Source organism: Maribacter sp. 4G9, assembly GCF_002742265.1.
In the GTDB taxonomy this organism is placed as follows: Bacteria; Bacteroidota; Bacteroidia; order Flavobacteriales; family Flavobacteriaceae; genus Maribacter.
Genome location: NZ_MDGL01000156.1, coordinates 1 through 168,588, shown reverse-complemented (window position 1 = coordinate 168,588; position 168,588 = coordinate 1). Strand labels below are relative to the sequence as shown.

Here is a 168,588-nt window from a genome sequence, read left to right as displayed (position 1 = left end):
CCGATGCCATCCTCGACCGTTTGGTGCATACAGCTCACAGAATAGATATAAAAGGAGAATCAATGAGAAGAAAATTGAAAAATAAAAACTAAGTTTAACCCAAGGATAGATCAAATCTGGGCAGTCCATTTGCCATGGTCAGTTTCATCCGGCGAAGGTGGGTCAGTTTACCCGGCTTATCCATACTGAGGAGGCTGAAAGAAAATATCAAAGTAGTATTATAATCATCGTGTTTTTGATTCTAGCGGTCATTGGTTTGTTTGCTTTCATCTTAAAAATGAGAAATAAAGAATCGCAATCTTCTTTTAATGAAGATGATTTAAGTAAACAGGAAAGGAACATACGGTACTTAATACTTGAAGGCAAAAGTAACAAGGAAATCGCCAATGAACTTTTCATTAGTCTTAGTACGGTAAAATCCCATATTTCGAATATTTACAGTAAGTTACGTGTTTCAGACCGTCGGGAACTTCTTCAAAAATATCGAAATTAGTACCCGGTACTAGTACTTAAATCCTACCCTTTTCATTTCTGTTCTAGCTGTGCTAAATTTTACATTGCATGAAATTCCACTGAAGGACTTATGGTTTGTTCAGTATATGGCTATAATTCTAATTTCATGCTTTCAAAGAACTACAAGAAGTGGAACAACCTACTAGGGTGGATGGTTTTCGCCAATGCCTTAATTACATATTTCATAACCGTTGAACCCACCAATAGTTTTTGGGATACCGGTGAAATCATTGCCACCGCTGCCAAATTACAGATTGGTCACCCTCCAGGGGCTCCTTTATTACAGATGATCGGGGCCTTCTTTTCAATGTTTGCCATTGAACCAAATCAGGTAGCGATAGCGGTGAATTCAATATCCGGAATTTCCAGTGCGTTCACTATTTTGTTCATGTTCTGGACCATTACTAATATTATTAGAAAACTGGTTGAAAAGGATGGCCCAATTACCAATGGTAAGTCCATAGCCATATTTGGTAGTGGTTTGGTTGGTTCACTTGCATTCACCTATACCGACAGTTTTTGGTTCAACGCTACGGAAACAGAGGTTTATGCCTTGGCGAGTTTTATTCTGGCCTTGTTACTATGGCTAGGTTTAAAATGGACGGATAACCTAGAGGATCCACGTAGCAATAAATGGATAATCCTGATTTCGTTTATTGTAGGACTAACCTTCGGGGTACAGTTTATGGGCTTTTTAGCTATTCCCTCTATTGGATTACTTTACTATTTTAAAGCTGATAAAAGGATAACGGTCAAAAAATTCATTTTGGCCAATATTGGAGTGGTTGCAATTTTAATGCTGGTCTATAAATTTTCACTTACCTATGTACTCAAAATTTTTGGCTGGGGAGAGCTTTTTTTTATCAATAGTATCGGAATGCCATTTCACTCTGGTTATATCATTATCGGACTCTGTTTTTCTATTACTTTTTTTTTAGGGTTGAGATATACTAGGAGAAACAACTATCGAACTTTGAACACGATGATATTGTGTCTGATGTTTCTTTTCCTAGGGTTTTCCTCTTGGCTCATGTTACCCATTCGCGCAAATGCAAATGTTATTATTAATGAGAACAATCCATCGGATGCTATGTCCCTATTATCCTATTACAATAGGGAACAATATGGTGGTGTTGAAAGTCCCTTTTACGGAACTTATTATTCGGACATGTTCGCTTCACCTGGCGAAAATAGAGATGGCAAACCTAAATATGAAAAGGACTCTACCTTGGGCAAATATAGAATAGTGAATAGTTATAAAAGTTCATTACAAGGACCTAATTCTAAACACCAAGGATTATTACCGCGAATGTGGAGTTCCCAGAATGCCGAAAACTACATGCGCTATTTTGGAGCGCTTAATTTTAGGATTACCCGCCCCAGTAAAGAGCTTTCAGAAAAAGTGGGCAAATTGAAGGCAGGATATGAGAATGGAGAAATCGATGCCGATCAGTACATCAATTTCTTAAAAAGGCACAATGACGTTATTGAAGTAGAAGCTCCTACCATCTGGGACAATGTAAAATACATGTTCGAGTTTCAGTTCAACTATATGTATTTACGCTATTTCATGTGGAATTTTGTCGGGAAACAAAATGATGTACAAGGGAGGTATAATGATAATGGCAACTGGCTAAGTGGCATCAACTTTATCGATAGTTGGCGCCTGGGAAGTCAATATAATCTGCCAAGTGACATTATAAATAACCCAGGTAGAAATACCTATTTCTTCTCGCCCCTTCTTTTGGGAATCATTGGAATTGTGTTTCAAATTTCAAAAAACAGAAAACAATTTTGGGTATTATTGGTCTTTTTCTTGTTCACAGGTTTGGCGATTCAATTTTACACCAATCCGGCTATATTTCAACCTAGGGAACGGGACTATTCGCTAGTAGGCTCCTTTTATATTTTTGCTATATGGATAGGGCTTGGGGTCTATGGACTTTTTGATAGTTTCAAAGATTTGATAACTCCTAAAGTTCTTGCCCCAGCCATAACCTTTATTACATTTTTAGCCGTACCCTCTATAATGGGCTTTCAAAATTGGGATGACCATGACCGCTCCAATCGTTTTACGGCCAATTCAACGGCGAAAGCTTATTTAGATTCAATTCAGGAAAATGTAGGGGCCATCCTTTTTACCATTGGAGATAATGATACGTTCCCGTTATGGAACGCACAGGAAATTGAAGGTTATAGAACGGATGTAAGGGTATTGGTTACCTCTTATTTTGAAACGGATTGGTATGTAGACCAAATGAAGAGAAAAGCGTATGAGAGCGACCCTATACCTTCACAACTGACACATGACAAATATAAATCAGGAACACGTGATGTTCTTTACCATCAAGGAATAACAGAAAACAGGTGGCCTATAAAGGATTTTATCAATTGGATAGATAGCGATCACTCAAGAACAAAATTTAAATATCTTTTCCAACAAAATGGTTCAGACCTAAGCCAATATTCTGAGGAAATGCTCAATACTGTTTACTATCCTACCAATAAAATAAGAGTACCGGTAAACAAACGAAACGTGTTGGAGAATGGCCTTGTAAAGCAAAAAGATGAGGATTTAATCGTTGATTATGTTGATATAGACTTACCTAACGCTATTACTAAAAGGAGCATGATGATGCTTGATATCTTGGCCAATAACGACTGGAAACGCCCCTTATATTTTTCAGGAGGCAGTTTTGATGATGCTGAATACCTTTGGATGAAAGACTATCTGCAATTGGATGGCATGGCCTATAAACTGGTCCCTATAGTAACGGAACGGCCAAATTCCTTTGAACTTGGACGTATCGACACTGACTTGATGTACGACATCGTCACCAAATGGGAATGGGGAAATTCTGGAGACCCAGATGTTTACTTGGACACACAAACACGTATTCAAAGTGTATCTTTTAGGAGCAACTTGGCGCGTTTGATGGAGGCCTTGATCCAAGAGAATAAAACGGAAAGGGCAAAGGATATTATAGAGATTTCAGTTAAGAACATGCCCGTTGATAACTTTGGATACTACACATTGGTAGAACCCTTTGTAGATGGTTATTACAAAGTAGGTGAGGCGCATAGGGCCCGTCAACTTTTCGAAACTTTGAAGAAAATTTATCAAGAACGATTGGAATATTATGCATCAACAAGTTTGGATGAACAGTATAGTCATATCAATGATATAATTGCAGATATGGAAGCCTACAGACGTAATATCGATATAGTGATTACTAACGATTCGAAGGAAGTTGCTGAGAAAGAAACATTAATTTTTAATGAATACATTGATAAGTTTCAACATTTTTATAAGGATGCCGATGATATGGAACTACCTCAAGAAGGAGTTGAAATTAATCCGGATATATGAGATTTAAAGAAGCGTAATTGTTGTTTAGTATTAGGGATAGTTCAAAGATTTTAATTAAGTAATTTTAAACTTAATTTGGGTTATATAATAACAGTCTTAAGTGACTTAGATTAATTACGCTATTTCGGTGATTCAATTTTAATTTAAAAGTTCAAATAAAGGATTGTTTAAAATCTGTAAATGAATTCTTCCTATCTATTTCCTAACTTGGGCATATAATAATTGTAAGCTTAAATTAAGGGCGAAATTTTCTTTAGCATATGGATGATGGAATTATATATTGGAATTTTGACCCTGAAATATTTTCCATATTTGGTACTTTTCCAATACGATATTATAGCTTACTTTTTATAACAGGCCTTTTTGTTGCATTGCAAGTAGAAAAACGAATATACAGAAAGGAAAATATCCCACTTGAAAATTTAGACAAGCTATTTATTTATGTTATTGTAGGAATAGTTTTAGGGGCGAGGCTTGGGCATTGTTTCTTTTACGAGCCCTCATATTATTTAGACAATCCATTGGAAGTTTTACTGCCAATTAAAAAAGTTGCCGATTCCTATCAATTTACCGGTTTTCAAGGGCTAGCAAGTCACGGGGGAACAATAGGAGTAATCTTAGCAATTGTTATTTATTGTAGAAAATATAAAACCAAATTTTTATGGGTTTTAGACCGAATTGCTATTGTTGGACCAATTGTAGGTGCTTTCATTAGGTTTGGAAATTTTATGAATTCAGAAGTCTACGGAAAACCCACCAATGGCAATTGGGGCGTTGTTTTCCAAAGAGATGATTTGATACCCAGACATCCAACGCAGTTGTATGAGGCATTTTCATATCTTTTAATTTTTGGAATATTAATGTTTATTTACCATAAAACTAAAGGGCAGATGAATGGTTTGATATTAGGAGTCCTTTTAACACTGGTGTTTTCAGCAAGGATTGTAATCGAGTTTTTTAAAGAGAACCAGGTAGGGTTCGAAGACGGGATGGCTTTAAATATGGGTCAAATCCTTAGTATCCCACTTGTAATTATAGGACTAATATTAATATTTACTCGAAAGATTCCATCGCATAATAAAACCTCCCTTCAAAAGCCATAGAACAGTTATTAAAAGTTCAAATAAACGATTATTAACATTGAGTCAATGAGTAATGAATTGATAATTGAGAAAAGTTGGTTTAAGAGGAATTGGAAATGGTTTATTCCAATCTTCATATTTGTTCTTGCAGTTATATTTTTATTTTCATCATCTGGCTTAGGAGGTCTATTGGGCGATTATGGAAAAGCTTATGCGGATTCTAGTCTTTATACAATTCCGATGGAGAAAGTGAAAAGAAATATTAGGGTAAGAGAGACATTGGGTGAAATTGAGCCTATGGGAAAGATGGCAATTTTGAATGGGGCTATACACTATTCAGAGGATAATAAATCCGTCGAATCCACTATTAAGATATTTGGAGAAAATGGAAAGGCTATGCTTGATATTTCAGCAGAATGGATTAATGGTTCGTGGGTGTACAATAAAATCAACGTAAGAATTAAGAATCCCCCTCAAAATAGAGAAGTAATACCAATAATAAAATCAATTGATTAACTATAAGTGTAAGATATAAATGTTTAAATAAACGATGAAAAGCAATGTAATTTTTAAAAAATATTCAATAAATAAACTGGTAACAGGTTTATTATTGTTTGGGTTTGTAGTTACAGGATTTTTAGATTTACTGTTGAATAGACAATCTTCTTACTCTTCAATAATGGGAATGGATACCAGTAGAGTTTATTTCTATACATTCTTTTTACTGGTAATTGGTTGTTGGCTTCTTTATAATAAATGGTTTGTAGGCATAGGTTTTATTAGTTTAGCGACATTTAGCTCATATTTTACTGAATACATTTCTATCCATAATTATTTTGCATCAATAGCGATATATATTGGAGTAATTATAGATGTTATCACACTTAAGAAAAAAAAATGGATAGTTCCATTGATTTTTGTTGGCATAGTACAAGGTGTTGCATTTCAAACTGGTTGGCTAGGTTATTATATGGTTGGAATCATGGAGTTTTTAGCCCTTTCTATAGGTTCAGTTTTTATCATAAAGACAATAGAATAAATTATAGGTAATAAGAAATTAAAATTCAAATAAAGGATTATTTAAGGGTATTATAATTCTGACATAGTTCAAATCCACAATTATATATCAGTTCGGGAAAAGGTTAGTTTGCTATCTACTAAAAAGAAAATGGAACTGAATGTTTATGCTCGTTAGTCTACTCTGGTCTGAGCCGAAAGTATTCATTTTCTTTGAATGTTCGAATGCTTATTTAAATGAATTTGTTTCTTGAAACCTTTCAGGTCAGAACAACTTTTTGACTATTCTGAGCTGCCTGATAAATTCCTTCAATTACTCGAATATCGTTGAGCCCCTCTTCTCCTGAAATATGTTTTGGCAGCTTTTTTTTTGCAAGAATAAACTTTCCAATCCCATCCAACTGAGCGGCTTGTTGATTTATAACTGGGAAATTGAATTCTTTCTCGCTTGATCTGCCTTTAAAAGGCCCATAGCTAATTGCAGGACTAAGTTCAAAAAAACCATTTTCTGCCGATGCAAATAGTCTATCGATGTTGCAATTGGACGTAGTTGTCGATGTGCAGACTGCCCCACTAGGAAAATTTAGTTGCCATGATATGGATTCCTCTACCTCTTTGAACAACTCGGGCATAGTAACAGGTCCGAATTGTGCGGTAACCGATATAGGTTCTTCGCCAAGGACATAGCGACCACTCTGAATGCAGTAAACCCCGAGATTCATGAGAGGCCCTCCACCTGCCATATTTTTTTTAAGGTGCCAATCGTCCGGGCTAATTCCGCCTAAATTGTAACCTAGGGATGACTGTATCAAACGGATTTGTCCAAAAACCTTTTCCTGTCCGAGTCTCTTAATTTCAATATGATGTGGTTCGTAGTGCAAACGGTAGCCAACTGCAAGTTGAACACCGGCATTTTCGCAAGTATCTATCATTTCCTTACAGTCTTGTACCGTAAAAGCCATGGGCTTTTCCACAATCACGTGCTTTCCGGCATTTGCCGCCCTAATGGTATATTCCTTGTGCATTGAATTCGGTAAGACAACATATACCAAATCAATATCATTGTTGTTTCTGATTTTATCAAAATTATCATAGTTATAGACGTTCTTCTCTGGAATATTAAATTTGGATTTCCAATGAAGGGCCTTTTCCGGAGTTCCTGTGACAATGCCCGATAGATTACAATATTCCGATTCCATCAGACCGGTCGCTAGAATATTCGCATAACGACCTAAACCACAAAGTGCCACATTTAATTTTTTCTCCTCTTCCACTTTTATATTTTTTTCTGAAAGGATTTCAAAGGAGGTAAGTGTTGGTAAAATTGCGGTTGAGCTGATACCTAAACCTAAATTCTTGACAAAAGACCGTCTTGAAGTGTTCTTCATTTTTGCTTATTTAACAATCGTTGCACATAATCCCGGATATTTTGAACAAATTTTGTCGAAAAAAAGCTAAAACCCTAATGAAATCATGATTCCGGCACACTAAGTACAAAAAGAAAAATCGGTTAAGTTGTAAGCGATTGGCGGTATTGGATTGCGGTAGTGTTCGTAAATCTTTTAAAGGCCGCATTGAAAGTTGAAATATTGTTGAATCCACTTTCGTACGCGATGGCAGCGATTTTATAATCCCTATATTTTTTGTCGGCCAGCAATCTTTTGGCTTCTTCGACACGATGGCCTGCTATATATTGGGAATAATTTTGGTGTTCTACCTGATTGATTATTTGGGAAAGCTGTTTTGAACCAATGTCCATAACTGCGCTCAGTTTGGTTAAGGTCAGTTCTGGATCCAAATACAATTTATCATTTTCCATCAGTTTGGAAAGTTCATTGAAATATTCGGTAATTTTCACATCCTCCAAAGAAGAGTTGAGATATCTGTTCTTGTGCCTTTTAAATAAGAAAGGTTTTCTAAACGCCCAGACGGCAAGTAAGATCATTAGAATTGAGAATGTTAAAGCCCCGCCAGGATAATAGGGTACTATTAAGAAAAAAATCAAAAGATAGTTTGTGAACATTACCATAGTGGCAATGGTTAAAAGAACCAACCACTTGAAAATTGCTGAGTCTCTTTGCACATACAATGTGTTCCTACCCTTGAGTATTTGGTACAGCACAACTATACAATAAATAAAACCATGTAGAAACAGTCCGAAGTGGAAAACCCATGCTCCAGGGTCGTCATTGACAGGGATCAAGGGACTAAAGCACACAACCCCAACGAGGGGCAGGAAATGCAAAATACAAAATGACAGTTTGGGGGAATAATCGGGTCGCCTTAAAAAATTCGAATAAAACCATAAGGAGGGACCAATTACCAGTAATAGTCCTAGAAAAATGACAAGAAAAGAGGTATTTATTGAATAGTAGCTATAAAAAAGAGACTTTCCGATTCTAATACTGAAAACCAAAAGATAAATTGCTAAAAATATGTTGGCCTGTGCATACCGGTTCCTTAGAAACAAAAGGTATAAGCCAAAAAAAAGCCCCAACGTGACACCAATGCATCCAAAGACCAATTCGAATTGACCAAATATTTCTGGACTGAAGTTCATTTAGCAAAAGAACGAAATCTATCGGGTAGTTGAAAACGATGGCCCGAACATTCTTTTATGAATAGTCGCAGTGAATTATTCTTTTTCCATACTCAGAAATCAATGATTATCTTAGAATAACATTTTTAAAGTATAAATAAACGATTAATTGCATGATGCAACCTTACGCATATAGAGATTGGAAGCTAATAATTTGTCCATTTTGTCTAGAAGTAAATTTGATAGACAATAAAGCATGTTCAAATTGCGAGCGCTCTTTAGAATTTACCATTAACAACAAAACATTTAGGAACTGCGAGGCTATAATGTTTTATGCCTATCAACAAAGAAAGACATTAGAAAAAGAAGTTCAGAGGGCAAATGGAAAAGGGCTATATCGACATCATTCGCACATACCTTACGGCGTAATATTTGCCTTTATAATTGGTGCGGTGGCATCTGGAATAACGTGGGATGCAATTAAGTTTTTAATTTCTAAAATTTTTAACTCCGTAGAAAAATTAAATATAGTTGTTGATGATGAGCTAATGATTAAATCGGGTGTAAAACAAGACTTCGATTTATTGAAAGATTTAGCAACAGATAATAATACATTTGAAGAATTCGTAAAATGTATTGATAACTATGCCGAAGGAATGCCAGATGTACATCCGTATATTAAAGACGAAACGAGATTTGTAAATTTATCAAACGACTTATTGAACGATGAATTACTCAGACAATTGGTTAAAACAATAAAAAAGGAAATGAATTCCAAAAAGTCTAAATAAACGATTAGCACATGGAACAAAACCCAATGAAGTACACCAGAAAAAATCTCTATCTGCTAATGAACAGACCTATTAAACTTTCTGTAGGCCCACCTAATAAAGACGAAGTCAATGAAGTTGTTGAAGGAATCATAATTAAATGTGATTTAGCGGCCAATCTTCCACACCTGCCAGCAAATGCAGAAATCAAACTGGAGAATGGGAACGTAAAGAAATATAGTTTTGCGGAGATGAAAAGAATTGAATTTCTTTAAAATTACTATAACCAAATTGTAAAGTTCAAATATAAGGATATGCATAAATTACTTGTCACTGCAGCTATTTTAATTATAGCAAATTTATACCCCCAAAATATTTTCATTGAGAAGTACGATGACTGTGAAGTGGGTAAATTCTGCTTGGACTGTGGCAACCCTAAAGCTAAGTCAGACTCAGATATAAATGCTTATTTCAAAAGCAAGTTAACTGGAATATCCAAAACTTTGAAAGGCAATATTTATGTGCAAGTGATTGTTGACAGTCTTGGAAACCAATGTGTGAAAAGCATGCAAAGGGATGTGAACCAAAGCACACAGAATCTTGGAATACGAAAAATAGTCAATGAGATGAAAGATTGGTCACCATCTTTTGCTAAAAATGGTAAGCCAACAAATGCAACAGTATTTTTGAATTTCAAGTTTAATGGAGGAAGAGTAAATGTGGATTATCAGAATTTTTTTGATAACTCTTTTATGTCAAAAATTAAATCTGAAAAACCTGAATTTAAAATTACAAACAGTAAAAAGTCATATACCAATGACCTGAATAATGACCAAATTGTAGTTTATAACAGGAAAAATTCAAAAATCAGGCATAGCTACTGCCGTACTTTATCTATTGATAAAGACGGAGTTGTTTGGGTCGGAACAGACAACGGAATATTGAAATATGATGATGGGGAAATGAAGTTATATACTTACAAAAACTCTTCCCTTAGAACTGAAAAATATGACAAACATCTTACATCGTCAATTATGTATTCGGGAGTAGATAGCCTGAATAATAAGTGGTTTAATGATGGTTATAATACATATAGATTTGATGGAGATAAATGGAAGGTTTTTGATTCAATAAATTCCCCTTTAGGATGGGGAAGAAGAATTCATGCGGATAACAGAAATAATCTTTGGATAGCTTCTGGGAAAGGGATAGCAAAATATTCTGATGATAAGTGGGCGGTTTACAATGAGGGAAACAACACTTTACCAAGTAACAAGACAAGCGGAGTGTTTGTCGATAGTAAAGATAGGATTTGGGTAGGAATATATGATGGGAGTGTTATGATTGAAAATGGAAAGACGACATCATTTAAAGGTTCCGATACGCCTTTGAAACATGGTTCTATTTTAGATGGATTTGAAGACAAAAAAGGAAACCTATGGTTTTCGCTTCATAGTGAAGGGGATAAATATTCTGGCTTGGCAAAATTGACACCAGATGGAGAATGGAGTATAATGAATATAGAAAATTCAGAAATTCCAACTAACTCAATTGCCGATTTTGCAATTGACGAGGAACGAAACATAATTTGGATTGGTGCATGGAAAGTTGGGTTGGCTAAATATGATGGCAATAAATGGTCATTATATACATTGGAGAACTCGAAATTCCCAAGTGTCTATATTTCTGATATGGAACTGGACTCCGATGGTAATCTGTGGGTGGGAACTTTTTCCGGATTTGTAAAAGTGATTGTAAATTGAAATTACTTTTTAAAGAAGTTTGCTAAAACAAAGTTTAAATAAACGATTCCATCGGGTAGGTGATAAGATTTATCTACATGTTGTGTAACATATCAGACTAGTTACCATCTAATGATTAATCAATCAAAGTAAAACACCATGAAACTTCCCATTACAGCCCTTACCCTTTTTTTCGTTTCCCTAATTTCATTTTCCCAGAATTTGCCATCCTTGTTGAAGGGAAAGAATATCAATTCCACCTTTTCGATTTTGGCATATGATGAGCATACGCAGGAATGGGGAGTCGCTGTCGCGACCAACAATATTTATGTTGGAAATTCAACAATTTATATAGAACCGGGACTCGGTGCTTTTTCTGTAATCGCCGAAACAGAACCCAGTTATGCACAGGCTGGTTTTGAAAAGCTAAGGGAAGGAAAGTCTATCATGGACGCCATCCAATATACCAAGAACAAAGATGACCAAGCAAACTATCGGCAGGTTTCAGGTATTGATAAAGATGGAAAGGTTTATGCCTTTACTGGAAAATCATTAAAATATTGGAACGGGAATGCCTCCCAGATTTTAGGAAAGAACTATGTGGTGATGGGAAACCAATTGGAAGATAGCGTGCTTAGCAGTATGTCCAGATCTTTTGAAACGGCCAATGGGACGCTTGCGCAAAGACTCATGGAAAGCCTTGTGGCCGGTCAACGGTCGGGAGGGCAGATTTCTGGGAAACAGTCGGCAGCCTTGGTCGTAAAAGGCACCAACAACGATTGGTTCAATCAGATTGACCTGCGGGTGGATCATTCCAGCAGTCCAGTCGATGACCTGAAAAAATTGATGGATTTCCATTATGGAAGGATTAGGCTAAACCAAGCACTCTATGCTCATAGAGAAGGAAACCAATCAAGGGCACTTAAAAAATTGTCAGAATCGGAGAAAATGCTTGATGGATGGACCGGGATGTATTCAAGAATTGCTTCAGCCAACATATTACTGGACAATAAAGAAAATGCCGTTAAATGGGTCAAGAAGGGAATTTCGGAAAATCCCAATTGGTCGGTGTATCTTCCAGCTTTTTATTTTTTGAAAGATTCCCCTGAAATGAAGGGATTGATCAATCCAAGTAGATTCACCACCAAAGATTGGGAAGCTGCCCTAAATATGTTGAGCAATCTTGGGAGGGAATTGGAAGTTATAGAATTGGCTCATAGGCTAAAGTCCGATAAAATTGAATCTTCATATCTTAATTTCCTGCTTGGAAGAAGTTATTTTTACGAAAAGGACAATGAAAAGGCAATCAAGTTCCTGGAGTTGGCGCTACAAATGGATAAGGAAAATATTGAGGCTGAAATGTTGTTGAACAAAATAAACAGCTAAAAGTTTAAATAAACGATAATTAACATACAAGCTCAACCTAGAAATCCCTCTCCTTTATAAGCTCCATGGTTGATTAAAATCTAGTGTCTTAAAATGAACGATCAAACATATAAACTCAGCCGTTGGGAATAATTATATAAACATAATCACTTTGAACTAATATTTTAGTTTTAACTAATATTTTAGTTATATTCGAATTAATTGAATATTATGAAATATAAAACTATTTACATCATTAATTTTATCCATTGTTTTACAGTCATTCTATTATTAACTTCTTGTAAAGAAGAGAAAAGAGTCATTGAAAAAATTGATTTTAAAACAGAATATAAATTTTCTTCTGAAATAGAAGAAAAAGTTGCAAAAGATACTGTTCCTTGGAAATATCAATTTTCAGCTGCTGATTATGCTACAAAGGGTGATTATAAAAATGCTTTAATTCAATGGGATTTGGCAATGGGAACAATGGACAAAAATTACACTAGAAGTCAAATAGATTCAATAAACCAAAAATATTCAAAAGTTAAAGCAACTGAATATATTATCGAACAAGCAAAGAAAAATCGAGTAGTAATAATAAACGAAGCACATCACAATTCTTCTCATCGAGTATTTACAAAATCACTTCTTCAAAATCTGTTCGATAATGGCTATAAAAATTTAGGTCTTGAAGCATTAAGTAATGGAGAGCATTTAGATTCAATACTTAATAATCGAAAATATCCAATTCTTAAAACTGGCCATTATATTAAAGACCCACAATTTGGGAATTTGGTTAGAAATGCTCTGGAAATTGGATATAATTTATTCGCTTATGAAAATATGGAAAATGGCGGAGGGAAACTACGTGAAATAGAACAAGCAAAAAATATCAAGAAAATTATTGACTCTAAACCGACTGAAAAATTTTTGATTCATTGTGGTTTTGACCATGCTTTAGAGGGAACTCATAACTCTTGGGAAAAAGCTATGGCAGGCAGATTAACGGAATATACGGGTATAAATCCTTTAACCATTAATCAAGTAGTTTATAGTGAAAAAAGTGACCCGAAATTTAATCATCGTTTTTTAAAGGCATTAGATGTAAAAGAGCCAACAATCTTAATAGACAAGGATAATAATCCTTTAAAATATGTCAGAAGAGATGCTTGGACGGATATCGCAATTTTTCATCCAAACACAGAATATATTAATGAGCGACCTAATTGGCTATTTGAAAATGGCAATAAAAACATTCCTATTGTATTAACTTATATTCAAATTGAATTTCCAGTTATGGTTTTGGCATTTAAAAAAGGAGAGGATTTAAACTTGGCTGTTCCAATTGACATTAATGAAGTGGAAAGTCAGACTGAAAACTGTATTCTCGGATTAAAAACCGGAACTTATGATATTGTAGTTACAAATGGAAAAGAGTCCGTAAAATTTGAACAAACCGTAAAATAACTATTGTTAACAATGTTAGGTTAATTCAAATAAATAAGCCGAATTCAACTTTATACTTTCTAAAAATCAAAATTTTTGAATGAACTCATTTAAGAAGAATATTGCCATAGTTTTACTATCATTAGTAATCCCAATTTTATATGCCTGTAATCGACCAAAAGCCAAAACCCTAAATGTTCTTCTTGTTGGCAACAGTAGCATTTATTACAATAATATGCCAAAAATGCTTGAGTACATTGCCTATGAAAATGGAAAAGATATAAGAACAAAATTAATAGCATTTGGGGGCTATACATTGCAAGACCATTTGATAGATGGAATTGTAGAAAAAACTCTTGATTCTCTGGATTGGGATTTTGTAATCCTTAACGAACAAAGTACATTGGGAGGGAATTATGTAGTAGATGGCATTCTAAGAGTAAAAGAAAGTGAATCATTTTATGAAAGTGTTAAAAAATTCGATTCAATGATTAAAAATAGAGGTTCAAAAACCATTATTCTATCATTATATCCACGTAAAAACGCACCAAAACTAGACGGGCAAATCTTGGACTATTCATATATGAAAATTGCGAAAGAATTAGGAATTAAACTTTCACCTGTAAGCTATACATGGAAGGACATATTGAAAATCAGGAGCACATGGCAACTTTATCAAGAAGATAATCTACACCCTACGCCACTTGGTTCATACATTACTGCAAATACACTTTATTCGACATTGACAGACAATAAAAGCAAATCGGTAAGCGGAGAAATAACTGGTCCGTTGTTGGAGGATTTTGACGGAATTGTGCATCAAGATTCAATTATTAGTTTATTAAAAATAGATGAATCCAAATCTAAATTAATAAGTGAAAAAGCATATAAAAATGTTCAATGCCTAAACGAATCGGGAGGATATTTTACCTTGAGAAAACCTTCTGAAATATTGGTAAAAGTTCCATAGTTTTGGGTATAGGAAATACCGATTGGAGAAAATATAGTTGCCAACAAAGCCTCCTATGAAAAGCCTTCGTCCAGTTCTCTAAAGTTTAAATAAAGGATAATATAAATGGGAGAGTCGTATTCTATATTTAGAAAATTTTCAAACCTCGAGCAAGCAACGGAATTAAGAGAACTGTTGTTGGCGAGCAATATTGAATCCGAACTTGCGGATAATGTAGCCCCAGTTGATGTGACATTTTCAGGTAGTACTATACAGAATGAGATAGAAGTTCGTATTAAGCAGTCGGATTTCAAAAAAGCCGAGGAAATTTTAGAAAAAGATGCTGAAAACATTATCAATCAAATAGACCCAGATTATTATCTTTTCGATTTTACGGATGAAGAGCTTTACGAGATATTGTTGAAGTCAGATGAATGGAATCCATTCGATTATATACTGGCTCAAAAACTACTAACCGACCGAGGCAAACCTATTGACAAAGATTTATTGAATATATTGAAGAAACAACGTATTGAAGATTTGGCTAAACCTGAAGGAAATCAAAAGCCTTGGATAATAGCAGGTTATGTCTTTACATTTTTAGGAGGCTTTTTGGGTTTGGTCATTGGTTATTTTTTATGGACGGCCAAAAAGACATTGCCTAATGGCCAAAAAGTGTACTCATATGCTGAGAATGATCGTAAACACGGTAAGTACATCTTTTACATTAGCCTAATAATTGCGCCAAGCGTTCTTTTGTTAAGAGCCATAGCTTAATGAAATGATTAAATGGAAGTAAGTTCAAATAAGCGATTGTTTGTTTAAGTAATGGGATAGAATAAAGGAGCCAAACAAGAATATTTCCCCCTATTTTGCCCCCTAAAAATTTAAAAACCCTTGAAAATCAAAGGATTGACAAGGGTCTTCGTACTCGAGGCGGGACTTGAACCCGCACGGGCAAATGCCCACAGGATTTTAAGTCCGGCGTGTCTACCAATTCCACCACTCGAGCATATTCGTTGCCACTTTTTGGCAACAGGTAGTACAGTAAGTTTAAAACAAAGTCCTTTTATTATCCGTTTGGTGTGTCTAGCTCCCTCCCGATAACTATCGGGATATCGGGACCATCACTCGAGCTGGACTTATTGTTTTAAATAAAAAACTCCGCGGGTAATGGCTAAGCGTAGCCGTAGCCTTGCGGAGTAAAAATTGAGCGAAAAACGGGATTCGAACCCGCGACCTCCACCTTGGCAAGGTGGCGCTCTACCAACTGAGCTATTTTCGCAAATCTAAAGAACGTACATCTCCTAAAAGATGCGGATGCAAATTTAATACAATTCTATAAATGTCAAAGTAAAAAAAGCAAAAGAATAGTTTTTGTTACGAGGTGGCTTTCTTCTTTTTTGACAACAAGCGTTTTATCTCGTTTAATTTCATCAAGGCCTCCACAGGGGTCAAAGTATCAATATCCAAATGCAGGATTTCTTCCTTGATTTCTTCCAACAATGGATCGTCCAAATTAAAGAAGCTCAACTGCATTTCGTTTTGTACCGTAGACATTTTTTCGGTGAGTTCCTCGCTGGAATGCGATTTCTCCAACTTCTTGAGAATCTTATTGGCCTTTGAGATGACCTGCTGGGGCATACCCGCCATTTTGGCAACATGGATACCAAAACTATGCTCGCTGCCACCCGGTGTCAATTTTCTTAGAAAAAGCACATTGTCCTTGAGTTCCTTTACGGAAACATTGTAATTTTTAATACGCTCAAAAGTGGCCGCCATTTCATTGAGTTCATGGTAGTGCGTGGCGAACAATGTTTTGGCACGTGCCGGATGTTCATGCAGGTATTCTGAAATGGCCCAAGCGATAGAAATACCATCATAGGTACTGGTTCCCCGACCTATTTCATCCAAAAGCACCAAACTTCTTTCAGATAGGTTATTGAGGATGGAGGCGGTTTCGTTCATTTCTACCATAAAGGTGGATTCCCCCATGGAAATGTTGTCACTGGCGCCAACCCTGGTGAAAATTTTGTCCACATAGCCAATTTGTGCCGCCTCCGCTGGAACAAAACTTCCCATTTGTGCCAAGAGCACAATGAGGGCCGTTTGTCTTAGAATGGCCGATTTACCACTCATATTGGGCCCCGTAATCATAATGATCTGTTGGTTGCTCCTATCCAACTTTACATCGTTGGCAATATAAGCTTCTCCCAAGGGCAATTGTTTTTCTATGACAGGGTGCCTTCCGTTCTTTATGGAAATATCGGTAGAGTCGCTGAGTTCGGGCATTACATAGTTGTTTTCCTTGGCCAATTGGGCAAACCCACAGAGACAGTCGAGCTGGGCAATAAGGTGAGCATTGTTTTGTACGGGTTGGATGTATTCTTGCATCCAAACGATAAGCTGTGAAAACAACTGTTGTTCTAAGGAGGTAATGCGTTCTTCGGCGCCTAAGATTTTGGACTCATATTCCTTAAGCTCCTCTGTAATATAGCGTTCGGCATTGACCAAGGTTTGTTTTCTGATCCAAGTATCGGGAACCTTGTTTTTATGGGTATTTCTAACTTCGATATAATAACCGAATACATTGTTGGACGCTATTTTGAGGGAGGTAATGCCTGTGGCGCCCGTTTCACGTTCCAGCATCTGGTCCAAATAGTCCTTTCCACTGGTGGCAAGGCCGCGTAATTCATCCAGTTCACTTGAAAAGCCTTGGGCGATTACATTGCCCTTCAGGATATTTACTGGCGCTTCCTCATTGAGCATTTCCTTGATTTTTGAACGGAGCAAATCACAGGATTGCAATTTATCGCCAAGAAGGGCCAGGGCATCGTTCTGCGCGTTGGATGCGATTTGCTTTATGGGGATAATGGCCTCCAAGGAGTTTTTTAGTTGTACAACTTCTTTGGGGTTGACCTTTCCGGTCGAAATTTTGGAGATTAGACGCTCCAAATCGCCCATGTGTTTAATGTTCGCCTGCAGTTTGTCCAACTCTTGCTCATTGTCGGACAAGTGCCGCACCACTTCATGGCGGCTTGTTATTTTTTGGATATTTTTTAAGGGCAGCGCCAACCATCGTTTGATCATCCGTCCTCCCATGGGGGAAATCGTTTTGTCAATAATGTCCAATAATGTAACGGCGTTCTCGTTGTTGGAATGGTACAGTTCCAGGTTTTTGATCGTGAAACGATCCATCCAAATATAATCGTCCTCCGCAATGCGTTGTAAGCTGTTGATATGCTGAAGTTGTCTATGCTGGGTCTCGGATAGGTAGTGTAGTACCACACCGGAGGCTATGATTCCATGGTTAAGGTGGTCCACCCCAAATCCCTTGAGGGATTTGGTCTTAAAATGGTTTGTCAGGTTTTCCAGGGCATAATCTTCTTGATAGACCCAATCTTCCATGTAGAATGTATGGAATTGATTTCCAAATACTTCGGAAAATTCCTTTTTGTGTACTTTGGATACCAATATTTCGTTTGGGCCAAAGTTTTGTAGCAATTTGTCCACCTGCTCCTCGTTCCCCTCTGAGGTTAAAAATTCTCCCGTGGATATATCCACGAACGCAACTCCTATTTTTTTTCTGCCAAAATGCACGGCACATAGAAAATTGTTGCTTTTGGCCTGAAGGATATCATCGTTTAGGGCCACCCCTGGGGTAACCAATTCCGTAACCCCTCTTTTTACAATGGTCTTGGTCTGTTTAGGGTCTTCCAACTGGTCGCAAATGGCTACGCGCTGACCGGCCTTCACCAATTTGGGCAGATAGGTGTTTAACGAATGATGTGGGAAGCCTGCAAGTTCCGTACGATCCCCGCCATTGTTTCTATGGGTTAAAATAATGCCAAGGATTTTGGAGGCCTTCACCGCATCTTCGCCAAAAGTCTCATAAAAGTCACCTACACGAAAAAGCAATAGGGCATCAGGATATTTGGTCTTGATGGTATTGTATTGTTTCATCAATGGGGTTACCTTTTTCGTATTTCCTTTCGCTGCCACTTGTTCTCTACCTATTTTTGTCGATTGAACACGAATATATGGTATTCCCCATGCGATTTGAATTTTTGTTGATATTTACCGTTGATAGTTGAAAAGTATCCCCATGAGAAAACGAAAGAACGAGGAACTGGAGAGATTGGACGTGGACCAGTTTAAAAAAACCGAAAAAATCCCGGTATGTATCATACTGGACAACATACGTAGCCTGAACAACATTGGATCCGTATTTAGAACTTCCGATGCTTTTTTGATAGAAAAAATCTACTTATGCGGTATTACCGCAAGACCGCCCCACAAGGATATACACAAAACGGCCCTGGGTGCTACTGAAAGTGTGGATTGGGAATATGTGGAAGATGTAATGCATCTGCTGCCAAGGCTTGCCCAAAACGGTTATATGAATTTGGCGATAGAGCAGGCGGAGGGGTCGCAAATGATTCATGGGTTTTTTCCAAAAAAGACAGGAAAGTACGCGTTGGTTTTTGGGAACGAAGTAAAAGGGGTTCAGCAACAAGTAGTGGACGAATGCGATTCGGTATTGGAAATACCCCAATTTGGCACGAAACATTCCTTGAATATAGCTGTAAGTGTTGGGGTGGTGGTTTGGGACTTCTGGTCCAAGCTGCAAAAATAAAAGCCCGGCAACACCGGGCTTTAAGTATAGTTTGAGTTAGTTAGTTTCTCAAAAGAGCCTACCAAGAAAGTAAATTCCTTTCTATTGTGCAAGTAAATTGCCAAAATTGTGTTAATCCCGCTGTGCTAGGGCAAAATCGGTGATACGGCCTAAAATGGTTTTATAGTCCTTGGGACTGTTTACGAAATCCAAATCGGAAACATCTATAATCAACTGATTTTGTTGGGGATATGTCTTTAAAAAATCAAGATACCCTCGATTGATTTTCTCTAGATATACGGAGTCAATGCTCTGTTCATAGTCCCTTCCCCTATTTTTGATTTGTTCCAAAAGTCGCTCCGTTGTCTGGTACAGATAGACGTAGATTTTGGGCTTTTTCACCTCTTTGTACATAAAATTAAAAATCTTACGGTATAGATCGAATTCATCCTTTTGAAGGGTTACCTTGGCAAAAATCAGTGACTTGAAGATATCATAATCACTGACCATAAAGTTTTTGAACAGATCGAATTGATTGGTATCGTCCATGTATTGTTGGTACCTATCGGCCAGGAAGGACATTTCCAAGGGAAAGGCATACCGCGCTTTATCTTTATAAAAATTTGGAAGGAAGGGGTTTTCCGCAAAACGCTCCAAAATCAATTTGGCATTGAAATCTTCGGATATTTTTGTGGCCAAACTGGTTTTTCCGGCACCTATATTTCCCTCTATGGCAAGAAATTGTACATCGGAAAACAATGCTACCCTATCCTTATAGGGTTTTATGGGCAGTTTAGTGATCTCGCTCTTGTCCCTGGTTTCCTGTAATAAATTCCGCGTGTCCTTGTTCACCACGGGATGATAGAATTGCGGGGCAATATCGGCCAAGGGTTTTAAGACGAATTTACGTTCTGTCATTCTGGGGTGGGGAAGTGTCAACCGTTCCGTTTCCATGACCTCCTTGTCGTAATAAATGATATCCAAGTCTATGTTCCTGCTTTGGTAACCTGTTTCACCACGCCTTTCCCTTCCCAAATGTTTTTCTATGGCCAGTATTTTATCCAATACTTCCTCTGGCGGTAGTGCCGATTTTAGTTCCACGCAAGCATTGAAAAAATCATCAGAATCAAAACCTAGGGCAGGGGTGTTGTAAATATGGGAAATAGCGATAATCTCGCCAATACGTTCACCAATTAGGAAAACTGCCTTTTGTAGGTTGTTTCGCTTTTGGCCTAGATTACTGCCAATGGATAGATAAACGGTGCGGGCTTTTGTCATAATATGATGGCAAAATAACTAAAACAAATTCACATTGGTTATCTTTGCAGGCTAATAAAAATTGCCTTAAATGAACTTTTTGAGAAACCTTTTGGCCGCCATTCTTGGCACCATGATTGCATTAGGAATCATCTTTGTGATGTTCTTCGTGTTTATTGCTCTTTTGGGAAGCGGGGAGGATACGGTGAACGTCAAGAATAATTCTGTATTGGAGATTCAACTACAGCGGCCCATTGCGGATTATACCGGTAGCAGTGATATGAATCCGTTTTCAGGTCTTTTCGAGGAATCCCAAGGCTTGGATGAAATTCTACACGCCATTACCGTAGCAAAGGACGATGATAGGATACTTGGAATAAGTATCAACAATAATTTTTTGCTGGCCGGATTGGCCCAGACCCAAACGCTTCGTAAAGTATTGGGCGACTTTAAGGAATCCGGTAAATTCATATATGCCTATGGGGATTTTTATTCCCAAAAGGATTACTATCTGGCCAGTGTGGCCGACTCCATTTTCTTGAATCCGGTTGGGGCTTTGGATTTTAGGGGGCTTTCTTCCGAAGTGCTCTATTTTAAAGAGTTACAGGAAAAAACCGGCGTTAAGATGGAGGTCATACGTCATGGCAAGTATAAAAGTGCCGTGGAGCCTTTTTTGGAGAATGAAATGAGCGATGCTAATAGGACCCAAATAAAGGAACTGATCCAATCCCTTTGGGATTCCATGATAGACGATATTTCAAGGAATAGGAACCTTACGGTGAACGACCTTAATGCCATTGCCGATACCTTGGGCGGTAGGTTGCCCAAGTATGCCAAACAAAACGGTTTGATCGATGACGTTCTCTTCTATGATGAATACGAGAGTGTAATCACCCGTGCACTTTCCGTAGAAGAAAATGAGGATATCAATTACATTTCCTTGGATGATTATACTCGGTTCGCTAGCAAAAAGGAATTAAAATCAGGGAACGATAAAATAGCGGTCATATTTGCCCAAGGGGAAATATTTTATGGCGAGGGCGGACCGGATGTTATCGGTCAAGGTATTATCAACGAAACTTTGATCAAGGCCCGTGAGGATGAAAAGGTAAAGGCCATAGTACTAAGGGTAAATTCACCCGGGGGTAGTGCCCTTACCTCCGATATCATATGGCGGGAAGTGGAATTGGCCAAGGAAGTGAAGCCCGTAGTGGTCTCAATGGGCAATGTGGCGGCCTCTGGCGGTTACTACATTGCGGCAGGGGCCGATAAGATCTTTGCGGAACCAACCACCATTACAGGTTCCATAGGCGTTTTTGGAACAATACCCAATATTCATGGTTTGGCCAAGGATATCGGCATTAATGCGGAACAGGTAGGAACCAATAGGAATTCAGTGGAATATTCCCTTTTTGAACCCATGGGCGAGGCATTTAGAAATCAGGTTCAGGAGAGCATCGAGGATACCTATGAAACTTTTTTGAAAAGGGTTTCCAACGGTAGGAACTTTTCCATGGCACAGGCAGATAGCCTCGCACAAGGCCGTGTATGGAGCGGGGTGGATGCGCAAAGATTGGGGTTGGTGGATGAGTTAGGTACCTTGGAGGATGCCATTGACGAGGCCGCCAAAATGGCCCAAATAGAAAGTTTTGGGATACGTAAATATCCAAAGTACAAATCCGGCTTTGAGCGTTTTATGGAGGATATATCGGGTGCTGGGGCGAAAGCCAAGGAAAATATGATCAGGGAAGAGATTGGGGAAGAGGCGTATCAGGTTTTAAAGGATATCAAATCCTATAGGGACCAAAAGGGAATCCAGGCCAGAATGCCCTTCACCTTGAAAATAAAGTAAGATGGTGCTGAAGGACAAGTTGTTGGCTAGACGTATTTATTTATACCTCGGGGCGCTCTTCATCACCTCTTTGGTAGTATCCAACCTCATATTTCAAAAGTTTTTCTATTGGAAGCCCTTTGGGGACTTTACCGTTTTTGGGGTTTCATTGTTCGAGATTTCCGTAGGTGTGTTGCCTTACCCGATTACTTTTTTGATTACCGACTTGATTTCCGAGATTTTTGGGCGAAAAAAAGCCAACCAAATCGTTACGGCGGGCATTTTTGCCTCTTTTTTCTCCATGGGCCTAGTGCTATTGGCCGATGTAGCGCCCGCTATAGAATCATCCCCGTTGGATGATGCAATCTTTAGTCGGGTATTTGCGCTCTCGCCAATTGCGGTGCTGGCCTCTATGCTGGCATATTTGGCTGCCCAATATATCGACATTGCAATTTACCATTTCTGGAAAAAGCTGACCCAGGGAAGATATTTATGGCTTCGGAACAATTTTTCCACCTTTCTATCGCAATTTGTGGACACGTTTACCGTAGTTGGTCTGCTTTGCATCTTTAAGGTTCTGCCATGGGACCTATTTTTCGGCTTGGTCGTCAGCGGCTTTCTTTTTAAGATTTTAATAGCCTTGATCGACACCCCTTTCCTGTATTTCTTCGTATATCTAATGAGGAAACGGTTTAACCTGGCCCTGGGCGAGGAAATCGACCTTGATACATAATAATAGCACCGTTTTCTGAGTTTTATCGTTAGCATTAACAATCGATAGGAAAGCATCAAGAATAGCGAGTGATTTTCAATAGTTTGTTACTCGACTGCACGTATAAAAAATAGTATGAAGAAGATATTAAAAATAACAGGTATTATCCTTTTGATTATAGTGGGACTTTTGGTTTCCGTTCCTTTTTTTCTGGAAGCCAAAATTGGTCACATTATCAGGAACAATGTAAACAATTCCGTGAACGCTACCCTGGATTTTTCTGATGCCAATTTAAGTTTGATTCGCAGTTTTCCCAATGCGGAGGTAAGTCTTAAGGACGTAAGTTTGGTGAACAAGGCACCTTTTGAGGGCGATACCTTGTTCGCATCCAAGAAAGTTTCCTTGTCCATGGGAGTGATGCAGTTGTTGAAATCAGGTGGGGAACCCATCTCCATCTCAAAACTTATAGTGGACGAAGCCTTACTGCATATTAAGTTGGACGAAGCCGAAAATGCCAATTATGATATAGCAAAGGAATCCAAAACAAGCGGGGACGAAACTGCATCGGGTAGCGAAGGTTTCTCTTTCAATATGGAATCCTACGAAATAGTCAATTCAAAAATAATCTACGACGATAATGCCACCGGCATTCATTTGCAAATCGATGAAATGAACCATAAGGGAACCGGAGACCTTTCGTTGGCAACGTCTGAATTGGATACGCATACGGATGCCCTCGTTTCGTTTGAAATGGACAGTACCAATTATTTGGACAGGAACAAGGTGCAATTGGATGCGTTGATCGGAATCGATTTGAACGAGAACAAATATTCCTTTTTAAAGAATGAGGCCATAGTGAACCAATTGCCATTGGTTTTCGAAGGCTTTGTGAAATTGAACGAGGACAACCAAGAAGTGGACATAAGTTTTAAGACACCATCGTCTGACTTCAAAAACTTTTTGGCGGTTATTCCTGAAACCTATTCCAAAAATATCTCAAATGTAACCACGACGGGAGATTTCATAGTAGAAGGGCGCTTTAATGGGATCGTAGACGAGGAACACATACCTAAATTCAATATCAAGATCAACTCGAACAATGCCTCGTTCAAGTATCCCGATCTGCCTAAAACGGTCAAGAACATTTTTATTGACATAGCCATTAACAATACGAGCGGCATAGCCGAAGATACGTATGTAGACATCAATAGGGCATCCTTTATGATCGATGAAGATCGGTTCAACATGACCTCCAAAATTTCCGAATTGATGGGCAATACCAAGGTGGATGCCCATTTGGATGGTAAAATGAACTTGGCAAATCTTGAAAAGGCATATCCCGTGCCAACGGGACTCAGCTTAAAGGGCTTATTGGATGCCGATGTTAATACGGCCTTTGATATGGCTACCATTGAAAGGAAGCAGTACGAGAATACAAAGACGGAAGGGCAAATGACCCTGACCGATTTTGAATATAAATCCGAGGAAATTCCCAATCCGGTAGTGCTGAGCTCCACATCGGTCGCATTCAATCCTAAGTCCGTTACCTTGCGGGAATTGAAGGGCTCCACGGGACAAACGGATTTTCAGATTACAGGTACCATAAACAATTTTCTGGGGTATTTGTTCAATAATGAAAACGTGGAGGGCACCTTTGATTTGGTTTCCAACACTTTTGCGTTGAACGATTTTATGGTGGAGGAATCAGGGGAGGCTTCGGAAAATACTACCTCCCAGAATACAGCATCGGAAGAAAGAATCAAAATACCTTCCTTCTTGGATGCCAACTTTAATGCAAGGGCCAATACCGTTATCTATGATAATATTACACTCCGGGACGTTTCCGGAAACCTGAGGATAAAGGACGAAAAAGCGATCTTGAGCAATATGACCTCTTCTTTGTTCGATGGTAAGGTCGCCTTTAACGGAGAGGTTTCCACAAAACAGGAAACCCCCACTTTTGCCATGCAGCTGGCTTTGGACCAATTGGAGTTGAAGGAAAGCTTTGAAGCCTTGGAACTGTTTCAGGCCTTGGCCCCGGTAGCAAAAATTTTACAGGGGAAATTCAGTTCAGATATTTCCCTTTCAGGGAATCTAACAGATGATTTTACACCGGATCTTCTTTCATTGACAGGAAATATTCTAGCCGATGTACTTACGAGGGAAATCAGTACGGATGAAGCACCCGTGTTATCCGCTTTGGATACTAAACTGGATTTCATCGATTTGGAAAAACTGAGCCTTAGGGAATTAAAAACCAAGCTTTCCTTTGAAAATGGTCTGGTCGTAGTAAAGCCTTTCAGTATTCGGTACCAGGATATTGAAATAAATGTGGATGGGAATCACACCTTTGACCAAAAAATGAATTACAAGGCTACCTTACAGGTTCCATCTAAGTATTTGGGCAAGGATATCAATAACTTGATTTCGAGGATAGATGACCGTTCTTTGGATAGCCTTACCATTCCAGTAACCGCCAATATTGGCGGCGTTTGTAATAGTCCGGAAGTTACCACAGATTTGACTTCGGGTATAAAGACTTTGACCAGTCAATTGATCGAAATCGAAAAACAAAAATTGATCAATAAGGGTAAGGACAAGGCCAAGGACTTGATAGGGGACATCCTGTCAAACTCCACAAAAAAGGACTCTACGGATGGTCAGGATTCGAAAACCGGTGCCAAGGAAGTGTTAGGAGGACTGCTTGGAGGTTCCAAATCTACTGATTCCATAAATATCAAAACAGATACGTTGGCAACACCCCCAAAAAAGGAAGAAGCTGTTAAGGAGGCTGCCAAGGATGTTTTAAAAGGACTTTTCGGTAAGAAAAAGGCGGAAACGGAAACGAAGAAGGATTCTGTCAATCCATAGAATTCCTAGCCGCAAACATACTGCGGAGCATTCAAGAAAATATCCTTTGGAATATTGACCTTCACTTCAAAATGAAACTAACGGTAAGTTTTTTTTGGCTTTTAGGGATAGTCGGATTCTAAAAATCATTTTTATTTAATGGTAAGTCCCACGTAATAGCCTTCACTGCCGCGAATATTGAATACCGTATTGTCCTCAAAGATAAGGTACTGACCTTTGATTCCTTTTAGGGTGCCGTGATAGGTTGGGGTTTTGTCCAGGCTCAGGCTCCTGACTTTTTCGGGAAATTGAAGCACAGGGAATTCCAAATTGGTTTCCGTATTGCTTTCTATGAAATAGGGTAGGGCCTCTTCTGGGATATACGACTTCAGTTTATTGCGCCATGCCACCAAATCTTGGTCCACGATATCATTGGTCAACATTTTGCGCCAATTGGTCTTGTCCGATACATGGTCCTTTAGGGCAACCTCCGTAATACCTGCTAAATACCTGTTGGGCACTTCCACAATTTCAATGGCTTCGTGCGCTCCTTGGTCGATCCATCGGGTGGGGATTTGTGTTTTTCTGGTAACACCTACCTTTATATTGCTGGAATTCGCCAAATAAACAATGTGAGGCTGCAATTGTACTTTTTTCTCGTAGGCCAAATCCCGGTCTTCCTGGTCCAAATGCGCGGTACTTAATTCAGGTCGCATGATCCAATCGCCTGCGGCCGGAATATCGAAAAAGCAGGATCTGCAAAAGCCTTGACGGTAAATGGGTCGGTCATTACCGCAGTTCAGACATTGGTGCTTTATAAGCTCGATATGCAACTGGTGGTCCAGTATTTGGTTCATATTCAGAAAGTCGGATTCAAAGACCAAATAATACTGTATGGGACTTGCCATTTCAGTCAGCATTTTTTTTAGGACACCTTCGTACTGCATTGTTGACTCAATTAAAATTTCAATTTGAAAATGATGGGGATATACCCTATTTTTAGACGTTAAAGATACCCAAAAATGTCCATTCCACTGTTCAACTCCATTGCCTCTTGGTTGCTAAAAAAACGCTATCACCAGATAGAACTTTTTTTAAAGTACCCTGAGGAAGTACAGGAAGAGGTTCTGTTGAACCTGTTGGAATTTGCTGAGGATACGGAACTTGGACGGCATTACGAATTTGAGACCATAAACAACTATGGGACTTATAGGGAACGACTTCCAGTGGTTTCCTACGAAGAGGTGGAGCCCATCATAGAAAGGACACGTAAAGGGGAGCAGAACCTCTTCTGGCCCACAACGGTGAAGCTATTTGCAAAGAGCAGTGGAACCACAAATGCTAAAAGTAAGTTCATCCCGGTTAGTTCAGAGGCCTTGGAGGATTGTCATTACAAGTCAGGAAAGGATTTGCTCTGTCTATACCTGAACAACAATGAAAACTCGCAATTGTTTACGGGGAAGAGTTTACGCCTTGGGGGGAGTAAGGAACTTTACGAGGACAATGGTTCCTTTTTTGGCGACCTCTCCGCCATCCTTATTGATAACATGCCTCTTTGGGCAGAATTTAGCAGTACGCCTAGCAACAAGGTTTCCTTGATGAGCGAATGGGAAACCAAGCTTGGTGCCATTATAAAGGAGAGTGTACAGGAAAACGTGACCAGCTTGGCAGGGGTGCCCTCTTGGATGTTGGTTTTATTGAACAATGTATTACAGGAAACGGGAAGGGAACACCTTTTTGAGGTTTGGGAGAATCTGGAGGTATATTTTCATGGAGGGGTAAGTTTTAGTCCCTATAGGGAGCAGTACAAGAGCCTTTTGCCCAGGAAGAATTTTAGGTATTATGAGATTTACAATGCATCGGAAGGATTTTTTGCCATTCAGGACCGCAACAATGCAGAAGATCTCTTATTGATGCTGGATTACGGGATTTTCTATGAGTTCATTCCCATGGATGTATACGGTACGGAAGAGCAAGCGTGTATTCCCTTGTGGGATGTTGAAACAGGAAAGAACTATGCCATAGTGATTACTACCAACTCTGGCCTTTGGCGCTATAAGATTGGGGATACCGTCCGTTTCACTTCTAAAAATCCATACAGGATACGTATTACCGGGAGGACCAAACACCATATAAACGTTTTTGGGGAGGAACTTATCATTGAAAATGCCGAAGAAGCCCTGAAAATGGTTTGTCTAAAAACAAGAACGGAAATCAAGGATTATACTGCAGGGCCCATTTTCATGCATGGAAAAAAGAAGGGGTCCCATGAGTGGATCATTGAGTTTAGGAAGTCTCCAAAAGATCTAAACTACTTTACGGAATTGCTGGACAATGCCTTAAAATCCCTGAACTCCGACTATGAGGCCAAACGCTACAATAATATTACCCTAGAAATGCCCAAGGTGCATGTGGCCCGCGAAAACCTTTTTTACGATTGGTTAAAGATCAACGATAAATTGGGGGGGCAGCATAAAATCCCAAGACTTTCAAATAGAAGGGATTACCTTGAAAAATTATTGTGTATGAATTCCTCTTCAGGCCATCCGGTGCATGAAGAACTTACCAAAGAAAGTTAGGGTATTTAGGACGGTTTCTTGTATAGGAATGGTCTTACATCGAGGATTTGGGACGAATTACCAAATAAATTATAGAATAGGCCGTTAAATAATCAATTTAAGGGTCTAGTTCCCAAATTATTAATTTACTAAACTAAAATTATGGCTGAAAAACTTGTTATTGTCTCGGATATGTGGGGCACCAAAAATGGCCTTTGGATTACTTCATATTTAGGATATCTTCAGCAATATTTTGATATCACTTTTTATGATAGCCAACAACTCGCAAACATTGATTTGCCAGTACAGACCGAACAAAACATCCATGATGCTTTTGTAAATGGAGGGATCGATACCGCGGTAGCCCATCTTTTGAAAAAGGAAATTACACCTTGCTACTATTTAGCATTTAGCACGGGCGGTACCATTGTCTGGAATGCCGCAAAAAGGGGATTGCCGGTAAAATCACTTTACTCCATTTCAGCGACAAGAATTAGACTACAGGATGAAAAACCCTTGGTTCCCTTAAATCTTATTTATGGGGAAAAAGATGCCAATAGGCCCGACGATATTTGGGCCAATAAGTTGGATGTGGACATGGATGTCGTTCCAAATTATGGGCACACCTTATATACCGATGAAAAAATAATAAGAAAGGTTTGCCTGGCCTTATTGAACGAAGTCACGACAATAAATATTCCAGAAAAAATAGAAAAGAAAAAGGCGGTTTAAGAAACCGCCTTTAATTTTTTAACTGTTTCGTAGGACAGCTTTTGTTCTGCGTACGGTTTGGTTACCTTGAATTCGGTTTCCTCGGTACTTGGCATTTCGAACATGGCATCCGTAAAGATCGCCTCACATAGAGATCTGAGTCCCCTTGCCCCAAGTTTGTATTCAATGGCTTTCTCCACAATGTAATCAAGAGCCTGTTCCGTTATTGTAAATGAAATGTTGTCCATGGCGAACAGCTTTTCATATTGCTTAATAATGGCATTTTTAGGTTCCGTCAAGATGGCCCTGAGTGTTTTTTTATCCAAGGGATTCATATGGGTGAGAACCGGAAGTCTTCCAATAATTTCCGGGATCAATCCAAATTCCTTTAAATCTTTAGGGATTATATACTGCAGAATATTGGTTTCGTCAAGATTCTCCTCTGCTTTGGAAGCGCTATAACCCACTGCCTGTAAATTGAGTCGCTTGGTTATCGCTCTTTCAATACCATCAAAGGCTCCTCCGGCAATGAATAAAATATTTTCCGTGTTGACTTCTATGAATTTTTGGTCGGGGTGTTTTCTACCGCCCTTGGGAGGTACATTGACCGTGGTTCCTTCCAACAATTTCAAAAGTCCCTGTTGTACTCCTTCCCCGGAAACGTCCCTGGTAATGGACGGGTTGTCACTTTTGCGGGCAATTTTGTCAATCTCATCAATAAAAACGATACCACGTTCCGCCTTTTCCAAATTATAGTCAGCCGCCTGTAGTAACCTCGTTAATATACTTTCCACATCCTCCCCAACGTAACCTGCTTCCGTTAGAACGGTTGCATCGACGATGGCCAAGGGCACATTGAGCATTTTCGCAATGGTTTTTGCCATTAAGGTTTTTCCGGTTCCTGTTTGGCCCACCATGATAATATTGCTCTTCTGTATCTCTATATCGTCTTCTTTGGACGAAGGTTGTAGCAGTCGTTTGTAGTGGTTGTATACCGCTACGGACATTACCTTTTTCGTACGTTCCTGGCCAATAATAAATGTGTCCAAAAAGTCCTTTATTTCCTGGGGCTTTTTTAATGTGAGCTCAGACGAAAGATCATTGGTTTTGGTCTGTCTTGTCTCTTCTGCAACAATACCATGGGCCTGCTCGATACATCTATCACAAATATGGGCGTCCAGACCGGCGATCAATAAATTGGTCTCTGGCTTTTTCCTTCCGCAAAACGAGCATTCTAAATTTTCCTTTGCCATATTAAAGTTTATCTGACCAACAACATAACGATTAGTATCGGTCCTTGGTGCGCTAAAAAAATAAAATAATAGCTAATTGGACGAAATTATTCTTTGTCCCTTACTAAAATCTCGTCGATCATACCATATTCAAGGGCAACATCGGCTTTCATCCAGTAATCCCGATCACTGTCATCTTGAATTTTTTCTATGGGTTGTCCGGAGTGTTTTGCTATGATTTGGTAAAGTTCATCTTTCAATTTAAGGATTTCACGTGCGGTAATCTCAATATCGCTCGCTTGTCCTTGGGCTCCGCCCATGGGTTGGTGTATCATGACCCTTGAATGGGACAGTCCACTGCGTTTGCCCTTCTGACCGGCACATAGCAATACGGCTCCCATAGAGGCCGCCATACCTGTACAGATGGTTGCAACGTCCGGCTTTATGAATTGCATGGTGTCGTAGATGCCAAGACCGGCATAGACACTACCTCCCGGTGAATTAATGTAAATCTGTATGTCCTTTGAGGCATCTGCACTTTCCAGGAACAGTAATTGTGCCTGCACTATATTGGCCACCTGGTCATTGATTCCAGTACCCAAAAAGATGATTCTGTCCATCATCAATCGGGAGAAAACATCCATGGCAATAGCGTTGAGCTGTCTTTCCTCGATTATATTTGGGGTCATATTTACAGGATACATGCTGCTCATAATCGTATCGTAATACATGCTGCTGATACCCTGGTCCTTTATGGCGTATTTTTTAAACTCTTTTCCGTAATCCATAAACTCTTAATCGATTTTTTAGTAGTAAAAAAAGGTGCCGAAAAATAATTTTCCGGCACCGTAAAGATACTTAATTTATTGTTTGGATTTATCCGTAAACTTCCTTGACAAAGTTTTCATAGGTAACCTCCTTGGTCTTAAGGTTTCCTTTTTCCTTGTAAAGGTTCAACAGTTTTTGGCTCATTAGCTGTTCTGACAAGCGCCTAACTTCATCCTGATTTGACAAGACCCTCGTGGCGATATTGTCCAACTCCTCTTCCATTGGATTCAATTGGCCAAATTGTGCCATTTGGGACTTGATAAAACCTTTTGCAAATTCCTTCAACTCCTCAAATTGGACTTGGAGGTTGTTGTCCTTGATTATTTTTCCTTCTATCAATTGGTATCGCAGCCCCTTTTCCGACTTTTCATATTCTTCATTCGCTTCTTCCGGGGTCAGTTCCTTATCATCGTTCATTTGAATCCATTTGGTCAAAAATCCTGTTGGAAGCTCAAATTTGGTATTCTCTATGTAGTACTCCGTTACATCGTTCAGTAACTTTTGGTCTGCTTGTTGCTCAAATTGCTTTTCGGAATCCTCTGCGATACGCTCACGAAGTTCCTTTTCAGATTTAACCGAATCCTTTCCAAAAAGTTTATCGAATAGTTCCTGGTTCAATTCGGCGGGTTGCCTTTCATTGATTTCCGTTATGGTAAAGGAAACCTCCGTATCCAAACTATCCGCCTTATCCTTGCTGATACCTAAAACACTTGAAAGAAAATAATCCTCCGTAAAAAGTCCTTTGGTCTTTAAAGTGACGGTATCCCCAACTTTTTTTCCAATCAAACTATCGATGGCTTTTTTACTCTTGAGTCTGTCCATTTCCAAAAGTGCCTGATTGTCGATTCCTTCGGCTTCATTCTCAAACTTTCCGGCTACCTCGTCCTTTTTCCCAACCTCTTCCTTGCTTACAAGTTTTCCGTATTGTTTCTGGATTCGCTCCACCTGTTCTGAAATCATTTTTTTATCGGCAACGATTTTGTAATGGGTAATGGCCTTTTTGGTTTTTAAGGGAACTTCAAATTCTGGCGCCAGTCCCAATTCAAATTCAAAATCCAGTTCTTCTTGGTCCCAATCAAAATCATCCTTTTGTTTAGGCAAAGGATTTCCAAGAACATCCAGTTTTTCCTCCGTTAGGTATTTGTTCAAATTGTCCTGTAGCAATTTGTTCACTTCATCTACCAATACGGCCTTTCCGTATTGTTTTTTGATAAGCCCCATAGGTACCTGACCCTTTCTAAAACCGGGTATATTGGCCTGCTTCTTATAATTTTTTAGGATTGTGTCTACCTTATCTTGATAGTCTTCCTTGGTGATAGCTACCTTAACGACAGCGTTTAAGTTGTCTATCTGTTCTTTTGTAATGTTCATTCCTTCAGTATCTTCTTAATTGCTTAAATAAAACGGGAGGCAAAATTAGGCTATTTTCTTCTGTTCACCAAGTTTTTAAAGGGCTGAATTTCAAATAATAACTGCTATTTGTCTTCTTTGAGCAAGGAAAACAAAATGGACTGCAAAAAGGAAAGTAAGAGACTGAATAGTAGTGCCCACCAAAGTCCGTCAACGTTAAAACCGTCGATTAAATTATCGGCCAAAAGAATCAGGAGGGCATTTATAATCAATAGGAACAGTCCAAATGTAACAATGGTAACGGGTAGGGTGAGTATGACCAGTATCGGTTTCACCAAAAAGTTTAAAAGACTTAGGACTATGGCCACAATAATTGCGGTAACATAGGAGTCTATAGATACATGGGGTAGAAAATTGGCCAAAAGGATTACGGCCAGGGCGCTCAGCAGAATACGTAAGATAAGTTTCATAGTGTCTTGGTTTAGGTTCTTTTAAAGATAAAAAATAAAGTGATAGGAGGGAGTGCCCCCTAGCTGGGAATTATTCCAACTGTCTTAAAAAACGGAACGATTTTTCGAAAAATTGATCTGGGTTTTCTGCATGCAGCCAATGTCCCGCATCGTCGATTACCTCTATTTGGGCCTTGGGAAAGTGTCTTTTAATTTGAGCCGTATCGGCATCGGTTACGTATTCGGATTTGCTTCCCTTTAGGAAAAGTGTGGGGCCGTTGTAGCTCTCGGAACTGGAAATATTTTCACCTATCTCTTCCATCTTTTCGCTAAGCACCTCCAGGTTCATCCGGAGCTCAAAGGTGCCGTTTTTGGTTCTGTAAAGATTTTTGAGTAAAAATTGGCGTACCCCAAAATTCTTAAGGTGTTTTTTAAGCTGTTCGTCCGCATCGCCCCTAGTATTTATTAAGTCAAAATCCAATTGGGTAAGGGCGTTTATAATATCTTGGTGATGGGGCGGATAAAATCTTGGCGCAATATCCGCTACCAGCAACTTTTCAGTTTTCTGTGGATAGCTGCAGGCGAACTGCATGGCCGTTTTCCCGCCCATGGAATGTCCTATCAAAGCGGTCCTTTCTATGTTCTTATCGTTTAGGTAGCGTAACAGATCTTCGGCCAAAAGGTCATAGTTGAACTTCTCCGACCAAAAACTACGGCCATGGTTTCTTTGGTCGATTAGGTGCACCTCAAAACCATTGTCGGCATATTGATTTCCAAGTGTTTTCCAATTATCGGACATGCCCAGAAACCCATGTAAAATGCAGAGCGGTTTACCTTTTCCTATAATGTTGCTATATAATATTGGATTCATTTCAACTTGTTTAAGTACATGTTCACCACGTTTTCCAATCCTAAATAAATGGATTCGCAAATCAGGGCATGGCCAATGGAAACTTCCAATAGGCCGGGAATGTTTTGTGCAAAATATTGAATGTTATCCAAGCTGAGGTCATGGCCCGCATTTATGCCAAGGTCTAGTTCGTTCGCCTTTTTTGCGGTATCCACAAATGGGAGTATCGCTTTTTCCTTGTCAGTAAAATAGGCCGTAGCGTAACTTTCCGTATAAAGTTCTATTCTATCCGTACCTGTTTCCTTGGCACCGGCTACCATTTTGGGGTCTGGGTCCACAAATATCGAGGTGCGTATACCGGCATTTTTGAATTCGGCAATTACTTCTTTTAAGAAAACCCCGTGCTTTAAAGTATCCCAACCGGCATTAGAGGTAATGGCGTCCACGGCATCGGGAACAAGGGTCACCTGGTCAGGTTTCACCTCTAGAACAAGATCGACAAACTTTGGATTTGGGTTCCCCTCAATATTAAGTTCCGTCGTAACGATTTTTTTCAGGTCCCTGGCATCCTGATAACGGATATGGCGTTCATCCGGTCTGGGGTGGATGGTAATTCCTTGCGCTCCAAATCTTTCTATATCTGCAGATACTTGTAATAAATTAGGTACATTACCGCCCCTGGCGTTGCGCAGGGTGGCAATTTTATTTACGTTGACACTTAGTTTCGTCATATTGTCGATAATATATTAAAAGGAGCCCAAAAATACGAATAAGGCACGCCTTTTGATATTATTAATTGTTATTTTGCGTTATAAATTAGGCTATGAATATTCAACAATATATTATTTCCAATATTCCTGCATTTGATGTTCAAACTACCTGTGGTGAACTTATGGACTTTTTTAAGGAAAACACTTTTTCGCATATAGCGATTATTGAAAAGGATAGGTTTCTGGGGGTTTTTTCTGAAAATGACATGGATGTGGTTTCTGCCGATTCCACAATCGAGGAACACCGCTATGACCTGCAAGCTTTTTTTGTAAGGAAGGAAACCAGTTGGTTGGACGTTCTGGAAGTTTTTGCCCGAAACGAGGCGAATCTCGTCCCTATTTTGGATGAAGTGGAAAGGGTGGTCGGTTATTATGATTTGACCGATGTCGTTTCGGAATTTATAGAGACTCCATTTTTTACGGATCCCGGCAATATATTGGTAGTTGCCACGGGAATAAAGGATTATTCCTTTAGCGAAATCTCACAAATAGTTGAAAGTAACAATGCCCGACTCATTGGAGGTTTTATTACCGATATGCAAAATGACGTGGTGCAGGTCACCATTAAGATTAGTACGTCGAACTTTGACAAGGTCTTGCAGACCTTTAGGCGTTACAACTACCAAATAATCTTCGGGAATAGTGACGATCAATTTTTGGAAGATTTAAAAAATAGGTCGGACTATTTGGATAGGTACCTAAACGTCTAGTATGAAGGTCGCTGTTTACGGTCAAACATATCAGGACAATGCCATCGAATATTTAGAGGAGCTGTTGGACGAACTGGCGAAGGACAATTCTTCAGAAGTGTGCATTGAGGAGGAATTTTATCGGCTTTATAAATCAAAAAATGGTGCCGCTACCTTTCAGACCTTCACCACTTCGCATGGGTTGGACGCATCCTTTGATATGTTCGTTAGTTTTGGAGGGGATGGGACCATCCTGCGGGCCACTACATTTGTTAAGGACCTTGGGATTCCCATAGTAGGCGTCAATACAGGCCGGTTGGGCTTTTTGTCCACGTTTAAAAAGGAAGACGTACGGAAAGTGGTACAGGAATTTTTAAAGGGGGACTACACGATAGTGGAAAGGAGCCTTGTGCAGATCCATGCGAATGCCCTGGAGGCAGCATTTGGTGACCTGAATTTTGCCCTTAACGAGATAACCGTAAGTAGAAAGGATACCACCTCCATGATCACTGTGGAAACCTATTTAAACAATGAATTCCTTACCTCCTATTGGGCGGACGGACTAATCATTTCAACCCCCACGGGTTCAACGGGTTACTCCTTGAGCTGCGGAGGTCCGGTGATTGTGCCCACCGCAAAGTCCTTGGTCTTGACCCCAATAGCGCCCCATAACCTAAATGCAAGGCCCTTGGTAATTTCTGATGATACGGAAATAAGGCTGCGGGTTTCGGGAAGGGAGGAAAACCATCTTGTTTCGTTGGATTCCAGAATCGCTTCCCTAGAAAATGGACATGAAATTACCATCACCAAAGCTCCCTTCACCATAAAGATGATAGAGTACACATCAGAAAGTTTCCTAAAGACCCTTAGGAATAAATTATTATGGGGCGAAGACAGAAGAAATTGAACTTTCCCTTAAACAATATTTACCTCTAAAAACTGTTTACCTTGTGAGAAAGCCCCCTTGGGCTTGTACTCCAATGAAATGAACTCAACAAGGCTGTAAACGATTCTAAATATGATACGTAACGTATTCTTACTTGCATTTTTATGTATTTCCTTTGGCCTTAGCGCGCAGATGTATGAGGTTGGGGTTTTTGCGGGCGGTGCCAATATGATAGGTGATGTAGGAAGAACCAATTATATTTTGCCTTCCAATCTGGCCTTTGGGGGCGTTTTCAAATGGAACGTTAGCAAACGATATGCCTGGCGCGGAAGTCTTACCTACGGAAAGTTTACCGCAGACGATAATAAATCCAGTGACACCTCCAGACAGCAAAGGGGATATGTGGTGGATAATGCGGTATTGGAAGGCTCCGTGGGACTTGAATTTAATTTTGTAGATTATAATCTGCATAAATTAGGCCCCGCATTTACACCCTACCTATATACCGGAGTTACCTATTTTAGGTACGATTACGGTTATTTTAATGGGGGGGGTCTTCAAGATCTATCACAATCCGATGGTTCCTTTGCGATACCTATGACGGTAGGTTTTAAGTATCGTATCAACCAGTTTCTTATTTTTGGGGCGGAAATTGGTGCTAGATACACTTTTACGGATAATCTAGATGCCAGTAATCCAAAAGGTTCTAATTTTGAGGATTTCAAATTTGGAAATATTCTAAGCGATGATTGGTACGTATTCTCAGGGGTAACCTTAACGTATACTTTTGGAAGAAAGCCTTGCCAAGATTGCTTTCAATAAAAAACGATGGAAAGTAAAATAGAGGATATTGATGCACAGAATCTGCCACGTCACATGGCCATTATTATGGATGGAAATGGAAGATGGGCCAAGGAGCGTGGAAAGTTGAGGGTATTTGGTCATGAAAACGGTGTAAAAACGGTAAGGTCCACTGTGGAAAACTGTGTGAAGCTGGGCATTGAGTTTCTTACCTTATATACATTTTCTACCGAAAATTGGAACAGGCCCAAAATAGAGGTGGATACACTCATGAGATTATTGGTGTCCTCTTTACGAAAGGAGTTGGCAACATTCGCGGAGAATAACATTCGATTGAATACCATAGGTAACATTTCTGCCTTGCCCGATAAAGCCCGTGGCGAACTTTTGGAGGTGATGAAAAAGACCGAGCAACATACAGGAATGACACTAACCCTGGCCTTGAGTTATGGCTCAAGGGAAGAGCTACAATCCGCCATAAAATCAATAGCATTCAAAGTTAAAAATAATATAATTTCGCCAGAAAATATTGACGAAACCATTATTAATGACCATCTTTACACGCGAAATTTGCCAGACGTAGACTTGCTAATCCGAACGAGTGGAGAACATCGGATCAGCAATTTTTTATTATGGCAGATCGCGTATGCCGAATTATATTTTATTGATGTATTTTGGCCCGATTTTAATGAGCATCATTTGGTAGAGGCCATAAAAAATTACCAGAACAGAGAACGAAGATTTGGAAAAACTAGCGAACAACTCATCTAGGGATATGACCAGGTTCATGTCCGTGAACCACTTACTGACCATCCTACTCCTTTTTATCCTCACAAATACCTTTTCACAAGACTTGTCCTATGAAAATGGTCAAACCTATATCCTTGGTGGATTGGAGGTTACTGGATTGGAAAGTTACAATGAACAGACCGTTAAAACCTATACAGGCCTTAGAGTGGGGCAGCCAATCACGGTTCCTGGTGAAGAAATCAGCGAGGTCATCAATAAACTTTGGGGACTTGAGCTTTTTACTTCCATCGACTTCTATATTACCAACATTGAGGATAACAACATATTCCTTGAACTGAATATCATTGAGCGACCTACATTGACAGATGTTACTTTTAATGGTGTAAAACCAAGAAAGGTAGACGAGCTCAGGACCGATACGGATCTTAAAAAGGGTAAGAAGATTACGGAGAGTTTAATATCCAATACCAAAAATTATCTCACAAATAAATATAAAAAGCAAGGGTATTTAAACACCAAAGTAAATATCATAACCGCCGTAGATACTTCTGAAACCAATGCCAGAAAAATGGTGGTAAACGTCAATAAGGGCGATAAGGTAAAAATCAAGGATATCATTTTTGAAGGAAACGAAGAGCTTTCGGATAAAAAATTGAGAAAGGCCTTAAAAAGTACCAAACGAAAGAGATTGGGTCGTTTCTGGAAAAAGTCCAAATATATCAAGGACGATTATGAGGAGGATTTGGACTTATTGGTGGATAAATATGCCGAAAACGGATACCGGGATGCCAGGGTAATTTCCGATACCTTGGAAAGAGTGGACGAGAACAACATACTTCTAAAAATAAAGGTTGAGGAAGGGAACAAATATTATTTTGGCGATATTGATTTTGTGGGAAATACCGTTTATACGGATCGTCAATTGCAACAGGTTCTTGGTATCAAAAAGGGTGAGACCTATAACGGGGTGTTGTTACGTGAACGTATTGCGGACAATAGCAAACCGGAACCCTATGACGTTACCAGTCTGTATCAAAACAATGGATATCTGTTCTCCACCATCAATCCTGTAGAGGTATCTGCTGCCAACGATACCATAAATTTTGAAATCCGTATTATCGAAGGTAAGGAGACCTTTTTGGACCATGTGACCATCTCTGGAAACGATAAGACCAACGACCATGTAATTTTTAGGGAACTTCGTACACGGCCCGGACAAAAATACAACAAGTCGGATATCATTCGAAGTATTAGGGAATTGGGGCAACTTGGATTTTTTGATGCCGAACAGATAAAACCAGATGTGTTGAATGCCAATCCAAATGAGGGGACCGTGGATCTGGCCTGGAGTCTGGTCGAATCCGGTTCCAGTCAAATTGAATTGCAAGGTGGTTACGGTGGCGGTGGCTTCATTGGAACGTTGGGATTGTCATTCAATAATTTCTCCATTCAAAACCTATTCAAAGGGGAAGCATATAAGCCAGTGCCCATGGGCGACGGACAAACCTTTGCCCTACGTTTGCAGGCTAGCCGTACCTTTAGGGTGTATAGTTTAAACTTTTCCGAACCATGGATGGGCGGAAAAAAGCCGGTACGGTTTAACTTGAACGTATCAAGAACCCAACAGTTTGCAGCGTCTTTCGGGAATAGGGGTATTGATGTAAACAAGGACCAGCAGTTTTCCATAACGGGAGTGAGCCTGGGATTGGCCAAAAGGGTACAGTGGCCAGATGATTTCTTTACCATTTCCCATTCCTTAGGATACCAATTATATGACTTCCGAAATTATAATATTGGTTTGTTCAATTTTGGGAACGGGAAAGCCAATTCCATTGCCTATACCTTAGGTATCAATAGAAATGCTATGGAGGGTGGGCGTATATTTCCTAGGGGCGGATCCAATTTTGAAATTACGGCCAAGTTTACACCGCCCTATTCCCTTTTCAGTAATAAGGATTTTAGGGCCCTAAGGGAACGTAGTGGGGAATTACAACCTATCGTAAATCAGCAAAGGGCTCAAGGACTAAGAGATACTCAGGAAATTAGAGAACTAGAAGACGTAGATCAAGAGCGTTTCAGGTTGTTGGAATATTACAAAATCAAGTTTAAGGGAGATTGGTATACCACTTTGGTAGGTAGTGCGGACAAATCCTTGGTGTTGCGTACCAATGCAGAGTTTGGATTCTTGGGCAATTACAATAGTGATACCGGAGATGTGCCTTTTGAGCGTTTTTTCGTTGGTGGCGATGGTCTTAACAACTTTACCTTGGACGGAAGGGATATAGTGCAGTTAAGAGGATACGAAAACCAATCCTTAACTCCAATCGACCCCGTTTCCGGACAGCAGGAGGGCGGATTGATCTACAATAAATTCTCTATGGAGCTACGGTATCCGCTTACCTTAAAACCTTCGGCATCCATTTACGGACTTACCTTTTTGGAAGCAGGTAATTCCTTCAACAATTTTCAGCAGTTTAATCCGTTTCAATTAAAACGATCGGCCGGTGTGGGGCTACGCATCTTTATGCCAGCGTTTGGTTTATTGGGTATCGATTTTGGTTATGGGTTCGACGAGGACTTAAGGCCACAGTCCATAGGCAATGGTCCAAGCGGATGGCAGACGCACTTCATTATTGGTCAACAGTTCTAGATTTAAATTGGAATTTAAGAATCGGTCATCATGCTAAACCTTTCATTCTAAAAGTTTTAGTAATTTTGGCACGATATTTTCTATTAGATTAAACGATATCAAAAATGAAGTCAAAAGTAAAAGTTCTTTTATTTCTTGTGACCATTCTAACGGGATTGTATTCCATGGCCCAAAGAGGCGTTAGAATAGCCTATGTGGATATGGAATATATTCTGGAAAATGTGGAGGAATATAGGGACGCCAGTGAACAGCTCGATACCAAGGTCCAAAAATGGAAGGTTGAAATCGAGCAAAAGCAAAGTGTTGTGGAACAGATGAAGAAGGATTTAATGGCGGAAAAAGTGTTGTTGACCCCAGAACTCATTGAAGAGCGGGAAGAGGAAATCCAAATCCTTGAAAAGGAGATGATCGAATACCAGCAGGATAGATTTGGTCCGCAAGGCGATTTGGTGCTTCAGAAAAGAAGGTTGATACAGCCAATACAAGATCAAGTCTTTAATGAGGTGCAAAAATTGGGGGCGAATAAAAAATATGATTTTATTTTTGATAAATCTGCGGATGTTGTAATGTTGTACTCGGAAAAAAGGCACGATATTAGCGATTTGGTTCTCAGGGGAATTGCCAGGACCAGAAAGATAAGCAAGCCCAAGGAAGGAACGGACACTAGAAGCAGGTTGGAGGCTTTTGAAGGAGACGATGATATTGAGGCCGATGATGAGGAAGAAGTAGTCTCTGATGCGCTTCAGGAGCGTATAGATAGAGCCAAGGAGGCCCAAGCGGCCAGGGAAAAAACGGCTGCAGAAAAAAGGGAGGAGCAGCTCAAATTGCGTGAAGAGCGAAAGAAGGCCTACGAGGAAAGAAGAAAAAAACTGTTAGAAGAGCGGGAGGCCAAGAAAAAGGAAAATGAATCAGAAAGAAATAACGATAATCCGGGAAACGATTCCGACAATAACTAGAAATTAGAAACCATTAATTAATACTCAAATAAGAATTAAATTTTAACTCATGAAACAAGTAAAGAAAATTGCGGTTGCCTTAATGTTGTTCGTGGCGGCGACCAGTTTTGTAAATGCGCAGAGTAAAGTAGCTCATATAGATGTAACCCAGTTGCTGTCTGCCATGCCAGAGATGAAATCTGCTGAGGCGGAGCTTAAAAAACTTCAGGAAACCTATGGTGCCGATATCCAAGCCTCCATGACGGAATTGCGTAACAAGTATACCCAATACCAAAACGAAGCGGCATCCAAATCCAAGGAAGAGAATGAAAAAAGGGCGGTGGAGCTTCAAGGCATGGAGAAAACGGTAGGTGAGTTCCAACAAAATGCACAACAGGAAATCCAAAAGAAACAGGCTGAATTGTTCGCCCCTATTTCTGAAAAGGCCAAAGCGGCCATAGAAAGGGTTGCCGCGGCTCAAGGTATCGATTATGTTATCGACGCGCAGCCAGGTGGTGGATTAATCGTTGCTTCTGGAAAAGATTTATTGGCAGACGTTAAAAAAGAATTGGGTATTTAATCCCCAAAACAAATAGAAAATAAAAGGCCGTTCCAACTGGAATGGCTTTTTTTATGGAGTCAATTTTGATTTAATATTCTTCCAACGCAAACGGCGAATGAATTCTCCTTCTTCCGCCGTCACTAAAAATGATTCCCTTTTTGCGCACGCTTGCAGAAATCCTCTTAAATTGTCAAAAAAAGCACTGGGTCTTTTTGTTTTGAGGGCCATTTTTAGGGAGGCAATCAGCGTAATCCAGACGCCATACCGCATGGTATACATGGCTTTGCCCTGTAGCGATCTGGCTTTTTTGTTGTACGCCTTTCCTGTGGGTCTTAAATGTTTTACATGTAGGCTTTCGTCCGTATATATTTTGAACCCATGGTATTGCGCCAATAATTCGTCCACAGTGTCCCATCCCATGGCGTTTTTGAGTCCGCCAATTGCTTCAAAGCATTTTTTTGAATAGGCTTTAAATGCACCCCTTACATGTATTTTGTCCATCGGGTGGTTCAATTGCCATTTTCCTTGTTCGTCCTGCTCATAGGCAAAACCTCCTACGATACCTACCTTGGGCGTTTTATTGAAGATATTTGAAATTGATTCAAAATAATGTTTCGGCAAAACGATATCGGCATCGAGCTTTACAATAAAGTCGAAATTGGTATCCAATGACCCGAGTCCCTTATTAAAGGCATTTATGACCTTGCTACCTGGCATATGACTGCCAGAGGATTTGGTGTTGAGAAGTTCGACATAGGGTACGGTTGCTGCGAACTCCGCAACAATGGTTTCGGTCCCATCGTTTGAATGATCATTTACCACCACCACTTTCTTGGGGGGAAGGGTTTGTAGTATAACGGACTCCAAGGTCAAAGAAATAAAGGCTTCCTCGTTATGGGCCGGTATGATGACATAATATTCCACGAGTAGGTTTTAAGAACTTTTTTTTCGAACGGCGTAAACTATGTAGTATCGAGGTGTGAACAGTCTTAAAATGGGCCTAAGACCTATTTTTTTAACGGGGTGGGCCCATTTTTTCGAATCCTGGATTTCCCATCCAGCTTTCTCCAAAAGCCAATCGAATTGCCAATCCTCAAACTCGTGATAATGTCGGTCCCAAGGGTCGGTCTTACTTCTATAGGCCGGGGAAAACCAAAGTCTAAGGGGGACACTCGCAACCAAAGTATCGGCCTTTATTTTGGAAAGCGCGTTCAAGGGGGCCAAAAGGTGTTCAAAAATTTCAAAGGCGGTTGCTACGTTTGCATTGGAGTTTACAATGGACGAGAAATCCAAATCCAAATCTTCGCCCTTGGTGTTTTCTACTTGATAGCCTTCCTTTGACATAATCTTGGAAAAGGGGTTTTCCACACCCAAGTCTAAAATGGATTCGTTGGTAGGTACATGCTTTTTTAAAAATTCTAGGGTGTATCTAAAACGTTTGCTTGGAAAGGTGTTCTCGTACATTTCAAAGTTTATATACCATGGCGTTGATGTTCATTCCCGCACCAACACTTGCAAAGATAACAACATCGCCTTTTGTCAAGTTATGATTTTCAATTTTTCCCTTTAACAGGCAATCCAATAATGTTGGAATGGTTGCTACCGAGCTATTTCCAAACTCTCCAATCGTCATAGGCATGCAATGTTTTGGAACATCCATATGGTAAAGTGCATAAAACCTTGAGATGATGGCCTCGTCCATCTTTTCATTGGCTTGATGGATAAGAATTTTTTTTACCTCCGTAATATCTATGCCACTTTTCTCCAAACAGGCGGCCATTGCCTTGGGAACATGGGTTACGGCAAATTCATAAATCTTTCTCCCAAGCATTTTAATGTATCTCGTTTCCTCTTGTGTCTTATGGTAGCTTTTTCCGTAAAATAGGAAATAGGCCTCCTCATAGGTATATGACGCGCTATTATGTGCAAGGATGCCGTTACTGTCATTGGTAAGCTCAATGATGACCGCACCTGCACCATCGGCATATATCATGGAATCCCTATCATAGGGGTCTACTATTCTGGACAAGGTTTCCGCACCTATGACCAAGCATTTTTTTGCAATGCCACTTTTTATAAAGGCATGTCCCTGAATAACACCCTCTATCCAGCCTGGGCATCCAAATAGGATATCATAGGCAACGCATTTTGGATTCTTTATCCTAAGTTTGTTTTTGACTCGTGAGGCAAGACTAGGCAATGTGTCTCCTTGGGAACTGCCCCAGGAAACATCGCCAAAATTATGGGCAAGAATGATATAATCAATATCCTCCCTGTCTATGTTTGCATCCAATATTGCATTTTCAGCGGCGAAAAACGCGATATCCGATGTATTCAAATCCTTACCAACATATCGTCTTTCATTGATTCCGGTAATGGCTCTAAATTTTTCTATAATGACCTCATTGGTAGCTTGGAAAGGACTTCCGTCACTGTTCAGAAATTCCTGCTTGGAGAATGCTATATTCTTTACTTGGTTTTCGGGTATATAACTCCCTGTACCTATGATACTAACGCCCATTTATGTTATTGGATTTTTTTTAAAAGGTACTTCAAAACATAAAGCTTATTATGCGCGCATAATAAGCTTTACGATGTTCAGACCCCAAAAATCTTTAAATCACGAGGGGCATTAATTTTTGTTAAAACCTAAACCAGTCCTGTTTTGCTGGTTTTGGGCTACGTTTTTAGGCTTCTGCATAGGCTTCAATGGGAGCGCACGTGCAAATTAAATTACGGTCTCCATAAGCATCGTCCACCCTGCGGACCGCAGGCCAGAATTTGTTATCGCCAACATAGGGCAACGGAAATGCAGCCTGTTGTCTTGAATACGGAAAATCCCAAGTATCGCTTGTGACCATCCGCAGGGTATGTGGCGCATTTTTTAATACGTTGTTAGGATTGTCCTCCTGTGCAACATCGATTTCCTTACGAATGGAGAGCATGGCATCGCAAAAACGATCTAATTCCTCCAAACTTTCACTTTCGGTAGGTTCGATCATCAAAGTACCTGCCACCGGGAATGAAACCGTTGGCGCATGGAAACCATAATCCATAAGTCTTTTGGCAATATCCGTTACTTCGATACCATGTTGTTTAAAGGGTCTGCAATCGATGATCATCTCATGGGCGGCCCTTCCTTTTTCCCCCGTATAAAGAACATCATATTTTCCACTTAACCGATGTTTGATATAATTGGCATTGAGGATGGCAATTTTAGTGGAATTCGTCAATCCTTCTTGTCCCAACATTTTGATGTAGCCATAGGAAATAAGACAGGCCAGGGAACTGCCCCAAGGAGCCGCAGAGATGGCCGAAATGGCTTTTTCACCGCCTGTTTTGATGACCGGGTTGCCAGGTAAAAATGGGACCAATTGCGGGGCGACACATATTGGGCCTACTCCAGGTCCCCCGCCACCATGTGGAATGGCAAAAGTTTTGTGTAAATTAAGATGACAAACATCCGCACCTATGGTAGCAGGATTGGTCAATCCCACTTGTGCGTTCATGTTGGCCCCGTCCATGTAGACTTGACCTCCATGGTCATGAATCAATTTCGTTATTTTTCTTATGGAGGATTCGAACACCCCATGGGTAGAAGGATAGGTTACCATTAAGGCCGAAAGATTATCGGCCTGTGTTTTTACCTTTTCTTCCAAGTCCTCCACGTCAATATTGCCTTTATCGTCCGTTTTGGTCACAACCACCTTCATTCCCGCCATTACGGCGGAAGCAGGATTGGTTCCATGGGCGGAGGCAGGAATCAGGCAAATATCCCTATGTCCTTCACCATTGGCCTCATGATAGGCCCGTATGACCATTAAACCCGCATATTCCCCCTGGGCGCCGGAATTTGGCTGTAAGGAAGTACCCGCAAAGCCTGTAATGGTCGTCAAATCCTTCGCCAACTCCCTCAATACAATTTGATAGCCTTCTGCCTGTTCCACAGGTACGAACGGATGTATATTTCCCCAGTTGCCATTGCTAAGGGGCAACATTTCAGAGGCTGCGTTCAATTTCATGGTACAACTTCCCAAGGATATCATGCTATGGTTAAGGGACAGATCCTTGCGTTCCAATTTTTTGATATATCGCATCAGTTCCGTTTCGGAATGATAGCTATTGAATACCTTGTTTTCAAGATAGGAAGACGTTCTTTGGATATTTTGAGGAATGGACGAATGGTCCAAAAGTTGTGTGACTTGGGTCGTTTCCTTATCCATGGCCTCGGAGAAGATACCAATGATTTGGTTCAGGTCCTTTATGGAGGTCGCCTCGTTTACTGCAATAACAACGGAATCAGAACTAGGGTATAAAAGGTTCACCTCTTCGCGTTCCGCAATGGTGCGTATTATGTTGGCGCTTGCCTTTACTTGAACGGTATCGAAGTAGGCAGTATTGCTTTGATAATATCCAAGCTTTTCGAGGGAATCGGCCAAAGTAAATGCCGTGGTATGTACTTTTTGCGCGATATATTTTAGCCCTCTAGGACCATGATATACGGCATACATGCCGGCCATAACGGCCAATAGTACTTGTGCCGTGCAAATATTTGAGGTTGCCTTGTCCCTTTTTATATGTTGTTCCCTGGTTTGAAGGGCCATTCTCAAAGCAGGTCTATCGTCCCGATCCTTGGTTACCCCAATAATTCTTCCGGGAATATTTCGTTTGTATTCTTCGCGGGTGGCGAAAAACGCTGCATGGGGGCCACCATATCCTAGGGGGATACCGAATCTTTGCGTGGTGCCAACGACCACGTCCGCCCCAAATTCACCAGGAGGGGTCAGAAGGGCCAAGCTTAAAATATCCGCGGCAACCGCTATTTTAATATCCTTTTCCTTGGCCTTGAGCACGAAGCCCTTGTAGTCATGAACCTGACCGAATTTACCGGGATATTGAAGCAATGCACCGTAAAATGTATCGTCAAAAGTAAATTCCTCATGATTGCCAATGACCAATTTTATGCCCAAAGGATTGGCCCGGGTTTCCAATAGCGCCATTGTTTGCGGCAATACCTCTTCCGAAACAAAGAACTTTTTGACATCGTTTTTTTTCTGCTCCCTGGTTCTCACTTCAAAAAGCATTGTCATGGCCTCTGCCGCTGCCGTACTTTCATCCAAAAGGGACGCATTGGCGAGTTCCATGCCAGTTAGGTCTGAAATAACCGTTTGAAAGTTTAAAAGGGCTTCCAATCTACCTTGGGCAATTTCCGCTTGATAGGGCGTATAGGCGGTGTACCAACCAGGGTTTTCAAGGATATTCCTTTTAATGACGGACGGTGTTAGGCTCTCATGATATCCCAAGCCAATATAGGAACGAAAAACCTTGTTCTTTTTTGAAAGTTCCTCCAAATGGGCCAAAAATTTATGCTCGCTCATTGGAGCACCCAAATCCAACGTATTTTTAAGCCGAATATCATCGGGAATGGTTTCAAATATCAATTGATCCAAACTATCTACAGAAATAGTTTTGAGCATATGGTCAAGGTCCTCTTCTCGTATACCAATATGGCGGGATGCAAACACGTCAGTCTTCATGATTTGAAAAAATTAGTCGTGCAAAATTAGGGATTAATTATATCAAAAAACAGTTGTGTACCGGCTTCCTTAGGAAAGTTTTTAACCGAAAACCGGGGTTATAAACAGTTTGGGTACATTTGTTTTATGGGGAAACTTCAGCGCCTTTTTGATTTCTATATCAATGCAAGCATCCATGTTTCGTGGAGTGTATTTGCATTGACCCATGTTACCATCAAAACTTTCGATTTTCAAAAGGACGAACATTTGGCCTGGTTTCTTTTTTTTGGCACCATAGCTTGTTACAACTTTATAAAATACGGGGTGGAAGCCAAAAAGTATATAATAGTGGCGTCCCCATATCAAAAGAATATTCAGATAATTAGTTTTTTAGCCGCTCTCATTGGGAGTTATCATGCTTATTTCCTTAATAGTGATATTTGGTTGGGAATCCTTATCCTGATTTTTATAACAGGGCTCTATGCAATACCCGTCTTGCCAAATGCTAAAAACCTTCGGAATTTAGGAGGACTAAAAATTTTTATGGTAGCCATGGTCTGGGCCGGGGCAACGGTCGTGCTTCCGGCATTGGGTTCATTCAAATCCATTTCTTGGGATATTTGGGTGGAAACCATTCAACGATTTTTTTTCGTCCTAGCTTTGTTGGTTCCCTTTGAGATAAGGGACCTCGCGTATGATGATCCTGATCTCAGGACTCTTCCACAGCGGTTTGGGGTACTTTGGACAAAAATTATAGGGGCAATATTTGTGTTCCTTTTTTATACGGCAACGTTTATGAAGGATGATTTACAGGAAGCTGAACTCCTTGTAAAGACCCTACTTTTCCTAGGTCTTACAATAATGATGTTTTCATTTGGTAAAAAGCAGGGTAAATATTTCGCTTCTTTTTGGGTGGAAGCTATCCCGATAGCCTGGTATATTGTTCTCGCTCTGTGTCTCGAATTGTTTTAGGCATGCCTCCTGATACGCTCCTTCATTTTCTCCTTTTCCATTTTTGAAAAGGAATGAAGATTTGCCTTGCTGCAAAGGGAGGTAAGTTTTGTATTCTGCTTCGCGTAAGCAGCACATACCTTACAATAGATAAGATGGAATTTTAATTTAAGCCGTTCCACAAAGGTAGCCTCATTGTATTGAGCCTTTGTACAAATATCCGCCGCTTTTTCACAAGAGATCATGCGTTGAACCATTTTTGATTTAAACATTCCATTAAGGCCGTTCTGGCTCTATGAATCATTACCCACAGATTAGACGGGTTAATTCCCAATTCATTACAAATTTCTTCCGTAGGAATGCCTTGAATGGTCTTCATGGTAAATACCTGTGATTGTTTTTGGGGAAGCCTGTCGATACAAAGCTGTAGGGCAAGGCCCAGTTCTTCGTTTTCTATGGTTTCGCTTCCCAAATTACCATTGGGGTCCGCCACTTTTTCTTCTAGCCAATCCCCTTCGTTTTCATCATGGTAGCTAAAATTCATGCGGACCTCCGCCTTTCCCTTTTTGGAGTTGGATTTACGATAGTAGTCTATGACCTTACGTTTGAGGATCGCTATCAACCAAGTACGTTCAGCTGCTTCGCCTTTGTAGTTCTTGGCCGATTTTAAACCTGCCAAAAAGGTCTCCGAAACCAAATCTTTGGCGATTTCTACATCACTTACCTTGCCTATGGCGTAGTTGAATAGGTAATCGGCATACTGGTCTACCCAGGAATTAGGATGTAGTTGATTTTCTGCCATTGTTCATCGTTGTTGTAAAAGTAATAGAATTTTCCATTACGGCTTATATCCAGTATATATTTTACTTAAAATGGAAATTAATGTATTTTTGGTGCAAGGCATCTTAGCTTACAAATCCGTATTTATAAGTAATTTTTAGGGTCTGTTGCCAGTTCATTAAAAAATAAAACGTCATGAAGTATCCAATGATTTTACTCCTTTCCCTGCTTTTGAACCTATCCTGTGCCCAAACACAGACACCTACCTCAAGGCCCATTACCAGTGTATCTGCGGATGAGTTAAAAAATGTAGTCTTGTTGGATGTACGCACTCCAGAGGAATATGCCCAAGGCCATCTTGACAACTCTTTGAACATTAATTGGTTCGATACTGATTTTGCCCAACAGGTGGAGGGAATCGACAAGGATGAAATCATTTATGTGTATTGTAAGGTTGGTGGCAGGAGTGCCAAGGCGCAACAAAAATTACAATCCTTGGGGTATAAAAATGTAGTCAACCTTGAAGGTGGGTATGATGCTTACAAACAAAAAAAATAAAATGGGGTTGTGGGGGAGATATCAAAATCCCAATACTTGGTGTTTTTAAATCCTGGTCACTTCAAAGCCATTTATCCAATAGCTTCCAAGGGTAGCCAATGACTTTTGGACAAAGGATTGTCAATGTCTAAATGAGATGCATTCCTATTTTGATAGGTAGATTAAATTGGCCACGTATAGCTGGATATCTTCTGCGGCTAAACCAGCAGGGAATTCATTGTCGTACGCAAATCCCATGATGTCCTTTTCATCCTCCAAAAAGTCGTTATCCAAGGCGATGCTGGAACATAAAAAGCTTTTTTCAGCCTCACATTTATCGGAATGTCCAAAGCCGAGAACGTGTCCTAACTCGTGCTTGAACAGGACCGTTGCGGGGTTGGATATCCACAATCTGGCATTGCTAAGGACCGATGCATTGTTGGATGTCATTGCATATCCGGAATAGGTTCCCCCATTTATGATTTCGAACATATCGGGCCAAACTGTCTCAACATCAGACGTTTGTCCAAAGAACAGATGTGCATTGGACTCCTCCAAGGTTTCGACCAAGGATACGCTAAAATCACTATTTTGGAATATTTCATTGTATTCTCCTAAGGCTACTACCACATTGGACCTAAATTCATTGTTGAAATTTCCGTCCAGATAGAGTTTGATAGGTTCGGTCCATCGGCTTGAAAATTCCAAAGGTGTTCCATGGGTAGGGGCCTTCCAAAGGGTCAAATATTGAAAATAGTCAATGAATTCCTTTTCTGCGGCGGTAAGCAGTGCATACTCGTCAATATTGTTTATGGTGAGATCAAATGACTGCTCAACAATAGATTTTCCATCGAATACTGATACGGTGAACGGAAGGCTTTGAATTTCTTCAAAGTCCAATACCATCCCGGCCCCAATGGTAATTTCGCCGGTTACCTCGTTAATGTCCAGGCCATTTTGGGATTCCATGGTAAAGGTTAGCGTATCGCCATCCGCGTCCGTTGACGATACGGATCCTATGGAAGTTCCGGCAGGAGCATGTTCTTCAACGCTAAAGGATTTTAAAGTGATTGATGGCAAACTGTTGCCGTTTTCTTCTGGTGTGGTAGAGGAATCCTTGCTACATGAAGCTAAAAGTAAAATGGAAATAACAAAGCTGATTTTTTTCATCTGTGACCAATGGTTTGCGGTTTAAGCCCACAAAGTAGTCTCATCTTCCCGTACATAAAATTTTATGTGGTCAACCGTTTTAAAAATGTTGTGTATTGTTGCTTTTGAAAATTGTTAGGGCCTGATCTTCCAAAATATATTTATAGTAATCCGGCCCTCTCCAGAAGGGCCTCAACTTTGGGCTCCGCTCCCCGGAAACGCTTATAGAGGACCATAGGGTTTTCCGTTCCGCCCTTTGATAGGACATGCTCCCTAAATTTATTGGCCACTTCTTTATTGAAAATTCCTTGTTCCTTAAAGTAGGCAAACGCATCGGCATCGAGGACCTCGGCCCATTTGTAACTGTAGTAACCAGAGGAATATCCGCCTTGAAAGATGTGGGAGAACGATGTGCTCATGCAGGTCTCGGGCGTATCTGGATATAGTTTTGTGCCTTCAAAAGCCTCGTCCTCGTGTTTTTTTACATCGGTGATATTGCTAGGGTCTACTCCATGCCAGGACATATCCAACATACCGAAACTTAGTTGTCTCAAGGTCTGCATACCCTCCTGAAAGGTTGCGGATTCCTTTATTTTGGTAATCAGTTCCATGGGAATTACCTCCCCGGTTTCGTAATGTTTTGCAAATAACTCCAAAGCTTCTTTTTCATAGCACCAATTTTCCATTACCTGACTAGGCAGTTCCACAAAGTCCCAGTAGACGGAGGTTCCTGAAAGGCTAGGGTATTTGGTGTCCGCCAACATCCCGTGCAGACCATGTCCGAATTCATGGAACAAGGTCGTCACCTCATTGAACGTTAATAGGGAAGGTTTGCTTTTGGTGGAAGGTGTAAAGTTGCACACATTACTTATATGCGGACGCACATTTTCACCATTCTTTTTCCATTGGGATTTATAGGAGGTCATCCAAGCGCCACCACGTTTTCCGGGTCGTGGGTGGAAATCGGCATAGAAAAGGGAAATGAAGTTTCCGTCCCCATCGTACACCTTGTACGTTTTTACATCGTCATGGTATTTGTCGATATCGAATACCTCTTCAAAATTGAGGTCGAACAACTTTTCTGCAACCTTAAAAACACCGTCAATGACATTCTCCAGTTTGAAATAGGGCTTTAGCTTTTCGTCGTCCAAATCGAACAACTTTTGCTTCAGTTTTTCGGAATAATAACTGCCGTCCCATTTTTCCAAAACGGCTATACCATCAAGATTTTTGGCGAAATTCGCCAACTGTTGAAACTCCCTTTCCGCAGCGGGTTTGGCCTTTTCCAAAATTTCCCTTAGAAAATCGTGCACCTTTTCAGGACTTTCTGCCATTCGTTCCTCGAGGACAAAATGGGCATGGGTCTTATATCCCAAGACTTGAGCCCTTTCAAATCGTAAAGATGCTATCTTTAGAACGTATTCCTTGTTGTCAAGTGCATCATCATGAAAGGCCTTACTGCCAAAGGCAATGGAAAGCTCCTTTCGCAACTCCCTATTTTTGGCATATTTCATAAAAGGGATATAGCTTGGGTAATCCAGCGTAATCATCCAACCTCCCTCTTTTCCTTTTGTCAGTGCTAACTGGGCCGCGGCTTCCTTTTCACCTTCGGGTAGTCCTTCCAAATCCTTTTCATCCGTGAGGTACATTTGATATTTGTTGGTTTCCGCCAGGACATTTTCCCCAAATTTCAGTGTAAGCTTGGAAAGCTCGGCATCGATCTGCCGTAGTCTTTTTTTCTTTTCCTCTGGAAGGTTGGCGCCGTTCCGACTAAAATTTTTGTATTTTTTCTCCAATAAGGTCCTTTGTTCCACATCCAGGTCCAAGGAATCCATTTTTTGATATACATCCTTTATTCTTTTGAACAAGGCTTCGTTTAGGGTGATGTCGTTACCGAACTCAGACAATAGGGGTGATACCTCTTGTGCGATTTTCTGAATGGAATCGTTGGTTTCGGCAGAATTTAGATTAAAAAAAGTACTGGAAATACGATCCAATTGCTGTCCGGCAAATTCCAGGGCCTCAATGGTATTTTCAAAGGTAGGCTTCTCCGGATTATTCGTAATAGCACGTATTTCGGCCCGTGCATCCTCAATCGCTTGAAGAAAGGCCGGTTTAAAATGTTCGTTTTTTATTTTTGAGAAAGGGGCGGTATCGAAGGTTTCTAATAAGGGATTCATTCTTTGTTTTACTATTTTTTCAGTTTTCTTGATTTCACTGACGGAAAGTTTGTTTTTTACTAACAACTAACAACTAACAACTAACAACTAACAACTAACAACTAACAACTAACAACTATTTACCATTCACGGATTTGGCTCCCTCGATTACCTTTTGTTTCAGGCCTTCTTTATACAGGATGATTTTGTCCAGAACGCATTTGTCCGAACTGCCTATAATCTGGGCTGCGAGGATTCCGGCATTTTTGGCACCATTTAGGGCTACCGTGGCAACGGGGACGCCACCCGGCATTTGAAGAATCGATAATATTGAATCCCAACCATCTATTGAGTTGCTGCTTTTTACGGGCACACCTATGACCGGTAAAGGGGACATGGAAGCGACCATACCCGGTAAGTGCGCTGCGCCACCTGCGCCCGCAATTATCACTGAGTAGCCATTTTTGTGGGCGTTTTTACTGAAGTCGAACAGTTTTTCCGGAGTTCTGTGGGCGGAAACGATATCCACATCCACTTCAATATCAAAACCATTTAGTATATCTATGGCGTCCTGCATTACCGGAAGGTCGCTGGTACTTCCCATTACTACGGCTACTTTACTCATAACTTATTTACTGATTACTTTAATTGTTTCCTTTACCTGTTGCGCTGTTTTTCTGGCTTGGTCAATATCTGGGTTCACTATGGTCACATGGCCCATTTTTCGGAAAGGCCTCGTCTGTTTTTTTCCATAGATGTGGGGCGTAACACCCTCAAGTTTTAAAATGTCCTCCATGTTTTCATACACCACATCGCCGGTATGGCCTTCGGCACCTACCAAATTCACCATGATACCTGCAACTTTACTTTCCGTAGCGCCCAAAGGTAAGTTCAGGATGCAGCGAATGTGTTGTTCAAATTGGTTCGTAAAGCTTGCTTCAATACTGTAATGTCCGCTATTGTGGGGTCTTGGGGCTACTTCGTTGACCAGTATTTGATCGTCTTGGGTCTGGAACATCTCCACGGCCAATAAACCCGTAAGGCCAATTTTTTCAGCAACATGTAACGCAAGTTCCCTTGCCTTGGTCGCAACTTTATCATCGATTCTTGCCGGGCAGATAACGTATTCCACTTGGTTGGCTTCGGGGTGAAATTCCATTTCCACGACAGGGTAGGTCTTTGTTTCGCCCTTTGAATTCCGTGCAACAATGACCGCCAGTTCGTTTTTGAAGGGAATCATCGTTTCAGCGATACACTCTCCTGTGGGCAGGCCTTGAAGGTCGGCAAGCGACCTAACCACTTTTACACCTTGACCATCATAGCCAAATTGAGCCACTTTCCATACAAAGGGTAGTTTCAATCCGCCATTGTTGATGCTGTCCTCAATTTCGCTCAAATAGGCAAAACGTTGAAATTCTGAAGTGGGGATATCATGGTCCACATAAAAAAGCTTCTGTTTGGCCTTATTTTGGATTATACGTAACGCTCTGGGCTGAGGAAATACTTTTAAACCCTCCTTTTCCAAACGCTCCAAAGCATCTAGGTTTACATTTTCGATTTCTATGGTAAGGACGTCCAAGCCTTGGCCAAAATTATAGACCGTTTCAAAGTCAAGCAATTCGCCTTGGACAAATTGGTCACATGAAATTTTACAGGGAGCCTCTGGTGAGGCATCCAAAACCTTGGTCCAGACATCCCACTTTCGGGTCTCATAGAGCATCATTTTGCCCAGTTGGCCCCCTCCAAGGATTCCTAGTTTAAAATCAGAAGAAAAATAGTTCATACGCACTGCAAAAATACGCTTAAATCTTAGAATCTGATTCCCCGATATTCAAAAACACACCTCAAAACCCTATATTTGCCAACCTTACTAATTTTTTAAATTGATACGGTTACACGACAAATATTTCAAACCTTTTCTTAGTGAAAAGCAAATCCTGGGGGCCATTCAGCGAATGGCACAGGAAATTGCCGTGGACTACAAGGACGATACGCCCATTTTTGTAGGGGTTCTCAACGGGGCCTTTATGTTTGTATCTGATTTTCTAAAGGAGTATCCCCATTCATGTGAAGTCTCGTTCGTTAAATTAAGCTCCTACCAAGGGCTTACCTCTACAGGTATCGTGGAAACCTTGTTGGATGTGCCGGACAATATTGAAGGTCGCAGTATCATTATTTTGGAGGATATCATCGATACAGGACGCACACTGCAAAAACTGGTGCATTTGTTCAGCAATACCAAGGTCAAGGAATTTAAGATTGCGAGCCTATTTTATAAAGCAGAAGTCTATAATGGCGAATATGCCATCGATTATGTAGGGCTTGAGATTCCGGATAAATTTATAGTAGGGTATGGGCTGGATTACAAGGAATTAGGAAGGAATCTTAGGGAAGTATACCAATTAAACCAAAAATATATGATCAATCTTGTACTGTTTGGAAAACCAGGGGCGGGCAAGGGCACACAAGCCCAATTTTTAAAGGAGAAGTATAATCTGAAACATATTTCTACGGGAGATGTGTTCCGATATAATATTAAAAACGGTACGGAATTGGGAACCTTGGCAAAATCCTATATTGATAAAGGCGAATTGGTGCCCGATGAGGTAACCATAAAAATGCTGGAGGACGAAGTGGATAAAAATCCGGATGCCGATGGATTTATTTTCGACGGTTTTCCTCGAACAACCGCACAGGCGGAAGCCTTGGATAACTTCTTGGAATCCAAGGATATGAAAGTGGATGCCACCATAGCGCTGGAAGCAAACGATGATATCCTTATAGAGCGCCTTTTGGAAAGAGGGAAGAATAGCGGTAGGTCTGATGATCAAGATGTATCCAAAATTAGGAACAGGTTTGAGGAATACAGTTCAAAGACGGCACCTTTAAAAGATTACTATGAGGAGCAACATAAATTTCATAGCGTTAATGGAATTGGAAGCATCGATGAGATTACCCAACGCTTGACAAAGGTCATAGATTCATTATAACGACCATTTTTTAGGATTTCTCTCGATTAAATCGGGAATAAAAATAGATACCAAATGGCAGAGGAGGTCATAAGACCAAAAGACGCGCTCAAAAGCTGTTTTTTTATTGGTTGCGGTTCCATGCTTGCAATGATACTTATTGCTATAGGCTATTTGGTATATCTGTTTTATTTTTATGATCCTTTGTCATAAAATCCTTTGTCCTTCCTTCCTTCTTAATTGTGTAGCTTTGTACTCAATTTAAATTAATCCATTTAAGATGACCGAAGGTAATTTTGTAGACTATGTAAAAGTGCACTTGGCATCAGGCAACGGAGGTAAGGGATCCATGCACCTTCATCGCGAGAAATATGTGGCCAAAGGAGGTCCGGATGGAGGGGACGGTGGACGTGGAGGTCATGTCATCATCAGGGGTAACGAGAATCTTTGGACCTTGGTGAATTTCAAATTCAAAAAACATTTTAAGGCCGGTCATGGGGAGCATGGGAGCAAAAACAGAAGTACCGGTGCAGATGGTGCAGATGTATATTTGGACGTACCCCTGGGGACTGTGGTAAAGGACCCTGATACCGATGAGGTTCTCTTCGAGATAACGGAACATGGCGAGGAGAAAATTGCCTTGGAAGGCGGTATGGGCGGACTCGGAAACTGGCATTTTAAGACATCCACCAACCAAACGCCTAGATATGCCCAGCCAGGGATTGCCGGGCAGGAGGGGTATTTTCTTTTGGAACTGAAGATTCTGGCGGATGTGGGGCTGGTAGGTTTTCCAAACGCGGGAAAATCCACTTTACTTTCCGTGATAACTTCGGCAAAGCCCAAAATCGCCGATTATGAGTTCACCACGCTTAAACCCAATTTGGGAATCGTGGAATACCGGGATTTTCAAAGTTTCGTCATGGCAGATATTCCGGGTATCATAGAAGGTGCCGCCGAGGGAAAGGGTCTGGGACATTATTTCTTACGACATATAGAACGAAATGCTACCTTATTATTTTTGATTCCTGCCGATAGCAAGGACATCAGTCAGGAGTATGCCATTTTATTGGATGAACTAAGAAGATATAATCCAGAAATGTTGCACAAGGAACGACTCATCGCCATTTCAAAATGTGACATGTTGGATGCCGAATTGATGGACGAAATGAAACAGGAATTGGATGTGGATTTCAAGGGAACCCCTTACATGTTTATATCCTCCGTAGCACAAATGGGCATCACGGAACTCAAGGACAAGCTTTGGCAAATGTTGAACGATTAAAACATTTATTTGTTGAAATGAGCCAATTTCTGTTGATTTCTACCAGAATTATTGTCGAAGAATTACATCTGATGCTTAATAAACAATAAATTTTCAAAGATGAAACAGTATCTAAAAAATATTGTTGAGTTGAATGATAATCCAAAGAGTCGGTTTTTCGGCTACTTCATCCAAATTTTAATCTTTGTTTCCATTGTCTCCTTTTCCTTTGAGACCGTTCCTGATTTGGAGCCCAAAACGAGGAGTTTACTACGGGGCATCGAGATTTTCTGTGTGATAGTCTTCACTTTGGAATATCTGTTACGTATTTATGTAGCCGATAAAAAAACCAAGTTCATTTTCAGCTTTTTTGGCATTATAGATTTCTTGGCAATTTTGCCTTTTTACCTTGCCCTAGGTGTCGACCTTAGGTCATTAAGGGCTTTGAGGTTCCTTCGCCTGTTCAGAATGCTAAAATTAATGCGCTATAATAGGGCCATAAAACATTTCACCAGGGCTATTGTACTGGCCAAGGAGGAAATTTTACTATTTCTGTTTGTTACGCTTATCTTGATCTACTTTTCCGCGGTGGGAATCTATTATTTTGAGAATCAGGCCCAGCCAGAGCATTTTTCTTCGGTTTTTGATAGCCTGTGGTGGGCCATCATAACACTTACTACGGTTGGTTATGGGGATGTGTACCCAATAACGGTAGGTGGTAGGATCTTTACTTTTTTTATTCTGATGATCGGTTTGGGTATCGTGGCGATTCCAACCGGAATTATTTCCTCTGCGCTTACAAAAAGTGTGGACAAGAAAGAGGAGGATTGATTTTTTTACTATCTTAAGGTAACTTCGAAGCAAGCACACAAAGCATTCAAGGGAACAAAAGTTTGAATGAGAGGTAAGTTTCGGAGCATTCAAATCTCGATTATCGAGTAAAATATTCAGGATGAAATATTTAAATATACTAGTGCTGATGGTACTTTTTGTATCGTGCAGCACAATAAAAGTTAACTATGATTTTGAGCGGGAATCGGATTTTTCCGGCTATAACACCTATAATTATTTTGGGGATATGCAGACCGGTATTCCAGAACTGGACGAAAAACGCTTCTTTAGGGCCATGGATATAACACTCCAATCCAAGGGCTTAAAATTTTCTGAAGAACCAGACATCCTAATAGATGTAAAAAGCTTGATTTTTGAAGGCCAATCAGGTAAAACCATTGGCGTTGGACTTGGTGGTGGCAATGGGGGCCTTGGTGGTGGTGTATCCGTGGGGATTCCTGTTGGGAGTCCCAATCTTACTCGGGAAATTGAAATTAACTTCATCGATGCCAGAAAGGATGTATTGGTTTGGCAGGCCATAGGTACACAGCCATATAAAGAGGGTGCCCCACCCACCATAAAAGAAGAAAAAATGCAAGAACTGGTTGCTAAAATATTTGAAAGATACCCGCCCAAAACTAGGAAATAACCTTCTTAAAAGCACTTTTCCAAATACCCCTATTTTCCCTGCCAGACCCCATGCTAAGGGCTTTTAGCATAGGTTTTATTTGAAAAAAATCAATATAAAAAATTGATTATCAATACATTACAATTTAGTTAGGAAAAACTTCCGTTCGGTCATGTCTTTCTACCGTTCGTCATAAACCTTTTAGTTTCCTCCAAATAGCTCCCTAGTTTTACATCGTATTACTAACAATTAAAAAACAACATCATGAAACCGACATATTTAAAATAATCCTTAATAATTCAAAACAAGGATTATTTTAATTATCAAAGGCTACATGTAACAATTCAAAAAACAAACAAACACATGAAAACAATCGACAAAACAAAAGTAACTGTATTAGCTATTGGAACTATAACCGTATTGGTATCCTTGATAGGGGCCTTAAGGGATTTAAACTTGATAAACTACTTTTTTCCTTTATACGCCGGTTTAACCCTCATGGGAGTGTCCCTATTGAATAAGGGAAACGTGAAAAAGGAAACCGAAAGTGTCATAGGTTAATCCAAAAAGAACATTAAAGCAGTACCTATGAAAAATTTTTTAAAAGGACTATCATAAGTGATTATGATAGTCCTTACATCTTGTTCAGGGAACCATAAGGATATCGATGGGTTAAAGGCCAGTATACAAAAGCAAAGTAATTGTTCCAACGTGGAGTTGAGCTTATCAAGTTTTGGAATTACGTTTTCCAAGGATAGCCCCAATAGTTCCGGTGCACGCTATGAGTTTTTGGCCGGTGATTGCCCTGATTATGATTTTGATACCCTTACAGCGGTCTTGTTAGAGGATTTTGAAAAGAAGGGATTCTGTAATAATGCATTCATTATCATCGATTTTGAAGGAGGCCAACAACTAACATTTTCCAACTGTAACGTGGCGAAAAACTAATTTTGGCATTTGGGAAACCACTCAACAAAACAATTTTACCGCTCTTCATAAATCGGTTTAAATTGTAAAACACGAATTCTATTTTTATACCTATAAAAGAATACACCAATGATAGCAATTATAAAGTTCATTATGGTTTTGGTAATTCAAATATTATTTTAGTTTCGATTTTTTTCAGAAACTAAAATCTTTCGTTCCCCTATATTTACCCGTAAACGATAAAAATGGCAACCTTCATTAAAAAGCATAGATGGGCATTATCCTTTTGGTTGGTCCAAATCATGTCCTGGGGAGGATTGGTGTTCATTGCCTATGCCTTTACACCTGACGCCGATGGATATAAGGCATCATACACTTTTAAGTATGGTCTTTTGTCCACTTTTTTGATAGGTGTTTTTACTACAAGTCTTCTTAGATATTTTTTAAAGGGAATCATAAATTTTGACTCGTTCGAGTCCGGCCAAATCGTTAAGATCCTAGTTGGAATTTCTGTAACGGCCTTGATCTACTTTGGTTTGTCCTATGGTGCGGGATATTACATGGGGAAATTTGGGGAAGAGGATGTAAAAGTGCCGGAAATGTACAAGGAATTTGGTTTGGGATTGATGTTGATCAATTCCTTTATAACGATTTTTGGCTGGACCATTTTTTATTTATCCGTAAAGATTGCAGCAAAGCTCAACGCAAATAGGGTGGAACGCGCCGAACTCAATGCCAGCCTTAGACAGGCCCAATTGAACACTTTAAAAGGACAGATCAACCCACATTTTATGTTCAATAGCCTGAATAATATCCGTGGGCTGATGTTGGAGGATGTTGAGAAGTCAAGGGATATGCTGACAAAGCTTTCAGAAATGCTTCGATACTCCCTTACCAAGAACAATATCAACTCGATCAAACTTGTAGAAGAGTTGGAAATGGTGGATAACTATATAGCACTATCCAAGATTCAATTTGAGGATAGGCTACAATTTTTAAAGGAGGTCCAAAGTGAAACGTTGGAAATTAAGATACCGCCCATGATTATTCAGTTGTTGGTCGAAAATGCCACCAAACATGGTATATCCAAACTCAAAGCGGGTGGGACCATAAAACTCGTTACTGCCATTGAGAATCAGGATTTGATTATAAAGGTCCTAAATACGGGAACCTTGCAAATTGCGGAAGATTCTACACAATTGGGACTCCAGAATATCAAGCAAAGGTTACGTCTATTGTATGGAAACCAAGCCCGTTTTGATATTGTGGAAATCGATAACGAAGTAATGGCAACCATAAATATACCCTTGTCATGAGCCAAATTAGAACTGTTATAGTAGAGGATTCCCGTTTAGCCCGTAATGAGCTGAAAGAACTTATTAAGGCATATTCCCAAATTGAGATCATTGCCGAAGCCGAGAATGTAGATGATGGTTTTGCCCTAATAAACGAGCACAATCCCGATTTACTTTTCTTGGACATCAATATGCCCGAAAAGGACGGTTTTGAACTTTTGGAAATGTTGGACGAAGTTCCCATTACGATATTTACCACTGCTTTTGATGAATATGCCATAAAGTCCTTTGAGTATAATGCCTTGGATTATTTGCTAAAGCCCATCAATGAAAGGCGCTTTGCACAGGCGATAGAAAAAGTGGAGGAAAAACTAAGCAAGAATAGGGAGGCTACAAAGGAAAACACAGAACGATTGACCGGTAATAGTCAGATTTTTATTAAGGACGGCGAGAAATGCTGGCTTATAAAAGTGGGGGATATTTCCCATTTTGAGATTGTGGGCAATTATACCCGGGTCTTTTTCCAAGATGAAAAGCCCCTGTTGTACAAGTCCTTGAACCAAGTGGAGGAGAAACTACCGGAAAGGTATTTTTTCAGGGCCAACAGGCAACAGGTCATCAACACCAATTTTATTGCCAATGTAGTGCCCTGGTTCAATGGGAAACTGAAACTCACCATGATGAACGGGGAAGAAGTAGAGGTTTCCAGAAGGCAATCCTACCTTTTTAAGGATAAAATGAGCCTCTAGTTTCTGTACACCTTTACCACATAGGTAGTGATGATTTCTTCTCCATATCTAATATGGGTATCGTACAATCCTGTTCCATTAAAAACAAATTCCAAACGAATCCTTTGGGGTTCTAGGAGGGTTATTTTGGGCATAACTTCCAGATCCTTGCCTCCTTTGTTCAACGTAACCTTAAACTTATTGATATCCGTTTGATGGGTTAGCTTCAATTCAAAGGCAACCTTTTCATTCCGTACGGCTTCCACGTTCATATTTTGTGGATTTTCTGGAACAATGCCATGGGTAAATGCCCACTTATAGACTACCGGTCCCATCCTAAAATCCTGTATACTGGGTATGCTTTCCAAAAGCGACATTTCAGGTTCCAACGGATAGTGGTTCTTTGCAAACAAATTTGGCTCTGGTAAGAAGTAGACATCATCATAGTCCGCTTCGAATCTGGGTCCCGTGTCATCGATCATGATCTTTCCTGCGGACCAAGTGGCATCGCATAAATACCATTGACCATCCAGTTTTACCGTATTCCAGGAATGGTTGGGCGGGTCATTTTCCTCTAAAAGCAAGGTGGGCGTTCTGCCATATCCGTTCACGATTTCGCTTTGGAATCCGGCCAAGTTTGCCATTTCCTTGATGAGGTAGGCATACCCCGTGCAAGCGGTCCTCTTTTCAGAGATCAGTTTTTCAAATACCTTGGGTGTAAAGCTTTGGTTCCATTGCAAAAAACCCGCTCTGTCCTTTTGTATTTTCTTCCTTTTTTTACGGGTTTTTAGGTAGGATTGGTAATCATTTTCAATATTGGTACAGACCCATGTATAAATGGCCCTAAATTTTTCTATATCCGTAGGTAAATTGGAAGTAAGTTCGTGGGTCAAAAAGGGCAGGTTCTCAAGACTTTTCCCTTTCTTGGAAAACGCAATGCTATCGGCCTTGGCAAAGTCGAAATCTTTTGAATCGATGCTTTGTCCAAAACTGATAGCATGGCAAAAAAGGAGAAAGAATAACATGGGTCGCATTACTTGAATAGTGCGAAGAATTTCTGGAAAATGTTTCTTTTGGATTTGTACGCTCCGCCTACCACCACGTCTCCCATAAGTTCAATATCGGTAGCATCAAAGACTATGGTAATATCGATGATATCGGTTTCACTTGCCTCAATCTTATACTCCTTGGTGTCATAACCAATGTAGCTGAATACCAAAACGTCGTTGATCTCAAGATTTATGGGAAACTCGAATTTCCCGTCATAATCGGTCGTAGTACCCACGGAAGTCCCTTTAAGAACAACATTGACGCCTGGCAGCGGTAAATCGGTCTCATCCAAAACGGTGCCCTTTACGGTATAAGAATCGGCCAAGGGAAGCACTTTTTTACTTGCTACCCGTCCAACGACCATTTCCATGGCTGGTATTGCTTCGGCTACTTCTTGGGATTGTACTGGAACGGTCGCGCAAAGTGCCAACAATGAGAAACTGGCGATACCCAAACTTTTAGGGAATATATTCATATTCATACTAGCTACGGAATCAATTTCATACTTCTTGAGTTGAGAGGTCTTAAATCGGCCACAGGTTCTGCCATTTTCTTTTGTAAAGTGCTCTACGATTTCCAAATCCGATAATTTGGTAAAATCGACGACTTCCTTTTGGCAACTGTTGCAAAAACCACCTCGTTCGGTTCTTTTAAAGTTAGCAAAATTTTCTGAACAAGGTTGTTTGACGGAGATGTGTAATGACTTTTTCATACGGATATAGTTTTAAGGTTTGACCCTAAACTATGTTCATTGCATGAGAATTAAAACCACCCTTTAGCCAAACACCCTTCTGACTGAGGGAACCGTCCAATTTTAATCGACCTGAACCCTAATTCCTTCGCTATGACTGCTAAATTCTGGGGCGTACATGCTCTGTATGGTGGTGATGCCATTGCTGAAATTCCCTGTATTATTCACACGTAGGTCATATTCAAAAACATAAACGCCTTTGGGCAGATAGTCAAAGAAAAAATTGGTGCTGGCATCCCGGGTACTTTCATAATAGCCCAATCCATCCTGCCATTTGTAGCGGGACAGCACATTGATCGGCTCAAATCCTGCCGCACGCATATCTTTCATATGCACGAACTCCATATCGCGGTCCGCCCGAAGCTCAATGCGCACCCTTACCAAGTCGCCAATTTTAACTTGGGTCCCTTCCCTGATTTCAGAAAGCGCCTCTCCGGTATCCGTATTCTTTTTTAGGAATAACTTTTTCTTCAATTGTAAGGGAGTTTCTGCGGAGGTGATTTTATCCAAATCCTCAAAATACTGCCAGTAAAGGGCTCCCCAAGCAATTCCTTCGCCCTGCTTCTGAATGTTTACCGTGGCCATTGCGGGGGTTATTTCTTGCTTGTTCCATGAAGTTTTGTAATAACCGGTTCCGGCCTCCACTTGAACTTTCTTTTGGTTTTTAAGGTCGATGGTCTCCGTGCCAATTTTGACGTCAACCGCATCGGTGACCGATAGCCAATCGCTACCTTGTAACAATAGGGCATATACGGCATCGCTTGTGGCCTTTGTGGTTTCCCATTGATTGGTCTGTTTATTTTTCAATAGCCATACTTTTAGTTCGTCAATGACTTGGGTATCCTTCCCAATTTCTGAAAAGGCTTCTATTAATAGTGAATGCGTTTCTATGGGCGCCTGATGCCAATACCATGAAGGAATGTTTTCCTTCCAGTACATGCCCAATTCCTTTGATTGCACGCTGTTTTCCTCCAAAGCACGCAGTATTTTTTTTGCCGTAGTTTCATCTCCGGACCGATATAACGTGAGCGCAATCAAACCTTTGGAGTACAAATTTTTATTGGTCCAATAGGTCCGCGCCTGGCCCAAATAGTATTCCATGATGTCTTGCACTTTTTTGGAGGTTTTCAGGTCCTTAAAAAAGCTTCGCATATAGAGAAAATGGAGTTGATTGGGGCTTAAATGGTCCTTGGAAAGGTCAGAGGCGTACTTCTTCATCTGCTCGTACTCGGATACAAATTCGGCATCCAAATACGAAATAGCCGATTCCAACATTGCACTTGCACTTGCACTTCCACTTGAATTTGAGTTTGCACTTGAACTTGTATTTGAATTTGAACTGGTGAGTTTATCCAAATGCCCAAAACCGATGGCAATGTGCTGGGTGATGAACCTATTTTCCCTACCACCTTGAAACCAGGGCCACCCGCCCGATGCTAATTGGTTTTCTTCAAGCTTTCGTAAGGTCATCTCCTGTTCATTTCTCATATTGTTGAGGTTGAACAAAAGTCCGATTCGTTTCTTCTGCTCGGTTTCCGATTGTGCATCCCTGAGCCAAGGCGTTTCCTGGATCAAAAGTGACTTGAGTTCCTGGTTTTTTTCCAAGTTGCTCAAAAGCGCATCGGAGTTGGCCCATTGGTCGAACACTTCCTTGATTCTTGGATTGGAATTGGCAATGTGGCTTGCCAAGGTATTGGCATAATATCTTGAAAAGGTCTGCTCGTTGCATTCATACGGATATTCCATGAGGTAGGGCAGGGCCTGAACGGCATACCATGCCGGATTGGAGGTGATTTCCAAAGTGAGTTGGTGGTTCTCCAAGGTGGTTGAAGACACATTCTTCAATTTGTCCAAAACAAAGGTCTTGTTTTCATTGCTCCGCACCCACATGGGCAAGGTTTCCGTTACCAACATCCTGTTGGTAAGCACGGGTAATGCACCTTGCTCGCCATCGCTAAAAGTGCCGGATTTTGCAATAATTTTATACTCAACGCCTTGTATGCCCTTGGGAATTAATAACCTCCAGGATATTTGGGTATTTCCTTGTGCTCCAACACTGAACGGTTTTTGTTTTTCATTGTTTTCAAGTTCCGAGTCGATGGATTTTCCGGTAAGTACATCGGTTAGTTCCAATTGCGCAAACCCTTCCAATGAATTCTCGGATAGGTTGGCGATTTTGGTGCTGAGGGTAATCGTATCGCCCTCACGTAGAAATCTGGGAGGATTGGGCAGTAGCATCAGCTCTTTTTGGGTAACGGTAGATAGGGTTTTGACTACCGATTTCAAATCCTTTGTATACGCCAATAATTGGAGGTTCCAACGGGTCAAAGCCTCGGGCGAATTAAAGTTAAAGGAGACGTTCCCTTCAGCATCCGTAGTCAATTGCGGAAAGAAAAAGGCCGTTTCTTTAAGGTTTTTACGAATTATCACATCGCCAAAGTCTGGCTCGCCGTCGTTTTCCTCTCTCGGTTTTGAGGTTTCCGGGTTGTTTTGGGCAAATGCTACACTTTCTTCCAGAACCTCCCCTTCAAAACTCGCATTGGCGGCCATAGCATCGCTCATGGCCATAGGAGCTTCCGATTTACTTTTAATGGATAAGCCAGCAACACGACCTCTTAGAACTTGGGCTATATTATTTTCAAAATTCAACCCAAACCACTCCAATTGGTCAAACTGTAAATTAGGTGCCTGTCCCAAAGAATTATTGTCTTCAAAATAATTCCTGAAATTTTCCGTGCCAAAGCTCAGATAGGCATTTACATAGGACCGGGAATAGTAATTGGGTCTTAATAAGGGATTGAAATACCAATTATGGGAAACGAATTGATCCAACGAAGCGTCGTACATACTGGCCAACAATTCTGCCGTAACCTTTTCGCCCTTCGGGCCTTTAATTTTAAAGCTCCAAGTCTCGTCCGTCCCCGGGGCCATCTTGTCCCTAAACGTCAAAGTCTCTATCTTCAAATCGGTATCGGGGTAGGGTACGGAGATGGAAAGATTGCCGGTATGGAAGGAATTGAAGACCGTAAAACTGTAGCCCACGGCGAAACCACCCAAGTCGTCCTTGGTTACGGGAACACGAATGGATTCATGGTCCTTTTTTATTTTTAAAACTTCGGTTTGGATACGATTGCCTTCTTTTTCCACCCAATAGGTGACATACAAATCCTTGGCATTGCTGTAAAAGGTAATCTCGGCTAGGTCACCTGCATTGTACTGTTCTTTATCGGTCTCTAAGCGAAACAGTTGATTGTCCGGAAGCGACTTTTCCTTGGTATCCATTAATTGTGTGTTGGTCTTGGCGGTCACCTGTTGACCAAATGTATCCACACTTTCCACTTCAATGAGGTAACTACCTGTGTCCCATTTTTTAAGGTTGGAAATAGTAATGGTATCGTTATTATTGGTGTCAAAATCCGTTTCGAAGACCAATTTTCCCTTCGGCCAGAATTCGACCGAATGTTCCTGCCCATAGGCTTCGTGGGGGAAAAGTTTCTTAAAATCAGATTTGCTCCAATATTGATAATCCGGCGCTTCCCATGGCCTGGGCCTGAGCACATGTTCGGGGGCCTGCAATTTGTGCATTTTCAGTATTCCCTTGGCGGATACTTTTTGTCCATTGAGGTTTTGGGTAATGACGGTGATCGTATTTTCGTCAGTGGCTTTGTTCAAGGGTCCGTCCACAAGAATGTTGGCCGTCATGGCATGGTAGCCAACATTGACCGTGGTGGTCGCAGTTCTGGTTTCGCCGTTAAGATCCGTTACATTGGCATGTATCAAGTAAGAAAAAACAGGTAGGTCCTCTTTCACAACTTTTAGGTCTGGAATGGCCTTGAAATCAATGCTAAAATTTCCTTCGGCATCGGTTTGAAGATCCCCGTGGGCTATTTCCTGATTTGCTCCCCAGTACATTGGGCCGCGTCGCCAAGAATACCAAATTGGGTAATTGACGCTTCTTTCCACCCTATAGCTGACCTTGGCATCCGTGATGTTGCTACCCGAAAATGATTTGGCACTGCCCTTTACGGTGACGGAATCGTTTACTTTAAAGACTGCTGTAACGGGTTCAAAACCGACCTCGAATTTGGGTCTTTTATATTCCTCTACAGAAAAATAACTGTATTCCCTAACCAGGTTGGCGGGACCGGTGACCGATAGATAATACTGTCCCGTAAGTCCTGTACTTGGTATCACAAACTCGCCCTTAAAGGAACCAAAGTCATTTGTCCTAACTTCCATTTCGGATGCTTTCTGGCCATTGACATCGTATAGTTCCACTGTTAAATTTTCCTCCGTTACCAGGGCGGATTTATTTTCCCGCTGCTCTATGAGCACACCTTTAAAGTACAGTGGTTGCCCTGGTCTATAAATGCTTCGGTCCTTGAACAAAAAGCTTTTAAGGACCACATCCGGCCCGTTGTTTTGCTTATTTTTTTGCCGGATGTAGGTATTTCCGAATTGCGCCACATCACCCCCATGCGCCACCTTTACAAATTCTACGGAAAGGCTTTTGTTGGCAAGGGGTATTTGGACAAAACCGTTTTTGTCCGAAATATAACTTTTACTGTTCTGTCCCATACGGTTCCCCCAGTGGTACAAGGTTACTTTGGCACCCGGTTTAACGGCCCCGTTGTTTCGGTCCACCACTTGAAAAATATGCTCTTTATCCGTAGCGGATTGTAGCAAAGCCAAATTGGTTACCTGAACCTCGCTGTAGGCGAAGCTTTCACCACTGCCTTCTTTGGGAAGGGCAAAAATCAAATACTGGCCATTTGGGAGTTCCGGCATGGGAATTTCTATGCTGTGCAGCTGATAGTCGCCCTCGTTTATCAAGTTGACCGACCATTCCTTTAATGGCTGTAGTTTTTGAATGAATTCCAGTTTTTCGGATTCTGGATATAGGTTGTTCAGGTCTTCCCACTGTTTGGCCGAAATAGGGTAGGCTCGCAAATCCAACAACCTCCTATTTTTGTAATTCACCAATAGCTTTGCTAGCTTTTCTACGGGAATATATTTCTCCGTTTGCAGCTGCAGGGACGGGGTTTGGATCTGTGATTTGAGATATGCACATTGTTGAGCACCCCTTGTACCTGGATATTGGCCTATGACCTGATCACATAGTTCTATGGCCTTCTTTAATTTCCATCGGTGTTGGGGGGCATCCGGCGTAAACCTATCACCTTGGTTTTTATAAAGTTTGGCCAACTCGTAAGAATAAAGGGCGGAAGTTTCATGATGCCGAATGTTTTCTGCACTTTCGATAAGGACTTTCTCTAAAACGTCGTCTTTATCCGAGAAAACAGCTTTGGAAAATATAAAATTCAAGCGTTCTATATCGACCAAGGTCAAGGCATCCAACTTTGGGTCCGAAAAGTGAAAGCCGATCAGTTCCTGATATATCCCCATCGCCTTGGAATACAGTGAAGTGGCATCTTTTGAAGGTATTTTCAGTTGTGTGAAAGAATAGGCATCACACAAATAGTCTGAAGAATCGATTTCAAATTTATCGGCTGGTCTGGTTATGCTGTTTTCATCGGATTTGTAAAAATTCAGCGCATCATGTGCCAGAAGATCGTACAATGTCGGTCTATACACTTCAGAACCTTCTTCGGTCTCCATCAATTCCTTAAATTCCTTAAGGTTGGTTTTTTGGAGCGCTTTTGAATCCGACAAAGCGTTTTGAAAATGGCTGTCTATTTCTTTGAATAGGGTGGTGAGGTCCCAAGTCCTAAAATCGACGGTATCGACTTTGGTTTCAGTGGCCGTTCTGTTATAGAATTGATAGCGGTTTTGCTGAAAATACTGCCAATAGAGATTGGCGAGATAGCTTTCCAAGATGTTTTTAGTTGGAAAAGCCGTCTTTTCAATTTCGGTTTTAAACCTGTTTAGTACGGAAAGTTGCGCTTCTTCCTCCAGGATGAGCACGTATTTGGAGGAGAACAACAATGCTTTTGTACGTTGAACGTCGTTACTTTCTTTATCCGCTTTTTGGTAGATTTTTTGGACCAGATCGTAGGCACTACGGGTAAGTTGGTCTTTTTCCAACTTCAGAACCTGGTTCCAAAGTTCATTATAGGACATATTGGCTTCTTGACCGTTCATTATTTGTGAGAACAGAAGTATACTTAGGATTATAGAAATTTTTTTCATCATGCTAAATTTACACAACAAAAGTGTGCCAAACTGATTGAGCTATCAATGAAAAATGAGCGAACAGACCTTTTGGGTTAGCCTATGATTGATTTGTCCTCTTAAACCGATAAATATGCTAAAGCGATTTTAGGAGTCCGCCATCAATGGGGATATTCGTTCCGGTGATGAATGCGGCCTTATCCGAAGCTAGAAAGGTAGCCAAATAGCCGTATTCCTTTGGGTCGCCAATACGATGAAGGGGAACTTTCTGTTCCATTTCCGTGCGAACCTGACTTTCTGGAACGCCCATTTGTTCCGCTTTTTTGGCGTTGAGCTGGGCGATACGGTCGGTATCAAAATAACCGGTAAGGACACTGTTGACGGTAATTTGGTATTTGCCAACATCCGTAGCCAAGGACTTGGCCCAAGTGACTACCGCTGCGCGAATGGAATTGGACAATGCCAAATAGGACAGGGGCTCCTTTACAGAAATGGAGGCCACATTGATGATACGACCCCACTTGTTTTTTATCATCCCTTGAAGGGCGAGCTCCGTGGTCCATACTACGGTTTTAAAAAGTAGGTCGAAAGCTGTTTGATAATCGGCTACATTTTTTTCCAGGGCACTGCCTGCAGGTGGCCCCTGCGTATTGTTAACAAGAATGTCTACGGTGTTGGCAATGAAGTAATCTTCCATAGTCTTTTGAAAGACGGGAAAATCAGAGAAATCCACAGTAAGGAATTGATGCTTTTGACCTTGGTCTGTAGGTAATTGGGAGACTATATTATTGAGTTTATCCCTGTTTCTGGACATGAGGGTAACACTGGCCCCGCTTTCTGCCAATTGGGTCGCAATGGCCTTGCCTATACCAGCGCTACTTCCGCCAACGAGGGCTTTTTTTCCTTGAAGGGATATGTTCATTATGAGTGAAAAGTGAAAAGTGAAAAGTTAATAGTTAAAAGTAGTTTCTTTAACAACAAACAACAACCAAAATCCAACCTATCGATATTCCTCCCTAACCGGACAAAATACATCCATAAGCTTGCAGGGTGTTAATGCCTTTCCGCTGTGTTTTTTATGCGGGCCGATTATTACGATATCACCAGGGTTATAAATTTGGGTTGTGCCATCCAAGGTAAACTCAAAGGTTCCTTCCAATACATGCATGACCTGTTCGTTCATGTGGGCGTGTTCAGGAACTTGGGCACCTTTTTCAACTTCCCAAAAGGCGATGCTCATGTTTTGGGCATGCACCATTTTCCCATGGTAACCGGGCATGATTTCTTTGGGTGCGATTTCGGATAGTTTTAAGTTCATACACAAAATTTAGGCCTAAGGTAAAAAGAATAACGCTCTTTTTGAAATGATTTGTCCTACCCTGTGCAATCAGTATCTTTGTGGGCCTAAACACCAAACATGAACATTCATTTTATTGCCATTGGCGGTAGTGCCATGCACAACCTGGCCTTGGCCTTGGCACACAAGGGATACCACATAACCGGGAGTGATGATGTTATTTTTGAACCCTCAAAGTCCAGACTGGAAGCTGTAGGTCTCCTTCCAAAAGAGTTCGGATGGTTCCCGGAAAAAATTCATAACGAATTGGATGCCGTTGTGCTTGGCATGCACGCCAAAGGGGACAATCCAGAATTGTTAAAAGCCCAAGAGCTCGGTTTAACGATTTATTCCTATCCTGAATTTTTATATGAGCAATCCAAGAACAAAACGAGGGTCGTTATTGGAGGTAGTCACGGCAAAACGACCATTACTTCCATGATCTTGCATGTGCTAAACTACCATCAGATACCCGTGGATTACATGGTGGGAGCCCAGTTGGACGGTTTCGATAGAATGGTACATTTGACGGAGGACAATGATTTTATCGTTTTGGAAGGGGACGAATATTTGTCCTCTCCCATTGATAGGAGGCCAAAATTCCATTTATATAGACCGAATATTGCCCTGTTGAGCGGTATTGCATGGGACCACATCAACGTGTTTCCAACTTTTGAAAATTATGTAGAGCAGTTTCGGATTTTTGTGGATAGCATTGTGGAGGGCGGAAGTATTACCTACAATGAAGAGGATGCCGTAGTTAAAGAGGTTGTGGAAGCATCGGAAAACCAAATCAGGAAACTGCCTTACCGTACGCCAGAATATGATGTTATGGAGGGAGAAACGCTTTTGTCCACACCGGAAGGCCCCATGCCCATTGCCGTATTTGGCAAACACAATCTGAGCAATCTAGCGGGAGCTAAATGGATTTGTCAGAATATGGGCGTGGACGAGGAAGACTTTTATGAAGCGATAGCATCTTTTAAAGGGGCCTCCAAACGCTTGGAAAAAATTGCCGAAGGAAGGAATTGCATCGCTTTTAAGGATTTCGCACACTCGCCCAGTAAGGTGATGGCAACCACCCAAGCGGTCAAGGAGCAATATCCTGATAGCAGACTGGTTGCCTGTTTGGAACTGCATACCTACAGTAGTTTCAATCCAGATTTTTTAAAGGAATACAATGGAGCTTTGGACGCTGCGGACGAGGCCATTATATTCTATCTACCGGAATCCGTAGCCATAAAAAAATTGAAGGAAGTGTCACCGCAACAAATTATGGAAGCCTTTGCAAGAGAGGACCTAAAAGTATTCACGGATTCAGATTCCTTTCAAAACTTCATTCGTACTCTGGACTACAACGGTACCACGCTTTTATTGATGAGTTCTGGAAATTATGGTGGTTTGGATTTGGTAGAGGTAAAAAGGATTGTAGAGCTTTGAAATACAGGTAATTAATGTCGTTTTGGCAGTTGTGTTCAATTTGGTACGCCTATTGACTTACTGTTGCAATGCATACAAATTCAACTTGGCAGGAAACCTTTAAAAAGTACAGGGGCGCTTTGGCCAAATTGTGTTATACCTTTTTGGTGGCTTTTATGTTGGGCATATCCAATATTATTAATCAAGAGGATAGAACGATCCATGATACCCGGTTTAAAATAGAAAAGCACCAGGACCAAACGGAGGAAGAGAATTAGGTGGGTAACCCTAATCCCAAACCGAACGTTGAAATAATTAGTTCAGTATATTTGGGATATGGAAGAAAAACCTGTTTCTTTTTCAATAAAAAATTGGTCCGATGATGACAAGCCTAGGGAAAAGCTCTTGAACAAGGGGCGTACGGCCTTGTCCAATGCCGAGTTGATTGCCATTCTTATTGGGTCTGGAAGTAGGAACGAAAGTGCCGTGGAACTTTCAAAAAGAATTCTGGCTTCCGTGGACAATAACCTGAACGAATTGGGAAAGCTCTCCATTCAACAATTGATGAAGTTCAAGGGTATTGGAGAGGCAAAAGCCATAAGCATTGCCGCAGCTTTGGAAGTGGGAAGGCGGCGAAGAGGGGAGGATTCCCTAAAGATCGAGAAAATTGGCAGTAGTCAGGATGCCTTTGAAGTCCTACAGCCCATCATGGGCGAATTGCAGCACGAGGAATTTTGGATTTTATATTTGAACAATTCCAATAAAATCTTGCACAAGGCGCAGTTGAGCAAGGGCGGGATTACAGGTACTTTGGTGGATGTTCGTTTGCTCATGAGGCGGTCCTTGGAGTTGGGTGCCGTTGCCTTGATTTTGGCTCATAACCATCCTTCGGGAACGTTAAAACCGAGTCAGGCCGACAAGGAAATCACCCAAAAAATAAAAAATGCCTCCACTTCTTTGGACATTCGTGTACTGGACCACCTTATTATCACACAAAAGGAATATTTTAGTTTCGCCGATAATCAGTTGTTGTAAATGTTATTGATCTATACCCATAAAATTACGCCCCGCTTAACCTATACTATGAAGCAGGTATTTACCAAGATCTTGGGTATAGAAATCGGTTTTACCACCAAGGTGGAGGATTTCATAAAACACAAGAATGAAAAGATAACCTACACTAAACAACCCTTACAGAACGAGTTTTTTGTGCGTAGTCACGAGCTGTTGTTCGAACAGGGTGTCAACGATGTTGAAATCAACGTTATGAGTTGGGACAATGTGCCCTGTTTCTTCTTCGCAGGGGAACGAAGTAATTTGCCTTTTGATATTTTTGCTGCCTCTTTTTACCTGATAAGTCGGTATGAGGAATATTTGCCTCATGTAAAGGATGCCCATGGACGTTTTCCGTCCAAGGCAAGTTTGGCCTATGAGCACAAGTTTTTGGAACGCCCTGTGGTGGATATCTGGGCAATGAAACTTTTTGTAATTTTAAAGGAAAGGTTCCCTAGTTTGGTCCAGGGCCCAAGAAAATACAAGTATCTATCGCTGATCGATGTGACCACTTCCCACTGTTATGCGAATAGGGGAGTCATACGGGGAGCTGCCGGCTTTTTATTGGATTTGGGCACTTTTAGGATTAAAAGACTTGTGGAACGGATTGCCGTGGGATTGAATATTAGAAAAGACCCTTTTGACAATTTTTCCACCTTGATCGAATGGCACAAAAAGCTGAAAATCAATAGTATCTTCTTTTTTCAGTTCGCCAACTATTCCAAATACGATAAAAACGTATCCACCAACAGCAATAATTTTAGGTCCTTGATAAAGTACATAGGAGATTATTCCACAGTGGCTTTGGCCGCCTCCTATAGCTCTTTCAACAATATTGAGCTTTTGAAAGACGAAAAGCAAAATCTGGAGGATGTGGTCAATAGACCTGTAAACTATTCCAGGATGCGGTACAATCGTGTGGACGTTCCCGAAACCTACAGAAATCTTATCGCAGCAGAATTCACGGATGATTTCACCATGGGGTATAGCCATCAAATTGGGTTTAGGGCAGGTACCTGTACGCCCTTCCAATTCTATGATATTCCACTGGAAGTACAGCAACCAATAAAGGTTTTTCCTTTCGTGCTGCATGATTATGCCCTTAGGGAAATTGGGAAGATAAGGGAATTGGAACGGCGAATGGACGCCATTTACAATGAAATAAAACTGGTGAAGGGTACGTTCATCTCAATTTTTTCAAACGAATTGTTGGGATCTGACCATACCTTCGATTGGAAGGAAGTGTATCATCAATTAATAACCAAGTACCATGTTTAAGAATCTGGTTACCGACGTATTTTTTGACCTGGATCATACCCTTTGGGATTTTGAGAGGAACTCGTCCCTGACCTTTGAGAAAATATTGGCGGAACATGCCATCAAAATTTCGCTTCAGGAATTTTTAGCGGTATATGTTCCTACGAATTTGGCTTTCTGGAAACTGTATCGGGAGGAGAAAATAACCAAGGAGGCTTTGAGATATCAACGGTTGAAAACGGTATTCGACAAATTAGGCCTAAGCGTTGAAGATGAGGTCATCCACAGTTTGTCCAGGGAATACATCAATCATTTATCCTCATATACCCATTTGTTTCCGGATACCGTAGCCGTGCTGAAGTACCTAAGGCCAAGGTATCGGCTCCATATCATTACGAACGGGTTTCAGGAAATACAGGAAAAGAAATTGAGGAACTCCGGCATTCACCATTTTTTTGAACACATTGTGGATTCAGAGATGGCGGGGGTCAAAAAGCCCAATCCCATCATTTTTGAACTTGCCTTGGATAGGGCAAAAGTCCATCCACAGAAATCCCTTATGATAGGCGATAGTCTGGAAGCGGATATACTGGGTGCCAAATCCGTTGGTCTGCATACCTTACATTTCAATGCCCACGGTGATCCCGTTCATGACCATGCCCCCATTATCACGCAGCTTAGGGAAATAAAAACCTATTTATAGAGTTATATCCTTTAGATAGGACGGGTTTAAATGCCCGATAATTATTTCCAGAGGATGTCAGTAAAAAGAAATGTAGTTCTACTCTTTTTAGGGATTGCGCTCCTGTTATCTTGTTCCGATAAACAGGACTTTGGTCAATATGACGACCTGACCATTACCCCCACTTTCGAAACCAGTATTTTCTATGTAAAGACGCAGGAGTCGATTATCAACCGGGTTACGGGGATAAGTTTCTTTACCCAGGATTTTAATTTTGACGCCTTTGAGGAGGACCTTTTTGCGGAAAGGGTTTTGGAAGGTTCCATAACCTATGAATTGGAAAACACAACCAGTAAGGACATCGAGATCACTATAGAATTTTTAAATGAAAACGGTGATGTTTTGGATAGTGAGTTTTTTCGGATGGATGCCGCACCAACGGCCCTTTTGACCCGAGTGGTTGCCTATGGCGGTACCGATAAGAGCCTGGATATTCTCAGGAACACCTCGCAAATTAGGTTAAGTGCCCGAAATCTTGGGGACAATACCAGTACATCCGGATTGCCGGATGCTGCCGTTGAACTTCGTTCCAGTGCTAAATTCATGGTAAGGGTTAAATGAAGCGATCCTTATCCATATCTTTTTTTACCGTATTGGTATGCAATTTTCTATGGACCCAGAATAAGCAAATCCTCTATGATTTTAACGAAATTCCCCAATCGCTGATGGTGAACCCTGGAGTGGAGAGCGATTTTAAGTGGTATTCAGGAATTCCAATGATTTCAGGGATTTCTGGGTATGCGGGCTCCAATGGGGTTTCCGTCAACGATATTTTTGCCGAGGACGGTCTGGATATCAACGATAAGATTCGGGATAGAATGGTAAATGGCATGAGCCGAAGGGACGAATTCAGTGGGAATGTTCAACTTGAAATTCTCAATATTGGATTTAGAAGTGGCAATCCCAGCCTTTTTTATTCCGGAGGGGCCTATGTGGAGTTTGATAATATTACCTATTGGCCCAGGGATTACGCACAGTTGATCTTTGATGGCAATGCCGATCAGTTGAATAGAAGGTTTAATCTGGGCGATCTAAAAACACGGGGTTCCTTGGTGACCGTTTATCATTTGGGCGTGAACAAGAAGGTGGACAAAAACCTGACTATTGGAGCCCGGGGAAAAATATATTCGGGTATTGTGGATTACAACTCCACCAGAAACAGTGGTTATTTGGTCAATACGGAAGGCCAAAATAACATTCTCAATACTACCTTAAATGCAGATTTGCAACTTAGATCATCCGGTTTCGGGCAATTGGACGAGGCATCGGACAATGGAACAACTGGGAATACTCTTATAAAAAGGGCCCTCTTTGGAGGGGACTTAGGCCTAGGTGTGGATTTGGGATTTTCGTATCGGCTTAACGAACAAACCTTATTTACGGCCAGTGTTTTGGATCTAGGTTTTATATATCATAGTGGGGATACCCAAAATTATTCCTTGGACGGAACCGCCAGCTCAGAGGGAATCCAGATTAATGTATTGCGTGAGCTATCGAATTTGAATCGGGATTATTGGCAGGATCTCGTTGATGAAATCGAGGAATTAGTGCCTTTTGAAGAGAATAATTCGGCCTATTTGACCTTTAGGCCTACGAAAGTGAATGCTTCCTTACGATATGATTTTGGACAACCTATGGGGTCATCGGAAAATTGTGACTGCACCATTGACGCATCGGGTGGTAATGAGCCTAGAATAGCATACAGGAACTCAGTAGGAGCCCATCTATTTTTAATAAACAGGCCGCGAGGACCCCAAGCGGCGATTACCGGTTTTTACATGCGAAGATTTGGTAATATTCTGGCCCTTAAGGCGACCTATACCGCTGATAAATTTAGCTATACCAACCTTGGATTTGGACTTAATCTCCAGGCAGGCCCCGTAAATCTTTATGCTATGGCCGATAATTTACTATCCTACCGTAACATTGCGGCAAGCAATTATGCATCTTTTCAGTTAGGATTAAATATTATATCTTGGGGCAGAAAGTAAGTCGGTAGTTTTTTGGCATGCTTTTTTCATTTACTTTCACAAATTAAAATACCCTTTATTTTGAGAACCTTTATATTAGTCCTAGCGATTTCATGTGGAAATCTAATTTCAGCTCAGATAAATTTGAACGATTACAAATATATTGTCGTTCCAAAGCGTTTTGATGCTTTTAGGGAAGCGAATCAGCATCAAACCAGTACTTTGATTAAATACCTGCTTTCTGAAAGGGGATTCAATACGGTCTATGAAGATGTACTTCCTAAGGACCTTGCTATTGATAGGTGTCTGGGCCTATGGGTGGATCTTTTAGATGACTCCTCCATGTTTACCACTAAAACTACCTTGGTGCTTAAAGATTGCAATGGTCTGGATGTTTTTGAAACCCAGCAAGGCAAGAGCAAGATTAAGGAATACAAGTCGGCCTACAATGAGGCAATTGGAGAGGCCATGCAAAGTTTGGATGGCGTAGCGTATACCTACTCTGGAGGCCAAGAGACCAAAGAGACATTGACATTGAATTTTAAGAACGATGTTAGAAGTTTGAAGAACAAGGAAATAGCTGAAAGAATGGAACCAAAGGGTATCAATACCGATAAGGTACAGCGAAAGGCTCCCAAAAACCAGAATCCTGTGGTAATACAGGAGGCTACGACCGAAAACCAATCCTATAAAAGTTTGGAGCCCGTTCCTTCTAACATCGGCTCAAAGAATGAATCACAAGTTTCGGAAAACGAGGAAATTTGGTACGCCCAGGAAATTGCCAACGGCTATCAATTGGTGGACAATACCCCAAAAGTTCGAATGTTATTGTTCAAAAGTTCCAACGAAAATATGTTTATGGCCCAATCCGATCAAAAAAGTGGGATGGTCTACCAAAAAGATGGCCAATGGATTTTTGAATATTATGAGGGAGAAAACTTGGTTCAAAAATCGTTGAACATCAAGTTCTAAAAATCATACTTGTCCTTCCAGCGTTTTTTCAAAAAGTCGGTCAGTGCATTTTCCCTTTGATTTTTACCAGGCTGGTAAAACGTGGTCCCTGACAATTCCTCTGGGAGGAATTCTTCGTTGACAAAATTATTCTCGAAGTCGTGCGCATACTTATAGTCTTCACCATAGCCCAGGTCCTTCATTAGTTTGGTGGGGGCATTTCTTAAATGTAAAGGAACCGAAAGATTTCCCGTTTGGCGTACCGTTTGCTGTGCCTTACCAATGGCCATGTAACTAGCGTTGCTCTTTGGTGAGGTGGCCAAATAGACGGCGCACTGGCTTAGGATAATACGGGCCTCAGGGTATCCAATAGTGGTTACGGCCTGGAAAGTGGTATTCGCAATGACAAGGGCCGTTGGGTTGGCAAGTCCGATGTCCTCCGAAGCAGAGATCAGCATTCTTCTGGCAATGAATTTTACATCTTCACCGCCTTCGATCATTCGGGCCAGCCAATAGACGGCCCCATTGGGGTCGCTTCCTCGGATCGATTTAATGAACGCGGATACAATGTCATAATGCTGCTCCCCGGTCTTGTCGTACAAAACGGTATTTTTCTGTGCTTTGGATAGGACCAGGTCGTCCGTGATTACAATATTTTCGGTTGGTTCGGAATTGATTACGAGTTCAAAGACATTCAGTAATTTTCTTCCATCCCCACCGGAAAGTCGCAAAAGAGCCTCGGTTTCCTTGAGGATAATCTTTTTCTTTTTAAGGACGGCATCATTTTCTATGGCGCGTTTTAGAAGAAGTTCCAAGTCCTCCTTCCCAAAGGGATTCAGAACGTAAACTTGGCACCTTGACAGAAGTGCAGGAATTACCTCAAAACTTGGATTCTCCGTGGTAGCGCCTATTAAAGTCACCCATCCTTTTTCAACGGCAGCTAGCAGCGAATCCTGTTGCGACTTGCTAAAGCGGTGGATCTCGTCTATAAACAGAATTGGGTTCTTGGCAGTGAACAGACCGCCTGCTTGCTTTGCCTTTTCAATGACCTCCCTAATATCCTTTACCCCGCTGTTTATGGCACTGAGAACGTAGAATGGGCGCCCGCTCTCCTTGGCAATGATATTGGCCAAGGTCGTTTTGCCGGTGCCCGGTGGTCCCCATAAAATCAAGGAAGGAATAACACCCTTTTTTATCTGATGTGTTAAGGAACCATGTTCGCCAACCAAGTGGTTCTGGCTAATATATTCCTCCAGGTTTTGTGGACGTACTCGTTCTGCTAAAGGCTCGTTCATGATGTAAAAATAGAATAAACTGGAGGAAATTAATTTGGAAAGGGTACAATATATACTACTTTTTGGGAGTTGACCTAGAAATGACAATTTAACCGATTCCCATTTTTGGCCGATTAATTGTTATTTTGTTTCTATGTCCGATTCAGAACATTTCAAATTTTCCAATTCCGTTTTGCTGGCTCCACTCCTTGGAGTACTGGCCATTTGGTCTGTGTATTGGATGGAATTATTGAATAAGACCAATTATAACGAATTTGGGATCTACCCTAGAAGTTTGGCAGGATTTAAAGGGATTGTATTCAGTCCCTTCATACACGGTTCTTTGGAGCATTTGTACAATAATACCATACCTTTGGCCATATTATTGGCTGCCCTTTTCTATTTCTACAGAAGTATTGCGTTGCGGGTCGTTCTTTTGGGTATTGTGTTATCAGGTATGATTACCTGGAGTATTGGTAGACCTTCCTATCATATCGGCGCAAGTGGACTGATTTATGTTTTGGCAAGTTTTATTTTTTTTAAAGGTGTTTTTGCCAAACATTACAGACTCATCGCACTATCTCTTGTAGTGGTATTTATTTATGGGAGTCTTCTATGGTATATTTTCCCTGTAAAGGAAGGAATTTCCTGGGAAGGACATTTGGCAGGCTTCTTAACTGGATTGATATTCGCACTTGTTTTCGACTCCAAGGTCCCCAAACCTAAAAAATACGATTGGGAGCGGGAGGATTATAACGAAGCCGATGATCCTTTTTTAAAACATTTTGATGCTGAAGGGAATTTTATAGAAAACCCTCAGCATCCAGAGGAGGAGCAGGAAGAAAATAGCAAAATCACAATACGGTATATCTACAAATCTTCTGAAAAAAATGAGCGGGAAGAAGAGTAATCAATTTCTTGTTCGTTGTCTAACGGTCTCGTAAAGGAAAACCGCACAGGCGACGGAGACGTTCAGCGATTCGATTTCACCCAGTAAAGGCAGTTTGGCGCAATGATCCGAAGCTTTTAGAATGGAAGGGGATATACCTTGATCTTCCGCTCCCATAACGATTGCCAAAGGTTCCTTCAACGAAATGTCATAAATTAAGTCATTGGTTTTTTCAGTTGCAGATACAACTTTAACCCCTGAAGCTTGTAAAAAGAATATGGCATCTTTAATGTGGCCCACTTTTGCAATGGGAACTTTAAAGGCGGCACCTGCAGAGGTCTTTACTGTATCCGCTGTTACAGGTGCAGCACCTTTTTTTTGAATGATAATACCATCTACTCCCGTACATTCTGCGGTGCGGATGATAGCACCAAAGTTGCGAACATCTGATAATTGGTCTAGAAGTAAAAATAAAGCGGGTTTCTCTTTGCCTTCTGACTTTTCTACGAGTTCCTCTAACGTATAGAAAGTAATAGGAGATATGTTAGCAACGGCACCTTGGTGGTTGTTTTTTGTGAGTCTATTTAGTTTTTCAACAGGTACATAGGCAATTGTAATCTCTTTTTTACGGAGAAGATTTTCCAAATCTCGGATTAAATCACCTTTTAATCCTTTTTGTAGAAAGACTTTGTCAATTTCTTCATTAGAATTTACAGCTTCGATGATAGCTCTTATGCCGTAGATTTGAGTAGTTTTTTCCATTGAACAAAGATATATTTAAATATTAGGTTGGAAACTATTTGGATTTTAAACTATTCTTTCTTTATTTAACACAAAAAACAATTCAAAGAGACTATTACGAAAAACTAAATTGTAGTTGTTAACCCTACTAGTGTAGACGGTTGTGTAGTTTGGGGAAGATGCCAGGCATGCACAGCGAAAAAGGGTTTAAAGATTACACATGTTCGTAATAACAAGCCATTAGCTTCTGAATTAGGAGATTAACTCGACTTTTTGAAGTTGAAGGAATTAAAAAACCCTGTGAATTAAAAATCCACAGGGTCAAAATATAAATTAATATATTAAATGTTAATTAACATCCCAATCAACCCTGTCAGTTAATGTTGCATCAGGTGTATTAGAATTCAACTCAATTTCAGTTTGTGGATAAAGCCATCTTCTAGGTATAGAAACCCCATTGTTGGGTTCAAGCACTGGTATTCCGGTTCTTCTCCAATCAGTAAATGATTCTGGTTCACCATATGAAGCAAACCACTTTTGTGTCATTACATCTTCCAACGTTATGGTTGCAGGAGCAACAGCTGGTTGCGCAATGTAAGCAGCATACTCGGCTTCTAAACCTACCCTTGCAAAAGAACTTTCAATGGCTGCCAAGTAGGCTGTTCGAATGTCTGCCTGAGAGCCCCCAGTTGCAAGTAGTGCTTCAGCTCTTAAGAACAACATTTCTCTGTACGAAGTTAATTCTACTGCCTGATCTATAACAAAATACTCATGAGTATCAACAACATCGCCAAAATTGTCAATGTCAGCATCACCATCATAGATGTCTCGCCTTGGGTCGTTAACAGCATCCAAAGCGTCTCCAAAAGTAGAGTTAAAGCCAATATCACCTCGATCTCTATTAAACTGATACCATGGTGCTGCTGTAGTTGCAGCATCTCCAAATTGGAAAGTCATATCATCTGCTGAAGAGTCAAAAGCCTGGCTAGCAGAGTTTAGAGCTGCGGTGTAATTTGCATCGCTAAGCGGTGCTTGATGAAGGTATGCTCTTGCATCAATGGCATGGGAAGCTTTTATCCATAGCGCAACGTCACCACCATAGATAAGATCGGCATCAAACGATAATGCACCGTTTGTCCCACTAAAACTAGTTCTAGCTGACGACAACAAGCTATGCACCTCATCATAGATTAAAGCTTGGCTATCAAAGGCAGGCTGTAAATTCCCCACACCTTGAAAAGCCTCGGTGTAAGGAATACTGTTCCAATAATCGGTCATCAGCATTAAGGTATAAGCCTTAAGTGTTTGCGCAGCGCCCAAATAATGATTGTAACCATTCGCTTGAGAATCTGTAATAATTATTTCTAAATTCTGAAGTACATCAACATATAGGTTAGCCCAATCTGTATCAAAGTTAGAGGCCGTAAAATTATAGCCGTCGAAACCAGATTGTTGTCTAGCAACACCTTTTACATGCTGGGTAAAAAGTCCAGACCAGCGAGAAAGGTTAGAATTGTAGGCATAAGCCAAGGTTAACTCCGCTGGAGCTAATAAGGCTCCTGGTGAAACTGCAACGGGATCGTTTGGGTTCTCGTTCGTGCCTTCTAAGAAGTTCTCGCAAGAAAAGCTCAAACTTAACAGGGATATTAAAAATCCTTTGAATATTATATTTTTCTTCATTACTTTTTTTTTAGAATGTTAAATTAACACCAAAACCGTAAGATTTTGTACCTGGATTGTTGAAATAGTCTACCCCCTGAGCGTTACTACCTGCACCAGTCAAACTAGTTTCTGGATCGACCCCTGTATACGGAGTGTCTAACCATAGATTATTACCGGTAAAAGAGACACTAATGTTCGAAAAGAAATCACTTTTGATAGTGTTGGTTAAATCATAAGTAAGATTCAAAGTTCTCAAACGAAGCCATGAGGCATCTTGTACAAAATGTTCGTCAACATTACCAAAACCATTCAACCCACTCGAACGATAAAAATATTCGTTAATCTCAGCAGGAATATCGTTGACAGAACCGTCAGACTGTTTTACACCTGTAATGACTCTTGTAGTACCTCTATCTTCGGTTACCGAAGAAGTACCTGCCCAGGTTAGGGCCCAATCGGTTCCGTTCCACATATCACCCCCTTCTTTCCATTCAAATAGGAAATTCAATGTTAAATCTTTGTAAGTAAAGGTATTGTTGAAACCTATGGTGAAATCTGGTGTTGGGTCTCCTATAACGCGCTGTTGTGGGTCCTGAATTTGATAACCGAAGTTCGCACTATCGGGATTATCGTCAATAATGATGTTTCCTGCATCATCTCTAAGAAAGGCTCCGCCATAGATTTGCCCAAAACGCTCTCCAGGAATGTTCGAGATAACAAAACCACCAAGAGATTGTGTGTTAACGCCCGGTGCCAATGCATTTACAATTGTTTCACTTTTATCAAAGTTGATTCCTAAATTGTATTTAAAGTTTTCTCCGTCAATAATTTTAGCATTTACGGTAGCTTCATATCCATTGGTTTCCAATTCTCCCGAATTTAAAAAACTGGAATTGGATCCAGAGGAACGAGCAATCGGCACGGCAAGAATTTGGTCTTCCGCCAACCTGTGATACCAGGCCAAATCAAATGACAATCTGTTTTTGAACAAACGAAGGTCTAAACCAATCTCCTGAGAGGTAATGGTAGAAGGTACTAAAGTATTGTTACCTAAATCATCATTAATCTGGAAACCTGCATTACCTTGAAATGGGAAAGTTACACCCGTTGTCCATCCATCACCTATATCAGCTACTTCGTAAGTAGTAGAAGTGGCATAAGCATCGGGAGCACCGGCTCCTACTTGTGCCCATGACGCTCTTAACTTACCAAAAGAAAGAAAATCACCCGTACCTGTCAATTCGCTAAATACAAAACCTAAATTTGCTGATGGGTAAAACAAGGCCAAATCAGATAGCTGATAGTTCACAGGATCTTCCAAGGTTGAAAGATAATCTTGTCTACCTGTCAATGTTAGATATAACATTCTTTTGTATTCAAAATCCAATTGCCCATAAAAACCAATGTTTTTCTCTCTAGTGATATCATAATCACCTTGTACAATAGACGCGTTAGTAATATTGTTAAAACCTTTTATACCTAATTGGTCACCTTGTGTATAAGTGTTGGTATATCTTTCAGAATAGATATTCGTACCTAGCAAATAACCAAAACTAAAATCATCGGTGATGTCAATATTTCCGTTCACGTTAAAGTAATTGTCGGTATGCCTATAATTGTAGTTGTCGTAAATTACAGTTCCGGCTGGGTTAGTTCTTGAACCAATATCAAAAAACTGTACCCTATCGTCGGCATAGGTATCTATACCTATGTTCCCCGCCAAATTCAACCAATCCGCAATTTTATAGGTAAAACCAACACTACCTACAAAACGATTTACTTCATCGGTGCGCGGGGTATTATTGATAATCCAATACGGGTTGTCATAACCACCACCACCCCGGTAGTTTCTTTGCGAACCATCTGCAAATTCATATGTTGAGGGATCATTTACGGCTTGGTTGCCGTTACCATTGCTATTATCAAATGATGGAGGCGTTCTTAACAAACCCAACATAAATCCTGAAATATTACTACCTTGTTGTATCCTGTAAGCTTGGGAATTAGTATAAGTTCCAGACATGTTTACATTAAATCTTTCACTTATTTGGGCAGAACCTGAAAAATTCAAGGTATTTCTATCAAAGTCATTCTTTGGTATAATCCCTTTTTCAGAAAGTTTACCGTAAGACATTCTAAAAGTAGTCTTCTCGCCACCTCCTGAAATTGAAAAAGTATTTTCTGTAGTAACACCTGTTGTAAAAACTTCAAAAGGGTCGTAAGGTTGATATTTTTTCAGACCTCCAGTATCACCAACAACAATTCTACCATTTTTATCGTAGGCGTAGTCAGAGCCGTCCCAATATAGATTTTCACTGCTGGGCCCCCAACTACCAAAAGTACCGGTTTCAGGCCCTAGCCATTCGCCATTGAATCCTTGAACCCATTCGTTTTGTAGGTCTGGAAATTTGTTTGCTTCGGTAAGGGTGACGTTCGATCTTACATTAACTACAAATTTTCCGGCCTTACCCTTCTTCGTAGTAATTACAATAACACCGTTACCACCTTCAACACCGTAAAGTGCGGCAGCACCAGCACCTTTAAGTACGTTTATAGATTCAATGTCAGCTGGGTTAATGTCCATTCCTCTGTTTGAGCCCGCTACACCAGCAGTTCTCGCTTCGCTAGCAAATTGATCGTTGTTAATTCGAACACCGTCCACAATTAACAAAGCTTGGTTATTACCAGAAAGGGATGTTTGCCCTCTAATTACAATTCTGCTACCAGCTCCAGCGTTACCTGAAGTATTGGTGATTTGAACACCAGCGGCTTGCCCGGTTAAAGCGGAAAGTGCGTCGGTAGCATTAGACTTGGTGATGGTTTCGGTACCTACCGTCTGTACCGCATAACCCAAAGCTCGTGCTTCTTTTTTTACACCTAATGCTGAAACAACTACTTCCTCTAGTGCTTGGGCATCGTCTTCCATGGTTACATTCACAGTTGAGCTAGCACCTACAACGTTCCTTACAGTTTTCTGACCTATATACGTAAAAACTAGAGTTTGACCTTGAGAGGCCAAAATAGAGTAATTACCATCAAAATCAGTTTGGGTACCAGTGGTAGTTCCTTGGACCACGATGTTAACCCCAGGGAGGGGTAAACCATCCTGGTCAGTAACCGTACCGGAAACTGTTTTTTCTTGTGCATAAGTAATATGCACAATTAACGCTAGTAATAGCGTCAACAATCCATTTAGTTTTGTTCTCATTTTTTAATTATTTGAATTAGCTAGCAGCAAAAATCACAAAATGGCGTTAATAATCCAAGGGAATTTTAATAAAACTTTAAGAAGCCTAAGTATTCTTAGGAGTTATAGATTAAACACTAAGTGGATTTTATATAATGTAATATAACAGCTCAAATATTGAGAATTCTGTAATTATTTATAATTCTGAAAAGAGGGAAAAAGAAAGTTTTTTCAAGAATATTCAAAAGTTCTGAAGTTTTGGAACACTTATAAGGGCATTTTTTTGATTTGTGAACGCAGAAGAAAAGGATTCATAAAAAAGTTTCCAAAATATTTAAAGTAGGGTTTGTTTTATAGTGAAATATCACTACATTTGCCGACCCTTAAACAAAGGGTAAATTTTATACATATTTATATAGTATGCCAACAATTTCACAATTAGTACGAACAGGAAGGGCCACAATTACCAAGAAGAGTAAATCGGCTGCTTTGGATTCGTGTCCTCAGAGAAGGGGTGTATGTACTAGGGTATATACGACTACTCCTAAAAAACCGAATTCTGCAATGAGAAAAGTTGCAAGGGTTAGGTTGACTAACGGGAAAGAGGTTAATGCCTATATTCCTGGTGAGGGTCACAATTTGCAAGAGCACTCGATAGTATTGGTAAGAGGCGGGAGAGTAAAGGACTTACCAGGGGTTAGATACCATATCGTTCGTGGGGCATTGGACACAGCAGGGGTGGCCGGTAGAACACAACGTAGGTCTAAATATGGTGCAAAACGTCCCAAGAAGTAGTTAACACTTTTTAAAAAGAAGTAATGAGAAAAAGACAGGCAAAGAAAAGACCACTTTTACCAGATCCACGATTCAATGACCAATTGGTAACAAGATTTGTGAATATGATGATGTGGGATGGTAAAAAGTCAGTAGCGTTTAGTGTTTTTTATGATGCAATCGATATTGTCGAGGCAAAAAAGACAGATGACGAGAAAACTGCACTTGAGTTATGGAAGGATGCATTGAGCAATGTAATGCCCCATGTAGAGGTAAGGAGTAGAAGGGTTGGAGGTGCAACGTTTCAAATACCCATGCAAATTAGACCGGACAGAAAAATTTCTACCGCAATGAAGTGGTTGATAAGTTACTCTAGAAAGCGTAACGAGAAAGGAATGTCCCAAAAATTGGCTGCCGAGATTTTGGCTGCGGCTAAGGAAGAAGGTGCTGCTGTTAAAAAGAGGGTCGACACCCACAAGATGGCAGAGGCGAACAAAGCATTTTCCCACTTTAGATTCTAATTAAAATGGCAAGAGATTTAAGATTAACAAGAAATATTGGGATTGCCGCGCATATTGACGCCGGTAAAACAACGACTACCGAGCGTATACTTTTTTATACAGGTGTTAGTCATAAGATAGGTGAGGTTCATGATGGTGCTGCCACAATGGACTGGATGGAGCAAGAGCAAGAACGTGGAATTACCATTACTTCAGCCGCTACCACTTGTGAGTGGGTTTTTCCTAGAGTAGATGGGGAGCCTACTGAGGATGCAAATAGTTATCACTTTAATATTATTGATACACCGGGTCACGTTGACTTCACCGTTGAGGTGAACAGGTCTTTACGAGTGCTTGATGGACTGGTCTTTTTGTTTAGTGCGGTTGATGGTGTTGAGCCTCAGTCTGAAACTAACTGGAGATTGGCCGATAACTATAAGGTGCCGCGAATTGGTTTTGTGAACAAAATGGACCGTCAGGGCGCTAATTTCCTAGCAGTCTGTAATCAGGTGAAGGAAATGTTGGGTTCGAATGCCGTACCAATTGTTTTACCGATCGGTGATGAAGCGGACTTTAAAGGAATAGTGGACCTGGCTAAAAATAGGGCTATTGTTTGGCATGAAGATAACTTTGGTTCTACATTTGATGTAATCGATATTCCTGAAGAAATGAAGGCGGAGGTTAAGGAGTACAGAGCTGCCTTGATTGAAGCTGTTGCGGAATATGATGAAGCATTGATGGAGAAATTCTTTGAGGATGAGGAATCCATTACTGAAGATGAAGTGCACGCCGCTTTGAGGGCTGCCGTTATGGATAGGGCCATAATACCTATGATTTGTGGTTCTTCCTTTAAAAATAAAGGTGTTCAATTCTTGTTGGATGCTGTTTGTAGGTATTTGCCTTCTCCTTTGGATAAGGATGCCATAGAAGGAACTAATCCAGATACGGGAGAGGTTGTTATTCGTAAACCGGATGCCAAAGAGCCTTTTGCTGCCTTGGCTTTTAAAATTGCTACGGATCCCTTTGTGGGAAGATTGGCGTTTTTTAGGACGTATTCCGGTCGATTGGAAGCAGGTTCTTATATATTGAACAACAGATCTGGAAAAAAGGAACGTATTTCTCGTATATATCAAATGCATTCCAATAAACAAAATGCTATCGATTTTATCGAAGCTGGGGATATTGGTGCAGCAGTGGGATTCAAGGATATCAAGACAGGGGATACCATGTCTGATGAGAAGCATCCCATTGTTTTGGAAAGTATGAATTTCCCTGACCCTGTGATCGGTATCGCTGTGGAACCAAAAACCAAGGCGGATGTTGATAAGTTAGGAATGGCTTTGGCGAAATTGGCCGAGGAGGATCCAACCTTCCAAGTAAAAACGGACGAGGCTTCTGGTCAAACGATTATTTCCGGTATGGGTGAGCTTCACTTGGATATTATCGTGGATCGTTTGAGAAGGGAATTTAAGGTAGAAGTGAATCAAGGCCAACCTCAGGTTGAGTACAAGGAAGCTATTACCAGGGCTGCTGACCATAGGGAAGTTTACAAGAAACAATCTGGTGGACGTGGTAAGTTTGCAGATATTGTCTTTACTATGGAGCCCGTTACTGATGAAGAAAAATCAGGCCTTGAATTTGTAAACGAGGTTAAAGGAGGTAACGTTCCCAAGGAATATATACCTGCTGTAGAAAAAGGATTCAGGGAGGCTATGAAAAATGGCCCATTGGCCGGTTTTGAAATGGATAGCATGAAGGTAACCCTTAAGGATGGTTCTTTCCATGCTGTGGATTCCGATTCATTATCTTTCGAATTGGCTGCAAAGATGGGTTATAAAGCTGCCGCAAAAGCTGCAAGGGCGGTGTTGTTGGAGCCAATCATGAAATTGGAAGTAATCACCCCAGAAGAAAACATGGGTGATATCGTTGGCGATTTGAACAGAAGAAGAGGTCAGGTGAGCAATATGTCTGACCGTGCTGGAGCTAAGGTCGTTAAGGCGACGGTACCTTTGTCCGAAATGTTCGGTTATGTAACATCATTAAGAACCCTTTCTTCCGGTAGGGCAACTTCTACCATGGAGTTCTCACATTACGCGGAAACGCCTGCCAACATATCCGAAGAGGTTATAAAAGCAGCAAAAGGTATAACAGCATAATTTAAGGAAATGAGTCAGAAAATTAGAATAAAGCTTAAGTCTTACGATCATAATTTGGTGGACAAATCTGCTGAGAAAATCGTAAAAACGGTAAAGACTACCGGTGCTGTTGTAACGGGACCAATTCCTTTGCCAACACACAAAAAGATATTTACCGTATTGCGTTCTCCGCACGTAAACAAAAAGTCGAGAGAGCAATTTCAACTTAGTTCTTACAAGAGGTTGTTGGATATATATAGCTCCTCTTCTAAAACTATCGATGCTCTTATGAAGCTCGAGCTTCCTAGTGGTGTTGAGGTAGAGATCAAGGTTTAGTGAGACTCGATTCTCTTTGTTTAAGGAGAATCGCTAGCCGAACAAACACTGAGCATAGTCGAAGTGTCTGTGCCAATGTCTAAAATATTCCGAAAAAAATTCGGAATATACATGTCCTAAGCTGCGGGCGAGGGAAAAACGGAGATAAAATAATTTCAGGGTTGAATTATTTTTGGCCCTATTTTTTTGAAAAGTTTTTAATAAATATTAATTAATAATTAAAGTATGTCTGGGTTAATAGGAAAGAAAGTAGGCATGACCAGCATTTTTGACGAGAATGGAAAGAACATTCCATGTACCGTTATCGAGGCTGGACCATGTGTAGTTACCCAAGTCAGAACCGAAGAGGTAGACGGGTATAATGCCCTTCAACTTGGTTTCGATGACAAGGCAGAAAAACGTGCTAATAAGGCCGAATCTGGTCATTTTAAAAAGGCAGGTGCTTCTCCCAAGAAAAAAGTCGTTGAGTTCCAAGGTTTTGAAGGAGAGTATAAATTGGGAGACACCCTAGGTGTTGACCTGTTTGTAGAAGGAGAATTTGTGGATGTCATAGGTACATCCAAAGGTAAAGGTTTCCAAGGTGTTGTTAAAAGACACGGTTTTGGCGGTGTTGGTCAATCGACCCATGGTCAACATAACAGGCTTAGGGCTCCAGGATCTATTGGTGCCGCTTCTTATCCAGCTAGGGTTTTCAAAGGAATGAAAATGGCAGGAAGAATGGGTGGTGAAAAAGTTACCGTGCAAAATCTTAGGGTTTTGAAGGTAGTTCCGGAGAAAAACCTTTTAGTTCTAAAAGGATGTGTTCCTGGTCATAAAAATGGGTATGTAACTATTCAAAGATGGCAGTAATGAAGGTAGCAGTATTAGATATAAATGGAAAAGATACGGGAAGAAAAGCTGAGCTTTCTGATAGCGTATTCGCAATAGAGCCTAATGAGCATGCAGTATATCTGGATGTTAAACAATATTTGGCCCATCAAAGACAAGGTACACACAAGGCAAAGGAGCGCGGAGAAATAGCCGGTAGTACAAGAAAGATTAAAAAGCAGAAAGGTACAGGTACCGCCAGGGCTGGTAGTATTAAGTCTCCGGTTTTTAGAGGTGGAGGTAGGATATTTGGGCCAAGACCCAAGGATTATACCCAAAAACTGAATAAGAACCTAAAGCGTTTGGCAAGAAAATCTGCATTGAGCATCAAGTCCAAGGACAATGCGATAATGGTAGTAGAAGACTTCGATTTTGACACACCGAAGACCAAGGATTTTGTAAATGTTTTAAAGTCATTGGGATTGGAAAACAAAAAGTCTTTAATAGTGTTGGGCGGTTCAAATAAAGGTGTATATTTGTCTTCTCGAAATTTCAAGGGTTCCGATGTTATAACTAATTCAGAATTAAGCACTTACAAAATACTTAATGCATCAAATGTGGTATTGTTGGAAGGCTCTCTGGAAGGAATCGAATCAAATTTAACTAATAAGTAGTATCATGAGTGTGTTGATAAAACCAATTATAACGGAAAAAATGACTGCCGAGGGCGAGTTGAATAACCGTTATGGTTTCCTAGTTGATCCGAAGGCCAACAAGATTCAGATTAAAGATGCTGTTGAGGCTACTTATGGTGTTTCGGTCAAGAAAGTTAGAACGATGAATTATGGGCCGACAAGAAAGACCAGATTTACGAAAACTGGTGTACAGCATGGGAAGACAAACGCAACTAAGAAGGCGATTGTTGATGTTGTGGAAGGTGATATAATTGATTTTTACAGTAATCTATAAAGACAAGAAATGTCAGTTAGAAAATTAAAACCAATCACTCCTGGACAGCGTTTTAGAGTAGTAAACGGGTTTGACGCCATTACTGCTGATAAGCCGGAAAAAAGCTTGCTTGCTCCGTTAAAAAAGTCGGGAGGTAGAAACAGTCAAGGAAAGATGACCATACGCCAAAAAGGTGGTGGGCATAAGAGAAGGTACCGTGTTATCGATTTTAAGAGAGATAAGCAGGATGTTGCCGCTACGGTAAAGTCTATCGAATACGATCCAAACAGAACGGCTTTTATAGCGCTTTTGGAGTACGTTGATGGCGAAAAAAGATACGTTGTTGCCCAAAATGGATTAAAGGTGGACCAACAAGTTTCTGCCGGTGCAGGTTCTGCGCCTGAGATTGGAAATGCGTTGCCTCTAAGCGAAATTCCATTGGGTACTATTATTTCTTGTATCGAATTGCGTCCTGGTCAGGGTGCGGTTATGGCAAGGAGTGCAGGTACTTTTGCACAATTAATGGCAAAAGATGGAAAATTCGTAACGGTTAAGATGCCATCAGGTGAAACAAGATTGGTTTTGTCTTCTTGTATGGCGACTATAGGTGCAGTTTCTAATTCTGACCACCAATTGTTGGTGTCCGGTAAAGCGGGTAGAAGCAGATGGTTGGGCAGAAGACCAAGGACTAGGCCAGTAGCCATGAACCCTGTGGATCACCCAATGGGTGGTGGTGAAGGTAGGGCTTCCGGTGGTCATCCAAGATCTAGAAAAGGTATTCCAGCCAAAGGGTACAGGACTCGTTCCAAGACCAAGAGTACCAACAAGTATATAATAGAACGTAGAAAGAAATAAAAAGTAGAAAGAAATGGCACGTTCACTAAAAAAAGGACCTTACGTTCATTACAGTTTAGAGAAGAAAATACAGGACAGTGTTTCTTCTGGTAAGAAATCAGTTATTAAGACATGGTCAAGGGCATCAATGATTACACCTGATTTTGTTGGACTGACTATCGCTGTTCATAATGGGAAACAATTCGTACCTGTTTTCGTAACGGAGAACATGGTTGGGCATAAATTAGGGGAATTTTCACCTACAAGATCTTTTAGGGGTCATGCAGGTGCAAAGAATAAAGGAAAGAAGTAAGCTATGGGAGTTCGTAAAAAACAGATGGCCGAAAGAATTAAGGCTGAAAAGCAGAAAGTAGCTTTCGCTAAATTGAACAATTGTCCTACTTCACCTAGGAAAATGAGGCTTGTGGCCGATTTGGTACGAGGTGAAAAGGTTGAAAAGGCGCTAGCTATATTAAGATTTAATCCTAAGGAAGCTTCCAGAAAACTAGAGAAATTGTTGCTTTCGGCCTTGGCAAATTGGCAGGCGAAGAATGAGGATGCAAGTTTGGAAGATGCTGACTTGATAGTTTCCGAGATTCGTGTGGATAGCGGTACAATGCTAAAGAGATTGCGTCCGGCACCACAGGGAAGAGCACATAGGATAAGAAAACGTTCAAACCATGTAACCTTGGTTTTGGGATCTAACAATAATATAGAGAACTAGAATGGGACAGAAAACAAATCCAATAGGGAATCGTCTAGGAATTATCAGGGGATGGGAGTCTAACTGGTATGGAGGAAAGGATTATGGCGATAAGCTTGCAGAAGACGATAAGATTAGAAAATATATCCATGCTAGGCTTTCCAAGGCAAGTGTTTCAAGGGTTATTATTGAAAGAACCTTAAAACTGATTACGGTTACCGTAACCACTGCCAGACCAGGTATTATCATTGGTAAGGGAGGTCAAGAGGTTGATAAATTGAAAGAGGAGCTCAAGAAGATTACCAATAAAGAGGTTCAGATCAATATTTATGAGATTAAAAGACCGGAATTGGACGCAAATCTTGTAGCTGCAAGTATTGCTAGACAAATCGAGAGTAGGATTTCCTTTAGAAGGGCTATCAAGATGGCCATTGCTGCTGCAATGAGAATGAACGCCGAAGGAATAAAAGTTCAGATTTCAGGAAGATTGAACGGCGCTGAAATGGCACGATCAGAGTCTTACAAAGAAGGAAGAATTCCTTTGTCCACTTTTAGGGCGGATATCGACTATGCATTGCAAGAAGCTCAGACCACCTATGGAAAATTAGGAATCAAGGTTTGGATTATGAAGGGTGAGGTTTATGGCAAACGGGAGCTTTCCCCATTAATTGGGATGCAAAAAGGGCAGGCCACCAAACCTGGAAAGCAAGACGGGGCAAGAAAGCCACGTCGTAGAAAGTAATAATTAAAGAAGTAGAGAAAAATGTTACAACCAAAAAGAACGAAGTTCCGAAAAATGCAGACAGGCCGGATGAAAGGAATTGCCGGTAGAGGGCATCAACTTTCTAATGGTATGTTCGGAATAAAATCTATGGACTCTTCTTTTTTGACTTCCCGTCAAATTGAAGCTGCTCGTATCGCTGCTACTAGGTACATGAAAAGGGAAGGTCAATTGTGGATAAAAATATTCCCGGACAAGCCTATTACCAAAAAACCTTTGGAGGTACGTATGGGTAAAGGTAAAGGTGCTCCAGAATACTTTGTGGCCGTTGTAAAACCGGGAAGAGTAATGTTTGAAATTGCCGGGGTGTCCATGGATATTGCAAAGGAAGCACTTAGGCTAGCGGCTCAAAAACTTCCGGTTAGAACAAAATTTATTGTTGCAAGAGATTATACAGTTGACAATTAATCGTAGGAAATTATGAAAAATCAGGAAATTAAGGAATTGTCTGTTGATGGACTTACGGAAAAACTTGCAGAGTATAAGAAGCAGCATGCAGATTTAAAAATGGCTCATTTTGTGACTCCATTGGAAAACCCTCTTCAGATCAGAAAGGTGAGAAGAACGGTTGCAAGATTGGCTACTGAATTAACTAAAAGGGAAAACCAATAATTGGTTCTGCTTTATGGAAAAAAGAAACTTAAGAAAGGAAAGAATTGGGGTTGTAACCAGTGACAAAATGGAAAAGTCCATTGTTGTTTCTGAAGTTAAGAGAGTAAAACACCCTATGTACGGTAAGTTCGTTTTGAAAACAAAGAAATATGTTGCCCATGACGAAAAGAACGATTGTAATATCGGTGATACCGTAAAGATTATGGAGACACGTCCTATGAGCAAGACCAAGTGTTGGAGGTTAGTAGAAATCTTAGAAAGAGCCAAATAAGTTATGTTACAGCAAGAATCTAGATTAAAGGTTGCAGATAATACCGGAGCCAAGGAAGTTTTGACTATCCGTGTTCTTGGTGGTACAAAAAGGAGATATGCTTCTATAGGTGACAAGATAGTAGTTACTGTAAAGGAAGCTACTCCAAATGGAGGTATCAAGAAAGGTGCTGTCTCTACTGCTGTGGTCGTAAGGACCAAAAAGGAGGTTAGAAGGCCTGATGGTTCTTATATCCGTTTCGATGACAACGCATGTGTGTTATTGAACCCTGCTGGAGAAATGCGCGGTACACGTGTTTTTGGTCCTGTAGCAAGAGAGCTTAGGGATAAGCAGTTCATGAAAATTGTTTCATTGGCCCCTGAGGTACTATAATTAGTTGATAAGATGAAGAAGTTAAAGATAAAGACAGGAGATACGGTAAGGGTTGTTTCTGGAGACCATAAAGGTTCCGAGGGAAAAGTAATGTCCGTAAATCTTGAAAAAAATAAAGCGATTGTAGAGGGTGTCAATGTTGTTTCCAAACATGAGAAGCCTAGTGCACAAAACCCTCAGGGTGGAATCGTGAAAAAGGAAGCTTTAATTCACATTTCCAACCTATCATTGATCGATTCAAAATCTGGTGAGACTACAAGAGTAGGTTTCGAGGTTAGGGATGGAAAAAAAGTTAGGGTTTCCAAGAAATCAAATGAAGTAATTTAGTTATGGCTTACGTTGCAAGATTAAAGAAAGAATATAAGGACCGTGTTATAGCGGCCTTGACCGAAGAATTTGGTTACAAAAACGTAATGCAAGTTCCAAAATTGGAAAAAATTGTGGTAAGTAGAGGTGTTGGTGCCGCTGTTGCCGATAAAAAGCTTATTGACCATGCTGTGGACGAGATGACTATGATTACAGGTCAAAAAGCTGTAGCAACAATTTCTAAGAAGGACGTTGCTGCTTTTAAACTAAGAAAAGGAATGCCAATTGGAGCCAAGGTTACATTACGAGGAGATCGTATGTACGAATTTTTGGATAGGTTGGTTACTTCTGCACTTCCTAGGGTTAGGGATTTTCAAGGTATCAAGGCTACCGGTTTTGATGGACGCGGTAATTATAACCTTGGAATTACAGAACAGATTATCTTCCCAGAGATCAATATTGATAAAATCAATAGAATTAACGGGATGGACGTGACATTTGTTACCTCTGCCGAAACAGACAAGGAAGCAAAATCATTATTAACAGAATTAGGATTACCTTTTAAAAAGAACTAGAATGGCTAAAGAATCAATGAAGGCCCGCGAGAGAAAAAGGGCGAAGACTGTAGCTAAATATGCTGAAAAACGCAAAGCTTTAAAGGAAGCTGGCGATTATGAGGCATTACAGAAATTGCCAAAAAATGCCTCTCCAGTACGTATGCACAATAGATGCAAGCTAACTGGAAGACCAAAAGGTTACATGAGGACTTTTGGAATCTCTCGGGTAATGTTCAGGGAAATGGCAAACCAAGGTTTGATACCCGGTGTTAAAAAGGCCAGCTGGTAGAATAATAGGATTAATAACTGGTTTCAGGTTTAGCATGAAGCTAAAAACCGTCACCGAATTATATATAAATGGTAACAGATACTATAGCAGATTATTTAACGAGAGTTAGGAACGCAAGTAGGGCAGGGCACAGGGTTGTTGAAATCCCAGCGTCCAATCTAAAAAAGGAAATTACTAAAATATTATTCGATCAAGGGTATATTTTAAGTTACAAGTTTGAGGAGGACAAGGTTCAGGGTACCATTAAAATAGCCTTGAAATATGATAAGGTGACGAAGGAACCTGTAATTAAAAAGATACAACGTATCAGTAAGCCTGGTTTAAGAAAATACTCCTCTAACGATAATTTGCCTAGGGTCCTTAATGGATTGGGTATTGCAATTGTCTCAACGTCGCATGGTGTAATGACAAGTAAGCAAGCCAAGGCTGAGAATGTTGGTGGTGAGGTTTTATGCTACGTATATTAATAGAATTAAAGAGTTAGAAGATGTCTAGAATAGGAAATAATCCGATAGCGATTCCAGAAGGAGTAACCATAGAGGTCAGGGACAACGAAATTACCGTAAAAGGTAAGTTGGGAGAATTGACCCAAGATTTCTCTGGTGTCGAAGTTAAAATAGAAGACGGGCAAGCTTGGGTAACAAGACCATCTGATTCTAAGGAGCATAAAGCAAAACACGGTCTTTACCGAGCTTTGATATTGAATATGGTCAAAGGGGTTTCCCAAGGATGGACCAAGGAGTTGGAATTGGTAGGTGTAGGTTACCGTGCCAGTAATCAAGGTCAAAAACTGGATTTGGCCTTAGGTTTTTCGCACAATATCGTTTTTAATCTAGCCCCTGAGGTTAAGGTCGAAACAATTTCGGAAAAAGGAAAGAACCCTATAGTTAAATTAACTTCTCACGACAAGCAGTTGGTTGGGCACATAGCGGCGAAGATTAGATCCTTCCGTAAGCCTGAACCCTACAAAGGTAAAGGGGTCAAATTTGTTGGTGAACAATTAAGAAGAAAAGCAGGTAAATCGGCTTAATAAAAGTATTATGGGATTATCAAAAACACAAAGAAAGTATAGAATTCGAAGGAGAATCCGTAAGGTTTCCAATGGGACCGCCGAAAGGCCAAGATTGTCAGTTTTTAGAAGTAACAGTGAAATCTATGCGCAGTTGATAGACGATGAAAAAGGAGTTACTTTGGCGGCCGCTTCCTCAAGGGATAAGGATATAGCTTCCACAAAGGGAAACAAGACCGAGATTGCCGCTTTGGTAGGAAAGGCCATAGCAGAAAAGTCAAAGGCTGCCGGAATAGAAAAGGTTGCATTTGATAGGGGTGGAAATCTCTACCATGGTAGGGTAAAGTCCTTGGCCGATGGTGCAAGGGAAGCAGGTTTAAAATTCTAAATAAAAGGTATGTTCCAAAAGTACAAAAACGTAGAAACAGTCAAACCAGGGGGTTTAGATTTAAAAGATAGATTGGTAGGCGTTCAGCGTGTTACCAAAGTTACGAAAGGTGGTAGGGCATTTGGTTTTTCTGCTATAGTAGTTGTTGGTGATGAGAATGGTGTTGTAGGTCATGGTCTTGGAAAGTCTAAAGAAGTTGCAACGGCAATCGCAAAGGCAATCGAAGACGGAAAAAAGAACTTGATTCGCATTCCCCTGAACAAAGGTACCTTGCCACATGAGCAAAAGGGTAAATATGGTGGAGCACGTGTTTATATACAGCCAGCTTCGCATGGTACCGGAGTAATAGCCGGTGGAGCTGTAAGAGCCGTATTGGAAGCCGTTGGTGTACATGATGTATTATCTAAATCTCAAGGGTCTTCTAACCCGCATAATGTGGTAAAGGCAACATTTGACGCTTTATTGCAATTAAGGGACGCCAAGACAATTTCAGAACAACGAGGGATTTCCTTGGAGAAGGTATTTAAAGGTTAAGAGAGTTTATTATGGCAAAGATTAAAGTAAAACAAGTGAAGAGCGGTATTAAAAAACCTCAGAACCAGAAAAGGACTTTGGCGGCTCTTGGACTAAAAAGGATAGGTCAGGTTGTGGAGCATGATGCAACACCTAATATTCTTGGAATGATAAATAAAGTTAAACATTTAGTTTCAACTGAAGAAGCTTAAATATCTATATAATGAACTTAAGTAATCTAAAACCTGCAGAAGGTTCCGTAAATAGGGATGGTAAACGTTTAGGTAGAGGACAAGGCTCTGGAAAGGGAGGCACAGCTGCTAGAGGGCATAAAGGTGCAAAATCTAGATCTGGTTACTCAAAGAAAATCGGATTTGAAGGAGGACAAATGCCATTGCAAAGACGAGTTCCCAAGTTTGGTTTTACCAATATTAACAGAAAGGAATATAAAGGAATTAACCTTGATAAATTGCAGGAGCTTGTAGATGCCAAAGTAATTAAGGATACAGTTTCCTTTGTCACCCTAGTGGAGATAGGTGCCGTGGGTAAAAACGATTTGGTTAAGATTTTAGGAGGTGGTGAAATAAAAACTGCCCTTAAAGTATCTGTACATAAATTTACTGCTTCGGCAAAAGCTGCTATTGAAGCTGCGGGTGGTGAAGCAATAAGTTTATAAGTATAAGTGGGAACATGAAGAAATTTATCGATACAATATCCAATATTTGGAAGATAGAAGAGCTTAGGAATAGAATTATTATAACTCTAGGCCTTCTATTGGTTTATAGATTTGGTTGTCAAATTGTTCTTCCCGGTATAGATTCCACGCAGTTGGGCGGATTGGCTGATGGTACGGACCAAGGTATTTTTGGTCTTTTAAATGCATTTACGGGAGGGGCTTTCGCCAATGCTTCCATATTCGCTTTGGGTATCATGCCATATATATCGGCCTCAATCGTAGTCCAATTAATGGGTATTGCAATTCCTTACCTGCAAAAATTACAAAAGGAGGGAGAGAGTGGTAGGAAGACAATCAATCAAATTACACGCTGGTTGACCATTGGTATTTCTATTGTTCAAGCTCCTGCTTACCTATACGGTTTAGGGGCATTTGGTGTTCCTGATACCGCTTTTGTACTTGGGAAGGGATTGGACTTTATGATACCAGCGGTAATCATATTGGTATCGGGCTGTGTCTTTGCAATGTGGTTGGGAGAAAAGATTACGGATAAAGGTATTGGTAACGGTATCTCATTATTGATAATGATAGGCATTATAGCGACCATGCCACAGTCATTTGTTCAGGAATTCGTTTCAAGGACAACCAACAATAATGGAGGATTAATGTTCATACTAATTGAGGTAATCGTATGGTTCCTGGTAATTTTGGCCAGTGTTCTGTTGGTTATGGCAACGCGCCAAATACCTGTACAGTATGCTAGGAGAACGGCATCTGGTGGCTATGAAAAAAATGTGATGGGAGCTAGGCAATATATCCCCTTAAAGCTTAATGCTTCAGGAGTAATGCCCATAATTTTCGCACAGGCTATTATGTTCGTTCCTGGCTTGATAGGTCAATCTTTTGACGATACGTCGTTTGGTCAGTGGATGCAAGTACAATTTGCCGATATTTTTGGATGGGCCTATAATTTATTGTTCGCCTTCCTTATTATCATATTTACCTATTTCTATACAGCTATTACCGTACCTACCAATAAGATGGCAGATGATTTGAAACGTAGTGGCGGTTTTATTCCAGGAATTAGACCTGGAAAGGAAACTGGTGATTATTTAGATAAAATAATGTCTTTAATTACGTTACCTGGATCTATATTTTTAGCTTTGCTGGCCGTTTTACCGGCAATTGTGGTGAAATTATTGGATGTACAGGCTGGATGGGCGCTTTTTTACGGTGGTACCTCTTTGTTGATTATGGTAGGTGTGGCAATTGATACTGTACAACAGGTGAATTCATACCTTTTGAATAGGCATTATGACGGATTGATGAAAACCGGAAAAAATAGAAAAGTAGCATAGTTTATGGCTAAACAAGCAGCGATAGAACAAGATGGATCCATTATTGAAGCATTGTCCAATGCAATGTTCAGGGTGGAATTAGAAAATGGACATGTAGTTACGGCGCACATTTCAGGTAAGATGCGCATGCATTATATAAAGTTGTTGCCTGGAGACAAGGTTAAATTGGAAATGAGTCCGTACGACCTTAGTAAAGCAAGAATTACTTATAGATACTAAGACAGTAAGATGAAACCTACTATTTTCTTAGCTCAATTTTAGGCTTGGTTAAAGGAGGTTACATGTGACAATAGAGATAATAAAGACTAACACATGAAAGTAAGAGCATCAGTAAAAAAGAGAAGTGCCGACTGCAAGATTGTTCGCAGAAAAGGCAGATTGTACGTAATCAACAAAAAGAATCCTAGATTTAAACAAAGACAAGGGTAGTTATGGCAAGAATCGCGGGTATAGATATACCAAAACAAAAGAGGGGCGTAATCGCCTTGACCTACATTTACGGAATAGGAAGAAGCAGGGCCAAGGAAATTTTGGGGAGGGCCCAAGTTAGTGAAGATACAAAGGTTTCTGACTGGAACGATGATGAAATAGGTCGTATTAGGGAAGCCGTTTCTTTCTATACAATTGAAGGTGAGTTACGTTCAGAAATTCAATTGAATATTAAGCGATTAATGGATATTGGATGTTACAGAGGTATACGTCATAGATCTGGCTTACCATTAAGAGGCCAACGTACCAAGAATAACTCTAGGACAAGAAAAGGTAAGAGAAAAACAGTTGCTAACAAGAAGAAAGCTACTAAATAATAAGAAATAGAATAGTAGTCATTAGTATTTAGACGTTAGAAGAATCTGTTTGAAATGTAAAAGTCTAGGATTCCAATAACTAAAAACTAACAACTAGAAACTAAAATTTAATATGGCAAAGGCAAATACGAAAGTAGTTAAAAAGCGTAAAGTTATTGTTGATTCCGTGGGAGAGGCACACATAAATGCTTCATTCAATAATATTATCATTTCTTTGACGAATAAGAAGGGTGATGTTATTTCTTGGTCATCAGCAGGTAAATTGGGATTTAGGGGCTCCAAGAAGAATACCCCATATGCGGCTCAGGTTGCAGCTGAAGATTGTTCAAAAGTTGCACATGAAGCAGGTTTGCGTAAAGTGAAGGTATATGTTAAGGGGCCTGGAAATGGAAGGGAATCCGCTATACGTTCCATACACAATTCAGGAATCGAGGTTACTGAAATTATCGACGTTACGCCAATGCCGCACAATGGGTGTAGGCCTCCAAAAAGAAGAAGAGTTTAATCGAACAAGTATAAATAAATTTCACCGAAGGTGTAATTACGATTATCGAAGGATAAGCCTTAATTCATAATCCCACCTTCATAATTTTAGAAAATGGCAAGATACACAGGACCTAAATCAAAAATCGCCCGTAAATTTGGTGAGGCGATATTCGGGGACGACAAGTCCTTTGAAAAGAAAAATTACCCTCCAGGACAACACGGAAGTAACAGACGTAGAGGAAAGCAGTCTGAGTATTCCGTTCAGTTGATGGAAAAACAAAAAGCTAAATATACCTACGGTATACTAGAAAAGCAATTCAGAAACCTTTTCGCAACCGCTAAGAGAAAAGAGGGAGTTACGGGCGAGATTCTTTTGCAATTGTGCGAAAGCCGCTTGGACAACGTGGTGTTTAGGATGGGAATTTCCCCATCTAGAAGTGGCGCGAGACAACTGGTTTCCCATAGACATATTACGGTTAATGGTGATATTGTAAATATTCCTTCCTATACATTAAAAGCAGGTGACGTTGTGGGTGTTAGGGAAAAATCCAAGTCTTTACAGAGCATTCAAGATTCCCTTTCGGCAAACAGTAGTGTTTACGAATGGATAACTTGGAACAGTGAGAAGAAGGAGGGAACATTTGTTTCCGTTCCTGAAAGACTTCAGATTCCTGAAAACATCAAAGAACAATTAATCGTCGAGCTTTATTCTAAATAAAAACAACACTGATCCAATTATGGCATTATTTAATTTTCAGAAACCCGATAAAGTAATAATGATCGATTCCTCAGACTTCGAAGGAAAATTCGAATTTCGTCCTTTGGAGCCTGGTTATGGATTAACTGTTGGGAATGCACTTAGAAGGGTGTTGCTTTCTTCCTTGGAAGGCCATGCCATTACATCCGTGAGGATAGATAAAGTAGAACACGAGTTCTCCGTTATTTCGGGTGTTGTAGAGGATGTAACCGAAATTATCCTGAACTTGAAACAAGTTCGTTTCAAGAAGCAAATAGAAGATTCGGAAGCTGAAGTTGTATCCATTTCAGTAAGTGGAAAGGAACAGTTGACAGCTGGGGATTTCCAAAAATTCATTTCAGGTTATCAAGTGCTGAATCCAGACTTGGTAATTTGCAATATGGATCCCAAGATCAGCATCAACATGGAAATTACCATAGATAAAGGCAGGGGATATGTTCCGGCAGAGGAAAATAAGAAATCCGGGGCACCAATTGGTACGATAGCTGTGGATTCTATATTTACACCGATCAAGAATGTAAAATATAGTATCGAGAACTATCGTGTGGAACAAAAGACCGACTACGAAAAATTGATTTTCGAAATCGTATCCGATGGTTCCATTCATCCTAAGGACGCTTTGACCGAGGCAGCCAAGGTCTTGATACATCATTTCATGTTGTTCTCCGATGAGCGTATTACGCTTGAAGCAGATGAAATTGCGCAAACAGAGACCTATGATGAGGAATCGTTGCATATGAGACAATTGTTGAAGACTAAATTGGTCGATATGGATCTATCGGTACGTGCCTTGAACTGTTTAAAGGCTGCTGAGGTAGATACTTTGGGGGATTTGGTTTCCTTCAACAAGAACGATTTGATGAAGTTCAGAAACTTCGGAAAAAAATCATTGACGGAGCTAGAGGAGTTAGTCATCAACAAAGGTCTAAGCTTTGGTATGGATTTGTCAAAATATAAATTAGATAAGGATTAATTAATCATATTTTGCTCTCCCTCCATCAAAATGAAAGGGATTGGGATTTGGTAGCAAGATGATACTGTAATAACATGAGACACGGAAAAAAAGTTAACCATTTAGGAAGAAAATCTGCCCATAGAAAGGCTATGTTGGCAAACATGGCTTGTTCTTTGATCGAGCATAAGCGAATTAATACAACCGTAGCCAAGGCGAAGGCGTTGAAGCAATTTGTAGAGCCATTGATTACAAAGTCAAAGGCGGAAAACAATCAAACTGCCGAGAGGGGTACCCACAATAGGCGTATCGTTTTCAAAAACCTTCGCGATAAATATGCAGTAAACGAACTTTTTAGTGTGGTATCTGAAAAGGTAGCGGATAGACCAGGTGGTTACACAAGGATTATCAAGCTAGGAAACCGATTAGGTGATAACGCGGATATGGCAATGATCGAGTTGGTAGATTTCAATGAACTTTACAACGCTGGTAAGCCTAAGAAAAAGTCCACCAGAAGAAGTAGAAGAGGTGGTAAAAGTTCTGGTTCTGAAGCTGCAAAAGCTGACGAAACTGAAGTTACGCAAACAGTTGTCGAAGAAGCCGCTCCAGAAGTTGAGGCAAAACCGGAGAATGAATCACAACCTGAAGCCGAGGTTAAAAAGGAGGATGATTCAAAAGAGTAAAATGTCAATAAAAATTGATAATTATAAAAGGATAGGCCTTACAGCCTATCCTTTTTTTATGTTTTTTTGTGAACGGATAAAAAGTAAAGGAATAGCATGAAGTATCAAGCCAAAAAGAAAGCTTTAATTTTATTAGCCGACGGGACCATTTTTTATGGAAAATCCGTAGGAAACAAAGATGGAACCGCTTTTGGGGAAGTCTGTTTCAATACTGGTATGACCGGATATCAGGAAATTTTTACGGACCCCTCTTATTTTGGGCAATTAATGGTAACAACCAATGCCCATATTGGAAATTACGGAACAAACTCAGATGAGGTGGAATCCGAAACAATAAAAATTGCCGGATTGATATGCAGAAACTTTAGCTATGAATATTCCCGTCCTTTAGCCGATGCAAGCCTAAAGGAATTTTTGGATAGGAACAACCTTTTTGCGATCTCAGATGTGGATACAAGGGCGTTGGTCAGTTACATACGGGACAATGGTGCGATGAACGCCGTCATTTCTACTGAGGTGGATAATATACCCGAGTTAAAGAAGCAACTTGAAAAAGTCCCCAGTATGGAAGGCTTGGAACTGGCCTCAAAAGTTTCTACCAAAGAACCATACTTTTTTGGAGATGCTTCCGCGCCAATCAAGATCGCGGCTTTGGATATTGGAATAAAGAGAAATATACTTCGGAATTTAGAAAAACGAGGAGCATACATTAAGGTATTTCCGTACAACACCACTTTTGCTGAAATGTCCGATTGGGATTCGGATGCCTACTTTATTTCTAACGGTCCAGGAGATCCTGAACCGTTGAAAGAAGCCATCGCAGTTGCCAAGGAAATCATTGAAACGGATAGGCCCTTGTTTGGAATCTGCTTAGGGCATCAGGTAATCGCACTGGCCAATGGGGTATCAACCTATAAAATGCACAACGGGCACAGGGGTATTAACCATCCTATTTTAAATTTGTTAACAGGGAAAGGGGAAATCACTTCCCAGAACCACGGGTTCGCTATCAATCGGGAAGAAACGGAAGCAAATACGGATTTAGAAATCACCCATGTACATCTAAATGATCAGACCGTGGCAGGTATTCGTATGAAAAACAAGGATGTCTTTTCCGTACAATATCACCCGGAAGCAAGCCCTGGACCCCATGATGCGGACTATCTTTTTGACGATTTTTTCAAGTTGATCGAGAAAACCTCAAAACAATCCACAGAAGTTTAAAAAAATCGTTATATTATCTGGAATAGAAAGAATCATTTTAGCAATGTGGTGCTAACGTTCGTATCTTTATCCATCAATTTTCAAACAAATTTATTAAAGAAAATATCAAATGAGTATCATATTAAGTGTTCACGCAAGACAAATTTTAGATTCAAGAGGAAACCCAACGGTTGAGGTAGATGTAATTACGGAAAATGGAGTCATGGGCAGGGCTGCAGTCCCTTCTGGGGCTTCCACGGGTGAGCATGAAGCGGTTGAACTTCGTGACGGAGGAAAGACCTTTATGGGAAAAGGAGTTTTGAAGGCCGTTGAAAACGTAAATACGGTCATCGCAGAGGAAATATTGGGAATGTCCGTTTTTGAGCAAAATCTTTTGGATCAGACCATGATTGATTTGGACGGCACTCCCAACAAATCCAAATTAGGTGCCAACGCTATTTTAGGGGTATCCCTAGCTGCGGCAAAGGCGGCTGCCAATGAATTAGGTATGTCCCTATACAGGTATGTTGGTGGTGTAAGTGCAAATACTTTGCCTGTACCTATGATGAACATAATCAATGGAGGTTCGCACTCTGATGCGCCTATCGCCTTCCAAGAGTTCATGGTCATGCCAGTTAAGGCCAAAAGCTTTTCTCATGCCATGCAGATGGGTACTGAAATATTCCATAATCTTAAAAAGGTCTTGCATGATAGGGGATTGAGTACTGCTGTAGGCGATGAGGGTGGATTTGCACCTAATCTTGCCGGGGGAACCGAGGATGCTTTGGATACTATTGCAAAGGCTGTTGAGAAAGCCGGATATAAATTAGGGGATGATGTTATGATAGCCTTGGATTGCGCCTCTGCAGAATTCTATGTGGACGGTGCCTACGACTATACCAAGTTTGAAGGAAGTAAAGGTGTGGTAAGGACCTCTGAGGAACAGGCACAATATTTGGCGGATTTGACCGAGAAATATCCCATCATTTCCATTGAGGATGGTATGGACGAAAACGATTGGGACGGATGGAAGGCCCTAACGAAAAAAATAGGGGATAAGGTGCAATTGGTAGGTGATGACTTATTTGTGACCAATGTAGAACGATTGTCCACGGGAATAGAAAAGGGTATTGCAAATTCCATTTTGATTAAAGTAAACCAAATAGGTACTTTAACGGAAACTATTGCGGCCGTGAACATGGCGAAGAATGCCGGGTATACTTCAGTAATGTCCCATAGATCTGGTGAAACGGAAGATAATACCATTGCCGATTTGGCAGTAGCCTTGAATTGTGGGCAGATCAAAACAGGTTCTGCCTCCAGATCGGATCGTATGGCCAAGTACAATCAATTATTACGAATTGAAGAGGAGTTGGGAAGTATGGCCTACTATCCTCAGAAAAAGGCATTTAAGATAAAATAAAGACGTTACCGAGTAAAAGGCTTTCTTTTTAGAGAGCCTTTTTTTTTGGAACAGTCTAAAACTTTAATTACCTTTTCTAAGTTATCAATCCCCTATGTGTATTGTATGAATAATTTTCTTTTTGTTTCCGCGGAAAATGACGCAATTCCTGATTGTAAGGCCGGAGGAATGGGTGATGTAGTGAGGGATGTTCCCAGGGAAATTGCCAATCGCGGTGATCAGGCCCACGTGGTAGTGCCATCGTATGGGAGGTTGCATCAGAACGGAATCTTTAAGGCTCGGTTGGAATTTAGCTTAAGGGGGACTACGTATGAGGCAGAGCTTTATGAGGTGCTTCCCAAGAAAATCATAAAGAATATTACCCACTATGTAATTCACCATCCCGAAATAAAAGAAGGAGGTATTGCCCATATTTATCATGATGATCCAACGGAGCCATTCTTCAATGACTTCGTAAAATTCATGATATTTTCTACGGCGGTCGCCGAAGCTATAAAAATTGGCGCGTTTGGTACTTTGGATATTGTACACATGCACGATTGGCATTCCAGTGCAGTATTATTTCTAAAGGCATATCACCCTGCCTATCGTGACCTAAAAAAAATTCGATATGTTTATAGCATACACAATCTGGCGATACAGGGTATCCGACCGTTTTATAACAATTACGCCTCTGTAAACCATTGGTTTCCAGAAATCCAATTGGATCATAAGACATTGATGGATCCACGTTACCCGGACTGTATCAACTTAATGGCAGTAGGGATACGTTTGGCGGATGCGGTGCACACGGTATCCCCATCATACAAGGAAGATGTTATGTTGCCCAGTAGACCGCCCAAGTTTATTGGTGGGGAAGGCTTGGAAAAGGATTTACAAAAAGCGAATAATGAAGGAAGACTGTTTGGTATCTTGAATGCATCCAACTACAATAATATTAGAACCGTGGAAAAGGGAAATCTTTACAGGAATACCGTAAAGGCCTTGTTTCGTTGGTTACAGGACGAATCCAAAAAATATAAGGCTGATTTTTTGGCCCATACCGGCGAAAAGATCATGCAATACGTTGGGAACAGACCCAAGTTTATTGTTTCCAGTGTAGCCAGGTTGACGGAACAGAAGTTTTATTTCCTAAAACGTTCGCCAGAGGCATTTGAGGAAATATTAAAAAGGTTGGATAAGGTTGAGGGTATTTTTATGCTATTGGGAACCGGGAATCCAGATTATGAGGATCTGTTCCGTAAAATGAGCTACAAACACAAGAATTTTATTTTTACCAACGGACAGTCGGAAGATTTGATCGATTCCATGTACTTGGAAACAGATCTCTACTTTATGCCAAGTTTGTTCGAGCCCTGCGGAATAAGTCAAATGTTGGCCATGAGAAACGGTAATCCTTGTTTGGTGCACCACACCGGAGGCTTGAAGGATACTGTGGCCCATATGAAGACGGGTTTTGCCTTTGAGGGAAAAACCTATGACCAACAGATCAGAAATATGGTCAAGGTTTTTGACGAGGCTTTGAATGTTTGGGAAAATGACAAACCCACTTGGAAACGTATTAAGGCGAATGCCAAAAAAATGCGTTTTACTTGGGAAAATTCCGTGGATGCATATTACAAAGACCTTTATTTGTTATAGGTTTTTCCGTACGCCGGACTAATTGTTAATTTTAGCCCAAAGCGCTGGGCGAAATTGTTAAAATACCCCTGTTTTCTTAACTTTACCTCTAATCGATTAACACGTAAAATATTAAAATGTCAGATAAAGCTACTTTAGAATATAATGGTAAAAAATACGAGTTTCCTGTTGTTGAAGGAACGGAAAATGAACTCGCCATTGATATTAAGACCCTAAGGTCTTCTACGGGAGGGATTATTACCTTAGATCCAGGATATAAGAATACGGGGTCTTGTGAAAGTGCCATCACTTTTTTGGATGGTGAAAAGGGTATTTTAAGGTATCGAGGATATTCTATTGAGGAGCTTGCAGAAAAGGCCGACTTTTTGGAAGTGGCTTATTTGCTAATATTTGGTGAACTTCCAAATGAGGAAGAATTGGCCAAATTTCATAAGGATATTACGGATGAATCCCATGTAGATGAAGAGATGAAAAAGATTTTGGATGGATTTCCAAAATCTGCACATCCTATGGGTGTGTTATCTTCACTGACAAGTGCCTTGATTGCCTTTAATCCGTCAACAGTAGACGTAAGTTCTGAAAAGGACATGTATCGCTCCATAGTTAGGATTCTGGCCAAGTTTCCCGTTTTGGTCGCATGGACGCTACGTAAGAAGAAGGGCTTGCCGCTAGATTATGGCGATGATACCTTGGGTTATGTGGAGAACATTCATAAAATGATGTTCAAAAGACCAAATCAGGAATACAAAAAGAATAAAGTCGTTATAGATGCCTTGGATAAACTATTGATTTTACATGCAGACCACGAGCAAAACTGTTCTACCTCTACAGTGCGAATCGTGGGTTCTTCCCATGCAGGGTTGTTCGCCTCCCTGTCCGCTGGAATTTCCGCACTTTGGGGACCGTTACACGGCGGGGCCAATCAGGCCGTATTGGAAATGTTGGAGGCCATAGAGGCGGATGGCGGCGATACCAAGAAATATATGGCCAAGGCCAAGGATAAGGAAGATCCTTTTAGGTTAATGGGCTTCGGACACAGGGTCTACAAAAACTTTGACCCGCGTGCCAAGATTATAAAGAAGGCGGCTGACGAAGTATTGGGGGATTTGGGAATACAAGATCCAATTTTGGATATCGCCAAAGGGCTTGAAAAGGAAGCCTTGGAAGACCCATACTTTGTGGATAGAAAATTATATCCCAATGTGGATTTCTACTCAGGTATTATCTACCGCGCATTGGGCATTCCCACGGAAATGTTCACGGTGATGTTCGCTTTGGGAAGACTTCCTGGATGGATTGCGCAATGGAGGGAAATGAGATTACGTGGCGAGCCTATTGGACGGCCAAGACAAGTGTACATTGGTGAAAATCTAAGACCTTTCGTGGATTTAAAATCCCGTTAGTCGAATAATCGATTTCCAAATTTAGAACGCCCTCTTAAAGTTTTAAGAGGGCGTTTTTTAGTCTTACCTTAGCGGTCAAAATTGATAATATGCTTAGGCTAAGTGTTAATGATGAAATTTCAAGGTTGAAGGCTGTAGTTTTGGGAACCGCAGAAAGTTGTGGACCAATTCCCAAACCGGAGGAAGCTTATGATCCAAAATCGCTGGAACATATTTTAGCAGGTACTTATCCCAATGAAGAGGACATGATAAGGGAAATGGAGGCCTTTTCGGAGGTTTTAAAAAAATATAATGTGGCTGTCTACAGGCCAGAGGTCCTAGAAGAATGTAACCAAATATTTTCAAGGGATATCGCCTTCGTAATCGAGGATAAGCTTATCATTTCCAATATATTGCCAGAACGTGAACAAGAGGTAGATGCCATACTTCATGTACTTGACAAGATCGAAGAAGAAAATATTTTACATCCTCCGGAAAAAGTGCATGTGGAAGGTGGTGATGTCATGCCGTGGAACGATTATATTTTTGTTGGGACATACACAGGTGAGGATTACGCAGACCATATTACGGCCAGAACCAACTCACATGCGGTAGAGTATTTACGTAATCAATTTCCAAGTAAAAAGGTAAAGTCCTTTGAATTGAGGAAATCCAAAAATGCCAGGGAAAACGCCTTGCATTTGGACTGTTGTTTTCAACCTTTGGGAAAGGGAAAGGCCATTCTTCACAAAAATGGGTTCCTTGTTGAAGAGGAATATCAATGGTTGGTGGATTTTTTTGGTAAGGAAAATGTTTTTGAAATTACCGCCGATGAAATGTACCATATGTTCAGTAATGTCTTTTCCATCGCACCCGATGTCGTTGTTTCTGAAAAGAACTTTACAAGGCTCAACAACTGGCTTAGGGAGCATGGTTTTACGGTGGAAGAAGTTCCATATGCCGAGATTTCCAAACAAGAAGGACTTTTAAGATGTAGTACTTTACCATTAATCAGGGATTAATTTATGATGCAGATTACCAATACCATTTTGATGATTCGGCCAGTGAATTTTCGTATGAACGAACAAACGGCCGTGAACAATTATTTTATGGAGGACTTGGATGAGAAGAACAAGACCATTAATACCAAGGCCCAACATGAGTTCGATGGATTTGTGGAAAAATTATGTGCGGAAGGTGTCAATGTAATTGTTGTGGATGACACCCCTGAACCAGATACTCCAGATAGTATTTTCCCAAACAATTGGATTTCCTTTCATGCCAATGGTACCGTGGGCGTTTATCCTATGTTCGCGGAAAACCGCAGAAACGAACGAAGGGAGGATATCTTGGAAATTATGGAGAAACACGGATTTCTAATCAATAACATCATGGATTATACAGCTGCGGAAGAAGAGGGTGTCTTTTTGGAGGGTACTGGGAGCATCATTTTGGACCGCGTAAATCAAAAGGCATATTGTGCTTTATCGGAAAGAGCAGATGAAGAATTGTTTATAGAGTTTTGTGAGGATTTCGATTTTATGCCGGTTATTTTCACCGCTAATCAATCGGTCGATGGAAAACGATTGCCTATATACCATACCAACGTGATGATGGCCTTAGGAGAGGATTTTGCCATTATTTGTTTGGACAGCATCGATGATAAAAAGGAGCGGAAACTTGTGATGGACAATCTGAGAAACGATGGCAAGGAAATCATTGCCATTAGCGAGCAACAGATGCATAATTTTGCAGGGAACATGTTGGAGGTTTTAGGGAAGGTTGAACAAAGACTTCTGGTAATGAGTTCCGCGGCGTTTAACAGCTTGGACGATTCCCAAATCGCTTTAATCGAAAAAAGGTGCAAAATAGTCCACAGTCCGCTGGATACAATTGAAGCGTGCGGTGGTGGTAGCGCCCGATGTATGATGGCGGAAGTGTTTTTGCCTAAAGTATAGTTTAGGTTTTCTCCGGTTTCCTTTCAAATAAGATAAAGATTCGTAACTTCTAAATCCTTTAAAAGGAGTTTATGTTGAGAACTATTACTGGGTTGGCCGTTATTATTGGTATTCTTTTATTAGTTCTTTCGGTAACGGCTAAAAATAGACCTAACACATTTGAACATTCACTTGATGTCCAAAAGGAAAGCTATTCTGTAGAACATGAGGATTTTGATAGAATCATTGATGTTTTGACGCATCAAAGGTGTCTTAATTGCCATCCAAGCGATAATGTACCTAAGCAAGGGGATAATGCCCATCCACATTATTTTGGAATGAAACGGGGTAATAACGACAAGGGGTTTGAGGCCACAAGTTGCACGACCTGCCATCAATCTGAGAATAACGCCTATTCTGGGGTGCCTGGCGCTCCTCATTGGTCACTGGCTCCTGCGTCCATGGGTTGGGAAGGTCTTTCACGAATTGAAATTGCCAAGAAGTTACTTGATAAAACGAGCAATGGAGATAGAACACACGAGGAATTGATTACGCATTTAACTGAGGACGAATTGGTTTTATGGGCATGGGACCCTGGTGTGGATGCCAATGGAAAGGAGAGAACGCTACCACCAGTTTCAAAGGAAAGGTTCAAGGAGGCAGTGATTCGTTGGTTTGGGAACGGAGCAATAATTCCTTCGGAATAAATCATTTTATACATGGAAATATCTTTAAAAGTAAACGGGGAGCTTTATCCTATTGAAGTTGATCCTGAAACGCCGTTGTTATGGGTTATTAGGGATGTTTTAGACCTAAAGGGAACGAAATTTGGTTGTGGAAAGGCAGCCTGCGGGGCTTGTACCTTATTGGTCGACGGGAATAGTGTTCGATCCTGTTCCTTTGCGGTAAAGTTTGCCGAAGGAAAAGAAGTTACCACGATAGAAGGGTTGGGTACCAAAGAAAATCCGCATCCCGTTCAGCAGGCATGGATAGAGGAAGTAGTCCCACAGTGTGGGTATTGTCAGCCTGGGTTTATGATGGCTACCGTAGCTCTGTTAAAAAACATTCCAAATCCTACAGATGATGATATCGATAGGAATATTATAAATGTTTGTCGCTGCGCTACGTATTATAGGATGAGAAAGGCTATTCATAGAGCGTCTGAACTTAGTCAGCAAGAAACCGATAAAAGGGTTGAAAACAATAAGGTATGACAGGTAAGAAAAAAGTTTCGAGACGTAAATTTTTAATCCGGGGAGGCATAGGAACTATTGGCGTTTTGGCAGTAGGTACTTATTTGTTCAGAAATCCTATTCGAAGAAAAATAGTCAAGGTCATCAATACGGTGGAGACACCCTATCAAGGAAATACGGACAATCCCATAATTTGGTTTGAAATCACAAAGGATAATAAGGTTGTATTGCATAGTCCAAAAGTGGAAATGGGACAAGGGACTTTTACCAGCCTGGCACAAATGGCAGCAGATGAACTGGAAATAGATATAAACCAGATTAACGTGGTACATGCAGAATCTTCCTCTGGTAATATGGATTCATTTGCCACCGGGGGCAGTACTTCGGTTTCAGCATTGTGGGTGCCCCTGCGCGAGTTGGCCGCCACCATGCGGGAAATGATTAGGATAGAAGCTGCGAGTAAAATGCAAGAAGATGTAGTCACTCTAAAACTTTCAAATGGTATAGTTTCCAGCGCCAATAAAAGTATGACCTATGCAGAGGTTGCAACAGGGGTTTCTGAATGGGATATCCCGGATACCCCAGAACTAAAACCTCTTTCGGAATATAAATATATTGGAAAACCTATTGCGCGTGTAGATTTGGTGGATAAGGTTTTTGGGGCGCCAATTTTTGGTATGGATGCTACCATGCCGGATATGTTATATGGTGCCGTTGTGCGCTCTTCCAAGATTGGGGCTAAATTTATTGGGGCGGATGTTTCAAAGGCTGAGAAAATGCCAGGCGTGGTAAAGATAGTCGTAGAAGAGGATTTTGTTGGGGTCGTTGCACATTCCATGATTCAAGCCGAAAATGCCAAATCCCAAATTGAAGTGCAATGGGAGGGTCAAAAAGAATTGAATACGGACGATATTAAGGAAATGATTACCGTTGGAAAAGGAACGCCCTATGTCATACAGAAAGTGGGAAATGCCGAAGAAATTTTGGAAGATGGGGAAAATCTAATTGTGTCGGAATATTGGTCTCCCATTGGTGCCCATGCCCAAATGGAACCCTGTGGCGCTGTAGCCCATGTAGAGAAGGATAAAGCTACCATCATGATTTCTACCCAAGTAGTGGCCATAACCCGAAATGAGATAGCTGAACGTTTAAATCTAGAACGAGACAAGGTAAATATCATCCCTACTTTTTTAGGGGGAGGGTTCGGTAGACGACTTCATACCCCCAATGCTATCCAAGCGGCCGTTCTCTCAAAAGCGGTTGAAAGACCTGTAAAGTGCTTTTTTACCCGGAAGGAGGAATTTCAAAATGATACGTTTAGGCCTCCCACCCATCATATTTTAAAGGCAAAACTATCTCGAGAAGGGAAAATCGAAGCAATGGAACACAATGTTTCCAGTGGTGATGTTGCCTTTGGGTCTCCTATGATGCCCCGGATTGCGGAGCCTATACTGGGAGCAGATCTGGGTGCATGGAGAGGGGGATTGATACAGTATGGGGCCATACCCAATTTTAGTGCCATTTCCTGGAGGGTAAAATTACCATTTGCCACAAGTTGGTGGCGTAGTCTGGGACTGTTGGCGAATACGTTTGCCATTGAAAGTTTTATGGACGAGTTGGCCATTAAGGCAGGGATAGATCCGGTAGAATTTAGATTGACCCAGATTCAGGACGATGAGAAAGGTAGAAGGCTTAAGGAGGTTATCAAGGCGGTAGCCGATAAAGCGGGATACAAAGACCGAATTATAGATGGTAGAGCAATGGGTTTTGCGGTGTCGACGGATGTCAATACCCCTTGTGCGGAGATTGCCGAGGTTTCGGTTTTAAATAATGTGATAAAGGTTCACAATGTGACCTGTGCCATGGATCCGGGATTGGCAGTCAATCCGGATCAAGTAAAGGCACAATGTGAAGGCGCAATAATTATGGGCCTGAGTGCTTCGGTTTTTGAAAAAATGGAGGTAGAGAATGGTGAACTTACCCCTACCATCTATGGTCCCTATAAAATGGCTTTGATGAAACATGCGCCAAAGGAAATAGATGTTGTGTTACTACAGGGTACGGATTATCCTGGAGCGGTTGGCGAGCCTCCCTTAGGGCCCATTGGAGCGGCAATAGCCAATGCAGTTTTTAGGCTAACCGGTAAACGCTTGAGGGAAATGCCGCTTCAGGCAAATTTGGATAAACAATCTTAATAATTAAGGATTTAAGTTAAAAGGTGTAATATTTCTGGCTTAGGATTTACCAATGTTCCTAATCATTCCCCCAAAAATAAAATAATGAAAAGGAATGAGACTGTACCAGTACAAACGTCCCTTTAGTCCTCGAGGTCTAAATGTAGCCGTTTGATGTAAGATATTGTCCTTATCTATCTTGAACTCTAGCCAAGCTTCACCAGGTAACTTCATTTCGGCGAACAAAAGCAATCTTTTTTTCTTTTTATCCGCTAGGAGAACTCTCCAAAAGTCCAAGGAGTCTCCGGGATAGATTTTATCCGGATGGGTTCTTCCCCTTCTTAGTCCTACACCACCAATAAGCTTGTCCAGAAAACCTCTTATTTTCCAAAGACTATTCCCATAATACCAACCATGATCACCGCCTATTTTCCAGATATTTTCCATCACTTTTTTTGGGTCTTCTATTTTAAGGGTCTGTTCGTCCTTCAGCACCCCGTATTTGGGTACCTGAATATATTTTTCCAAACTTTTGTTGAAGCGCCCACTGACCATACTGTCCTTCCAACTGCTTACAACTAAGTTTTGTTCTATTTTTTTAAAGGCCATTTCAATGGCTTCCTTATAAGAATGCGTATTGATTTTGAGTAGTTTAGCTAGTTTATCGTCTCTGGCAATAACTTCAATTTTCATACTGTCCACAAGGTTTAGTGCTAACTTATAGGATGTGGAGGTGACAAAGTAGAGCCAATAGGATGATAATTTTGGAGTCATTACAGGTACGGTAAATACCCAGTTTTTAAAACCCCTAACCTCTGCGTATTGATGCAGCATCTCTTTATAGGTGAGCACGTTTGGGCCAGATATATCAAAAGAGTCATCAAAAGTCTTTTCATTTCCAAGAACACCGATTAGAAAGGAAATGACGTCCCTGATTGCTATTGGATGTGTCTTTGTCAAAACCCATTTTGGAGTAATCATTATGGGCAGTTTTTCACAAAGGTCCCTAATGATCTCAAACGAAGAACTACCGGATCCAACGATTATTCCGGCCCTAAGTACGGTCAGTGAGAATTTTCCTTTTGATAGGATATCCTCAACATTTTTGCGGGAACTCAGATGTTTTGATAACTTTTTATCGTTTACGATACCACTGAGGTAGATTACTTGTCTAATGTTGGTGGAAGCTAAATATGAATTGAAATTTTTGGCGGTAGCAGCTTCCTTTTCATCAAAATTCTTGGTGGATGAACTCATGGAATGAATCAGAAAGTAAGCGATTTCTATATCTTTCGGCAGTACATCCGGTTTAACTTCCTCTAAAAAGTCAATTTCTACAATTTCAATTTGGGCCTTTGTTTCTTCATCAATGGAGAACCTATCAGAATCACGTACCGCGCATACTACATGATGGCCGTCAGCAATCAATTGAGGCAGTAATCGCATGCCTATATATCCGTTGGCACCTGTAAGTAATATTTTCATGGCTATAGAAAATTTATTTTACTATTGACATTTGAAATTGGGCATCCTCATAGATCTTCCAAGGAGGTTGGACTGTTATCGGCTTTAAGCGCCAATAGTTTTTTAAAAAACTTTTGAATGGCTTTGGTATCTGATTCCACTTTAATAAAATATTGGTCCCTATACAGGGAATACACGGAGGACTCGCCTTTGTAAAGCGTCAGTTTATAATAAGGTACAATTAGGGCAAAGGTTTCCAATAGGGACCTGAATCTCACAATAATGCCCTTAGGCCTAATTTCAATGTTACAGGTGTCCCTATTGTTATCCAAAATGAGCAAATTTCGTATCTCCATACTTGCTTCCGTAATAATGAGTTTGGGGGATCCTATCCCCCCCAAGTCCCAGCGCTCTTTAAGGGTAAAGGGTTTGCCTACCTCGTTGTCTATTTTTTGGGAAATGGATTTATTGTTATAAGATACGTTCAATATCATGCTATCATATTTTAGGCGTCCTGTTTGGACTATAAATGGGATAATTAAAGTTACAGAAAAGAAGGGGCAATGACTATAGATTCGCCTTAAAAGGGCAAAAAATGCTTAGTTTTGCAGCCTTAAATCCTAGCAGATGAATATTCAAGTAGTTTTAGAGGCGAAGGTCAAGGAGGCAATATTGTCCCACTATGGTGTGGCATTGGAATCGGTGGAATTTCAGCCCACCCGAAAGGATTTTGAAGGGGATATTACCGTGGTCGTTTTTCCCATGCTCAGACAGGTAAAGGGGAACCCGGTACTAATTGGGCAACAAATAGGATCTTATTTGGAGACCGAAGTTGAGGAGGTTGCCGGTTTTAATGTCGTCAAGGGATTTTTGAATATTGTTATTTCAGATAGCTATTACCTAAACTTTTTTAATGAAGTAAAGCAGGATGCCCATTTTGGACTTGTTCCAGCTTCAAACGAGGCCATTATGGTGGAATATTCTTCACCCAATACCAATAAACCGTTGCATTTAGGTCATATTCGAAACAATCTCTTGGGATATTCTGTAGCCGAAATCCTAAAGGCTGCTGGTAAGAAAGTGTATAAGACCCAAATTATTAATGACCGAGGTATCCATATCTGCAAGAGCATGTTGGCATGGCAACGTTTTGGTAATGGTGAAACTCCGGAAAGTGCGGGGTTAAAGGGCGATAAGTTGGTGGGTAATTATTATGTAGCTTTTGACAAGGCTTATAAAAAGGAAATAACGCAACTTGTGGAGGGCGGTATAGAGAAAGCTGTTGCCGAAAAAGATGCCCCTATTTTACTGGAAGCTCAAAAAATGCTTCAAAAATGGGAAGCCGGGGACGAGGAGGTCGTAGCCCTTTGGAAGAAAATGAACGGTTGGGTCTATGATGGTTTTGAAACCACCTATAAGAACTTGGGAGTAGATTTCGATACCTATTATTACGAAAGTGATACCTATTTGTTGGGTAAGGATGTTGTAGCCGAAGGTTTGGAGAAAGGGGTTTTCTATAAAAAGGAAGATGGCAGTGTTTGGATAGACCTAACGGATGAAGGGCTTGATGAGAAAATCGTTTTGAGGTCAGACGGTACAGCGGTATATATGACCCAAGATATAGGAACGGCGATTCAAAGGGTAAAGGATTATCCGGATATCAATGGAATGGTCTACACCGTGGGTAACGAACAGGACTACCATTTTAAGGTGCTATTTCTTATCCTGAAAAAGCTTGGGTTTTCTTGGGCCGAAAAGTTATATCACCTAAGCTATGGCATGGTGGACTTGCCTAGCGGAAAGATGAAGAGTAGGGAAGGAACCGTTGTGGATGCCGATGATTTGATGGCCGATATGACCCAAACTGCGGAGAATATTTCCAAGGAATTAGGGAAATTGGAAGGTTATTCTGAAGCCGAACGAAATGAGCTCTATAAAATGATTGGACTTGGGGCCCTTAAGTACTACATACTTAAGGTAGATCCAAAGAAGCGAATTTTGTTTGACCCCGAAGAGTCCGTGGATTTTCAAGGGAATACAGGTCCTTTTATTCAGTATACCTATGCCCGGATTCAGTCTATTTTAAGAAAGGCGGAAGAGACCCATGTAAATATTGAGGCGACCGTTCAAATTTCAGAGCTCCACATAAAGGAAAAGGAACTGCTAAAGCAAATACAGCTGTTTCCCGAGACCATTCAATTGGCGGCTGAAAATTACAGTCCAGCCTTGATTGCAAATTACACGTACGAATTGGTCAAGGAGTTCAATTCTTTCTATCAGCAGGTATCCATACTTGGAGAAGCTGATGCGCAAAAGAAAGTATTTAGGGTTCAGCTCTCTAAAAAAGTAGGTGATACCATTAAGATGGCCTTTGGATTGTTGGGTATCGAGGTTCCTGAAAGGATGTAAAGAGAAAAACCTTTGTTTTTAAACAAAGGTTTTTCATGGCAATCTGAGTTAGTAATTGAGAATTATTTTGTCTCAGGTGATTGTGAAGCGACCGCAGCACCATAGACTACTAGACCAAATCCAATTTTGTTGATAGCGTCACCGATGTTGTAGATAACATCCATATTTAGCCCAAGGCCTCCTAAACCATCATACCAACCTGGCGTTCCAGCCATGTAACCTAAGGGGTATATGGCCCAACCAACAAGCACGAACCAGCAAAGCATTTTGTGTGCTTGTAGTGTTGCACCTCCCGCTTGTACCGCTAGTTTTTTGGCACTTCCCAGCCAAATCTCATATACAATGTAGAAATAGGCCAGACCAGACAAGAGTCCCCAGAAGGCCGCATTGTCACGATAAACTGCCTCGCCAAAGTAACCTGTTACTAGCATTACTACCGAAGCCGCAATGAGTTTCCACATGAGAGATTTTTTCGCTCCGGCCACTTTTAAGATGAGGTAGAATTCTACGCACATTAAGGGAACAGTCAATACCCAATCCACATACCTAAAGAAAGTGGGTGATTCCCCCACACCTGACCAATAATCGCGCATATACCAATAGTGGACAGCGGCGATAAACGTAATCAATCCTGAAACTAGGATAGATGTTTTCCACTTTCTGTCAAAATTGTTCATTGACAAAAAGAAAAAGGCTGAAGCTGCCATCATGGCCATGCAACCTACAAAAAAAGTAAAACCAACATAATCGTCATTAGCGATTTTTGTTACGTCGGCAAACAGCGGTAAATTTTGTAAAAATGTGTTCATAACATAGCAATTTTTTGTTTAAATAAAAATACTAAAAGTTAAACAATAAAATGATAAAATTTGTTTAATTTTTTTGTTATAACTTTAAACAAAGACAAATTATTTTTGGTTAATGAAAAACTGGCTCCTAATAACAACATTTTTTGGATTATGGCTATCCACGCAATTACCTTCTGACATCCAGGATTATTTTGCATACGCGTTAATCCTCACCTTTGGGGTTTTGCACGGGGCAAATGACATTGTCCTTCTTAAAAAACAGCATGAAAACTTAAAAACAACCAAGGCAATCATTCCATATATTTTGGTAATATCTACGGTCACCTTGTTATTCTTATTTTCCAGGACCTTGGTTTTAGCCATTTTTATCCTTATTAGCGGGTATCATTTTGGGGAACAACACTATAAGGAAAAACTGGCCTATTCTCATTGGTTTCATAATTTATTTTTCATCTTCTATGGTTTGAGCATACTGTTCATGATTTTCTATACCAATTTAGAAGAGGTGCAGCAAATTATATATGATGTATCGGGTCATTTAGTTCAAAGAGAATACATTGAACTAGGTTTTCTTGTTAACCTGATTGGGTTATCCGGCTCCTTAGTCTTTCTCACACTCAATAAAGTCTTGAGAGTGCAATGGGCGAAGGAAATATTTATGTTCCTTGTTCTTTATATTGTTTTTAAGGTTGCCTCTTTGCTTTGGGCATTTTCAATCTACTTTATTCTTTGGCATAGTATACCTTCAATAAAGGACCAAATGGAGGTTTTATATGGTAGTTCAAAACCTAGATATTTTATTAATTATTTAAGATCTTCTTGGATCTATTGGTTTGTATCAGTAGTGGGTCTTTTGGTCTTATACCTATTGCTAAAGAACCAAATAGAATATTTTATTACGGTGGTTTTATACGTATTGGCTGTTATTACATTTCCTCATGTTATTGTTATGTCTAAACTGGAAAAAAATAAGGGAATTTGACAGATAAATAAATTAAACCTTACTGTTGTCAAAGAATTTAGAATGTAGTTTGTTTTCCAAATTATTCGTTTGTTGCCAAAAGAACTATCTTCAATAAAAGAAGTATAAAGCTAATCAGAGTTCACCTCAAAACAATTAAAATCGAATCCTAAAACTAGCATTTGGAGTAACGCCCAAAGATATTCGTTGAATTGTTTCAATTTCGTCATTTTCATCCAACCTATAGTATGTATTCAATATATTCTTTCTATTGGTAAAGTTTAGGATTGAGGCACCTACCGATGCTCTTACGGTTTGACTTAAATTAAAATCATAGGTTGCAGAGGCATCCGCCCTAAAATATTCTGGTAGACTACTGCTGTTTGGGGTCTCATAGTTTATTTCATTTGGAAATATGGTGGTGTCAATGGGATTTCCAAAGTCGGGTCTAGTGTAGGGTTTCCCAGATCTGTAGTTGAAGCCGACACCTATTTTGAGGTCGTTATACATATAATTTCCGGCCAGGGTAAACGAATGTTCTAGCTCCAGATTGTTGGGAAAGTTGGGCGGTACTAAGGTATTGAAAGTGTATTTATTGTCATTATAGGCATAACTGAACCAAGCGCTATAGTCGTTCGTTTTTTTGTTGACCAAAAATTCCACACCCTTTACCAGGTATTCCCCAATTTCGCCATCAAACTGATTTTGATTCTGGAAACCTTGGGTATATACATTGATACCTGTTACATTTTTATAAAATGCCTCGATCCCCACATACAATCTGTTTTCATCATAATTTAGACCCAATGACCCTTGTTTGCTTTGCACTATGGGCAACACATTCCCATCTGCCAAGGTCCACCTTCTTCTTTCCAAACCTAAAAAGTTTTGTTCCAGGTCAATGACCTGATTAGTGTATTGGCTCTTGAATTCGCCCAATGCCTCCACCTTGAAATTGCGTGCGAACTCATAGGAAATACTTAACCTAGGCTCTATGAGAACCTTCTCAAAGGTATTGATGTTGCCGATATAATTTAATCTTCCCCCAAATTGGGCGAAAAGACTGTTGTCTTCCGTCTCAAACCTTAATTCTGAGTACAGACTGTGCGACCTAATGACACCCTTAACACTACTTTCAAAAAAGGGCAGGTTTATTCGTGTAATATTCTCAATACCCGTTTCTGTAAATTGGTAGCCGTTCGTCCATTGCAAGCTGGGCGTTAGTCTGTAATTAGTGTTGAGTTTTGCGCCTGATTCCTTTACTAGGTTATTTTGGTACAACTGCCGTGATGCACTTTCGGTAATACTAAAGGCCGTTAGCCGGTATTGGGTGTAATAGACGTTTGCTTGGGTATAAAAGTTATCCGTCCATTCGCTTTCAAGGCTTCCGCCGAATGAAACGTTGATTTGGTCCAGGGAACTTTCGGTATCCCCATTGCCATCTGGACTAAATGTAAAATTGTCAAGGTCGTTATTGATATGGATAAGGCTCAACCTAACTTTGTGATAGGGGTTGATATCGTACAACAACTTGCCGGTAAAGTCGTAAAAGTAAAAGTCATTGTCAGTAAGAACATCACTGTCCTGAAAGGCCTTTTCAGAAAAAGTGGTATAGGTGGGTGTCTCTAGAAAATCTGTTACGGACCTTCTTCCCGAGAACTGTACGGCCAAGTTTTCTGCTAGTGGTATTTGTCCGTAAACATCCCCACTGATCAGGTTGAAACCGGCGCCACCATAGATCGTGCTTTGAATCTCATTTTTGGTTCGCAGGTCCATGACTCCGCTCACACCATCCCCGTATATGGAGCTGGTCCCATTTTTTATGACGGTAATTTTATCGGTCAGATAGGGATTAAATGCCGAAATAAGTCCGAAAAAATGACCGGACTGGTACATCTTAATGCCGTCCCATAGAATGAGGTTTTGGTCATTGGTGCCCCCGCGGATATTTATGTCTGAGACGGTTTCGTCCACACTCTTGATTCCGGGCAATGATTGGGCGGATTGTAGGATATCCGGCTCTATCAAGCCGGGAAGTATACCAAACTGGGCCGTATTCATTTGGATGCTTCCATCGGAAAACTTGGCAAGACCATTCGTAAGGAATTTATAGACCACCACCTCTTCAAGCTCTTGGTAACTTAAGGCCAAGGTTATGACGGTACATGGGGTTTTGTTGATCAGTTTTTCTGCCGGAATAAAATAGGGCTTGAATCCTAGATGACTGATTTGGATGACCGCCCTGCGCGGCACTTCATCTAAAGTGAAGGTCCCGTCCATATTCGTTACCATGGCGGTTTCAGAATCCAAAACCCTAACGGTGGCACCGGGTATGGTATTATTTTCAAAATTGTCCAGTACCATACCGCAAATGGAAATGGTTTTTTTAAGAACTACGGAATAATATCGGTCACTAAGTTTTTCTATTTCTAAGGGTGTCTGCGCCATAATGAAGGCAATGGAAGCTTCAAGTTCATTGGTCTCCGGCCTATTTATTTGAATATCCTCCAAATTGGCATCGGCAAAAGAAAACTTTATGTTGAATTCGTTTTCCAAGTCCTGAAGTAAACCAATCACCTGAATTTTTGGCGGGGATATTTCTTGTGCCAGTCCCTTATTCGAAAGGAATGGCAGAAGAAGTAAAAAAAAATGTACCGCAAGCGTTTTAAGGGGCGCTTTCCTCATAGAACAGCACTTTGTTGTCCTCTAATTTAAAACTAATTTTAAGAGGGGTGCTTATACTTTTCAACGCCAAATCCAAATCTGTATTGCTAAAGGTCCCAGTAAAGAGTTGATTTTCATCAATATCTCCCAGTATGACTTCGATATTATGCTGACGCTCTAATTCCGAGATGACAAATTTCACAGGGATACTCCTAAAAGAACTTTCTTTGTTCACCCAAGAAGGCCGACCGTTTATTTGAACCTTTGATTTGTTCAAACGACCGTTAATGGCTATGGCAGAATTCCCTGCGGGAAGTTTGAATTCCTCATCATTGAAAAGTACGCTCACCAAACCTTCGTAGCAGGTAACTTCAAAAAATCCGTCCCTGTTCTCCACATTGAATTGGGTTCCCAAAACGGTAACGGTTCCCTGTGCGGTGGTAACCGTAAATTTTTTGCCCTTGGCTACATTAAAATAGGCCTCGCCATCAAGGGTGATGGCCCTTTCAGAGTCCCAGTTTTTTTCATTGTAGGACAGTTTGGATTCCGCGTTCAGCCATATTTCAGAGGCATCGGGCAAGGAAATTTCCTTGTTTTCGGCCAACTTGGTAATGATGGTTTTATCAAGTGTTCCAAAATAAAAATAAGCGCCCGTAAGCAAAACGGCAATGACCGCTGCCACCCTAAGAAATGCCTTAAATGGGGATATGCTAATGACCTTGGGTGTTTCTTGCTTCCCTTTTGATTCCTGAAGCAGTTCCCAAGCCTTGGCACTATCAAAGTCAGGTGCCTGTAACTTTTTGGATGTATCCGCTATTCTCTGATAGGCGGCAAACTCCTTGGACTTCTTAAATTCCTCAAGTTCCAATTCGGTAAGCTCGTTATTAAGCCATTTTGCCAAGTAATTTTCTTGCATATCTTTTAGCTTTGTACATCTTTAACAACTATCTAGTAAAAAACCCTACTTCAAATTTCAAGTTCAAATACAAAAATCAAGTTCAAAAACAAAAATCAAATTCAAAAACAATAATCAAGTTCAAAAACAGGAGTCAAGTACAAAAATGAAATTTTTAACTTTACTATCACACTATCACACTATCACACTATCACACTATCACACTATCACACTATCACACTATCACACTATCACACTATCACACTATCACACTAACTCCTAACCCCCAACTTCTAAATCCCCTCAATTTTTTCCCGTAGTGCTTTTAAGGCCAAATGCATCCTCTTTTCAATGGCCTTTACGCTTACTCCTTCCATTTCGGCAATTTCTACATATTTTTTTCCATCAATCCTATTCAATAGGAATGTAGACCGCTGGTTATCGGGCAGGTCGTTCAAAGCTTGGTCCAATTTTGCCCTGAATTCGTTTTCCTCCATGAGAAACTCTGGAGTCTCTTGGGTGGTCTTTAAGGATTTATCGGCATACTTAAGTCGTACCTTTTCGGCCTTGATAACATTTAGGTATAGATTGTTGGCAACTGTATATAAAAACGACTTTGCTTTCTCCGGAGCGACCTTGGCACAGTTCTCCCAAAGTTTTACAAAAGCCTCCTGTACGGCATCGTTTGCCTTCTCCTCATTGCCAAACTTATAATATATGTAGTTGAAGATCGTTTTTGAATAAGCATTGAACAAAGTACTGTACGTACTTTCCTTGCATACATTTTGAGGTTCGTCAGCTTTCAATGTCCTGTTTTTTTCAAAGATATTTTAAAAAAAATTAAAAAGCAGGTAGGGTTTTTTTTCAACGTGTTGTTTTACTACCGAATAAATTATAATACCAAATCGTTATGAAAAAGTTTTTAAGTTTTGCTTACCTAGGCATATTTGTAATGGCACTGAGTTTTACCTCATGTCAAGATGAATTCGAAGAGATTAACACAGGAGAGGAACCAGCGGCCATAACTGCTAGCTCAGCTGCCGGTATTTTGATACAGAATACCGTTACCAGAGATGGTTCCTTTGATAATATCGTGGACGGCACCAGCTGTTACGACGTAAAGTTTCCCTATACCGTTGAAGTAAATGGATTGGAATTGACCATAAACTCTAGGGAAGATTTAAAATTGATAGAAGAAATTTTTGATGAGGTGGACGATGATGAGGATTTTCTGGAAATTCTTTTTCCCATCACCATTACATCGGGCGACTTTACCGAAATAACCATCAATGGTTTTGAGGATTTGCGGGAGTTGGCCCAACAGTGTAAAGAGGGCGGTGAAGATGATGATATTGAGTGTATAGATTTTGTATATCCTATGACCTTGTACACATTTGACATCGACTTGGAGCAAACCGGGGAGGTGGTTGTGGAAAGTGACAGGCAATTAAGACTTTTCTTCAAAGGTCTGGAGGACAATGAGCTTGTAAGCTTTGATTTTCCCATTACGTTGGAATTGTACGATGGTTCTAAAATTGAGGTGAACAGCAATGAAGAATTGGCAATGAACATACGAAACGCCAAGGATGCCTGTGACGAGGACGATGACAACGACTATAACGACGATGATTTTGACGATGAGGATTTGGATGAATTTCTGGTATCCTGTCCATGGTACGTGCTTGAAGTTATTAGGGATGACGTAAGTGAAATTGCACAGTATGTAAATTATTATTTCGACTTCAAGGCAGATGGAACCGTGCATGTTAGCAATCGACTAGGTTTTGAGGCCAACGGTACTTGGTCTTCCGGCATGGGAGATAATGGTGCAAAGGTTACCATGAACATTGAGACCTTATCTGGATTTAATATGGAATGGACCATTTACAAGACAGAGGATGGCGTAATTAAATTCTACAACGGGGAAAGAAACCGTATTTGGATGCGTAGGGATTGTGAAGGTGATGGTATTGGATTTGATCCGGAGAATTTAAGGAACATTCTAAGGGAATGTGAATGGATCATTAAAAAAGTAAAAAATCAAGGAGAAGAAATCGATAGACTTTTAGGTTATGAGTTCAAATTTATGCCCGAAGGCGTAATTACCCTAAGCAACGGAATAAACACTTCAGAAGGTACCTGGGAAATAGGTTTCAACATGCAACAGAATTTGATTGTTAACATAACAATGGGAGAAGAACCTGGCGTAAGTTTTGTTTGGCCGGTACGTGAATTGACCCAAAGTAGGTTAAAGTTTGAGGTGGAAGAGATAGGTTATGAATTGATTCTGCAAAGGGTTTGTGACGATAATTCGGATGATGCAGATGTCTTGGAAATCAGGAACTTCATGATGGGCGGTGATTGGACCGTTGCATCTTATATAGACGAAGGTGTTGATGAGACCCTTGATTTTGGAGGGTATAGTACTGCCTTCATGCCAAACCTACAAATGGAACTTAAAGAAGGTGGGGAAGTTTATGCTACTGGACTATGGCGAGTTCTTAGAAACAAGGATGGCAAGCTTAAAGTGTATCTAAATTATGGAGATAACATGCCAATGAACGAGCTGACCGATGATTGGGAATTTGTTTCCATGACACAAGGAAGACTTGAGTTAAAGGATGTTAGTGGTGACGGTACCATATCCACCTTGGTATTGGAAAAATAAAAATTGGGCCTATGGGGAATTATTCCCCATAGGCCTTATCAATCAAAAACTCTTTTAAAAAATGAAAAAACTAAAAAAATTAAGCTTAATGATAATGGCCTTGACAGGTCTGGGATTCGTATCCTGTGAATCCTCTGATGATTCCAATGGTTTAAATGACATGGTCAATGCGGAGCAGGTCAAGTCTACCGTTACATCGGGCAGTTGGCGTGTGGCTCTTTTTGAGGAGGACGGTGTAGATGAGACAAATGATTTTTCCAATCATACATTTGTTTTCGAGTCTGACGGAAGGCTCATTGCGGATAATGGTAAAACTTCCGTTTCCGGAGCATGGTCCATTACATCGGATTCCAGTAGTAGTGATGACGACAGTAGTTCAGATGACGATGTGGATTTTAATATTTTTTCACCTCTCCTGCCAACTTTGCGGAATTATCGGAAGATTGGGACATTGTTTCCTTTTCCAATAGCAGAATCGAATTGAAGGACATAAGTGGCGGTGATGGGAGTATCGACCGTTTGGTCTTTGAAAAGATATAATTATTGAATGATAAACATCCAGAAATACACCACCAGCAGTAAAGAGTTGGGCCTCGTTGGTGGTGTTGATGGAGTTTTATGGGAGATTTATAGCATGGAAAGCTATCTAAAAATATATGTTAGATTCATTATATAAAGGTCAAATTTAATTTGGCCGTTCCTTGAGATGAAACAATAACATATGAAAATGTAATACCTTTTTTGCCCCACATCCCAGCGTTAAGAGCATCCATATTTTGGATGCTCTTTTTGTTTTGTAGATTTTAGTAGTGTTTATGTCCGTTTAGCAATGATATTCTTAAATTTGCATTCCCCTTAAAACGGAATAAAATGTTTGATAATTTAAGCGAAAAGTTGGATAAAGCCCTTCATGTACTTAAAGGGCATGGACAAATAACGGAAATCAATGTTGCGGAGACGACCAAAGAGGTTCGTAGGGCCCTCTTGGATGCGGATGTCAACTTTAAGATCGCCAAGGAATTTACCAATCGCGTAAAGGAAAAGGCGCTTGGTCAAAACGTTTTGACTTCATTGCAACCAGGCCAATTGATGGTTAAGATCGTAAAGGATGAGTTGACCGAATTAATGGGGGGCGATTCAGAAGGAATCAATCTATCCGGCAATCCTTCGGTGATTTTGATGTCCGGTCTGCAAGGTTCCGGTAAGACAACATTCTCAGGTAAATTGGCCAATTTTTTAAAGAAGAAAAAATCCAAGAATCCCTTGTTGGTAGCGTGCGACGTATACCGTCCAGCAGCCATAGATCAGCTACACGTTGTTGGGGAGCAAATTGGCGTGCCTGTATATTCGGATAGGGAGAACAATGACCCGGTGGCAATCGCCAAGGCGGGTATCGCCAAGGCAAAGACAGAAGGACATAACGTAGTCATCATAGATACCGCTGGTCGATTGGCCGTGGACGAAAAGATGATGAACGAGATATCTGAAATTCACAAGGCTATCAAACCGCAGGAGACCCTATTTGTGGTGGATTCCATGACAGGGCAGGATGCCGTTAACACGGCCAAGGCATTTAACGATGTCCTTAATTTTGACGGGGTCATACTTACAAAGCTCGATGGTGATACCCGCGGTGGTGCGGCCATTTCCATAAAATCGGTCGTAAACAAGCCAATAAAATTCATAGGTACGGGTGAAAAAATGGAGGCTATCGATATCTTCTATCCTTCCCGTATGGCCGATCGTATTTTGGGAATGGGTGACGTTGTGTCCTTGGTAGAAAGGGCCCAGGAACAATTTGATGAGGAGGAGGCCAGAAAGATCCAAAAAAAAATCGCCAAAAACAAATTCGGTTTTGACGATTTCCTAGGACAGATACAGCAGATCAAAAAAATGGGAAACATGAAGGACCTTATGGGTATGATTCCCGGAGCTGGCAAGGCGCTAAAAGGTTTGGATATTGACGATGACGCATTTAAGCACATAGAGGCCATTATTTATTCCATGACTCCGGATGAAAGGTCCAATCCCTCCAAACTGGATGCTAGTAGAAAAAAGAGGATCGCAAAGGGTAGTGGAAGAGAGGTACAGGAGATAAACCAGTTGTTGAAACAATTTGACCAAATGAGCAAGATGATGAAGATGATGCAAGGGGGTGGCGGTAAAAAAATGATGCAGATGATGAGCGGTCTTGGGCGTTAATATCGGATGACCTGTAAGAAAGATAGCGCATTGGTTGTAAAACCGATTCAATTTAAAATGAACAACCCGGGTAAATTTGTAGTGTAATAAACTGCCTACTGAATACGTAATACATGGAAATTCTTGACGGTAAAAAAATATCAAATCAAATAAAGGATGAAATAGCCGCTGAGGTGGCAAAGATGCGTGAAAGGGGTGAAAAGGTCCCGCACTTGGCCGCGGTTATTGTGGGTAGCGATGGTGCCAGCCTAACGTATGTTGGTAGCAAGGTACGGGCTTGCGAACGTGTAGGGTTTGAATCTACCATGGTACGAATGCCCAGTACCACATCTGAACAGGAATTATTGAAGAAGATCCACGAACTGAACGAGGATAAAGATATAGACGGATTCATTGTCCAGTTGCCATTGCCTGAACAAATCGACACACAAAAGGTTATCATGGCCGTGCATCCAGATAAGGACGTGGACGGATTCCACCCCATGAACTTTGGGAAAATGGCCTTGGATATGAGTACGTTCATTCCGGCCACGCCATTCGGGATTTTGGAACTGTTGGAGCGCTATCAGGTAGATACCAAAGGCAAGCATACGGTCGTAATAGGCCGAAGCCACATCGTAGGAAGGCCCATGAGTATTTTGATGGGCCGAAAAGGGTGGCCCGGAAACTCCACGGTGACCCTAACACATAGCCACACAAAAAATATTACCCAAATTATTTCGCAAGCGGATATTGTTATTTCCGCTCTTGGTGTACCCAACTTCCTAAAAGCCGAGATGGTAAAGGACGACGCAGTGGTCATCGATGTGGGAATCACGCGTGTTCCGGACGATACCAAGGAAAAGGGATATTACATTACCGGGGATGTGGACTTTGAAAACGTAAGTAAAAAAGCATCTTTTATAACCCCCGTTCCGGGAGGTGTTGGCCCCATGACCATTGCCATGTTGCTTAAAAATACATTATTGGCAAGGGAAAGGCACAGAGGCCGTGAATAAAAAAGACCCATCAACTGATAAGACCCTACGATGAATATTGTAGGGTTTTTTATTCGGGCATCCCATGGCCATGCACAATGCCGTTTTGTGTAGAATCGTTGGGTCTAAGAATGTCCAGGTCATTACTGTCGTCATAATCGCAACTACTTACGGCAAGGATTCCTGAAAAGATAAGAAGGATGGCAACTACTTTTTTCATAACAATGAGGATTTGGGTGGTAAGGGTTTCATATCGATACCTAACAATCTGATAATAGTATTAAACGAAAGGTTTTTATAAATGGTATGCTTTTGCATTCTTGATTAAATGGATTACCTTTTTATCAAAAACCGACCCATATGAATAAAATTCTTTGTTTTGCCTGTCTCTCTGCCTTGCTGCTTGGTGCTTGCCAAAAAGTCAAGGAGTCAACTTATAATGTGAACGTAAGTTTTACAGCATCTGCCAGCCCGGAGGGAAAAGATGGTAGATTATTGCTCATGTTTTCTTCCGATGACAGTAAGGAACCCCGTTTTCAAATCAATGACGGCCTCAACACGCAATTGATCTTTGGAATGAACGTGGACGGTATGGTTCCCGGTAAGCCCATTACTTTTGACGAAACTGTTTTTGGATATCCCTACCCAAGTATGTCGCAAATACCACCGGGCGAATATAATGTACAGGCGTTGCTTCATGTCTATGAAACGTTTAACCTTTCCACGGGCCATACCGTAAAATTGCCTATGGATAATGGGGAAGGGCAGCAATGGAATAGCTCACCCGGAAATTTGTACAGCAAGCCCTTTAAGATTAGAGTGGGTAGCAATGGCATTCAAAATGTAACCGTGGAAATGGATCAGGTAATTCCACCAATACCCGAGCCGGAGGATACGGAGTGGATAAAGCACATTAAGATGAAGTCCGAAAAACTATCGGAGTTCTATGGTAGGGATATATATCTGGGTGCCCATGTATTGTTGCCAAAGGGTTTTAACGAACACCCCGAAGCCAAATATCCGCTAATGGTCTTTCATGGACATTTCCCTTCGGATTTTAGTGGCTTCCGGACAACCCCGCCGGACCCTAATCTGGAGCCGGATTATTCCGCAAGGTTTGATATGAAAGGATATAACATCATCCAACAACAAGAGGCTTATGATTTTTACAAACGTTGGAACGAACCGGATTTCCCTAGGTTTTTGATCATCGAAATTCAACATCCAACCCCATATTATGATGATTCCTATGCGGTGAATTCGGCCAGTCAAGGACCTTATGGGGATGCTATCACCTATGAACTAATTCCTTATATCGAAAAAGAGTTTAGGGGCATGGGCGAGGGATGGTCTCGCTTCTTGTATGGCGGTTCTACCGGAGGATGGGAGGCTTTGGCGGTTCAGGTAAAATATCCGGAGGAATACAATGGCTGTTTTGCCGCTTGTCCGGATCCAATCGATTTCCGGGCCTATTGTCTTACCAATATTTATGAGGATGAAAATGCTTATTACTATGATGCTGTCCACAAAAAATTGGAAGTGCCTTCCCATCGGGATTATTTGGGAAACATACAATCGACCTTGAGACAGGGAAACCATTTGGAATTGGTGTTAGGGGACAAATCCCGGTCTGGACAACAATGGGATATTTGGGAAGCCACCTACTCTCCCCAAGGTGATGACGGCTATCCAGTTAGAATTTGGGATAAAATGACCGGGGATATTGACCATAAGGTTGCCGAATATTGGAAAGAGAATTACGATCTTCGATACATCATGGAGCGTGATTGGGAAAAATTGGGAGAAAATTTAAAAGGTAAAATCCATATTTATTGCGGGGATATGGATAATTACTACCTGAACAATGCGGTCTATTTGATGGAGGATTTTTTGGAGAGCACTACAGAACCCTATTATGAAGGGGAAGTATTATACGGGGACCGGGCCGAGCACTGCTGGAACGGTGATCCAGAGCTGCCTAATGCCATAAGTAGGTTGCGATACAACTCCATGTACGTGCCAAAGATCATGAAACGAATTGCGGAAAGTGCCCCCACGGGGGCAGATCTTACAAGTTGGCGCTATGAATAGAACAAATAGGGTTGCATGGTTTGTATTTGGACTCTTGGCCATTGCCGTTGGATTCTATCCGCTAATGTATGTTTTTGCCCAGGGCGAAATAGGATTGTTGCTGTCCAAAAGCCAGGAATTATTGGCCAATTCAATCTGGAATATTGGGTTTTATGGACATATACTTTTCGGGGGTCTTGCGCTCATGATAGGTTGGGTGCAGTTTAGCAAACGTTTCCGTAATTCAAATTTGGCTAGGCATCGGGCCATAGGGAAAGTGTATGTAGGGGCCGTTATGGTAAGTGGACTTTGTGGAGGATTTATTGCATTTTATGCCACTGGGGGACCTGTGGCCATGACAGGTTTTTTCATGTTGGCCGTTTTTTGGCTGTATTTTACGATTACGGCCTATATGGCCATTAGACATGGGGACATTGAAAAGCATAAGGTCTTTATGATCTATAGTTATGCTGCCTGTTTTGGTGCGGTAACACTGAGGATTTGGTTGCCCCTATTAATTTTGCTTATGGGTTCTTTTGAACCGGCATACCGTATTGTGGCCTGGTTGGCATGGGTGCCAAATCTCATTTTCGCCTTTTACTGGGTGCGGCGTAAAGGGCTTTCTATAGGATAAAAATTCTTGAATTTTAAGGTTCTGAACGTGATGTTCCTTCGCAATTGAATATCTTCCAACAAAATTCTGTGCACATAATACTGACACAAAAAATCGCTAAAAATGTGTAAAAATTTAAATACATTGTTTTTTATTTCCATCCTGTTTTTGCTTTGTAAATTGGCAATAGGTCAAGGAAATAATTCAGATTCCATGTCAGGTAATCCTATATTTGAGGGCTGGTATGCCGATCCTGAAGGTGCGGTTTTGAACGGGGAATACTGGATTTATCCCACGTATTCTGATGATTATGACAAACAGTTGCATTTTGATGCATTTTCCTCCAAAGATCTTGTCGAATGGGAAAAGCATGAAAACATATTGGATACGACAAAGATAAAATGGTTGAGGCAGGCCTTATGGGCCCCTTCCATTATTGAAAAGGACAAAAAGTATTACCTGTTTTTTGGTGCCAACGATATACAAAGGCTGGGGAGGTCCTCCTATGATCCCAATAATGATATCAATCATTACGGGGGAATAGGTATTGCCGTGGCCGATAATCCAGGTGGCCCCTTCCAGGATTATTTGGGCAAACCTTTGATTTCCGATTTTTACAACGACGCCCAACCCATTGATCAATTCGTTTTTAAGGACGTGGACGGCACTTACTATTTTTTCTATGGCGGATGGAGTCATTGTAACCTAGGAAGATTGAACAATGATTTTACAGGTTTCATCCCATGGGAGGATGGAAGTGTTTTTAGGGAAATTACGCCCGAAGGATATGTAGAGGGTCCGTTTATGTTTCTGCGGAAGGGTATATATTATTTTATGTGGTCTGAAGGAAATTGGACGGATGGTAGTTATCGGGTGGTATACGCCATGGCCGATAAGGCAACGGGTCCCTATAAAAAAATTGGAACGGTTTTGCAGTCCGACGAGGCCGTCGCAACGGGTGCTGGACATCATTCCGTAATCAATGTTCCCGGAACGGATGAGTGGATCATGGTATATCACCGCAGGCCGATACCCAATGAGGATAGGGATCATAGGGTTACCTGCCTGGATAGCATGGAATTCAACAGAGATGGTACAATTAAGCTTGTAAAAATTACCTTTGAGGGTGTTGAAAAAAGAGCGATTAATAATAAATAAATTCTTGAGGAATGAAATATAGAAGGTTTGGAAGGACAGATTGGCAAGTTAGCGAAATAGGGTACGGTATGTGGGGTATGGCTGGTTGGAAAGCTTCGGACGATGAACAATCCGCAAAGTCCCTTGACATTGCAGTTGAACATGGCGTCAATTTTTTTGATACTGCATGGGGATATGGAGAAGGGCATAGTGAAGAGCTTCTGGGCGACCTTGTAAAAAGACACCCTTCTAAAAAACTATATACGGCAAGCAAAATACCGCCCAAGAATTTTCAATGGCCGGCCAAACCTGAATATGCCTTTGAGGATTCATATCCCACGGAACATATCATGGAATACACGCATAAGACTTTGAAAAACTTGGGATTGGAACAAATAGACTTAATGCAGTTTCATACCTGGGACGATACTTGGAGCGAACGGGAGGAGTGGCAACGGGCTATCGAGGAGTTGAAAAAGACCGGTAAGGTCGCGGCTATGGGAATTAGTATGAACCGTTGGGAACCAGAGAATGGCATTTTGGCCCTTAAAACGGGAATGCTGGATGCCGTGCAGGTAATCTACAATATTTTTGATCAGGCACCGGAGGACAAACTATTCCCACTTTGCGAAAAATTGGATATAGGGGTCATAGCAAGGGTACCGTTCGATGAAGGAACCTTAACAGGAAATTTGACCAAGGAAACCACCTTCCCAGAAGGCGATTGGAGAGGCACTTATTTTGTTCCGGAAAATCTTCATTCTTCCGTAGAACATGCGGATGCATTAAGGCCATTGATTCCAGAAGGCATGACCATGGCGGAGATGGCCCTTCGGTTTATTTTGGAGAACAAACATGTGGGAACAACCATACCTGGCATGAGAAAACAGCGCAATGTATTGGCCAACACGGCTACAAGTGATGGCAAATCCATGTCCAACGAACTCTATGGGGAACTCAGAAAACATCGTTGGGACAGGGTGCCAACGTCTTGGTCACAGTAGCCTATTTGGCAAACAATTGTCCCATATCCTTGAACGCCTTAAACTCCAAGGCGTTTCCGGCAGGATCTAAAAAGAACATGGTGGCTTGTTCGCCTACAAGTCCTTTGAACCTAATATAAGGTTCAATGACAAATTGTACGCCTTTCCGTTTAAGTTCTTCAGAGAAGCTTTCAAAGGTGTCCCAAGGCAGCACGACCCCATAATGTGGAACCGGGACATCGTGGCCGTCCACAGGATTGTGGTGAAGTGTTTCCGTTTCTGATTTTGGTTTGTAATGGATGACCAATTGATGACCAAAGAGGTTGAAGTCGACCCAATGGTCGCTACTTCTTCCTTCCTCGCAGTTCAATACTTCGTTATAGAATTTTCTGCATTCCGCCAAATTGTGTACCGGAATGGCAATATGAAAGGGTGATACTTGGCTCATTGTCTAGTTATTTCGTAAAGCCGAAATTAACTCTTTTTTGTTCATTTTCGAACGTCCTTCGATACCAATTTCTTTCGCTTTTTCATAAAGCTCTTCTTCGTCCGCTCTTCATATGTGGAAGCATTGCCTCCTTTTGTTCCTGCATCTGGAGTGTTGGCGATTCTGGCGGCCTTCTCCTTGCTATATCCTTTTTCCACCATAGCTTCGTATTGTTCCTCGTTCTTTATATGTGGTTTATCATTGTTCTTGGACATTTTTATTTTAAAACTGACCAAAAGCAGGGAAAAAGAATTGTCTATTTACTTTATGGGTTCCTTAATCTTGTAAAAAAGAAATTATTTTCTTGTTGACATCTTCTTGATGCAAGGAGTGGCCCAATCCTTCCGTGGTAATAAAAGTGCTTTCTTTCCATGCGGCGTGTACATTTTCTGAAGCATGATATGGAGTAATTTTATCCCAACGGTCATGCAATAGTAGGCCCTTTTTATTGTTTTTTTGTACGAACCTGGTAGATGAAAATTCCCGTATGGTAAAACCGAATCTATTTTTAACATAGATTTCCAAGGCACTCGATACCTTATTGGAGAGGCCTAAAAGAATCTGAAAGTGGGTAATGATTTCATGGAATTCCGATGGGGAGGCTATGGTCACCATTTTTTTGACTTTGGCGTTCGGATTTTGATATTCATTATATAATAGGGTCATGCCTCCCACGGAATGTCCTATCAGATGGTCTGGTTTATATATTTTTATCATTTCCTCTACGATTTCCGCATAGAGTGGAACATACAGGTATTTGCCCGATGAATATCCATGTGCAGGGGCATCAAAGGCCAGTATATTGAAATGTGCCTCCCTTAATTTTTCGATTAATTTGTGCCATCTCCAGGTGTTGCTTTCCCAACCATGTACCAGTAGAACCGTCTCTTTGTTCCCAGGCCATTTATAGGTTTGTATGGTATGGTCGCCTATATCGATTCGTTCATGCCTTACTGGGTCCAAATAGTCATTTTGATGCGGTAATACCCTGCCTTTTCTAACTTTTGTGAATATGGTGAACGCTTTTTCTACCGTCTTTTTTGGACTTAGGAAAACATAAAGGTTTAATAAAGCACCGTAAAATTTTGGAATGAGTTTTTTAAACAATGCTTTCATAAAAAATCTTTGTCGAAATTGATGTGCGGTGAATTTGGAAAAATTAATCCCAACCTACCATCATATACTTTATTTTCGCCGCATCGGGAATTTGAACGGCCTCAATATTGGTATTTGCCTTATAGCGAAGATTTTCGGGCAATTCCTCTTTGGCAATCGTTAAATAGAGGTCACTATCCTTCAATAGGATGATTACGTTGTTTATGGAGGTAATTATTTTTTTTATTTCATATTTCTCCTGAATATCCTTAAAGGTGCTTTCAATATTGATTCCGGTATCGGTCTTGAAACGTTTATCGTTAATTAACACATTTTGGATTGTAGGAATACTATCCGTATTGGGGGTTAGGGTGAGCAATAGCGTGCCCCCTTTTTCATATATTTTAATTTTACTGGAACCGTTCCCAAAGTTGGACTGAATGGTATCACGGACTACGGAGTCGTTTTCGTAAATGAGGTCCAGATCCCTTGCCAAACTTGATTTGTTTAATTTACCCACATGATCTGTGGTGATTTTAAAAGTATTGTCCTCTTCTTTTTGACACTGTGCAATCATGATCAAAGAAAAAAGAATAATGATTGTTTTGATTGATTTCATGTGTTCTTAAATACTGTTTTTATGTCATACTTCAACTCCGCTCAGTACTGGGCCGTTATTGCCTTTTGTTATTTTCTACTAGATCAGCTATAGCTTTGGATCATTTCATAAAGATTATCGCATGACTTTTTTTAATACACCAAGTACACCCCTTATAAATGTGGCACTCGTAAGCACCTTGACTACCGGGTTTTGTCTGGTACTTCTTCTAGTGGATGAGGTTCTTCGAGTGGTTTGGGCCTTTTCCTTTTCTTTTTGGGCCAATTCCTCTGCTTTTTCAATTTTCTCGTTCAAAATCTCATAGGCACTTTCGCGATCGATTACTTCGCTGTATTTTTTTACCAACTTGGATTTGTCAATGAGCTCCTCTAATTCTGTATCCGATAATATATCCATCCGACTCATAGGTGCCCTCAATAGGGTAGCTGCCAAAGGGGTGGGTCTTCCTTTTTCATCCAGGGCGGAAATCAAGGCTTCCCCAATTCCTAAGGAGGTGAGTACTTCCTTGGTATCGTAATAGTCCGAAATAGGATAGTTTTCAGCAGTAAGTTTGATTGCTTTTCGATCCCTGGCCGTAAAGGCCCTCAAGGCATGTTGTACTTTTAGACCAAGTTGTGCCAACACTTCGTTGGGTACGTCCGTGGGGTTTTGGGTAACAAAATATAACCCAATGCCTTTGGAACGAATCAACTTCACGATGCTTTCAATTTGATCCAAAAGGGCCTTGGATGCTTGGTTGAAAATGAGATGTGCTTCGTCAATAAACAAGATCAATTCCGGTCTTTCGCTATCTCCAAGCTCTGGAAAGGTGTCATAAATCTCCGCCAATAGGCTCAGCATAAAGGTGGAGAATAGTTTGGGTCTATCCTGTATATCCGTAAGCCTGATTATATTGATGTATCCCCGCCCATTTTCATCGATTCGGGTTAGGTCGTTCACTTCAAAGGATTTTTCACCAAAAAAGAGGTCGGCCCCCTGCTGTTCCAACTCGATTATTTTTCTGAGAATCGTTCCTGTGGAGCTGGTAGAAATTCGGCCATATTCTTCCGTAAATTCGGCTTTACCCTCTCCTGTAGCGTATTGCAAGACCTTTTTGAAATCTTTGAGGTCTAATAATGGCAATTTATTATCGTCACAGTACTTAAAGATTACCGCAACAATTCCTTCTTGAGTTTCGGAGAGATCCAATATTCTGGAGAGTAGTATGGGACCAAATTCAGATACGGTGGCCCTTAATTTGACCCCGCCCTGTTCCGATAAGGAAAGAATCTCCACGGGAAATTTTTTGGATTCGAACGGAATTCCAATTTTGGCATGGCGCTCGTCAATTTTTGGGTGACCGGGGCTTGGCTGGGCCAATCCACTCAAATCGCCCTTCAAATCCATTAGAAGAACGGGAATTCCCTTGTCAGATAGATTCTCGGCCAAGACCTGTAAGGTTTTGGTTTTACCCGTTCCTGTTGCCCCCGCGATTAAACCGTGACGGTTCAGCGTTTTTAAAGGCACCTTTACCAGGGCATTGGTCATGGCTTCGCCGTTTAACATCGCGGCACCCATGGTGATATAATCACCTTTGGTAGCGTATCCCTTTTCAATATGTTCAAAAAAACTGTCCTTGGAAGCCATGCTTTTATTTTTTGTTAAAAATAGAAGATTTTTAAGCAATAGAAAAAGGGAATGTATTCCAAAACCCAAAAAAATCACCATTCGTCAAAGCATTTTTCTGCTGTGAATTTACGTGCTATGTGTATCTTAGGGTCAGTAAAAGGTGGTACGCCTACCCACAAAAATTAAAAAGGATCGTGGTATTTAGGGGGCTGACAAGGGCTTTAACCACATCATTTAAATTTACCATCATGACATTTTTAGTGCCAAAGGGGCAGATTTATATACTTTTGGGCCTGTGTCTCGGCCTTTTTTCTTGTAATAGCAATGCGAAAAAGGACCCGCACCCTAAAGCGGACATAGTAGACAATTACCTGCAAGATGAGCTATCCGTACAGAAAGGTATGCAATTGTTCAATATGCATTGTGCCAGTTGCCACGATTTTAATGCAGATATTATTGGTCCAAATTTGGCCGGAGTTACCGGTAAGGCGGATAAGGCTTGGCTTACTGATTTTATTAGGAATCCCAAGAAAAAAATAGAGGCCGGTGACGAAAGAAGCGTTCAACTTTATGAAGCCTATTCTACGTATATGCCGGCTTTTGAGCATTTTTCAGAGGACGAATTGGAGGCACTTTTGGGATTTATCCATAAGTATTCCGAGGCGGAAAGAAAGAGTAAAAAGAAAAGACCAGGGGCTTTGTCGGATCCCATAACAGAAAAAATAACCGAGTCCAATCTCCTGTTGGTGTTGGAAGAAGTACTTCAAGTGCCCGCCAGTGCAGAACATCATCCCAAGGCGCGCATCAATAAATTGGCAGGCTTGCGTTCGTCTGAAGGGGAACGGCTTTTTATTGCAGATCTTAACGGGAAATTATACGAGGCAAAGGGTACTACGGTCAAAACGTATCTGGATATGGTCCAGCAGCTTCCAAATTTCATCAATGTTCCAGGTTTTGGAACTGGAATAGGTAGTTTTGACATTCACCCAAATTTTGAAGAAAACGGACTGCTATACACCACCCATACGGAGCCGGCCCATACACGGGAGGCTGATTTCTCATTGCCTGATAGTCTAAAGGTTGGGCTGCAATGGGTGCTTACAGAATGGAAGGCTCAAAATCCCGAAGAGCAACAGTTCAGTGGGTCGAAAAGGGAGCTATTGAGGATGGATATGTTGGGTACCGTACACGGGTTTCAAGAGGTTTCCTTTAATCCCATGGCCAAAAAGGGAGATTCGGATTACGGACTCCTATACCTATGTATTGGTGATGGCGGGGCCATATATGCAGATAAACCCCAATTTGTGGGAAGTGAGGACGAAATATGGGGGTCGGTAATCAGAATAGATCCTTCGGGAAGTAATAGCGTAAATGGCCAATACGGTCTTCCGCCCGATAATCCCTTTGTGGGAAATAGCGAGGGTATCCCAGAAATATGGGCCTATGGTTTCAGAAACCCCCATCGGATTTCGTGGGATGCCGAAGATCCGAGTCGTATGTATGTCTCCAATATTGGCAGGCATAGTGTAGAAGAAGTGAACCTTGTGGAAAAAGGACGTAATTATGGTTGGCCCAACAGGGAAGGTACCTTTGTTTTTGATGCCGATGCCAATACAGAGGTGGTCTATCCGTTACCCAAAGACGATGAGGACTTTGTTTATCCCATCATACAGTATGATCATGATGAGGGCAATGCAGTTTCAGGAGGCTATGTTTATTATGGTAAGATGGAAAAACTCCAGGGCAAATACCTCTTTGGCGATATTCCACGCGGTACACTATTCATGGCAGATGTAACTAATGCGCATCGGGGACAGCTGGCACCCATCAAAAAAATGGGGTTTGTCCTTAACGGAAAGGCTACCACCTTTGATGCCTTGTTGGGCGGTGCCCGGGTGGATCTTAGATGGGGCATGGACAGTGCTGGCGAACTCTATCTTTTTACCAAATATGATGGTAAGGTCTATATGGTGGTGGATTGCATAGACAAAGATGCACTTTCCTCCTAAAATTGGCACCTAGGACTGAAAACTTTACCCATGTCTTTTCCTATCTTTGCCAAATGTCAGAAAACAGTGTTTTGGAGATGGTGAATAAGGGGCTCTTTCTTCCCTTAATGGAAGAATTCTACACCATTCAGGGCGAAGGCTTTCACAAAGGAACGGCAGCATATTTCATTAGGGTGGGTGGATGCGACGTAGGTTGTCATTGGTGCGATGTTAAGGAGAGTTGGAATGCGGAAACGCATCCCCCCACGGATATAGATCATATAGTTGAAAATGCGGCAAAATACTCGGATACCATTGTGGTAACGGGGGGTGAGCCCTTGACGTGGGATATGGGGCCTTTGACGGAAAAGTTGAAAGCCCGAAACCTGAAAACCCATATTGAAACTTCCGGTGCATATATATTGACAGGAACTTGGGATTGGATATGTTTATCGCCCAAAAAGAAGAAACTACCAGTTGGGCGTATATATGATGAAGCCCATGAACTCAAAGTGATTGTTTACAACAAACATGATTTGATTTTTGCCGAAGAACAGGCCGCCCAAACGAACAAGGATTGTATCCTGTATTTACAGCCAGAGTGGAGCATACGTGAGAAGGTGACCCCAATAATCGTGGAGTATGTCATGAAAAATCCTAAATGGAAGGTTTCCTTACAGACCCATAAATACTTGAATATTCCTTAAAAAGTGATGGTTGAAATTGATCTTGCCCAATAACAATTTTGCCAGCACCTCTATTACCAAAAAAATCTAATTTTTTGAAACTTGTTCACTGCCAAAACCACAACTTGTTTTTTAATTAATTTGGAATTTGTAATTTGGAATTTGGATTTTGTTTATTGAATATTTTAACCCCTGATATTTTTTGCTTTTTCATGGATTTTGATAGTTGGATGTTTACCTAGCCCCATTTCCTTGAATATCTTCAACACATGCGGAACCCAGACCGGGAATTTCAACGGACCTTTCTGTTTTTGAAGGCTGCAATAATCCCATTACGGTAGCGCCCGATAAAACACATGCAGGATTAAGATTGGCGGCATAGGCACTTTTTTTTGGGTCTAAAATCGATTTGCCCGAAAGTGAAAACTGTAATTCCGCACGCATGAGGCATCCATTTACGTTACAATGGTTTTCCGCATCGCTGTCCTCATGGTCCGAAAGGGCTTCGGTACCAAGGTTTACCAATCCAAAAAGGTGTCCAAAATCATGGTTCAAAGTGGCGCCTTCCACATCACCATCGGAAATAAAGGTGCTCTGTGCGGCCAGTCTGCGAATAGTAATACCATGCAATACCATAGAAGTGTTACGGTACACTGCGCCTAAAGTGACCAAGCCTTCCTCTTCCTCATCGCCATCAGCTGGGGAATCGGCAAAATAAATATAAATGGCTAAGGTGCGATCTTTGTTGTACGCCGTTCTATTTTCCTGCTCAAGGTCAACAATTTCTTCTAGCGTTAGGCTTTCTTCGTTGGGCGAAGTCAATTCCGTATAGATAATATCAATCTCCTCCTTAAAAGTATGTGCTCTTAGAAAATCATTGAAATTGGCCATGGCCTGGAAGGTGGGCCTAAAGCCCTTAACATAGGCGATTTCTATTTGTAATTTATCAAAATTGGTATTGGAGAGGATATCGTTTGCGGAATCTCCGGTTCCCAAAAGATTACCTCGTTTGTCCACACGCAGTTCACTTGAACTTTCCCCATTGTCTTTTGAACATGAGGTATGGGCAAGAAAAACTAGCGACAATAAGATAAGGCCTAATTTCTTCATTAAGAGCAATTTTTTCTGGACCGGAGGTGCCTTTATAATAAAAGGCTGGGTACTTCCCTCAATGGGCCAACTTTCTTTTTCTCCCTAAAAATAACGTAAAAAGCGGTGCACTGGTATTTTTATCGGTAGATTCTCGCCAAAAAGTCGTCATTTCCGCCCTGTTTCAGCATTTCACAAGTAAGGCCATTAAACGTGGCCGCCCTTTTCAGGGTATTGAAATCTAGGTACAACCAATCAAATGCCTCACTTTCTTCATTCTTATAGGTCATGGTAAAGGTGACCTCCCCGTAATAGTCCATATGCTGGGGGATCCAATGGCCACCATCGGCATCGTCCGACTCGTACATGTACAGAATATCGCTGGAATCCAGCAAAACTTGTCCGTTTGGATGTAATAGGCTTTTCATCTGGTTCAAATAGCGGTCCAGGTTTTTTAGTTTGCCAGCTATCCCTATCCCGTTCATCAAGAGAAGAAGCGTGTCATATTTTTGACCACCAATACTTAGAAAATCGTCATGTATCGTCTTTAGCACTCCTCTTTGTTTACAAACCGAAATGGCACCGGAGGAAGCGTCTAAACCTGTTACATCAAATCCTTTATCTTGCAAATACAGACTATGGTTGCCTGCCCCACAACCCACATCCAGTACGGTACCTTTACAATGCTCCAAAGCAATCTGTTCCAAAAGGGGCATTTGTTCAAAACTCCTGAACATGTAGGGAAGCGGCAAACTGTCTTCCCCATCCAAGGAAGAATGTGTGATGATATCTTCCGTATACTCAAGATTATGATAATCCAAAAGGGCCTTGCCCAAAATGTCCTTTGACAAATTTTACGAATTTTGTGGTACAAAAATCTTGTTTTAAAAAGTACTTACCTAGTTTTGATACGAAAAATTGGAGGATGGACCATGAACTGAAGCAACTTCCGCAGCGGGCTTCCGATAAAAAAGCCGAGAACAAGAAATTCTTTACGAAATTGAGGAAGAAACCGCCCAAGAATTTGGATTATGTGATGCAGGAATTGCACGAAGCCGAATTTGAACGGACAGACTGTCTTACCTGCGCCAACTGCTGTAAAACAACCGGTTCTTTGTTCACGAATGCGGATATTGAACGGATTGCGAAACACTTTAGGATGAAGCCCCAGCAGTTTATCGATGCCTATCTACAAATGGATGAGGAGAACGATTATGTGCTCCAACAAGTTCCTTGTACTTTTCTGGGAGCCGATAATTATTGTTCCATCTATGAGGTACGGCCCAAGGCCTGCCGGGAATTTCCCCACACCGACCGTAAAAAGTTCCATCAAATCAGTCACCTCACCCTGAAAAATGTAGCCATTTGTCCGGCAGCCTATAACATCGTCGAGGAAATGAAAAAGAGGATTTCCTTATAATCGGTCTAAAAGAAATTGGACTGATTTCGTATATTTAACGGTATGGAAAATGTGATCCAGTATTTTGAAACTATTCCTTCGGCGCACCGTTCCCTAATCTTGGTTGGTGGGATTACACTATTTTGGGTTTTGGAAGGTATTGTTCCGCTATTCACGGTACGCTATAAAAAATGGCGACATGCCGTTCCAAACTTCTTTTTTACCCTTACGACCATCGTTATTAATTTTTTTCTGGCGTTTTTGTTGTTGAAAACCGCAGATTGGACCGTGGCCAATGGTTTTGGTATCCTTAATTGGCTGCCTGCCATGCCCTTGTGGTTGTATGTACTGCTTGGGGTGATGCTGTTGGATTTGATCGGGGCGTATTTGGCACATTGGGTGGAGCATAAGGTGAAACCTTTGTGGATGGTCCACTTGGTGCACCACTCCGATCATCACGTGGATACGACAACCGCAAATAGGCACCATCCACTGGAATCTTTTGTACGTTATCTATTTACGTTGCTGGGTGTGCTATTGGTAGGGCCGCCTATTGGCATCATCATGTTGTATCAAAGTTTGTCGGTAGTTCTCTCGCAATTCAATCATGCCAATATTAAACTCCCCACAAAATTGGACAGGTATCTTAGTTACATCATTGTTTCTCCGGATATGCACAAAGTCCACCATCACTATGTACTTCCCTATACCGATAGTAATTACGGAAATATTTTTGCCATTTGGGACCGATTGTTCGGCACCTATATGTATTTGGACAGGGAATCGATCGTGTATGGAGTGGACACCTTTCCAGATGAAACCGAAAATTCCAGTATTTCCGGGCTCTTGAAACAGCCTTTCCATAAGTATCGCAGGCCAACAACTGTAGGTGACGCTGATTAATTTAATCATACATCAAATACTTGGCTCTTATTTTCTTGAATTTTTCAAGTTCCGGCTGCCAAGAAGCCTTTATTTCCGGTTCCGTAAGCCCCGACTCAATTTGTCTTTGAAGCTCCGGCGTACCGGCATGTTTCGTAAACCCAGAGGTTAGAAAGAATTTGGTTTTATCGTTTGTATTGGTATAGGCATCCAAAAGCCATTGTAGCGATACTTCGCTTATTCTAGGAGTGTTTGATAGATCTTTCCCATAACATATCTTTCCCTCTTCTTTGGGGGTTTTGCTTCCAAAATTGGGTTCTGGCACATACGAAAAACTATAGGCTGCGGAATCCATAAAGGAAGCTCCGTAGCGTTGAAACTGAAATTCCGTACCGCGACCTGCATTTACGTTCGTGCCTTCAAAAAGCCCCAAACTAGGGTAGAGGTTTATGGAAACATCGTTGGGTAGATTGGGCGAGGGGCGTATTGGGATAGGATAAAAGCTTTCATGTATCCAGTTCGCCAAGGGAATTACCGTTAGGTCACATTTTTTCCCCCCTTCCAACCAACCTTCCCCGTTGATCATGTTGGCATATTCGCCAATGGTCATACCGTACACCAACGGAATTTCGTTCATGCCCAAAAATCCGGAATGATCCTTTTGCATCATAGGGCCATCAACATAATGGGCGTTTGGATTGGGTCTGTCCAAAACCAAAACAGGAATATTGCTTTCTGCACAGGCCTCCATCATCAATTGCAAGGTGGCGATATAGGTGTAAAAACGGGTACCCACATCCTGAATGTCAAATAATACGATATCAAGTCTGGCCAACTGTTCTGCGGTTGGTTTTCTGTTTTTTCCATACAGGGAAACGATGGGTAGCCCGGTTTGCTGATCTGTACCGCTTTCCACTTTTTCACCCGCATCGGCCTTGCCTCTAAATCCATGTTCTGGAGAAAACACCTTTTTGATGTCAATATCCAATGTCAATAATGAGTCCACAAAGTGGGTGTATCCGGTTTCCTTAAAAATGACCGAGGTCTGGTTCGCCACAATGCCAACCGACTTTCCTTGTAACAATGGCAAATACTCCAAAGTTCGGTTGGCCGCCACAATTATAGGTTCGGTTGTCCGTTTAGTGGTTTTTAGCTCCTCTTTTTGAGCGGTATCCGTACTTTTCTTGCCCGAGTTTCCACACGATAGGCAGATCAAAAAAGATAAAAAAAGGGTATTTTTGAATCGGTTTAAAATCAACATCATTTGAATTTAGAATATTTTATTGCCAAACGGCTTATTACGGGCAAGGAACATAAAATTAGTATTTCCGCGCCAATAATAAAAATAGCCATTGCCGCCATAGCCATTGGTGTTGTCATGATGTTGATTGCCATTGCCACGGGGGTTGGGCTTAAATACAAGATCAGGGAAAAGGTTGCCGCTTTTAACGGCCATATCCAGATTTCCAACTATGACAATAATCGGTCCGAAGTATCGGTATCACCCGTATCCAAACAACAGGATTTCTACCCCAGGTTTACGAATGTGGATGGAATTGCCCATGTACAGGCCGTGGCCACCAAGGGAGGGATTATCCGTACAGAGGACACCTTTGAGGGCATTTTAGCCAAGGGTGTGGGGGCGGATTACTATTGGACGCCCATCCACGATTTTATGGTGGCCGGAACCTTGCCGGATTATACGGGCGAACTCAACTCAGATGTGCTGATTTCCAAGATAACCGCTAACCGTTTGAAGTTGGGGGTGGGGGATTCCTTTTTTACCTTTTTCCTGCGGGACGACGATACCAATAAAATGCCCAACCAGCGTAAGTTCAACATTGTGGGCATCTATGACAGTGGCTTTGAAGAGATTGACGATAAGTATATTTTTATCGACATCCGGCACATCCAACAGATGAACAAATGGGCCGATGATGAGGTGGGCAATTTTGAGGTCTTACTGGACAATTTTGATGATATTGATGCAAAAAGGGATGATATTTTTGGAAGAACTTTTTCAACTTTAGATACAAAATCAATCCGGGACAAATACTATAAAATATTCGAGTGGATAGGCCTTTTTGATTTTAACATTGTTATGATTGTTAGCATACTTATTATAGTATGTGGCATCAATATGATTACGGCACTTTTGGTGCTCATTTTGGAACGGACGCCCATGATCGGAATCCTAAAGGCCCTGGGGACGACCAATTGGAGTATACGAAAAGTATTTTTGTACAATGCGGCCTATTTGATAGCCATCGGGCTGTTTTGGGGGAACTTGATCGGACTCGGGTTTATATGGGTGCAGGACAGATATCGGGTGTTCAAGTTTCCAAATCCCGAGGAATATTATATCGAATACATTCCCGTGCATATTAATTTGATTACGGTTTTATTGCTTAATATCGGGGTGCTTTTCCTGTGCCTGTTGATGTTGTTGATTCCCTCGTACATCATCACCAAGATTACGCCGGTGAAGGCCATTCGCTTTGAATAATACAAATAATATGACGATACTTACCTTAGATAAACAGCAAGTACGGATCGATCAAGGGGAACTGGTAGGCTATCAATTTGATGGTCACGAGCTGATCCATCAAAAAGGGAGTCCGGGTTGGCGAAATTCCGACACCGAGATGTTTCCCATCATTGGCCCAACGAACGAGGTCGATTTCAAAGTGAAAACCCCGAAAGGGACGGCCATCCAAGACCAGCATGGACTGCTTCGGGAACTGGAATACGAACTTTTGGAATCCACCGAAACAAAAGCGATTTTTGAAAAGTGCTATCAGGCGAATACAAGCATAAAAAATTCCAAATACCCTGAAAAATCTACAGAGGAGTATCTCTCATGGCCCTATGATTTTATGTTCATAAAGTCTTACCATTTGAACGAAAAGGGGCTGGAAATCTATTTTGAAATCGAAGGGGAAGACGGCATGCCTTTTATGTTGGGCTACCATCCGGCATTTAATCTTGTCACGGATAACCCGATAATCAGGACAGAACATAGGGAGATTGCCATTCCGGAAGTCCGGGCCGTTGGCAGCAGGGCCCTTCACGTACCCGATCAGGCTTCAATTGTACTCAAGGACGACCTAGAACTGACCATTCAAACCGAAGGTTTTGGCCATTTCATGCTCTGGACGGAAGTCCCCAATATGGTCTGCATCGAACCCATCACCTTTTACCCCTATGCCGTGGAGCAAGCTAACTTGGATATGGGGTTTTTGTATCTTGATGGAGGGAGGGCCAAGCGTTTTAAGGTGTTTATATTTTCTAGTTAGCTTTTAGCAAAAAAAAATTAAAAAATGGGACGACACAAAATGGCTTCTGGAATTTGTCGCCTTTGTGGTCAAAAAACATTGCTGTCTTTTGAACATGTCCCACCTAGATCTACATTTAATAAAAATACAAAGTATTCGTCCATAGAATTTGAGGATTATTTAAAAACAGAAAATCCCTTAAAAACTCCACCAAAAGGGAAAATAAAGCAAGGAGGAATTGGATATAATTCCTTTTGTAAAAAATGCAATAGCTTTTTAGGTACGGAATACGTTCCTGCTTATAAACTATGGGTAGACTGTGGTTTTCATATTTTACAGAATAAAGAATTTAAACTACACACTTATACCATTAAAAATGTTGAACCTCAAAAAATACTAAAACAAATTGTCTCAATGTTTTTGGCAATAAATGGAGAATGGTTTTTGGAATCTTATCCTGAATTGTCAAATTTCGTAGCTTCTAAAGACTCCAATGAATTGCATGAACGTTACAAAATTTTTTACTATTTAACACGTGCGGAAAATGTGAGATATATGCATCATGTTGTTCAAGGAGATTTTTTGACTGGAAATACTATCAAATGTTCTGAAATTGCTTTTCCCCCATACGGCTATGTTTTAACAATGGATTCAAATATTCAAAATCCATATTTAAATAATATATCTGAATTTAAAAATCTTGACAAACGAAGAAGTTTGGAAATAAGAATGTTTCAATTGCCGACATATATGCCTTTACCCTTAGATTACCGCACTAAAGAGCAAGTTGAAAAGGGAATTTAATAGGGAATTCAAACGACTATAACAATCAAAGAAAATAATAAAACAAGGTGTTTACAAAGAACCCCGTGGCTGTCGCAAGCATCCGTGCTTGTGCCTTTCCAGGAAGATTAGAACAGGAGTTCGAGGTGCTTCCTAATGATGTTATCGAATGGGTACCTCGCCCTTTCAGGGCTTACTACGGATATGTGTTATTCGGCAGGACTATGTCCTGCCTTGATGAAAGGTCACCTCCGCTGGCGCAAGCATCCGTGCTTGTGCCTTTCCAGATGCAGTTTAGAACAGAAGTACGAGGTGCTTCCTTATGATGTTATCGAATGGGTACCTCGCCCTTTCAGGGCTTACTACGGATATGTTATATTCGGCAGGACTTTGTCCTGCCTTAATAAAAAACCCCTTCGAGGTTTGAGTAGTTTTATATTTTGGGGGAATAGGACTGTATGGATACTATGGTTTGGATTGGTTACATTAGTTCCGTAGGGACGCGGTAGGATAGCTATTATCGAATGGGAACTTCGCGCTTTCAGGACTTACTACGGATATGTGTTATTCGGCAGGACTTTGTCCTGCCTTGATGAAAAGGCACCCCTGCGGGGTTTGGTAGTTTTATATTATGGGAGGATAGGACCGTATTGAAACTAGTATCTGGAATGGTTACATTAGTTCCGTAGGGACGCAGTTTAGGAAGGAAGTACAAAGTACTTCCATAAGAAGTCAAAATAATAAAAGCCCTGAAAGGGCGAAATAATAGAATGGGACAATCACTAGTTCAAAATTATGTACATATCGTATTCAGTACAAAATATAGGGAAGAGCTAATTTTTCCGCCTTATGATAAAGAGCTATATGCCTATATAGGTGGTGTTTGTAAGAAGTTGGATTGTCCGGTTTTAATCGTTGGAGGTTATACTGACCATGTACATATTTTGTGTATGTTATCCAAGAAACTGGCGTTGATGACTTTAGTGCAAAAAGTTAAGGCACATTCAAGTAAATGGATAAAAACAAAGGATGAAAGTTTAGCAAATTTGTTTTGGCAAGACGGATACGGGGCCTTTTCTGTTAATCCAGCTCAGGTTGATGTGGTGACCAACTATATTAAAAATCAGCATGAACATCACCGCAGCAAGGATTTTAAGGAGGAGTATCGAACAATGTTACAAGAATATGAGGTTGACTATGATGAAAACTATGTATGGGATTAATTTTCTTTCCTTTTCAGGGCTTACTACGGACTTTTGTTATTCGGAAGGATTACCTCTCTTACTTTAATCCTACCTAATTTTGCCACGTGGGATTTGTTTACTTTTGAATCGTGAAGCGTTTTCTACCATTTTTGGCATGGGCGGCTACCTATAAAAAAGCCTATGTAACAAAAGACCTGATTGCAGGGCTTACCGTGGGGATTGTTTTGGTTCCGCAGGGCATGGCCTACGCCATGATCGCTGGATTGCCTCCGGTATATGGATTGTATACGGCCTTGGTTCCCGTTTTGACCTATGTGTTTTTGGGGACTTCGCGCAAAGTAGCCATGGGACCTGTAGCCATGGATTCCCTTTTGGTGGCCGCGGCATTGGGCACCTTTGCGATTTCGGATATATCGGAGTACATCGGCTTGGCCGTAGTATTGGTCTTGATCGCCGGGGCAACCCAACTTTTGATAGGAATATTCAGGATGGGATTTTTGGTAAATTTTTTATCAAAACCCGTAATCAGTGGGTTTACATCGGCAGCGGCCATTATCATTATGATTAGCCAGTTAAAGCATTTACTGGGAATCTCTGTCCCAAATAGCAATCATTTCCATGAAATAGCAACCATGACACTGCAAAAAATAGGGGAGACCAACCCCTATGATTTAGGATTGGGTGTCCTTGGAATCCTCATTATATTGGGATTTAAAAAATGGAAAAGAAGTTTTCCGGCAGTGCTTTTAGTGGTCGTACTTGGAATATTGGCCGTCTATTATTTTGGTTTGGGCGACTACGGGTTGGAATTGGTAGGTGAGGTCTCCAAAGGTCTGCCCTCTTTCTCATTGCCCAAGATTACCTTTGAGAATTTTAAAATGCTTTGGCCCATGGGGGTCGCTTTGGCCTTGGTAGGATATTTGGAGACCATATCCATTGGAAAGGCCATGGAAGATAAAAGTGGGGAGGAAACTATGGACGCAAACCAAGAATTGGTAGCCTTGGGGGCATCGAATATGTTAGGTTCCTTCTTTCAAGGCTATGCCTCCACGGCAAGTTTTTCACGATCGGCCATAAATCAGGAGTCTGGTGCAAAGACGAATTTAGCGGGTCTTTTTAGTGTCATTCTGGTCGTGCTTACCTTATTGTTTTTTACACCTGTTTTCCAATACCTTCCCAATACGGTGCTGGCGAGTATCATTATGGTCTCCGTTTTTGGATTGATCGATTTGGAATATGCCAAGTATTTATGGGAGGATCGCAAGGATGAATTCGCGGTACTGCTTGTCACGTTTTTGGTCACACTTTTTATTGGGATCACGCATGGTATCGTGGTGGGTGTGCTGTTATCATTACTGTTGATGGTCTACCGAACCTCAAAGCCTCATTTTGCGGAGTTGGGGAATTTGAAGGGATCCGATTATTATAAAAATATCAATCGGTTTAACGATGAGGTCATCATCAGAAAGGATTTGCTTATTGTGAGGTTCGATTCCCAACTCTATTTTGGAAATTCGGGCTACTTTAAGAAGAAAATGCTAAAACAGATAAAGAGCAAGGGATCTGATTTAAAAGCGGTTATTCTGAATGCCGAAGCCATGACCTATATTGACGCCACAGGGGCGGATGTCCTTTCCAAACTGATACACGAAATCCATGACATGGGGCTACAGTTTTACATCGCCGGCGCCATTGGCCCCATGCGGGACATCATTTTTACCACCAATATTATCAATGAACTCCAAAAGGAGTATCTTTTTGTAACCACCAAGGAGGCAGTCGACTATTTTGACAACGTTTCTCAATTGTCCCAACTAGGGGCGAGGGTCGCCCATGAAAACAAAAGGACACGGTAGAGACTTTTTCAAGCAAATGGGCTTTATGATAGAAATCATATAATTGGATATTTCTCCTTCCTATTTTTAACCAATTATTTGAAGGCTTATAAAGCCCTTTAACTAAAGCCATAAGTACAACCTGTTAAATTGAATGTCTATGAAGACCCTATTACCTTTAGTCAATTGGAGCAACGGTATTATCATGATCGGTGTTTTTGCCGCAGTCGTGATTGCCCTTGTTGTGGTAACCCTTAGCCTTATGAACAGCGGAAAGGGAAAACAGTCTTAGATAATTATCCTGGATTGAACGCATTATTTTGTATTTTTAAGCAAACGGGATGTAAGGGTGTTTTTCCAAAGTAATTTGGTTAGACCATTTTCATTCCTCTTATTTAAAGTATGCTGAAAAGTTTTATTAAACGCATTGGAGTGATGAACTTTATCGTGCTCCTCGTCGTTCTCTCCATTATTATCGTCTCCGAAGTCATGTTTTTACAAGGACAAAAATTGGAAGCGATTTTTATAGCATTTTGGGCACCTACCATTTTGGGCTTTATGAACTATTTAAAGTTTAGGAAGTAGTGGAGGTAGTATTGGTGTATTCCATTATTGTTGGGATAGTTTTTGTCCTATGGGTGTATTTTGTGATACGCATGTATCACAAATTAAAGGATTAAGCCTATTCATAGGTTTCCTCGCCCTTTAGACTCAGTACGCTCTTCGCACTTTTTCGAACATATGCCTCCACGATTCTTTGGGTCTCCAAGGTATTTCTTTGCCTGGTAAGATAGGCTTCAAAATTATCCTGGTTGAAGAGCGGGGTATCTTTGGGAACATAGCCGTACCCCATATATAGGTTTTCTTGTACGAGTACAAAACTGTTCTCTTCCGGGTTCCTGCCCTTTAATTTTATGACGTAATCTGATTTTGCCTCGCCCAGGGATCGTATGGCAATACCTACACGCTCATTGTACGTTTCCAAATGACCGATATCCGAACAGATACCTATGCAATTCTTTATCCTAAAATGTGAACAGGTATCCACGTGGTCCTGCAAATGACAGTATTTTGGACAGAGTCCAAAGCTTTCGCACAAGGTTTCCATAAAGGCCCTACATTCGGGAATACTGTATAGAACCAGCAGCGGATTGGGTGCCATGTTGATTTTGTTATAGGCCAAATGTATGATCCCGTTTCGGTCCTCATAACTGAAAATGGCATACTGCTGTATTTTTCGTTTTTGGGCGCGGTTGAATTTGGGATAATGTCTTTTGATTTCTGCCGATTCCAATAGCAGCGCGATTAATTCGTTTCCTGTTTCCTCAAAGTCCAAGTAGGCCGTTTCCGAACACAAGGAAATTTCCTTGGTGGATTTATCATAAAAGTGGCCCAGTACCCTTTTTTTAATGTTTATGGCCTTTCCAACATAGATAATCGTCCCTTTTGAATCCTTAAAATAATAGATGCCCGGTGTGGAGGGCAATTTCTGGAACTCGGATTTGGGTAGGGAAGGGGGCAAGGTAATTTCCTGTGATCTGGCGTTTAAAAAGGACTTAAAAACGGTGTCGGCATCGTGGGTCCGTAACAGTTTGTGGAACAAAAGCATGGTGGCATGGGCATCCCCACGCGCCCTGTGCCTGTCAGATAGTGGTATCCCTATGGATGAACACAATTTACCAAGACTGTAGGAATGATAACCGGGGAGTAGTTTTCTGGACAACCTAACTGTGCACAACTTCTTTCTTGAAAACTCCATCCCAATGAGTTGCAGTTCATTTTTTATGACATTGTAATCAAAGTTTACACTGTGTGCCACAAAAATGGCACCTGATGTAATTTCTAGTATTTTGGGAGCAATCTCTTCGAGCTTCGGGGCGTTCCTGACCATATCATTATCTATGCCTGTTAGTCCGGTAATAAAGAAGGGAATATCACATTCCGGATTTACCAAGGTGGTAAACTCATCTACCACCTCATTCCCATCGTATTTAAAAATGGATATTTCGGTAATCCTATTACCCTTGATTCCGTTGCCGGTGGTTTCTATGTCTACGATGCAGTACAAAATAGCGATTGAAAAAGACCACTTTAAAGTTAGTTCAATTTACTGAAAGGGGAATGGAGCTTGGTTGTGAAATACTTATTTCGACCTTTCCAAATGTACGATAATGGATTTGCTGATGGGCGTATTGCTTTTATCCGCATAATGGTTGTGGGGCACCACCATATTGGCTTCCGGGAAATAGGCTCCCAGATTCCCTTGCGGGATATTATAAGGGACGATCAAAAATTTTTGAGCACGTCGCTCTACCGCATCATAGTTGCTGACCAGGTCCACGATGTCCAAGGTGTTATAGCCGAATCTTTCCATATCCTTTTGGTTCATGAAAAGCACACGGCGTTCGTTCGTAACACCTCTGTAGCGGTCATTGAGACCGTAGATAGTGGTATTGAACTGGTCATGGGAACGTATGGTCATCAATAAAAACTCATGGGGTTTCAAATCGTGTGCCGCTAAGTTGCAAATACTGAACTGGGCCCTACCGTTTTTCAGTTTACTGAAATCGAGTTGCCTAACGTTGTTGGGTAGGTAATAGCCCGTTCCTTTGGACGCTTTTTGAACCGATTCGAATCCCTTCAACGTTTCGGACATCTTTTGTCTGATACCATCATAATCCTTGCCCAAATCTTCCCAAGCTACCGGATGCTGGTTTTTGAAATAGGCCTGGGCAATGCCCCCGATAATTTCAGGCTCACTTTTTAAATGTTCCGATTTTGGTTGCAGTACGCCTTTGGTTCTGTGTACTTTCCCCATACTGTTTTCAACGGTCAGGAATCGGTCCTTACCATTATGATTGTCTTTTTCGGACCGACCCAACGTGGGTAAGATCAAGGCCGTTTTTCCCGTAACCAAGTGACTCCTGTTCAATTTGGTACTAATCTGTACGGTAAGTTCACAGTTTTGAAGCGCTTCCGCGGCATATTGCGTGTCCGATATGGCGGAAACAAAATTTCCACCCAGGCCGACAAACACCTTGGCCTTTTCTTCGTGCATGGCCTCCAAGGCCTTTACGGTATCCAACCCTTCCTTGATTGGAGGTGCAAAACCAAAAACACCTTCTATAGACTCATTCAGTTCTTTAGAAACGTGATGCATAATACCCACCGTGCGATCTCCTTGTACATTGCTATGTCCCCGGACCGGACAGGTCCCTGCGCCTGGTTTACCTAAACTTCCCTTACTAAGTAATAGATTTACACATTCCTTGATATTGTCCACGCCATTTTTGTGTTGGGTAAGTCCCATAGCCCAGCAAATGATGATTTTGTTTTTTTCCGATAAAAGGGAAACAGCTTCGTCAATGATGTCCTCATGGATTCCACATCGTTCCAAAAGTTCATCCTCCTTGTGGCGATCTAGGTCCTTCAGGAAACTATCAAATCCTTGGGTATAGGTTTCGATAAAGTGGTGATCGAACACTTTTTTCCCGCTATTTTCCAGATGGGCCAACTTTTTCATGATCAGTTTTAGCAAGGCAACATCTTCATTGATTTTCACCTGAAGATGGATATCCGTCAATGAGGTGCCCTTTGTGATACCTGTTAGGGATTGTGGATCTTTAAACCGAATCAATCCGGCCTCTGCCAAGGGATTGATACTGATGATTTTTCCACCGTTCTTTTTACACTTTTCAAGTGCGGAAAGCATTCTGGGATGATTGGTCCCCGGGTTCTGCCCCATAACGACAATCACTTCCGCCGCATCAAAATCCTCCAATTTTACAGACCCCTTTCCAATGCCTAAGGTTTCGGACAAGGCGACCCCGCTACTTTCATGGCACATGTTGGAACAGTCCGGCATGTTATTGGTGCCAAAGGCACGCACGAATAGTCCGTATAGGAAGGCAGCTTCGTTACTGGACCGCCCCGAAGTATAGAAAATAGCTTCGTCCGGGGATTCCAAGGATTTCAGATATTGGGCAACTGCATGAAAAGCGGCGTCCCAGGAGATGGGTTCGTAATGGATACTTCCTTCCCTTAAAATCATAGGTTGGGTCAATCTACCGCTCTTACCAATTTTAAAATCTGACCAAGTTGAAATTTCCTCGACACTGTATTTTTTAAAAAAATCGGCGTCTACCTTTTCGTAGGTGGCCTCCTCTGCAAGGGCTTTTGCCCCATTTTCGCAATATTCCCCAAGATTGGAAGGTTTTTCCGGGTCCGGCCAGGCGCAACCCGCACAATCGAATCCGTCTTTTTGGTTCATTTTGGAGAGTGTGCCCAAGGCTTCCAAAGCTCCCATTTCCTTGAACGTATGTTGTAGCGCAACCTTAATGCCGGGAAATCCTGCGGCAAATTCTTTGGATTCTGTAAGTGTGATGCCGGTAAACCGAGTGTCACCGGTAAGGGAAATATTTCGTTTGAATGGGGAGGCCATACATGATTCTTTCCCACTAAGGTATTATAAAGATTGGAAAAGAAGTGTCGCCAACACTGTTGTTGTTACGCCAAACGGATGGTGAGGGAAATTAGTTGGAATCCTCCACGGCCTCTATTTCTACAAACCGCTCATTACTATTTTGATCAAATACCTTTACGCTGTCCTTAATGACAAATTCAGAAACCAAATCAGTTTCCTTGTTACAGGAGGTTGAAAAAATCAGCATAACAAAAACAAGCAACGCTAGGGTAGGGAACTTGAAAAGGCGTATTTTCATTTAAATTGCTATGGGTAAATGAATATTTGGCTAAATGGGTCGGCCAAAAATAGATTTTGAATTTGTTTTCACGATTAAAAGAGCAATTTTTTCGATGAAATGCACACCAAAAGTTATTAAGACAAATTGTTAATAACTTTTAATGCGGGTAATAAGGTAATACACCAAAACAGGATAAAATATTAAAAAAAGGAAAAATGAACTATAAAATACCATTGCTTCTGCTCCTAATGTGCATGGGAAGTGGCCAAGTAAGGGCACAACAAGAAGAAACCAACATCGTGCTGATCACCTTGGACGGTTTTCGTTGGCAAGAACTTTTTACCGGTGCAGATTCGCTTTTGGTGGCCAATAGTGATTATGTGCAGGATACGACGGATTTAAAACGGTTGTTTTGGAAGAAATCTTCTGGAGAGAGAAGGAAGGCCCTACTGCCATTTATTTGGAACGAGGTGCCAGCTATGGGGCAGATATATGGAAATAGGAGTTTGGGAAATAAGGTGGATTTGACCAATTCCATGTGGTTTTCCTACCCGGGATATAATGAGATATTGACCGGAAGGGCGGATGATGAGAAAATTACAAGCAATGACATAGTGCCAAACCCCAATAGGACCATTTTGGAAATAGCCAACGAAGACCAAAGATATCAGGGTAAGGTGGCGGCCTTTGGTAGCTGGGATGTTTTTCCCTATATCATTAATGAGGAACGGTCAAGGGTTCCGGTCAATGCAGGTTTTGATCTGGCCCATGGTGATTCCCTAACTGATAGGGAGCAATTCCTGAACGAATTGCAACCCAAGGTGCCCAGTCCATGGGGTTCCGTGAGATTGGACGCTTTTACACATCATTTCGCACTCGAAGAAATGAAAAAGAACCATCCAAAACTGACATATATCGCCTATGGGGAAACGGACGATTTTGCCCATGATGGGGATTACGGCGCTTATTTGAAATCGGCCCAAACCACCGATATGTTCATTAAGGAGTTATGGGATTATACCCAATCCGATTCGGTATATAAGGACAATACCCTGTTTTTGATTACTTCGGACCATGGCCGGGGCTCTGTGCCGTTGGATACCTGGAGAAGTCATGGCTCCGATGTACTAGGAGCGGGAAGTGTATGGTTGATAGCCTTTGGAAAGGGTATAACGGCCAAAGGGGAAATAAGGTTAAAGGAACAGTTGTATAGCAATCAGATAGTGCCAACCCTACTTGAAATTTTGGGTCTACCTATAGATGCATCCATAATTAAGGGAGAGGTTTTTGATTTCACTGAACGTTGATTTATAGGTTTTGCAAATGCTTTTTGAGTAAAATCAACAGAGGTTGTAATTACAGATTTACTTGAATTTCTCGAACTTTGAGAGCTTGTTCCCGCAATAAATTCTGGAAAATAACAACAGTTCTTTCTTGGTATTCCTCTGGAATTCTGCCTCCGATCATCCAATTTTTTTTGATAAACCGCTTGTCGTTCAATTTAAACTCATTGCAAAGGCAAGTGAGGGCAGCCTCGCGCGTGGAGTCGTTCATGTTACTGAACATGGTCTTAATATTTTTTATCATCGGTATGGATGGTCGATTTCCAAATATAAATAAATATTAAAACCATAGCCCTCTTTTTAATCAACAGGTTTTTAACATAGTTGCCTCCTATGGGATTACAAGTGGTTGGTTTGAAAGCGGTACTCGTTGTCAATCAAGATACATAAGGTTTTAAATACTTCGATTTTGTCCAATTATTAAATTTGTGCTCGAACACATTTTTTGTATCATTGCTACGTTGATGATGTACCTTCCAAATCAATTAGTTTCTGGTATTAAACCAATACGTTGAGCAAATTCAAAGAGATTGGAATTTTGATAGATAAAGAAATAAAAATAGTGGCACCGGGTAGAACTTGCCTTTTTGGGGACCATCAGGATTACTTGGGACTTCCCGTAATTGCCTGTGCCATTGATCGCCATATTTTTCTGAACGCCACGCGCAACGATTCCAAAGTTTTTAGGATTCGGATGCAGGATATCGATTCCAAAAGGGATATTCCAATTTCGGAGGAATTCCGGTCTTTGGAGGCCCGGGATTATTTCGCCTCGGCACTTCGCGTTTTAAGACGTGAGGGGTGTCTCCCAAACAGGGGCTACGATGTGGATATTACAGGGAATATCCCCATTAATTCCGGGAATTCCAGCTCCTCGGCGGTTCTTTTGGCATGGATTTATTTTTTGATAGAGGCTTTTGGTATTGACAGACCGGTCGATCGGGAGTTTTTGGCGGAGCTGGGATACAGGGCCGAAATCTTGGAGCATAGGGAACCTGGTGGCATGATGGACCATTTTAGTATTGCCATGGGCGGGGTTGTCCATATCAAAACAGAGGCACCTTTTGAATGCAGTACCATCGGTTCTAAATTGCATGGAATGGTGACAGGGGTATCTGGGGTTCCCAAGGAAACTGTGGGGCTTTTGGGAAGGGTTAAGGGAAATGCCCAAAAGGCCATTCAAATAGTTTCGGATAAATTCAATGATTTTAATATTCACAAGGCCACCATTTTGGACCTAAAAAAATATGGTCCCCTACTGCCGTTGGATTTGGTGCCTTATTTTGAGGCGGCCATCGAAAATCACCATATTACACAAATGGCCTTGTTGGAATTTCAAAAACCGAATCTGGATTTACAGGAAATTGGTAAGTTGATGACCGCCCATCACTCCTTATTGAAGGATAAATTAAAAATTACCGTCCCCAAAATCGATGTCATGATCGATGCCGTTTTGAAACAGGGTGCCTACGGGGCTAAAATTGTGGGCTCCGGTGGTGGCGGTAGTATCGTGGTGCTAACGAAACCTGGTACTGAAACTAAAATTGTTGACGCACTGCTGTCCGTTGGCGCCAAGGAAGCATATACCATACAGGTCGACCCCGGGTTGCGCGTCCAAAACACGACCCATTCTAATAATTAAAACCGTATCGCAATGAACTCAAAATCCAGAAGAAATTTTATTAAATCCGCCTCCATAGCGGCCACAGGAACGGCCCTTTGGCCACAATTTTCAATGGGAATGCATTTTTCCGCGCAAAAGCTCCGTGTTGGTATGATCGGTGTCGGATTGCGTGGCACCAATCACCTTAGAAATTTATTGATGCGGGACGATGTACTTGTTACCGCTATCTGCGACGTAGATCAAGCCCGAACGAAAATTGCCCTGGATATGATTTCCGAAAAGGGCGATACCAAGCCACAGGTTTTTGGAAAGCACGATTTGGACTATAAAAATCTTTTGGAAAGCAAGGAAGTGGATGCGGTTATCATTGCGACCCCTTGGTTATGGCACACCCGCATGGCCAAGGATGCCATGCAAGCGGGCAAGTACGCCGGCTTGGAAGTTTCAGCCGCAAATACCATGGAGGAGTGTTGGGATTTGGTGAATACCCATGAGAGCAGCGGTACCCATATGATGATCTTGGAGAACGTAAACTATAGGAGGGATATCCTGGCGGTTCTAAATATGGTCCGTCAGAATGTTTTTGGTGAATTGGTTCATTTTAGATGTGGTTATCAGCACGATCTAAGGGGCGTTAAGTTCAATGATGGAAAGGAAGCCTATGGTGTAGGGGTGGAATTTGGGGAAAAGGGAATTTCCGAAGCAAAATGGCGTACCCAACATTCCTTGTTAAGGAATGCCGATGTATATCCTACCCATGGAGTAGGGCCCATAGCCGCTATGTGCGATATCAATAGGGGGAATCGATTTGTGTCCCTTACCTCCCACGCCACCAAGGCAATTGGCTTGCATAATTATATTGTGGCAAAGGGCGGGGAAGATCATCCAAATGCCAAGTTGAAATGGAAACAAGGGGATGTTATTACCACCACGATCGATACTTCCAATGGCGAGACCATAATTGTTACCCATGACTGTAACCTACCAAGACCATATTCCTTGGGCTTTAGGGTACAGGGTGCCAATGGTCTCTGGGAAGTGGATGGCAACCGAATGTATGTTGAGGGACAATCAGAGCCTCACAAATGGGATGCGGCGGATGAATGGTTAAAAAAATATGACCATCCTCTTTGGGTAAAATTTGGTGAATATGCCAGCGGGGCGGGTCATGGAGGCATGGACTTTTTTGTGATAAACGCCTTTGTGGAATCTGCCAAAGCGAATATTGCACCGCCCATGGATGCTTACGATGCCGCAGCTTGGAGTGCCATTACACCCTTGTCCGAACTATCCATTGCCAATAATGGCGAACCCCAGGATTTTCCTGATTTCACGAGGGGCAATTGGGTAAAAAGGAAACCTTATAATTGGATGAAGGACACTTTTTGAATCCCAGTTTTCTCAACTATTAAAATAGTTTAAGAATTTTTATTGGCACCGTCAAAGGGTTTAATACTCCGAGGCTTGCCTCGAAATTAAAAATTTGTTTCCTGCGAATGCCTCGTGGGCTTTCCCCGAGGTAGTTTACTTAGGTGGCTTTTATCTAGGGGATTTTTCTCCTAATAAATCCGCTTGTTTCTAATCGCTAAAACTAATCCTTTCTCTGATTTCCCCGTTCTCCCTGTGAATGATGACATCCGCATTATATTTCCGTGCCAATCTTTTTGCTTTTTCCAAGGCCGTACGCTGTTTTTGGTGCTTGCTGGTAATGCGCTTATTTCCTTCGCGGCGAACGGCCCAACCATCTTCGTAAGGAACCACATGTTGGTGCCAGGTCCTTGTTCTATTGAGGCTTCGGGAGCTATTAAAAAAGACTTCCAGGAGTTCGATTAGAGTACGTGCAATGGATTTTTCCGAGGGCATTCTGATTTTTTTTTTGATTGTACCTAAGATAGCATTAATACTTAATCCTACCATTTTTTACATATTTGCTTGCACGACTTCCTAAAATACGGTGAAGCAGAAAGCCACCATTAAGGTGGCTTTCAATTAGTGGAAGTCAGATTTTTATTTTTTAATGCTAATACAAAAACAAAAGATTCTGGTCCATTGGTTAAACACTTAGTTCTTCATACTTGCTGTACTGTAAGGATGCATTTGCCCCATTTTTCTTTTTCTTGACCCAAATCAATTGATTTGGTTTCCAGAGTAACTCATCATTTTTTTCGGGATCCATGATGATAAGGTGAAGCCATTCATTGGCAATCAAGGATTTTAACGATTCGTTTTTATCCAATATCTTGTTCACTCTTTTAAGTGGGGCATTGATCACTACGGTCAGCCTTAATGGTGGGTGATACGGGGTATCCTTTTCATCATAAAGGGATTCCCAAGGCAACCCACGTTTTAGGTCGCCCCCATTGCCCTGTACCACGCCAAATTTTCCAGTGATGTTATGAGAGGTCTTTGTTCCTGCACCAAAAGCGTCATTATCCACGGTGGAGAAGTAATAATGGTTGTTTATCCATTGGGTGACGACCATGGGCCCTTGCATGATGGCTTCTAGAGCCTTTCCTTCAGGATCGGTTTGCCACTCGTAGGAGTGGAGAAAGCATCGCCCGTCCAGATTGTGGTTTTGCGTCAATTTTCTTGGGCCAATGACGAAACTGGCGTTTTTGGCAAGTCCCCATTCCGGTCTTGTTTCCCCCCAATTGCTTGCATTCAATTGAGCTTGGGAGACACTGTTTTTGGTTCGTCCCAATCTTTCCTGCGTTGCAGAAATCTGGGCGTTTTTCAGGTTTATCTTGAGATTTTCCAAGGCTTGATGGTGCGATCGAGGTTCATCGGCATCAAAAAGCACGATCTCATCAGTCGTGGTATTGTGTTCGGCTCCCATAAAATAGGTCGATTCGGGAATATTTACGCCGTGCTGTTTGGACAGTACTTCCCTGACCTCCATATCATTGGCAAGTTTTGCCAACATCCGTGCATTGTGCCTTCCCGGGGTTGCCGCGCAGGCACCACAGTCCAGACTGGAACCAAAGGGGTTGTTGGCAGAATGGCTTCCATGGCCCGCGAAGACCACAAGAGGAGCAAAGTCTTTCCAGCCCATTAGGTCGAATGCCGATTTAACGATAGCTACTTTTTCGGTCAGGGGGATAGAAACGTTTTTAGACTCTTTGTAGTCCGAATTATGTATGTCTGGAGTACAAAGCGCTTCATATACATTCCTATTCTTATTGTTCCAACCGTAAATCGTTTTGGAAAATAGTGTCCGTGCCGTAAGGTTAAGTCCGTAAAGAAATCCTGAACCTTCCACAAACCCAAAGGTGGAAGGCAACATATTCTTCATCCGCTTTAGAAAATAGTTCCAAGAGGAACGTACCTCATTTTTGTGGTCCAGATGATTTTTGGAAGCTTCCTTGTCTTCTTTGGTATTTTCCGAAACCAGATAACAGGATTCCAAAATGGGCGGACAGGCTTTTTGTGACAATCCGTTCTTTGGGTTTTCGTAATCCATGGCTATACCAAAGAAACCCGCATACCCAAAAGTTTCATAGTTGCCCTGTAATTCCACATGCCTGCGGATGAGTTCTGACCTAGTATCTATACAGAAAACCATCTGTGCATCGGGTATTGAATCTTCGCTTTTTGAAACGCCGATATCCGACTTTTTTAGGGTCTGTAACAATTCTTTTTGCCAACTTCTTTCCCAAGCCATCAGCCATATATAGTGGAGTTCATTGGTTTGGTCTTTCGTATTGTCCGATATATCCTTATGTACAAGTCCGAATCCCAACTTTTTATTCGCCCAAAGTCGTACGGCCAAATAGTCCTTAAGGTCGATTGGGGCCTCCTGTTGCCAAGCCTTGAGATTGTTCGCTCTGTGTTTTATGTAACCGGTCCATCCCGGCAAGGCCGCTAGATGTTGGGAAAAGGCTTTCAGGATCACTTCTTCGGGCAATCCATCCAACAACATTTTTAGGGCATCATCACTGGTTTTTGGAATCATGGTCAAACGTACAATACCTAAACTATCATCGTACGGTGCCAATTTTCTCCAAGCTTGATAAAATCCTTCCTGCTTATAGGGCATTTCCCATTCCGCCAAACCTTCGTCCATAAAGGAGGAAAGCCACTTTACCATGTAGCGGTCCAACGCATTTTCCTTATACTCCGTTCCCTTAGGGTTCTTTTTTGTCATTAGCTCCAAAGAATACTCAGGAGAATGGGAATACCCTTTCTCCCTTAACATATCCTTTATTTCGGAAATAGCTATAGCTCCGCTATCCAAGGCTTTTTTGTAAACCGCAGCCTTAGGGAACATTTGCGCCCTTAAGAGGTCCCCGGCTTCTTGGGTTGCCTGTAAAAAATGTCGGCCTTCGAAACCACTTAGGGGATTGGAGGTCACAAACGAATAGAGAGGCCATGTGTTTCCTACGTATTCCGTGGCCTTATCTACTAGTATATCGATGTCCAATTGATTCATGGTGTCAGTTTTTAAAATTTAAAAAGGTTTTTTTGGAGGGTTGTGACAAGTCCAGAAGTTTTACATAAAGCCAAGGAATCTTTCTATAGCTTCCAAGTTTCATGATAAAGAACCCCACTAGGAACACAATACCAAATACAATTTGAAAAGGTGTGATTTGGGTTGGTATGGCAATGATTTCCATCCCGGTCATAAAGGTGGTCACCAATTTATAGACAAGGGCATAGACCGCGATTCCTGAAATAAAAAGTACCGGGGACAATACCATTTTCTGCCATCCTTTGAGTGGATTAAGCTTTACGAGATTGTAGGTCATTTGTCCCACTGTGATGGCCGCTATCAGCGTAAGGAATATGCCACTGTCCCAAGTCAATCCTTTTCCGGTGAGTAGGGCAAAAAGGTAAGCGCCCAGTAAGCTGAATATTAAAACGATCAGCCCTTGGTACCATTTTATTCGTATGGATGGCGGGGATTTTGGATGAAGTTTTTCAACCTCTTCCCCGCTGGAGAGAAAAAGGGATGCTTTGTAAAACCCATGTAGGATAAGATGGGTAATGGCAGCATTGAAAAAACCAAGGCCGCATTGCATGATCATAAAACCCATCTGCGCAATAGTGGAACATGCCAAACGTTGTTTCACGTTGACTTGGATAAGTTTTGTAAACTGAGCTACGATGGCCGTAAGCCCGCCAATGATGAGCAGTATATCCAAGGTGTTGGATGCAACAATAATGGGCGCCAACAAGGTTAGAATTATTCCAGACCCGTTCACAAAACCTGCATGCATGAGGGCAGATGCAGGAGTAGGGGCCGTCATGGACGATAGTAACCATTTGTGAAAAGGGAAGATGGCAGACTGGATCAAAACGGCAACAATAATACAGAAAGCCGAAAGCAATAGGATGTATTTTGGAGTTTGTCCAATGGCATCCGTCCAAGCATCCAAGGTCATACTATTGTTATAGGCGGCGGGTAGCAATAGGCCTACCCCCAAAAGAAAACTACCTATTAAAAAGTAATTTCTTGCCAGTCTTTTGGCTTCCTTGGCCTCGTTCCATTCCGTATGAAATCCAATAAGTCTGGACATGACCAGACCCATAAGCGACCAGCCTAATAGTAACAGCAGGATATGCTTGGAAACAATAAAGAACTGTACAGAGAGCGTGAACGCTAGGCATAGTAACATAAATTTAAACCTCTGTCCGCGTTCTTTAAAATAGAATTTGGCGTAGGTGGCAATGATGGCGCTGAAAAAAGATACGGTCACTATAAGAAGCAAGGTGAAACCATTAATTCTAAACAGTTCTCCCCACTGCCATTCTGGAATAATTGGAAAGTGAACCAAGGAAAAAATTAGGTTGGCAAAGAAAATGACCCAAAATAAAACAGGGAATATATCCGTAAGCCAGGTTTTGCCAGTATGCTCGTTTGATGTATTTGTGAAGGTGGTTTGCTGTGGTGTCATCTAACTGTTATTTTATTCCTTCTTTGGCTCTTTCCTCTTCTTGCCCAATATTCTTCATACCACCCAATATGTGAACAAGGGCCGATAACCCAAAAATGAATGCACAAAGAAGTAATTGTTCCATAAAAATAAATTGGTTGAAATAGGAAAGTCCAATGAGTAAAATCATGGCGAGAACACCGAGCAAAGGGAGGACTGTTTTTTTATTTATTTGCATGATTTGATTTTAGAGTTAATGAAAAATTGGAAAGTAGCGGTCTTTAAAATTCGAATGAACTTTAGACTTAGTCGACAAACTTTAAACTGAGAGTACCGTTGATAGAAATGTTGGTGCCTTTGGCACGTGCTTCGTTGATGATTTCCTTTGCCAACTGTTTTTCCTTTATTAATTGCTGAATTCTGTCATCCAATCCGTGTGTATTACATTTATGGTTTCCTTCCCAAACCTGTAATCTTTGGATTTTATGAAAATTGATTTTTTCATCTATCAAGGCCGTAATGACATCGGATGCCTCGCTAGGCGTAAAAGTTCCATCCACTAGTTGGATCGTCTTTAGTTGTTTTTTGACTTTTGGTAATTCTTTAGTTTCCATGATTTTGAATTTTAACATTTTTCAGTGCAAAGATGAAGTATAATTATTATTAAATATTATTTATATTTATAATGATAAACATTAATTAATTTTATGAATTATACATTGCACCAACTTCATATCTTTCTTAAGATAGCTGAATTACAAAGTATTACGAAGGCTTCCGAAGAGTTACATTTAACCCAGCCTGCGGTATCGATACAGCTGAAAAATTTTCAAGACCAGTTTCCAATTCCCTTGACGGAAGTTGTGGGAAGAAGGCTTTTTGTGACGGATTTTGGGAATGAAATAGCCCAGGCGGCAGAGAAAATCTTGAATCAGGTTCAAGAGATCAATTACAGGACTATGGCATTTCAAGGAAGACTTTCCGGTCGATTAAAAATATCGGTTGTTTCTACGGGAAAATATGTGATGCCCTTTTTTATGTCGGATTTTATGAAGGAAAACCCAGGTGTGGACTTGATTATGGACGTTACCAATAAAACAAAGGTAGTGCGAAGTTTGGAAAGGAACGAGGTCGATTTTGCGTTGGTTTCCGTCTTGCCTGATAAGCTCAAAGTTTCGTCGGTGGCGTTAATGCCAAACAAGCTGTTTTATGTGAGCGATTATCAAAGGGAATTGCCTAAAAGTCATACCAAGCAATATCTTTTTGAAAAATTACCCCTCATATACAGGGAACCGGGCTCCGCTACTCGTAATGCCATGGAAGGGTTTATAACTGAAAACCGATATTCCGTCACTAAAAAACTGGAGCTGACCTCCAATGAGGCGGTAAAGCAGGCCGTTATTGCGGGGCTAGGATGTTCCATCATGCCTTTGATAGGCATTAAAAACTCGCTTAGGAACAACGAACTGAGAATCATACCCGTTAAAGGGCTGCCAATTATTACCACTTGGAACCTAATTTGGTTAAAATCTAAAAACCTTTCACCGGCAGCAGTCGCCTTCTTGGACTATTTAACCGAGAAAAAAGAGGAAATCATAAATGAAAAATTTAATTGGATCAAGGATTTTTAATGAATTAGGATCCTTCCTGTTTGTATATTTTGAATTGCCTGATGTTTTGATTTTGAGCGTTTATCTGTGGTGTTCCTTAGTGCCTTCCGTCCTGTAAATGAAAAGCTAATACGCTAGACGCTGGTTTTCCTATTTTATTTTGAAATTTTGACTTTAGTGAAGGAGCGAGCTTGCCGCGCTGGCCTAAGAAGCCCGACGGCGTAACAAAAAAAGCCACCCAACAGGTGGCTTTTGGAGTGGAGCCGGAGGGTCCAGAACTAACCTTTCAAACCGCTATAAAAATGGGCTGTTCAGCTATCCTAAAAATTTATGCTCACCGAATAGGTAACTACTTCCAAAAAAAGCAGGTTCGATTCCTTAAATATCTTCAAATAGGCGCAAACTTCCGGAGTGTGATGTTCGGTTAATCATCATGATTGTTGTCCCAAAAATCGTTCGTTTTATAAGACTGCTGACAATTTTGACTTTAGGCAGACGGAACCACTTTTCATAACGTTCATTCTTGCTCTCGGTGCTTAATTTTTTACTTTTATTTTTACCTTATCCTCGGTCATATTCGAGAATTCATCTTCCGCCGTAAAAATCAATTCGAAATCCCCCTCCTGATTTGGCAAACCTGATAACTTCATGCTTTCACTATCAAATTCCAACCATTCTAATTCATTTTGATTAATACTTAAGGTTAATTCTTTGTCATCTATGTCTTTAAAATAATCTAAGGGAATTTGTAATTCAAGTTGCTCGCCAACCTGCAATGTTATATCAGAAAGCGGATTATAAACAAAAGGCTTAAATACTTTTGAAGTACTTACCCAATAAATATCCGATTCAATTAAATTGAATCCATCGGTTTCTAAGCGAGTAAAAAATAAAAATTTGTTGTCGACACTTACAAATGGCCTTCTCTCCCAATCGACAGTGTTAATCGTTGTGTTTAATGATTTTGGTTCAGTCCAATTTCTATTGGAACCTCTATAACTAATAAAAAGATCTGGAGGGTTGTCATCTGCCACATACCTGCTAAAAACCATATAACTCTCATCAGGGGAAATAAAAATACTCTCTTCATCTCGCTCAGTGCAAACAGAATCAATACGTTCAGCATTTAAATACTCTCCGTTATCCAGTTTTGAAAAATATAAATCGGCCAATCCATTTCCGTTTCGGTTGGACGAAAAATAAATTGTGCCGTCAGATGTCATTGAAGCCGTAGATTCCCTGGCTATTGAACTAATGGGGGCCTCTATTTTTTTTGGATTATCCCAGTGATCATTTTTCTTAGTTATAACCCAAATATTGGTGAGATAATTATCTGTTTTAGAGCTACTTTTTGCAAATAATATGGATTTTCCATCCGCTGAAAAATATGGAAGAAATGCGCTTTCATCTTTTAAAGGAGTAACTAATCAGTGCTGATAAAGTTGTCAATTCATTTGGATCCTACGAAAGATTATCGGATCTTTCGGTTATCGAAAAGGATAAGTTCATATCGGAGTTATTGGTTCGTTTGGAGAATCTTGAGCGTGCGAACCGTCGTTTGGCCGACCGTGTTGTTGAACTTGAGGGACTTTTGGTCAAGTA

The 168,588-nt window shown here is 41.0% G+C and carries 165 protein-coding genes, 2 tRNA genes and 1 pseudogene; 111 read left to right on the top strand and 57 right to left on the bottom strand.

All coding sequences use genetic code 11. The features are described from left to right. Window positions 1-8 precede the first annotated feature (8 nt). From BFP75_RS22165 to BFP75_RS15875, 6 genes are all read left to right on the top strand, one after another. Entirely contained in the window at window positions 9-92 is an 84-nt protein-coding gene (locus BFP75_RS22165; protein ID WP_309474607.1) for an ATP-binding protein, read from the top strand. 185 nt (window positions 93-277) lie between these two features. After that, window positions 278-493 (top strand): response regulator transcription factor, encoded by a 216-nt coding sequence (locus tag BFP75_RS15895; protein WP_099546353.1) that lies wholly within the window; start codon window positions 278-280, stop codon window positions 491-493. A 126-nt stretch (window positions 494-619) separates the two neighbouring features. Continuing rightward, window positions 620-3,883 carry a DUF2723 domain-containing protein gene (locus tag BFP75_RS15890; protein ID WP_099546352.1) on the top strand — a complete coding sequence of 1,088 codons (3,264 nt, stop codon included), beginning with the start codon at window positions 620-622 and terminating at the stop codon, window positions 3,881-3,883. A gap of 260 nt (window positions 3,884-4,143) precedes the next feature. Further along, window positions 4,144-4,986, top strand: a complete 843-nt coding sequence (gene lgt, locus BFP75_RS15885) for a prolipoprotein diacylglyceryl transferase (RefSeq protein ID WP_099546343.1) — start codon at window positions 4,144-4,146, stop codon at window positions 4,984-4,986. A 45-nt stretch (window positions 4,987-5,031) separates the two neighbouring features. Further along, the gene (locus BFP75_RS15880; RefSeq protein WP_099546342.1) at window positions 5,032-5,481 is read left to right on the top strand and encodes a cytochrome c oxidase assembly factor Coa1 family protein; all 450 of its coding nucleotides are present in this window, start codon (window positions 5,032-5,034) and stop codon (window positions 5,479-5,481) included. A gap of 34 nt (window positions 5,482-5,515) precedes the next feature. After that, entirely contained in the window at window positions 5,516-6,004 is a 489-nt protein-coding gene (locus tag BFP75_RS15875; RefSeq protein WP_099546341.1) for a hypothetical protein, read from the top strand. A 238-nt stretch (window positions 6,005-6,242) separates the two neighbouring features. Here BFP75_RS15875 and BFP75_RS15870 read toward each other — a convergent pair whose 3' ends face one another. Both BFP75_RS15870 and BFP75_RS21930 read right to left on the bottom strand, forming a co-directional pair. After that, window positions 6,243-7,370 carry a Gfo/Idh/MocA family protein gene (locus BFP75_RS15870; protein ID WP_099546340.1) on the bottom strand — a complete coding sequence of 376 codons (1,128 nt, stop codon included), beginning with the start codon at window positions 7,368-7,370 and terminating at the stop codon, window positions 6,243-6,245. A gap of 122 nt (window positions 7,371-7,492) precedes the next feature. Continuing rightward, a complete protein-coding gene (locus tag BFP75_RS21930; protein ID WP_165776617.1) occupies window positions 7,493-7,927 on the bottom strand; it encodes a helix-turn-helix domain-containing protein in 435 nt (144 codons plus the stop codon). A 767-nt stretch (window positions 7,928-8,694) separates the two neighbouring features. Between BFP75_RS21930 and BFP75_RS15860 the strand changes: the two genes are divergently transcribed. From BFP75_RS15860 to BFP75_RS15830, 7 genes are all read left to right on the top strand, one after another. Beyond that, window positions 8,695-9,312, top strand: a complete 618-nt coding sequence (locus BFP75_RS15860; RefSeq protein WP_099546338.1) for a hypothetical protein — start codon at window positions 8,695-8,697, stop codon at window positions 9,310-9,312. An 11-nt stretch (window positions 9,313-9,323) separates the two neighbouring features. Further along, entirely contained in the window at window positions 9,324-9,566 is a 243-nt protein-coding gene (locus tag BFP75_RS15855; RefSeq protein ID WP_099546337.1) for a hypothetical protein, read from the top strand. 39 nt (window positions 9,567-9,605) lie between these two features. Next, complete coding sequence (locus tag BFP75_RS15850) at window positions 9,606-11,054, top strand: two-component regulator propeller domain-containing protein (protein WP_099546336.1); 1,449 nt, start codon at window positions 9,606-9,608, stop codon at window positions 11,052-11,054. Between the two features lie 138 nt (window positions 11,055-11,192). Further along, a complete protein-coding gene (locus BFP75_RS15845; protein ID WP_099546335.1) occupies window positions 11,193-12,419 on the top strand; it encodes a DUF1028 domain-containing protein in 1,227 nt (408 codons plus the stop codon). 210 nt (window positions 12,420-12,629) lie between these two features. Further along, window positions 12,630-13,865 (top strand): hypothetical protein, encoded by a 1,236-nt coding sequence (locus tag BFP75_RS15840; protein ID WP_099546334.1) that lies wholly within the window; start codon window positions 12,630-12,632, stop codon window positions 13,863-13,865. Window positions 13,866-13,944: 79 nt separating this feature from the next. Further along, complete coding sequence (locus tag BFP75_RS15835) at window positions 13,945-14,814, top strand: SGNH/GDSL hydrolase family protein (protein WP_099546333.1); 870 nt, start codon at window positions 13,945-13,947, stop codon at window positions 14,812-14,814. Between the two features lie 105 nt (window positions 14,815-14,919). Next, window positions 14,920-15,570: a hypothetical protein gene (locus BFP75_RS15830; RefSeq protein ID WP_099546332.1), complete on the top strand. Its 651-nt coding sequence runs from the start codon at window positions 14,920-14,922 to the stop codon at window positions 15,568-15,570. 151 nt (window positions 15,571-15,721) lie between these two features. On the opposite strand, the gene BFP75_RS15825 is transcribed toward BFP75_RS15830, so the two are convergent. The 3 genes from BFP75_RS15825 to mutS form a co-directional block, all read right to left on the bottom strand. After that, a tRNA-Leu gene (locus BFP75_RS15825) sits at window positions 15,722-15,805 on the bottom strand. Between the two features lie 200 nt (window positions 15,806-16,005). Further along, a tRNA-Gly gene (locus tag BFP75_RS15820) sits at window positions 16,006-16,078 on the bottom strand. 95 nt (window positions 16,079-16,173) lie between these two features. Then, the gene (gene mutS / locus BFP75_RS15815; protein ID WP_099546331.1) at window positions 16,174-18,756 is read right to left on the bottom strand and encodes a DNA mismatch repair protein MutS; all 2,583 of its coding nucleotides are present in this window, start codon (window positions 18,754-18,756) and stop codon (window positions 16,174-16,176) included. Between the two features lie 142 nt (window positions 18,757-18,898). Here mutS and BFP75_RS15810 point away from each other — a divergent pair, with 142 nt between their 5' ends. Further along, window positions 18,899-19,429 carry an RNA methyltransferase gene (locus BFP75_RS15810; protein WP_099546351.1) on the top strand — a complete coding sequence of 177 codons (531 nt, stop codon included), beginning with the start codon at window positions 18,899-18,901 and terminating at the stop codon, window positions 19,427-19,429. A gap of 111 nt (window positions 19,430-19,540) precedes the next feature. On the opposite strand, the gene folK is transcribed toward BFP75_RS15810, so the two are convergent. Beyond that, complete coding sequence (gene folK, locus BFP75_RS15805) at window positions 19,541-20,686, bottom strand: 2-amino-4-hydroxy-6-hydroxymethyldihydropteridine diphosphokinase (protein WP_099546330.1); 1,146 nt, start codon at window positions 20,684-20,686, stop codon at window positions 19,541-19,543. Between the two features lie 70 nt (window positions 20,687-20,756). Here folK and sppA point away from each other — a divergent pair, with 70 nt between their 5' ends. From sppA to BFP75_RS15790, 3 genes are all read left to right on the top strand, one after another. Further along, window positions 20,757-22,517: a signal peptide peptidase SppA gene (sppA, locus tag BFP75_RS15800; protein ID WP_099546329.1), complete on the top strand. Its 1,761-nt coding sequence runs from the start codon at window positions 20,757-20,759 to the stop codon at window positions 22,515-22,517. Between the two features lies 1 nt (window position 22,518). After that, on the top strand, window positions 22,519-23,229 hold the full coding sequence (locus BFP75_RS15795; protein ID WP_099546328.1) for a queuosine precursor transporter: 711 nt from the start codon (window positions 22,519-22,521) through the stop codon (window positions 23,227-23,229). 114 nt (window positions 23,230-23,343) lie between these two features. Further along, the gene (locus tag BFP75_RS15790) at window positions 23,344-26,079 is read left to right on the top strand and encodes an AsmA-like C-terminal region-containing protein (RefSeq protein WP_099546327.1); all 2,736 of its coding nucleotides are present in this window, start codon (window positions 23,344-23,346) and stop codon (window positions 26,077-26,079) included. 131 nt (window positions 26,080-26,210) lie between these two features. Here BFP75_RS15790 and BFP75_RS15785 read toward each other — a convergent pair whose 3' ends face one another. Further along, complete coding sequence (locus BFP75_RS15785; protein WP_099546326.1) at window positions 26,211-27,005, bottom strand: DUF2797 domain-containing protein; 795 nt, start codon at window positions 27,003-27,005, stop codon at window positions 26,211-26,213. 75 nt (window positions 27,006-27,080) lie between these two features. Here BFP75_RS15785 and BFP75_RS15780 point away from each other — a divergent pair, with 75 nt between their 5' ends. Both BFP75_RS15780 and BFP75_RS15775 read left to right on the top strand, forming a co-directional pair. Next, the gene (locus BFP75_RS15780; protein ID WP_099546325.1) at window positions 27,081-28,637 is read left to right on the top strand and encodes a GH3 auxin-responsive promoter family protein; all 1,557 of its coding nucleotides are present in this window, start codon (window positions 27,081-27,083) and stop codon (window positions 28,635-28,637) included. A gap of 141 nt (window positions 28,638-28,778) precedes the next feature. Further along, window positions 28,779-29,348, top strand: coding sequence for a hypothetical protein (locus BFP75_RS15775; RefSeq protein ID WP_099546324.1), 570 nt, complete (start codon window positions 28,779-28,781; stop codon window positions 29,346-29,348). Here the strand turns inward: BFP75_RS15775 and clpX are convergent. The 6 genes from clpX to BFP75_RS15745 all read right to left on the bottom strand — a co-directional run bounded on the left by clpX (window position 29,345) and on the right by BFP75_RS15745 (window position 34,767). Further along, the gene (gene clpX, locus BFP75_RS15770) at window positions 29,345-30,580 is read right to left on the bottom strand and encodes an ATP-dependent Clp protease ATP-binding subunit ClpX (RefSeq protein WP_099546323.1); all 1,236 of its coding nucleotides are present in this window, start codon (window positions 30,578-30,580) and stop codon (window positions 29,345-29,347) included. The genes BFP75_RS15775 and clpX overlap by 4 nt on opposite strands. Before the next feature lie 86 nt (window positions 30,581-30,666). Next, window positions 30,667-31,347 carry an ATP-dependent Clp endopeptidase proteolytic subunit ClpP gene (gene clpP / locus BFP75_RS15765; protein ID WP_099546322.1) on the bottom strand — a complete coding sequence of 227 codons (681 nt, stop codon included), beginning with the start codon at window positions 31,345-31,347 and terminating at the stop codon, window positions 30,667-30,669. A gap of 88 nt (window positions 31,348-31,435) precedes the next feature. Continuing rightward, window positions 31,436-32,758 (bottom strand): trigger factor, encoded by a 1,323-nt coding sequence (tig, locus tag BFP75_RS15760; RefSeq protein WP_099546321.1) that lies wholly within the window; start codon window positions 32,756-32,758, stop codon window positions 31,436-31,438. 104 nt (window positions 32,759-32,862) lie between these two features. Continuing rightward, window positions 32,863-33,207 (bottom strand): phage holin family protein, encoded by a 345-nt coding sequence (locus BFP75_RS15755; RefSeq protein WP_099546320.1) that lies wholly within the window; start codon window positions 33,205-33,207, stop codon window positions 32,863-32,865. A 70-nt stretch (window positions 33,208-33,277) separates the two neighbouring features. Continuing rightward, window positions 33,278-34,057 carry an alpha/beta fold hydrolase gene (locus BFP75_RS15750; protein ID WP_099546319.1) on the bottom strand — a complete coding sequence of 260 codons (780 nt, stop codon included), beginning with the start codon at window positions 34,055-34,057 and terminating at the stop codon, window positions 33,278-33,280. Next, window positions 34,054-34,767, bottom strand: a complete 714-nt coding sequence (locus BFP75_RS15745) for a pyridoxine 5'-phosphate synthase (protein WP_099546318.1) — start codon at window positions 34,765-34,767, stop codon at window positions 34,054-34,056. Before BFP75_RS15745 ends, BFP75_RS15750 begins: the two co-directional genes overlap by 4 nt. Before the next feature lie 92 nt (window positions 34,768-34,859). Between BFP75_RS15745 and BFP75_RS15740 the strand changes: the two genes are divergently transcribed. The 7 genes from BFP75_RS15740 (at window position 34,860) to BFP75_RS15710 (ending at window position 42,097) form a co-directional block, all read left to right on the top strand. Next, on the top strand, window positions 34,860-35,516 hold the full coding sequence (locus BFP75_RS15740; RefSeq protein ID WP_099546317.1) for a CBS domain-containing protein: 657 nt from the start codon (window positions 34,860-34,862) through the stop codon (window positions 35,514-35,516). 1 nt (window position 35,517) lies between these two features. Further along, entirely contained in the window at window positions 35,518-36,402 is an 885-nt protein-coding gene (locus BFP75_RS15735; RefSeq protein ID WP_099546316.1) for an NAD kinase, read from the top strand. A 111-nt stretch (window positions 36,403-36,513) separates the two neighbouring features. After that, window positions 36,514-37,203 (top strand): DUF6089 family protein, encoded by a 690-nt coding sequence (locus BFP75_RS15730; RefSeq protein ID WP_099546315.1) that lies wholly within the window; start codon window positions 36,514-36,516, stop codon window positions 37,201-37,203. Between the two features lie 6 nt (window positions 37,204-37,209). Beyond that, complete coding sequence (locus BFP75_RS15725) at window positions 37,210-37,953, top strand: isoprenyl transferase (protein ID WP_099546314.1); 744 nt, start codon at window positions 37,210-37,212, stop codon at window positions 37,951-37,953. Window positions 37,954-37,957: 4 nt separating this feature from the next. Then, entirely contained in the window at window positions 37,958-40,582 is a 2,625-nt protein-coding gene (locus BFP75_RS15720) for an outer membrane protein assembly factor (protein ID WP_099546313.1), read from the top strand. A gap of 104 nt (window positions 40,583-40,686) precedes the next feature. Further along, window positions 40,687-41,538, top strand: a complete 852-nt coding sequence (locus tag BFP75_RS15715) for an OmpH family outer membrane protein (protein ID WP_099546312.1) — start codon at window positions 40,687-40,689, stop codon at window positions 41,536-41,538. 49 nt (window positions 41,539-41,587) lie between these two features. Further along, a complete protein-coding gene (locus BFP75_RS15710) occupies window positions 41,588-42,097 on the top strand; it encodes an OmpH family outer membrane protein (RefSeq protein WP_099546311.1) in 510 nt (169 codons plus the stop codon). A 51-nt stretch (window positions 42,098-42,148) separates the two neighbouring features. On the opposite strand, the gene BFP75_RS15705 is transcribed toward BFP75_RS15710, so the two are convergent. From BFP75_RS15705 to gcvP, 4 genes are all read right to left on the bottom strand, one after another. Next, window positions 42,149-43,003, bottom strand: coding sequence for a glycosyltransferase (locus BFP75_RS15705; RefSeq protein ID WP_099546310.1), 855 nt, complete (start codon window positions 43,001-43,003; stop codon window positions 42,149-42,151). Between the two features lie 9 nt (window positions 43,004-43,012). Continuing rightward, window positions 43,013-43,543 carry a methyltransferase gene (locus BFP75_RS15700; RefSeq protein WP_099546309.1) on the bottom strand — a complete coding sequence of 177 codons (531 nt, stop codon included), beginning with the start codon at window positions 43,541-43,543 and terminating at the stop codon, window positions 43,013-43,015. 1 nt (window position 43,544) lies between these two features. Beyond that, window positions 43,545-44,600: a 3-oxoacyl-ACP synthase III family protein gene (locus BFP75_RS15695; protein ID WP_099546308.1), complete on the bottom strand. Its 1,056-nt coding sequence runs from the start codon at window positions 44,598-44,600 to the stop codon at window positions 43,545-43,547. A 166-nt stretch (window positions 44,601-44,766) separates the two neighbouring features. Beyond that, window positions 44,767-47,616 carry an aminomethyl-transferring glycine dehydrogenase gene (gcvP, locus tag BFP75_RS15690; protein WP_099546307.1) on the bottom strand — a complete coding sequence of 950 codons (2,850 nt, stop codon included), beginning with the start codon at window positions 47,614-47,616 and terminating at the stop codon, window positions 44,767-44,769. Window positions 47,617-47,742: 126 nt separating this feature from the next. On the opposite strand from gcvP, the gene BFP75_RS15685 reads away from it, so the two are divergent. Further along, on the top strand, window positions 47,743-48,567 hold the full coding sequence (locus tag BFP75_RS15685; protein WP_099546306.1) for a hypothetical protein: 825 nt from the start codon (window positions 47,743-47,745) through the stop codon (window positions 48,565-48,567). Here BFP75_RS15685 and BFP75_RS15680 read toward each other — a convergent pair. Then, on the bottom strand, window positions 48,564-48,818 hold the full coding sequence (locus BFP75_RS15680) for a hypothetical protein (RefSeq protein WP_240531810.1): 255 nt from the start codon (window positions 48,816-48,818) through the stop codon (window positions 48,564-48,566). The genes BFP75_RS15685 and BFP75_RS15680 overlap by 4 nt on opposite strands. Then, entirely contained in the window at window positions 48,788-49,348 is a 561-nt protein-coding gene (locus tag BFP75_RS15675) for a sigma-70 family RNA polymerase sigma factor (RefSeq protein WP_099546304.1), read from the bottom strand. The genes BFP75_RS15680 and BFP75_RS15675 overlap by 31 nt, the downstream gene beginning before the upstream one ends. Before the next feature lie 173 nt (window positions 49,349-49,521). Here BFP75_RS15675 and BFP75_RS15670 point away from each other — a divergent pair, with 173 nt between their 5' ends. After that, window positions 49,522-49,884 carry a rhodanese-like domain-containing protein gene (locus BFP75_RS15670; protein ID WP_099546303.1) on the top strand — a complete coding sequence of 121 codons (363 nt, stop codon included), beginning with the start codon at window positions 49,522-49,524 and terminating at the stop codon, window positions 49,882-49,884. A 144-nt stretch (window positions 49,885-50,028) separates the two neighbouring features. Here BFP75_RS15670 and BFP75_RS15665 read toward each other — a convergent pair whose 3' ends face one another. The 4 genes from BFP75_RS15665 to BFP75_RS15650 form a co-directional block, all read right to left on the bottom strand. Continuing rightward, window positions 50,029-51,033: a hypothetical protein gene (locus BFP75_RS15665; RefSeq protein WP_099546302.1), complete on the bottom strand. Its 1,005-nt coding sequence runs from the start codon at window positions 51,031-51,033 to the stop codon at window positions 50,029-50,031. A gap of 140 nt (window positions 51,034-51,173) precedes the next feature. After that, window positions 51,174-53,192, bottom strand: coding sequence for a M3 family metallopeptidase (locus BFP75_RS15660; protein WP_099546350.1), 2,019 nt, complete (start codon window positions 53,190-53,192; stop codon window positions 51,174-51,176). Window positions 53,193-53,307: 115 nt separating this feature from the next. Beyond that, window positions 53,308-53,796 carry a 5-(carboxyamino)imidazole ribonucleotide mutase gene (purE, locus tag BFP75_RS15655; RefSeq protein WP_099546301.1) on the bottom strand — a complete coding sequence of 163 codons (489 nt, stop codon included), beginning with the start codon at window positions 53,794-53,796 and terminating at the stop codon, window positions 53,308-53,310. Window positions 53,797-53,799: 3 nt separating this feature from the next. Next, a complete protein-coding gene (locus tag BFP75_RS15650) occupies window positions 53,800-54,954 on the bottom strand; it encodes a 5-(carboxyamino)imidazole ribonucleotide synthase (RefSeq protein WP_099546300.1) in 1,155 nt (384 codons plus the stop codon). A 100-nt stretch (window positions 54,955-55,054) separates the two neighbouring features. On the opposite strand from BFP75_RS15650, the gene BFP75_RS15645 reads away from it, so the two are divergent. The 8 genes from BFP75_RS15645 to BFP75_RS15610 all read left to right on the top strand — a co-directional run bounded on the left by BFP75_RS15645 (window position 55,055) and on the right by BFP75_RS15610 (window position 61,831). Beyond that, window positions 55,055-56,161: an adenylate kinase gene (locus tag BFP75_RS15645; RefSeq protein WP_099546299.1), complete on the top strand. Its 1,107-nt coding sequence runs from the start codon at window positions 55,055-55,057 to the stop codon at window positions 56,159-56,161. A 259-nt stretch (window positions 56,162-56,420) separates the two neighbouring features. Next, window positions 56,421-57,422, top strand: a complete 1,002-nt coding sequence (gene obgE / locus BFP75_RS15640) for a GTPase ObgE (RefSeq protein WP_099546298.1) — start codon at window positions 56,421-56,423, stop codon at window positions 57,420-57,422. Between the two features lie 99 nt (window positions 57,423-57,521). Continuing rightward, complete coding sequence (locus BFP75_RS15635) at window positions 57,522-58,232, top strand: ion transporter (protein WP_099546297.1); 711 nt, start codon at window positions 57,522-57,524, stop codon at window positions 58,230-58,232. Between the two features lie 121 nt (window positions 58,233-58,353). Beyond that, entirely contained in the window at window positions 58,354-58,881 is a 528-nt protein-coding gene (locus BFP75_RS15630; RefSeq protein ID WP_099546296.1) for a DUF4136 domain-containing protein, read from the top strand. A gap of 342 nt (window positions 58,882-59,223) precedes the next feature. Beyond that, window positions 59,224-59,421, top strand: coding sequence for a hypothetical protein (locus BFP75_RS15625; RefSeq protein ID WP_099546295.1), 198 nt, complete (start codon window positions 59,224-59,226; stop codon window positions 59,419-59,421). 63 nt (window positions 59,422-59,484) lie between these two features. Continuing rightward, window positions 59,485-59,808, top strand: a complete 324-nt coding sequence (locus tag BFP75_RS15620; RefSeq protein WP_099546294.1) for a hypothetical protein — start codon at window positions 59,485-59,487, stop codon at window positions 59,806-59,808. 224 nt (window positions 59,809-60,032) lie between these two features. Beyond that, a complete protein-coding gene (locus tag BFP75_RS15615; RefSeq protein WP_099546293.1) occupies window positions 60,033-61,103 on the top strand; it encodes a sensor histidine kinase in 1,071 nt (356 codons plus the stop codon). Continuing rightward, entirely contained in the window at window positions 61,100-61,831 is a 732-nt protein-coding gene (locus BFP75_RS15610; RefSeq protein WP_099546292.1) for a LytR/AlgR family response regulator transcription factor, read from the top strand. The genes BFP75_RS15615 and BFP75_RS15610 overlap by 4 nt, the downstream gene beginning before the upstream one ends. Here the strand turns inward: BFP75_RS15610 and BFP75_RS15605 are convergent. From BFP75_RS15605 to BFP75_RS15585, 5 genes are all read right to left on the bottom strand, one after another. Beyond that, window positions 61,828-62,835 carry a transglutaminase domain-containing protein gene (locus tag BFP75_RS15605; protein WP_165776616.1) on the bottom strand — a complete coding sequence of 336 codons (1,008 nt, stop codon included), beginning with the start codon at window positions 62,833-62,835 and terminating at the stop codon, window positions 61,828-61,830. The genes BFP75_RS15610 and BFP75_RS15605 overlap by 4 nt on opposite strands. Before the next feature lie 8 nt (window positions 62,836-62,843). Then, the gene (locus BFP75_RS15600) at window positions 62,844-63,572 is read right to left on the bottom strand and encodes a carboxypeptidase-like regulatory domain-containing protein (protein ID WP_099546290.1); all 729 of its coding nucleotides are present in this window, start codon (window positions 63,570-63,572) and stop codon (window positions 62,844-62,846) included. 102 nt (window positions 63,573-63,674) lie between these two features. Next, window positions 63,675-69,761 carry an alpha-2-macroglobulin family protein gene (locus tag BFP75_RS15595; protein ID WP_099546289.1) on the bottom strand — a complete coding sequence of 2,029 codons (6,087 nt, stop codon included), beginning with the start codon at window positions 69,759-69,761 and terminating at the stop codon, window positions 63,675-63,677. Between the two features lie 118 nt (window positions 69,762-69,879). After that, complete coding sequence (locus tag BFP75_RS15590; RefSeq protein WP_099546288.1) at window positions 69,880-70,665, bottom strand: SDR family oxidoreductase; 786 nt, start codon at window positions 70,663-70,665, stop codon at window positions 69,880-69,882. A 78-nt stretch (window positions 70,666-70,743) separates the two neighbouring features. Beyond that, window positions 70,744-71,061 carry a cupin domain-containing protein gene (locus BFP75_RS15585; RefSeq protein WP_099546287.1) on the bottom strand — a complete coding sequence of 106 codons (318 nt, stop codon included), beginning with the start codon at window positions 71,059-71,061 and terminating at the stop codon, window positions 70,744-70,746. A 99-nt stretch (window positions 71,062-71,160) separates the two neighbouring features. On the opposite strand from BFP75_RS15585, the gene BFP75_RS15580 reads away from it, so the two are divergent. The 8 genes from BFP75_RS15580 to BFP75_RS15545 all read left to right on the top strand — a co-directional run bounded on the left by BFP75_RS15580 (window position 71,161) and on the right by BFP75_RS15545 (window position 78,492). Beyond that, on the top strand, window positions 71,161-72,519 hold the full coding sequence (locus BFP75_RS15580) for a UDP-N-acetylmuramate--L-alanine ligase (RefSeq protein ID WP_099546286.1): 1,359 nt from the start codon (window positions 71,161-71,163) through the stop codon (window positions 72,517-72,519). 68 nt (window positions 72,520-72,587) lie between these two features. Further along, entirely contained in the window at window positions 72,588-72,776 is a 189-nt protein-coding gene (locus BFP75_RS15575; RefSeq protein ID WP_099546285.1) for a hypothetical protein, read from the top strand. A 58-nt stretch (window positions 72,777-72,834) separates the two neighbouring features. Further along, window positions 72,835-73,533, top strand: a complete 699-nt coding sequence (gene radC, locus BFP75_RS15570) for a RadC family protein (RefSeq protein WP_099546284.1) — start codon at window positions 72,835-72,837, stop codon at window positions 73,531-73,533. 48 nt (window positions 73,534-73,581) lie between these two features. Further along, window positions 73,582-74,829, top strand: a complete 1,248-nt coding sequence (locus BFP75_RS15565; RefSeq protein ID WP_240531809.1) for a polysaccharide deacetylase family protein — start codon at window positions 73,582-73,584, stop codon at window positions 74,827-74,829. Then, window positions 74,822-75,511 (top strand): YjjG family noncanonical pyrimidine nucleotidase, encoded by a 690-nt coding sequence (locus tag BFP75_RS15560; RefSeq protein ID WP_099546282.1) that lies wholly within the window; start codon window positions 74,822-74,824, stop codon window positions 75,509-75,511. The genes BFP75_RS15565 and BFP75_RS15560 overlap by 8 nt, the downstream gene beginning before the upstream one ends. A 54-nt stretch (window positions 75,512-75,565) precedes the next feature. Continuing rightward, entirely contained in the window at window positions 75,566-76,111 is a 546-nt protein-coding gene (locus BFP75_RS15555; RefSeq protein WP_099546349.1) for a hypothetical protein, read from the top strand. Continuing rightward, the gene (locus BFP75_RS15550; protein WP_099546281.1) at window positions 76,108-77,541 is read left to right on the top strand and encodes a DUF5723 family protein; all 1,434 of its coding nucleotides are present in this window, start codon (window positions 76,108-76,110) and stop codon (window positions 77,539-77,541) included. Before BFP75_RS15555 ends, BFP75_RS15550 begins: the two co-directional genes overlap by 4 nt. A 60-nt stretch (window positions 77,542-77,601) precedes the next feature. Beyond that, window positions 77,602-78,492, top strand: a complete 891-nt coding sequence (locus BFP75_RS15545) for a hypothetical protein (RefSeq protein WP_123803484.1) — start codon at window positions 77,602-77,604, stop codon at window positions 78,490-78,492. Here BFP75_RS15545 and BFP75_RS15540 read toward each other — a convergent pair. After that, window positions 78,489-79,766, bottom strand: a complete 1,278-nt coding sequence (locus tag BFP75_RS15540) for a replication-associated recombination protein A (RefSeq protein ID WP_099546279.1) — start codon at window positions 79,764-79,766, stop codon at window positions 78,489-78,491. The genes BFP75_RS15545 and BFP75_RS15540 overlap by 4 nt on opposite strands. A gap of 133 nt (window positions 79,767-79,899) precedes the next feature. Between BFP75_RS15540 and BFP75_RS15535 the strand changes: the two genes are divergently transcribed. Next, window positions 79,900-80,655 (top strand): rhomboid family intramembrane serine protease, encoded by a 756-nt coding sequence (locus tag BFP75_RS15535; protein ID WP_099546278.1) that lies wholly within the window; start codon window positions 79,900-79,902, stop codon window positions 80,653-80,655. Here the strand turns inward: BFP75_RS15535 and rlmB are convergent, their stop codons facing one another. The 3 genes from rlmB to BFP75_RS15520 form a co-directional block, all read right to left on the bottom strand. Further along, window positions 80,656-81,396 carry a 23S rRNA (guanosine(2251)-2'-O)-methyltransferase RlmB gene (gene rlmB / locus BFP75_RS15530; protein WP_099546277.1) on the bottom strand — a complete coding sequence of 247 codons (741 nt, stop codon included), beginning with the start codon at window positions 81,394-81,396 and terminating at the stop codon, window positions 80,656-80,658. It lies immediately after the preceding gene. A gap of 327 nt (window positions 81,397-81,723) precedes the next feature. Continuing rightward, window positions 81,724-83,055, bottom strand: a complete 1,332-nt coding sequence (locus BFP75_RS15525; RefSeq protein ID WP_099546276.1) for a SusD/RagB family nutrient-binding outer membrane lipoprotein — start codon at window positions 83,053-83,055, stop codon at window positions 81,724-81,726. 10 nt (window positions 83,056-83,065) lie between these two features. Further along, window positions 83,066-86,245, bottom strand: a complete 3,180-nt coding sequence (locus BFP75_RS15520) for a SusC/RagA family TonB-linked outer membrane protein (RefSeq protein ID WP_099546275.1) — start codon at window positions 86,243-86,245, stop codon at window positions 83,066-83,068. A gap of 399 nt (window positions 86,246-86,644) precedes the next feature. Here BFP75_RS15520 and rpsL point away from each other — a divergent pair, with 399 nt between their 5' ends. The 41 genes from rpsL (at window position 86,645) to BFP75_RS15315 (ending at window position 115,051) form a co-directional block, all read left to right on the top strand. Beyond that, window positions 86,645-87,019 carry a 30S ribosomal protein S12 gene (gene rpsL, locus BFP75_RS15515; RefSeq protein WP_027078345.1) on the top strand — a complete coding sequence of 125 codons (375 nt, stop codon included), beginning with the start codon at window positions 86,645-86,647 and terminating at the stop codon, window positions 87,017-87,019. A 23-nt stretch (window positions 87,020-87,042) separates the two neighbouring features. Further along, window positions 87,043-87,519, top strand: coding sequence for a 30S ribosomal protein S7 (gene rpsG / locus BFP75_RS15510; protein ID WP_099546274.1), 477 nt, complete (start codon window positions 87,043-87,045; stop codon window positions 87,517-87,519). Window positions 87,520-87,524: 5 nt separating this feature from the next. Next, window positions 87,525-89,654: an elongation factor G gene (gene fusA / locus BFP75_RS15505; RefSeq protein ID WP_099546273.1), complete on the top strand. Its 2,130-nt coding sequence runs from the start codon at window positions 87,525-87,527 to the stop codon at window positions 89,652-89,654. A gap of 9 nt (window positions 89,655-89,663) precedes the next feature. Continuing rightward, window positions 89,664-89,969 carry a 30S ribosomal protein S10 gene (gene rpsJ / locus BFP75_RS15500; protein ID WP_007094989.1) on the top strand — a complete coding sequence of 102 codons (306 nt, stop codon included), beginning with the start codon at window positions 89,664-89,666 and terminating at the stop codon, window positions 89,967-89,969. Window positions 89,970-90,194: 225 nt separating this feature from the next. Continuing rightward, complete coding sequence (gene rplC, locus BFP75_RS15495) at window positions 90,195-90,818, top strand: 50S ribosomal protein L3 (RefSeq protein ID WP_099546272.1); 624 nt, start codon at window positions 90,195-90,197, stop codon at window positions 90,816-90,818. Continuing rightward, window positions 90,818-91,450, top strand: a complete 633-nt coding sequence (gene rplD, locus BFP75_RS15490; protein WP_099546271.1) for a 50S ribosomal protein L4 — start codon at window positions 90,818-90,820, stop codon at window positions 91,448-91,450. Before rplC ends, rplD begins: the two co-directional genes overlap by 1 nt. 4 nt (window positions 91,451-91,454) lie before the next feature. Further along, on the top strand, window positions 91,455-91,745 hold the full coding sequence (rplW, locus tag BFP75_RS15485) for a 50S ribosomal protein L23 (protein WP_099546270.1): 291 nt from the start codon (window positions 91,455-91,457) through the stop codon (window positions 91,743-91,745). Window positions 91,746-91,754: 9 nt separating this feature from the next. Beyond that, entirely contained in the window at window positions 91,755-92,579 is an 825-nt protein-coding gene (rplB, locus tag BFP75_RS15480) for a 50S ribosomal protein L2 (protein WP_099546269.1), read from the top strand. Between the two features lie 13 nt (window positions 92,580-92,592). Next, the gene (gene rpsS, locus BFP75_RS15475) at window positions 92,593-92,871 is read left to right on the top strand and encodes a 30S ribosomal protein S19 (protein WP_099546268.1); all 279 of its coding nucleotides are present in this window, start codon (window positions 92,593-92,595) and stop codon (window positions 92,869-92,871) included. A 3-nt stretch (window positions 92,872-92,874) separates the two neighbouring features. Next, on the top strand, window positions 92,875-93,282 hold the full coding sequence (gene rplV, locus BFP75_RS15470; RefSeq protein ID WP_099546267.1) for a 50S ribosomal protein L22: 408 nt from the start codon (window positions 92,875-92,877) through the stop codon (window positions 93,280-93,282). Window position 93,283: 1 nt separating this feature from the next. Next, window positions 93,284-94,003 carry a 30S ribosomal protein S3 gene (rpsC, locus tag BFP75_RS15465; RefSeq protein WP_099546266.1) on the top strand — a complete coding sequence of 240 codons (720 nt, stop codon included), beginning with the start codon at window positions 93,284-93,286 and terminating at the stop codon, window positions 94,001-94,003. A 21-nt stretch (window positions 94,004-94,024) separates the two neighbouring features. After that, window positions 94,025-94,450: a 50S ribosomal protein L16 gene (gene rplP, locus BFP75_RS15460; RefSeq protein WP_099546265.1), complete on the top strand. Its 426-nt coding sequence runs from the start codon at window positions 94,025-94,027 to the stop codon at window positions 94,448-94,450. Between the two features lie 12 nt (window positions 94,451-94,462). Further along, complete coding sequence (rpmC, locus tag BFP75_RS15455) at window positions 94,463-94,654, top strand: 50S ribosomal protein L29 (RefSeq protein WP_099546264.1); 192 nt, start codon at window positions 94,463-94,465, stop codon at window positions 94,652-94,654. Between the two features lie 13 nt (window positions 94,655-94,667). Continuing rightward, on the top strand, window positions 94,668-94,925 hold the full coding sequence (gene rpsQ / locus BFP75_RS15450; RefSeq protein WP_094996003.1) for a 30S ribosomal protein S17: 258 nt from the start codon (window positions 94,668-94,670) through the stop codon (window positions 94,923-94,925). Between the two features lie 3 nt (window positions 94,926-94,928). Beyond that, a complete protein-coding gene (rplN, locus tag BFP75_RS15445; protein WP_027064819.1) occupies window positions 94,929-95,297 on the top strand; it encodes a 50S ribosomal protein L14 in 369 nt (122 codons plus the stop codon). Between the two features lie 12 nt (window positions 95,298-95,309). After that, window positions 95,310-95,624, top strand: a complete 315-nt coding sequence (rplX, locus tag BFP75_RS15440; protein WP_099546263.1) for a 50S ribosomal protein L24 — start codon at window positions 95,310-95,312, stop codon at window positions 95,622-95,624. A 2-nt stretch (window positions 95,625-95,626) separates the two neighbouring features. Then, window positions 95,627-96,178 (top strand): 50S ribosomal protein L5, encoded by a 552-nt coding sequence (rplE, locus tag BFP75_RS15435; RefSeq protein WP_099546262.1) that lies wholly within the window; start codon window positions 95,627-95,629, stop codon window positions 96,176-96,178. Between the two features lies 1 nt (window position 96,179). Then, window positions 96,180-96,449 carry a 30S ribosomal protein S14 gene (gene rpsN, locus BFP75_RS15430; RefSeq protein ID WP_099546261.1) on the top strand — a complete coding sequence of 90 codons (270 nt, stop codon included), beginning with the start codon at window positions 96,180-96,182 and terminating at the stop codon, window positions 96,447-96,449. Window positions 96,450-96,517: 68 nt separating this feature from the next. Further along, window positions 96,518-96,916 carry a 30S ribosomal protein S8 gene (gene rpsH / locus BFP75_RS15425; RefSeq protein WP_099546260.1) on the top strand — a complete coding sequence of 133 codons (399 nt, stop codon included), beginning with the start codon at window positions 96,518-96,520 and terminating at the stop codon, window positions 96,914-96,916. Window positions 96,917-96,936: 20 nt separating this feature from the next. After that, entirely contained in the window at window positions 96,937-97,479 is a 543-nt protein-coding gene (rplF, locus tag BFP75_RS15420; RefSeq protein WP_099546259.1) for a 50S ribosomal protein L6, read from the top strand. A 10-nt stretch (window positions 97,480-97,489) separates the two neighbouring features. Further along, a complete protein-coding gene (rplR, locus tag BFP75_RS15415) occupies window positions 97,490-97,846 on the top strand; it encodes a 50S ribosomal protein L18 (RefSeq protein WP_099546258.1) in 357 nt (118 codons plus the stop codon). A 9-nt stretch (window positions 97,847-97,855) separates the two neighbouring features. Next, window positions 97,856-98,380 carry a 30S ribosomal protein S5 gene (rpsE, locus tag BFP75_RS15410; RefSeq protein ID WP_099546257.1) on the top strand — a complete coding sequence of 175 codons (525 nt, stop codon included), beginning with the start codon at window positions 97,856-97,858 and terminating at the stop codon, window positions 98,378-98,380. An 11-nt stretch (window positions 98,381-98,391) separates the two neighbouring features. After that, the gene (rpmD, locus tag BFP75_RS15405; protein WP_099546256.1) at window positions 98,392-98,571 is read left to right on the top strand and encodes a 50S ribosomal protein L30; all 180 of its coding nucleotides are present in this window, start codon (window positions 98,392-98,394) and stop codon (window positions 98,569-98,571) included. Between the two features lie 11 nt (window positions 98,572-98,582). Beyond that, window positions 98,583-99,035, top strand: coding sequence for a 50S ribosomal protein L15 (gene rplO / locus BFP75_RS15400; RefSeq protein WP_099546255.1), 453 nt, complete (start codon window positions 98,583-98,585; stop codon window positions 99,033-99,035). Between the two features lie 14 nt (window positions 99,036-99,049). Further along, window positions 99,050-100,393 (top strand): preprotein translocase subunit SecY, encoded by a 1,344-nt coding sequence (gene secY / locus BFP75_RS15395; RefSeq protein ID WP_099546254.1) that lies wholly within the window; start codon window positions 99,050-99,052, stop codon window positions 100,391-100,393. A gap of 3 nt (window positions 100,394-100,396) precedes the next feature. Further along, window positions 100,397-100,612, top strand: coding sequence for a translation initiation factor IF-1 (gene infA / locus BFP75_RS15390; protein WP_013751343.1), 216 nt, complete (start codon window positions 100,397-100,399; stop codon window positions 100,610-100,612). A 93-nt stretch (window positions 100,613-100,705) separates the two neighbouring features. Further along, the gene (gene ykgO / locus BFP75_RS15385; RefSeq protein WP_013305171.1) at window positions 100,706-100,822 is read left to right on the top strand and encodes a type B 50S ribosomal protein L36; all 117 of its coding nucleotides are present in this window, start codon (window positions 100,706-100,708) and stop codon (window positions 100,820-100,822) included. Between the two features lie 2 nt (window positions 100,823-100,824). Further along, a complete protein-coding gene (gene rpsM, locus BFP75_RS15380; protein WP_099546253.1) occupies window positions 100,825-101,199 on the top strand; it encodes a 30S ribosomal protein S13 in 375 nt (124 codons plus the stop codon). A 112-nt stretch (window positions 101,200-101,311) separates the two neighbouring features. Next, window positions 101,312-101,704, top strand: a complete 393-nt coding sequence (gene rpsK, locus BFP75_RS15375) for a 30S ribosomal protein S11 (protein ID WP_099546252.1) — start codon at window positions 101,312-101,314, stop codon at window positions 101,702-101,704. 93 nt (window positions 101,705-101,797) lie between these two features. Further along, window positions 101,798-102,403, top strand: coding sequence for a 30S ribosomal protein S4 (gene rpsD, locus BFP75_RS15370; protein ID WP_099546251.1), 606 nt, complete (start codon window positions 101,798-101,800; stop codon window positions 102,401-102,403). Between the two features lie 19 nt (window positions 102,404-102,422). Further along, window positions 102,423-103,415: a DNA-directed RNA polymerase subunit alpha gene (locus BFP75_RS15365; protein ID WP_099546250.1), complete on the top strand. Its 993-nt coding sequence runs from the start codon at window positions 102,423-102,425 to the stop codon at window positions 103,413-103,415. A 74-nt stretch (window positions 103,416-103,489) separates the two neighbouring features. Further along, window positions 103,490-104,077 carry a 50S ribosomal protein L17 gene (rplQ, locus tag BFP75_RS15360; RefSeq protein ID WP_099546249.1) on the top strand — a complete coding sequence of 196 codons (588 nt, stop codon included), beginning with the start codon at window positions 103,490-103,492 and terminating at the stop codon, window positions 104,075-104,077. A 96-nt stretch (window positions 104,078-104,173) separates the two neighbouring features. Continuing rightward, entirely contained in the window at window positions 104,174-105,301 is a 1,128-nt protein-coding gene (gene carA / locus BFP75_RS15355; RefSeq protein ID WP_099546248.1) for a glutamine-hydrolyzing carbamoyl-phosphate synthase small subunit, read from the top strand. Window positions 105,302-105,410: 109 nt separating this feature from the next. After that, complete coding sequence (eno, locus tag BFP75_RS15350; RefSeq protein WP_099546247.1) at window positions 105,411-106,703, top strand: phosphopyruvate hydratase; 1,293 nt, start codon at window positions 105,411-105,413, stop codon at window positions 106,701-106,703. A 105-nt stretch (window positions 106,704-106,808) separates the two neighbouring features. After that, window positions 106,809-108,344: a glycogen synthase gene (locus BFP75_RS15345; RefSeq protein ID WP_099546246.1), complete on the top strand. Its 1,536-nt coding sequence runs from the start codon at window positions 106,809-106,811 to the stop codon at window positions 108,342-108,344. Window positions 108,345-108,460: 116 nt separating this feature from the next. Continuing rightward, window positions 108,461-109,747, top strand: a complete 1,287-nt coding sequence (locus tag BFP75_RS15340; RefSeq protein WP_099546245.1) for a citrate synthase — start codon at window positions 108,461-108,463, stop codon at window positions 109,745-109,747. A gap of 89 nt (window positions 109,748-109,836) precedes the next feature. Further along, window positions 109,837-110,748, top strand: a complete 912-nt coding sequence (locus BFP75_RS15335; RefSeq protein ID WP_099546244.1) for a dimethylarginine dimethylaminohydrolase family protein — start codon at window positions 109,837-109,839, stop codon at window positions 110,746-110,748. A 3-nt stretch (window positions 110,749-110,751) separates the two neighbouring features. Then, window positions 110,752-111,684, top strand: a complete 933-nt coding sequence (gene ctlX, locus BFP75_RS15330; RefSeq protein WP_099546243.1) for a citrulline utilization hydrolase CtlX — start codon at window positions 110,752-110,754, stop codon at window positions 111,682-111,684. 71 nt (window positions 111,685-111,755) lie between these two features. Beyond that, a complete protein-coding gene (locus BFP75_RS15325) occupies window positions 111,756-112,370 on the top strand; it encodes a hypothetical protein (RefSeq protein WP_099546242.1) in 615 nt (204 codons plus the stop codon). Between the two features lie 12 nt (window positions 112,371-112,382). Beyond that, the gene (locus tag BFP75_RS15320) at window positions 112,383-112,877 is read left to right on the top strand and encodes a (2Fe-2S)-binding protein (RefSeq protein WP_099546241.1); all 495 of its coding nucleotides are present in this window, start codon (window positions 112,383-112,385) and stop codon (window positions 112,875-112,877) included. Next, entirely contained in the window at window positions 112,874-115,051 is a 2,178-nt protein-coding gene (locus tag BFP75_RS15315; protein WP_099546240.1) for a xanthine dehydrogenase family protein molybdopterin-binding subunit, read from the top strand. The genes BFP75_RS15320 and BFP75_RS15315 overlap by 4 nt, the downstream gene beginning before the upstream one ends. 39 nt (window positions 115,052-115,090) lie before the next feature. Here BFP75_RS15315 and BFP75_RS15310 read toward each other — a convergent pair whose 3' ends face one another. Both BFP75_RS15310 and BFP75_RS15305 read right to left on the bottom strand, forming a co-directional pair. Beyond that, complete coding sequence (locus BFP75_RS15310) at window positions 115,091-116,515, bottom strand: SDR family oxidoreductase (protein ID WP_099546239.1); 1,425 nt, start codon at window positions 116,513-116,515, stop codon at window positions 115,091-115,093. Between the two features lie 47 nt (window positions 116,516-116,562). Further along, window positions 116,563-116,988, bottom strand: coding sequence for a hypothetical protein (locus BFP75_RS15305; protein WP_099546238.1), 426 nt, complete (start codon window positions 116,986-116,988; stop codon window positions 116,563-116,565). A 133-nt stretch (window positions 116,989-117,121) separates the two neighbouring features. On the opposite strand from BFP75_RS15305, the gene argS reads away from it, so the two are divergent. Further along, window positions 117,122-118,903 (top strand): arginine--tRNA ligase, encoded by a 1,782-nt coding sequence (gene argS / locus BFP75_RS15300; protein ID WP_099546237.1) that lies wholly within the window; start codon window positions 117,122-117,124, stop codon window positions 118,901-118,903. Window positions 118,904-118,965: 62 nt separating this feature from the next. Here argS and BFP75_RS15295 read toward each other — a convergent pair whose 3' ends face one another. Beyond that, window positions 118,966-119,712, bottom strand: a complete 747-nt coding sequence (locus BFP75_RS15295; protein WP_099546236.1) for a bacteriorhodopsin-like — start codon at window positions 119,710-119,712, stop codon at window positions 118,966-118,968. A gap of 112 nt (window positions 119,713-119,824) precedes the next feature. On the opposite strand from BFP75_RS15295, the gene BFP75_RS15290 reads away from it, so the two are divergent. Continuing rightward, window positions 119,825-120,694 carry a Brp/Blh family beta-carotene 15,15'-dioxygenase gene (locus BFP75_RS15290; protein ID WP_099546235.1) on the top strand — a complete coding sequence of 290 codons (870 nt, stop codon included), beginning with the start codon at window positions 119,825-119,827 and terminating at the stop codon, window positions 120,692-120,694. A gap of 135 nt (window positions 120,695-120,829) precedes the next feature. Here BFP75_RS15290 and BFP75_RS15285 read toward each other — a convergent pair whose 3' ends face one another. The 3 genes from BFP75_RS15285 to BFP75_RS15275 all read right to left on the bottom strand — a co-directional run bounded on the left by BFP75_RS15285 (window position 120,830) and on the right by BFP75_RS15275 (window position 125,038). Further along, window positions 120,830-123,358 (bottom strand): TonB-dependent receptor, encoded by a 2,529-nt coding sequence (locus tag BFP75_RS15285; protein ID WP_099546234.1) that lies wholly within the window; start codon window positions 123,356-123,358, stop codon window positions 120,830-120,832. Continuing rightward, window positions 123,339-124,253 carry a FecR family protein gene (locus BFP75_RS15280; RefSeq protein WP_099546233.1) on the bottom strand — a complete coding sequence of 305 codons (915 nt, stop codon included), beginning with the start codon at window positions 124,251-124,253 and terminating at the stop codon, window positions 123,339-123,341. Before BFP75_RS15280 ends, BFP75_RS15285 begins: the two co-directional genes overlap by 20 nt. Window positions 124,254-124,525: 272 nt before the next feature. Further along, a complete protein-coding gene (locus tag BFP75_RS15275) occupies window positions 124,526-125,038 on the bottom strand; it encodes an RNA polymerase sigma factor (protein ID WP_099546232.1) in 513 nt (170 codons plus the stop codon). Window positions 125,039-125,142: 104 nt separating this feature from the next. On the opposite strand from BFP75_RS15275, the gene BFP75_RS15270 reads away from it, so the two are divergent. From BFP75_RS15270 to BFP75_RS15255, 4 genes are all read left to right on the top strand, one after another. Beyond that, window positions 125,143-126,900, top strand: coding sequence for a hypothetical protein (locus BFP75_RS15270; protein ID WP_099546231.1), 1,758 nt, complete (start codon window positions 125,143-125,145; stop codon window positions 126,898-126,900). A 61-nt stretch (window positions 126,901-126,961) separates the two neighbouring features. Beyond that, complete coding sequence (locus BFP75_RS15265; RefSeq protein ID WP_240531808.1) at window positions 126,962-127,384, top strand: hypothetical protein; 423 nt, start codon at window positions 126,962-126,964, stop codon at window positions 127,382-127,384. 386 nt (window positions 127,385-127,770) lie between these two features. Further along, on the top strand, window positions 127,771-129,102 hold the full coding sequence (gene ffh, locus BFP75_RS15260) for a signal recognition particle protein (RefSeq protein ID WP_099546230.1): 1,332 nt from the start codon (window positions 127,771-127,773) through the stop codon (window positions 129,100-129,102). 113 nt (window positions 129,103-129,215) lie between these two features. After that, the gene (locus BFP75_RS15255) at window positions 129,216-130,100 is read left to right on the top strand and encodes a bifunctional 5,10-methylenetetrahydrofolate dehydrogenase/5,10-methenyltetrahydrofolate cyclohydrolase (protein WP_099546229.1); all 885 of its coding nucleotides are present in this window, start codon (window positions 129,216-129,218) and stop codon (window positions 130,098-130,100) included. Between the two features lie 49 nt (window positions 130,101-130,149). Here BFP75_RS15255 and BFP75_RS21925 read toward each other — a convergent pair whose 3' ends face one another. Beyond that, window positions 130,150-130,299, bottom strand: a complete 150-nt coding sequence (locus tag BFP75_RS21925; RefSeq protein ID WP_165776615.1) for a hypothetical protein — start codon at window positions 130,297-130,299, stop codon at window positions 130,150-130,152. 140 nt (window positions 130,300-130,439) lie between these two features. Here BFP75_RS21925 and BFP75_RS15250 point away from each other — a divergent pair, with 140 nt between their 5' ends. The 4 genes from BFP75_RS15250 (at window position 130,440) to BFP75_RS15235 (ending at window position 134,903) form a co-directional block, all read left to right on the top strand. After that, window positions 130,440-132,170 carry an alpha/beta hydrolase-fold protein gene (locus BFP75_RS15250; protein WP_099546228.1) on the top strand — a complete coding sequence of 577 codons (1,731 nt, stop codon included), beginning with the start codon at window positions 130,440-130,442 and terminating at the stop codon, window positions 132,168-132,170. Then, window positions 132,163-132,783 (top strand): DUF2306 domain-containing protein, encoded by a 621-nt coding sequence (locus BFP75_RS15245; protein ID WP_099546227.1) that lies wholly within the window; start codon window positions 132,163-132,165, stop codon window positions 132,781-132,783. Before BFP75_RS15250 ends, BFP75_RS15245 begins: the two co-directional genes overlap by 8 nt. A gap of 102 nt (window positions 132,784-132,885) precedes the next feature. Beyond that, a complete protein-coding gene (locus tag BFP75_RS15240; protein WP_099546226.1) occupies window positions 132,886-133,920 on the top strand; it encodes a glycoside hydrolase family 43 protein in 1,035 nt (344 codons plus the stop codon). Between the two features lie 11 nt (window positions 133,921-133,931). After that, on the top strand, window positions 133,932-134,903 hold the full coding sequence (locus BFP75_RS15235; protein ID WP_099546225.1) for an aldo/keto reductase: 972 nt from the start codon (window positions 133,932-133,934) through the stop codon (window positions 134,901-134,903). A 1-nt stretch (window position 134,904) separates the two neighbouring features. Here BFP75_RS15235 and BFP75_RS15230 read toward each other — a convergent pair whose 3' ends face one another. The 5 genes and pseudogenes from BFP75_RS15230 to BFP75_RS15210 form a co-directional block, all read right to left on the bottom strand. Further along, a complete protein-coding gene (locus BFP75_RS15230; RefSeq protein WP_099546224.1) occupies window positions 134,905-135,330 on the bottom strand; it encodes a VOC family protein in 426 nt (141 codons plus the stop codon). Window positions 135,331-135,333: 3 nt separating this feature from the next. Then, window positions 135,334-135,584, bottom strand: a pseudogene (locus tag BFP75_RS15225) (Rho termination factor N-terminal domain-containing protein). 61 nt (window positions 135,585-135,645) lie between these two features. Then, on the bottom strand, window positions 135,646-136,485 hold the full coding sequence (locus BFP75_RS15220; RefSeq protein ID WP_099546223.1) for an alpha/beta fold hydrolase: 840 nt from the start codon (window positions 136,483-136,485) through the stop codon (window positions 135,646-135,648). 43 nt (window positions 136,486-136,528) lie between these two features. Then, the gene (locus BFP75_RS15215; protein ID WP_099546222.1) at window positions 136,529-137,083 is read right to left on the bottom strand and encodes a hypothetical protein; all 555 of its coding nucleotides are present in this window, start codon (window positions 137,081-137,083) and stop codon (window positions 136,529-136,531) included. A gap of 114 nt (window positions 137,084-137,197) precedes the next feature. Next, window positions 137,198-138,709, bottom strand: a complete 1,512-nt coding sequence (locus BFP75_RS15210; protein ID WP_099546348.1) for a helicase HerA-like domain-containing protein — start codon at window positions 138,707-138,709, stop codon at window positions 137,198-137,200. A gap of 230 nt (window positions 138,710-138,939) precedes the next feature. On the opposite strand from BFP75_RS15210, the gene BFP75_RS15205 reads away from it, so the two are divergent. Continuing rightward, window positions 138,940-140,700, top strand: coding sequence for a PQQ-dependent sugar dehydrogenase (locus tag BFP75_RS15205; protein ID WP_099546221.1), 1,761 nt, complete (start codon window positions 138,940-138,942; stop codon window positions 140,698-140,700). A gap of 53 nt (window positions 140,701-140,753) precedes the next feature. Continuing rightward, the gene (locus BFP75_RS15200; RefSeq protein ID WP_099546220.1) at window positions 140,754-141,386 is read left to right on the top strand and encodes a 7-carboxy-7-deazaguanine synthase QueE; all 633 of its coding nucleotides are present in this window, start codon (window positions 140,754-140,756) and stop codon (window positions 141,384-141,386) included. A 213-nt stretch (window positions 141,387-141,599) separates the two neighbouring features. On the opposite strand, the gene BFP75_RS15195 is transcribed toward BFP75_RS15200, so the two are convergent. Beyond that, window positions 141,600-142,475 carry a hypothetical protein gene (locus BFP75_RS15195; RefSeq protein ID WP_099546219.1) on the bottom strand — a complete coding sequence of 292 codons (876 nt, stop codon included), beginning with the start codon at window positions 142,473-142,475 and terminating at the stop codon, window positions 141,600-141,602. Window positions 142,476-142,594: 119 nt separating this feature from the next. Further along, a complete protein-coding gene (locus tag BFP75_RS15190; RefSeq protein ID WP_099546218.1) occupies window positions 142,595-143,305 on the bottom strand; it encodes a class I SAM-dependent methyltransferase in 711 nt (236 codons plus the stop codon). Between the two features lie 74 nt (window positions 143,306-143,379). Between BFP75_RS15190 and BFP75_RS15185 the strand changes: the two genes are divergently transcribed. Together BFP75_RS15185 and BFP75_RS15180 are read left to right on the top strand one after the other, a co-directional pair. Beyond that, window positions 143,380-143,874 carry a YkgJ family cysteine cluster protein gene (locus BFP75_RS15185; RefSeq protein WP_099546217.1) on the top strand — a complete coding sequence of 165 codons (495 nt, stop codon included), beginning with the start codon at window positions 143,380-143,382 and terminating at the stop codon, window positions 143,872-143,874. Window positions 143,875-143,916: 42 nt separating this feature from the next. Further along, entirely contained in the window at window positions 143,917-144,756 is an 840-nt protein-coding gene (locus tag BFP75_RS15180) for a sterol desaturase family protein (RefSeq protein WP_099546216.1), read from the top strand. Between the two features lies 1 nt (window position 144,757). Here BFP75_RS15180 and BFP75_RS15175 read toward each other — a convergent pair whose 3' ends face one another. Continuing rightward, window positions 144,758-145,996 carry an exo-beta-N-acetylmuramidase NamZ domain-containing protein gene (locus BFP75_RS15175; RefSeq protein ID WP_099546347.1) on the bottom strand — a complete coding sequence of 413 codons (1,239 nt, stop codon included), beginning with the start codon at window positions 145,994-145,996 and terminating at the stop codon, window positions 144,758-144,760. 3 nt (window positions 145,997-145,999) lie between these two features. Here BFP75_RS15175 and BFP75_RS15170 point away from each other — a divergent pair, with 3 nt between their 5' ends. The 7 genes from BFP75_RS15170 (at window position 146,000) to BFP75_RS15145 (ending at window position 152,418) form a co-directional block, all read left to right on the top strand. Next, on the top strand, window positions 146,000-147,241 hold the full coding sequence (locus BFP75_RS15170) for an ABC transporter permease (protein ID WP_099546215.1): 1,242 nt from the start codon (window positions 146,000-146,002) through the stop codon (window positions 147,239-147,241). A gap of 10 nt (window positions 147,242-147,251) precedes the next feature. Continuing rightward, window positions 147,252-148,031 carry an aldose epimerase gene (locus tag BFP75_RS15165; protein ID WP_099546214.1) on the top strand — a complete coding sequence of 260 codons (780 nt, stop codon included), beginning with the start codon at window positions 147,252-147,254 and terminating at the stop codon, window positions 148,029-148,031. Window positions 148,032-148,055: 24 nt separating this feature from the next. Then, entirely contained in the window at window positions 148,056-148,814 is a 759-nt protein-coding gene (locus BFP75_RS15160) for a hypothetical protein (protein WP_099546213.1), read from the top strand. 749 nt (window positions 148,815-149,563) lie between these two features. After that, window positions 149,564-150,016: an IS200/IS605 family transposase gene (gene tnpA / locus BFP75_RS15155; RefSeq protein WP_099546212.1), complete on the top strand. Its 453-nt coding sequence runs from the start codon at window positions 149,564-149,566 to the stop codon at window positions 150,014-150,016. Between the two features lie 110 nt (window positions 150,017-150,126). Continuing rightward, on the top strand, window positions 150,127-151,854 hold the full coding sequence (locus tag BFP75_RS15150) for a SulP family inorganic anion transporter (protein WP_099546211.1): 1,728 nt from the start codon (window positions 150,127-150,129) through the stop codon (window positions 151,852-151,854). 139 nt (window positions 151,855-151,993) lie between these two features. Further along, entirely contained in the window at window positions 151,994-152,125 is a 132-nt protein-coding gene (locus BFP75_RS22565; RefSeq protein ID WP_262497618.1) for a hypothetical protein, read from the top strand. 110 nt (window positions 152,126-152,235) lie between these two features. Next, window positions 152,236-152,418, top strand: coding sequence for a hypothetical protein (locus BFP75_RS15145; protein WP_099546210.1), 183 nt, complete (start codon window positions 152,236-152,238; stop codon window positions 152,416-152,418). 97 nt (window positions 152,419-152,515) lie between these two features. Here the strand turns inward: BFP75_RS15145 and BFP75_RS15140 are convergent, their stop codons facing one another. From BFP75_RS15140 to BFP75_RS15130, 3 genes are all read right to left on the bottom strand, one after another. Continuing rightward, on the bottom strand, window positions 152,516-153,901 hold the full coding sequence (locus BFP75_RS15140) for an exonuclease domain-containing protein (RefSeq protein ID WP_099546209.1): 1,386 nt from the start codon (window positions 153,899-153,901) through the stop codon (window positions 152,516-152,518). Window positions 153,902-153,976: 75 nt separating this feature from the next. Next, complete coding sequence (locus BFP75_RS15135; RefSeq protein ID WP_099546208.1) at window positions 153,977-156,274, bottom strand: FdhF/YdeP family oxidoreductase; 2,298 nt, start codon at window positions 156,272-156,274, stop codon at window positions 153,977-153,979. Window positions 156,275-156,365: 91 nt separating this feature from the next. Further along, the gene (locus BFP75_RS15130; protein ID WP_099546207.1) at window positions 156,366-156,554 is read right to left on the bottom strand and encodes a hypothetical protein; all 189 of its coding nucleotides are present in this window, start codon (window positions 156,552-156,554) and stop codon (window positions 156,366-156,368) included. A gap of 197 nt (window positions 156,555-156,751) precedes the next feature. On the opposite strand from BFP75_RS15130, the gene BFP75_RS15125 reads away from it, so the two are divergent. After that, a complete protein-coding gene (locus BFP75_RS15125; protein WP_099546206.1) occupies window positions 156,752-157,843 on the top strand; it encodes a sulfatase-like hydrolase/transferase in 1,092 nt (363 codons plus the stop codon). Between the two features lie 49 nt (window positions 157,844-157,892). Here the strand turns inward: BFP75_RS15125 and BFP75_RS15120 are convergent, their stop codons facing one another. Then, complete coding sequence (locus BFP75_RS15120; protein ID WP_099546205.1) at window positions 157,893-158,123, bottom strand: hypothetical protein; 231 nt, start codon at window positions 158,121-158,123, stop codon at window positions 157,893-157,895. Between the two features lie 267 nt (window positions 158,124-158,390). Here BFP75_RS15120 and BFP75_RS15115 point away from each other — a divergent pair, with 267 nt between their 5' ends. Beyond that, the gene (locus tag BFP75_RS15115; RefSeq protein ID WP_240531807.1) at window positions 158,391-159,521 is read left to right on the top strand and encodes a mevalonate kinase; all 1,131 of its coding nucleotides are present in this window, start codon (window positions 158,391-158,393) and stop codon (window positions 159,519-159,521) included. A gap of 12 nt (window positions 159,522-159,533) precedes the next feature. Next, the gene (locus tag BFP75_RS15110) at window positions 159,534-160,892 is read left to right on the top strand and encodes a Gfo/Idh/MocA family protein (RefSeq protein ID WP_099546204.1); all 1,359 of its coding nucleotides are present in this window, start codon (window positions 159,534-159,536) and stop codon (window positions 160,890-160,892) included. 189 nt (window positions 160,893-161,081) lie between these two features. Here the strand turns inward: BFP75_RS15110 and BFP75_RS15105 are convergent, their stop codons facing one another. The 5 genes from BFP75_RS15105 to BFP75_RS15085 form a co-directional block, all read right to left on the bottom strand. Further along, window positions 161,082-161,366 carry a DUF2188 domain-containing protein gene (locus BFP75_RS15105; RefSeq protein WP_099546345.1) on the bottom strand — a complete coding sequence of 95 codons (285 nt, stop codon included), beginning with the start codon at window positions 161,364-161,366 and terminating at the stop codon, window positions 161,082-161,084. 190 nt (window positions 161,367-161,556) lie between these two features. Continuing rightward, a complete protein-coding gene (locus tag BFP75_RS15100) occupies window positions 161,557-163,932 on the bottom strand; it encodes a DUF2309 domain-containing protein (protein ID WP_099546203.1) in 2,376 nt (791 codons plus the stop codon). 4 nt (window positions 163,933-163,936) lie between these two features. Continuing rightward, on the bottom strand, window positions 163,937-165,397 hold the full coding sequence (locus BFP75_RS15095) for a proton-conducting transporter membrane subunit (protein ID WP_099546202.1): 1,461 nt from the start codon (window positions 165,395-165,397) through the stop codon (window positions 163,937-163,939). Between the two features lie 7 nt (window positions 165,398-165,404). Beyond that, a complete protein-coding gene (locus BFP75_RS15090) occupies window positions 165,405-165,614 on the bottom strand; it encodes a hypothetical protein (RefSeq protein WP_099546201.1) in 210 nt (69 codons plus the stop codon). A 67-nt stretch (window positions 165,615-165,681) separates the two neighbouring features. Then, window positions 165,682-165,990, bottom strand: a complete 309-nt coding sequence (locus BFP75_RS15085; protein ID WP_099546344.1) for a hypothetical protein — start codon at window positions 165,988-165,990, stop codon at window positions 165,682-165,684. Between the two features lie 93 nt (window positions 165,991-166,083). Between BFP75_RS15085 and BFP75_RS15080 the strand changes: the two genes are divergently transcribed. Beyond that, window positions 166,084-167,007: a LysR family transcriptional regulator gene (locus BFP75_RS15080; protein ID WP_099546200.1), complete on the top strand. Its 924-nt coding sequence runs from the start codon at window positions 166,084-166,086 to the stop codon at window positions 167,005-167,007. 515 nt (window positions 167,008-167,522) lie between these two features. On the opposite strand, the gene BFP75_RS15070 is transcribed toward BFP75_RS15080, so the two are convergent. Further along, on the bottom strand, window positions 167,523-168,158 hold the full coding sequence (locus BFP75_RS15070; RefSeq protein WP_165776614.1) for a putative Ig domain-containing protein: 636 nt from the start codon (window positions 168,156-168,158) through the stop codon (window positions 167,523-167,525). Between the last annotated feature and the right edge of the window lie 430 nt (window positions 168,159-168,588).

Coding starts and splice junctions, on each gene's coding strand:
- rplR (WP_099546258.1), top strand. CDS start 97,490: ATGGGATTATCAAAAACACAAAGAAAGTATAGAATTCGAAGGAGAATC.
- gcvP (WP_099546307.1), bottom strand. CDS start 47,616: ATGAAGACTGACGTGTTTGCATCCCGCCATATTGGTATACGAGAAGAG.
- BFP75_RS15635 (WP_099546297.1), top strand. CDS start 57,522: ATGAAACAGTATCTAAAAAATATTGTTGAGTTGAATGATAATCCAAAG.
- rpsE (WP_099546257.1), top strand. CDS start 97,856: ATGTTCCAAAAGTACAAAAACGTAGAAACAGTCAAACCAGGGGGTTTA.
- BFP75_RS15285 (WP_099546234.1), bottom strand. CDS start 123,358: ATGAGGAAAGCGCCCCTTAAAACGCTTGCGGTACATTTTTTTTTACTT.
- rplP (WP_099546265.1), top strand. CDS start 94,025: ATGTTACAACCAAAAAGAACGAAGTTCCGAAAAATGCAGACAGGCCGG.
- BFP75_RS15180 (WP_099546216.1), top strand. CDS start 143,917: ATGGAAAATGTGATCCAGTATTTTGAAACTATTCCTTCGGCGCACCGT.
- BFP75_RS15230 (WP_099546224.1), bottom strand. CDS start 135,330: ATGAGCCAAGTATCACCCTTTCATATTGCCATTCCGGTACACAATTTG.
- purE (WP_099546301.1), bottom strand. CDS start 53,796: ATGAGTAAAGTAGCCGTAGTAATGGGAAGTACCAGCGACCTTCCGGTA.
- BFP75_RS15870 (WP_099546340.1), bottom strand. CDS start 7,370: ATGAAGAACACTTCAAGACGGTCTTTTGTCAAGAATTTAGGTTTAGGT.
- BFP75_RS15525 (WP_099546276.1), bottom strand. CDS start 83,055: ATGAAGAAAAATATAATATTCAAAGGATTTTTAATATCCCTGTTAAGT.
- rplF (WP_099546259.1), top strand. CDS start 96,937: ATGTCTAGAATAGGAAATAATCCGATAGCGATTCCAGAAGGAGTAACC.
- BFP75_RS15320 (WP_099546241.1), top strand. CDS start 112,383: ATGGAAATATCTTTAAAAGTAAACGGGGAGCTTTATCCTATTGAAGTT.
- BFP75_RS15245 (WP_099546227.1), top strand. CDS start 132,163: ATGAATAGAACAAATAGGGTTGCATGGTTTGTATTTGGACTCTTGGCC.
- BFP75_RS15840 (WP_099546334.1), top strand. CDS start 12,630: ATGAAATATAAAACTATTTACATCATTAATTTTATCCATTGTTTTACA.
- BFP75_RS15710 (WP_099546311.1), top strand. CDS start 41,588: ATGAAACAAGTAAAGAAAATTGCGGTTGCCTTAATGTTGTTCGTGGCG.
- BFP75_RS15090 (WP_099546201.1), bottom strand. CDS start 165,614: ATGCAAATAAATAAAAAAACAGTCCTCCCTTTGCTCGGTGTTCTCGCC.
- BFP75_RS15135 (WP_099546208.1), bottom strand. CDS start 156,274: ATGGCCTCCCCATTCAAACGAAATATTTCCCTTACCGGTGACACTCGG.
- BFP75_RS15555 (WP_099546349.1), top strand. CDS start 75,566: ATGTCAGTAAAAAGAAATGTAGTTCTACTCTTTTTAGGGATTGCGCTC.
- BFP75_RS15665 (WP_099546302.1), bottom strand. CDS start 51,033: ATGAAAAAAATCAGCTTTGTTATTTCCATTTTACTTTTAGCTTCATGT.
- BFP75_RS15740 (WP_099546317.1), top strand. CDS start 34,860: ATGAATATTCAACAATATATTATTTCCAATATTCCTGCATTTGATGTT.
- folK (WP_099546330.1), bottom strand. CDS start 20,686: ATGACAAAAGCCCGCACCGTTTATCTATCCATTGGCAGTAATCTAGGC.
- sppA (WP_099546329.1), top strand. CDS start 20,757: ATGAACTTTTTGAGAAACCTTTTGGCCGCCATTCTTGGCACCATGATT.
- BFP75_RS15880 (WP_099546342.1), top strand. CDS start 5,032: ATGAGTAATGAATTGATAATTGAGAAAAGTTGGTTTAAGAGGAATTGG.
- BFP75_RS21925 (WP_165776615.1), bottom strand. CDS start 130,299: ATGAAAAAAGTAGTTGCCATCCTTCTTATCTTTTCAGGAATCCTTGCC.
- tig (WP_099546321.1), bottom strand. CDS start 32,758: ATGAACATTACAAAAGAACAGATAGACAACTTAAACGCTGTCGTTAAG.
- BFP75_RS15120 (WP_099546205.1), bottom strand. CDS start 158,123: ATGATAAAAAATATTAAGACCATGTTCAGTAACATGAACGACTCCACG.
- rlmB (WP_099546277.1), bottom strand. CDS start 81,396: ATGGAAAAAACTACTCAAATCTACGGCATAAGAGCTATCATCGAAGCT.
- BFP75_RS15100 (WP_099546203.1), bottom strand. CDS start 163,932: ATGAATCAATTGGACATCGATATACTAGTAGATAAGGCCACGGAATAC.
- rplW (WP_099546270.1), top strand. CDS start 91,455: ATGAGTGTGTTGATAAAACCAATTATAACGGAAAAAATGACTGCCGAG.
- BFP75_RS15280 (WP_099546233.1), bottom strand. CDS start 124,253: ATGCAAGAAAATTACTTGGCAAAATGGCTTAATAACGAGCTTACCGAA.
- BFP75_RS15610 (WP_099546292.1), top strand. CDS start 61,100: ATGAGCCAAATTAGAACTGTTATAGTAGAGGATTCCCGTTTAGCCCGT.
- rpmD (WP_099546256.1), top strand. CDS start 98,392: ATGGCAAAGATTAAAGTAAAACAAGTGAAGAGCGGTATTAAAAAACCT.
- mutS (WP_099546331.1), bottom strand. CDS start 18,756: ATGAAACAATACAATACCATCAAGACCAAATATCCTGATGCCCTATTG.
- BFP75_RS15595 (WP_099546289.1), bottom strand. CDS start 69,761: ATGAAAAAAATTTCTATAATCCTAAGTATACTTCTGTTCTCACAAATA.
- rplN (WP_027064819.1), top strand. CDS start 94,929: ATGTTACAGCAAGAATCTAGATTAAAGGTTGCAGATAATACCGGAGCC.
- BFP75_RS15615 (WP_099546293.1), top strand. CDS start 60,033: ATGGCAACCTTCATTAAAAAGCATAGATGGGCATTATCCTTTTGGTTG.
- argS (WP_099546237.1), top strand. CDS start 117,122: ATGAATATTCAAGTAGTTTTAGAGGCGAAGGTCAAGGAGGCAATATTG.
- BFP75_RS15845 (WP_099546335.1), top strand. CDS start 11,193: ATGAAACTTCCCATTACAGCCCTTACCCTTTTTTTCGTTTCCCTAATT.
- radC (WP_099546284.1), top strand. CDS start 72,835: ATGGAAGAAAAACCTGTTTCTTTTTCAATAAAAAATTGGTCCGATGAT.
- tnpA (WP_099546212.1), top strand. CDS start 149,564: ATGGGACAATCACTAGTTCAAAATTATGTACATATCGTATTCAGTACA.
- BFP75_RS15250 (WP_099546228.1), top strand. CDS start 130,440: ATGAATAAAATTCTTTGTTTTGCCTGTCTCTCTGCCTTGCTGCTTGGT.
- rpsJ (WP_007094989.1), top strand. CDS start 89,664: ATGAGTCAGAAAATTAGAATAAAGCTTAAGTCTTACGATCATAATTTG.
- obgE (WP_099546298.1), top strand. CDS start 56,421: ATGACCGAAGGTAATTTTGTAGACTATGTAAAAGTGCACTTGGCATCA.
- BFP75_RS15550 (WP_099546281.1), top strand. CDS start 76,108: ATGAAGCGATCCTTATCCATATCTTTTTTTACCGTATTGGTATGCAAT.
- rpsS (WP_099546268.1), top strand. CDS start 92,593: ATGGCACGTTCACTAAAAAAAGGACCTTACGTTCATTACAGTTTAGAG.
- BFP75_RS15520 (WP_099546275.1), bottom strand. CDS start 86,245: ATGAGAACAAAACTAAATGGATTGTTGACGCTATTACTAGCGTTAATT.
- rpsD (WP_099546251.1), top strand. CDS start 101,798: ATGGCAAGATACACAGGACCTAAATCAAAAATCGCCCGTAAATTTGGT.
- BFP75_RS15200 (WP_099546220.1), top strand. CDS start 140,754: ATGTCAGAAAACAGTGTTTTGGAGATGGTGAATAAGGGGCTCTTTCTT.
- rplC (WP_099546272.1), top strand. CDS start 90,195: ATGTCTGGGTTAATAGGAAAGAAAGTAGGCATGACCAGCATTTTTGAC.
- BFP75_RS15265 (WP_240531808.1), top strand. CDS start 126,962: ATGAAAAAACTAAAAAAATTAAGCTTAATGATAATGGCCTTGACAGGT.
- BFP75_RS15295 (WP_099546236.1), bottom strand. CDS start 119,712: ATGAACACATTTTTACAAAATTTACCGCTGTTTGCCGACGTAACAAAA.
- BFP75_RS15775 (WP_099546324.1), top strand. CDS start 28,779: ATGGCTGAAAAACTTGTTATTGTCTCGGATATGTGGGGCACCAAAAAT.
- BFP75_RS15575 (WP_099546285.1), top strand. CDS start 72,588: ATGCATACAAATTCAACTTGGCAGGAAACCTTTAAAAAGTACAGGGGC.
- BFP75_RS15850 (WP_099546336.1), top strand. CDS start 9,606: ATGCATAAATTACTTGTCACTGCAGCTATTTTAATTATAGCAAATTTA.
- BFP75_RS15895 (WP_099546353.1), top strand. CDS start 278: ATGAGAAATAAAGAATCGCAATCTTCTTTTAATGAAGATGATTTAAGT.
- BFP75_RS15145 (WP_099546210.1), top strand. CDS start 152,236: ATGCTGAAAAGTTTTATTAAACGCATTGGAGTGATGAACTTTATCGTG.
- BFP75_RS22565 (WP_262497618.1), top strand. CDS start 151,994: ATGAAGACCCTATTACCTTTAGTCAATTGGAGCAACGGTATTATCATG.
- BFP75_RS15625 (WP_099546295.1), top strand. CDS start 59,224: ATGAAAACAATCGACAAAACAAAAGTAACTGTATTAGCTATTGGAACT.
- BFP75_RS15130 (WP_099546207.1), bottom strand. CDS start 156,554: ATGAAAATACGCCTTTTCAAGTTCCCTACCCTAGCGTTGCTTGTTTTT.
- rplO (WP_099546255.1), top strand. CDS start 98,583: ATGAACTTAAGTAATCTAAAACCTGCAGAAGGTTCCGTAAATAGGGAT.
- BFP75_RS15315 (WP_099546240.1), top strand. CDS start 112,874: ATGACAGGTAAGAAAAAAGTTTCGAGACGTAAATTTTTAATCCGGGGA.
- carA (WP_099546248.1), top strand. CDS start 104,174: ATGAAGTATCAAGCCAAAAAGAAAGCTTTAATTTTATTAGCCGACGGG.
- rplE (WP_099546262.1), top strand. CDS start 95,627: ATGGCTTACGTTGCAAGATTAAAGAAAGAATATAAGGACCGTGTTATA.
- BFP75_RS15580 (WP_099546286.1), top strand. CDS start 71,161: ATGAACATTCATTTTATTGCCATTGGCGGTAGTGCCATGCACAACCTG.
- BFP75_RS15605 (WP_165776616.1), bottom strand. CDS start 62,835: ATGTTATTCTTTCTCCTTTTTTGCCATGCTATCAGTTTTGGACAAAGC.
- BFP75_RS15830 (WP_099546332.1), top strand. CDS start 14,920: ATGGGAGAGTCGTATTCTATATTTAGAAAATTTTCAAACCTCGAGCAA.
- BFP75_RS15220 (WP_099546223.1), bottom strand. CDS start 136,485: ATGAAAGCATTGTTTAAAAAACTCATTCCAAAATTTTACGGTGCTTTA.
- BFP75_RS15745 (WP_099546318.1), bottom strand. CDS start 34,767: ATGACGAAACTAAGTGTCAACGTAAATAAAATTGCCACCCTGCGCAAC.
- BFP75_RS15810 (WP_099546351.1), top strand. CDS start 18,899: ATGAGAAAACGAAAGAACGAGGAACTGGAGAGATTGGACGTGGACCAG.
- BFP75_RS15715 (WP_099546312.1), top strand. CDS start 40,687: ATGAAGTCAAAAGTAAAAGTTCTTTTATTTCTTGTGACCATTCTAACG.
- BFP75_RS15325 (WP_099546242.1), top strand. CDS start 111,756: ATGTTGAGAACTATTACTGGGTTGGCCGTTATTATTGGTATTCTTTTA.
- BFP75_RS15730 (WP_099546315.1), top strand. CDS start 36,514: ATGATACGTAACGTATTCTTACTTGCATTTTTATGTATTTCCTTTGGC.
- rpsH (WP_099546260.1), top strand. CDS start 96,518: ATGGTAACAGATACTATAGCAGATTATTTAACGAGAGTTAGGAACGCA.
- BFP75_RS15875 (WP_099546341.1), top strand. CDS start 5,516: ATGAAAAGCAATGTAATTTTTAAAAAATATTCAATAAATAAACTGGTA.
- BFP75_RS15095 (WP_099546202.1), bottom strand. CDS start 165,397: ATGACACCACAGCAAACCACCTTCACAAATACATCAAACGAGCATACT.
- BFP75_RS15590 (WP_099546288.1), bottom strand. CDS start 70,665: ATGAACATATCCCTTCAAGGAAAAAAAGCCCTCGTTGGCGGAAGTAGC.
- BFP75_RS15780 (WP_099546325.1), top strand. CDS start 27,081: ATGTCCATTCCACTGTTCAACTCCATTGCCTCTTGGTTGCTAAAAAAA.
- BFP75_RS15860 (WP_099546338.1), top strand. CDS start 8,695: ATGATGCAACCTTACGCATATAGAGATTGGAAGCTAATAATTTGTCCA.
- BFP75_RS15340 (WP_099546245.1), top strand. CDS start 108,461: ATGTCAGATAAAGCTACTTTAGAATATAATGGTAAAAAATACGAGTTT.
- BFP75_RS15085 (WP_099546344.1), bottom strand. CDS start 165,990: ATGGAAACTAAAGAATTACCAAAAGTCAAAAAACAACTAAAGACGATC.
- BFP75_RS15110 (WP_099546204.1), top strand. CDS start 159,534: ATGAACTCAAAATCCAGAAGAAATTTTATTAAATCCGCCTCCATAGCG.
- BFP75_RS15790 (WP_099546327.1), top strand. CDS start 23,344: ATGAAGAAGATATTAAAAATAACAGGTATTATCCTTTTGATTATAGTG.
- BFP75_RS15310 (WP_099546239.1), bottom strand. CDS start 116,515: ATGAAAATATTACTTACAGGTGCCAACGGATATATAGGCATGCGATTA.
- BFP75_RS15365 (WP_099546250.1), top strand. CDS start 102,423: ATGGCATTATTTAATTTTCAGAAACCCGATAAAGTAATAATGATCGAT.
- BFP75_RS15670 (WP_099546303.1), top strand. CDS start 49,522: ATGAAGTATCCAATGATTTTACTCCTTTCCCTGCTTTTGAACCTATCC.
- BFP75_RS15795 (WP_099546328.1), top strand. CDS start 22,519: ATGGTGCTGAAGGACAAGTTGTTGGCTAGACGTATTTATTTATACCTC.
- BFP75_RS15680 (WP_240531810.1), bottom strand. CDS start 48,818: ATGTTTAAATCAAAAATGGTTCAACGCATGATCTCTTGTGAAAAAGCG.
- BFP75_RS15890 (WP_099546352.1), top strand. CDS start 620: ATGCTTTCAAAGAACTACAAGAAGTGGAACAACCTACTAGGGTGGATG.
- rplX (WP_099546263.1), top strand. CDS start 95,310: ATGAAGAAGTTAAAGATAAAGACAGGAGATACGGTAAGGGTTGTTTCT.
- BFP75_RS15755 (WP_099546320.1), bottom strand. CDS start 33,207: ATGAAACTTATCTTACGTATTCTGCTGAGCGCCCTGGCCGTAATCCTT.
- rpsC (WP_099546266.1), top strand. CDS start 93,284: ATGGGACAGAAAACAAATCCAATAGGGAATCGTCTAGGAATTATCAGG.
- ctlX (WP_099546243.1), top strand. CDS start 110,752: ATGATGCAGATTACCAATACCATTTTGATGATTCGGCCAGTGAATTTT.
- rplV (WP_099546267.1), top strand. CDS start 92,875: ATGGGAGTTCGTAAAAAACAGATGGCCGAAAGAATTAAGGCTGAAAAG.
- rplB (WP_099546269.1), top strand. CDS start 91,755: ATGTCAGTTAGAAAATTAAAACCAATCACTCCTGGACAGCGTTTTAGA.
- rpsM (WP_099546253.1), top strand. CDS start 100,825: ATGGCAAGAATCGCGGGTATAGATATACCAAAACAAAAGAGGGGCGTA.
- rpsN (WP_099546261.1), top strand. CDS start 96,180: ATGGCTAAAGAATCAATGAAGGCCCGCGAGAGAAAAAGGGCGAAGACT.
- rpsL (WP_027078345.1), top strand. CDS start 86,645: ATGCCAACAATTTCACAATTAGTACGAACAGGAAGGGCCACAATTACC.
- BFP75_RS15585 (WP_099546287.1), bottom strand. CDS start 71,061: ATGAACTTAAAACTATCCGAAATCGCACCCAAAGAAATCATGCCCGGT.
- BFP75_RS15195 (WP_099546219.1), bottom strand. CDS start 142,475: ATGAAGAAATTAGGCCTTATCTTATTGTCGCTAGTTTTTCTTGCCCAT.
- ffh (WP_099546230.1), top strand. CDS start 127,771: ATGTTTGATAATTTAAGCGAAAAGTTGGATAAAGCCCTTCATGTACTT.
- BFP75_RS15785 (WP_099546326.1), bottom strand. CDS start 27,005: ATGCAGTACGAAGGTGTCCTAAAAAAAATGCTGACTGAAATGGCAAGT.
- BFP75_RS21930 (WP_165776617.1), bottom strand. CDS start 7,927: ATGATCTTACTTGCCGTCTGGGCGTTTAGAAAACCTTTCTTATTTAAA.
- BFP75_RS15305 (WP_099546238.1), bottom strand. CDS start 116,988: ATGATATTGAACGTATCTTATAACAATAAATCCATTTCCCAAAAAATA.
- BFP75_RS15630 (WP_099546296.1), top strand. CDS start 58,354: ATGAAATATTTAAATATACTAGTGCTGATGGTACTTTTTGTATCGTGC.
- BFP75_RS15720 (WP_099546313.1), top strand. CDS start 37,958: ATGACCAGGTTCATGTCCGTGAACCACTTACTGACCATCCTACTCCTT.
- rpsK (WP_099546252.1), top strand. CDS start 101,312: ATGGCAAAGGCAAATACGAAAGTAGTTAAAAAGCGTAAAGTTATTGTT.
- BFP75_RS15215 (WP_099546222.1), bottom strand. CDS start 137,083: ATGAAATCAATCAAAACAATCATTATTCTTTTTTCTTTGATCATGATT.
- BFP75_RS15620 (WP_099546294.1), top strand. CDS start 59,485: ATGATAGTCCTTACATCTTGTTCAGGGAACCATAAGGATATCGATGGG.
- rplD (WP_099546271.1), top strand. CDS start 90,818: ATGAAGGTAGCAGTATTAGATATAAATGGAAAAGATACGGGAAGAAAA.
- lgt (WP_099546343.1), top strand. CDS start 4,144: ATGGATGATGGAATTATATATTGGAATTTTGACCCTGAAATATTTTCC.
- BFP75_RS15185 (WP_099546217.1), top strand. CDS start 143,380: ATGGACCATGAACTGAAGCAACTTCCGCAGCGGGCTTCCGATAAAAAA.
- BFP75_RS15855 (WP_099546337.1), top strand. CDS start 9,324: ATGGAACAAAACCCAATGAAGTACACCAGAAAAAATCTCTATCTGCTA.
- BFP75_RS15695 (WP_099546308.1), bottom strand. CDS start 44,600: ATGGGCGTTAGTATCATAGGTACAGGGAGTTATATACCCGAAAACCAA.
- BFP75_RS15560 (WP_099546282.1), top strand. CDS start 74,822: ATGTTTAAGAATCTGGTTACCGACGTATTTTTTGACCTGGATCATACC.
- BFP75_RS15835 (WP_099546333.1), top strand. CDS start 13,945: ATGAACTCATTTAAGAAGAATATTGCCATAGTTTTACTATCATTAGTA.
- BFP75_RS15270 (WP_099546231.1), top strand. CDS start 125,143: ATGAAAAAGTTTTTAAGTTTTGCTTACCTAGGCATATTTGTAATGGCA.
- eno (WP_099546247.1), top strand. CDS start 105,411: ATGAGTATCATATTAAGTGTTCACGCAAGACAAATTTTAGATTCAAGA.
- rpsQ (WP_094996003.1), top strand. CDS start 94,668: ATGGAAAAAAGAAACTTAAGAAAGGAAAGAATTGGGGTTGTAACCAGT.
- secY (WP_099546254.1), top strand. CDS start 99,050: ATGAAGAAATTTATCGATACAATATCCAATATTTGGAAGATAGAAGAG.
- BFP75_RS15105 (WP_099546345.1), bottom strand. CDS start 161,366: ATGCCCTCGGAAAAATCCATTGCACGTACTCTAATCGAACTCCTGGAA.
- BFP75_RS15725 (WP_099546314.1), top strand. CDS start 37,210: ATGGAAAGTAAAATAGAGGATATTGATGCACAGAATCTGCCACGTCAC.
- BFP75_RS15600 (WP_099546290.1), bottom strand. CDS start 63,572: ATGAAAAAGTCATTACACATCTCCGTCAAACAACCTTGTTCAGAAAAT.
- infA (WP_013751343.1), top strand. CDS start 100,397: ATGGCTAAACAAGCAGCGATAGAACAAGATGGATCCATTATTGAAGCA.
- BFP75_RS15565 (WP_240531809.1), top strand. CDS start 73,582: ATGAAGCAGGTATTTACCAAGATCTTGGGTATAGAAATCGGTTTTACC.
- BFP75_RS15165 (WP_099546214.1), top strand. CDS start 147,252: ATGACGATACTTACCTTAGATAAACAGCAAGTACGGATCGATCAAGGG.
- clpP (WP_099546322.1), bottom strand. CDS start 31,347: ATGGATTACGGAAAAGAGTTTAAAAAATACGCCATAAAGGACCAGGGT.
- BFP75_RS15125 (WP_099546206.1), top strand. CDS start 156,752: ATGAACTATAAAATACCATTGCTTCTGCTCCTAATGTGCATGGGAAGT.
- BFP75_RS15660 (WP_099546350.1), bottom strand. CDS start 53,192: ATGAATCCCTTATTAGAAACCTTCGATACCGCCCCTTTCTCAAAAATA.
- BFP75_RS15255 (WP_099546229.1), top strand. CDS start 129,216: ATGGAAATTCTTGACGGTAAAAAAATATCAAATCAAATAAAGGATGAA.
- rpsG (WP_099546274.1), top strand. CDS start 87,043: ATGAGAAAAAGACAGGCAAAGAAAAGACCACTTTTACCAGATCCACGA.
- BFP75_RS15750 (WP_099546319.1), bottom strand. CDS start 34,057: ATGAATCCAATATTATATAGCAACATTATAGGAAAAGGTAAACCGCTC.
- BFP75_RS15685 (WP_099546306.1), top strand. CDS start 47,743: ATGGGGAAACTTCAGCGCCTTTTTGATTTCTATATCAATGCAAGCATC.
- ykgO (WP_013305171.1), top strand. CDS start 100,706: ATGAAAGTAAGAGCATCAGTAAAAAAGAGAAGTGCCGACTGCAAGATT.
- BFP75_RS15175 (WP_099546347.1), bottom strand. CDS start 145,996: ATGTTGATTTTAAACCGATTCAAAAATACCCTTTTTTTATCTTTTTTG.
- BFP75_RS15675 (WP_099546304.1), bottom strand. CDS start 49,348: ATGGCAGAAAATCAACTACATCCTAATTCCTGGGTAGACCAGTATGCC.
- BFP75_RS15290 (WP_099546235.1), top strand. CDS start 119,825: ATGAAAAACTGGCTCCTAATAACAACATTTTTTGGATTATGGCTATCC.
- rplQ (WP_099546249.1), top strand. CDS start 103,490: ATGAGACACGGAAAAAAAGTTAACCATTTAGGAAGAAAATCTGCCCAT.
- rpmC (WP_099546264.1), top strand. CDS start 94,463: ATGAAAAATCAGGAAATTAAGGAATTGTCTGTTGATGGACTTACGGAA.
- BFP75_RS15335 (WP_099546244.1), top strand. CDS start 109,837: ATGCTTAGGCTAAGTGTTAATGATGAAATTTCAAGGTTGAAGGCTGTA.
- BFP75_RS15345 (WP_099546246.1), top strand. CDS start 106,809: ATGAATAATTTTCTTTTTGTTTCCGCGGAAAATGACGCAATTCCTGAT.
- BFP75_RS15160 (WP_099546213.1), top strand. CDS start 148,056: ATGGGACGACACAAAATGGCTTCTGGAATTTGTCGCCTTTGTGGTCAA.
- BFP75_RS15700 (WP_099546309.1), bottom strand. CDS start 43,543: ATGTACGAGAACACCTTTCCAAGCAAACGTTTTAGATACACCCTAGAA.
- BFP75_RS15235 (WP_099546225.1), top strand. CDS start 133,932: ATGAAATATAGAAGGTTTGGAAGGACAGATTGGCAAGTTAGCGAAATA.
- BFP75_RS15540 (WP_099546279.1), bottom strand. CDS start 79,766: ATGAACGAGCCTTTAGCAGAACGAGTACGTCCACAAAACCTGGAGGAA.
- BFP75_RS15650 (WP_099546300.1), bottom strand. CDS start 54,954: ATGAACTATTTTTCTTCTGATTTTAAACTAGGAATCCTTGGAGGGGGC.
- BFP75_RS15535 (WP_099546278.1), top strand. CDS start 79,900: ATGTCCGATTCAGAACATTTCAAATTTTCCAATTCCGTTTTGCTGGCT.
- BFP75_RS15205 (WP_099546221.1), top strand. CDS start 138,940: ATGACATTTTTAGTGCCAAAGGGGCAGATTTATATACTTTTGGGCCTG.
- clpX (WP_099546323.1), bottom strand. CDS start 30,580: ATGGCAAAGGAAAATTTAGAATGCTCGTTTTGCGGAAGGAAAAAGCCA.
- fusA (WP_099546273.1), top strand. CDS start 87,525: ATGGCAAGAGATTTAAGATTAACAAGAAATATTGGGATTGCCGCGCAT.
- BFP75_RS15240 (WP_099546226.1), top strand. CDS start 132,886: ATGTGTAAAAATTTAAATACATTGTTTTTTATTTCCATCCTGTTTTTG.
- BFP75_RS15080 (WP_099546200.1), top strand. CDS start 166,084: ATGAATTATACATTGCACCAACTTCATATCTTTCTTAAGATAGCTGAA.
- BFP75_RS15210 (WP_099546348.1), bottom strand. CDS start 138,709: ATGGCTTCCAAGGACAGTTTTTTTGAACATATTGAAAAGGGATACGCT.
- BFP75_RS15735 (WP_099546316.1), top strand. CDS start 35,518: ATGAAGGTCGCTGTTTACGGTCAAACATATCAGGACAATGCCATCGAA.